This is a genomic window from Enterobacter sp. SCRI0065, assembly GCF_059766475.1.
Genome location: NZ_JCBAJB010000003.1, coordinates 343,815 through 512,827, shown reverse-complemented (window position 1 = coordinate 512,827; position 169,013 = coordinate 343,815). Strand labels below are relative to the sequence as shown.

Here is a 169,013-nt window from a genome sequence, read left to right as displayed (position 1 = left end):
GAGTCCTGAAGGAACGTTGAAGACTACGACGTTGATAGGTCGGGTGTGTAAGCGCAGCGATGCGTTGAGCTAACCGATACTAATGAACCGTGAGGCTTAACCTTACAACGCCGAAGATGTTTTGGCGAAAAGACAGACATCATTTTCAGCTTGATAACAGATTAATTGATATGCAGAGATGCGTGTTGATAACAGAATTTGCCTGGCGGCTTTAGCACGGTGGTCCCACCTGACCCCATGCCGAACTCAGAAGTGAAACGCCGTAGCGCCGATGGTAGTGTGGGGTCTCCCCATGTGAGAGTAGGGAACTGCCAGGCATCAAAATTTAGAGTGCTGATATGGCTCAGTTGGTAGAGCGCACCCTTGGTAAGGGTGAGGTCCCCAGTTCGACTCTGGGTATCAGCACCACTTAATACGTGGTTGAAGTTCGGCACATAGTAAAAGAATTTGTCTGGCGGCTTTAGCGCGGTGGTCCCACCTGACCCCATGCCGAACTCAGAAGTGAAACGCCGTAGCGCCGATGGTAGTGTGGGGTCTCCCCATGTGAGAGTAGGGAACTGCCAGACATCAATTAAGTGAAGAGGCCATCCGAAAGGATGGCCTTTTTGCATTGGTATTAATGGATAACTTGCGATAAAAACGCACGCGTACGTTCTGATTTAGGATGTGCGAAAAATTCATCCGGTGGCGCTTGCTCGACAATTTCACCTCTATCCATAAAGATTACCCGGTCCGCAACTGTCCTGGCGAACCCCATCTCATGTGTAACGCAGAGCATTGTCATACCTGATTGGGCAAGGCCCACCATTGTATCCAGTACTTCTTTCACCATTTCTGGGTCGAGAGCTGATGTGGGCTCATCGAACAACATAATTTTGGGTTTCATACAAAGCGAACGAGCGATCGCCACACGTTGTTGTTGCCCGCCTGATATTTGTCCCGGGAATTTATTCGCATGCTCAGCTATGCGAACACGTTCCAGATAGTGCATTGCCAGTGCTTCAGCTTCTTTCTTCGACATCTTTTTAACCCAGATCGGGGCTAGCGTGCAGTTTTGCAAAACGGTCAGGTGTGGGAATAAGTTGAAATGTTGAAATACCATTCCCACTTCCTGCCGGACGCGTTCGATGTTGCGAATGTCTTCATCCAGTTCAATTCCATCTACCACAATACGTCCTTGCTGATGCTCTTCAAGATGGTTAATGCAACGTATCGTTGTGGATTTCCCTGAGCCAGACGGCCCACATAAAACGATACGCTCTCCTTGCCGCACCTTAAGGTTAATATCTTTTAACACGTGAAACTGCCCGTACCACTTATTGACGTTTTCCAGGGTAATCATCGCGTCAGCGGGGGTCATCGTAATTTTGCTCATACATTCCTCAGTGCGGTGTACGCCCGGTGTTAAAGCGCTTTTCCAGATGTTGGCTATAGCGCGACATGCTAAAACAGAAAATCCAGTAAACAAGAGCGGCAAAAACATAGCCTTCAGTCGACATACCAAGCCAGACTGGGTCGACCGTGGCCTGCTGCACACTACTGAAGAGGTCAAACAGGCCAATAATGATGACCAGACTGGTGTCTTTAAAGAGTGCGATAATGGTGTTCACCAGCCCTGGAATAACCAGTTTGAGTGCTTGCGGTAATATCACCAGTCCCTGCGTCTTCCAGTAACCAAGCGCCAGCGATTCAGCTGCTTCATATTGACCTTTCGGTAGAGCCTGAAGTCCGCCACGAACCACTTCGGCGACATAAGCGGACTGGAATAAAACGACTCCGACAAGGGCGCGAATCAGTTTATCGATTGTTGTCCCTTCAGCCATAAAAAGCGGCAACATGACGGAAGACATAAACAGCACAGTGATTAACGGTACGCCGCGCCAGAATTCGATAAAGAGTACCGAAAGCACGCGCACTACGGGCATGGTCGAGCGACGCCCGAGAGCGAGTAAGATGCCCAACGGTAGTGCGCCGGCTATTCCTACAGAGGCGATAATCAGCGTCAGCGTCAACCCACCCCATTGGCGAGTTTCGACTTGCTCCAGCCCCAGAATCCCGCCATATAGCAGTAGCCAGACAACCAACGGATAAATCACCGCCCAGCCAGCAATATATCGGCCACGATGCGGCATGCGTTTCCAAAACATTGGCGCGATCGATATCAAACCAATAATCAGCGCCACATTAATACGCCAACGCTGATCGTGCGGATACAACCCATACATGAATTGACCGAAACGCTCGTGGATAAATACCCAACATGCGCCCGCTTTCGTGCAATCGGCGCGTGTGGAACCCACCCAATTAGCCTGGAAGAGTACCCAATTAAATAACGGAGGAAGCAGTTGCCACATCAAACCTATGCAGATAATTGTCAGCAGACTGTTACTCCACGAGGAGAACAAATTTTTGCGCGCCCACGCAATGAATTGCCAATTTCCTTTGCTGGACGGACGCGGGGCGTGTGACAGTACGGCTTTTGTCATCATGATTCCTTAGCGCTCAACCAGTGCAATACGACGGTTATAAATATTCATCAACAAGGAAATCGTCAGGCTGATCATCAGATAAACCGACATTGTGATGGCGATGGTCTCGATAGCTTGACCGGTTTGGTTAAGCACCGTTCCTGCGAACAGTGACACCATATCGGGATAGCCAATCGCGGCAGCAAGTGAGGAGTTTTTTGCGATATTGAGGTACTGGCTGGTTAGTGGGGGGATTATCACGCGTAAGGCCTGCGGAATAATTACCTGGCGTAGCGTCACTGGGTTTGGTAATCCCAGCGATCGTGCTGCCTCATGTTGTCCATGGGGAACTGCCTGAATACCCGACCTGATAATTTCAGCAATAAACGCAGAAGTATAAATTGATAAAGCGAGCGTCAATGCTGCCAGTTCAGGAATCAGCACCATTCCTCCGCGGAAGTTAAACCCACGAAGTTGTGGAATATCCCAATGTAAAGCCGCGCCGAAAACCCAGTGTGCGAGTAGCGGTAAACCCACTATCAGTGCTACTCCAACTGGCCACGTCCTGCGAAGTTGGCCGGTCTTTATCTGAAGTGCGCGGTTATAGCGAAACAATCCGACAAATATTGCGATAGCCATAACAATGGCGGCGATAAATGCATAAACTCCCTCGCCAGATAATGGCGACGGGATGTAAAGTCCACGATTACTTAAGAAAAACAGATCAAAAGCATCTACTGCCTGACGTGGGCCCGGTAAGTTACGAAGGACTGCAAAATACCAAAAAAAGATCTGCAGTAGCGGGGGAATATTGCGGAACGTCTCAATATAAATTGTTGAGAGTTTACGTAATAGCCAGTTTTCTGACAGACGTGCCAGACCCAGGAAAAAGCCAAGAAAAGAGGCAAATACAATACACAACGCCGAGACAAGCAGTGTATTGAGCAAACCGACGAGAAACACTCGGCCGTATGTATCTCCTTCCTGATAGTCAATTAAGTGCTGCACAATTCCAAACCCTGCACTGCGATCCAGGAACGCAAAGCCGGAGGTAATACCGCGGTTGCTAAGATTAGTCACCGTGTTGTGAATTAAATAAATCGCGACAACCACGACGGCGACAATAGCTATGATTTGAAATAGCCAGGCGCGAACCGCGGGATGAGAAAAGGAAAGTTTTCCTTTTACGGCTGAGCGGCGATGGGGCATAAAAACCTCGGTAACCATGACTCTGGACTGGGCACTACATGTGCAGTGCCCGTTACAGCTACTGCTTAACGTACTGGCGGAGCGTACTGAATGCCGCCATTGTTCCAGAGATTATTCTGGCCGCGTTTGATCTTCAGTGGGCTCTCAGATCCAACGTTACGCTCGAAGATCTCAGCATAGTTACCCACGTGTTTGATGATGTTATAAGCCCATTTATTATCGAGCTTAAGATCTTTGCCGTAGTCACCTTCTTTACCCAGAAGATGCGCCATATCCGGAGTCGTCGGATTTGCGGCTTTTTCATCGACATTTTTCGAGTTAATGCCCATCTCTTCTGCGTTCAGCATGGCAAACAACGTCCAGCGAACGATTGAGAACCAGTCTTCATCGCCACGGCGAACTACCGGTCCCAGTGGTTCTTTCGAAATCACCTCCGGCAGAACGATCCATTCAGCAGGATTACTCAGTTTAATGCGCAAAGCATATAGCTGAGATTGGTCAGAGGCCAAGGTATCGCAACGGCCCGATTCCAGCGCTTTGGCGGATTCATCCGAGCGATCAAAGGTGACTGGCGTATATTTCATTTTATTGGCTTTGAAATAGTCAGCGACGTTCAACTCGGTATCAGTACCTGCCTGAATACACACGGTTGCACCGTCGAGTTCTTTAGCGCTCTTCAGGCCAGCTTTATTATGGGTAAGAAAACCGATACCGTCATAGTAAGTCACACCCGTAAATGACATCCCCATTCCTGCATCGCGGGAAGAGGTCCAGGTGGTATTACGTGAAAGCATATCCACTTCACCGGATTGCAGCGCCGTGAAGCGTTCCTTCGCGGTCAACGGGGTATATTTTACTTTAGTATCATCTCCAAAGAGAGCCGCCGCCACACCACGACACACGTCAACATCAATACCGGTAAATTTGCCGTTTGCATCGGCGTAAGAGAAGCCGGGCAGCCCATCACTAATACCACATTGTACAAAGCCTTTCTTTTTAACGGCATCCAAAGTGGTGCCTGCATGCGCCTGACTGGCTACAACAAACAACATGCCCGCAGCGGCCAGGCTGGCTATCATCGTCTTTTTCATAATGCATCCTGTGTAGCGAAATTTATCGTTATAAAGAGTCGTTTTGAAATGCTTATACCTGTCTGTGGCGTTGGCCGACGTTTATAAAGCAAACGTAATGCCAGTTTTAACATTCGGCTAAAAAGGAGATAGCAGAACGCACAATGCTGAGTGTAGACAGGGATAAATAATTTAAGCGCCCTGAAATGGTGCGAAATCACAACCTGCGCCACAAATTAGAGCAAAAGTTGATTAGGCGTGAATAAAACTAGAAGGGTAGTTTCTGAAGTGAATATTGGCAGAGTATTAAACGGCATTAATTTGTGAAAAATATCACGTTAAAATATGAAACTAAAAAATAACCGCGAAAAAGGTGTGAGAGCAATCAGATATTCATATAGGTGAGGGGATGAAAAAGAACATTTTTTTAACGTAGGAAGAAATGACTGCACTCTTTTAAAGCAAAAGCACGGGATAAACCGCACTTTTGCTTAAATCATTCTATTTAGTTAAGGCGACGATGCCCAGTGTCAGACCTGCGATAGCGGCAGCACCGCCTGCAATCGCTCCTGCTGTCTCCCAGTTATCCTGGGTAGTGCCTTTCATACAGGTATTAGTATGAACCAGTCGGCCTTGATCGTCGTATACCGGTACACACGGAGAATCGTGCGCGCAGCCAGCTAATAGCGCAGCGAGCAGTGCAACGGAAATGAATCTTTTCATGGTGTTACCTCAGAATTAAATCTCTACTCGCTATAAACCTGTTGGGTTGTTTAACGAACTGTTAGCCATTTTACCATCAGTACAAACGGAGGGAACACGAGGAATAATCTCAAATTATGTGGATTGTAAAAATAGTGGAGAAAATGCAGTGGTAATAAATATCGTCCGCACTAAAGGAAAATAAGACGATGCTATTTTTATTAGCAGACAAATTAATATTGTGACGTCAAAAAAGTTAACTTGCTGTTTAGATTGAAAAGAAAAAGGCGTCGAATGACGCCTTTTATGTTGATTATTCTACATGACGATTAAACCTTCGTCTGACAACCACGAAGAATACAGGCACGAAGAAAATCGCTAATAGCGTTGCCGACAGCATTCCCCCCATAACCCCGGTACCGACAGCATTCTGTGCGCCACTACCCGCTCCGCTACTGATAACCAGCGGCATGACGCCAAGAATGAATGCCAGAGAAGTCATCAGAATCGGACGAAGGCGCATTCGTGATGCCTCTAGCGTCGCTTCGATGATACCTTTCCCCTCTTTATCCATGAGATCTTTAGCAAATTCGACAATAAGAATCGCATTCTTGGCGGATAACCCAATGGTCGTCAGAAGACCCACCTGGAAGTAGACGTCATTATTCAGTCCACGCAGCGAAGCGGCGAGGAGGGCACCAATCACGCCTAATGGCACCACCAGCATCACGGAGAATGGAATTGACCAGCTCTCGTAAAGCGCCGCCAGACACAGGAATACCACAATCAGCGAAATAGCATATAACGCCGGTGCCTGATTGCCAGATAAACGTTCCTGATAAGACATCCCTGTCCAGTCGTAACCAATCCCGGACGGCAATTTCTGGGCGAGGTTTTCCATCATGACCATCGCTTCACCTGTACTTTTACCCGGTGCGGATTCTCCCAGAATTTCCATGGATGGCATCCCGTTGTAGCGTTCCAAGCGTGGCGATCCGGAAATCCAACGCGAAGTGCTGAAGGCTGAGAAGGGAACCATTTCTCCATTTGAACTGCGTACGTACAGATTATTGATATCACCCGGCAACATACGGAACTGGGCTTCAGCCTGCGCGTAAACCTTTTTCACGCGACCGTGATCAATAAAGTCATTAACGTAGGTCCCACCCAGTGCAGTAGATATAGTCTGATTAATATCAGATACACTGACGCCCAGAGCCTGCGCTTTCTCCTGATCGACATCCAGCTTAAATTGTGGAGTATCTTTAAGACCGTTAGGACGTACGCGAACCAACAGATCGGGATGATCTTTTACCATGCCCAGCAGCTGGTTTCGTGCCTGAGTCAGCTGAGTATGCCCTAGGTTTGCCTGATCGATTAACTCAAAGTCGAACCCTGTCGCAGTACCCAATTCAATGATCGCTGGCAAGTTGAATGGGAAGACAAGACCATCTTTTATCTGGCTAAAGGCTTTTGTTGCACGGCTCACTATTGCACCGACACCATTTTCTTTGCCCGGACGATCTTCCCATGGCTTGAGGCTCACAAATGCGATGCCGGCGTTTTGACCTTGACCACTAAAACTAAAGCCGTTAACGGTGAAGACCGATTCAACGTTTGCCTTTTCTTTAGTGAGGTAGTACTGCTGAACCTGATCCAGAATTTGCTGCGTACGCGTTTGCGTAGCACCTGCCGGCAACTGCACCATCGTCATAAATACGCCCTGATCTTCTTCGGGCAGGAATGAGGTTGGCAGCTTCAAAAAGAGTACCGCCATGCCGCCAACAATCAGTACATAGACCACCAGATAGCGGCCAGTTTTACGTAAAATCCCGCTGACGCTATTGCTGTAATGGTCCACGCTCTTATCAAAGAGGTTATTAAACCAACCAAAGAAACCGCCTTTTTTCTCATGTCCAGCAGAGGGTTGCTTCAGTAAGGTGGCGCACAGCGCTGGGGTCAGAATCAAGGCAACCAGAACCGAGAGCGCCATGGCAGAGACAATGGTCAGTGAGAACTGGCGGTAAATTGCACCCGTTGAACCACCAAAAAACGCCATAGGGATAAATACCGCTGAAAGCACCATCGCGATACCCACCAGAGCACCCTGAATTTGCTCCATGGATTTCTGCGTCGCCTCTTTTGGCGGCAAGTTTTCTTCCACCATGACGCGTTCGACGTTCTCAACCACCACTATCGCATCATCAACCAGCAAGCCAATGGCGAGCACCATCCCAAACATCGTCAGGGTATTGATTGAAAAACCAAAGGCGGCCAGTACGGCAAACGTACCCAGCAATACAACCGGCACTGCAATCGTTGGGATGAGCGTGGCGCGCAGGTTTTGCAGGAACAGGTACATCACGAGGAAGACGAGGATAATTGCCTCAAACAGCGTTTTGACAACCTCATGGATGGAGATCTTAACGAACGGCGTGGTGTCATAGGGATAGACAACTTTCAGTCCCTGTGGGAAGAAAGACTGGAGTTCCGCCAGTTTTGATTTAATAGCAGCGGCCGTATCCAGGGCGTTTGCACCCGTTGCGAGCTTAATCCCAAGACCTGTTGCTGCTTGGCCGTTGATCTTGGTCACCATGTTGTAGTTCTCACCGCCAAGTTCAACGCGAGCCACATCTTTAAGGCGAACCATCGATCCATCCTGGTTCACTTTAAGCGTGATGTTGCGGAACTCCTCCGGCGTTTTCAAACGCGTTTGCGCAATGATAGATGCATTCAACTGTTGCCCAGGTACGGAAGGTGTCCCGCCCAATTGACCGGCGGCAATCTGGTTGTTCTGGGTCTTAAGCTGATTGATGACATCCAGCGGAGTCAGCTGATATTTATTCAGTGCATTGCTATCAAGCCAGATACGCATCGCATATTGCGCGCCAAAAAGCTGCACATCACCCACGCCAGAGGTTCGGCTGATGGCATCCTTAACGTTTGAAGCCACATAGTCCGAGATATCATCCTGGGACAGATTTTTGTTATCAGAGACAAACCCTGCGACCAGCAGGAAGCTACTGCTGGACTTTTCTACACTAATACCCTGTTGCTGCACTTCTTGCGGCAGTAAAGGCATCGCCAGCTGGAGTTTGTTCTGCACCTGTACCTGGGCGATATCCGGATCGGTACCTGACTGGAAGGTGAGCGTAATGGTCACGCTTCCCGAAGAGTCGCTGGTGGACGACATGTACATAAGATTATCGATGCCGTTCATGTTCTGTTCGATAACCTGCGTTACGGTATCCTGCACCGTTTGCGCATCTGCGCCCGGATAAGTTGCCGAAACGGCAACGGCGGGTGGTGCAATAGTCGGATATTGCGCCACGGGAAGCTGGAGAATAGCCAGCCCGCCCGCAATCATCAGAATGATGGCGAGAACCCAGGCAAAAATCGGCCTTTGAATAAAGAAATTAGCCATTTTGTAATCCCTTAACTGGCTTTATTAGCGGCTGAATCAGGGGTTGCCACTACGGTGGCGCCGGGACGGGCCTTTTGCAGGCCGCTCACAATAACGCGGTCACCGTTTTTCAACCCTTCCGTAATGAGCCAGCGATCGCCAATGGCCTGTGGGGCAACGACGGTGCGGGATTCAACCTGATTTTTTTCGTTTACAACGAGGACGGTAGCATCGCCCCGAGGCGTACGGGTGACGCCCTGCTGCGGAACCAGGATCGCGTCAGGGCGTACACCTTCGTCGATTCGTGCTCGTACAAACATGCCTGGCAACAGCATATGTTGGGGATTCGGGAAGACTGCTCGAAGCGTAATGGAGCCTGTGCTTTCGTCGACGGTGACATCGGAGAACTGCAATGTGCCTTTTTCTGAGTAAGGTTGACCATTTTCCATTAACAGCTGAACGCTGCTGCTGCCTTCCCCTTTCTGCAAGCTGGACTGTTTCATCTGCATAAAGTCATTGCTGGATTGCGTCACATCCACATAGATAGGGTCGAGCTGCTGTACGGTTGCCAGGGCAGAAGCCTGACCATTTGTGACCAGTGCTCCTTCGGTAACGCTAGATTTACCAATTCGTCCGCCGATAGGCGAAGACACTTTGGTGTAGGCAAGATTAATGCGAGCCGTCTCAACACCGGCTTTTGCGGCGATAACACTCGCATCTGCTTGCCTGGCGTTGGCAACTGACTGATCGTACTCTTGTTTACTCACATACTGCGTACCAACCAGCGGAACGTAGCGTTTCACAGTTAAATGCGCGATGTTGGCAGCGGCCTCGGCTTTTACAAGCTCGCCTTTGGCGCTGTCATAGGCTGCCTGATAGGTTGCCGGGTCGATCTGATAGAGAGAATCTCCCGCTTTGACATCGCTACCTTCAGTGAAATTACGTCGTAAAATGATACCACTCACCTGCGGTCGAACTTCAGCAACGCGAAATGCGTCGGTTCTACCGGGCAACTCAGTCGTTACTGCAAGGGGGGCACTCTTCACGACATAGACAGTTACCTGCGGTGCCTGCACGTGTTGCTGCGGATTATCAGATGTGTCGCAGCCCGCAAGCAGCGTAGCGCAGACAATAAAACCGGATAAAGGTAAAAGCCTGAAATGTGTGGTCATTACTGTTCCTTTAAAAACAATAAACTGATATTTGCCGTGAATAAATGAAGAGATGCGCAGGGGCAAAGAGTCAGAAAGTTAGCGCACATAATAATGAGGTGTCTTGAAGTTGTTTAATTTATAAGTGCGGCTGACGGCACGTAAACGCAAAAATCAGAATCTGACACCGTTAATCAACGATATAGTGAAGAAGATAGAACGCATTATTTTTATTTTCTCACTGAATAACTCATGTGTTATTTGTATTTAATTATCATGATTCATTCATATGGTTTATTAATCATTCAAATTCACTTTTTTTGTACAGAATGAATTTAATTGTTGAGCAATACTTTGACGACTACGTCAGCAAGTCGATTTCCTTGTTTTCGTAGCAACATGTATGGGCAATGAGTAACCGTTATGGCGCGTAAAACGAAAGAAGAAGCACAGAAAACCCGGCAGTTACTCATCGAATCCGCTATCGCGGAGTTTGCAACGCGGGGTGTTGCGAACACCACATTGTCCGACATCGCTGAAGCGGCGGGTGTGACACGTGGGGCGGTGTATTGGCATTTCACCAGTAAGCTGGAACTCTTCAATGCAATATGGGAACAACAGTTGCCTTTGTGCGACCTCATTCACGATAGGCTGACTCTGGCAGGCAATGACGATCCCTTACTCGTCCTTCGCGAACGTTTTATCACTGCGTTGCAATATATTGCCCGTGAACCGCGGCAACATGCGCTATTACAAATTCTGTATCACAAATGTGAATTTCATTATGAAATGACGTCAGAATATGAAATTCGGAAACGAATTGGTTTTAATTATGAGAATGTGCGAGAACTGTTAGGGAATTGTCTATCTCAAGGTCTCATTTCTGCACAGGTTAACGTTGAGGTGGCGTTAATTGTTTTCCATGGCTTCTTCAGCGGACTCATTAAAAACTGGTTAATGGACAGTGAAAGTTTCAACCTTTATCAGCAAGCACCTGTGCTGGTAGATAATATCCTGGCGACGCTGCACATTACGCGCGTGCCGCCAGTCATTTACCCCGTCGCCTCATGATATCGGATGGCTATCCTGAGAGTGAGCGTTGAATCTTTCGGCATTGTTGCAAAGTTCCTCAACCGTTTCAGCCGTTACGGGTTTCCCTAACAGATAGCCCTGGAGCGTGTTGCAGCCCAGCTGTGTTAGAAATTCCTGCTGAGCTTTAGTCTCAACGCCTTCCGCGACGACTTTTAGATTAAGCGTTTTCGCGAGGGCCACAATCGCCGATACAATGGTGGCATCATCACTCTCGCCACTCAATTCTTTCACAAAAGCGCGGTCGATTTTCAGTTCGCAGGCCGGTAGACGTTTTAGATAAAGAAGGCTTGAATAGCCCGTACCAAAATCATCAATTGAGGCTTTTACCCCTGCATCCGTTAGCTCTGTTAACACCCTCACGCTTTCATCAGGATTACTCATTGCGGTAGTTTCCGTGACTTCCAGGATTAACGTTTCTGGTGGAAGATCGTGTCGCGCCAGACAATCAAGTACGGTATTAACTAATGACGGTTGCTCAAACTGAAGCGTCGAAAGGTTAACCGCCATAGACCAGTCCGTGTGGCCCTGAAGGTGCCACTCGCGTAACTGTCGGCATGCTTCATTTATCACCCAATTACCAATCGGGATGATCAAACCGGTTTTTTCCGCCAGTTGTAGAAAGACATCAGGAGTTAACAGCCCTTGTTTCGGATGCTGCCAGCGCAGCAGTGCTTCGAAACCCAGGATAGGGCCAGCCGGGGCATGGAATTTAGGCTGATAATGCAAACGTAATTCATTCCTGTCTACCGCCAACCATAGATCGTTCATCAGCTGTAGATGTGTCTGAGCCAACGTATTCATCGACGGCTGGAAAAAATGATAGCCGTTACGCCCGACGTGCTTGGTGTGATACATCGCCGCATCGGCATTAAACATCAACTCGCGATCGGTTTTCCCATCATGCGGATACAATGCGATACCGATGCTGACGGTGACGACCAGTTCGTAAGGTTCCACGTTGAAAGGGCTGTCAATGGCGCGCACGAGCGAACTAGCCAGTGAGGCGGCATCGTCCGGACCGCCGATCTCTACGAGCAGAACGAACTCATCACCGCCAATGCGCGCGAGCGTAAACTGGCCTTTAAGTGGCAACATGAGCCGCCTGGTGACAGCGATTAGCAGCTTATCGCCAACATCATGACCATAGGCGTCATTCACCGTTTTGAATCCGTCCAGATCCATAAACATCAGCGCGAAGTGGGTTCCCTCGCGGTCCGCCTTGCTAATGGCTTGATCCAGGCGGTCTTCCAGAAGAACACGATTAGGCAAGCGCGTCAGGGTATCGTGTAGCGCCAACTGAGCCAGCTCGCGGTTGGCCTCGGCCAGAGAAGATGCCAGCAGCGATGTCCGGGCCTGTAGTCGGGCATCAAGCATAGAAATCAGCAACGTAATGCCCAAAATAGACAGGGCGACGACGCTCACCAAAACCGCTAACCAACTACCGTTAATACCGTGATGTTGCATCATGGTCGATGCAGGGAATTGCGCCGCTTTCATACCCGAATAGTGCATACCCGCGATCGCTATTCCCATAGTGATCGCAGCACCCAGACGCATCAGCGCAACCTGTGCGGCTTCGTGACGCAATCGAAACGTCAGCCACAATGCCGTCAGCGATGCAGCTAATGCAATGACTACGGAGAGCGTGACCCAGCTTTTATCCCAAATAATCCCGGGTGTAACTTCCAGTGCGGCCATACCCGTGTAATGCATGGCAACAATACCCATTCCCATCACTAACGCGCCGGGTAGCAGGCGGCGAAGACGCAGCTGTTCTGTACTGACAAGCCAGAGGGCGAACATCGATGAGCCAATCGCAATGATCATCGAGAGCACGGTGATCGCAATGTTGTAGCTCATGCTCATGGAGATATCCATCGCCAGCATGCCGATGAAATGCATTGCCCAAACGCCGATTCCCATCGCGACACCACCACCCGCCAGCCAAATACGCGCAGCGATACCCTGACTCCCGGCCACGCGTGCAGCCATGTTGAGAGCGGTGTAAGCAGCAAGAATGGCAACAGCAAACGAGATGACTACGAGTATTTGGTTGTATTGGCTAACCAGCATGGTCTGTTTAACTCATTCTTTGTGAGAGAGTGCGGAATAGCATTTGAAAAGGGCAGAGACATTATCACCGTAAGGTAATGACGAAAAGGGATTTAAATCCCTGTTTTTAATGGGTGAAAGCGATGTTTTTCACGACGTTCGAAGATTAATCGAGATCTGAACAGTTCACTAATTTTAGCGGATTCACGGAATTCATATTGCGACACTTATCGATTTCGGTGCTTAGGATCTCAATCCACTGCATGAGCAGCGCATCAAAGATGAAAACCGTGACAGCAAATACAACCAGCCACCCGTATTTACGAATCATTGTGTCATTCCGTGGTTATAAATCGCTAAAAGTGGTGGAAATATACACGAAAAGCAGAGGTTTAAAAGGAAGATAGTCCAAGGTTTACAAAGCGTTGACGGTCCGGATCGCAGGCAATAAAAAAGGCGCTTCCCCATGCCGAGTAGCGCCTTTTTAAACAAACACTTAGCTGATTAGTATCAGTTCATGCCGTATTTTTTCAATTTCTTACGCAGGGTACCACGGTTGATACCCATCATCAGGGCAGCGCGGGTTTGGTTACCGCGGGTGTATTGCATCACCATGTCCAACAGTGGCTGTTCAACTTCAGCCAGTACCAACTCATACAGGTCACTCACATCTTGACCATTCAGTTGAGCAAAATAGTTCTTCAGTGCTTGTTTAACCGAGTCACGGAGAGGTTTTTGAGTCACCTGATCCTGAGAGTTAACGGTAGAAACGGTCAGTACGTCAGAATTTACGCGTTGTTCGAACATAGTTCTGTCAGCTCTTTATTTCTGTTTACGCAAAATTTTCGAAGTATGCCTCCAACGCCTCCAGCTGTACGCTGGCATCCTCTATGGCGTTGAATGTGCGCCGAAACTGGTCATTTGGAGCGTGTTCCTGTAGATACCAGGATACGTGTTTACGCGCAATTCGGTACCCCTTTGCCTGACCATAAAAGTCATGCAGTTCCCGAATATGTGCACAAAGCAAGCGCTTAACCTCTGCCAGAGGCAGTGGAGCAAGCAACTCCCCAGTGTCCAGATAATGCTGGATTTCCCGAAAGATCCAGGGTCTTCCCTGAGCGGCACGTCCTATCATCAGAGCATCTGCCCCTGTATAGTCGAGCACAGCCCTGGCTTTTAGCGGGTCAGTTATGTCGCCATTCGCGATAATCGGAATGGAAACTTTCTGCTTAACTGCCCGAATGCTGTCGTATTCCGCATGGCCATTGAACAAACAGGAGCGAGTACGTCCATGAATGGTCAGGGCCTGGATACCACAGTCTTCGGCCAATTGGGCAATTTCTACACAGTTACGGTGTTCCGGCGCCCAACCAGTGCGAATCTTCAGCGTAACAGGCACGTCCACCGCTGCAACCACCACTTTCAGGATAGACTTCACCAGATCGGGATGCTGCAAAAGAGCAGAACCAGCCAGCTTGCGATTCACCTTTTTTGCCGGGCAACCCATATTGATATCAATAATTTGGGCGCCACTTTCAACGTTAATACGCGCGGCTTGCGCCATTTCTTCAGGATCGTTTCCGGCAATTTGCACGGTGCGAATACCTGGCTCGTCAATGTGCACCATCCGTAGGCGGGACTTATCGCTTTCCCAAACTTGCGGGTTAGACGACATCATCTCGGAAACGGTTAATCCTGCTCCCATCTCGTAGCACAGCGTCCTGAAAGGCCGGTCAGTAATACCTGCCATTGGCGCTGCGATCAGTCGATTTCTAAGCTGGTGGTGTCCGATGCGCATGAGTTAAGAAATGACCATACTGTGACTGCAAGGCGGCGTATATTACGCATTTTTTACACGAGATGAAAGGCCAAACTTTGAACAATCCGCTGTCGTAGATCAATGAATCGACAGTCAGTGTGAGAAGGATTTATTATTAATGATATAAATCAGTGCGTTAACTAAGGTTGTCTATTTTATAGACGCTTACAAATTCCCGTAAGTTCTCATCATTTCTGTCTAAATGAATCACTTGCTCGGGATAATCTGCTGTTTTTAGCAGCAGATTATCGACCTTCTTTGCGATCAAGCTCCCATTTTAGAACATGATCTCACAGTGAAAAATGAGCATTATTCAACCACGACACGTCCATGAAGTAACTGTATCGGACGGTTATTATCGTGATGCATCGTATGCTTGAATTTTTCCAGCTGTTCAGCAGACAACGTCATAGGATGCTGCATGACAATCCAGGTCACGCCCTCAGAACACGGAGGCGTGGTGAGAGAACCGCTAAAGCGCCAGTAGGTCTTGTTTTTCGGCAGCAGTTTGTTCAGATCCAGGTGTGTTTGCAGTGTAGCGGATTGTTCTGCCAGCCCCGGCATAATGCTCCAGAGCTGATTGAGTTCAGTATTGGCCGCCCCTTTGTTAAACATCACGGCAACGACCACGAGTTCACCTTCGGCATTTTTATGCACCAGATGCATCTCCATGGCGTATTTCTTTCCGTGAACGGTATTTTCGCTCGGGGAATGGAAATGGAACTGTTGCAGCGTCCAGGACTGTTTATCCAGCGTGATGGTGTCCTGAGTGTCGGCTTTCTCTACTGCCTGGATCGTATGGCCGTTATTTGTCAACGTGACAGGGCCGTCGATGTAACGTGTTTTAAGGGGAGATAGATGTGCTTTAACCGTTGAATCGATATTAACTGGGGATTGATTCATACCGCTTTGACAGGTTTTATAGGCATCGTCCAGCTCACCCCAGTGCTCGGGTGACCCTTCGCCTTCGTAGCTCCAGTGCGATGCATAAGCGGAAACGGATATCATACAGAGCGCCACAAGCGCGGCCTTGCCAATAAAGGGAATCATAAAATTCTTCCGATGAATGTTGTTGTTTGAAATATAAAATAACCATATGAAAACAGAGGTTATTTTACGGGAAGAATGATTGTGAGCGTGAGGAATTAGTGAGGGAGGGCGGTGTGGTCAGATGACCACACCAAAATCTTATTTCTTACTTCCCGTAATGCGGCACCACTCTTCTTTCTCAACCACTGGGTCAAGCGTAAAGAGATCGGCGTAGGCTTCGCAGACGCTATCTGCCTGGCTGGCAAGGATGCCAGACAAGCCCAGCAGGCCACCCTCAACGGGCAGCACGCTGATTAAAGGTGCCAGTTCACGTAATGGGCCCGCCAGAATGTTGGCGACCACCACATCGGCTTTCATGGCCTCTGGCTGATCTTGCGCAAGGTACAGATCAAGACGCTCCGAAACACCATTGCGTTGAGCATTGTCACGGCTGGCCTGAATAGCCTGCGGATCGATATCGATCCCAATGGCTTTGGCCGCACCTAATTTCAGCGCCGCAATCGCGAGGATCCCGGATCCACATCCGAAGTCGATCACGGTTTTGCCTTCCAGATCGAGCCCGTCCAGCCATTGCAGGCACAGTGAGGTCGTTGGATGGGTGCCTGTCCCGAACGCCAGGCCTGGATCGAGCATCACGTTCACGGCATTAGCGTCGGGCACGTCACGCCAGCTCGGGCAAATCCACAAGCGCTTGCCGAACTGCATAGGATGGAAGTTATCCATCCACTCGCGTTCCCAGTCTTTATCTTCCAACTGCTCGATTTTATGCATGAAGCCCGCGCCGAGTAGCGGATGATTCTCCAGAATCGCCACGACGTCTTTCATGTCGGTTTCGGCATCGAACAGGCCGATCACGTCGGTATCACCCCACAGGCGAGTCTCGCCCGGCAGCGGCTCAAATACCGGCGTATCATGAGTGTCCTGGAAGGTGATAGAAACCGAACCGGCTTCCATCAGCGCATCACTTAGCTCTTCGGCATTCGCGCCCGTTGTATTCAGTTTTAGTTGGATCCACGGCATGGCAAAACTCTTTATTTATCAGTAGAAATGACGGCTGCCTGCGGAACGGGTTGACCAAAACGGTTCCCCACCACAAACGCCAGCAGACTTAACAGTAACGAAGGCACAATCGGATGAAAGCCCAGGTACTGAATTTTAAACGTGGCAAGTACTGCATAAAGTACGCCACCGACAATCATACCGCTTAGCGCGCCCACAGCATTGGCGCGTTCCCAATACAGGCCAAGCACCAGCGGCCACAGGAACACGGCTTCAAGCCCACCAAACGCCAGCAGGTTGAGCCAGATAATCATCTCTGGCGGACGCCATGCGGCTAGCAATAAGAGCGCGCCCAGCGCAAGCGTGATCACGGCCGACATGCGCTTCAACCGCTTTTCGTTATGCATCTGCTCCGGGCGAAAGTTCAGATACAGATCTTTAATGATCGTAGCGGAACTTTGCAGGAGCTGAGCGTTAATCGTCGACATGATAGCCGCCATAGGTGCGGCAAGGAAAATCCCGGCGGCAAAGGGCGGTAATACTTTCATCATTAATGTTGGGATAACCAGGTCGGGAACCGTCAGGTCCGGCAATACTGCCCGACCCAGTGCGCCGGCCAGGTGCATACCGAACATCAGAATGGCGACCACGATTGTGCCGATAATGATGCCACGGTGTACTGCCTTGCTGTCTTTGTAGGAAATGCAGCGGACCGCCGTATGCGGTAGACCAATGACGCCAAAGCAGACCAATACCCAGAACGAGGTCATGAACGTTGGAGAGAGGATGTCATCGGCACCCTGCGGAGTCACCAGCTTTGGATCAATGGTCTGCAGGGTTTCCACCGCCTGATGCAACCCACCGGCAGCGTGAACCACACCAACCAGCAGAACCAGGGTGCCTATCAGCATCACCAGGCCTTGCATCGTATCGTTGAGGACGCTGGCCCGGAAACCGCCAAAGGCGGTATATAAGGCGATGCTGACGCCGAAAATGAGCAACCCGGTTTCGTAAGGGATACCTGCTGCGGTTTCAAGCAGGCGGGCGCCACCGATAAACTGCACCGTCATGGCGCCGACGAAGGCGACCAACAGACTCAGGCTCGCCAGCCAAACCAGCAGGCGGCTTTGATAACGGGCAAACAGCATATCGTTGAGCGTGACGGCGTTGTACCGGCGCGCCAGAATGGCGAATTTCTTACCCAGAATCCCTAAAGAGAGCCAGACGGCAGGGAGTTGAATCATCGCCAGAAGGACCCAGCCTAAACCGTACTTGTAGGCCGCACCGGGCCCACCAATAAAGGAGCTGGCGCTGATATAGGTTGCCGTCAGCGTCATGGCCAAAACCACGCCGCCCATGGAACGGCTGCCCAGGAAATACTCGTTTAAAAAATTACCCGTCGTTCTTTTGCGCATGGCATAGACCGAGAGACCAAACACGACGAATAAATACGCGATAAGCGGCAAAATGACTTCAAGCTGCATCATCGTCCTCCAGCGAAATATCGCGATAGATGAATTTCACCATTGCCCAGCACAGCACAATAAAGACCAGCGGCAGCAGCAGGCAGGCCATTTCAAACCAGTGCGGAAGTCCAGTGAACCCTGCGGTGGAGTTGGGTAAGTAAGCGGTTACTAACCATGCTGCGAGATAAAGAAGGGTCAGCCACAGCGCCCAGCGCGCTTCTTTATGGGCTTGAACAAAACGCTTGTCCATTTTAAGTCCCTTGTGGATGAAGAAAGCGGGGATTGTACATGATGGGACTTGGCTATCCCCAGAAATAAAAAAGGCCGGAATATCCGGCCTTTTAGCAGTCATGCGAACTTATTTTTCATGAAGGCCGAGTTTTTTCTCCAGGTAGTGGATGTTAGTTCCACCGTTCTGGAAATTCTCGTCACTCATGATACGCATCTGCAGATCAATGTTGGTTTTGATGCCGTCGATGATCAGCTCCTGCAACGCGTTCTTCATGCGGGCAATCGCCACGTCACGGTTCTCGCCATAGCAGATAAGCTTACCGATCATTGAGTCATAGTACGGAGGTACGGTGTACCCAGCGTAGATATGAGACTCCCAACGTACACCAAAACCACCCGGCGCGTGGAAACGCGTGATTTTACCCGGGCTTGGCAGGAAGGTGTTCGGGTCTTCGGCGTTAATACGGCATTCTACCGCATGGCCTTTGACCACAACTTCGTCCTGCTTGATGGACAATGGTTGACCTGCTGCGATACGCAGCTGCTCTTTAATCAGATCGACACCAGTGATCATTTCGGTAACCGGGTGTTCAACCTGAATACGGGTGTTCATCTCGATGAAATAGAACTCGCCGTTTTCGAACAGGAATTCGAACGTACCTGCACCGCGATAGCCGATGTCAACGCATGCCTTGGAGCAACGCTCGCCGATGTAGCGACGCAGTTCCGGGGTGATACCCGGTGCTGGTGCTTCTTCGACCACTTTCTGGTGACGACGCTGCATAGAGCAGTCACGTTCAGCCAGATAGATTGCGTTACCTTGACCGTCAGCCAACACCTGAATTTCGATGTGGCGTGGGTTTTCCAGGTATTTTTCCATGTACACCATGTCGTTGCTGAAAGCCGCTTTCGCTTCAGCTTTGGTCATGGAGATGGACTGCGCCAGTTCAGCATCGCTACGTACAACGCGCATACCGCGACCGCCGCCGCCGCCTGACGCTTTGATGATAACCGGATAGCCAATGCGTTTAGCATGGGCACGGTTAGCATCCATATCGTCGCCCAGCGGGCCGTCGGAGCCTGGTACGGTCGGTACGCCAGCTTTCTTCATCGCGGTGATCGCAGACACTTTGTCGCCCATCAGGCGGATTGTGTCAGCTCTCGGGCCGATGAAGATAAAGCCAGAGCGTTCAACCTGCTCAGCAAAGTTGGCGTTCTCAGAGAGGAAGCCATAACCCGGATGGATTGCCACCGCGCCGGTGATTTCAGCGGCGCTGATGATAGCCGGGATGTTCAGATAGCTTTTTACGGACGGAGCCGGGCCAATACAGACCGTCTCATCCGCCAGCAATACGTGTTTTAAATCGCGATCCGCGCTTGAATGCACAGCAACAGTCTTAATGCCCAATTCTTTACAGGCACGAAGGATTCGCAATGCGATCTCGCCACGGTTGGCGATGACAATTTTATCCAGCATGTTCGCCTCGTTACTCGATGACGACCAGAGGCTCGTCAAATTCTACCGGCTGACCACTTTCGACCAGAATCGCTTTAACAGTACCAGACTTGTCTGCTTCGATTTGGTTCATCATTTTCATGGCTTCGACGATGCACAGGGTATCGCCGACGTTGACTTTCTGACCGATTTCGATGAACGCTTTCGCATCCGGGCTCGGGGTGCGGTAGAAAGTACCAACCATTGGGGAACGTACGATGTGGCCACTGATTTCTGCGGCTGCTGCGACCGGTGCTTCTGGTGCCGGAGCAACGGCGTTAGACAGAGCAGGCTGTTGCATCATTGGTGCAGCATAGGTCTGCATCATTGGGAAGTTACTGACTGGCGCGGCACGACTGATGCGTACAGACTCTTCGCCTTCAGAAATTTCCAGTTCGGAGATGCCTGATTCTTCAACCAGCTCGATCAGCTTTTTAATCTTACGAATATCCATGAGTGGGTTCCGTACTCTTGTTTAGTGTGATTGTGACAAGCGTTTGACCGCTGTCTGTAAAGCGTATGAATAACCTTCCGCACCCAGTCCGCAGATAACGCCAGCAGCGATATCTGAAAGATAGGAATGATGGCGGAACGGTTCACGGGCATGCACATTGCTCAGGTGGATCTCGATAAACGGGATGCTCACGGCAAGCAATGCGTCGCGGATAGCAACACTGGTGTGCGTAAACGCGGCCGGATTAATCAGGATATAGTCTACAGTGTCTTTAGCCTGATGAATTCGGTCGATGATTGCGAACTCCGCATTCGACTGAAAATGGTCAAATTCCACGTTAAGCGATGCTGCTTCCGTACTCAGACGGTTAACAATTTCGCCCAAGGTCAATGAGCCATACTTCTCCGGTTCACGCGTACCGAGCATGTTAAGGTTCGGTCCGTTGAGCACTAAGATGTGGAATTTGTCAGCCATTGTGCCGCTATCTCCTGCGAATCTCCGGTAAAAAACAAAATATACCTTCGACGCGCGATTGTCACCTTTTCAGAGGATCAAAACCCCTGTCAGGAAAACCAAAGTCGCACATTATAACGATTTCGTAGCATTTGGCAGCTAAATACTGGTCTTATCAGGGAAGATTATCAACCGCAATCCAAAAAAGTGGCGCGGTTGATAGGGTTTCTGCGGGAAAACGCACAGTTTCGCGGACTATCGCCACCACTGACGGAACTTTTTATAACGCCAGATCAAAAGCGCTACAGCCAATAACGCATACATGATGGGCTGCGGGGATAAAATCTTCACCGACCACAGGTAATGTATCGGGGTCAGTATCGCAACAAGATAGACGAAGTTGTGCAATAACTGCCACCGCCTACCGAGTTTTCGCTGCGCAAACTGCGTTGAGGTCAGCGTCAGCGCAAGCAGAATAAACCAGCTTACAATGCCCAGCGTCAGGTAAGGACGAGTGACCAGCTCATTGCCGAGTAGCGCCAGATTGTTAATCCCAAGCTCGAGCAGCGCATAGCTGGTGAGATGCAGCGTCGCCCAGGCAAAACACCACAATCCTAATAAACGTCGGGTGCGAATCAATAATGGTTGTTTAGCGTAGCGCGCGAGCGGGGAAACCAGCAAGGTGGCCAGTAAAAATTTCAGAGCCATCCTACCGGTAAAATGCTGGATATCTTTTGCCGGATCGGCACTGAAATAGCCCTGGTTCGCCGCCCAGAATAGCCAGATAAAAGGAAGCAATCCCGCCAGATGCAGAATCACTTTCAACCAGGTAATCTGCTTTATGCTTAAGCGCACTTAGAAACTCTCCCGTAGATCCAGCCCGCGATAGAGCGAGGCAACTTCGTCCGCGTAGCCATTAAACAGCAACGTTGGCTGGCGTTTAACATCCAGCGCGCCGCCTGAGCCAATAAAGCGTTCGGTAGCTTGCGACCAGCGCGGATGATCAACATGGGGATTCACGTTGGCAAAGAAACCGTATTCACCTGGGGCGGCGAGATTCCAGGTAGTGGGAGGCCGTTCACGAGTCAGCTTAATGCTCACAATCGACTTAATGCCCTTAAAACCATATTTCCACGGCACAGTCAGCCGTATCGGCGCTCCGTTTTGCGGCGGCAGTGCTTTGCCATAAACGCCCACGGTGAGAAGGGTAAGAGGATGCATGGCTTCATCAAGGCGAAGCCCTTCAACATAAGGATATTCGAGTCCCCCGCCAATAAAACGGTCTTTCTGCCCCGGCATTTGCTCCGGTGAATAGAGGGTCTGGAAAGACACATATTTTGCATTGCTGGTGGGTTCGACTAATGCCAGCAGCTTATGCAGCGGGAAGCCTACCCAGGGGACAACCATCGACCAGGCTTCGACGCAGCGCATGCGATAGATACGCTCTTCAAGCGGGAAGCGCGTCGTTAAATCGTGGTGATCCAGCGTGAGGGGTTTCGCCACTTCACCTTCAATTTTTAACGTCCACGGATCGGTTTTCAGGCTGCCCGCATTAGCGGCAGGATCGGCTTTATCAAGGCCAAACTCATAGAAGTTATTGTATCCGGTGACTTTATCTTCGGGCGTAAGGGCCAGTTTATTTTGCCATTGCGCAGGTTTGGTAAAATCCAGCGGCAGACCAGGAGGCGCTTTAGGGCGGTCGTTGCCTTTAAACCAGTCAAGCAGGTCGGCATGTGCAGCAGGGGAAAGCGTTAAAGCAGTCGCGCTGATACCAAGCATCTTTAAAACCTGGCGGCGCTGTAACATAAAGACAGATTCCGCCGTTACATCGGCTTCCGTCAGTTTTCTGGTTTTCATAGCATCCTCCGTCACGCGTTTTTCTAAGCATGACGGAGGAGAGGAGTTAACGCGAATATGTCACGAAAATTTGAAGATTAGGCAATTTTTACCAGCGCGCGTCCCTGGAACTGGTTGTTCATGATCTTCTCAGCATATTCTGGTGCCTGTTCGAGGCTAATTTCAGTCGCACTCTGGGTGTAGAATGATTCTGGCAAATCACGCACCAGACGCTCCCAGGCTTGCGCGCGGCGTGCCGCAGGTGTCATGACGGAATCGACGCCCTGCAAACGGACGTTACGCAGAATAAATGGCATGACCGTGGTCGGCAGGGCGAAACCACCCGCCAGGCCGCAGGCTGCAACGCAGCCGCCATAGTTCATCTGTGCCAGGAGCTTTGCCAGGACTTTATCGCCCACGGTATCAACCGCGCCTGCCCAAATTTGTTTTTCCAGCGGGCGGGTTTCGGCGAACTCTTCACGGCCCACAATGCGACTTGCACCCAGTGAGCGCAGGTAATCATGGGTGCTTTCACGTCCGGTGACTGCGGCGACCTGATAGCCGAGTTTATGCAGCAGCGTGACCGCAGTACTGCCAACGCCACCGCTCGCGCCTGTCACCACGACTTCACCGGACTCAGGTCGAATGCCTGCCTCTTCCAGCGCCATGACGCATAGCATGGCGGTGAAGCCAGCCGTACCGATGATCATCGCTTTACGACCGTCCATGCCTTTTGGCATGGGTACTAGCCAGTCGCCCTTCACGCGCGCTTGAGCCGCCAGTCCACCCCAATGATTTTCACCCACTCCCCAACCCGTTAACAGAACCTGTTGGCCTGCGTGAAAGCGGGGATCTTCGCTGGTATGAACATGACCTGCGAAATCAATTCCCGGCACCATAGGGAAGTTTCGGATAATTTTACCTTTGCCGGTAATGGCAAGTGCATCCTTATAGTTCAGACTGGACCAGTCAATATCAACAGTGACATTGCCATCTGGCAGGCGGTTCTCTTCAATAGATTGAACCGAAGAAAGGGTCTTGCCATCGTGCTGTTCTAAAATCAAAGCCTGCATTCAGGTATCCTCACTAAGCATGGTGATTGGAAAATAATTTCTGAAGACTATACTCGCTCATTGAAACGCCATGCCGATTTAACGCAATAAATTGCCAGATGTACCTGATTTGGTAGTATGCCGCACCTGTCATGCAAGTTAGCGCTTACTCGCCACCCATCAACCCACGGAGTAATCTCAAGGATGCGATTAACGACGAAATTTTCGGCTTTCATCACCCTGCTAACGGGGCTGACCATTTTTGTCACTCTGCTAGGGTGCTCGCTAAGCTTTTATAACGCGATTCAGGACAAGCTTGTTAATCGCGTACAGTCTGTCGCTTCAGTCATTGATACGCGTCTTGTGACCTCATCGCTGCCCGCGCTGTCGCAGCAGTTAGATGAGCTGATGGTCCCGGTGGACATTGTTCATATCGATATCCTTCAGGGTAGCAAAAACGTCCTCAGCCATGCGCGCCAAAGCAGCTATCGTCCTGCCGGCACCCTGGCGCAATATCGAGAATTGACGGTTGACTCGCTAAAAAGCCCCGGGATGTCAATTCGGCTTGTTTACCAGGATCCGATGGCGAACTATTTCCGTTCGTTGATGACCACCGCGCCGCTGACCATTGCCGTTGGCTTCATTGTCTTACTGATTTTTCTGGCCGTGCGTTGGCTGCGTCGCCAGCTTTCCGGTCAAGAGCTGCTGGAGTCTCGCTCAGTGCGCATTCTTAATGGCGAACGTGGGCCAAAGGTTCGCGGCTCAGTTTACGAATGGCCCTCCCGCACCAGCAGTGCGCTCGACACGTTGCTCTCCGAAATTCAGTTTGCCAGCGATCAGCGCAGTCGAATGGATACCCTGATTCGATCCTACGCTGCGCAGGACAACAAAACGGGTCTGAGCAATCGGCTGTTCTTCGACAACCAGTTGGCTACGCTGTTGGACGATCCGGAAAAAGTGGGTTCTCACGGCGTGGTGATGATGATCCGCCTGCCAGATTTTGATCTGCTCCGCGATACGTGGGGCCGGGCAGTAGCCGAAGAGCATCTATTTACCCTAATTAATCTTCTTTCTACTTTTATTATGCGTTATCCCGGTTCGCTGCTGGCACGTTACCATCGCAGCGACTTTGCAGTTCTGTTGCCCCACCGCACCTTGAAAGAGTCCGAAAGCATAGCCAGCCAGCTACTGAAAGCCGTCGATGCGTTGCCGCCAACCAAGATGCTCGACAGGGAAGATATGGTTCATATCGGCATTTGCGCCTGGCGCGGTGGGCAATCTACCGAGCAGGTCATGGAACATGCTGAGGCCGCCACACGCAATGCCGTTTTGCAGGGAGCCAACAGCTGGGCCGTTTACGATGACTCCTTGCCAGAAAAAGGGCGCGGTAATGTACGATGGCGCACGCTTATCGAACAAATGCTCCGTCGCGGCGGGCCACGCATATACCAAAAACCCGCCGTCTTGCGGAATGGTCAGGTTCATCATCGTGAGTTAATGTGTCGTATCTTTGATGGGACGGAAGAGGTCGTTTCAGCAGAATATCTGCCGATGATATTGCAGTTTGGCCTTTCAGAAGAATATGACCGCCAGCAAATTACGCGTCTCATTCCATTTTTATCTTTCTGGCCTGAGGAAAATCTGGCATTACAGGTTACTGTTGAGTCGCTTATTCGTCCGCGTTTTCACCGCTGGCTGCGTGATATTCTGATGCAATGCGAAAAATCGCAACGCAAACGCATTATTTTTGAACTTGCAGAGGCGGATGTCTGTCAACATATCAGCCGTTTACAGTCGGTGGTCCGTTTAATCAGTGCACTTGGTGCTCGCGTTGCGGTGACACAGGCGGGCTTAACGCTGGTGAGTACGAGTTGGATCAAGGAGTTGGATGTGGACTTACTTAAGCTGCATCCAGGTCTGGTCAGGAATATTGAAAAGCGCACAGAAAACCAGCTGCTGGTTCAGAGCCTGGTAGAGGCGTGCAAGGGAACGCAAACGCAAGTTTTTGCCACGGGCGTGCGCTCGCGAAGCGAATGGCAGATGTTGACAGAGCGCGGTGTGGCGGGCGGTCAGGGCGATTTTATTGCCTCCTCTCAGCCGCTTGACAGCAATGTGAAAAAATATTTGCAAAGATACTCTGTTTGACCTGCCGTTTAATTTGTTTTCACGTAGAATATCGCGCCTGTAGCTTTGAGTATGACGAGCAAAACGCCAGTGAACGACCGTAAACGTTACGAATGAGAGTGAGGGACGCAGCTGTTGACTCAGCCCTGATGGAGTTCAGGTGAACAGTTTGTAACATGAGGTAACGTACTGCACAAATTTTCACCGTAGCAGATGATTTTTGCGCCTTGTCGCTGCTGCGTGTGGTTGGTAAAGTAAGCGGATTTTATTTTTCCGCCCCAGCTTTCAGGATTATCCCTTAGTATGTTGAAAAAATTTCGTGGCATGTTTTCCAATGACCTGTCCATTGACCTGGGTACCGCGAATACCCTGATTTATGTTAAAGGACAAGGCATCGTATTGAATGAGCCTTCTGTTGTGGCCATTCGTCAGGATCGTGCTGGCTCCCCTAAAAGCGTGGCAGCCGTAGGACATGATGCGAAGCAGATGCTGGGCCGAACCCCAGGTAACATCGCCGCGATCCGCCCGATGAAAGATGGCGTAATTGCTGACTTCTTCGTGACCGAAAAAATGCTTCAGCACTTCATCAAGCAGGTTCACAGCAACAGCTTCATGCGCCCAAGTCCGCGCGTGCTGGTTTGCGTACCGGTGGGGGCGACTCAGGTTGAACGTCGTGCAATCCGTGAATCTGCTCAGGGTGCGGGTGCGCGTGAAGTGTTCCTGATTGAAGAGCCGATGGCTGCCGCTATTGGTGCGGGTCTGCCGGTTTCCGAAGCGACCGGTTCCATGGTGGTTGATATCGGTGGTGGTACAACGGAAGTCGCCGTTATCTCCCTGAACGGTGTCGTTTACTCTTCTTCCGTTCGTATTGGTGGTGACCGTTTCGATGAAGCCATCATTAATTATGTGCGCCGTAACTACGGCTCTCTGATTGGTGAAGCCACCGCAGAGCGTATCAAGCACGAGATCGGTTCTGCTTATCCGGGTGACGAAGTCCGCGAAATCGAAGTTCGTGGTCGTAACCTGGCAGAAGGCGTTCCTCGCGGCTTTACCCTGAACTCCAACGAAATCCTCGAAGCGTTGCAAGAGCCGCTGACCGGTATCGTGAGCGCTGTGATGGTTGCTCTGGAGCAGTGCCCGCCGGAACTGGCGTCAGATATCTCTGAGCGTGGTATGGTCCTGACCGGTGGTGGTGCGCTGCTGCGTAACCTCGACCGCCTGTTGATGGAAGAGACAGGTATTCCTGTCGTAGTTGCAGAAGATCCACTGACTTGCGTAGCCCGTGGCGGCGGCAAGGCGCTGGAAATGATCGACGTGCACGGCGGCGACTTGTTCAGCGAAGAGTAGTCAGAAATGAGAGGGTAGCAGATGCTACCCTTCCTCTTCTGACAGAGAAGACGCATAGCCTATGAAGCCAATTTTTAGCCGTGGCCCGTCGCTACAGTTTCGCCTGATTCTGGGGGTGCTGGTCGCGCTCGGGGTCATCATTGCCGATAGCCGTCTCGGTACGTTCAGCCAGATCAGAACGTATATGGATACCGCCGTCAGCCCTTTCTACTTTATTTCTAATGGTCCTCGCGAGTTACTCGACACCGTTTCTCAAACCTTGTCGTCCCGCGATCAGCTCGATCTCGAAAACCGTGCATTGCGCCAGGAGCTGCTGCTCAAAAACAGCGAGCTGCTGATGCTGGGTCAGTATCGCCAGGAAAACGCGCGCCTGCGTGAGTTGCTGGGCTCTCCGTTACGTCAGGATGAGCAAAAGATGGTCACTCAGGTGATCTCGACGGTTAACGATCCTTACAGCGATCAGGTGGTTATCGACAAGGGCAGCGTCAACGGCGTCTATGAAGGCCAGCCGGTGATCAGCGATAAAGGTGTGGTGGGCCAGGTTGTTGCGGTTGCCAAACTCACTAGCCGCGTGTTGCTCATCTGTGATGCGACCCATGCGCTGCCGATTCAGGTTCTGCGAAACGACATTCGCGTCATTGCAGCCGGTAACGGGTGTACGGACGATCTACAGCTCGAACATTTGCCAGCCAACACCGACATTCGTGTGGGTGACGTTCTGGTGACGTCTGGTCTGGGTGGACGATTCCCTGAAGGTTACCCAGTGGCCGTGGTCTCTTCGGTGAAGCTGGATACCCAACGTGCTTATACCGTGATTCAGGCTCGCCCAACAGCCGGCCTGCAGCGCCTGCGCTATCTCCTGTTGCTCTGGGGTGCCGATCGTAATGGCGTCAACCCGATGACGCCGGAAGATGTGCACCGCGTGGCAAATGAACGACTGATGCAAATGATGCCGCAAGTCTTACCCGCACCTGACGCAATGGGGCCACATGCGCCCGTACCGGCTCCTGCTACAGGGTTAACACAGCCAACGGCGGATGCGCCACCACCACCGCAGCGCTCTTCAGGAGGGCAGTAGTGGCAAGTTATCGTAGCCAGGGACGATGGGTTATCTGGCTCTCGTTTCTCGTAGCACTGTTGCTACAGGTCATGCCCTGGCCGGACGACATACTCGTTTTCCGGCCAAACTGGGTGCTGCTCATTTTACTGTATTGGATCCTCGCTCTGCCGCACCGCGTAAATGTGGGCACAGGTTTTGTGATGGGTGCCATAATGGATCTCATTAGTGGCTCTACGCTTGGTGTGCGCGCCTTGTCGATGAGTATTATCGCGTATCTTGTCGCACTGAAATTTCAGCTTTTCCGTAACCTCGCGCTCTGGCAACAAGCGCTGGTGGTGATGTTGTTGTCCCTTGCCGCGGATATCATTGTTTTCTGGGCAGAGTTTTTAGTGATCAACGTCTCTTTCCGACCGGAAGTGTTCTGGAGTAGTGTAGTGAATGGTGTGCTCTGGCCATGGCTGTTCCTGCTGATGCGTAAAATTCGCCAGCAGTTTGCCGTGCAGTAAAAAGGTTTCTATGACGTCTCTCTATTTAGCTTCTGGTTCCCCGCGTCGTCAGGAATTACTGACTCAACTGGGCTTGTCTTTCGAACGTATCGTCACCGGCATTGAAGAACAGCGTGGTGAAGGTGAAAGCGCGCAGCAGTATGTTTCCCGTTTGGCTCGGGAGAAGGCGCAGGCAGGCGTGGCGCAAACGCCGCGCGATTTACCAGTGCTGGGAGCGGATACCATCGTGATTTTCAATGGTGAAGTTCTGGAGAAACCGCGTGACGCTGAACATGCGGCACGTATGCTACGCACATTATCCGGGCAAACGCATCAGGTGATGACTGCCGTTGCGTTGGCAGACAGCCAGCATGTTCTGGATTGTCTGGTTGTCACGGAAGTGACGTTCAGAGTACTTTCCGATGAGGAAATCGCCGGTTATATCGCAAGCGGTGAACCTATGGATAAAGCAGGTGCATACGGTATTCAGGGGCTGGGTGGCTGTTTTGTCAGGAAGATTAATGGCAGCTATCACGCCGTAGTCGGCTTACCGCTGGTGGAAACGTATGAGTTGCTGAGCAATTTTAACTCACTACGTGAGAAAAGGGATAATTATGACGGCTGAATTGTTGGTAAACGTAACGCCATCGGAAACCCGAGTGGCTTATATTGACGGCGGTATTCTCCAGGAAATCCACATTGAGCGTGAAGCGCGACGCGGAATAGTAGGCAATATCTACAAAGGTCGGGTCAGTCGTGTACTGCCAGGTATGCAGGCGGCATTTGTAGATATTGGTCTTGATAAGGCAGCGTTTTTACATGCCTCCGATATCATGCCGCATACCGAATGTGTGGCAGGTGAAGAGCAAAAGCAGTTTACCGTACGCGATATCTCCGAACTCGTTCGTCAGGGCCAGGATTTGATGGTGCAGGTGGTGAAAGATCCGCTGGGTACTAAAGGCGCCCGTCTCACCACCGACATCACCTTGCCCTCCCGCTATCTGGTGTTTATGCCGGGGGCATCACACGTGGGTGTCTCTCAACGCATTGAGAGTGAAAGCGAGCGCGAGCGCCTGAAAAAGGTTGTCAGTGCCTATTGTGATGAGCAGGGTGGGTTTATCATCCGAACGGCGGCTGAAGGGATAAGCGAAGAGGATCTTGCTTCTGATGCGGCCTACCTGAAACGCGTCTGGACCAAGGTGATGGAGCGTAAAAAACGCAACCAGACGCGCTACCAGATGTACGGTGAACTGGCGCTGGCTCAACGCGTGCTGCGTGATTTTGCTGATGCCCAACTCGACAGGATCCGCGTGGATTCGCGTCTGACGTATGACGCGCTGCTTGAGTTCACCGCCGAGTACATTCCCGAGATGCCGGGTCTGCTGGAACACTATGCGGGCCGCCAACCCATCTTCGATCTTTTCGACGTTGAGAACGAAATCCAGCGAGCGCTGGAGCGTAAGGTCGAGTTGAAATCAGGCGGCTATCTGATTATCGATCAGACCGAAGCCATGACCACGGTAGATATCAATACCGGGGCTTTTGTCGGCCATCGCAACCTTGACGACACCATTTTCAATACCAACATCGAAGCGACCCAGGCCATCGCGCGCCAGCTTCGTTTGCGTAATCTCGGCGGTATTATCATCATCGACTTTATCGATATGAGTAATGAAGACCACCGACGCCGCGTGCTGCATTCTCTGGAGCAGGCGTTGAGCAAAGATCGCGTAAAAACCAGTATTAACGGCTTCTCCCAGCTTGGTCTGGTCGAAATGACCCGCAAGCGAACGCGTGAAAGCGTAGAGCACGTTCTGTGCAATCAGTGCCCAAGCTGTCACGGGCGCGGCACGGTAAAGTCGGTTGAGACCGTTTGCTACGAAATCATGCGTGAAATTGTTCGCGTTCATCACGCCTACGACTCGGACCGTTTCCTGGTCTATGCTTCTCCTTCAGTGGTCGAAGCCCTGAAAGGCGAAGAGTCTCACGCGCTGGCAGAAGTGGAAATCTTTGTCGGCAAGCAGGTAAAAGTCCAAATCGAACCGCTCTATAACCAGGAACAGTTCGACGTGGTAATGATGTAAGACGCAGTATTGCTGCGAGACCAGAACGGCTGACAAGGAGAAAGCGTGAGGCGATTGCCGGGGATTTTACTGCTTACAGGGGCAACGTTAGTCGTCATTGTCGCGTTGCTCGTAAGCGGGCTGCGTCTCGTTTTGCCGCATCTGGACAGCTGGCGCCCGCAGGTGCTGGCGAAAATTGAATCCGCGACCGGCGTTCCTGTCGACGTCAGCCAGCTTAGCGCAAGCTGGCAAAATTTTGGTCCGACGCTGGATGTGCGGGAGATCAATGCCAGCCTGAACGATGGCGGCTACCTGAAGATTAAACGCGTCACGCTGGCGCTCGATGTCTGGCAGAGCCTGCTACACATGCGCTGGCAGTTTCGCGATCTCACCTTCTATCAACTCCAGTATTTAACCAATACCCCGCTGCGTAACGATCCAGACAGCAAAGGTATTGAAACTAACCGCATCAGCGATCTCTTCCTGCGTCAGTTCGATCATTTTGATCTGCGCGACAGCGAGGTGAGTTTTATTACGCTTTCCGGCCAACGGGCGGAGCTGGCGATCCCGCAGCTGACGTGGTTGAACGGTAAAGATCGGCATCGTGCAGAAGGACAAGTCAATCTCTCTAGCCTGAACGGGCAGCATGGCATCATGCAGGTACGCATGGATCTGAGCGACGACAATGGGCTGTTAAACAATGGCCGCGTCTGGCTACAGGCCGATGACGTTGACGTTAAACCGTGGCTGGGCAAATGGATGCAGGATAACGTGGCGCTGCAACGAGCGCAGTTTAGTCTTGAAGGCTGGCTGACCCTGACCGATGGCGATATCGCTGCTGGCGACGTGTGGCTTAAGCAGGGTGGAGCAGCGTGGAAAGGTGACGATCAAACGCATGATATGTCCGTTGATAACCTGACCGCGCATGTCACGCGCCAGGGCGATGGCTGGCAGTTTGCGATCCCCGATACGCGCATCATTATGGATGGTAAAGCCTGGCCGCGTGGTGCGTTAACGATGGCGTGGGTACCCGAGCAGGAAGTCGGCGGTGTCGCGAATAAACGCAGTGATGAACTGCGTATTCGCGCCAGTAACCTTGAACTGGCTGACCTCGAAGCCTTGCGTCCCATTGCAAACAGAATGTCATCATCGCTGGGCGAAGTCTGGCAAGCCACGCAACCGAGCGGACAAATTGACGCGCTGGCGCTGGATATCCCCTTGCAGGCAACGGAAAAAACACGCTTTAAAGCCTCCTGGAAAGCGTTGGCCTGGAAGCAGTGGAAGCTGCTGCCGGGCGCTGAGCATTTTAGCGGTACGCTGGAAGGCAGTGTCGAAAACGGCAGGCTGACGGTGCAAATGAATGACGCCAAAATGCCTTACGAAACGGTCTTCCGTGCCCCGCTGGAGATTGAAAAAGGGGCTGCCACGCTAAACTGGCTCAAAAATGACAAAGGCTTCCAACTCGATGGACGCGATATCGATGTGAAAGCTAAAGGCGTGCATGCCAGCGGCAATTTCCGCTACTTGCAGCCTGAAGGCGATGAGCCGTGGTTAGGTATTCTTGCAGGGATCAGCACAGACGATGGTTCTCAAGCCTGGCGCTATTTCCCCGAAAACCTGATGGGCAAAGCGCTGGTGGACTACCTGAGTGGAGCGATTCAGGGCGGTCAGGCGGATAACGCGACCTTGGTTTACGGTGGAAATCCGCACCTTTTCCCTTACAAACATAACGAGGGCCAGTTCCAGATTCTGGTCCCGCTGCGCAATGCCACCTTTGCCTTCCAGCCTGACTGGCCGGCATTAAAAAATCTCGATATTGAGCTGAATTTCCTCAACGATGGTTTGTGGATGAAAACAGACAGCGTCGCGTTGGGCGGCGTGACTGCCAGTAATCTGACGGCCGTTATCCCGGACTACTCCAAAGAAAAGCTGCTGATAGATGCGGATATTAACGGACCGGGTAAAGCCGTTGGACCTTATTTCGAAGAGACACCGCTGGATGATTCGCTGGGCGCGGCCCTACAGGAACTGCAGATTGATGGCGATGTGAATGCTCGCTTACATCTCGATATCCCGCTGGACGGTGAGATGACGACGGCAAAAGGCGAAGTGAAGCTAAATAACAACAGTCTGTACATCAAACCGCTGGATAGCACTCTGAAGAATCTGAGCGGGGCATTCAGCTTTGTGAACGGCAACCTCAAGAGCGAGCCGCTCAAAGCCAACTGGTTTAATCAGCCGATCAATGTGGACTTCACCACAACCGAGGGCGAGAAGGCCTATCAGGTTGCGGTTAACATGAATGCTAACTGGCAACCGTCGCGCATGGACGTTATGCCAAAACCTATCGCTGAAGCCATTGATGGCTCAGTGGCATGGGACGGCAAAGTGGCGATTGACCTGCCTTATCGCGGCAGTGCGCGTTACAAAGTCGACGTGACGGGCGATCTCAAAAATATCAGCAGCCACTTACCTGCACCACTGGATAAGGCATCTGGTCAGCCGTTACCGATGAAGATTAATGTCGACGGTGACCTGAACAGCTTCGCTCTGACCGGCAGCGCCAACGGTAAAAATCACTTCAACAGCCGCTGGCTGCTCGGGAGTAAACTCACCCTGGACAGGGCTATCTGGACTACGGATAGCCGGACCATCCCGCCGCTGCCGGAACAGCAAGGCATCGAACTCAATTTACCGCCGATGGATGGAGCGGAATGGTTGGCGTTGTTTAATAAAGGGGTTGGACATAACGTCGATGACGCAGCCCAGTTCCCGCAGCATATCACCGTGCGTACACCGTCGCTGGCCCTGGGCGGGCAACAGTGGAACAACCTCAGCATTGTGGCGAAACCCACAGCAAACGGCTCTATGGTAGAGGCTCAGGGGCGGGAGATTAATGGTACGCTGACGATGCGCGATAACGCGCCGTGGCAGGCGGCGATTAACTATCTCTATTACAACCCGGCGACCGCCACAGCGAAAGGAGAAAGCAGCGCAGTTTCGCCACTTTCAGCAGTATCAAAAGTCGATTTCAGCGGCTGGCCAGATCTGCAGTTGCGCTGTGCGGAGTGCTGGTTGTGGGGCCAGAAATATGGCCGTATTGACGGTGATTTTGCCATTGATGGCGATACGTTGAGTCTGGTTGGTGGTCTTATCGATACCGGTTTTGGACGTCTGACCGCTGATGGCGAATGGGTCAACGGTAAGGTTCAGCAGCGAACCTCCTTGAAGGGCACCATCAAAGGCAACAAGGTGGATGCCGCTGCTAATTTCTTCGGCGTGAACACCCCGCTCAGAGGTTCTTCTTTCGATATAAATTACGATCTGCACTGGCGCGCTGAGCCGTGGAAGCCGGATGAAGCCTCGCTTAACGGCATCCTGAAAGCGAAGCTGGGCAAAGGTGAAATAGCCGATGTCAGCACCGGACATGCCGGTCAGATTCTGCGCCTGCTGAGTTTTGATGCGCTGCTGCGCAAGCTGCGCTTTGACTTCAGCGACACGTTCAGCGAAGGGTTCTACTACGATTCCATCAGCGGTACGGCCTGGATAAAAGACGGCGTCATGCATACTGACGATACGCTGTTGGATGGCCTGGAGGCAGATATCGCCATGAAAGGTTCGGTGAACCTTGTGCGTCGCGAGCTGGATATGGAAGCGGTCGTTGCGCCAGAAATCTCCGCGACCGTAGGCGTAGCGGCGGCCTTTGTGGTGAATCCGATTGTGGGTGCCGCGGTGTTTGCCGCCAGTAAGGTCCTTGGGCCCTTGTGGAGCAAAGTCTCGATTCTGCGCTATCGCATTACCGGTCCAATGGATAAGCCACAGATTAATGAGGTCCTGCGCCAGGCGCGTAAAGATGCAAAGCAATGATTTGACGCGGGCGATTTATTGCCTCACTCTCAATTAAGAAGAATTTTTTACCGCCCCGTGGCGACAACGAACGAAATGAGTAGCAAAACGATGAGTCTGAACCTGGTAAGTGAACATTTGCTCGCAGCGAACGGCCTGAGTCATCAGGACCTGTTTTCCATCCTTGGTCAATTGACCGAGCGCCGTCTCGACTACGGCGATCTCTATTTCCAGTCGAGCTATCACGAATCCTGGGTTTTAGAAGACAGCATCATTAAAGATGGCTCTTATAACATCGATCAGGGCGTCGGCGTTCGGGCAGTGAGCGGTGAGAAAACAGGCTTTGCCTATGCCGATCAAATCAGCCTGACTGCATTGCAGCAGAGCGCTCATGCGGCCCGAACCATTGTGCGTGAAAACGGCGATGGTCGCGTGAAAACGCTGGGTGAAATTCAGCATTCTGCGCTTTATACCAGTATCGATCCGCTGCAAAGCATGAGCCGTGAAGAGAAGCTGGATATCCTGCGTCGCGTGGACAAAGTGGCGCGCGCTGCGGACAAACGCGTACAGGAAGTGTCCGCCAGCCTGAGCGGTGTTTACGAATTGATTCTGGTGGCTGCCACTGACGGTACGCTGGCGGCTGATGTGCGCCCTCTGGTACGACTCTCTGTCAGCGTGCAGGTCGAAGATGACGGCAAACGCGAGCGCGGCTCTAGCGGCGGCGGTGGTCGTTTCGGCTATGACTGGTTCCTGGCCGATGAAGACGGTGAAGTGCGCGCAGATGCGTGGGCAAAAGAAGCCGTTCGCATGGCGATGGTGAACCTTAACGCGGTTGCAGCGCCTGCGGGTACATTACCTGTAGTGCTGGGCGCAGGCTGGCCCGGCGTTCTGCTGCACGAAGCGGTAGGGCACGGTCTGGAAGGTGATTTCAATCGTCGTGGCACATCGGTCTTCAGCGGTCATATGGGCGAACTGGTTGCCTCTGAGCTTTGTACCGTCGTGGATGACGGAACTATGGTCGATCGCCGTGGTTCAATTTCTATCGACGATGAAGGCACACCGGGTCAGTACAATGTGCTTATCGAAAACGGCGTGCTGAAAGGCTACATGCAGGACAAACTGAACGCGCGTCTGATGGGCGTTGCGCCAACCGGTAACGGTCGTCGCGAATCCTACGCGCATCTGCCGATGCCGCGTATGACTAACACCTATATGCTGGCGGGTAAATCCACGCCTCAGGAGATTATCGAATCGGTAGATTACGGTATCTTCGCGCCTAACTTTGGCGGCGGTCAGGTGGATATCACTTCTGGTAAGTTTGTCTTCTCAACCTCAGAAGCCTATTTGATCGAGAAAGGCAAAGTCACCAAAGCGGTGAAAGGTGCCACACTGATTGGTTCGGGTATCGAAGCCATGCAGCAGATTTCGATGGTCGGCAACGATCTGAAGCTGGATAAAGGCGTGGGCGTCTGCGGTAAAGAAGGCCAGAGTCTGCCGGTCGGCGTAGGTCAGCCGACGCTGAAGGTTGATAATTTGACCGTAGGCGGCACCGCCTGATTGTTGTTTTCTGATGCCCTCCCTCGGAGGGCATCAGGTTATTCCTTTCTTCTTCCTCGCATTCCCTGATACAGCTCCGCGACTTCAACGAAATATTCCGTCAGATAGTTAATACATACCTGCACCTTGAGCGGCAGTTTGTCCTTTTCGGTATACAGGGCATACACCGGGCGTGGATCGGATTGATAGCGCGGGAACAGGATCTCCAGCTCACCGCTATTGATCTCTTTGATCACCCACATAAGTGGGACATACGCGATCCCCGCACCGGCAACCAGCCAACGTGAGATCGTCATCGGATCGTTGGTGACGAACCTGCCTTGCGGAAGCAATTTAGTTGAAAGCCCTTCTGGCGCAATCAGTTCAAACGCATTATCGGGGCGGACGCTATACTCCAGCCAGGAATGGTTGCTGAGATCGGCGGGCTTTTCCGGGACGCCAAACTGCGCAAGATAGTTTTTTGAAGCGCAAACCACCATCGGCATACTGCCAAGACGGCGTGAGAAAAGGCTCGAGTCCTGTAATGCGCCCACGCGGATCACCACGTCCAGCCCATCAGCAATCAGGTCCGGTGCCGGTATTCCGGTGACCAGATTGACCGTCAGCCCTGGATACTCTTTGAGCATCTCCGCCGTCATGCCCGCCAGGACATTTTGTGCCATAGTTGAAGAACACCCAATGCGCAGCGTTCCGATAGGGGTGTTGTTAAAGGCGTAAAGCTGCTCGTGAACATCCTGTACTTCGTGCAGCATACGACGACAGCCCTGATAATAAATTTTCCCGGCTTCCGTCAGCCCAATGCTGCGCGTGCTGCGGTTTAGCAGCTTCACCTGAAGCTCATCTTCAAGTTTCGATACCGTCTGGCTGATGGACGAAACGCTCATCTGAAGCTGTCGGGCAGCTGCGGTAAAAGAGCCAAATTCGACGACTTTGGCAAACACTGACATGCGTTTTAGACGTTCCATTGTTCACTCTGGCTTAAAAGTGATTTAGATCACATATTATAGATAACAGCATAACAGTTACGGTAATATATCATTCATTACATAACAGCCACGCCACTCCCGCACGGTTTTCTTGCCCTCCTGCGGTGGCGCAAGCTTAAAAATACTGTCGCCTGCACGCTTCCTAATCAAGGTCAACATGAGTCTGTTTCCCGTTATCGTGGTGTTCGGTTTGTCGTTCCCGCCGATATTCTTTGAGCTTCTTTTATCACTGGCGATTTTCTGGCTGGTGCGTAAGGTGCTGGTCCCAACCGGGATCTATGATTTTGTCTGGCACCCTGCATTGTTTAATACCGCGCTTTACTGCTGCCTGTTTTACTTAATATCGCGCATGTTTGTCTGAGGTCGATGTGAAAACACTAACAAGAAAAATCTCCCGCACCGCCATCACCGTGGTTTTGGTTATCCTGGCGTTTTTCGCGATTTCCCGCGCGTGGGTTTATTACACTGAATCACCCTGGACGCGCGATGCGCGTTTCAGCGCAGATATCGTCGCCATCGCTCCGGATGTCGCCGGCCTGATTACTGCCGTTAACGTACACGACAACCAACTGGTAAAAAAAGATCAGGTGCTCTTTACCATCGATCAGCCTCGCTATCAAAAAGCGTTAGAAGAGGCTCAGGCAGATGTCGCCTATTATCAAGCTCTGGTGACGGAAAAGCGTCGTGAGGCAGGGCGTCGTAATCAACTGGGCATTCAGGCTATGTCTCGTGAAGAGATCGACCAGTCCAATAACGTGCTGCAAACCGTGCTGCATCAGTTAGCTAAAGCGGAAGCCACGCGTGACCTGGCGCAATTAGATCTCGAACGAACCGTGATTCGCGCACCGTCCGATGGCTGGATAACCAACCTGAACGTCTATACCGGTGAGTTTATTACCCGTGGCTCCACCGCTGTGGCGTTAGTCAAACAGCACTCTTTCTATATTCTGGCGTATATGGAAGAGACCAAACTCGAAGGCGTACGCCCAGGTTATCGCGCTGAAATCACCCCGCTTGGGAGCAATCGCGTTCTGAAAGGAACGGTCGATAGCATTGCCGCGGGCGTCACCAATTCCAGTGCGACTCGCGATACGAAAGGGATGGCCACGGTCGATTCCAACCTTGAGTGGGTACGTCTGGCGCAGCGCGTGCCGGTCCGTATTCGTCTGGATGAAGAGCAGGGTAACCTATGGCCTGCTGGCACGACGGCCACGGTTGTCATCACTGGCGAGAAGGATCGCGACACGCATAACGATTCTCTGTTCCGCAAGATTGCTCACCGTCTGCGTGAGTTCGGTTAAGCGTTATGGGTATTTTTTCCATCGCCAGCCAGCATATTCGCTTTGCCCTTAAGCTGGCATGCGCCATCGTGCTCGCGCTATTTGTTGGTTTTCACTTTCAGCTTGAAACGCCTCGCTGGGCAGTATTGACGGCGGCTATCGTGGCGGCCGGTCCGGCGTTCGCCGCCGGGGGAGAACCTTATTCCGGCGCGATTCGCTATCGTGGGATGTTACGTATTGTCGGCACCTTTATCGGCTGTATTGCCGCGCTGACCATCATCATTACGATGATTCGCGCTCCGCTGCTGATGCTGATGGTCTGCTGCATTTGGGCGGGTTTTTGTACCTGGGTCTCATCGCTGGTCAAGATTGAGAACTCCTATGCATGGGGACTTTCTGGTTATACCGCGCTGATCATTGTCATTACGATCCAGGCGGAACCGCTTCTGGCACCGCAGTTCGCGCTTGAGCGCTGTAGCGAAATTGTCATCGGTATCGTCTGCGCCATTGTGGCCGATTTGCTCTTTTCCCCGCGTTCCATCAAGCAGGAGGTCGATCTTGAGCTGGATGCGCTCATCGTTAGCCAGTATCAACTGATGCAGCTGTGCATTAAGCATGGCGACAGCGAAGAAGTTGATAAAGCCTGGGGCACGTTAGTGCGTCGTACTGCTGCGCTTGAAGGGATGCGCAGCAACCTGAATATGGAATCGTCCCGCTGGTCCCGCGCCAACCGTCGCCTGAAAGCCATCAATACCGTCTCACTGACGCTCATTACCCAGGCGTGCGAAACCTATTTAATTCAAAACACTCGCCCGGAATCGGTTACTGATACGTTCCGCGAGCTATTCGAAGAGCCCGTTCAAACGGTGCAGGACGTCCATAAACAGCTCAAGCGTATGCGTCGGGTGATTGCCTGGACCGGTGAGCGTGATACGCCGGTCACCATCTACACCTGGGTCGGCGCGGCGACGCGTTATCTGCTGTTCAAGCGCGGTGTTATCAGTAATACGAAGATTAGCGCTACCGAAGAAGAGGTTCTGCAAAGCGAGGTTGTCATTAAAGCGGAGTCGGCGGAAAGACATCATGCGATGGTCAATTTCTGGCGTACCACGCTGGCCTGTATGCTCGGGACCTTATTTTGGCTGTGGACCGGCTGGACCTCTGGTAATGGCGCGATGGTGATGATTGCGGTTGTCACGTCGCTGGCGATGCGCTTACCCAACCCACGTATGGTGGCAATCGACTTCTTGTACGGTGCGATAGCCGCGCTGCCTATTGGTGCGTTTTACTTCCTGGTCGTTCTCCCGTCCACCCAACAAAGCATGTTGCTGCTGTGCATTAGTCTTGCGGTGCTGGCGTTCTTTATTGGCATTGAGGTGCAAAAACGACGTTTGGGATCGCTTGGGGCGTTAGCGAGCACCATTAATATTCTGGTGCTCGATAACCCAATGACGTTCCACTTCAGCCAGTTCCTGGACAGCGCGTTGGGTCAACTGGTGGGCTGTTTCCTGGCAATGATGGTCATTCTTCTGGTACGTGATAATTCGCAGGCGCGCACCGGACGTGTTCTGTTAAACCAGTTTGTCTCTGCCGCGGTATCAGCGATGACCACCAACACCGCCCGGCGTAAAGAGAATCATCTGCCCGCGCTTTATCAGCAGTTGTTTTTACTGCTGACCAAATTCCCCGGGGATATCGCCAAATTCCGTCTGGCATTAACGATGATCATCGCGCACCAACGTCTGCGTAACGCGCCAATCCCTGTCAATGACGATCTCTCCGCGTTTCACCGCCAGCTGCGTCATACCGCCGATCGGGTTATTTCGGCCTCTAACGATGATAAACGTCGGCGCTACTTCGGCCAGCTTCTGAATGAGCTGAATATTTATCAGGAGAAGCTGCTTATCTGGGAAGCGCCGCCGCAGGTGACGGAACCGGTTCGGCGTCTGACCGAGATGTTGCACCGCTATCAAAACGCGCTGACAGACAGTTGATCACTCATAAAACCGATGCCAAAAGCGTCGGTTTTTTTGTGGCTATACTTACTCCTGCAGGTTCTTAAATCCAGATCAGGAGGACACATGACCACCCAGACTCTCCAGGACAACGCGCTTTTTCAAACCGGATTTCTGGTCGACGGCGTATGGAAAACGTTGGACACCACCTTTGACGTCTTAAACCCCGCGACAGGTGAAGTCATTGCTAAAGTCGCGAAGGCTGGCAAAAAAGAGACCGAAGACGCGATCGCAGCGGCGAGTCGTGCCTTCCCGGCGTGGCGTGCGAAAACCGCTAAAGAGCGCTCAACGATTCTTTACCGCTGGTACGAACTGATTATCGAAAATAAGCGCTGGCTTGGGCAGCTTATGACCACTGAACAAGGCAAACCGCTTAAGGAAGCGGAAGGCGAAGTGGAATATGCCGCCAGCTTTATTCAATGGTTTGCCGAGCAGGCGAAACGCGCCAACGGCGAAATTATCCCGTCGATTAAACCGGGCTCGCGCATTCTTGCCACGCGTGAACCCATCGGTGTCGTCGCCGCAATCACGCCGTGGAATTTCCCCATGGCTATGCTGACCCGCAAGCTTGGCCCGGCACTCGCCGCAGGCTGTACCGGGGTGATTAAACCCGCGAACAATACTCCGCTGAGCGCCTTTGCGCTCCTGACGCTTGCCAAAAAAGCGGGCGTACCGGACGGAGTACTCAACGCCGTGGCGGGTAATACGCATGAGATAAGCGATGCGATTATGGCCAGCCACGACGTGCGCAAAATTTCCTTCACCGGCTCCACCGCCGTCGGCAAAACGCTGGTGCGCAATGCTGCCGAAACCATGAAGAAAGTCTCTATGGAACTTGGGGGGAACGCGCCTTATATCGTGTTTGAGGATGCGGATATCGACGCTGCCGTGAAAGGCGCAATCGCGAATAAATTCCGTAACGCGGGGCAGGTATGCGTTAGCGTGAACCGCTTCTACATCCAGGAATCGGTCTACGATACCTTTGTGACTAAACTCGCCGATGCGGTCAATGCGCTGAAGGTGGGCAATGGTCTGGAGGAGGGCGTCGTCGTTGGACCGCTTATCGAACCTGCTGCTGTTAATAAAGTGCGTGAGCATGTAGACGATGCTGTCGCGAAAGGCGCAACCGTGCTGGCGGGCGGAAAACCGCATTCACTCGGTGGTAACTTCTGGCTGCCGACCGTTTTAGGTGACTGCCACGAAGGGATGAAGCTTGCCGAAGAAGAGACTTTTGGTCCGGTCGCGGCCTGTTTCCGCTTCACGTCGGAAGAAGAAGTTATTCAGCGCGCGAACAATACACCCTTTGGTCTGGCGGCCTACTTTTACACGCAAAACCTTCAGCGGGTATTTCGCTTCTCGCAGGCGATCGAAAGCGGGATGATTGGCATTAACGAATGTGCGGTTTCCACGGAGCTGGCACCCTTCGGCGGCGTAAAAGAATCAGGTCTGGGTCGGGAAGGTTCGGTGCTGGGCCTGGAAGAGTTTCTGGAAGTGAAAACCCTGCATATCGGGGGATTATAACTATTGTCAGGGCGACAGGGTCGCCCGTCTGGACGGGGTAGCGGGCATGAATATCTATACCTTTGACTTTGACGAGATCGACAGCCAGGAAGACTTCTACCGCGAGTTTTCGCGAACCTTCGGCATTGAAAAGGGAAAAGTCACTAATCTTGATTCACTGTGGGATGTGCTGGTGGGGGGCGTCTTGCCTCTACCGCTGGAAATCGAGTTTATCCATTTGCCGGATAAGCTTCGTCGGCGCTTTGGGGCACTGGTTTTGTTATTTGATGAAGCAGAGGAAGAGCTGGAAGGGCAATTACGATTCAATGCTCGTCACTGATTAACAGCGATAAAAAAGCCCCTGACAAACCGTCAGGGGCAAGTCGTATGATCAGATACGACGAGGGTTTATTTGTACAGTTCAGCCGTTGCGTGCCAGTGGTCACCCTGGTTCAACTCAGTGACGCGATAGCTGCTGGCACCTGCTTTTTCAGCTTTTGCGGAGAGTGCCTGACGGATATCCATCGGAGATCCCGCAACTGACGATACGGATACGCTACCCATGGATTGCAGATTTTGTGCTTGCTCGGTGTTCACCTGCTGCACAGCGGCGCTGGCACCAAAAGAGAGAACAGAAGCCAGACCAAGGGTTGCGATGATTAATTTAGTGTTCATAGTCGTTATTCCTCAAAATGTTAGCTCAACGGCGAGAAGGGTTTAACCGCTTTTTTTATGCCTGGTGCCGTTAAGCGGATAATGATTTCTACAGTGACGGTCGTTCTTATTTGTACAGCTCAGCCGTTGCATGCCAGTGGTCGCCAGAGCGCGCTTCAATCACGCGATAAGATGACGCACCTTGCTCTTCAGCTTTTTTATTCAGCATCTCTTTCATATCCATTGGGGAAGTACCGATTGCGCCGACGGATACGGTGCCCATTGCCTGACGGGATTGAGCCTGATCCGCATTAATCGAATCGGCTGCGAAAGCACCGAAAGACAGGACTGACAGAACGCTAAGAGCCGCTACAGTTGTTTTGATTTTCATGATTCTTTACCTCGTCGAATTTATTGGGGTCATTCGTTTCGTGACCCTCATCACAAAATCAAGTATACACTAATCACGCTAAAAATTAATACCAGACTAATGGTTTCCATCGTTATTAGGTGTTAAGTAGTCGAATTTATATAACCAAATTGCATAAAAATGGTTATTATTTCGTCATAATTTTTTGTTATATCAGTAAAATCATAGGGATATGTGATTTTGATATTTTGTGCGATTTTTTGATTTTGTATTCACCACGTGAATGCCAAAAGGAAGTAAAAAGCACTATTTGTCAAAGTCAGCAGCAACAGAATGTAGGGGATCTTAGCGTGGGGGCAGAAGGTTCCCCGCTACCAGGGGCAGCAGGGAAGGGGGATTAAAGCTCTTGTTCGAACAGCATCAGGATGGCTTCGTAGAGATCTTTTACGGAAAAGCCATTCGCTGGGGTCGTAAAGATAGTATCGTCGCCGGCAATCGTACCGAGGATACCTTCTGACTTACCTAATGAATCCAGCAGGCGGGCAATCAGCTGCGCAGCCCCAGGACTGGTATGAATGACGACAACGGCATCGTTGTAGTCGATATCAAGTACCAGGTTCTTTAGCGGGCTGGAGGTTGTTGGCACACCCAACTCTGCTGGGAGGCAATAGACCATTTCCATCTTGGCGTTACGCGTACGCACTGCGCCAAACTTGGTTAACATACGGGAGACTTTAGACTGGTTGATGTTCTCGAAGCCCTGTTCTTGCAAGGCCAGAACGATCTCTCCCTGAGAGCTAAATTTCTCTTCTTTAAGCAGCGCTTTAAACGCCTTAACTAATTCTTCTTGTTTTGACGAGCTTCGCATAAGTCACCCGGATTTTGACGAAATAAACCCCATTATTATGCATGTTAATGAATTTTTATGCAAATTATCTGCCAGAGGGGTGGGTTGAATTAAAGTGATGAAAGGGAGCGATTTTATCAAATTTCGTTATCGGAAAACATGCCTGGGTCACGGCATGCAAATAAGCTTAAAAGTAAATTAAATGTTATCAAAATGATGTTGTTTTGGTGGCGAGCGAAGGTGTATTGTAACCACCTCTTGATTCGCTGCTTCGTTGACGCACTCAGTCCATAAGCATTCAGGCGAAGCTGAAAAGCGCGTGACCTCAAATTCTTTAGCTACGAAAATTGTAATTATTTACCTGCTGAATTAAGGTCGCCGCAACGGAGTTACCGATTTTAAAGTTAACCATAATAAGGAGTTTAGGATGAAAGTCGCAGTCCTCGGCGCTGCTGGTGGTATCGGCCAGGCGCTTGCCCTACTACTGAAAACCCAACTGCCTTCCGGCTCAGAACTCTCCCTGTATGATATTGCTCCAGTGACCCCAGGTGTGGCGGTTGACTTGAGCCACATCCCTACGGCTGTGAAAATCAAAGGCTTCTCCGGTGAAAATGCGCGCCCTGCACTCGAAGGTGCAGACGTTGTGCTGATCTCGGCGGGTGTCGCGCGTAAGCCAGGAATGGATCGTTCCGATCTGTTCAACGTTAACGCCGGTATCGTGAAAAACCTGGTACAGCAAATTGCAGAAACCTGCCCGAAAGCGTGTGTGGGAATCATCACTAACCCGGTAAACACCACTGTCGCTATCGCGGCAGAAGTGCTGAAGAAAGCCGGTGTTTATGACAAGAACAAACTGTTTGGCGTGACCACGCTGGACATCATCCGTTCAAACACCTTTGTGGCTGAACTGAAAGGCAAATCACCGTCAGAGATCGATGTCCCTGTTATCGGTGGTCACTCTGGCGTGACGATTCTGCCGTTGCTGTCTCAAATCCCAGGCGTGAGCTTCTCCGAGCAGGAAGTGGCTGATCTGACTAAACGCATTCAAAACGCAGGCACCGAAGTCGTTGAAGCCAAGGCCGGTGGCGGTTCTGCTACGCTGTCTATGGGTCAGGCTGCTGCGCGTTTCGGTCTGTCACTGGTTCGCGCTCTGCAAGGCGAGAAAAACGTGGTGGAATGTGCGTATGTTGAAGGTGACGGCGAACATGCACGCTTCTTCTCTCAGCCGCTGCTTTTGGGCAAAAATGGTATCGAAGAACGTCAGTCTATTGGCAAGCTGAGCGCGTTTGAACAACACGCGATGGAAGGCATGCTGGATACGCTGAAAAAAGATATCACTCTGGGCGAAGAGTTCGTTAATAAGTAATCGAACAACCAGCCAATAAAAAACCGGAGTCAGCTCAATGCGCTCCGGTTTTTTTATGCGCTTAGTTTGTTGCCGGATATTCCTGAATGGTGACCTGCAACGTAAGCTTCTTATCGTTTCGCATCACTTCAACCGGAATGATGGAACCTGGGCGAATCTCTGCAACCTGATCCATGGTCTCCAGCGCGGAGACGGCAGGCGTCCCGTTTACGGAAACAATCACGTCATTGACCTGCAGACCCGCGTTAGCCGCTGGACCACCAGGGGTGACTTCATTGACTACGATGCCCTGAATCTGATCGATACCACCGCCCTGAGAATGCATCGGCGCGATTTCGCGTCCACCAATTCCAATGTAGCCACGGATCACTCGACCATCGCGAATCAGCTTATCCATAATCTTGGTTGCTAGCTGGAACGGGATCGCAAAACCAATACCTTCTGGGGTTTCACCATCGTTGCTCTTATCAAAGGATAAGGTATTGATGCCCATCAGTTCACCGAGCGAGTTCACCAGCGCGCCGCCGGAGTTACCGTGGTTAATGGAGGCGTCAGTTTGCAGGAAATTCTGCCTGCCTGATGGGTTCAGGCCGATACGACCCGTTGCACTAATAATCCCCTGAGTAATGGTTTGCCCCAGGTTATACGGGTTACCAATAGCCATCACGACGTCGCCAATGTGCGGTGTACGTTTACGGTTAATGGGGATGACTGGCAAGCCGCCCGTCGCGTTAATTTTGAGTACCGCGAGATCGGTCAGATTGTCTGAGCCAACCAGCAACGCTTCAAAAACGCGTCCATCCTGGAGGGCGACAATAATCTGATCGGCATCGTTGATGACGTGCTTATTTGTAATGATGTAACCGCGTTCGTCCATAATCACTCCGGAACCGAGCGTTCGGATTTCCAGTTGGTTATGGGTGGAGCTGTTAAGGCCACGGTTGTAGACGTTAACCACGGCAGGTGCAGCACGGCGAACGGCCTGATTGTAACTGACAGGCGTTTCATCCGTACTGTCAAACTGAGGCGCCGCCAGTTTGTTGAACTGACGTAACGAGGGCAGGGTGACCAGTAAAAGGCCACCGACAACTAAACCGATTGCGACAGAACGAAATAGCTTCAGAAACATGATGCGGGCGTCATTAATTAGGGAACGGTTGCAGCATAGCATGAGTTATCCGGACATCACATGGTGCGGTGATGCCCGGATGCGCAAATGCCTAACGGAGTAAAATGTAGATCGTGTCATTACCACGGATGATCTGCAGGGCAATCACCGTTGGTTTGGTTTCCATCACTTTACGCATCTCCGCGATGGACTGAACGCGGTTGCGGTTAACACCGATGATAACGTCATCCTGATGCAGACCTGCCTGCGCGGCCGGGCTACTCTTTTCGACGCTCTCAATGGTAATGCCTTTCGTGCCGTCTTTAAGCTGTCCGTCGCTTAACGCCGCGCCTTGTAGGGCTGGAGCAATCATCTCAGCGCTGGCTGAAGACGAGGTGCTCTTATCCAGCGTCACTTCCACATCCATTGGCTTGCCATCACGCAGCAAACCGAGCTTCACTTTTGTACCAGGTTCGGTGGTGGCTATACGTGAGCGCAGCTCAGCAAAGCTGCTCAGCGGTTTACCGTTCAGGCTGACAATCACATCGCCTGATTTCACGCCAGCTTTCGCCGAGCCGGAATTGGCCAGAACTTCGCTGACAAAGGCACCGCGCTGCACGTTAAGATTAAACGCCTTCGCGATATCGGCGCTCATCTCCATTCCTTTAATCCCCAGCAGTCCGCGCTTCACTTCACCAGACTCAATCAATTGCTGTGCCAGGGTTTTGGCCATATTACTGGGGATCGCAAAGCCAATGCCGATACTGCCGCCGCCAGGCGCCAGAATGGCTGTGTTAATGCCGATCAGCTCACCCTTCAGGTTCAGCAACGCACCGCCAGAGTTTCCCCGGTTGATGGAGGCGTCGGTTTGGATAAAGTTTTCCAGACCCTCGAGATTCAGACCGCTACGACCTAACGCTGAGATGATCCCGGATGTCGCCGTCTGGCCTAAACCAAACGGGTTACCCACGGCAACGGCGAAATCACCGACGCGAAGCTTGTCGGAATCCGCGATGGCGATCTGCGTCAGGTTGCTGGGATTCTGGATTTGCAGTAACGCGATGTCGCTTTGATCGTCACCGCCAATCAGTTTGGCATCAAACTCGCGGCCATCGTTCATTTGCACGCTGATTTTATCGGCCTGACTAATGACGTGATTGTTGGTCAGGATGTAACCTTTCGCCGCATCAATCACCACGCCAGAGCCGAGTCCTTCGAACGGCTGCGCCTGCTGATCCGGGGCTTCATCCCCAAAGTATTTCTTGAGCTCTTCCGGCACGCGCTGGCTTTGCGCCGCAGTGCCTTCAACCTTAACGCTCACAACCGCTGGCAACACTTTCTCCAGCATTGGCGCGAGGCTAGGAATGACAGCCTCGCCAGGCACCTGCGCAGGAAGAGCCGCAGCCATGGACCATGACGTCGTGAGAGATAACCCGACACTTAACGCTAACGCGCTTAACAGCTGGTTTTTTTTCTTCATTGATGCTGGCTCTCGTAACCTGGAAGTAAGGAAGAACGGCCCAAAAACAGTTTGATGTTATTGAATTTTAAACCACTGAACAATGAGGTATTTGACTAAATAATAGCTGGGACGGGAAAGAAACGACGGGCGCAATGCATGCGCCCGTAAAATATAGTGATGATGTGAGATTAATCGCGTTTTGCGCCACCGCGCAGCAGTCCCGATGCACCGTCAGAATAGTCACGCGGCATTTGTACCGGGGCTTGATCGTTGCTGGCTTCGGACTCTGCCAGACGATTACGGAACGGGTTGGTCTCCGCCGTCATTTCTGGCAGCAGGTTGCTGGAGCTTTTTGCCATGTGCTGATAAAGCTGGCGGTAATCCGTCGCCATATTGTCCAGCAGCTCGGCGCTACGGGCAAAATGGCTGACCAGCTCTTCGCGGTACTCTTCCAGTTCAGCTTTGTTCTTTTCCAGTTCGTACTGTAACGACTGTTGCTGACGCAATTTGCGATTACCAAAACGCATGGCCACAGCACCGATAGCGATGCCGACGACTAAACCAATTAGCGCATATTCCCAGGTCATGAACTTCTCCCGTTGTCTTGTGGTTCCGTAGGGTATTGGCGCGGCTCCTGCCTGTGCCTGATTATGCCACTATAACCGCTATTTCTTCAGAAGTGGAATCCTGACGCATCATCGCGTACTGTAGAACGGCCTTTTTTTCGCCAGTCGAGCCTCCTGGTGAGCATTTTTTGAAGGAATATCAATAAGCTTATGCAAAGCCTCTCTCCTGCATCTCGATATCAACAAGCCCTTACTGAGGGAACGCATCAGCCGGATAATGTTCAGCGCGACGCGGTAAATCGTCTGGACGGTATTTTTCAGAAACTGACCAATAAACCGATAGATACCGTGCATACGAGCGGGTTGAAAGCGGCGTTTGGTCGCTTACTGGGCAAAAAAGAGCCGCAGCTGGCGGCACCGGTTCGCGGCTTATATATGTGGGGCGGCGTAGGACGAGGAAAAACCTGGCTGATGGACCTGTTTTATCACAGTCTGCCGGGGGATCGTAAGCAGCGCCTGCACTTTCATCGCTTTATGCTGCGCGTTCACGAAGAGCTGACGGCTCTACAAGGGCACAGCGATCCGCTGGATATTGTCGCCGAGCGCTTTAAGGCCGAAACCGACGTACTGTGCTTTGATGAATTCTTTGTGTCAGATATTACCGACGCAATGCTGCTGGGTGGCTTGATGAAAGCGCTGTTTGCGCGCGGGATTACCCTGGTGGCAACCTCCAACATTCCGCCTGATGAGCTTTACCGAAACGGTTTGCAGCGCGCGCGATTCCTGCCTGCCATTGATGCTATCAAAGCGCATTGCGACATCATGAATGTCGATGCGGGTGTGGACTATCGGCTGCGAACGCTCACTCAGGCACACCTGTGGCTCTCCCCTTTAAATGACGAGACCCAAAGCCAGATGGACAAACTGTGGCTGGCACTCGCGGGGGCTAAGCGCACCAGCGCCCCTGAGCTCGAAATAAACCATCGTCCTATGCAAACCTTGGGCATAGAAAATCAAACGTTGGCCGTATCGTTCACCACACTGTGCGTGGATGCGCGCAGCCAGCATGATTACATTGCGCTCTCGCGCCTGTTCCATACTGTGATGCTGTTTGATGTTCCCCTGATGACGCCGCTGATGGAGAGCGAGGCGAGGCGTTTTATCGCGCTGGTGGATGAGTTTTACGAGCGACACGTGAAGTTAGTCGTTAGCGCGGAGGTTCCTCTCTACGAAGTGTATCAAGGTGAACGCCTCAAATTTGAGTTTCAGCGCTGCTTGTCGCGCCTACAGGAAATGCAAAGCGAGGAGTACCTGAAACGCCCGCATATGCCATAACTGCGACTCTCTCACCGTGGGAAAGGGGCTGGGGGTGAGGGCATCAGGCCGCACAAACTCAACGTGCGAAAAACCCCCTTCAAATCACATTTAGGGGTCGACCTTTGACCGCGACTTCTCTATAATCTTGCGACCCCACGTTACGAGAAGGTTTTTTTCCCAAAACTTTCTAAGTGCCGGCATAGGCTATTCGAAGGGGTAGGTTTGCTGGACAATGTCGTGTGAACCTCAACTGACTAAACGTTTGGGTGTTCACCAACGTGTAACTTATTACTTGGGTAAGCTTTTAATGAAAACTTTTACAGCTAAACCAGAAACCGTAAAACGCGACTGGTATGTTGTTGACGCGACCGGTAAAACTCTGGGTCGTCTGGCTTCCGAACTGGCTCTTCGCCTGCGCGGCAAGCACAAAGCGGAATACACCCCGCACGTTGATACTGGTGATTACATTATCGTTCTGAACGCAGAAAAAGTTGCTGTAACCGGCAACAAGCGCGAAGACAAAATTTATTACCATCACACCGGTTTCATCGGTGGTATCAAACAAGCGACCTTTGAAGAGATGATTGCCCGCCGTCCTGAGCGTGTGATTGAAATCGCGGTTAAAGGCATGTTGCCAAAAGGCCCGCTGGGTCGTGCTATGTACCGTAAACTGAAAGTTTACGCAGGCAACGAGCACAACCACGCGGCACAGCAACCGCAAGTTCTTGACATCTAATCGGGATTATAGGCAATGGCTGAAAATCAATACTACGGCACTGGTCGCCGCAAAAGCTCCGCCGCTCGTGTGTTCATCAAACCGGGCAGTGGTAAAATCGTAATCAACCAACGTTCTCTGGAACAGTACTTCGGTCGTGAAACTGCCCGCATGGTAGTTCGCCAGCCGCTGGAACTGGTTGATATGGTAGAAAAACTGGATCTGTACATCACTGTTAAAGGTGGTGGTATCTCTGGTCAGGCAGGTGCGATCCGTCACGGTATCACACGCGCTCTGATGGAGTACGACGAATCCCTGCGTTCTGAACTGCGTAAAGCTGGCTTCGTTACTCGCGATGCTCGTAAAGTTGAACGTAAGAAAGTGGGTCTGCGTAAAGCACGTCGTCGTCCACAGTTCTCCAAACGTTAATCACTTTCTGCTCACGCAGAACGATTGGCGAAAAAACCCGCTTCGGCGGGTTTTTTTATGGATAATGCCCAGGTTATCCACAACGTGCGCTCATATATCACCTCTTTTTAAGCTTTTCCAGAATCCCCTCACCACAAACCCCTTAAAATCTGGTAAACTATCATCCAATTTTCTGCCCAAATGTCGGTGTACACTCGATTTTTGTTCGATTTATGAACAATGCGATTGTTCCCTGGGGATGGGTGACAAATCATCTGGCTGGCCAATATGGCCGGTAGCAGTACTATTCTGAATATACCTGGAGGTTTTCATGGCTGTCGCTGCCAACAAACGTTCGGTAATGACGCTGTTTTCTGGTCCTACTGACATTTATAGCCATCAGGTTCGTATCGTGCTGGCCGAGAAAGGTGTCAGTTTTGAGATCGAACATGTGGAAAAGGATAACCCGCCTCAGGATCTGATCGATCTCAACCCGAACCAGAGCGTACCAACGCTGGTGGATCGCGAGTTGACCCTGTGGGAATCCCGCATCATTATGGAATATCTGGATGAGCGTTTCCCTCATCCGCCGCTGATGCCGGTTTATCCGGTTGCGCGTGGCGAAAGCCGCCTGTACATGCAGCGTATCGAGAAAGACTGGTACACGCTGATGAACGTTATCGTCAACGGTACTTCCTCTGAAGGTGATGCTGCTCGTAAGCAACTGCGTGAAGAGCTGCTGGCTATCGCGCCAGTATTTGGTCAGAAGCCTTTCTTCCTGAGTGATGAGTTCAGCCTGGTAGATTGCTATCTGGCGCCGCTGCTGTGGCGTTTGCAGTCTCTTGGTGTTGAATTTACCGGTCCAGGCTCGAAAGAGCTGAAAGGCTATATGACTCGCGTATTTGAGCGCGATTCATTCCTGGCATCTCTGACAGAGCCGGAACGCGAAATGCGTCTTGGCGGCCGAGGTTAACGATTGTGGAAATGTCACAGCTGTCTCCACGCCGTCCGTATCTGCTGCGTGCATTCTATGAATGGCTGCTGGACAACCAGCTGACGCCGCACCTGGTGGTGGATGTGACGTTGCCGGGCGTGCAAGTTCCTATGGAATACGCACGCGATGGGCAAATCGTACTGAACATTGCACCTCGTGCGGTAGGGAATCTTGAACTGTCCAACGACGAAGTGAGCTTCAACGCCCGTTTCGGCGGGGTTCCGCGTCAGGTTTCTGTACCACTGGCTGCTGTTCTGGCGGTGTATGCGCGTGAAAACGGTGCGGGTACCATGTTTGAGCCGGAAGCGGCTTACGATGAAGACGTTGCCAGCCTCAACGATGAGGATGGCTCAACCGATAGCGAGAGCGAAACGGTGATGTCGGTTATCGATGGCGATAAACCCGATCACGATCATAACAACGACCCTGATGACGATCCGCCGCCACGCGGTGGCCGTCCAGCGTTACGCGTTGTGAAATAATCAAACAGGCCCGATGGGCCTGTTTTGCTATCCAGGGGTTTTCGCTACGCTAAAATTCCTGTGATATGATAAATCGTTGTCACTGATTGTCACTCTTCTGACCCGAGTCGTTATGAAACCAATTGATCTTCAGGCGGAAAATTCAACCGAAACCCTTGGTCGCAGTTTGCATCGTCGCCCACTGGCGCGTAAAAAACTCTCCGAAATGGTGGAGGAAGAACTTGAGCAAATGATCCGTCGCCAGGAGTTTGCGCAGGGTGAACAACTTCCCTCTGAACGTGAGCTCATGGAGTTCTTTAACGTGGGACGCCCCTCGGTGCGAGAAGCGCTGGCGGCCTTAAAGCGTAAAGGGTTGGTGCAGATCAACAATGGCGAACGTGCTCGTGTCTCTATGCCTTCTGCGGATACCATCATTGGTGAGCTCTCCGGGATGGCAAAAGACTTTCTTACCCAACCGGGCGGCATTACCCATTTCGAACAACTTCGACTGTTTTTTGAATCTAGCCTTGTGCGTTACGCGGCAGAATACGCCACGGATGAGCAAGTAGAACGCTTGTCGAAGGCGCTGGAGATTAACAGCCAGGCGCTCAATGATAATGCGCTCTTTATCCGTTCTGATGTCGATTTCCACCGCGTGCTTGCGGAGATCCCGGATAACCCCATCTTTATGGCAATCCACGTCGCGCTGCTGGACTGGCTTATCGCGGCGCGTCCCAAAGTGCCCGACGCAGAGCTTTATCGACACAATGACGTGAGCTATCGCCAGCATATCGCGATCGTTGATGCGATACGGCGTCGCGATCCTGAAGAAGCCGATCGCGCCCTGCAATCCCACCTCAATAGTGTTTCTGCGACCTGGCATGCCTTCGGCCAGGGATCCAAACACAAAAAATAACGATCCTTTAGTGAAGCAGATCGCAATATAAGCGTTATGTATGCGAATGCTGCTTATTTGATCTGGTATAACAGGTATAAAGGTATATCGTTAAAGCAGACCAATAATCACTTGAGGTATCTATGGCAAAGCATTTACGTGGCGTAATGGCCGCTCTCCTGACTCCGTTTACGACTCAACAGGCACTCGATAAAGAGAGCCTGCGACGTCTGGTTCAGTTCAACATTCAACAGGGAATTGACGGCCTGTACGTGGGAGGCTCTACGGGTGAAGCCTTTGTGCAGAGCCTTTCTGAGCGCGAACAGGTGCTGGAAATCGTGGCCGATGAGGCGAAAGGTAAAATCACGTTAATCGCCCACGTAGGCTGTGTGAGCACAGCAGAAAGCCAGCAGTTAGCCATGGCGGCGAGCCGGTTTGGTTTTGACGCTGTGTCAGCGGTCACACCGTTTTACTATCCCTTCAGCTTTGCCGAACATTGCGATCATTACCGTGCAATTATTGATTCGGCGGATGGATTGCCGATGGTGGTGTACAACATTCCGGCACTGAGCGGCGTGAAATTAACGCTCGAACAGATCAACACCCTGGTGACGTTACCGGGGGTGGGGGCGCTCAAACAAACATCCGGCGATCTCTTCCAGATGGAACAGATCCGCCGTGCGCACCCGGATCTGGTGCTTTATAACGGCTACGACGAGATTTTTGCTTCCGGTTTACTGGCGGGTGCTGATGGTGGCATCGGCAGTACCTACAACATTATGGGCTGGCGTTATCAGGCGATCGCCAAAGCGATTCGCGAAGGGGACAACGCCACCGCGCAACGTCTGCAAAGCGAGTGCAATAAGGTTATCGACCTGCTGATTAAGGTTGGCGTATTCCGCGGCCTGAAAACCGTCCTGCATTACATGGACGTGGTGGCAGTGCCGCTGTGCCGCAAGCCTTTTGCCCCGGTAGATGAGCAGTATCTGCCGGAGTTGAAAGCACTCGCGAAGCAGTTGATGGCTGAGAAGGCGTAATGCATTGCCGGGCGGCGCTGCGTTTGCCCGGCTTACAAAAGCAAAATATAACGTTGGTCGGGAGAGTGTTATGAGTATTTCTACCCAAAGCATCCCGTGGTACCGCAATTTGAGCCGCCCCCAGTGGCGCGCCTTCTCCGCCGCCTGGTTGGGATACTTACTGGATGGCTTTGATTTTGTATTGATTGCGCTGGTCTTAACGGAAGTCAAAACTGAATTTGGACTCACAACGGTAGAGGCAGCAAGCCTGATCTCTGCGGCCTTTATCTCACGCTGGTTTGGTGGCCTGCTGCTGGGTGCCATGGGCGATCGTTACGGCCGAAAACTGGCGATGATCACCAGTATTGTCCTGTTTTCCTGCGGTACGCTGGCCTGCGGTTTTGCGCCGGGTTACGTCACGATGTTCATTGCTCGTATGGTCATCGGAATGGGGATGGCAGGGGAATATGGGTCCAGCGCGACTTACGTCATCGAAAGCTGGCCAAAGCATCTGCGTAACAAAGCCAGCGGCTTTTTAATTTCTGGTTTCTCTGTCGGTGCTGTTATCGCGGCGCAGATTTACAGCCTCGTGGTGCCTGTGTGGGGCTGGCGTGCGCTGTTCTTTATCGGCATCTTACCGATCGTTTTCGCCCTGTGGTTACGCAAAAACATTCCGGAAGCCGAAGACTGGAAAGCCAGGCACGAAGGCAAAGCCCCTGTGCGCACAATGGTGGATATTCTTTATCGCGGTAAACACCGTGCAATCAATATCATCATGACGCTGTTTGCGGGTACCGCACTGTGGTTTTGCTTTGCCGGAGAACTTAACAATGCGGGTCTGGTGATGATTCTTGGCCTGCTGTGCGCCTGTGTCTTTATCAGTTTTATGGTGCAAAGCAGCGGAAAACGCTGGCCGACGGGCGTCACGCTGATGGTCGTGGTGCTGTTTGCCTTCCTCTACTCGTGGCCGATTCAGGCGTTGCTGCCAACGTATCTGAAAACCGACCTGGCATATGATCCGGCAATGGTGGCTCGCGTGCTGTTCTTTAGCGGATTCGGCGCGGCGGTAGGGTGCTGCGTGGGCGGGTTCCTGGGGGACTGGTTAGGCACCCGTAAAGCCTACGTTTACAGCCTGTTAGCTTCGCAGCTACTCATCATTCCCGTGTTTGCGATTGGTGGCTCAAGTATTTGGGTGCTGGGCTGCTTACTCTTCTTCCAGCAGATGCTGGGGCAAGGGATCTCAGGAATATTACCGAAGCTCATCGGCGGCTACTTCGACACCGATCAACGTGCTGCCGGGTTGGGCTTTACCTATAACGTCGGTGCGTTGGGTGGGGCAATCGCTCCGATAATCGGTGCTTTGCTGGCGCAACGGCTTGAATTAGGGACCGCGTTGGGATCGCTCTCGTTTGGCCTGACCTTTGTCGTCATTCTGCTGATTGGTCTGGATATGCCGTCCCGCGTGCAGCGCTGGGTCCGACCGGAGGCGCTTCGTACACATGACGCCATTGACGGAAAACCCTTTAGCGGAGCCGTACCTTTAGGCAGCATAAAAAGAGAGCACGAGGCGGTGAAATGACGACTCTGGCGATTGATATTGGCGGAACAAAGCTGGCCGCAGCTTTGGTCGATGAGAATATGCAGATCGGCGAGCGTCGCGAAATACCCACGCCAGGTAGCCAAACGCCGGATGCGCTCAGTACCGCCTTACACGCTCTGGTTGCGCCGCTTGTTCAGCGGGCAACGCGCGTTGCCGTGGCATCAACGGGCATCATTCAGGACGGTAATCTACTGGCTATCAACCCGCGTAACCTGGGGGGATTGCTGCATTTCCCCCTGGTCAGAACGCTTAAAACGATAACCGGACTGCCCGTCATCGCCATCAATGATGCGCAAGCGGCGGCGTGGGCGGAATACCACGCCACGGGTAGGACGGGGGAGGATTTGGTGTTCATTACCGTCTCGACAGGCGTCGGGGGCGGCATGGTTTGCGGGGGCACACTTCAGAGAGGATATGGAGGGCTTGCCGGGCATCTGGGGCATACGCTTGCCGATCCTCAGGGGCCGCTGTGTGGCTGTGGGCGAAAAGGTTGCGTAGAAGCGATTGCCTCCGGGAGAGGAATAACCGCTCAGGCTCAGGGTGACATCGCGGGGCAGGATGCCCGGGCTATCTTTGCGCTTGCCTCCGGTGGCCATTCGCAGGCGCAGCGGCTCGTTGAGCGCTCTGCCCGGACGATCGCGCAGCTTATCGCGAATGTGAAAGCAACCACCGATTGCCGTCTGGTCGTGGTGGGCGGCAGCGTGGGGCTTGCACAAGGGTATCTGGAAAAGGTGCGAGCCTACCTGGCGCAGGAGCCAGCGGTATACCAGGTAGAAATCAACGCTGCACGCTATCGTCACGATGCGGGTTTACTGGGCGCAGCGCTGCTGGCTCAAGGAGAAAAATGATGATGATGGGAGAGTTGAGGACGCTATCCTCATCGGGGCTGCACGGCGTATTGATAAATGCCCTGACGCTGGCGCTGACGGCGCGGCCTCAGGACAAAATGCCTGGCCGCTATACATTGCAGGGCGATAGCGTTTTTATGAACGTGATGGAATTTGCCACGCAGTTACCGCAGCAGAAAAAGGCGGAGCTACACGAGCAGTACATCGACATTCAGCTGTTGTTATCGGGTGAAGAGCGCATTCAGTTTGGCGTAGCCGGTTCCGCTCGTCAGTGCGAGGAACAGCACATTGAGGATGATTATCAGCTATGCAGTGAGATTGAAGGGCTGCAACAGCTCGATTTGACGCCTGGAATGTACGCGATCTTTATGCCCGGAGAACCGCACAAGCCAGGATGTGTGGTGACAAAAGTGGAAGAGATTAAAAAGGTGGTTGTGAAGGTGCATATCAGTTTACTCAGCGCATAAAAAAAGCCGGATGGTTTACCCATCCGGCTCTTATTCTTACGCTTATACTTCCAGGTAGTTCATGATGCCTTCTGCCGCTTTACGGCCCTCAGCAATCGCTGTTACCACCAGGTCGGAACCGCGAACGATATCGCCACCGGCGAAGATTTTCGGGTTGCTGGTCTGGAATGCGTTCTCGCTGCCTTCTGGCGCAATCACACGGCCCTGAGAATCCAGCTCCACGCTGTGCTTTGCCAGCCACTCCATGCTGTGAGGACGGAAACCAAACGCCATCACTACCGCATCGGCCGGAACCACGTGTTCGGAGCCCGCTACGATTTCCGCACGACGACGGCCCTTCGCATCCGGCTGACCCATTTCGGTACGCGCCATTTTCACGCCGCTGACTTTGCCGTTAGCGTTCACTTCAACGCCTAAAGGCTGCACGTTGAACTGGAACTCCACGCCCTCTTCACGCGCGTTTTTCACTTCGCGCTTAGAGCCAGGCATGTTTTCCTCGTCACGACGGTAAGCACAGATGACGTGCGTTGCGTTCTGACGAATGGAGGTGCGTACGCAGTCCATCGCGGTGTCACCACCGCCCAGAACGACCACGCGCTTGCCTTCCATGCTGACGTACGGCTCAGCGGTGGTTTCACCAAAGCCCATCATCTGCTTGGTGTTGGCAATCAGGAACGGCAGGGCGTCAAACACGCCTGGCGCATCTTCGTTTTCCAGCCCGCCGCGCATTGACTGATAGGTCCCGACGCCCAGGAACACGGAATCGTAATCTTTCAGCAGATCGTCGATCTGGACATCACGGCCCACTTCGACGTTCAGTTTGAACTCGATACCCATGTCGGTGAAGATTTCACGACGACGCGTCATGACCTCTTTTTCCAGCTTGAAGGCTGGAATGCCGAAGGTCAGCAGGCCGCCGATTTCCGGGTGGCGATCAAACACGACAGCTTTGACGCCGTTGCGGGTCAGCACGTCAGCACAGGCCAGGCCTGCCGGGCCTGCACCAATGATGGCAACGCGCTTATCGGTATGACGCACGCCGGTCATGTCCGGACGCCAGCCCATCTCAAACGCTTTATCGTTGATATAGCGCTCGATATTACCGATGGTCACCGCGCCAAACTCGTCGTTCAGCGTACAGGACCCCTCGCACAGACGATCCTGTGGACAGACGCGGCCACAGACTTCCGGCAGGGTGTTGGTCTGGTGAGACAGCTCGGCGGCTTCAAAAATACGTCCTTCGTTGGCGAGCTTCAGCCAGTTCGGGATGTAGTTATGAACCGGACACTTCCATTCACAGTAAGGGTTGCCGCAGGACAGGCAACGATCTGCCTGTGCCTTGGCCTGGCCTTCTGAAAACGGCTCATAGATTTCAACAAATTCAATTTTGCGGATCTTCAGCGGTTTCTTTGGCGGATCAACGCGCTGCAGGTCGATAAACTGGTATACGTTCTGACTCATTGCTGCCCCTTACTGCGCCTGCACACGCAGCTCTGCTGCGCTACGACTACGGTGACCCAACAGTGCTTTAACATCGCTGGACTTCGGTTTAACCAGCGCGAATTTCGCAGAGAATGCCGGCCAGTTGGCCAGGATCTCTTCGCCACGCGAAGAACCGGTATGCTGCACATGTTCGGTAATCAAACCGCGCAGATGTTCTTCGTGGATAGCCAGAGTGTCTACGTCCAGCACTTCCACCAGTTCCGGGTTCACGCGTTTGCGGAACTCGCCGTCTTCGTCAAGAACATAGGCGAAACCGCCCGTCATGCCTGCGCCAAAGTTCACGCCGGTTTTGCCCATGACGCAGACAATCCCGCCGGTCATGTATTCACACCCGTTGTCGCCAATGCCTTCTACTACGGTGATGGCACCAGAGTTACGCACCGCGAAACGTTCACCCGCACGGCCTGCTGCAAACAGACGACCGCCGGTTGCACCGTACAGACAGGTGTTACCGATAATGCTGGCATCACAGCTGCGGAATGCTGAACCTACCGGAGGACGCACCGCCAGCAATCCACCCGCCATGCCTTTTCCGACGTAGTCGTTGGCATCGCCAGTCAGATAAAGCTCAACGCCGCCTGCGTTCCAGACGCCGAAGCTCTGACCCGCCGTACCGCTAAAGTGCGCGATAATCGGATCGGCTGCCAGGCCCTGATCGCCATGCGTTTGCGCGATATAGCCCGAAAGCGTCGCACCCACGGAACGGTCGGTGTTGCGGATATCAAACCAGAACGTTTTGCTCTGTTTGTCATCAACGTACGATTTAGCCTGCTGCAACAGCTGGGCGTTCAGCACACCGTTATCAAACGGCGGGTTAGTCTCGGTCCAGTAAACGGCTTTGCCTGGATGAGGCTCGGCGGTTTCCAGAAGACGCGACAGCTCCAGTTTTTGCTGTTTAGCGGTGAAACCTTCCAGTTCTTTCAGCAGGTCGGTACGGCCAATTAGATCCACCAGACGCGTTACGCCAAGCTGCGCCATCAGCTCGCGGGTTTCGCGGGCGATGAATTCAAAGTAGTTGGTCACTTTGAACGGCAGACCGTGGTAATGGTTCTTACGCAGTTTTTCGTCCTGAGTTGCCACACCCGTTGCGCAGTTGTTCAGATGGCAAATACGCAGGTATTTACAGCCCAACGCCACCATCGGACCGGTGCCGAAGCCGAAGCTTTCCGCGCCGAGGATCGCCGCTTTAATGATGTCGAGGCCGGTTTTCAGACCGCCGTCCACCTGCAAACGAATCTTATGACGCAAGCCGTTAGCGACCAGTGCCTGCTGCGTTTCCACCAGGCCCAGTTCCCACGGACAGCCCGCGTATTTAACAGAGGAGAGCGGGCTTGCACCCGTACCGCCGTCATAGCCTGCGATGGTAATCAAATCGGCATAGGCTTTTGCCACGCCGGTCGCGATGGTGCCAACGCCCGGTTCAGAAACCAGCTTCACGGAAATCAGCGCTTTCGGGTTGACCTGCTTCAGGTCAAAAATCAGCTGTGCCAAATCCTCGATAGAGTAAATATCGTGGTGCGGCGGTGGGGAGATCAGCGTCACGCCCGGTACCGAGTAGCGCAGTTTGGCAATGTACGGCGTGACTTTATCACCCGGCAACTGACCGCCTTCACCCGGTTTCGCACCTTGGGCGACTTTAATTTGAATCACGTCGGCATTGACCAGGTACGCTGGCGTCACGCCAAAGCGACCAGAAGCCACCTGCTTGATACGCGACACTTTATTGGTGCCGTAGCGCGCAGGATCTTCACCGCCTTCGCCGGAGTTAGAGTTCCCGCCGATGCTGTTCATCGCCTCAGCCAGCGCTTCGTGCGCTTCTGGGCTCAGCGCACCGATGGACATCGCCGCGGTATCGAAGCGTTTGTACAGTTCGCTTGCAGGCTCAACGTCATTGATGCTGACGGTTTCGCCGTTCGGGGTCACTGCCAGAAGGTCACGCAGCGTGGCTGCCGGACGTTCGTTCACCAGCTTCGAATACTGCTGATAATCGCTGTATTCGCCGCTCTGAACGGCCTGTTGCAGCGTGCGTACGACGTCCGGGTTGTAGGCGTGGTATTCGCCACCATGGACATATTTCAGCAGGCCACCCTGATCCAGCGGCTTACGCGCCAGCCAGGCACGTTTCGACAGATTCAGCAGATCTTGCTGGAAGTCCGTGAAACCGGCTCCGCCAATGCGGCTGACAACGCCCTGGAAACACAGGTACGCCACTTCATCATGCAGACCAACCGCTTCGAAAAGCTTGGAACAGCGGTAGGAAGCGATGGTGGAAATGCCCATTTTGGACATGATCTTGTACAGGCCTTTGTTGATGCCGTTACGGTAGTTCAGCATCACGGTGCGGTAGTCTTTTTCAATCGCACGGCCATCGATCAGTTTCGCCAGCGTTTCGTAGGCGAGGTAGGGATAGATAGCCGTCGCACCAAAGCCCAGCAGCACAGCGAAGTGGTGCGGGTCACGCGCACTGGCGGTTTCAACAATGATGTTGGCATCGCAGCGCAGGCTCTTATCAACCAGACGGGTCTGGATAGCACCTACCGCCATCGGCGCAGGAACCGGCAGACGATTCTTGGCGATGTTACGGTCGGACAGCACCAGCAGAACCGTGCCATCACGTACCATCTGCTCAGCTTTATCACACAGCGCTTTCACCTTCTCTTCGAGGCTCGCTTCGGTCACGTCGAAGGTAATGTCGAGCGTATCGGCGCGGTAATGCTCCTCAGTCATGGTGGTGAGCTGTTTGAAATCGGAGTACAGCAAGATCGGCGATTTAAAGCTCAGGCGATGCGCCTGGCCTTCGGCTTCACAGAAGACGTTCATCTCGCGACCAATGCTGGTGGCGAGTGACATCACGTGTGCTTCACGCAGCGGATCGATTGGCGGGTTCGTGACCTGCGCAAACTGCTGACGGAAGTAGTCATAAATGATGCGCGGCTGGCTCGAAAGTACAGCAAATGGGGTATCGTCGCCCATGGAGCCGACGGCTTCCTGGCCATTCTCACCGAGCACACGAATCACTGAGTCCAGCTCTTCTGCGCTGTAGTTAAACTGTTTCTGGTAGCTGGCGAGGGTATCGTCATCCAGCTCGCGGCTGCCGACTTCTTCATCCTGTAGATCTTCGAACGGCACCAGACGGCGGACGTTTTTCTCCATCCACTCTTTGTAAGGATGACGGCTTTTCAGATCGTCATCGGTTTCAGCCGAGTGCAGGATGCGGCCGCTGCGGGTGTCGATAACCATCAGCTCGCCAGGACCGACGCGGCCTTTTTCGACCACTTCGTCAGGCTGGTAATCCCAGATACCGACTTCAGAAGCGCAGGTGATGAGCTTGTCTTTCGTGATGACGTAGCGTGCCGGGCGCAGACCGTTACGGTCGAGGTTACAGGCAGCGTAGCGCCCATCGGACATCACGATGCCCGCCGGGCCGTCCCACGGCTCCATGTGCATGGAGTTAAAGTCGAAGAATGCGCGCAGCTCTGGGTCCATGTTCGGGTTGCTCTGCCAGGCTGGCGGAACAAGCAAACGCATTGCACGCACGATATCCATGCCGCCTGCCAGCAACAGTTCCAGCATGTTATCCATGGAGCTGGAGTCAGAACCTGTCTCGTTGACGAATGGCGCAGCGTCATGCAGATCGGGGATCAGTGGCGTCTGGAACTTATAAGTACGTGCGCGCGCCCACTGACGGTTACCGGTGATGGTATTAATCTCACCGTTGTGTGCCAGATAGCGGAACGGCTGAGCCAGCGGCCAGCGCGGAACGGTATTGGTGGAGAAGCGCTGGTGGAACAGGCAAATGGCCGATTCCAGACGCAGATCCGCCAGGTCCAGGTAGAAGCGCGGCAGGTCAGCCGGCATACACAGACCTTTATAGATGTTCACCAGGTTCGAGAGGCTACAGACGTAGAACTCTTTATCTTCCAGCAAACGCTTTTCAATGCGGCGACGGGCGATAAACAGGCGGCGTTCCATATCACGCGGACGCCAGCCCGCAGGCGCATTAACAAAAATTTGTTCAATGCGTGGCAGAGAGGAGAGGGCAATTTCACCGAGTACCCCTTCGTTGGTTGGCACATTGCGCCAGCCGACAATCGACAGGGTTTCACGTTGAAGTTCTTCTTCGACGATGCGGCGTGAGGCAGTCGCTTTTTCAGGATCCTGATTCAGGAACAGCATACCGACTGCGTAGTTTTTGGCTAAACGCCAGCCGCGCTCTTGCGCAACAATGCGGAAGAAACGATCTGGTTTTTGCAGCAGCAGACCGCAACCGTCGCCAGTTTTACCATCAGCGAGGATCGCGCCACGGTGCTGCATGCGGGCCAGTGCGTGTATAGCAGTACGCACTACCTTGTGGCTAGGTTCGCCTTCTATGTGGGCGATCAGGCCGAAACCACAGTTATCCTTCTCAAGGGATTTATCGTACAACATATCAGTGAACCTCCCCAGGCTCTTCGGGCTTCCCATCTGGAACGTGGCGCACAGGCACAGAAAGAGCGCGGCGACGGGGTTTGCGTGTCATACGCGTACCTCGCATTCGCCCTCTTAATATCCTTTTCGCACAGGTCAAACAAGTTTGAGGACTTGCTTCAGAGGGAATCTCAATTACTGCATAAATATGATGAGCAGGCTGCTCATCCAGAAAGCTTCCAGCGGATTTCCAAGTTATCGGTATTTGATACACAGGTCAAATGGCAATCTTATTTATACAAAAATGTGCTAAAGGGGGTTTAGTTAATTGAATGTAAAGGAAATATATCTGTTTTTATATCGATGGAACGGCCACGGAGACGGTAGTGGAGTGTGATCTGACTCACTATATGAAAGCGGTATTATCGATGTGGCATGCTGAATAGCGCAATTAATGCAGCATATTAAGCTGGCTCGGTGGTATAACCCGCATAATCACACTGTTTTTCAACTCTGGCGTGATAAGTGAAAAAAACCATCAGAACATAAGGAAAAGTAATCGCCTTAGGGGTGAATTAAATTGCAGTAATAGTGAGTTTTTATTCAAATGAAAAATAGCTGTCCAGAGCGATTGATCCAGGTCATCGCCGACTGAGACTAAAAATGGCAGGCTTGTCCCCTTTCTTCGGGGCGGTCTATCAGATTATGCAGTTACAGAAATTAGTCAATATGTTTGGTGGGGATCTTTTGCGACGCTATGGTGAGAAGGTTCATAAGCTCACGCTGCACGGCGGGTTTAGCTGCCCCAATCGCGATGGCACCATTGGGCGTGGTGGCTGTACTTTCTGTCATGTCGCCTCGTTTGCCGATGAGGCGCAGCAGCATCTTTCTATTGCTGAACAGCTCGCCCATCAGGCGAGTCGGGTCAACCGCGCCAGACAGTATCTGGCCTATTTCCAGGCCTATACGAGTACCTGGGCAGAAGTGCAGGTGCTGCGATCGATGTATCAGCAGGCGGTAAGTCAGGCCAATATCGTGGGGCTGTGCGTGGGCACTCGCCCGGACTGTGTGCCGGAGGCGGTGCTGGACCTGCTCAGCGAATACAAAGAGCGGGGTTATGAAATCTGGCTGGAGCTGGGATTACAAACCGCGCATGACAAAACCTTGCACCGTATTAATCGTGGGCACGACTTTGCCTGCTACCAGCGCACCACAAAGCTTGCCCGCGAGCGCGGACTCAAAGTGTGCTCGCACCTGATTGTCGGTTTGCCGGGAGAAGGGCAGCAGCATGGCCTGGAGACGCTGGAAAAGGTCATCGAGACCGGCGTCGACGGTATCAAGCTACATCCATTGCATATCGTGAAGGGCAGCATCATGGCCAGGGCATGGGAAGCCGGACGGCTTAGCGGTATTGAACTGGATGACTACACCGTCACGGCGGGTGAGATGATCCGCCACACGCCGCCGGAGGTGACTTATCACCGTATATCCGCCAGTGCCCGTCGCCCGGAGCTGCTCGTACCATTATGGTGTGAGAACCGCTGGACGGGGATGGTTGAGCTGGATCGCTATTTGAATGTACACGGCGTGCAGGGCTCGGCGCTTGGCCGGCCCTGGGCTTCTCCGTTATCTTCGTCGACCACCGAGTAGACTGCCCAGCATTCCACGGACAATCTGATTCGTCACCTGACGTGCAGCGCTCTTAGCCATGGTTTGCACCACGCCATCGCGCTTACCGCCGCGTGGCCCGGTGCTGCCAAACAGAATATCCTTCAGGCCGCCAAGTATGCCGTCATCGACCGCAGCCTCAGCGCCTTTGCCGGACGGGGCATCCTGCTGCTCGGTGTTTGCCTGAACGCCTTTTTGCAACATTTCAAACGCCGATTCTCGGTCCACTTCGTCTTCATATTTGCCGTAAACCGGCGAGTGGTTAATCAGGCCGTTACGCTCATCGTCGGTGACGGGCCCCATGCGTGAGAACGGTGCAATCACCATCGCGCGCTCGACAACGGACGGACTGCCTTTAGCATCCAGGAAAGAAATCAGCGCCTCCCCTGTACCCAGTGCCTGAATAGCTGATTCTGTATCAAAACCGGGGTTAGCGCGCATAGTTTGCGCTGCCGCTTTGACGGCTTTCTGATCTTTTGGCGTAAAGGCACGCAGTGCATGCTGCACACGATTACCGAGTTGGCCCAGGACGTTATCGGGGATATCTGACGGGTTTTGCGAGACGAAGTAAACCCCAACGCCCTTTGAGCGAATCAGTCGGATCACCTGTTCAATTTTATCCAACAGCACCTGCGGCGCATCGCTAAACAGCAGGTGCGCTTCGTCAAAGAAAAACACCAGCTTAGGCTTTTCCAGATCGCCCGCTTCCGGCAGTTGCTCATAGAGTTCTGACAACATCCACAGCAGGCTGGCGGCGTACAGCTTAGGCATTTGGTAGAGCTTTTCTGCGCTCAGTATGTTGATAATACCTTTGCCGTTACTGTCGGTACGCATCCAGTCTTTGATATCGAGCATCGGCTCGCCAAAGAAATGTTCTGCTCCTTGTTGTTCCAGAGTGAGGAGTCCGCGCTGAATCGCCCCAACGGAGGCACTGCTGATATTACCGTACTGGTTCTGGAAAGATTTTGCGTTGTCACCGATGTACTGGGTGATGGCGCGCAGATCTTTGAAATCGAGTAGTAGCAGGCCCCGATCGTCAGCAATACGGAAGATGATATTCAGTACGCCGGACTGCACGTCGTTCAGGTTGAGTAGCCGCGCCAGCAGTAACGGGCCGACGTCGGACACAGTGGCGCGCACCGGATGGCCTTTCTCACCAAAGATATCCCAGACCACGACCGGGTTCGTCCGTGGCTGCCAGTCGGTGACGCCAATATTCTTTAGCCGGTCGAGCAGTTTTTCTGATGCGGTTCCTTCCTGCGCGATACCGGTCAGGTCGCCCTTCACATCGGCCATAAAAACCGGTACGCCAATCTCTGAAAAGGATTCAGCCAGTTTTTGCAACGTAACGGTTTTACCCGTACCGGTCGCCCCTGTAATCAGCCCGTGGCGGTTCGCCATTGCGGGTAATAAGAACAGCTCTTTCTCCAGCGTCCGGGCAATCAGTAGCGGTGTACTCATGATGGGTTTCCTCTCTTTATCCTGCGTGGAGTATAGGCAACCTGACGGTAAAATGACTCAGTAAATTCCTGACTTTGCGGCGCATTGTCCAGTGCGAACTATGCTTTGCATACGATTCACAAAATTTTGGGAAGCTATGTCCAGATTCTTTTTTAATGACCGCAAACAGCTGGTCAACGACGCCATTGAAGGCATACTGATCTCCGCGCCGCACGGTAATCTCGTTAAGCTTGATATCGATCCGGCTATTCGCGTGGTCGCGCGCAGCGACTGGGGTAAAAGTCGTGTGGCAGTCATCTCCGGTGGGGGTTCCGGGCATGAACCTGCTCACGCCGGGTTTGTCGGCAAGGGCATGTTGACCGCTGCCGTCTGCGGCGATCTGTTTGCCTCACCGAGCGTGGATGCGGTATTGAACGCGATCGTCGCAGTGACTGGCGATCGCGGTTGCCTGTTGATTGTTAAAAATTACACGGGCGACCGTCTTAATTTTGGCCTCGCGGCAGAAAAGGCCAAACGCTACGGGCTGAAGGTGGAAATGGTGATTGTCGCCGATGACATTGCACTGCCGGACAACAAACAGCCGCGCGGGATCGCAGGTACGGCACTGGTGCATAAAATTGCCGGGTATGCAGCGGAACAAGGCAAGTCGCTACACGACGTACGGGATATTGCACAACAAGCCTGTGACAATATCTGGAGCCTGGGTGTGGCGATGCAAACCTGCAATTTGCCGGGTAGCAGCGATGAGGAAGGGCGTATCAAGGATGGGCATGTCGAACTGGGGCTGGGAATTCACGGCGAACCTGGCGCATCAGTGGTCGATACGCACAACAGCAAAGAAATTATCGACACTCTGGTGAAGCCGCTAAAAGAGAAGGCGGGTGAGGGCAAATTTGCGTTGCTGATTAACAACCTTGGCGGCGTATCGGCGCTGGAGATGGCGCTGCTGACTAAAGAGTTGGCGCACTCTGCGCTGAAAGAGAATATCGCGTATCTGATTGGTCCTGCGCCGCTGGTGAGCTCGCTGGATATGAAAGGTTTTTCACTGTCGCTGCTAAAGCTAAACGACGCCTTCGAGCAGGCGATAAATGAACCGGTCGAAACGATTGGCTGGCAGAAGCCGGTAGCGTTTGCCCCTTTACGCACGCTTTCGCATACCGCTATTCAGGACAGTGTTGAATTCACCCCTTCTGAGAATACTGGGGTCGCTGCGTTAGTGGTGGCCGCGACGCAAACGCTTCTGGATCTGGAAAACCGTCTGAATGCCCTCGATGCCAAAGTGGGTGACGGCGATACCGGATCGACCTTTGCGCAAGGTGCGCGTGAAATTGCGCGGCTGTTGGATCAAAAACAGCTCCCGCTCAATGATGTTTCTCAGCTCCTCTTGCTGGTGGGTGAACGGCTGGCGACGGTGATGGGAGGATCGAGCGGTGTCTTGATGTCGATCTTCTTTACGGCGGCGGGGCAAAAAATGCATGACGGCAAATCACTGCCGGATGCGTTGTTGAGTGGGCTGGCGCAAATGAAACAGTACGGTGGCGCAGATCTTGGCGATCGCACGTTGATCGATGCTTTGCAGCCTGCACTTGAAGCATTGCAAAAAGGCGATATTCAGGCTGCCGCACAGGCGGCGAAAAAGGGTGCAGACGCGACGACAAGCATGCAAAAAGCGGGAGCCGGGCGTTCATCGTATGTGAATAAAGAAAATCTGGATGGCGTCACCGATCCGGGCGCGGTGGCGGTTGCAGAGGTATTTTCAGCAATGGTAAATGTAAAACGGTAACACGCGTTACCGTTTTTGGTGTTTGCACCCTCTTCCCGGACCGTACAGTGGGAGAGGGATGGGGTGCGGGCATCAGCCCGCACCGACCAGAGAAGACGTTAATCAGAAATCCGCTTTCAGCACCACGCGGTAACGGGCTTTACCGTCACGTACGTGTTGGATGGCTTCGTTGATTTTCGACATTGGATACAGTTCGGTTGTTGGTGCGACTTTGGTGCGGCCAGCAAACTTCATCAGCTTACGCAGTTCATAAGGTGTGCCCGTCGCAGAACCCGAAACGCTGCGATCGCCGCCAATCAGGGTAAATGCCGGTACCGGAAGCGGCTTCAGGACAGCGCCGACGGTATGGAAATTACCGCCGTAGGCCAGCGCCTCAAAGTACGGCTGCCAGTCGAGATCGACGTTCACGGTATTGATGATCAGATCAAACTGACCGGCCAGCGCTTTAAGTAATTCAGGATCGCGGCTGTTAACCACTTTATCGGCACCCATCGCCAGCACTTCCTGCTCTTTCGCTGGATTAGAGCTGAATGCGGTCACTTCGCAGCCCATCGCGTGTAGCAGCTTGATCGCAATATGGCCCAGGCCACCAATACCAATCACGCCGACGCGGCTGGTGGCGGTGACGTGATGCATCAGGAGAGGTTTGAATACGGTGATCCCGCCGCACAGCAGCGGGCCGGCGGATTCGATATCAATGCTGTCCGGCAACGGGATGACCCACTGCCAGTCGGCGCGCAGCTTGTCGGCGAAACCGCCTTTGTTGAGGATGGTGGGCGTCGCGCCTTCCAGACAGTTGATCTGATTGCCGCTGATACAGGCATCACAATGGCCACAGCTACGGGCGGTCCAGCCGATACCGACACGCTGGCCCACTTTCAGGCCTTTATCCTGTGCTGCGGTTCCCAGTGCTACGACGCGGCCAATGACTTCATGTCCGGCGACCAGCGGATAGCTCGAGAAGCCCCATTCATTGTCGATCATTGACAGATCAGAGTGGCAGATCCCACAGTAATCCACCTGCACTTCGACGTCTTCTGCCTTCAGCTCGCCCGCATCGTATTCGTACAGCTCAAGTTCTGCACCCGCCTGCGGTGCGGCGTAGCTTTTTATCTTAGACATCTTGTTTCCCCCGTTTGATGTGAACTGAGAGTGTAGATCATTCAGTTTACAGCCGCTTAGCAGAAGGGGGCAGGAACGAAAATTACAGAGTTTTCAGCATCCGCACTTCACAGTCGACGTGGCCGGTACAGCCGAGAGGCTCAGAAATATGTTCAAAGCCCAGGTGCTCGTACAACCCAATCGCGTCTTTGAGGAAAGCGGTGGTTTCGAGATAGCAGCGTTGGAAACCCTGAGAGCGAGCGTGATCGAGGGCAACCTGTGCCAGCTTTTTCGCCAGGCCTTTTCCACGCACGGAGGGCAGGAAGTACATTTTTTGCAGTTCACAGATGTCAGACTCGCTACAGCTAAGTGGCGCAACTCCGCCTCCGCCGACAACGTTACCGTTTTGCTCGATAATCCAGTAGGCATGGCCTGGCTGGCTATACAGCTGATATAGCTCGTCCAGATTCGGGTCAGCAACGGTATAGCCTTTATCGGCCGTCAGGCCATATTCAGCCGACACCGTGCGAATGACGTTGGCGATACTGGGATTGTCCTGCTCTGTGATCCGACGCATCGTTGTCGCGGCGGTCGGGGTAATCACGCTCATAGCATTACTCATGACAAAAATTGACACTCAGTTGCTGTTAATAGCATCGCAGAAAAGGGAGTGCAAGCGAGGATATTTCAGGAAGGAAACCCCTTACCTGCGAACAGGTAAGGGGTGATGGCATTACAGCGCGGCAATAACCGCCTGTTGTTCGATCAGTTTGGCTTTTGCATCAGCGAAAGCAACCAGTCGTTCACGCTCTTTAGCGATGACCGCTTCTGGGGCGCGTGCCACGAAACCTTCGTTGGAAAGCTTGCTTTCAATTTTTCCAATTTCCAGTTCGACTTTCGTCACTTCTTTCGCCAAACGTGCCAGCTCTGCATCTTTGTCGATCAGACCCGCCATTGGGATCAGCAGCTCCGCGCCTTCAATGATTTTGGTCACGGATACCGGACCTTTGTCATTAGCTGCCAGCACGGTGATGCTTTCCAGACGCGCCATGTTTTGCAGGAAACTGCGGTTTTCGGTGACACGACGAATGGCGGCTTCGCTGCAACCGCGCAGCAGCAGTTCAAGGTGTTTACCCGGCGAAATATTCATTTCAGCACGAATATTACGAACCGCAACGATCGCCTGCTTCAGCCATTCGGTGTCCGATGCGGCGGCTTCATCCACCTGAGCGGCATCGTATTCCGGGAAAGGTTGCAGCATGATGGTGTCGGCAGTAATGCCTTTGATGACCTTCACGCGTTGCCAGATGGTCTCGGTGATGAATGGAATAATCGGATGCGCAAGACGCAGCAGACCTTCCAGTACGGTAATCAGCGTGTTGCGCGTACCGCGCAGTTCAGCTTCATTGCCGCCGTTCATTACCGGTTTGGTCAGCTCCAGGTACCAGTCGCAGAACTGGTTCCAGGTGAATTCATACAGAATGCCGGCCGCGATATCGAAGCGGTAGGTATCCAGCGCTTCACGATAGGCTTTGATGGTCTGGTTGAACTCCGCCAGAATCCAGCGATCGGCCAGAGACAGTGTCATCTCGCCACCGTTGAAGCCACAATCTTGATCTTCGGTATTCATCAGCACAAAGCGGCTGGCGTTCCACAGCTTGTTACAGAAGTTGCGGTAACCTTCCAGACGTTTCATATCCCAGTTGATGTCACGACCGGTAGAGGCCAGTGCCGCCAGGGTGAAACGCAGGGCGTCGGTGCCGTGCGGCTCGATGCCGTCCGGGAACTGCTTCTCGGTGCGCTTAGCGATTTTTTCCGCCAGCTGCGGCTGCATCATGTTGCCGGTACGTTTTTCCAGCAGATCTTTCAGAGAGATACCGTCAACCATATCCAGCGGATCGATAACGTTGCCCTTGGATTTGGACATCTTCTGGCCTTCATCGTCGCGGATAAGACCGGTCATGTAGATGGTCTTAAACGGAATCTGAGGCTTGCCGTCTTCATCTTTGATGAAGTGCATGGTCATCATGATCATGCGGGCGATCCAGAAGAAGATGATGTCGAAGCCGGACACCATCACGCTGGTCGGGTGGAACTGACGCAGCGCATCGGTGTTTTCTGGCCAGCCGAGCGTGGAGAAGGTCCAGAGTGCGGAAGAGAACCAGGTATCCAGCACGTCGTCGTCCTGGCGCAGGGCAACGTCGGCACTCAGGTTATTTTCCTGACGCACTTCTTCTTCGGTGCGGCCAACAAACACATTCCCTTCATTGTCGTACCAGGCCGGGATGCGGTGACCCCACCACAGCTGACGGGAAATACACCAGTCCTGAATATCGCGCATCCAGGAGAAATACATGTTTTCGTACTGTTTAGGAACGAACTGAATGTCGCCGTTTTCAACCGCTTCAACCGCCGGTTTTGCCAGCACATCGGCACGCACGTACCACTGGTCGGTGAGCATCGGTTCGATGACCACGCCGCCACGGTCGCCGTAAGGTACGGTCAGATCGTGCGGTTTAACCTCTTCCAGCAGGCCCAGCGCATCAATAGCCGCGACAACGGCTTTGCGCGCGGCAAAACGTTCCAGCTTTTGGAATTCAGCGGGGATGTCGCTTGAGTAAGCGTCGGATTCGTTGCCTTTGGTGTCATACACTTCGGCGCTTTCACGGATATCACCGTCAAAGGTAAAAATGTTGATCATCGGCAGGGCGTGACGACGGCCAACTTCATAGTCGTTAAAGTCGTGTGCCGGGGTGATTTTCACACAGCCGGTGCCTTTTTCCATGTCGGCGTGTTCATCGCCCAGGATAGGGATGCGGCGATTCACCAACGGTAATGTCACGAACTTGCCGATCAAATCTTTGTAACGCGGATCTTCCGGGTTCACCGCCACGCCGGTATCACCCAGCAGGGTTTCTGGACGTGTCGTTGCAACCACCAGGTAATCTTTACCGTCTGCGGTTTTTGCGCCATCGGCCAAAGGATAGCGGATGTGCCACATCGAGCCTTTAGACTCGCGGTTTTCCACTTCCAGATCGGAGATCGCGGTGCGCAGTTTCGGATCCCAGTTCACCAGGCGCTTGCCACGGTAAATCAGATCTTCTTTGTACAGACGGACAAATACTTCTTTTACGGCGTTGGAAAGGCCTTCGTCCATGGTGAAGCGCTCGCGCTCCCAGTCCACGGAGTTGCCGAGACGACGCATCTGGCGAGTGATCGTGCCGCCAGATTCTGCCTTCCACTGCCAAATTTTGTCGATGAAGGCGTCGCGACCATAGTCGTGGCGGGTTTTACCTTCTTCAGCGGCAATCTTACGCTCGACCACCATTTGGGTAGCAATACCCGCATGGTCAGTACCTGCTTGCCACAGGGTGTTTTTGCCCTGCATGCGTTGGTAACGGATCATGGTATCCATGATGGTCTGCTGGAAAGCATGACCCATATGCAAACTGCCGGTGACGTTCGGCGGCGGGATCATGATGCAGAAGGACTCTTTGCTTTCATCGCCGTTAGGCTTGAAATAGCCCTGCTCTTCCCAGTGCTCGTAAAGCGGCTGTTCGATATCTCGTGGGTTGTATGTCTTTTCCATTATTTCCAGGTTGCCGTATTCAGGTTAAAACCAGCCAGGCGGTACGCTTTATAGCGTTCGCGCGCCAGTTGTTTCAGAGAATCTTCGTGAGGGACAAAGTCTACCACTTCTGTGAAAGCGGTGGCAAAATCTGCAAAGCCTGTACGCAGGCTAATCAGAATATCACGTGCGCTACTGTTGCGTTTTTGCGGCCAGGCAATCTCTACCGGTGCGCCGCCACGCGGTCCTTCTCCCGACAGATTATGCGGGACAAAACTTTCAGCGGGTCTTGCCCACAGCGCCTCATCGAGCCGAATAGCCTGCTGTTCGTCTTCGCAGGCGATCAGGACGCGTTTCCCGTTGCGCCAACGTTCTGCGGCAATTTCACACACCAATTGTTCGACGGCGCTTAAGCCATCCTGCTGCGTGTCATTGTCCAGAAGATAGAACGTTGCGTTTCTCATAATATGGGGCTTCTTGTGGTGACTTTACATGTGAAGCCGGGTGGCGTATTGCCACCCGGGATTCGGGTTTACTCTTCGCCACCCAATCCGGCGCGGTTGAGTAAGAATTGCGATAGCAGTGCAACAGGACGACCGGTTGCGCCTTTCGCTTTACCGGAGCGCCATGCGGTGCCCGCGATATCAAGGTGCGCCCAGTTGTATTTGCGGGTGAAGCGAGCCAGGAAGCAGCCTGCGGTGATAGCACCACCCGGACGGCCGCCGATATTGGCCATATCCGCAAAGTTAGATTCTAACTGTTCCTGATACTCATCGCCCAGCGGCAGACGCCATGCGCGGTCGCCAGCCTGTTCGGACGCGCCGATCAACTCATGCGCCAGCGGATTGTGATTCGACATCAGGCCGGTGATGTGATGGCCTAACGCAATCACGCAGGCACCGGTCAGTGTGGCGACGTCAATTACCGCTTCAGGATCAAAGCGTTCAACGTAGGTCAGCACATCGCACAGCACCAGGCGGCCTTCGGCGTCGGTATTCAGCACCTCAACGGTTTGTCCGGACATGGTCGTCAGTACATCGCCTGGGCGATAGGCACGTCCGCCAGGCATGTTTTCACAGCCTGCCAGTACGCCGATAACGTTAATCGGCAACTGGAGTTCAGCGACCATGCGCATGACGCCGTAAACGGCGGCGGCACCGCACATGTCGTACTTCATCTCATCCATGCCTTCGGCAGGCTTGATGGAGATACCACCGGAGTCAAAGGTCAGCCCTTTACCCACGAGCACAACAGGACGTGCGTCTTCCGACGGATTGCCTTTGTACTCAATAACCGACATCAGCGATTCGTTTTGTGAGCCATTCCCGACAGCGAGGTAAGAATGCATACCCAGCTCTTTCATCTGCTGTTCGCCGATGACGCGAGTGACCACGTTTTTACTGTATGAGTCGGCCAACTGACGCGCCTGTGAGGCAAGATAACCTGCGTTGCAGATGTTCGGCGGCATGTTGCCAAGATCTTTCGCAGCTTTGATGCCGGCAGCAATCGCCAGACCGTGCTGAATGGCACGTTCGCCAGAGGTTAACTCACGACGCGTTGGCACGTTGAAGACCATTTTACGCAGCGGACGACGCGGTTCGCTTTTATTGGTCTTCAACTGATCGAAGCTATAGAGACTTTCTTTCGCGGTCTCAACGGCCTGACGCACTTTCCAGTACGTATTGCGACCTTTAACGTGCAGTTCGGTCAGGAAGCAGACGGCTTCCATTGAGCCAGTATCATTCAGCGTGTTAATGGTTTTCTGAATAACCTGCTTGTATTGACGTTCATCAAGCTCACGCTCTTTGCCACACCCAATCAGCAGAATGCGCTCGGACAGCACGTTCGGAACATGGTGCAGCAATAGCGTCTGCCCAGGTTTGCCTTCCAGTTCGCCACGGCGCAACAAGGCGCTGATGTAACCGTCACTGATTTTATCGAGTTGTTCGGCGATCGGGGAGAGTCGGCGTGGTTCAAAGACGCCCACAACGATACAGGCACTCCGCTGTTTCTCCGGGCTACCGCTTTTTACACTGAACTCCATGCACTACGCTCCTGAATCTTAAAGACAACGACGGCTGCTACGGATAGAATTGAAACCTTTCGTAACTCAAGTCCGCTGTTGTGGTGACTTCGTGTTAATCTTACGTTACTACGGTTTCGACACGTCAAACATATCCTGAGCCGCGAATCCGCCTGATTTTTTAATCTTAGCGATGATTTCGACGATTCAAGAGAATAAATGACGTTTAAGCCATGAAACAAGCGAAATTCCTGCAAAGAGACGGGTTTTTACGGGCGTATTTAAAGTGATAATCATAAGATATCTGGTACGGGAGACGCTCAAGAGCCAACTGGCCATCCTTTTCATCCTCCTTCTGATCTTTTTCTGTCAGAAGCTGGTTAGGATCCTCGGTGCGGCTGTAGACGGCGAAATCCCGACAAATCTGGTGCTTTCTCTGCTCGGACTAGGCGTGCCCGAAATGGCGCAGCTTATTCTGCCGCTTAGCCTTTTCCTTGGCTTACTGATGACGCTCGGGAAGCTGTACACCGAAAGTGAAATCACGGTAATGCACGCCTGCGGCTTGAGTAAAGCCGTACTGGTGAAAGCCGCGATGGTGCTGGCGCTGTTCACAGGTATTGTTGCAGCAGTCAACGTCATGTGGGCGGGACCATGGTCATCCAAACATCAGGATGAAGTGCTTGCCGAAGCGAAAGCCAACCCCGGATTGGCGGCGTTAGCGCAAGGCCAGTTCCAGCAGGCAACCGACGGCAACTCTGTCCTCTTCATCGAGAGCGTAGACGGCAGTCGTTTTAACGACGTCTTCCTTGCGCAGCTCCGTACCAAAGGCAATGCGCGCCCGTCTGTGGTGGTAGCGGATTCCGGTCAGCTTTCCCAGCGTAAAGACGGCTCCCAGGTCGTGACTCTGAACAAGGGCACGCGCTTTGAGGGCACGGCGTTGCTGCGCGATTTCCGCATTACCGATTTCCAGAACTATCAGGCAATTGTTGGCCATCAGAACGTGGCTCTCGATCCGAGCGATACTGAGCAGATGGATATGCGTACTCTGATCAATACCGATACCGACCGGGCCAAAGCGGAGCTGCACTGGCGTCTCACGCTGGTATTCACGGTATTTATGATGGCGTTGATGGTTGTGCCGCTGAGCGTGGTTAACCCGCGTCAGGGCCGGGTATTGTCGATGCTACCGGCTATGCTGCTGTATCTGGTGTTCTTCCTGCTGCAAACGTCCATCAAGTCTAACGGTGGAAAGGGTAAGATCGATCCGATGATGTGGACGTGGGTGGTCAACGGTTTGTACCTGCTGCTGGCGGTCGTATTAAACCTGTGGGATACCGTACCGATGCGTCGCGTGCGTGCCCGTTTTATGCGTAAAGGAGCGGTGTAATGCAGGCGTTTGGCGTTCTTGACCGCTATATCGGTAAAACTATTTTTACCACCATCATGATGACGCTGTTCATGCTGGTGTCGCTCTCCGGCATCATCAAGTTTGTCGATCAGTTGAAGAAAGCCGGGCAGGGCAGTTATGACGCGCTTGGCGCGGGCATGTACACCCTTCTTAGCGTGCCAAAAGATGTGCAGATTTTCTTCCCGATGGCTGCGCTTTTGGGGGCATTGCTGGGCCTCGGTATGCTGGCGCAACGCAGTGAGCTGGTGGTGATGCAGGCTTCAGGCTTCACCCGTATGCAGGTGGCGTTATCCGTCATGAAAACCGCAATCCCGCTGGTGCTGTTGACTATGGCTATCGGCGAGTGGGTGGCACCGCAGGGTGAACAAATGGCGCGTAACTACCGCGCACAGGCCATGTACGGTGGCTCTCTGTTGTCCACTCAACAAGGATTATGGGCGAAAGACGGGAACAACTTCGTTTATATCGAACGCGTGAAAGGCGATGACGAGCTGGGTGGCGTAAGTATTTATGCCTTCAACGATAATCGTCGCTTGCAGTCGGTGCGTTATGCCGCCTCGGCAAAATTTGATGCGGCCAACAAACTGTGGCGTTTGTCGCAGGTCGATGAGTCGAATCTAAAAGATCCTAAACAAATCACGGGTTCGCAGACGGTTTCTGGAACCTGGAAAACGAACCTGACGCCTGACAAATTAGGCGTGGTGGCGTTGGATCCTGATGCGTTGTCGATCAGCGGATTGCACAACTATGTCAAATATCTGAAGTCGAGCGGTCAGGACGCCGGGCGTTATCAGCTCAACATGTGGAGCAAGATTTTCCAGCCGATGTCCGTCGCCGTCATGATGCTCATGGCACTGTCATTCATCTTCGGGCCGCTGCGAAGCGTGCCGATGGGCGTGCGCGTAGTGACGGGGATTAGCTTCGGTTTCGTCTTTTACGTGCTGGACCAAATCTTCGGTCCATTGACGCTGGTGTATGGCATTCCACCACTGATTGGCGCGCTATTGCCTAGTGCATCGTTCTTCCTGATAAGCCTCTGGCTGCTTCTCAAACGCTCCTGACAACACGTTTCCCCCACTCTCGCGTCGCCGGGAGTGGGGCTAATCTCCTGTTTCACACCGCACTTTTTCACACAACCTTCAACGCCTTGCCTGGAATTTGAGTATTATTGAGCGATGAAGTCGTGAAGGGATCCCCTATGAAGCAAATTCGAATGCTTGCGCAGTACTACGTCGATCTTATGATGAAGCTCGGCCTGGTCCGTTTCTCATTATTGTTGGCTCTTGCACTGGTGGTGCTGGCGATTGTCGTGCAGATGGCCGTGACGATGGTGCTTCACGGCCAGGTTGAGAGTATCGACGTCATCCGTTCCATCTTTTTCGGCCTGCTGATAACGCCGTGGGCAGTCTACTTTCTGTCTGTTGTGGTGGAGCAACTGGAAGAGTCGCGTCAGCGTCTTTCCCGGCTGGTCGTCAAACTGGAGGAGATGCGCGAGCGCGACCTTAAGCTCAACGTACAGCTCAAAAATAATATTGCCCAGCTGAACCAGGAAATTTCAGAGCGTGAAAAGGCGGAGGCTGAACGCCAGGCGACGCTTGAGCAACTGAAGATCGAGATGAAAGAGCGCGAAGTCACGCAGATACAGCTCGAACAACAATCCTCTTTCCTGCGCTCTTTCCTCGATGCCTCCCCGGATTTGGTTTTCTACCGTAATGAAGACAAAGAGTTTTCGGGGTGTAATCGGGCGATGGAGTTACTCACCGGGAAAAGTGAAAAACAGCTTATTCACCTCAAACCGCAGGATGTCTATTCTGAAGAAGCCGCGGTCAAAGTCATTGAAACCGATGAAAAAGTGTTTCGTCATAACGTCTCTTTGACCTATGAACAGTGGCTGGATTATCCGGATGGGCGCAAAGCCTGCTTCGAAATCCGTAAAGTGCCGTATTACGATCGTGTCGGTAAACGCCATGGCCTGATGGGCTTTGGCCGCGATATTACCGAGCGTAAGCGCTACCAGGATGCGCTCGAACGGGCGAGCCGTGATAAGACCACGTTTATCTCTACTATCAGTCATGAACTGCGTACGCCGCTAAACGGTATCGTGGGTTTGAGCCGTATTCTGCTGGATACCGAGTTAACCAGCGAGCAGGAGAAGTACCTTAAAACCATCCACGTATCGGCGGTGACGCTGGGTAATATCTTCAACGATATTATCGATATGGATAAGATGGAACGGCGCAAAGTCCAACTCGATAATCAGCCTGTCGACTTTACCGGTTTCCTGGCCGATCTGGAGAACCTCTCCGGGCTGCAGGCTCAGCAAAAAGGGCTACGCTTTGTGCTTGAGCCAACACTGCCGCTGCCGCATAAGGTCGTTACCGACGGTACGCGCCTGCGTCAGATCCTGTGGAATCTTATCAGCAACGCCGTTAAGTTTACCCAGAAAGGGCAGGTGGTGGTGCGCATTCGCGTTGATGAAGGCGACATGCTGCACTTTGAGGTTGAGGATTCCGGCATCGGTATTCCGCAGGAAGAGCAGGATAAGATCTTCGCCATGTATTATCAGGTGAAAGATAGCAATGGCGGCAAACCGGCTACCGGCACGGGGATTGGTCTGGCCGTCTCACGTCGTCTGGCGAAAAGTATGGGCGGCGACATTACTGTCACTAGCCAGCAGGGAAAAGGCTCATTGTTTACCCTGACGGTACATGCGCCAGCGGTGGCGGAAGAGGTGGAAGATACCTTTGAAAATGACGAACTGCCGCTACCGGCGCTGCACGTTCTGTTGGTAGAGGATATCGAGCTTAACGTGATTGTCGCGCGTTCAGTGCTTGAGAAACTGGGTAACAGCGTTGACGTGGCGATGACCGGCACCGCGGCGCTGGAGATGTTTACGCCGGGTGAATATGACCTCGTGCTGCTGGATATCCAGCTACCGGATATGACCGGCCTGGATATCTCCCGCGAACTGACGACCCGCTATGCGCCAGATGAATTGCCGCCGCTGGTGGCATTGACCGCAAACGTACTTAAGGACAAAAAAGAGTACCTCGATGCCGGAATGGACGACGTGCTCAGCAAACCGCTGGCGGTACCTGCGTTAACCGCCATGATTAAGAAGTTCTGGGATACCTGTGATGAAGAGGAGAGCACCATGACATCTGTAGAGAGCGCTAAAGCGCAAGCGATACTGGATATCGCTATGCTTGAGCAGTATATCGATTTGGTCGGCCCGAAACTGATTACCGATGGCGTGGCGGTGTTTGAGAAGATGATGCCGGGTTATTTAAGCGTGCTGGAATCGAATCTGACTGCGCGCGATCAGAAAGGTATTGTGGAAGAAGGGCACAAAATCAAAGGGGCAGCGGGCTCGATTGGATTGCGTCATCTGCAACAGCTAGGTCAGCAGATTCAGTCCCCGGATTTACCGGCATGGTCGGATAATGTGGGTGAATGGGTTGAAGAGATGAAGCAAGAGTGGCAAAACGACGTAGACGTGCTCAAAGCCTGGGTGGAAAGCACAAAAAAATGACCCCGGATAAACCGGGGTGCGCGAAATACTGCGCCAACACCAGGGAAATCGTAGCTGTGCCTGATCTTTCGTGTTGTTTTCGCATGGCACAGCCTGAAAAATTTGGGCCGCACGCAGATAAGATAGCAAATCTTAAATGATTTGTTACAGGAATCAGTGAAATGTGTGAAGCATACCAGTTTAATCAGAATTATTAATATGCTTCAGTCAGTTGCAAAGAAGGAACGGCATGATGAAAAAAGTGGGTGTAGTGCTTAGCGGGTGCGGTGTTTACGACGGTGCGGAGATTCATGAGTCCGTTTTGACGCTGCTTGCGTTGGCGCGACAGGGTGTCGAAACCATTTGTTTTGCACCGGATAAAAATCAGTCGGATGTGATTAATCACCTGTCCGGTGAGCCAATGGCCGAAACTCGTAACGTCTTGATTGAGTCTGCTCGTATTGCCCGGGGAGACATTCATCCACTGGCACAGGCAAATGCGGCTGAACTGGACGCGCTGATCGTGCCGGGTGGGTTTGGTGCGGCGAAGAATCTGAGCAGTTTTGCCAGTCTCGGCAACGACTGCCAGGTCGACAGTGCGTTAAAAAATCTGGTGCTGGATATGCATGCTGCAGGTAAGCCGCTGGGCTTTATGTGCATCGCGCCCGCAATGCTGCCAAAGATTTTTGATTTTCCACTGCGCCTGACGATTGGCACCGATATCGATACGGCTGAAGTGATTGAAGATATGGGCGGCGAACATGTCCCTTGTCCGGTTGACGATATCGTTGTTGATGAGGACAAAAAAATCGTCACCACGCCTGCCTATATGCTGGCGCAAAATATTGCCGAGGCGGCCACCGGTATTGATAAGCTGGTCGATCGCGTGCTGGTGCTGACGCAGTGAGTAAAAAACGTTCTCCCCTCGGTTGGGCGAAACGTATTGCGCTTCGCGCGATACTCGCACTCGCCGTTTTTTGGGGTGGGGGAATCGTCCTGTTTAGCATTTTGCCCGTGCCGTTTTCGGCAGTGATGGTCGAGCGTCAACTCGGCGCCTGGCTGACGGGGAATTTCAGCTATGTGGCGCATTCTGACTGGGTGAGCATGGATGAGATTTCGCCGTGGATGGGGCTGGCGGTTATCGCCGCTGAAGATCAAAAGTTCCCGGAGCATTGGGGTTTTGACGTCTCGGCGATTGAGAAAGCGCTGGCGCACAACGAGCGAAATGAAAATCGCGTGCGTGGCGCATCAACGCTTTCACAGCAAACGGCCAAGAATCTGTTTTTGTGGGATGGGCGAAGCTGGATAAGAAAAGGGCTCGAAGCAGGGCTGACGTTGGGGATGGAAACGGTCTGGAGTAAGAAACGCATCCTGACGGTTTATCTGAATATTGCCGAGTTTGGTGATGGGGTATTTGGCGTTGAAGCCGCAGCCCAACGTTATTTTCACAAGCCCGCTAGCCGTTTGACGATATCAGAAGCGGCGCTGTTAGCGGCGGTATTACCCAATCCTATCCGATTCAAAGCGAATGCCCCGTCGGGATACGTCCACAGCCGCCAGGCATGGATTATGCGTCAGATGCGGCAGTTGGGTGGCGAAGGATTTATGACGGGTAACAAGCTGTATTAATCGAGGGGATTAATCCTCGTCAAAACCTGAGTTAAATAGCGCGACTACGGCTGCCAGCGCTTCGATTTCCTGCGGGCCTGTCGCCTCGACCTCAATCTGTCGGCCTTTGGCAGAATCCAGCATGAGTAGCGCAATGACGCTGTTGGCTTCCGCTTCTGTGCCTTCGTCGTTGCGCAGCAGTACTTCAGCATCAAATCCCTGCATCAGCTCGAACAGCTTCATGGCTGGGCGTGCATGCATGCCCAGCTTGTTGGTGATTTCAACGGTGTGTTTTACGGTCATGTTTTACGTTTTTCCAGCGTACGATGACGAGACTGAACGTTTTTACCGCGAGAGCGGAAGTAATCGGCCAGTTGTTCGGCAATGTACACCGAACGATGTTTACCACCGGTACAACCAATCGCTACGGTCAGGTAGCTGCGGTTGTTTGTTTCCAGCATAGGTAACCATAGCTCAAGGTAGCTTCGCGTCTGGTAGATAAAATTGTGAACTTCTGTGTGCCTGTCGAGGAAGGCCGCCACGGGTTTATCCAAACCGGTCATTGGACGCAGTTTGGGGTCCCAGTGTGGGTTCGGCAGGAAACGCACATCGAAAACATAATCCGCATCGATAGGAATGCCGTGTTTGAAACCAAATGATTCAAACACCATGGTCAGCTCGCGCTCGCGTTTACCCAGCAGACGAGTACGCAGCATTTCCGCCAGCTCATGGACGGACATCTCAGAGGTATCGACAATCAGATCGGCACGGGAACGCAGGGGTTCCAGCAGCGCGCTCTCTTCATCGATAGCGCTTTCCAGTGACAGATTTTTGTTGGAAAGCGGATGCAAACGACGGGTATCGCTGTAACGACGAATTAACGTGTTGCGGTCAGCATCGAGGAACAGCAGTTGAGGAGAGAAGTTCTCCGGCAGGCTGCTCATGGCCAGTTCAAAGATCTCCGGGGATTCCGGCATATTACGCACGTCGATGCTTACCGCGGCAGAAATTTGTCGGTCTGCCAGCGTCCGCGCCAGGTCAGGTAACAACACGACCGGGAGGTTATCGACGCAGTAAAAGCCCATATCTTCGAGCGCTCGTAGGGCAACGGACTTTCCCGAACCCGAACGACCGCTGACGATCATCAGCACCATGTTCCGTTTCTCCTCAGGACATCAGATGTGAAGGCTATCTCCTGGTTATGCATCATCCTGATTGCCTTCTGTCTCCGTGATAATTTGATACAGCTCCTCATCACTTTGAGCAGCACGCAGGCGACGGCAAATCGTTTTATCCGCCAGACGTTTGGCGACCAGTGAGAGTGTATGCAAATGCGTTTTGGTCTGGTCAGCGGGCACCAGCAAAGCAAACAGCAAATCGACAGGCTGATTATCAATCGCATCAAAGGCGATAGGCGTTTCCAGCTGCACGAAGACGCCTACGGCACGCAATGTGTCTTCTTCCAGTTTGCCATGCGGAATGGCAATACCATTGCCGATGCCGGTACTGCCCATTTTTTCTCGGGTCAGAATGGCTTCGAACACCACCTGAGGCGGCAGGCTCAACTGTTTTGCGGCCAGTTCACTGATGATCTCCAGAGCACGTTTTTTACTCTGGCAGTGAACGCCACTGCGGGTACATTCCTGGTTAAGGACAGTGCTCAATTGAAGAGCTGAATCGTTGTTCATCATAATTTCACCTAAGCGCTAACCGTACAAATGGCCTGTTGTGTTTGACAACAGGCCGTCCTGCACCCGTTAACTGCTCGGACAATTAGTGTTGTTTCAGTTTGTCTTTATGTTTATTAAGCTGTCGCGCAAGCTTGTCAATCAAGCCGTCGATAGCCGCGTACATGTCTTGCCCTTCCGCACTGGCATGGATTTCGCCCCCGTTTATGTGCAGGGTTGCGTCCGAGATATGAGTCACTTTCTCCACTTTCAACACAATGTAGACCTGATTGATCCTCTCGAAATACTGCTCAAGCTTGGCGAATTTCGTATTCAGAAAATCGCGTAACGCTTCAGTGATTTCGACATTGTGTCCTGTGATGTTGAGCTGCATAGTGTCTTCCTTATCGGTTGTGTCAAACCAGTTGTTTACGCTGGTTAGACGGCGGAATGGATAAAGACTCTCGATACTTCGCAACAGTACGACGTGCCACCATGATACCCTGATCGGACAGCAGGGTGGTTAACTTACTGTCACTCAGTGGTTTCGCGGGGTTTTCCGCGGCGATTAACTTCTTCACCAGTGCGCGAATGGCCGTCGACGAGGCTTCGCCTCCGCCTTCGGTACTCACGTGGCTGGAGAAGAAATACTTAAGCTCAAAAATACCACGCGGGCTATGCAGATACTTTTGCGTTGTCACGCGCGAAATGGTCGATTCATGCATCTCGACGGCCTGTGCGATATCTGCCAGCACCATCGGTTTCATAAACTCTTCGCCTTGCTCAAAAAAGCCTTGCTGCTGTTCCACAATACAGCGACTGACGCGCAGCAGCGTATCATTTCTGCTTTCGAGGCTTTTGATCAGCCATCGCGCTTCCTGAAGATTGCTACGAATATATTGATTGTCAGAGTCGTTGCGCACGCTGGTGCACATTGAGGCGTATTGCTGGTTTATTTGCAGGCGGGGAATGCTGTCTGAATTTAGCTCTACGGTCCAGTGACCGTTATATTTTCGCACCAGAACGTCAGGAATAACATATTCCGGTTCGCCGGTCTGGATCGATTGTCCCGGACGCGGATCGAGGGATTGAATCAGATTCACCGCCTCTTTCAGCACATCCTCTTTCAATCGCGTCACGCGCATGAGCGAACGGAAATCATGATTAGCCAACAGATCCAGATGATCGCTGATGATTAAGCGTGCCTCGTCGAGCCTTGGCGTCTCTTTCACAAATTGAGAAAGCTGGATCAGAAGACAGTCGCGCAGATCTTTTGCGGCGACGCCAACCGGATCGAAGCGCTGGATGCGTTTAAGCACGGCTTCGATCTCATCCATTTCGATTTCGTCATCGCCGATACTTTCGAGTATGTCATCCAATGAGACGGTCAAATAACCGGTGTCATCAACGGCGTCGACAATTGACGTGGCAATCGCACGATCGGTCTCGGAAAATGGCGTTAGCTCGACCTGCCACATCAGGTAATCCTGAAGCGACTGGGTAGTTTCACCCTGATAAACCGGTAATTCGTCATCCTGATAGTCGGCGCGAGTACCGGAAGGCGTGCCAGCGGTATAGATTTCGTCCCAGCTGGCATCTAACGGAAGCTCGTCCGGCATCTCTTTTTGCTCAAGCGCATCGGCCGTATCGAGCGTTTCGGTGTCCTGCTTTTCCTGGGTTTCTACCTCTTCATGAAGATCGGTTTGCTCCAGCAGCGGGTTACTGTCCAGCGCTTGCTGGAGTTCCTGCTGGAGTTCTAACGTGGACAATTGCAACAGACGGATCGCCTGTTGTAACTGAGGCGTCATCGCCAACTGCTGGCTGAGCCTTAATTGCAAACCTTGCTTCATGTTCAGAGCATTTTTCTCCGGTCCTGCGTGACTTAACCTCTACCCTATCAGAGTCTGAAGTCTTCCCCAAGGTACACGCGTTTCACATGCTCATCTTCGAGAATTTCTTGTGGCGTGCCGTGGGCGATTAAATGCCCCTGGCTGACAATATAAGCACGCTCACAGACCGCTAACGTTTCACGAACGTTGTGGTCGGTAATCAGTACGCCGAGACCGCTGTCGCGCAGATGCTCGATAATCCGTTTTATATCGATGACGGAGATTGGGTCAACGCCTGCAAACGGTTCATCCAGAAGGATAAATTTCGGGTTTGCTGCCAGCGCACGGGCAATTTCCACGCGGCGACGTTCGCCCCCTGAAAGTGCCTGACCCAGGTTGTCTCGCAGGTGCTCAATATGGAACTCTTCCATCAGCTGATTAGCACGATCCTGACGTTGTTCAGCCGTCAGATCGTCTCGGATCTGCAGCACAGCCATCAGGTTATCGTATACGCTCAGCCTACGGAAAATGGAGGCTTCCTGCGGAAGATAGCCAATACCACGGCGCGCGCGCGCGTGCAGCGGCAACAGACTGATATCTTCGTCATCAATAATAATGTTGCCCGCGTCGCGCGCGACTATCCCCACCACCATGTAAAAGGTAGTGGTTTTACCTGCACCGTTAGGACCCAGCAAGCCAACAATTTCACCGGAATTAACGGTCAGACTGACATCTTCCACGACGCGACGGCCTTTGTAGGCTTTAGCGAGGTTCTTTGCAGTTAATGTTGCCATAACGAATTAGTTACTCTTCTTCTGGGCGGGAGCCTGTGCTTTGCCTTTATCCTGCAACTGCGATGGCACCAGCACGGTGGTGACACGTCTACCTTTCTCGCTGAAAGCCTGCATTTTCTGCTCTTTCACCAGATAGGTAATCTTGTCGCCCGTGATGTTGCTGTCGAGCTGTTCCAGATAGGCGTTGCCGGTCAGGATCACAAGATCCTTCGCCAGTTCATAGTGCATATGCGAGGCATGGCCTTTGACTGGCTTGCCGTTGTCTTGCATCTGGTAGAAGGTTGCCGGATTACCAAAACCATCGATAATCTCTTTGCCTTGTTCGCCGCCTGGGCGGGTAACAACCACTTTGTCGGCGTTGATTTTGATCGTGCCCTGGGTCATCACCACGTTGCCCGTGAAGGTCACAACGTTACCCTGCATATCCAGCGACTGAGTGTCTGACTCGATATGGATAGGCTGTTCAGTATCGCCAGTCACAGCAAGTGCGGGTAGACTGGCGGCCAGCAGCGCGCTGGCGATGACAAAATTAAGGCTGAGTTTGTTTATTTTGAATTTCATATGAGGTTCTAACCTTTTCAATCAGCTCGGCGTTTTTGCTGCGTAAGTTCCCGCGCATTCTTAGACCGCTGGAATTAAATGTTGTGCCGTATAACGTCACCAGATCCTGCGATGTAACATCCTGGGTAATCAGGTTGATCTGGGCATTATCCGTAGTAATTTTGCGCAGTTGAGAATCTGCGGTCAGGGCGTTGACTTCGACATGCCCATACAGATAAAGCATACGGTCATTCGTCAATTTTGCTCTGTCAGATTTGATCGACCACGTCGGAACTTTATTCACATCAAAGGTCGTCATGACCGGTTGGGTAAACCACGACACGCCTTCTTCAGAAAAATATTCGACATGCTGAGCAATCAGGCGATAGTTCAACGCCCCTTCAGGACTGTAAACGACCGTATCGGTATGCTCGCTTTTATAGGTCGGCTCGTTAGTGCTGGCCACTTCCGTCTGCGTCTCATCGGTGTCGGCGAGATTCACGCCTATCAGCACTAATACGGCCAACGAAAGCAGAATGATAACCCAACGTCTGGTTTTACTCATATTGATTGCCCTTTGGCCTCATCAAGCTTGCCCTGCGCGAGCAGTAACAGATCGCACACTTCGCGCACGGCACCGCGACCGCCGTTGATCCGGGTAATGTAGTCAGCGCGTGGGAGCAATAGCGGATGCGCATCCGCTACAGCGATACTTAAGCCCACTTCAGCCATGACCGGCCAGTCAATCAGATCGTCTCCCACGTAGGCGACATTTTCTGGGGCGATGGCAAGTTTGGTCAGCAGATCCCTGAAAGCCACCATCTTGTCGGATTGACCTTGATACAGATGAGTGATGCCCAGTGTTTCACAGCGATCTTCTACCAGTTTAGCTTTTCGTCCGGTGATAATAGCAACTTCGATACCCGATGTGATCGCGCAGCGAATGCCATAGCCATCCCGAACGTTGAAGGCTTTTAGCTCTTCGCCATTATTACCCATAAAAATTAAGCCATCGGACAGAACGCCATCGACGTCCAGAATCAGCAATTGGATTTTTTCCGCCTGCGCCATCATTTGCGTGCTGACCGGGCCATAACAGGTTGCAAGGGATGCACCCGTATTACTCATTGTCTTATCCTTCATTACACTACGCCTGCGCGCAGAAGATCATGCATATGTACCACACCCAGCAGTTGGTCGCCATCGGCAACCATGACTGAGGTTATATGACGGGACTGCATCAGGTTCAAAACATCGACGGCCAGCGTGCCGGGACGAACGCGTATACCGCCCGAGGTCATGACGTCGGCAATACCCAAAGTACGCACATCCACACCCATATCAAACACGCGGCGCAGGTCACCATCAGTGAAGATGCCTTCGATTTTCATCAGGTCGTCGCAGATAACCGTCATGCCAAGATTTTTACGGGTAATTTCTAACAACGCATCCCGCAGAGAGGCCTCTTTACTGACGTGAGGGATTTCCGCGCCGGAGTGCATAATGTCGTTGACCCGCAGCAGCAGTTTACGGCCTAACGCGCCACCTGGGTGGGAAAGGGCAAAATCTTCTGGCGTAAAGCCGCGAGCTTCTAGGAGCGCAACGGCCAGCGCGTCGCCCATGACCAACGCTGCGGTAGTGCTGGAGGTCGGCGCAAGTCCGAGCGGGCACGCCTCTTTGGGAACCTTCACGCATAAATGGACGTCTGCTGCGCGGGCCATGCTGCTTTCCGGGCGGCTGGTCATACAAATGAGCGGAACATGCAGACGCTTCAGTACCGGAATCAGCGCCAGAATCTCGTTAGATTCGCCAGAATTCGACAGGGCGATGACGACATCCTGCGGGGTGACCATACCGAGATCGCCGTGGGCCGCTTCGCCTGGATGCACAAAGAATGATGAGGTTCCGGTGCTGGCGAATGTCGCAGCCATTTTACGGCCAATGTGGCCGGATTTGCCCATTCCCATGACCACGACTTTGCCCATGCAGTAGAAAATTTTCTCACACGCCAGGCTGAAGTCCTGATTAATGTACTGATCTAACTGCGCCAGACCTTCACGTTCAATTTGCAGAACATCTTTGCCTGCTTTCTGAAAGTCAAAACCCGGCTGCAATTCTATTTGCGACATAATGCGTTTCCATTTACCCAGAGAGAAGAGGCGACAGCCAGTAAAGCATCGCCATCCATACGATAAATCCACCCGTCAGTAGGACACCTGCCCCTTTACCAATTTGCTGCTTTCGCCGCCAGCAGAGCAGGGCGAAGAGCAGGCTCACCAACAGCATCACACCGTAATCGCGGGAAAAAGCCATTGGATTAACTGCCCCTGGCGCGATGAGCGCCGGTAAACCCAATACGATAGCGATGTTAAAAATATTGGAACCAATGATATTGCCGATCGCGATATCATCTTCACCTTTACGTGCGCCCGCGATGGCGGTTGCCAGCTCTGGCAGACTGGTGCCGATGGCAATGACCGTCAGGCCGAACGTTAATTCGCTCATCGCGAAATAATTGGCGACCACGGTCGCGTTATCGACCACCATTCGGGTGGCCATCGGCATAATAATGAGCGCAACGCCAAGCCAAAGCAGCGCCACCGGTAGTGTTCCATCCCGTGGAAGTTCGGCAACTTGCTCGCGCGTCAGACTGTCGTTGCCCTGTTTTTCTGCCAGACGGGCAATTTTAACGATATACAGCAGCCAGATAACCGCCAGCGAAAGCAAAAGAATGCCGTCATCGAAGGTAAGCTGCCCATCATAAAGCACGTAGCCCGCCAGCAGGGTGACAATTAACATTAGCGGTAATTCACGACGTAAAACATCAGAATGCACGCGAAAGGGATGCAGCAGCGCAGCAAGACCCAGAATCAGTAAGATATTGACGATGTTGGAGCCAATGGCGGTGCCGACCGCAAGATCGACTTGCCCGTGCAATGACGCGGAGACAGAGACGATGATTTCCGGGAGCGATGTTCCCACGCTGACCACCGTCATCCCGATGATCAGTGGCGGTATCCCAAACAGTCGGCACAGGATCGATGCAGCAAACACCAAACGGTCAGCACTGTAGACCACCAAAAATAAACCAATTATTAACAGTGCCGTTGCTAAAAGCATCAAAAGTCCTTTCTTCAGGTATACTCGCCGGTCCGCTGAGAAAGAATCTCTGGCGCTGCATACGGTCTGTACACGTAACGAATTCCTAATTTTGACTTTATGCGCCAGAAAAGTAAAACAAATGCCAGCTTTCGCTAACCCGTACGGGCAATATTCTGTAAAAATATCGGGTTTAAGGCTGAATTAAGCGTCATGCTTAGATCCTGATGGGTAGGCTCTTATCACCTGAAGGGAAAGGAAGGAACTGCCAATGAGCCAAACAATGGCGAATATAGTCGATGTCCGTGACGTCAGTTTTTCTCGCGGTAACCGATTAATATTTGATGATATTACGTTGACGGTTCCGCGCGGCAAGATCACAGCGATCATGGGCCCGTCTGGGATCGGTAAAACAACGCTACTACGTCTGATCGGTGGACAGATCCCGCCGGACAGTGGCGAGATTCTTTTCGACGGTGAAAATATCCCGGCGATGTCCCGTTCACGGCTATATACCGTGCGTAAACGCATGAGCATGCTGTTTCAGTCAGGGGCGTTATTCACCGACATGAACGTCTTTGATAACGTGGCCTATCCATTGCGCGAACACACCCGCTTATCCGCAGAGCTGTTGAAAACAACGGTCATGATGAAGCTTGAAGCCGTGGGGCTGCGTGGGGCGGCAAAATTAATGCCGTCTGAGCTTTCCGGCGGTATGGCGCGCCGTGCTGCGCTGGCGCGGGCAATCGCACTGGAGCCTGATTTAATCATGTTCGACGAGCCTTTTGTCGGGCAAGACCCTATCACGATGGGTGTGCTGGTGAAGTTGATTTCAGAACTGAACAGCGCGCTGGGTGTGACCTGTGTTGTGGTGTCGCACGATGTACCGGAAGTGCTGAGTATCGCGGATTACGCCTATATCGTGGCGGATCAGAAAATCGTCGCGCACGGTGGCGCTCAGGCGCTGCAAAATAATAGCGATCCGCGAGTTCGTCAGTTCCTCGATGGTATTGCGGACGGCCCCGTTCCGTTCCGCTTCCCGGCGGGTGACTACCATCAAGATTTATTGGAATTAGGGAGTTAAGCCACTCATGCTGTTAAATGCATTGGCCGCTCTTGGACACCGTGGCATAAAAACCATCAGGACGTTCGGGCGTGCCGGATTGATGTTATTCAATGCGCTGGTTGGCAAACCGGAATTCCGCAAACATGCCCCGCTACTGGTACGCCAGCTCTATAACGTCGGCGTTCTGTCGATGCTTATTATTATCGTGTCAGGATTGTTTATCGGCATGGTTCTTGGGCTGCAGGGATATCTGGTATTGACCACTTATAGTGCGGAAACTGGCCTTGGCATGCTGGTGGCGCTTTCCTTACTGCGTGAACTCGGCCCGGTGGTTGCCGCGCTGCTGTTTGCCGGACGTGCGGGCTCAGCGCTGACGGCGGAAATTGGTCTGATGCGTGCGACAGAACAGCTCTCCAGCATGGAAATGATGGCGGTTGATCCGCTGCGTCGCGTTATCTCCCCTCGTTTTTGGGCGGGTGTTATTTCGCTACCGCTGCTGACCATTCTTTTTGTGGCCGTCGGCATCTGGGGCGGCTCGCTGGTGGGCGTGCAGTGGAAGGGTATTGACGCGGGTTTCTTCTGGTCCGCGATGCAGGACGCCGTTGATCTGCGTATGGATCTGGTGAACTGCCTGATTAAGAGCGTGGTTTTTGCGTTTACGGTTACATGGATTGCGTTATTCAATGGTTATGACGCGATACCAACCTCTGAAGGGATCAGCCGCGCCACAACGCGCACTGTCGTTCATTCGTCGCTGGCCGTACTGGGTCTGGATTTTGTGCTCACCGCACTGATGTTTGGGAATTGAGTTCATGCAAACGAGAAAAAGTGAAATTTGGGTAGGTGTGTTTTTGCTGCTGGCATTGCTTGCCGCGCTGTTTATTTGTCTTCGGGCTGCAGATATCACCTCTATTCGGACAGAACCCACTTATCGCATCTATGCGACATTCGATAATATTGGTGGTTTGAAAGCGCGTTCGCCAGTGCGTATTGGCGGCGTGGTGATTGGTCGAGTCGCCGACATTACTCTTGATGAGAAAACCTATTTACCCCGTGTGGAAATGGAGATCGAAGAGCGCTACAACCACATTCCTGATACCAGCTCTCTTTCTATTCGTACTTCTGGGCTGTTGGGCGAGCAATACCTGGCCCTGAACGTTGGCTTTGAAGACCCTGAGCTGGGAACGTCTATCCTTAAAGACGGGGGTGTGATTCAGGATACCAAGTCGGCCATGGTGCTTGAAGATATGATTGGTCAGTTCCTTTACAGCAGTAAAGGCGATGACAAAAAATCTGACGATGCCCCAGCGCAGAGTGAGGGCCAAACTGACGTTGCGCCAACCCCAGGCACGACGAATTCATCTCAGGAGAAGTAATTCATGATTAAACGACTGTTAATGGTTGCCATGCTGGTGATTGCCCCTCTGACTGCTGCAACCGCAGCGGACCAGAGCAATCCGTATAAATTGATGGATGAGGCGGCGCAAAAAACGTTTGATCGCCTTAAAAATGAGCAACCTAAAATTCGTTCTAACCCGGATTACCTGCGCGAAGTGGTTGATCAGGAACTGCTGCCTTATGTGCAGATTAAATACGCAGGCGCTTTGGTATTGGGCCGTTATTACAAAGATGCGACCCCGGCTCAGCGTGACGCTTACTTTGCCGCATTCCGTGAATATTTGAAACAGTCTTATGGCCAGGCGCTGGCGATGTACCACGGTCAGACCTACCAGGTCGCTCCGGAACAACCGCTGGGCGATGCGACGATTTTGCCTATCCGCGTAACGATAGTCGATCCAAACGGTCGGCCGCCTGTGCGCCTGGACTTCCAGTGGCGTAAAAATACCCAAACCGGCAACTGGCAGGCGTTTGACATGATTGCTGAAGGCGTGAGCATGATTACGACTAAGCAAAACGAGTGGAGCGATCTGCTGCGAACCAAAGGCATCGATGGCCTGACCGCGCAGTTAAAATCGATCTCCAGCCAGAAAATCACGCTGGACGAGAAAAAGTAATGACGCAGCAATTTAGCTGGTCGCGTGAGGGCGAAACATTATCGCTGTTGGGCGAACTCGATCAGGATCTGCTAAATCCCCTGTGGGATGCGCGCCAGAAAGCGATGAAAGGCGTGGCGTATATTGATTTGACCAACGTCTCACGCGTGGATACCGCCGGTATTGCACTGTTAGTGCATCTGGTCGCTGAAGGCAAAAAGCAGGGCGCGAACGTCTCGCTTATTGGTGCCAGTGACAACGTGGTCACCCTCGCACAGCTTTATAATTTGCCTGAAGACGTATTACCTCGCTAATTTTTTCAGTACGTTACTTCTGAAAGCCTCGACTGTTTCATCGTCGGGGCTTTTTGCTTGTTTAAGACTGCGCCACTTTGCTCTAAGATGTTGGGCTTGTTTTCACTAACAGATGATGTAGAACCCATGGAAAATCATGAAATCCAGGCAGTGCTGATGAGTGCACTCTCCCTTAAGGAAGTCCACGTCTCTGGCGATGGCAGTCACTTTCAGGTTATTGCTGTGGGTGAGATATTCGACGGCATGAGCCGTGTGAAGAAACAGCAGGCTGTTTATGCTCCGCTGATGGAACATATTGCGGATAACCGCATTCACGCCCTGTCGATCAAAGCCTTTACCCCGCAAGAGTGGGAACGCGATCGCAAACTAAACGGTTTTTGAGCTGAGGGTGGTTTGCCCGCAGCACGGTTGAATTTATAAGAGAGCATTCACATGGATAAATTTCGTGTACAGGGGCCAACGCGCCTCCAGGGCGAAGTCACAATTTCCGGCGCTAAAAATGCCGCGCTGCCGATCCTTTTTGCTGCGCTGCTCGCGGAAGAGCCAGTAGAAATTCAGAACGTACCGAAGCTGAAAGATATCGATACCACCATGAAGTTACTCACTCAGTTGGGTACCAAAGTGGAACGTAACGGTTCGGTATGGATTGATGCCAGCAACGTTAACAACTTCTCTGCACCTTATGACCTGGTGAAAACCATGCGTGCATCCATCTGGGCGCTTGGCCCACTGGTGGCTCGCTTCGGTCAGGGACAGGTGTCTTTGCCGGGTGGCTGCGCAATTGGCGCACGTCCGGTTGACCTGCATATCTTCGGCCTGGAAAAACTGGGTGCAGATATCAAGCTGGAAGAGGGTTACGTTAAAGCCTCCGTCAATGGCCGTCTGAAAGGCGCGCACATTGTGATGGATAAAGTCAGCGTGGGCGCTACCGTCACCATCATGTCTGCGGCGACGCTGGCGGAAGGCACAACGGTAATTGAGAATGCTGCTCGCGAGCCGGAAATTGTCGACACGGCAAACTTCCTTGTGGCAATGGGCGCTAAAATTACCGGGCAGGGTACCGATCGCATTACTATCGAAGGCGTTGAGCGTCTTGGCGGTGGTGTTTATCGTGTGCTGCCAGACCGCATCGAAACCGGCACGTTCCTGGTCGCTGCGGCCATTTCTGGCGGTAAAATTGTTTGTCGTAACGCGCAGCCAGACACCCTGGATGCGGTGTTAGCCAAGCTGCGCGACGCGGGTGCGGATATTGAAGTCGGAGAAGACTGGATTAGCCTGGATATGCACGGGAAGCGCCCAAAAGCGGTGAACGTTCGTACCGCTCCGCATCCAGCATTCCCAACGGATATGCAGGCACAGTTTACGCTGTTGAACCTGGTAGCAGAAGGGACCGGTTTTATCACTGAAACCATCTTTGAAAACCGCTTTATGCACGTACCGGAACTTATCCGTATGGGCGGGCATGCAGAGATCGAAAGCAACACCGTGATTTGCCAGGGCGTAGAGAAATTATCTGGTGCTCAGGTGATGGCGACGGATTTACGTGCATCTGCGAGCCTGGTGCTGGCGGGTTGTATTGCTGAAGGTACGACGGTTGTTGACCGTATCTATCATATCGATCGTGGCTACGAGCGTATTGAAGATAAACTGCGCGCGCTGGGTGCAAATATCGAGCGTGTGAAGGGCGAGTAATCGTTCGGGCAGCCCCCTGCCAATAATGACCGGGGGGTTGCTGTTCCCGTCTATTTGAAAGCGTTAAATCTGATGCTTTTTCTGGCGCATCATACGCGTTCTGTCGATAAACTCATGGGTGATGGGGTCGTGGTAGCGCGATGGCCAGATAACCCAAGGCTGTGTTTCTAACGCCGTCGCAATGATCAACTCTCCCTTTGGCCACGGACGCGTTAACGCGTTGGCAAGCGTTGAGGAACTGAGCCCGCTCCGGCGTGATTCAGCTGCCAGCGAGGTCCCTTTTTTACGTAATGCAGCGATAATATCAGCCGAATGCCAGTCGATAAATTTCGTGTCCATACTCGTCTCCTTTTGCTCTGTATCGTCCACGTCATTTCAGATGAATTGACGGGACTTACTATACCTTCTTCGAACAACGGTTCTAAAAAGTTCGCATAACAGAAAGCAATATTCAGAATATGACAGGGCTTTATTCATGCGGCCTGTAAGCCGATGATTTAACGTGATTAGATATTTATGAGAACTTACTGGAAATTCCCCGCGCAGATCGCGGGGACGGAGTGGGGTTTTATTTATCGCGCTGAACAGCGATATGGGCAAGCGCTATTAACGCGTCGCGCCTTGGGCTGTCTGGAATAACCTGAATGGCGACGATAGCTTTGTCCGCTTCTTCTTCGGCGCGCTGGCGTGTCCATTCCAATGATCCACAGATCGCCATTGTTTCCAGTACCGGTTCCAGAAGATGTCGACCGTTTCCTTGCTCAATCGCTTCACGGATCATTTTGGCCTGATCCGGTGAACCGTTGCGCATAGCGTGCAAAAGCGGCAGGGTTGGCTTGCCTTCGTTAAGGTCATCGCCGACGTTTTTGCCCAGGGTTTCACCATCTGCGCTGTAATCGAGCAGATCGTCAATCAGCTGGAACGCCGTGCCGAGGTAACGGCCATAATCCTGGAGACCACGCTCTTGCTCGTCGGTGCAACCGGCAAGAATACCGGAACACTGCGCTGCAGCTTCAAACAGGCGCGCTGTTTTGCTGTAGATGACGCGCATGTAGTTTTCTTCAGTGATGTCAGGATCGTTAACGTTCATCAGCTGTAGCACTTCGCCTTCAGCGATGACGTTAACGGCTTCAGACATCACTTCGAGCACTTTTAGCGAGCCGAGGCGGGTCATCATCTGGAAGGCGCGGGTATAGATGAAATCGCCCACCAGAACGCTGGCAGCGTTGCCAAAGGCCGCGTTCGCCGTCGCTTTGCCACGGCGCATATCAGATTCATCCACCACGTCATCATGAAGCAGCGTCGCGGTATGGATAAATTCGATAAGGGCCGCAATATTGACGTGCGCATTCCCCTGATATCCAACGGCTCTTGCTGCCAGTATGGCGATCATGGGGCGAATGCGTTTACCGCCGCCACTGACGATGTAATAACCCAACTGATTGATGAGCTGAACATCAGAGTTGAGTTGCTCCAGGATTGCTGCATTCACACCCGCCATATCTTGCGCGGTTAACTCGTTGATTTTTTCTAAATTCATCGCAAAAGCCGGGCTTCTTATCCTGTTCACCCCATATCGAATGGGCTAACAAAGGGTTACGGTTTATCAATAGTATCGCTGATTGTACTGAAAAAACGGCTCAGATAAACGTTACCGTGCGTGTTGTGTTTTTTTTCTTCATGTATTGATGGTAGCACTTGTCAAAGGCTCGCGTTTTGCGTAATATTCGCGCCCTATTGTGAATATTTATAGCGCACTCTGAATCACACGAGGATGTGCGCGGAAGCGGAGTTCTATATGTACGCGGTTTTCCAAAGTGGTGGTAAACAACACCGAGTAAGCGAAGGTCAGACCGTTCGCCTGGAAAAGCTGGACATCGCAACTGGCGAAGCTGTTGAGTTCGCTGAAGTTCTGATGATCGCAAACGGTGAAGAAGTCAAAATCGGCGTTCCTTTCGTTGATGGCGGCGTTATCAAAGCTGAAGTTGTTGCACACGGTCGTGGCGAGAAAGTTAAAATCGTTAAGTTTCGTCGTCGTAAGCACTACCGTAAGCAGCAAGGCCACCGTCAGTGGTTCACTGACGTGAAAATTACTGGCATCAGCGCCTAAGACCTGAGGAGAGATTTAAATGGCACATAAAAAGGCTGGCGGCTCCACTCGAAATGGTCGCGATTCAGAAGCTAAACGTCTGGGCGTTAAACGTTTCGGCGGCGAAGCAGTTCTGGCAGGTAGCATCATCGTTCGTCAACGTGGTACCAAATTCCACGCTGGTGTTAACGTAGGTTGCGGTCGTGACCACACTCTGTTTGCTAAAGCAGACGGTAAAGTGAAATTTGAAGTTAAAGGCCCGAACAACCGTAAATACATCAGCATCGTTGCTGAGTAAGTTTTTCGTGGTCCGGTAACGGATTAAAGCCCCGCAACGTGTTGCGGGGCTTTTTACATTGAAATCCCGGAAAATTTTCTGCAGGGAAAACGGGCATGAAACAGCAGGCTGGCATCGGCATTCTTTTGGCACTTACCACTGCGGTGTGCTGGGGGGCGTTGCCAATCGCAATGAAACAGGTTCTGGAAGTCATGGAACCGCCGACAGTGGTGTTCTACCGTTTTTTAATGGCAACCATTGGCCTTGGCGCAATTTTAGCGATTAAAGGTAGACTGCCGCCGTTACGAATTTTTCGCAAACCGCGTTGGCTGCTGTTGTTAGCTATTGCAACGGGCGGTTTGTTCGGTAACTTCATCCTGTTTAGTTCTTCCCTGCAATATCTTAGCCCTACCGCGTCGCAGGTGATTGGTCAACTTTCACCCGTCGGCATGATGGTTGCGAGCGTCTTTATCCTCAAGGAGAAGATGCGCGGAACGCAGATCGTTGGGGCAAGCATGTTGCTGTGTGGTCTGGTGATGTTCTTTAACACCAGCCTGATTGAAATTTTTACCCAACTGACGGATTACACCTGGGGTGTGATTTTTGGCGTTGGGGCAGCAACGGTCTGGGTGAGTTATGGCGTCGCGCAAAAGGTGTTATTGCGCCGTTTAGCCTCGCAACAGATCCTCTTTTTATTGTACACTTTATGTACGATAGCTTTACTGCCTTTAGCAAAGCCGGGTGTTATCTCCCAACTGAGCGATTGGCAACTGGCGTGTCTCATTTTTTGTGGGCTTAACACGCTGGTCGGTTATGGCGCGCTGGCCGAAGCGATGGCGCGTTGGCAGGCAGCACAGGTGAGCGCACTTATCACGCTGACCCCGCTGTTTACCCTGTTGTTTTCAGATTTATTATCAATGGCCTGGCCCGATTTCTTCGTCAAACCGATGTTAAACCTGCTGGGTTATATCGGTGCGTTTGTCGTGGTTGCGGGCGCGATGTATTCCGCCATTGGTCATCGTCTTTGGGGCGGCTTACGCAAAAAAGAAGCGGTTGTAGTTGTCCCCCGCTCAGGCGAATGATTTACGGAGAGTAAAGTAAGATGAAGTTTGTTGATGAAGCAACGATCCTGGTTGTAGCAGGTGATGGCGGTAATGGTTGCGTTAGCTTCCGCCGTGAAAAATATATTCCGCGTGGCGGCCCTGACGGTGGTGATGGCGGTGATGGCGGTGATGTGTGGTTAGAGGCGGATGAAAACCTCAACACACTGATCGACTATCGTTTTGAAAAATCCTTCCGCGCTGAACGTGGCCAAAATGGTCAGAGTCGTGACTGTACGGGTAAACGCGGCAAAGATGTGACCGTCAAAGTACCCGTCGGTACGCGTGTGATCGACCAGGGAACTGGCGAAACCTTAGGTGATATGACCAAACACGGTCAGCGCCTGATGGTAGGTAAGGGGGGATGGCACGGTCTGGGTAACAGCCGCTTTAAATCTTCCGTTAACCGTTCACCACGTCAGAAAACGATGGGCACGCCAGGCGATAAACGCGATCTTCAGCTCGAACTGATGCTGCTGGCGGATGTCGGTATGCTGGGTATGCCAAACGCGGGTAAATCTACATTTATTCGTGCAGTATCAGCAGCCAAGCCAAAAGTCGCCGATTATCCGTTTACGACACTGGTGCCGAGCCTGGGCGTTGTCCGTATGGATAACGAAAAGAGCTTCGTTGTTGCCGATATTCCGGGTCTTATCGAAGGTGCAGCTGAAGGCGCAGGTCTCGGGATTCGCTTCCTGAAGCACCTTGAGCGTTGTCGTGTATTGCTGCACATCGTTGATATTAACCCTATCGATGAATCCGATCCGGTTGAAAACGCCCGTATCATTATTGGCGAACTGGAAAAATACAGTGACAAACTGGCTGGTAAGCCACGCTGGCTGGTCTTCAACAAGATCGATCTGATGGATAAAGCCGAAGCAGAAGCGAAAGCGAAAGCCATTGCCGATGCCATGGGCTGGGAAGAGAAATACTATCTGATCTCTGCTGCAAGCCAGATGGGCGTAAAAGATCTTTGCTGGGATGTGATGCACTTCATCATTGAAAACCCAATTACTCAGGCTGAAGAATCGAAGCAGCCTGAAAAAGTGGAATTCATGTGGGATGACTATCACCGCCAGCAGCTCGAAGAACAAGCCGTTGAAGTCGAAGATGACGAAGAGTGGGACGATGATTGGGATGAAGAAGACGACGAAGGTGTCGAATTCATCTACAAGCACTAACGCCTGCCATGAGCCCCCTGTTAAAGGGGGCTTTTTTTTAGCTAAATGTAGTTGGCAACCAACAGCCAGCGATCAACCCGCCGCTCGGGGCATTATCAAGCGTCAACGTGCCTTGATGGAGTTGCACAATACGCTGAACGATACTCAGGCCAAGGCCGCTTCCGCCATAGCGTTGGTCGAGTCGTCGGAAAGGTTCGGTTATTGACTGTCGATGCGCTTCGTCAATACCTGGGCCCTGATCCTGTACGCTAATCAGCGTCCCATCATCCTTTTCGCTTAATTTCACTTCGATTGTTGTCCCCGCAGGACTATAGCGGGCAGCATTTTCGAGTAAATTTCGCAGCATCAGTCGTAATAAAACCGCATCGCCCTGCACGGTCATCGGACTCTTCGCTGGCCAAAGCACCTTGTGATCTTTGCACTCCTGCTCAAGCTTTAACGGGGCAATAATATGTTCCGTCCAGTTGACGGTTTCATAATGGCCGCCGGCCATTGCCTGACCCGCTCTCGCCAGCATCAGAAGTTGCTCCACCGTATGCATCAACTGATCGATACGGTTTACCAACGTCGAGGCCTGAGGCGAGCCTGACTGTGCCATCAGTTCTAAATGAAGTCGAATGCCTGCAAGCGGCGTTCGTAGTTCATGAGCCGCGTCAGCAGTGAATAAACGCTCTTGTTGGATGGTGTTATCCAGCCGGGCAAGGAGTTGATTTAATGAGGTGGTGACCGCGCTGATCTCTTCCATATCAGAGTACATGGGGAGAGGTGTTAGATTGTCAGCAGATCGATTTGCGAGACTGACACGTAGCTTGTTCAGTGGGCGCGTTATCCAGGTCACAGCCCAGAATGAGAAGAAAAGGGTGAAGCCGACCATGACCAATGAAGGCACCAACAATGAGGCAATGGCTTCGCGTATTTCTTTCTCAACGTGCTTATTCCGCGCTTTTGCAGAGAGCGTTTCGCTAACCAAAAAGCCAATTTGCTCACGGCTTTCATGCCACAGCCAGACCACGCTGATAAGTTGAAAAAACAGTAGGATAACCGCCAGCAATATCATTAACCGCCGACGCATACTGTTCATTTCTGACTCTCCAGGCGATAGCCGACGCCGCGCACGGTTTTGATACGATCTTTGCCCAGCTTGCGGCGAAGATTATGAATATGTACCTCAAGCGTATTTGAACCGGGATCGTCCTGCCAGGAGTAAATGTCTTGCTGTAGCGTTTCGCGGTGCACCGTTTGTCCGGTACGCATTATCAGGCGCGTTAACAGGGCAAACTCCTTTGGCGTGACTTCGACGGGCTGAGAACGACACAGAACCTGCTGTGTTTGCAGATTCAACGTGAGATCACCGTCTGCCACCAGGTTATCACTATGGCCCTGATAGCGGCGAATAAGCGCGCGTGCTCGGGCCTGTAGTTCAGCAAGGGCAAAGGGCTTAACCAGATAGTCATCCGCGCCCGAGTCCAGCCCATTGATTCTGTCTTCAATCGCATCGCGCGCGGTGAGGATCAGGACGGGATTATCCACGCCACGACGTCGCCACTGATTGAGTAGCGTTGCGCCGTCTTTATCGGGTAGACCTAGATCGAGAATGACAAGGCTGTACTCGCCGCTTTGAATGAGCGAGTCAGCATCTGCCGCCGTGGCGGCGCAGTCCAGGGCATAGCCTTCGTTTGCGAGAGCCAGCGCTAAACCTTCCTGTAATAACAGGTCGTCTTCAACAATGAGTAGTTTCATCGCTAGTTGTTCTGGTAGATGTCCTTGTAAAGCCTGCTTTCGAAGCGAACCAGCGGGATACGACGATTACGCTGATCTGCCGGTTCGACAGCATAGCCGGAAAGATACTGTACAAACGCCATTCGTTGTCCGCTTGCCGTCGTAATAAAGCCTGCAAGGTTGTACACACCCTGCAACGAGCCGGTCTTAGCGGAAACTTTGCCATCAACGCCAGCGGCATGAAGCCCGGCACGGTATTGAAGCGATCCGTCGTAACCCGCCAGCGGCAGCATCGAAATGAAGTTTAGCTCAGTGTCATGCTGCGCAATGTACTGAAGAACCTGCATCATTGTTGCCGGTGAGATCAGATTATGGCGTGAAAGTCCGGAGCCATCGACAGCAATAGTGTTACCGAGATCGATCCCTGCCTGTTGGCGAAGGATCTGGCGAACGGCGTCCGAGCCTGCACGCCATGTGCCTGGTACACCAAAGCGGGCATGTCCAATCATGCGAAAAACAGTATCCGCAATCATGTTGTCAGATTTTTTCAGCATAATCTTAAGCAGATCGTGCAGTGGCGCAGACTGTTTGCTGGCGATAACGGTACCCGGTTCGCTGGGTTGAGTTTGGCGCAACAGGGTACCTGAATAGGTAATATTCGCTTGTTTAAGCTCATCTTTTAAAATCGCACCGGCATAGCTTGCGCCATCCTGGATGGCAAACGCCAGCGGCAAAGGATCGGCTCGTTGTGTCAGACAACCGGTGAGCGTAAAGCGGTTCAGATCCCCCGGAACGACGTCTAACTCACAGTACTGCGCTTCAGGTGAGCCTTTTGCCAGCGTACGTACCTGGCTGAACATCGTCACCGGATAGTAAGAGGCCACGCGTATGAACGCCAAATCATTGGCTTTTTGCGCGCTATAGAGCGAAACGGAGAAGCAGTTACGGTCGACGATGGCAGCAGCGGGCGGTGCGCTAAAGCACTGCGTCATGTCATTCCAGGGCCAGCCAGGTGCTTTATCGTGGCTGGCGAAAATAGACGTATCAATTAATACGTTGCCATCGATTCTTTGGATGCCGGATTTTTTCAACACGGCGACCATATTGCGGATATCCTGGCGTTTAAAGGTAGGATCGCCGCCAAAACGAGCAATCAGGTCACCTTTCAGGACTCCACTATCGACGCTACCTTTGCTTTCAAGGGTTGTGGTAAAGCGAAAATCGGGCCCAAGCTGCAACAGGGCTGCCAGCGCGGTAATAACCTTCTGGGTACTGGCGGGTAGAGCCATTTGTTGGCTGTGATAGTCAATCTCCGGGGCTTGGGCACCAATTTTTTGCACCATCAGCGCAAGGTTAGCGCCAGCAGGGAGTTGATTAATGTACTCATCAACATTCGCCGCCTGAACGGTGAATGCCAAACTGGTGGTCAATCCGATGATAAATCTGGAAAATCGCATAATCTCGCGCTAACAACCCGGAAACAAACCGCCATACTACGGTGCAACGCCCTGTAAAGTAAACGATGACCCATAGTGAACTTCGCGGTAAAATACGTATCAAATTGAAAAATTGCTGCTGACCTGGAACTTTGCTTCCGGGCAGTTTTCTTTTGCTTCTGACCTTTGACAGGCATTGAAGTCTGCGAGGCCAGTAGCCGGGGTGAGCGAATCGCCCCCAACAGGAATGTTTAAGAGGTATAACAAATGCAAGCTATTCCGATGACCTTACGTGGTGCTGAAAAACTGCGCGAAGAACTGGATTTTTTGAAATCTGTTCGCCGTCCTGAAATCATCTCTGCTATCGCCGATGCGCGTGAGCATGGCGATTTGAAAGAAAATGCTGAGTATCACGCCGCACGCGAGCAGCAGGGTTTTTGTGAAGGGCGTATCAAGGATATCGAGGCTAAGCTGTCAAATGCGCAGGTCATCGATATCACGAAAATGCCGAACAATGGCCGCGTGATTTTTGGTTCTTCGGTAAAAGTGTTGAACCTGGTCAATGACGAAGAACAGACATATCGCATCGTGGGTGACGACGAGGCAGATTTTAAGCAGAACTTAATCTCAGTGAACTCACCGATTGCTCGTGGCCTGATTGGCAAAGAGCAGGACGATGTAGTCGTCATCCGTACGCCGGGCGGCGAAGTGGAATTCGAAATTATTCAGGTTGAATACCTGTAATTCGCTTCTGACCAAAGATGTTGATACATTGTAAAGAAAGGAAAAAGGCCGCATAGCGGCCTTTTATCAACTCAAAGAGCATGGCATTTTGCTCACCTGCTAATGGAAATCCCGCGTTTTACACAGAAAAAATGTGCAATTAGGGATACTCTTAGCGTGGCAGCGAGATTTTACGCTCTTTAGTTGGGCGATAGAGCACCAGCGTTTTACCGATAACCTGTACATTACAGGCACCGGTTTCGCGCACGATAGCTTCCACGATCAGGGTTTTATTGTCTCTGTCTTCAGAGGCGATTTTCACCTTGATCAACTCGTGGTGCTCAAGCGCTTGCTCGATCTCGGCAAGCACCCCTTCGGTCAAACCATTGTTGCCAAGCATGACTACAGGCTTGAGTGGATGTGCCAGACCTTTAAGGTGCTGTTTTTGTTTAGTACTCAGATTCATCGTATATTTTTGCTTACGTTGGGATTGAAAACGGTTCATTCTACCGCCATCTCCCTTATATCGCCAAATAGCTGCGTAGAAATTTACGTCACAGGCAAATTACGATGAACCAGGACGGAAATTGAAATGACAGGTAAAAAGCGTTCTGCCAGCTCCAGTCGCTGGCTTCAGGAACACTTTAGCGATAAATATGTTATCCAGGCGCAGAAAAAGGGGTTACGTTCCCGCGCCTGGTTTAAACTTGATGAAATACAGCAAAGTGACAAACTCTTTAAGCCGGGAATGACGATTGTTGATCTCGGTGCTGCACCCGGTGGATGGTCCCAATATGCAGTGACGCAGATTGGTGGTCAGGGCCGAATCATCGCTTGCGATCTTTTACCTATGGATCCAATTGTCGGTGTGGACTTCCTTCAGGGCGATTTTCGTGATGAATTAGTTCTCAAAGCGCTGCTTGAACGCGTAGGGGATAGTAAGGTTCAGGTTGTCATGTCGGATATGGCGCCAAATATGTGCGGAACACCAGCGGTGGATATCCCCCGCTCCATGTATCTGGTTGAACTGGCGTTAGAAATGTCTCGTGATGTTCTGGCTCCAGGTGGTAGTTTTGTAGTGAAGGTGTTCCAGGGCGAAGGTTTCGAGGAGTATCTTAAGGAAATTCGCTCCCTGTTTGCGAAAGTAAAAGTTCGTAAGCCGGACTCTTCCCGTGCTCGTTCACGTGAAGTGTATATTGTAGCGACCGGGCGAAAGTGATAGCCGGTTGATTTCAAACGAAAGTTTGAAAGAGGCTGGATATTAAGTATCCTGACGCTGTTTTTAACACAGTTGTAATATGAGGTTAATCCCTTGAGTGACATGGCGAAAAACCTAATACTCTGGCTGGTCATTGCCGTTGTGCTGATGTCAGTGTTCCAGAGCTTTGGGCCCAGCGAGTCGAATGGTCGTAAGGTGGATTACTCTACCTTCCTGCAAGAGGTCAATCAGGACCAGGTTCGCGAAGCGCGTATCAACGGACGTGAGATCAACGTTACCAAGAAAGATAGTAACCGTTACACGACTTACATACCGGTGAACGATCCTAAGCTGCTTGATAACCTTCTGACTAAAAACGTCAAGGTGGTAGGTGAGCCGCCAGAAGAGCCGAGCCTGCTGGCTTCTATCTTCATATCCTGGTTCCCGATGCTGCTTCTTATCGGCGTCTGGATCTTCTTTATGCGCCAAATGCAGGGCGGCGGTGGCAAAGGTGCCATGTCGTTCGGTAAGAGCAAGGCGCGTATGCTTACGGAAGACCAGATCAAGACCACTTTTGCTGACGTCGCAGGTTGTGATGAAGCTAAAGATGAAGTGGCTGAACTCGTTGAGTACCTGCGTGAGCCGAGCCGTTTCCAGAAACTGGGCGGTAAGATCCCGAAAGGTATCCTGATGGTCGGTCCTCCGGGTACCGGTAAAACGCTGTTGGCGAAAGCCATCGCGGGCGAAGCGAAAGTCCCGTTCTTTACTATTTCGGGTTCTGACTTCGTAGAAATGTTCGTCGGTGTTGGTGCATCTCGTGTGCGTGACATGTTCGAACAGGCCAAGAAGGCAGCTCCATGTATTATCTTCATCGATGAAATCGACGCCGTAGGCCGCCAACGTGGCGCAGGTCTGGGCGGTGGTCACGATGAACGCGAACAGACTCTAAACCAGATGCTGGTTGAGATGGACGGCTTCGAAGGTAACGAGGGTATTATCGTTATCGCCGCAACTAACCGTCCGGATGTCCTTGACCCAGCGCTGCTGCGTCCAGGCCGTTTCGACCGTCAGGTTGTGGTTGGTCTGCCGGATGTTCGTGGTCGTGAACAGATTCTGAAAGTCCACATGCGTCGCGTTCCACTGTCGCCAGATGTCGATGCGGCAATCATTGGACGTGGTACTCCGGGCTTCTCTGGTGCTGACCTGGCAAACCTGGTCAATGAAGCTGCTCTGTTTGCTGCTCGCGGTAACAAGCGCGTCGTGTCGATGGTAGAGTTCGAAAAAGCGAAAGACAAAATCATGATGGGTGCAGAACGTCGCTCCATGGTGATGACGGAAGCGCAGAAAGAATCTACCGCGTACCATGAAGCCGGTCATGCGATTATCGGCCGTCTGGTTCCAGAACACGATCCGGTCCATAAAGTGACGATTATTCCGCGTGGTCGCGCGCTTGGCGTAACGTTCTTCCTGCCGGAAGGCGATGCAATCAGCGCCAGCCGTCAGAAGCTGGAAAGCCAGATTTCGACCCTTTACGGTGGTCGTCTGGCAGAAGAGATTATCTACGGCGTGGAACATGTTTCTACCGGTGCATCCAACGATATTAAAGTTGCGACTAACCTGGCACGTAACATGGTGACCCAGTGGGGCTTCTCCGACAAACTTGGTCCGCTGCTGTATGCGGAAGAAGATGGCGAAGTATTCCTGGGCCGCTCTGTCGCGAAAGCGAAACATATGTCCGATGAAACGGCTCGTATTATTGATCAGGAAGTTAAAGCGCTGGTTGAACGCAACTATGGCCGCGCTCGTGAAATCCTGAATGAAAACCTGGATATTCTGCACTCCATGAAAGATGCTCTCATGAAATATGAGACCATCGATGCTCCGCAGATTGACGACCTGATGGCTCGCCGCGAAGTGCGTCCGCCAGCAGGCTGGGAAGATCCAGGCGCTTCCAATAATTCTGATAACAATGGCACCCCTCGTGCGCCGCGTCCGGTCGATGAACCGAATACGCCGAACCCGGGCAATACCATGTCAGAACAGCTGGGCGACAAGTAAGCCATCGCTGTAAATGTGTTATCGTGACCTGAAACCCCGGAGCTTGCTCCGGGGTTTTTCTTATCTGCTTAATAATCAATACCAGGGATTTAGCCATGAAACTTTTCGCCCAGGACTCGACTCTCGATCTCTCACATCCGCATGTGATGGGTATCCTGAACGTCACGCCTGACTCGTTCTCCGACGGCGGTACGCATAACACGCTGATTGAAGGTGTGAAGCATGCCAATCTGATGATCAACGCGGGTGCGACGATTATTGATATCGGCGGCGAATCAACGCGTCCGGGGGCGGTGGACGTGAGCGTGGAGGAAGAGCTGGCGCGCGTAATCCCTGTTGTTGAGGCTATTGCTCAACGTTTTGAAGTGTGGATTTCTGTCGATACGTCGAAACCAGAAGTGATAAGAGAATCCGCGCGAGTAGGTGCTCACATCATTAACGACATTCGTTCCCTGAGTGAGCCCGGCGCGCTGGAAGCTGCAGCAGAGACTGGTCTGCCAGTATGTTTGATGCATATGCAAGGTCAGCCGAAAACGATGCAGTCGGCACCGAAATACGATGATGTGTTTGCAGATGTTAATCGCTACTTTATTGAGCAAATAGCGCGTTGTGAGCGTGCGGGTATCGCAAAAGAGAAATTGTTACTCGACCCGGGATTCGGATTCGGTAAAAATCTATCCCATAACTATGAGCTGCTTGCGCGTTTATCAGAGTTTCACCATTTTGGTCTGCCTCTGCTGGTCGGGATGTCGCGAAAAACAATGGTAGGGCAATTGCTGAATGTGGGTCCTGGCGAACGTCTGAGTGGAAGTCTTGCATGTGCGGTGATAGCGGCAATGCAGGGCGCGCACATCATTCGCGTCCATGATGTCAAAGAGACAGTAGAAGCTATGCGTGTGGTGGAAGCCACACTGTCAGCGAAGGAAAATAAACGCTATGAGTAATCGTAAATATTTTGGCACCGATGGTATTCGTGGCCGCGTGGGCGATGCGCCTATCACGCCTGATTTTGTGCTGAAACTTGGCTGGGCAGCGGGTAAAGTGCTTGCTCGCCATGGTTCCCGTAAAATCATTATCGGTAAAGACACCCGTATTTCTGGCTATATGCTTGAATCGGCATTGGAAGCGGGGCTTGCTGCTGCGGGGCTTTCTGCCTCATTCACCGGTCCAATGCCTACACCTGCCGTGGCGTATCTGACGCGTACTTTCCGCGCAGAAGCCGGTATCGTCATTTCTGCTTCGCACAATCCGTTCTACGATAACGGCATTAAATTCTTCTCCATCGATGGCACTAAATTGCCTGATGAAGTTGAAGAGGCTATCGAAGCGGAAATGGAAAAAGAGCTGACCTGCGTTGACTCTTCCGAATTAGGTAAAGCCAGTCGTATCGTTGATGCCGCGGGTCGCTATATCGAGTTCTGCAAAGGCACATTCCCTAACGAACTCAGCCTGGGCCACCTCAAAATCGTGGTTGACTGTGCAAATGGCGCAACCTATCACATTGCTCCAAATGTGTTCCGTGAGCTTGGCGCGAAAGTGATTGCGATCGGCTGTGAACCCGACGGCGTAAACATTAACGAAGAAGTTGGTGCGACGGACGTTCGAGCGTTGCAGGCTCGCGTGCTGGCAGAGAAAGCCGATTTGGGTATCGCGTTCGACGGCGATGGTGACCGTGTGATCATGGTGGATCACGAAGGCAATAAGGTTGATGGCGATCAGATCCTCTATATCATCGCCCGTGAAAGCCTGCGTCAGGGCCAGTTGCGTGGCGGTGCTGTGGGCACTCTGATGAGTAACATGGGCCTGGAGCTGGCATTAAAACAGCTGGGTATTCCGTTTACTCGCGCGAAAGTGGGTGACCGCTATGTTCTTGAGAAATTGCAGGAGAAAGGCTGGCGCATTGGCGCTGAAAACTCCGGTCATGTGATTCTGCTGGATAAAACTACTACCGGCGACGGTATTGTTGCAAGTCTTCAGGTTGTTGCGGCGATGGTACGCAACCACATGAGTTTGCACGATCTGTGCAGTGGTATGAAGATGTTCCCACAGATTCTGGTTAACGTTCGCTTTACTGCTGGTAATGGCGATCCGCTTGAGAGTGCTAATGTCAAAGCCGTCATGACGGAAGTGGAAGCGGCACTGGGTAATCGCGGGCGTGTACTGCTGCGTAAATCAGGCACCGAGCCATTGATCCGCGTCATGGTGGAAGGCGAAGATGAAGCGCAGGTCACTGAATTTGCACATCGGATTGCCGATGCGGTGAAAGCAGCATAACCTCTTACAGTAAGTGTTTAAAAAGGCGGCATTTGCCGCCTTAATATTGTGCGAAAAGCCCGCTTTTGCTGTTTTTTTCCGCAGTTGATACAATGCACTTAAATTGCCCTTGCGAAGGACATTCGCTTTGGTTAGTATTCACACCCGCTTCAGTGGGAAACAAAAATCCTGCTAAATTGGTCGAAGCATTGGTATGCGGCAAATCCGCAAGGAACAGGTTGATTATGTACGAAGCTCTTTTAGTTATTTTCCTTATTGTAGCCATCGCTCTTGTAGCGCTGATCATGCTGCAGCAAGGCAAAGGCGCTGATATGGGAGCCTCCTTCGGAGCAGGCGCTTCCGGTACGCTGTTTGGTTCAAGTGGTTCTTCGAACTTCATGACCCGTACAACGGCTATTCTGGCTACGCTGTTCTTCATCATCAGTCTGGCGCTGGGAAATATCAACAGCAACAAGACCAGCAAAGGAAGCGAGTGGGAAAATCTGAGCGCACCGGAGAAAGCCGAGCAGTCTCAGCCAGCAGAACCGGCTAAGCCGACGAGCGATATCCCACGCTAAGTATTCAGTACCGAGGTGGTGGAATTGGTAGACACGCTACCTTGAGGTGGTAGTGCCCTAACGGGCTTGTGGGTTCGAGTCCCATCCTCGGTACCAATATTCCAGAAGAAAGACATCGAAAGATGTCTTTTTTTTCGTCTGTATAAAAGCGCAATAAAAAAGGCGCCATCAGGCGCCTTTCGAATATCTGTCAGACAATTACTTCTTGTCGCTGTGTTCCAGATTCTCAACCTGCGGCAGGCCATTGCCAGAAGACGCAGAGAGCAGACCGGTTTCAATATAGTTGAGCAGCTTTTCGCGGGTATCAGTGATATCCAGGTTACGCATGGTCAACTGGCCAATACGGTCATCAGGTGAGAAGACGGAATCACCTTTCTCCATGGTCAGACGTTCTGCTTTATAGGTCAGATTGTCAGAAACTGTATTCAGCAGGGAGTAGTCGTTACCGCGACGCAGTTCAAGCGTGACTTCACCGGTAATTGCGCTGGCCACCCAACGTTGCAGAGCATCACGCAGCATCAGTGCCTGTGGATCGAACCAGCGGCCCTGATACAGTAATTTACCCAACTGACGACCATGAGAGTGATACTGCTCAATGGTGTCTTCGTTATGGATGCCGGTCAGCAGACGCTCATAAGCGATATGCAGCAGCGCCATCCCCGGGGCTTCATAGATGCCACGGCTTTTGGCTTCAATGATACGGTTTTCAATCTGATCGCTCATCCCCAGACCGTGACGACCCCCAATGCGGTTTGCTTCAAGCATCAGCTCGACATCATCAGAGAACGTTTGACCATTCAGCGCTACTGGATGACCGCGTTCAAAACGTACGGTGACTTCTTCAGCCTGAATTTTGACGTTCTCATCCCAGAACTTCACGCCCATGATCGGGTTAACGATCTTCACGCTGGAGTTCAGGAACTCAAGATCTTTCGCTTCGTGAGTCGCACCCAGCATGTTGGAGTCAGTGGAATAGGCTTTCTCGACAGACATTTTGTAGTCAAAGCCGCAGGCAATCATAAACTCGGACATTTCATGACGGCCACCCAGCTCGTCGATAAAGTCGGTATCCAGCCACGGTTTGTAAATCTGCAGCTCAGCGTTAGTCAGCAGGCCATAGCGATAGAAACGCTCAATATCGTTGCCTTTATAGGTACTGCCATCGCCCCAGATATTAACGCCATCATCTTTCATCGCTGCCACTAACATAGTGCCGGTAACCGCACGGCCCAACGGTGTGGTATTGAAATAGGTGAGGCCGCCAGTGGTGTTATGGAAAGCACCGCACTGAATTGCCGCGATACCTTCAGCAACCAGCTGCTTACGGCAGTCAATCAGGCGTGCGTTCTCGGCACCGTATTCCATGGCTCGGCGAGGAATCGCGTCATAATCTTCCTCATCCGGCTGACCCAGGTTCGCAGTATATGCATAAGGAACCGCTCCCTTTTGGCGCATCCAGAGGAGTGCAGCACTGGTATCCAGACCACCAGAAAAAGCGATGCCTATACGTTGTCCTGCTGGAAGATGCTTGAGAATCGTCGTCATAAAATAAAACCCTGCTTGATTGACTGATGAGAGACCGCTTCCGCTCTCTTTGCATGTTTATGCAAAATAAGTGAGTTTTCATTTAATCATCTTTTGCCAATGACCGGAAGAGATTCGTGTGTTTTTTGTAAAAATTACCTACGTGGAAGGCCTCAGAATAGAAGGATGTCAGAACAGAATAGTGAGCCGTGCTTTATTCAGCAAAACGCATAGGTTGTAGGGTTGACAGGTGGGGTTAACTATCAATATACTGAACGCCGATTTAAAGTCCCGTCCTCGGTACCAAATCCCAGCATTATTTGCATTTTTTACCCAAAACGAGTAAAATTTGCCACGTTTCGGACGCGGGGTGGAGCAGCCTGGTAGCTCGTCGGGCTCATAACCCGAAGGTCGTCGGTTCAAATCCGGCCCCCGCAACCACTTTCCCATAAAGTTCTTTTTCAAATATACTGTGAAGACTTAGAGCCTTCGTAGCTGGATTTGAAAAAATTCTTTCAGAAAGTGCTCCAGGCCGCAGTTGCGGCTATAGGGTTCAGTTATCTAAAGCCCCGATTTATCGGGGTTTTTTGTTATCTGACTACAGAATAACTGGGCTTTATGCCCTTTTTTTACGTCTTGGGGGTGGGCTTGTCCACATTAGACCAAAAATTAACAGAGATGATTAAAGCACCAGTCGAAGCACTGGGCTATGAACTGGTCGGCATCGAATTTATTCGCAGCCGTACATCCACGCTGCGCATCTATATTGATAGTGAAGATGGCATCAATGTTGATGATTGTGCTGATGTCAGCCACCAGGTGAGTGCGGTTCTTGATGTTGAAGATCCAATTACTGTTGCCTATAACCTGGAAGTTTCCTCGCCTGGCCTCCATCGCCCGATGTTCACTGTCGAACACTACACTCAGTACATCGGTGAAGAAGTGGCGGTCGTTCTGCGTATGGCTGTACAAAACCGCCGTAAATGGCAGGGCATTATAAAGGCCGTTGATGGTGAGATGATCACGGTAACTGTCGAAGGCAAAGATGAAGTGTTCGCGCTGAGTAATATCCAGAAGGCGAACCTGGTTCCCCACTTTTAACAGTCTGGATTGAGGTGAAAAGCCCGCGATGAACAAAGAAATTTTGGCTGTTGTTGAAGCCGTCTCTAACGAGAAATCACTGCCGCGTGAGAAGATTTTCGAAGCGCTGGAAAGTGCACTGGCTACTGCAACCAAGAAAAAATACGAACAAGAGATCGAAGTTCGCGTAGAAATCGATCGTAAAAGCGGCGACTTCGATACATTCCGTCGTTGGGTCATTGTTGAAGAAGTGACCCAACCGACTAAAGAAATTACGCTTGAAGCGGCTCGCTACGAAGACGAAAGCTTTAACGTTGGCGAATATGTTGAAGATCAGATTGAATCTGTCACCTTCGACCGTATCACCACCCAAACGGCAAAGCAGGTTATCGTACAGAAAGTACGTGAAGCCGAGCGCGCTATGGTGGTTGATCAGTTCCGTTCACATGAAGGCGAAATCATCACGGGTGTGGTGAAGAAAGTGAACCGCGATAACATCGCTCTTGATCTGGGTAGCAACGCTGAAGCGGTTATCCTGCGTGAAGATATGTTGCCGCGTGAGAACTTCCGTCCAGGCGACCGTATTCGTGGCGTTCTGTACGCCGTGCGTCCGGAAGCACGTGGTGCGCAGCTGTTTGTGACGCGTTCTAAGCCAGAAATGCTGATCGAACTGTTCCGCATTGAAGTGCCAGAAATCGGTGAAGAAGTTATCGAGATTAAAGCCGCGGCCCGCGATCCGGGTTCCCGTGCCAAAATCGCGGTAAAAACCAATGACAAACGTATCGACCCAGTCGGTGCTTGCGTTGGTATGCGTGGCGCTCGCGTTCAGGCAGTTTCGACTGAGCTGGGTGGCGAACGTATTGATATCATTCTGTGGGACGACAACCCGGCGCAATTCGTGATTAACGCGATGGCACCGGCTGATGTAGCCTCCATTGTGGTAGACGAAGATAAGCACACCATGGATATCGCTGTTGAAGCAGGTAACCTGGCACAGGCTATCGGTCGTAACGGTCAGAACGTGCGTTTGGCTTCTCAACTGAGTGGTTGGGATCTTAACGTGATGACGGTTGATGACCTGCAGGCGAAGCACCAGGCTGAAGCCCATGCAGCGATCGACACCTTCACGAAATACCTGGATATTGACGCAGATTTTGCAACCATCCTGGTAGAAGAAGGTTTCTCGACGCTGGAAGAACTGGCCTACGTGCCAATGAAAGAACTGCTGGAAATCGACGGCCTGGATGAAGCAACCGTTGAAGCCCTGCGTGAACGCGCTAAAAACGCACTGACCACCCTGGCACTGGCTCAGGAAGAAAGCCTTGGTGATAACAAGCCGGCTGATGACCTGCTGAATTTAGAAGGTCTTGATCGTGCGATTGCGTTCAAGCTGGCTGCCCGTGGTGTTTGTACGCTGGAAGATCTCGCTGAGCAAGGCGTTGATGACCTGGCTGATATCGAAGGTTTAACCGACGAGAAAGCTGGTGAACTCATCATGGCCGCACGTAATATTTGCTGGTTCGGCGACGAAGCGTAATAAACTGTAGCAGGAAGGAACAGCATGACTGATGTAACTGTAAAATCGCTGGCTACTGAGATTCAGACCTCCGTGGAGCGCCTGGTACAGCAATTTGCTGATGCAGGTATCCCGAAGGCTGCTGATGACTCAGTAACCGCGCAAGAGAAACAAACCTTGCTGGCGCATCTGAACCGTGAACACGGTTCTACGCCTGACAAGCTGACGTTGCAGCGTAAAACGCGCAGCACGTTAAACATTCCTGGTACCGGTGGAAAAAGTAAATCGGTACAAATCGAAGTCCGCAAGACACGCACCTTTGTAAAACGTGATCCGCAAGAGGCCGAGCGCCTTGCAGCGGAAGAGCAGGCACAGCGTGAAGCGGAAGAACAAGCTCAGCGTGAGGCGGTAGAAACCGCTAAACGTGAGGCAGTATTAAAAGCTGAACGTGAGGCCGCTGAAAAAGTGAAACGCGACGCAAGTGATAAAGCGAAGCGCGACGCTGCGGAAAAAGACAAAGTGAGCAATCAACAGACTGACGAAATGACCAAAACCGCCCAGACAGAAAAAGCCCGTCGCGAAAGTGAAGCCGCTGACCTGAAGCGTAAAGCCGAAGAAGAAGCGCGTCGCAAGCTCGAAGAAGATGCACGTCGCGTAGCTGAAGAAGCTCGTCGTATGGCAGAAGAAAATGCCGGCGTTTGGGCAGAGCAAGAGAAAGCTAAAGGTGAAGAGGATAAGAGCGATTATCACGTCACCACTTCTCAGCATGCTCGCCAGGCAGAAGACGAAAACGACCGCGAAGTCGAAGCGGGTCGTAGCCGTACTCGTACCGCTGCAAAAGCTGCTCGTCCTCAGAAGAAAGGCAACAAGCACTCTGAATCTAAAGCTGACCGTGAAGAAGCACGTGCTGCTGGACGCGGTGGTAAAGGTGGCAAGCGTAAAGGTTCTTCTTTACAGCAGGGCTTCCAGAAACCAGCTCAGGCTGTTAACCGTGACGTTGTGATTGGCGAAACCATCACCGTTGGCGATCTGGCGAACAAAATGGCAGTCAAAGGCTCTCAGGTCATCAAAGCAATGATGAAGCTGGGTGCGATGGCAACCATTAACCAGGTTATCGATCAGGAAACCGCGCAGCTGGTTGCCGAAGAGATGGGCCATAAAGTTATCCTGCGTCGTGAAAACGAGCTGGAAGAAGCGGTAATGAGCGACCGTGATACTGGCGCCGCGGCAGAGTCCCGTGCACCAGTTGTTACCATCATGGGTCACGTTGACCACGGTAAAACCTCTCTGCTTGACTACATTCGTTCAACGAAAGTGGCATCTGGCGAAGCGGGTGGCATTACTCAGCACATCGGTGCTTACCACGTTGAAACTGACAACGGTATGATCACCTTCCTGGATACCCCGGGTCACGCCGCGTTTACGTCTATGCGTGCTCGTGGTGCTCAGGCAACAGACATCGTGGTTCTGGTCGTTGCAGCAGACGATGGCGTGATGCCGCAGACAATCGAAGCAATCCAGCACGCAAAAGCGGCGCAGGTACCGGTTGTTGTTGCAGTGAACAAAATCGATAAGCCTGAAGCAGACATGGATCGCGTTAAAACCGAACTGTCTCAGTACGGCGTTATGCCGGAAGAGTGGGGCGGCGAATCTCAGTTCATCCCAGTTTCTGCGAAAGCAGGTACCGGTATTGATGACCTGTTGAACGCTATCCTGCTGCAGGCTGAAGTTCTGGAGCTGAAAGCAGTTCGTAACGGTATGGCAAGCGGTGCAGTCATCGAATCCTTCCTTGATAAAGGTCGTGGTCCGGTTGCAACGGTTCTGGTACGTGAAGGTACTCTGAACAAAGGCGACATCGTGCTGTGCGGTTTTGAATATGGCCGTGTTCGTGCAATGCGTAACGAACTGGGTCAGGAAGTTCTGGAAGCGGGTCCGTCCATTCCGGTGGAAATCCTGGGTCTGTCCGGTGTTCCGGCAGCTGGTGATGAAGTGACCGTTGTTCGTGACGAGAAAAAAGCACGTGAAGTTGCGCTGTATCGTCAGGGCAAATTCCGCGAAGTTAAGCTGGCTCGTCAGCAGAAATCTAAACTCGAGAACATGTTTGCGAACATGACCGAAGGCGAAGTTCACGAAGTGAACGTTGTCCTGAAAGCCGACGTTCAGGGTTCTGTCGAAGCGATTTCCGATTCCTTGCTGAAACTGTCTACCGACGAAGTGAAAGTGAAGATCATCGGTTCTGGCGTAGGTGGTATCACCGAAACCGACGCTACGCTTGCAGCTGCATCCAACGCGATTCTGGTTGGCTTTAACGTCCGTGCTGACGCCTCTGCGCGTAAAGTTATCGACTCTGAAAGCCTGGATCTGCGTTATTACTCCGTCATCTATCATCTGATTGACGAAGTGAAAGCGGCGATGAGCGGCATGTTGTCCCCAGAACTGAAACAGCAGATCATCGGTCTGGCTGAAGTGCGCGATGTGTTCAAATCACCGAAATTCGGTGCAATCGCGGGCTGTATGGTTACTGAAGGCACGATCAAGCGTCATAACCCAATCCGCGTACTGCGTGACAACGTGGTTATCTATGAAGGCGAGCTGGAATCCCTGCGCCGCTTCAAAGATGACGTTAACGAAGTCCGTAACGGCATGGAATGTGGTATCGGCGTTAAGAACTACAACGACGTTCGCGTTGGCGATATGATCGAAGTGTTCGAAATCATCGAGATCAAACGTAGCATCGATTAATCGACGTCAGATTAACCGATTGTAGGCCGGGTTAGCGAAGCGCCACCCGGCAATAATTTTAAAAGGGGCTTAGAGCCCCTTTTTTGTCTGGAGAATTTATTATGGCGAAAGAATTTGGTCGCCCGCAGCGTGTTGGTCAGGAGCTGCAAAAAGAAATCGCACTCATCCTGCAGCGTGAAATTAAAGACCCGCGTCTGGGTTTGATGACGACCGTTTCCGGCGTTGAAATGTCCCGAGACCTGGCGTATGCCAAGGTGTTCGTGACCTTCCTGAATGATCAGGACGAAACTGCCATTAAACATGGCATGAAAGCGTTACAGGAAGCGTCGGGTTACATCCGCTCTCTGCTGGGCAAAGCGATGCGTCTGCGTATCGTGCCTGAGCTGACTTTCTTCTACGATAACTCACTGGTAGAAGGTATGCGTATGTCCAACCTCGTGACCAGCGTGGTTAAGCATGACGATGAGCGTCGTGTGAACCCGGAAGACGAAAAGGAGGACTGATGAGTCGTCCTCGTCGTCGCGGCCGCGATGTGCACGGTGTGCTGCTACTGGATAAACCTCAGGGTGCCTCCAGTAATGACGTGCTGCAAAAAGTGAAGCGTATATTTAACGCAAATCGTGCCGGGCACACCGGCGCGCTAGACCCGCTGGCGACAGGTATGCTGCCAGTGTGTCTGGGTGAAGCGACAAAGTTTTCTCAGTATCTGCTTGATTCCGATAAGCGTTATCGCGTTATTGCAAAATTGGGCCAGCGTACGGACACCTCCGATGCTGACGGGCAGGTCGTTGAAGAACGCCCGGTGACCTTTAGCAATGAGCAGCTTGATGTGGCGCTGGAAAGCTTCCGTGGGGAAACCCAGCAGGTGCCTTCCATGTATTCGGCGTTGAAGTATCAGGGCAAAAAGCTGTATGAGTATGCGCGTCAGGGAATTGATGTCCCGCGCGAAGCTCGCCCGATCACCGTCTATGAGCTGCTGTTTATTCGCCATGAAGGCGATGAGTTAGAGCTGGAAGTACACTGCTCGAAAGGGACTTATATTCGCACCATTATTGATGACCTGGGCGAAAAGCTCGGTTGTGGCGCACACGTGATTTATTTGCGCCGCCTCGCCGTCAGTAAATATCCGGTGGAACGTATGGTCACGCTGGAGCATCTCCACGCTCTGGCAGCACAAGCGGAAGAGCAGGGCATCTCTCCGGCCGATTTGCTGGATCCGCTGCTGATGCCGATGGATAGTCCGGCTTCCGACTTCCCCATCGTCAATTTGCCGTTAACGTCATCAATTTATTTTAAAAACGGCAACCCGGTACGCACAACAGATACCCCACATACGGGGCTGGTTCGTGTGACTGAAGGCGATGAAAGCAAGTTCATCGGTATGGGCGAAATTGACGACGAAGGCCGCGTGGCCCCGCGTCGTTTGGTTGTTGAATATCCGTTATAAGCATTTTACGTACCTTGCGATAAGCAGGGGAGACGGGTAGAATATCGCCGCTTAACGTCCTGGAAACTGTTTAACAATTTGCGGGGCGTAAACTGGGATTGCTGAATTAGAGATCGGCATCCTTACATTCTTTATTATTTTGGAGTTCATCATGTCTCTAAGCGTTGAAGCTAAAGCTAAAATCGTTTCCGAGTTCGGTCGTGGTACTAACGACAGCGGTTCTACCGAAGTTCAGGTTGCACTGCTGACTGCACAGATTAACCACCTGCAGGGTCACTTTGCAGAGCACAAAAAAGATCACCACAGCCGTCGTGGTCTGCTGCGTATGGTTTCTCAGCGTCGTAAACTGCTCGACTACCTGAAACGTAAAGATGTTGCACGCTACACCGCGCTGATCGAGCGTCTGGGTCTGCGTCGCTAAGTCTTGCGAGTTTCAGAAAAAGGGGCCTAATGGCCCCTTTTTTCAACCGCACGGCAGCAATTCACTGGAAACTATTGTATTGTTGCTATAAATGATCTTCATTGCAGAGGTTCGCGCGGCTAATGAGAGGCTTCACCCAAGGGGGTGTCGGTTGTCATTAGTCGCGAGGATGCGAAGAAGGTCGGGTTAAATCGACAGCACACCGTGGGTGTGCTGTCATTCATTAAGAAAGGACAGAATTTTGCTGAATCCGATCGTTCGTAAATTCCAGTATGGTCAGCATACCGTCACGCTGGAAACCGGCATGATGGCACGTCAGGCTACTGCTGCCGTAATGGTAAGCATGGATGACACTGCTGTATTCGTGACCGTTGTTGGCCAGAAAAAAACCAAACCGGGCCAGGACTTCTTCCCGCTGACCGTTAACTATCAGGAGCGTACTTACGCTGCTGGTAAAATCCCTGGTGGCTTCTTCCGTCGTGAAGGCCGTCCAAGCGAAGGCGAAACGCTGATTTCGCGCCTGATTGACCGTCCTGTTCGTCCGCTGTTCCCGGAAGGCTTCATTAACGAAGTTCAGGTGATTGCGACCGTTGTTTCCGTTAACCCACAGGTTAACCCAGACATCGTTGCGATGATCGGTGCATCCGCTGCACTGTCCCTGTCTGGTCTTCCATTCAACGGTCCTATCGGTTCTGCGCGTGTGGGTTATATCAATGACCAGTACGTACTGAACCCGACTCAGGATGAGCTGAAAGAAAGTAAGCTGGACCTGGTTGTTGCCGGTACCGAAGCTGCAGTATTGATGGTTGAATCCGAAGCAGAACTGCTGAGCGAAGACCAGATGCTGGGCGCAGTTGTATTTGGCCACGAGCAGCAGCAGATCGTTATCCAGAACATTAAAGATCTGGTTAAAGAAGCCGGTAAACCACGTTGGGACTGGCAGCCTGAAGTCGTAGACGAAGCGCTGAACGCGCGCGTTGCCGCACTGGCTGAAGCTCGTCTGAGCGATGCTTACCGCATCACTGACAAACAAGAACGTTACGCGCAGATCGATGTGATCAAATCTGAAACCATCGCTACGCTGGTTGCAGAAGATGACTCTCTGGACGCTAACGACCTGAGCGAAATCCTGCACGCCATTGAGAAAAATGCCGTACGTAGCCGTGTTCTGGCTGGCGAACCGCGTATCGATGGCCGTGAAAAAGACATGATTCGTGGTCTGGATGTGCGTACTGGCGTTCTGCCACGTACTCATGGCTCCGCACTGTTTACCCGTGGCGAAACTCAGGCGCTGGTTACCGCGACTCTGGGTACTGCACGTGACGCGCAGAACATCGACGAACTGATGGGCGATCGCACTGACAGCTTCCTGTTCCACTACAACTTCCCTCCGTACTCCGTAGGTGAAACCGGTATGGTTGGCTCGCCGAAGCGTCGTGAAATTGGTCACGGTCGTCTGGCGAAGCGTGGCGTACTGGCTGTTATGCCGGAAGCTGACAAATTCCCGTACACCGTTCGTGTGGTTTCTGAAATCACTGAATCTAACGGTTCTTCTTCTATGGCTTCCGTGTGTGGCGCATCTCTGGCGCTGATGGATGCAGGCGTGCCGATTAAAGCCGCCGTTGCGGGTATCGCAATGGGCCTGGTGAAAGAAGGCGACAACTTTGTTGTTCTGTCTGACATTCTGGGCGACGAAGATCACCTGGGCGATATGGACTTCAAAGTAGCGGGTTCCCGCGAAGGTATCTCTGCACTGCAGATGGATATCAAAATTGAAGGTATCACCAAAGAGATCATGCAGGTTGCACTGAACCAGGCTAAAGGTGCGCGTCTGCACATCCTGGGCGTGATGGAGCAGGCGATCAACGCGCCGCGTGGCGATATTTCTCAGTTCGCACCACGTATCCACACCATTAAGATCAGCCCAGACAAGATCAAAGACGTTATCGGTAAAGGCGGTTCTGTTATCCGTGCTCTGACCGAAGAAACGGGCACCACTATCGAAATCGAAGATGACGGTACTGTGAAGATTGCAGCAACCGACGGCGAGAAAGCGAAATTCGCTATTCGTCGTATCGAAGAGATCACCGCAGAAATCGAAGTGGGTCGTATCTATAGCGGTAAAGTGACCCGTATCGTTGACTTTGGCGCATTCGTTGCCATCGGTGGCGGTAAAGAAGGTCTGGTTCACATCTCTCAGATTGCTGACAAGCGTGTTGAGAAAGTGACCGATTACCTGCAGATGAATCAGGAAGTACCGGTTAAAGTTCTGGAAGTTGACCGCCAGGGCCGTATCCGTCTGAGCATCAAAGAAGCGACCGAGCAGTCTCCTGCCGCAGCGCCAGAAGCGCCAGCAGCAGAACAAGGCGAGTAAGGTTGCATTTGCCCTCCGCATTAGCGGAGGGTTTATTATCAGGCAGGACGCCTTGTTAGCAGCCGGGGGACAGGACGTTCATCCAACAGTTGTCTTCGGGAGTAGGAAATGAAGCCTTTTTTGCGCTGGTGTTTCGTTGCGACAGCTTTAACGCTGGCAGGATGCAGCAACTCTGCCTGGCGTAAGAGCGAAGTCCTCGCAGTGCCATTGCAACCGACTTTGCAGCAGGAAGTGATTCTGGCACGCATGGAACAAATACTTGCCAGTCGGGCTTTAACCGATGATGAACGCGCACAGCTTTTATATGAGCGCGGAGTGTTGTATGATAGTCTCGGTCTGAGGGCACTAGCGCGAAATGATTTTTCACAAGCGCTGGCAATCCGACCCGATATGCCTGAAGTATTCAATTACTTAGGTATATATTTAACGCAGGCAGGCAATTTTGATGCTGCCTATGAAGCGTTTGATTCTGTACTTGAGCTTGATCCAACTTACAACTACGCGCACTTAAATCGCGGTATCGCATTATATTACGGCGGTCGTGATAAGTTAGCGCAAGATGATCTGCTAGCGTTTTATCAAGACGATCCTAATGATCCTTTCCGTGTCCTGTGGCTTTATATCGTTGAGCAGAAGCTCGATGAGAAGCAGGCAAAAGAGGCGTTAAAGCAACGCTTCGAAAAATCGGACAAGGAGCAATGGGGATGGAACATTGTCGAGTTCTACCTGGGCAACATTAGCGAAGCAACGCTAATGGACCGACTCAAGGCGGACGCAACGGATAACACCTCGCTCGCTGAGCATCTCAGTGAAACCAACTTCTATTTAGGTAAGTACTACCTAAGTCTGGGGGATATGGACAGCGCTACGGCACTGTTCAAATTAGCGGTCGCTAACAACGTACACAACTTCGTTGAGCACCGTTATGCATTGTTGGAATTATCGCTCTTGGGCCAGGAGCAAGATGACCTGGCAGAATCGGACCAGCAATAGCTGACGTACACATCAGCCCTGAATCTTTTGATTGTCATCACCTTAACTGGTGAGGGCGTTGTTGTTCGTCAATACACCTACTTTGAGCCGGTTCACACTTTTCAATGAAAATTGCTAATCATTTTCACGATGAGTTATGTAGACTGGCCGCCATTAATATCGAGGCACTTGTACTACATGGCTGAATTCGAAACCACTTTTGCAGATCTGGGCCTGAAGGCTCCCATCCTTGAAGCCCTTACCGATCTGGGTTACGAAAAACCATCTCCGATTCAGGCTGAATGCATCCCGCATTTACTCTCTGGTCGTGACGTGCTGGGCATGGCCCAGACTGGTAGCGGAAAAACCGCAGCGTTCTCGCTGCCGCTGCTGAACAACATTGATGCTGACCTGCGCGCGCCGCAGATCCTCGTACTGGCTCCGACCCGTGAACTGGCTGTTCAGGTGGCGGAAGCTATGACTGAATTCTCAAAACACATGCGCGGCGTGAACGTGGTAGCCCTTTACGGCGGCCAGCGTTATGACGTGCAGTTACGCGCACTGCGCCAGGGTCCACAGGTTGTCGTCGGTACGCCGGGTCGTCTGTTGGATCACCTGAAGCGCGGTACGCTGGACCTCTCTAAACTGAGCGGTCTGGTTCTGGATGAAGCTGACGAAATGCTCCGCATGGGCTTCATCGAAGACGTAGAAACTATTATGGCGCAGATCCCAGAAGGTCATCAGACCGCTCTGTTCTCTGCAACTATGCCAGAAGCGATCCGTCGTATTACCCGTCGTTTCATGAAGGATCCGCAGGAAGTGCGTATCCAGTCTAGCGTCACGACTCGCCCGGACATCAGCCAGACTTTCTGGTCTGTAAACGGCATGCGTAAAAACGAAGCGCTGGTGCGTTTCCTTGAAGCTGAAGATTTTGATGCGGCGATTATCTTCGTTCGTACCAAAAACGCGACTCTGGAAGTGGCAGAAGCGCTGGAGCGTAGCGGTTATAACAGCGCCGCGCTGAACGGTGACATGAACCAGTCACTGCGTGAGCAGACTCTGGAACGCCTGAAAGATGGTCGTCTGGATATCCTGATTGCAACTGACGTTGCGGCACGTGGTCTGGACGTTGAACGTATCAGCCTGGTCGTTAACTACGACATCCCGATGGACTCTGAGTCTTACGTTCACCGTATTGGCCGTACCGGTCGTGCGGGTCGTGCAGGCCGTGCGCTGCTGTTCGTTGAGAACCGCGAACGTCGTCTGCTGCGTAACATTGAACGCACGATGAAGCTGACCATTCCAGAAGCAGACCTGCCGAACGCAGACCTGCTGGGCAAACGCCGTCTGGAGAAGTTCGCCGCGAAAGTACAGCAGCAGCTGGAAAGCAGCGATCTGGATAAGTATCGTGAACTGCTTGCGCAGATCAAGCCGACCGCAGAAGGCGAAGAGCTGGACATCGAAACGCTGGCAGCTGCTCTGCTGAAGATGGCTCAGGGCGAACGTGCTCTGATCGTGCCACCTGATGCACCGATGCGTCCTAAGCGCGAATTCCGTGAGCGTGATGAGCGTTTTGAGCGTCGCGATCGTAATGACCGTGGCGATCGTAACGATCGTGGCCCACGTCCTGAGCGTGCAGCAGGTGCAGCAGGCGCTGCGGGTGAAGAACGTCCACGTCGTGAACGTCGTGAAGCTGGCGATATGGAACTGTATCGTATCGAAGTTGGCCGTGATGATGGTGTTGAAGTTCGTCACATCGTTGGCGCTATCGCTAACGAAGGCGACATCAGCAGCCGTTACATCGGTAACATCAAGCTGTTCGGGACTCACTCTACTATTGAGCTGCCGAAAGGCATGCCGGGCGAAGTACTGCAGCACTTTACTCGTACCCGTATCCTGAACAAGCCGATGAACATGCAGCTGATGGGCGATGCCCAGCCGCGTCCTGATCGTGGTCCTCGTCGTGAGGGCGATCGCCCTGCTGGCGAACGTCGTACCTTCGGCGGCGGCGAGCGTCGTGAAGGCGGTCGTGGTCCTCGTCGTGACGGTGCAGCACCGGCTGCCGGTGCAGGTCGCTTCAGCGGTGAACGTCGTGAAAACCGTGGCCCACGTCGCGAAGAAGGCACTCCTACTCGTCGTCGTGACGCGTAAGCCTTACGTTTCTGACGTAAAGTAAAATATACAGCCCCGATATTTATTATCGGGGCTTTTTTTATTCCTTTTGTACTCTTGTACTGGTACAGTGCGACGCATTAAGATTCGGTAGCAAAATTATTCACTGGAGAATTGGCTGTATGGCGACACTAACGACCACACAAACGTCACCTTCGCTGCTTGGCGGCGTGGTGATTATCGGCGGCACGATTATCGGTGCAGGGATGTTCTCCTTGCCGGTGGTGATGTCAGGTGCGTGGTTCTTCTGGTCGCTGGCGGCTTTGGTATTCACCTGGTTCTGCATGCTGCATTCCGGACTGATGATTCTTGAAGCTAACCTCAACTATCGAATTGGTTCAAGCTTTGACACCATTACCAAAGATCTGCTCGGTAAAGGCTGGAACCTGATAAACGGCCTTTCCATCGCGTTTGTGCTTTATATCCTGACCTACGCGTACATCTCCGCGAGTGGCTCTATCCTGCATCACACCTTTGCTGAAATGTCGCTGAACGTCCCGGCACGTCTGGCGGGTTTCACCTTCGCGCTGGCGGTGGCATTTATCGTCTGGCTCAGCACTAAAGCGGTGAGCCGTATGACGGCGATCGTCTTAGGCGCAAAGGTCATTACCTTCTTCCTGACCTTCGGCAGCCTGTTAGGGCACGTTACGCCAGCGACGTTATTCAACGTGGCAGAGAGCAACGCCTCTTACTCGCCGTATCTGTTGATGACGCTGCCGTTTTGTCTGGCTTCGTTTGGCTACCACGGTAATGTGCCGAGCCTGATGAAATACTATGGCAAAGACCCGCGCACCATCATTCGCTGCCTGGTTTACGGTACGCTATTGGCGCTGGGGCTTTATGTGATTTGGCTGCTAGGAACGATGGGCAACATCCCACGCCCGGAATTTATCGGCATAGCGCAGAAGGGCGGTAATATTGATGTGCTGGTACAGACGCTGAGCGGCGTGCTGAACAGCCGCAGTCTGGATTTGCTGTTGGTTGTGTTCTCGAACTTTGCCGTCGCAAGTTCTTTCCTGGGCGTGACGCTCGGTCTGTTCGACTATCTTGCGGATCTGTGTGGGTTCGATGATTCTGCGATGGGGCGTCTGAAAACCGCGCTGCTGACCTTCCTGCCACCGATTGTTGGTGGCCTGCTGTGGCCGAACGGTTTCCTCTATGCCATTGGATACGCGGGTTTGGCGGCGACGATATGGGCAGCGATTGTCCCGGCTCTGCTGGCACGCAAATCACGTAAACGCTTCGGTAGCCCGAAATTCCGCGTTTGGGGCGGCAAACCGATGATTGCGCTGATTCTGGTGTTCGGCGTGGGTAACGCCCTGGTCCATATTCTGTCGAGCTTTGACCTGTTGCCTGTCTACCAGTAAATATAATGCCCGGTGGCGTTACGCTTACCGGGCCTACGATGTTGTGTAGGCCAGATAAGGCGCAGCCGCCATCCGGCAAAAATTACCCCACCAACTCCTCTTTCACCTGCATCGCCAGATCAAACGAATGCAAACGTGCCTGATTATCGAAGATCTGGCCGTTAACCATGATTTCATCCGCCTGCGTCTCACGTAGCACGGCTTCCAGCCCGTGACGTACTTTTGCCTTATCGCCCACCAAAGACATGCTCAGCGCCTGCTGTACGCCGTACTGTTCAGAGGCTGACCACAGCTGGTGCATGTTCTCAACTGGCGGCGGAAGCTGCCCGGTTTCGCCGCGACGTAGTTTGGCGAAGGCCTGCTGCATGGAGGTAAACAGGAATTCCGCATCGCGATTACTGTCGGCGGCAACGATGTTAATACACACCATCGCGTACGGTTTTTCCAGACGTTGAGAAGGTTTAAAGTTCGTGCGATACAAATGCAGCGCCTGATGCAGCATATCCGGCGCGAAGTGCGAGGCAAACGCAAACGGCAGGCCAAGCTGCGCCGCCAGTTGCGCACTGTAAAGGCTCGAACCTAACAGCCATACCGGCACCTCTTCACCATAGCCCGGAACCGGGCGTACATGTGGGTTCGGGTCGCGCGCATCGAACCAGTCCACCAGCTCGGCCACATCGCGTGGGAAGTTATCAACATCGCCGCTCATGTGCCGACGTAGCGCCCGCATGGTGGGTTGATCGCTGCCTGGCGCACGTCCCAGCCCCAGGTCGATACGGCCAGGATAGAGCGTGTTCAGGGTGCCAAACTGTTCGGCAATCACCAGCGGAGAGTGGTTGGGCAGCATCACACCACCGGAGCCAAGATGCAGCGTGGAAGTATTGGCAGCCAGATAACCAATCAGCACCGAGGTCGCTGCGCTGGCGATGCCAACCATGTTGTGATGTTCCGCCAGCCAGTAGCGGTGATAGCCGCGCTTTTCAGCAAGACGGGCGAGGTCTAACGAATGCGAGAAGGCTTCTTTTGCAGAAGATCCCTCAGGGATCGGCGCCAGATCCAGCACCGAAAAAGGAATGGTTTTATCAGTCATAACGGCTCACTTTGTCGACGGTTATCTTTTAATAGTGCATTAAAATTTAATAACCGTTGTTAACAAAGTGAGCTATTTTTACGCCAGCAACTCTAACCCGGCCACGCGTTTCCAGTAACCATTGCAGTCGCTGTTTGCCTTAAGCGCAAGCGGCGTTGCGCCATTCTCATTGGCGCGGAAGGCATCCAGCATCGCGAAAACTTCGTTATCCAGCGGGGACAAACGCACCATATCGACCAGCCCCTGCATCGAGGTCAATTCGTTGCCAAGGTTATAAACATAGCCGCTCATGGTTTGAATGCCGTTTAGCACGAACACCTGCTGGTTTTCCTGCGACAGCATGCTGCGCCCGTTCGGGTACTTGATGCAGCAGGTTTCGCATTCGTCTTTCGGCTTGTCTTCTGAGCGCGCGGTAAAGCAGCGAGCAGAGTAGGCCAGCGGCAGATGCCCATAGCTCAGCACCTCCACTTCAAACTGATGACGAATGCCCAGGTCGTCACACTGGTTAAGCAGATTTGCCAGCCAGTCACGAGAAAGTTCAACCGGCATACACCAGCGCGTCATGCCTTGCTTGAGCAGCAGGCGTAGCGTGACGGCGTTGTAGCAATTCAGCGCATGCCCGGCGACAAACGGCAGCTTGCGTTCGGCGCACATGTTCACCACGCCCAGGTCGCTCGCTTCCAGCAGAAAATCACCGTTTTCAATATAGCGCTTCAGCTCGCCCAATTCCGACGACGCCTGCACCAGCGCGAGCGTTGAGAGCACCACCTGCTTGCCACTGCCCGCGAGGCTTTTGGCCATATCCAGCCAGTCGCCCACTTTTGTTGCCCGGCGCTTACTGCATACCGATTCACCGAGGTAAATCACATCGGCGCTGCTGGTGGCTGCCTGCTGGTAAAAATCTTCCAGCGTCTCTTTTGACCAGTAATAAAGCACTGGCCCTAATGAATATTTCATTGATTATCTCACTGCCATTTACGGTGATACGCACCAAGCGTGGTTTGCGTGCCTTCTGACATCGCCCCCAGCGTCTCCATCCAGGCCGGTTGAGGCGCATAGTGCTGCGGGTCCGCCATACAGCGGTCGATTGCCTGACGCCACACCTTCGCGACCTGGCTGACATAGGCTGGGCTACGCTGACGCCCTTCAATTTTCACCGAGGCAATATTGGCCGCCAGCAGTTCCGGCAGCAGCTCCAGGGTGTTTAAGCTGGTCGGCTCTTCCAGCGCGTGATAGCGCTCGCCGTCCACCAGATAGCGCCCTTTGCACAGCGTGGGATAGCCCGCGTTTTCACCGTCCTGATAACGGTCGATGAGTACGTCGTTCAGACGCGACTCCAGCCCTTGTGGCGTCTGCTGCCAGCGAACAAAGCGGGCAGGGGAACATGCGCCCACCGTATTGGGTGACTCGCCAGTTAAATAAGACGAAAGATAGCAACGGCCTTCTGCCATGATGCACAGGCTTCCGAAAGCAAAAACTTCCAGCGGTACTGGCGAGACGCGTGCGAGTTGCTTAACCTGATGAATAGATAGCACGCGTGGTAAAACCACACGCGCGACGTCAAAGTGACGGTGATAGAAACGCACGGCCTCTTCGTTGGTAGCAGAAGCCTGAACAGAGACATGGCGCTCAATGTGCGGATAGCGTTCTGCGGCATACTCAAGCATAGCGAGATCGGCGAGAATCAACGCATCGGCACCGAGTTGTGCGGCCATATCGACCGCGCGTTGCCAGCGGGCATAGCCATCAGGGTGTGCAAAGGTATTGATGGCAATATGTAGCTTGCGGCGGTGCTGGTGGACAAAATTCACCGCTTCCTGGAGTTTTTTCTCCGTGAAGTTAAGGCCAGCAAAGTGGCGGGCATTGGTATCATCTTTCAGTCCGATGTAAACCGCATCGGCACCGTTTTCGATGGCCGCCTTAAGCGCCGGTAGATTTCCGGCTGGGCAGAGCAGCTCCATAATTTATCCTGACGTTCGCCGCCCCTTAGGGCGCCAATTTTTGTTAACGAACGGGGATTTTAGTTAACCTCTCTGCGACAATTTTTGATTTGAGGCAGCTAATGGCGTATTGATGACACCAATAATGAAAGATACCGGTCGACGGTTTGTTGATTTACGCCGCTACGGCAGCCGCTGGTTATGGCAAAATGTCAGGATTATCGATATCAGGGAGTAAAGCTCGTGCTGGATAAACTGCGTTCACGTCTCGTACAATTTGGCCCATCTATGATGAGCGTGCCGGTAAAACTGACACCGTTCGCGCTTAAACGTCAGGTACTGGAGCAAGTCCTGAGCTGGCAATTCCAACAGGCGCTAGAAGAAGGCGAGCTGGAATTCCTTGAGGGACGTTGGCTGAGTATCGAAGTGCGAGATATTGGGCTGCGCTGGTTCACCTCCGTTGAGAAGGGTCGTTTGGTCGTCAGTCAAACGGCTGAGGCAGACGTCAGCTTTAGCGCGGATGCCAGCGATCTACTGATGATCGCCGCCCGTAAACAGGATCCAGATACTCTCTTTTTCCAGCGCCGCCTGGTGATTGAAGGAGATACTGAGCTGGGCCTGTACGTCAAAAATTTAATGGATGCCATTGAGCTGGATCAGATGCCAAAGCCGCTGCGCGTGGTGCTGATGCAAATGGCCGGTTTTGTTGAGGCTGGGCTGAAAACCCCGCCAGAAAGTCATCACAATTCTGTAGGTGAGCCATGCTGATTCGAGTTGAAATTGGGATTGATGCTCCGGGTATCGATGCCTTGTTACGTCGCTCCTTCCCTGAAAGTGGCGAAGCCCAACTGGTCCACGATCTTCGTGAAGATGGCCTGATCACGTTAGGCCTTGTGGCAACCGATGATGAAGGTCAGGTTGTCGGTTACGTAGCCTTTAGTCCGGTGCTCGTCCAGGGTGAAGACATGCAGTGGGTGGGAATGGCCCCGCTTGCCGTTGATGAAAATCATCGTGGTCAGGGCCTTGCGCGCCAATTGATCTATGAGGGGCTGGATTCACTGAATGAGTTTAGCTATGCGGCAGTGGCAGTGTTAGGCGATCCTGCATTTTATGGTCGCTTTGGCTTTGAACCTGCCGCCCATTACGATCTGCGCTGCCGTTGGCCAGGGACTGAATCCGCCTTCCAGGTGCATCGCCTGGCGGATGATGCGCTAAACGGCGTTAGCGGTTTGGTTGAGTATCACGACCACTTCAATCGTCTTTAATCGGCGAGGTTTGCAGGCTCTCACGTAGAGCCTCAAACGACCCGTCGCCCGTCACGAGGCGCTCTTTCTGACGCTTCGTGAGCTGCTTTATCCGGTATTCCATCTTCAATGCGAGTGAGCGCTCACCTACGGGTGCCGAAAAGGCCAGTGTGAGTTCACCTTTTCCCCGCAGGGCCTTTGCCCCTTTTCCCGTTTGATGTTCAACAAAACGCCGTGCGACGTCGGTTGTGATTCCGGTATAAAGCGCGTTATGAGTCGTTCGGACAAGATAGACAAACCAGCACACGGTAATTGAATTCGCTATGTTAAGGTAACCGCACCTTAGCATGGGAGAGAATAAAAATGGAAACACTGGCCGCCATCAACCGCTGGCTGGCGAAACAGCACGTCGTCACCTGGTGTGTTCACCGCGACGGTGACATGTGGTGTGCCAATGCTTTTTATTACTATGACTCCGAACGCGTTGCGTTTTACGTGATGAGTGAAGATAGAACCCGACATGCGCAGATGTCTGGACCCCAGGCGAAGGTCGCCGGAACGGTCAACGGCCAACCTAAAACCGTTGCGCTGATTCGCGGGGTGCAATTCAAAGGTGAAATCAGGCGTCTTGAAGGAGAGGAAAGCGACGCGCAGCGTAAACGCTACACTCGCCGCTTTCCGGTCGCCGTTGCGCTGTCAGCGCCAGTTTGGGAGATTCGTCTCGACGAACTCAAATTCACCGACAACACGCTGGGCTTTGGTAAAAAGCTTCACTGGCTACGCGCCGAGTAGACGCAACGCCTCGCGGTTAAACGCCGGGAGATCGTCTGGCGTACGGCTGGTGACCAGCTGATCTTTATCGATCACCACTTCCTGATCGTAAAAATCGGCCCCTGCATTTTTTAGATCAATAACGATCGGTTTCACCGCGGTCAGTTTGCGGCCACGCACGACATCGGCGCTGATCAGCAACTGCGGTCCGTGGCAGATGGCGAAGACGGGTTTACCGCTTTCCACAAATTCTCGCGTAAACGTGACAAATCGCTCGTCACCGCGCAGCGTATCAGGTGAATGGCCGCCTGGTAGCAGAAGGGCGTCGAAATCTGCAGGCTGAACGTCATCGATGGATTTGTCGATAGTCACGCTGGCCTCGCCTTTATGCCCCTTCACTGTCTTCCCGGCCTGTTTATCAATAGTCACCACCTGATGTCCCGCCTGACGGAACGCCTGTGCAGGAGAGGTGAACTCTGAATCTTCAAACTCGTCGGTGATCAAGACTGCTATTTTCTTGCTCATGCTTCCTCCGTTGTTATGGCTTCAGACAGATTTTTCTCCACTTATGGTAAATACTTATCTGTAACAGACTACTAAGTGTGGTCGAGCAGCCGGGAATCGCATACGGACTAATCTGCAAAGGAGAAAAGATGAGCCAGGTATTACTCACAGGTGCCACCGGTTTGGTTGGCGATCGTTTGTTGCGAATGCTGATTCAGGAGCCGCAGGTCACTTACATTGCGGCTCCGACCCGCCGCCCGCTGGTGGATATCACCGGGGTGTATAATCCGCACGACCCGCAGCTTAGCGACGCGCTCGCGTTGGTTACCCATCCCATCGATATCGCATTTTGCTGTTTAGGCACCACGCGGCGCGAAGCCGGAAGCAAAGAAGCCTTTATCCACGCGGACTATACGCTGGTGGTGGACACGGCGCTCACGGCAAAAAAACGGGGGGCCAAACACTTTTTGGTTGTCAGTTCGATGGGGGCGAATGCCAGTTCTCCGTTCTTTTACAACAAAGTGAAGGGGAAAATGGAAGATGCGCTGATTGCTCAGAATTGGGAACGGCTGACTATCGTCCGCCCCTCGATGCTGTTGGGCGATCGTGAAAAGCATCGCTTCAACGAATCGCTGTTTGCGCCGCTGTTCAAACTCTTTCCTGGAAACTGGAAATCTATCGAAGCGCGCGATGTGGCGAGTGCAATGTTACGAGAAGCACTGACGCCCTCGCAGGAAGGTGTCAACATTATCCCCTCGGCAAAACTACGTGAAATTGCAAAAGGCGAGGCGTAAACTCCCCGAGCTTATTTAATTACACTCCCCGGGGAATGTTATGACTGGTCAGTCTTCATCTCAGGCGGCGACGCCTTTTCAGTGGTGGAAGCCCGCACTCTTTTTTCTGGTTGTCATCATCGGTCTTTGGTATGTGAAATGGCAGCCGTATTACGGTAAAGCCTTTACCGCCGCCGAAACGCACAGCATTGGTAAATCTATTCTCGCCCAGGCAAATTCCAGCCCGTTGCAGGCCGCATGGGATTACGCGATGGTCTATTTTCTGGCCGTGTGGAAAGCCGCCGTGCTGGGCGTTTTGCTGGGTTCGCTGATTCAGGTGTTGATTCCACGCAACTGGCTGATGCGCACGTTGGGACAGCCGCGTTTTCAGGGAACATTACTGGGCACGATTTTCTCTCTGCCGGGCATGATGTGCTCTTGCTGCGCGGCACCGGTTACAGCGGGAATGCGACGCCAGCGGGTGTCGATGGGTGGCGCGCTGGCATTCTGGATGGGCAATCCGGTGCTTAATCCTGCTACGCTGGTGTTTATGGGGTTTGTGCTCGGCTGGTATTTTGCGCTTATCCGATTTGTCGCTGGGCTGCTCACCGTCTTGGTGGTTGCTTCACTGGTACAGTATCTGGTGAAGGACAACGATGCACAGCCTGCGCCTGTGGATGTACTCGTGCCAGAATCACAGGACGGTTTCTTTGCTCGCTGGGGGACAGCGCTGTGGCAGCTATTCTGGAGCACTATCCCTGTTTATATCCTCGCGGTTCTGGTCCTGGGCGCGGCTCGCGTTTGGCTTTTCCCGCACGCGGATGGAGCAATTGATAACACGCTGCTGTGGGTGGTCGCGATGGCGGTGGCTGGCTGCTTGTTTGTTATCCCAACCGCGGCTGAAATTCCGATTGTGCAAACCATGATGCTCGCAGGCATGGGTACTGCGCCAGCGCTGGCTCTGCTGATCACGCTGCCTGCCGTCAGCTTACCGTCGCTGATTATGCTGCGTAAGTCATTCCCGGCGAAAGCGCTATGGCTGACCGGTGGGCTGGTGGCGTTGAGTGGGGTGATTACGGGAAGTATTGCGTTACTGTAAGACAAAAAAATGCCCGGCTTCTGCCGGGCAATTCTTTATTTGATAAAGGTAAATGCGGTGGTGACGCGCTTCACGCCGCCCACGCGGCTGGCGATATCCGCTGCCGCTTTCCCTTCACGTTCGGTGACCAGACCAAGCAGGAAGACTTCGCCGTTCTCTGTCGTCACTTTAACGTTCGAGGATTTCACCTGATCGCTACCTAACAGCTGCGAGCGGACTTTAGTGGTTATCCAGGTATCCGATGAGGCATCGCCCAGACCGATAGGCTGGCCCTGACGCACTTCGTTAAAGACTTCCGTGGTGCCTTCTACGCCCATTGCGATTTGCTTAGCACGAGCGGCTAGCTCAAGATTTGGCGTCTGACCTGCCAGCAGCACTTTGCCCTGGTACGCAGTCACGTTAATACGCGCTTCTTTCTTAATCTGTTCGTCTTTCGATAGCGCACTGTTGACGCGCAGTTCCAGCGTACCGTCGTCCACCTGAGTGCCTACGGAGCGCGGATCGGTCGCCGCTTTGGTGCCTACAGCCGCTGTACCCACAACGGCCGCAGCAATACATCCCTGAAGCAGCAGCGCAGAAATAAGGACTGCGAGGGTCGATAATGCCTTCATTAGTACTCCTTAATCATCCTGGTGAGGGAAAAGCGTGTTATCAATCAGATCGCAAAGGCAGTTCACCGTCAGCATGTGCATTTCCTGAATGCGCGCGCTGCGATGTGAAGGAATGCGAATTTCCACATCCTGCGGACCTAAAAGCCCGGCCAGCTCGCCGCCGTCATAACCCGTCAGAGCAACAATAGTCATATCGCGTGTAACGGCAGCTTCGACGGCTTTGACGATGTCGCGGCTGTTCCCCCGAGTGGAAATCGCCAGCAGTACATCCCCGGCGTGCCCCAAGGCTCGCACCTGTTTTGCGTATACTTCGTCATGCAGACGATCGTTGGCGATCGCCGTTAAGACCACATTATCGGTATTTAGTGCAATGGCGGGTAAACTGGGACGTTCTGTTTCAAAACGATTAATCATGCTGGCAGCAAAATGCTGTGCGTTGGCGGCCGATGTGCCGTTGCCACAACAGAGGATTTTGTTGCCGTTAAGCAGAGACTGCACCAGCGTCAACGATGCACGAGAAATCGCATCCGGGAGGGCTTCTGCCGCTGCAATCTGGGTTTGAATGCTTTCTGTGAAGCAAGCTTTAATTCTTTCGAGCACGATATCCCTTTGAAATCTTATTTATGCGTCTTCGCCAAAAGCGTTTTTAAACCACTCGATGTCGTTTCCGGTGAAGGCTACCACATCGAACCGGCAATCCACAGTATCAAAGCTCCCATTATGGCGGGCAAGCCACAAGTGGGCTGTTTGTAATAATTTTTGTTGTTTGGCGAGCGTCACGCTGGCGGCAGCACCACCAAAGCGGGACGACTGTCGGAAACGAACCTCGATAAACACGATGATCTGGTCTTCTTTCATGATCAGATCAATCTCGCCGCCACGTCCACGGATGTTGGCGGCGATAAAGCGCAGTCCTTTGCCTTCAAGCCAGCGACGCGCTTTTAACTCCCACGCATCGCCGGTTTGTTTACGGCTTAACTTGCCGGGACGATCTGCCCCTGCTGATATTTGAGCCATGATAACTTCCTGTTAATCACACAATTCTGAGTCGCAGTCAAATCGCCGGTATTGCCGTTCAGTTCAAAACCCGGCACCTGGCGCATCTGGGTAAAGTGGTTTGCCAGCGCCCATGCATCGACGCCCATGGCGTACAAACGTGCCAGAGAGTAGTCGTTACGTACGCTGCTCAGCGCTTGCTGCATCAGTGCCGGATTGCTGCCAGCAAGCATTGGGATTTCGCTGTACTGTAAACCGTCCATTTCGAGACGGAAATCTGGACCCGCCGTTCCCTGCGCACTGCGTGAGCTGGCATACAATGTTACGCCGCTTTGGCTTCCGTTACGCATGGCAATCATTGGCTTAATGAAGGCGATTTCTTCCGGCGTGGCGATGATATAGGCCGCATCCGGTTTACCCCCACCGCTGATTTGCGCATCCGTTGGTGGCGCTGGAATGGTCAAACCGCCAATAGTCACCGCCTGCTGCTGGGGCAGACTGGCTGAAACCGGGCTGCCGGTCAGTGCGATACCCGCACCACCGTTAACGCCTGCGCGCAGCTCAGAGGTAGAACCAAATTTCTGTTGCAGCACCACACCGCCGCCCAGCTGTTGCCACTCTTGCGCGAATGCGGTCGCGACACGATCGCCTAGCGCGCTACGCGGTGTCAGCAGCAGCGGAGCTTGTTTCCCTTGCTCATGGATATGACGGGCCGCATCGCGGGCTTCGTCTTCCGGAGAGAGAGCGAAGTAACAGATATTCGCGCGATTCTGAACCTGCTCCGGCTGGTTAAGCGCCAGCACGTTCAAAGAGGTGTTGCTCTTCATCAGTTCTTCGACATTGTTTTTCAACAATGGACCCACCACGATGCTGGCGCCATCCTGTTGAACCTGCGCCAGAACCTGATCGAGCGGCTGAGCGCTGGTATCGTAAATTTTCAGTTCTGCTGAAGGGTTGGCCGTGGTCGCGGCGACTGCCTGAGGCTGTGCGGCAGGTTGCTGCTCTGGTGTTGCCGGTTGCGGTTGTGTGGTTGTCGCCTCAGTCGCTGGGGCAGGTTGCGCCTCGACCGGTGTCGGCGTTGCTTCTGGCTGGGTGGTCGGTGCCTGGACAGGATTCTGCATCGTGCCCTGTGGCGCAGTCAGATCGCTGGTCTCTGCCGCTGATGGACTAACGACATCTCCGGCGTTGGCCGCCTGTGCGGACTGCTGTGGTACGGCATTGCCTGCGACGGCGGTGGCCGTCCCATTCTTCGCTGCTTCAAATCCTTGCTGAATGGTGCGACCAAATACAGCGGCCTGGCCGTTCAATGGCAGCAGCAGCGCGATTTTGCTGACGGATGCGGGTTTGAAGTTTTGCACGTTAACCAGCTGCGTTGGCAGCATTTTCGCGCCTGGGTTTTGCGGGTAACGAGTCTGCCAGTCAGTAATGCCTGCTTTAAGCATTTTAGGATCGCTGCGGTTGTTGAACCACATCTGCTGCAAATCCAGCCAGCCTTGCAACACGTTCTCATCGGCATTGATCACCAGCGCCTGAGCTTGTTCAGGCGTCATAGCGGAAAGGGCTTGCCAGGTCGCGTCGATATTTTTCTGCTTATCCGCACCGCTTAACAGAGGTTCCTGGGCAATCAAGGCGCGCAACAGTTGCAGAGAAGGGCGGCCCTGTTCGGCGGTAATACCAGCCTGCCAGAAGCGCGCCTGCTGGTTGTTGTCCAGCGCTTTGATATCGATATCGCCCAACTGTTTTTTCGCCGCCGCGTAATCTTTCTGCGCCACTTTCAGCTCAGCTGCCAGCAAAGCCTGTTCGCTGCGCTGTGTGTCGGTCAGTTCCTGCGGCAACTGATTGAACAGTTCTGACGCCTGCTGCGTTTTGCCTTCTTTCAGCAGTGAACGAATGGCGAGTAATTGCCAGTTGGTCTTGGTATCATTTGAGCTCTGCGACATTTGTTGCAGATAAAAGCCGGAATCAGCTTGTGCCGAGCCTTGCATATGGGCAGCACTCTGATCGGGTGCCTGAGTGCCACAGCCTGCAAAAATCAGGGCTGCCAGCAGGACAGGCAAGCTGCGCGAAGCTTTTGTTCGAAGAAACGTTAACGGTACCATACAGTATCCAGTGATATTTTTTAGGCAATGCTCAATATTAAATCGGCAATACGGACTAAACAATGAAACAACACGAATCGGCAGATAATTCTCAAGGCCAGCTTTATATTGTACCTACTCCTATCGGGAATTTGTCTGATATTACCCAACGTGCGCTCACCGTTTTACAAGCCGTTGATTTAATTGCCGCAGAAGATACTCGCCATACCGGTTTGCTGCTGCAACACTTCGCCATTAGTGCCCGTATGTTCGCCTTGCACGATCACAATGAGCAACAAAAAGCCGAAACGCTGGTGGCGAAGCTCAAAGAAGGGCAAAACATCGCGCTGGTTTCCGATGCCGGAACCCCGCTGATTAACGATCCTGGCTATCACCTGGTACGCACCTGCCGTGAAGCGGGTATCCGCGTGGTCCCGCTGCCTGGCCCGTGTGCGGCCATTGCCGCCCTGAGCGCGGCGGGTCTGCCGTCAGACCGCTTCTGTTACGAAGGTTTCCTGCCTGCTAAATCCAAAGGTCGTCGCGATACGTTGAAAGAACTCGAGGCCGAACCACGCACGCTGATTTTCTATGAGTCCACCCATCGTCTGCTCGAAAGTTTAGAAGATATGGTCACTGTGTGGGGCGAATCACGCTACGTGGTGCTGGCGCGCGAGCTCACCAAAACCTGGGAGAACATCCACGGAGCACCGGTCGGCGAGTTATTGGCGTGGGTAAAAGAAGACGAAAACCGCCGAAAAGGCGAGATGGTGCTGATCGTTGAAGGCCACAAGGCGCAGGAAGACGCGCTGCCTGCCGATGCGCTACGCACTTTGACGCTGCTACAAGCTGAACTGCCGCTGAAAAAAGCCGCCGCGTTGGCTGCGGAAATCCACGGCGTGAAAAAGAACGCGCTGTATAAGTACGCGCTGGAGCAGCAGGGAAAGTAAAAGAAGTGGCCCGAAAGCCGGGCCACTCTGTTTATTTTACCGGTGTAGCCTCAAACACCAGTGTCTCGAGCGGTTGCAGCGTGACGATCGCCGCGTCTTGATAGTTTACTGGTACGGTGGGATTACTACCGTAGACGGCTTGCAGAGTGAAGCGCGACGCTTCCCCTTTCGGTATCTCGAAGTCTTTCATCAGATTGAGGTAATAGGTTTGCGGCTTATCCGACGGGTTACGCAGGCCTAAAATTGCTTTGTCTTTGCTCCACGATGCCCAGCCGTAAACATCCAGCGCGGTTGGGTCTCCGCCCACCCAGTGCGTATCGACCAGCACGTCGGCATGTGCTCGCGACCATTTTGCTGCCCGTGCCAGCGTATCCCACTTGGCCTTGTTCAACATAGAAGGAGTGATGTAAAGCTCCTGCAACTGCGTTCCGGTGGCGAAATAGCTCCAGACCTGATCGGCAAAATCACTGTCCGTTTGCACTTTCTCCAGCCCGTAATAGGCGTTTTCGGCGCTCACAATCCCGTGATACATCAGCGAGTTCAGCGGGAACAACGGGCCTTTACGCACGATTGAGCGATAGGTTTCCGCGTCGCGGTAGGTCATCCATTGTTGCACCGGCGTGCCCGGGCCATACAGATTAATATCGTCTCCCTGCCGCCAGATGGAGTCAGCATAAAGCAGCCACGACGGACTGGCATCGGTGCCGGTGGTGAGGTTGATAAACAGATTCGGGTTGGCGCTACGCATGTCATGCAGCAGCGCAATCGAGGCGTCAAAATCAGAGGCAAACTGGCTGCCTTTGATATGCGAATTTGCATTGCCCATTCCGTCCAGCTTGAAAGAAGTGATGTGCTCATTCTTAATCAGCTTGATGATTTGTTCATGGAAGTTCTTGTAATAATTCGGCCCGGAAAGCGCCAGCTTGTCGTCAACCGTTTCGAATCCGTACTCTTTAGCATGGGAAACTCGGATATCGCGTGGCTTGTTATATCCACCCCAGGGAGAGAGCCATAGTCCAACCGAGCTGTGCAGGGCATCGGCTTTCACCTTGACCTTACCGAAGCCGTTGCTGAATGCGGGGCCAAACAGCCATCGACCGGTTCGGTCATCCCAACCGTCGTCCAGCAGGAACGCGTCCAGCTCAACACCTCGACCAGTAATGAACGCTTTATCCCACTCCGCCATGCGTCCCAGCACGTCCTGTTCGGTGTAAGGATTAAAGAAGCCAATGTCCATCCAGCTGTTGTAATGCAGATACGGTTTGTATGGACGTGGGCGCACCGCATCCACAAACTGGTTTACGCTACGACGCAGCTGATTCTGTTCGGGGAAAGTGCCGAAATAGAGGGTATAGCTTACTGGCGTCTCTGGTTGAATCGGCGTTTTCAGCTCAACGTTAAAGTTGGTGGTCGCTTCATAGGCATAGGTGTTCACTATCGGCTTACCGGGCAGCATAAAGAACGCATCGGCAATAATCGGTGAGCTATTTATCGCGCCATCAACGTAAGGTGCCTGAGCCTGTTTTTTGGTCGGGAAGAAGGTGATTTTGGCGAGGCTCCGCGCCTGGCTGATGGTGGCAATCGTATAATCAATACTGGCGTATTGGCCTTTCACCAGATTCAGCGACACGGTGACGTTAAAGTCCGGATGAGCGTAGTGAATGACGATCGCCGCATCCTTTTTTTCAACCTGTTGAATTTTAAAATCGGCCGCGTGGATTTTCGTCTCGTCCGGTAGCGTCAGGAAAAAGAGCTCCTGAGGAGATAACGCCTGTCCGGAACGTATGTCCTTCACCATTGCGGCAGCGTTAGCATCATCAAACGAAAGGGCGATCCTATCGTTGTTCAAGGCATAATTCGCCGCCAGGGCAGAGTGCGAGACGGTCAGCGCCAGCAGCGAAACGGTGAGCACTTTTTTCATTGGGTTGTTCCTCGTTAATAATGCTTCAGCATTCGGTCGATGGACTGCTCCAGCCATGCGCGCTGAGTACCAAAGTTAATCCGCAGATAGTTTTCGCCGTTTTGCACGTAGTGGCTGCCATCTTCAATCACGACGCCCGCTTGCCGGGCAAAGTGCTGCGTCAGTTCCGTTGCGCTGCGTGAATCTGCACTCACGTCAATCCAGGCAAGGTAAGACGACTCAGGGTTCATCATTTTCCAGGTCGGGAAGTGCGTCTGAATGGCATCAGCCAGGTAGCGAGCGTTGCCGCGCAGATAGCCGTTTAGCTCATCGAGCCATGACAGACCGTGCTGATAGGCGAGAATAATTCCCCACACACCAAACATATTGGGTGAGGTAATCGAGTTCTTCTCCAGCTGCTGGCGGAATCGCTGGCGCAGCGCGTCGTCGGGAATCATCGAATATGAGGTTTTCAGCCCGCCCAGGTTGAAGGCTTTATTCGGGGATGTCAGGACAATCAGGTTGTCCTGCGCCGCGCAGTCTGAGGAGAGACAGCTGACGAACTTGCCGTCCAGAATATGCTCAGCATGCACTTCATCGACCACCAGGATTGTGCCGTAACGCTTGCAGAGATCGGAGACCTGACGAATCTCTTCGGCAAGCCAGATCCTGCCGGAAGGGTTGTGTGGTGAGCAGAAAAACCACAGCTTAGGTCGATGCAATTTGAGCTGATTTTCCACCAGGTCAAAATCCAGCTGATAGCGGTTGTCTTCTACGCGCAGCGGATTTGCCAGGACTCGAACGCCCTGACGCTGGGTTGCCATCGCAAAGGGATCGTAGACCGGTGTGTTCATCATCACGCTATCGCCCGGCTCGCAAAAGGCCTGCACCGTGTAATGCAACGTGGAGACGGTGCCATAGGTCAGCGTTACCCACGATTTCTCCACACTCACTTGATGACGCTCGCGCTGGAAGGTCATGACCGCATTGTAAAACTCGTCGAAACACCAGGTGTAACCAAAGGTTCCATGCTCAACGATACGCTGAAAACCGTCGATGACCGCAGGCGGTGACTTGAAATCCATATCCGCAATCCATAGCGGAATGAAGTCCTGCGGCACGTCGCCGAAGCGCGAACAGACGAACGCGTGGTCCCATTTGCGGCATTTATCGCTTTTCCGCTCGATGATGTTGTCGAAATTAAACATACCCACTCCCGGTTAAATTAAGGCTTCGATGCCGGTTTTCACGCTCTGGACCTGCGGACCGATGATGACCTGCACGCTATGAGCATCGAGGACCACCACCGACAACGCACCGGCTTCTTTCAATGCCTGCTTGTCGAGCAAACTCATGTCTTTCACCACCAGACGCAGGCGCGTAATGCAGTTGTCGAGTGAGTCGATATTTTCCTTGCCGCCGAGTGCGCGCAGGATAAGCCCGTGATCGTATTTCGATTTACCGCGCGCCCGGGTATTGGCTTCAACCGCCTGCATCGCACCCTGTGGATCCAGCTCACGCCCCGGCGTTTTGATATCGTGCTTGAGGATGTACCAGCGAAAGACGAAGAAGTAGATAGCAAACCACGCGATACCCACCGGAATGACCAGATACCATTTGGTGGACAGACCCTGCATCACGCCGAAGATCAGCAGGTCCAGAATGCCGCCGTCGGTGTTACCAATGGTCACGCCGAGCAGCGCCATGACCAATAGCGCCAGCCCTGACATCACAATGTGGAAGGCATACAGCGCCGGAGCGATAAACAGAAACAAGAACTCGATCGGTTCAGAAATACCCGTGACCACTGAAACCAGCACGCCGGAGAGCAGCAGCCCTTTAATGACCGGGCGATTTTCCGGGCGGGCGGTGCGGTAGATTGCGTAGGCCACCGCCGGGAGGCCAAAGATAAAGGTCGGCATAAAGCCTTGCGACAGGAAAGCGGTGACGTGAGGGCTAAACGGCAGGCCAGCCTTTAGCTCCGCGTAGAAGATATTCAACGCGCCTGCGACCTCATGACCGTTAACCATTTCCATCCCGCCCGCTGGGGTGAAGCGCACCATAGCCAGCAAAATGTGGTGCAGGCCAAAGGGTTTTAGTAGTAGCACGCCGACGCCATACAGGAACGGCCCAAACACGCTGGCGCTCTGAATGAGATGGCCAATTCCGGCGATCCCCAGCGCGACGAATTTCCACAGCAAAGGGATAAACAGGCCGACTAACGAGAGCGTCAGGGCGGTAATAATCGGGACAAAGCGGATGCCGCTGAAAAAGGCGAAAGCGTCGTGGAGCACGGTGTCCTGGAAGCGCTCGTGCAGGAAATATGTAATAACCCCGACGACGATACCGCCGAGCACGCCCATTTCCAGCGTCTGGATGCCAAGTACCATTGACTGGCCTACCTGCTTCATTACCGCAGGGTCGGCAAGCTGGTGGGTGACGGTCAGGTAATAATTAATGCTCAAGTTCATCAGCATATAGCCGACGAACCCAGCGAAGGCGCCCACCGCCTTGTTCCGTTTAGCGATGCCCATTGGGATAGCCATCGCGAACATCAGCGGAAGATAGGTAAAGGCGAAACCGCCTACCATCGCAATAAAACCAAAGGTCAGCTGGGTTAACTCACCACCGAGAAAAGGGAAACTTTTGATAGCAGAAGGGCTGGTGACTGAGCTACCTACGCCCAGCAACAACCCCATAAAGGCCAAAAGGGAGACCGGGAACATAAAGGTCTTTCCCAGGCTTTGAAAAAACTCCCACGCTTTCGATTTAAACGACTTTTCCTGTGTCATGTAGGGACTCCTCGGAATCGGTATAGTAAAGGAGGGCGCGCCCATGCTTCAGGACGCGCCTTCATATTTGCGAGGCTTATAGTTATTTTTTAGTTATTGATGTAATGCGCGATGGATTCAGACTTCAGCCGTCAGCAGCAGGCGATTTGCCGACCCACAAACGGTGATTTTGCTTTTGACTACCTCTTTCATGGCGTCCATACCGACGCGCATGTAATAGCGTGGATCGTTACCTTCTGGGTTTTCGGCAAACCAGGCTTTGACTGCATCTGAGAAGGCGATTTTCAGCTCGGTCGCCACGTTCACCTTGCAAACGCCCAGCTCAATAGTGCGGCGTACATATTCATCAGGCACATCGCTCGCGCCATGCAAGACCAGCGGGATATCAACGACCGCACGTATTTCCCCTAACCGCTGGAAATCGATTTTTGGCCGTTTGGTGTAGAGTCCGTGCGCGGTACCAATCGCCACGGCAAGGCTGTCGACGCCGGTCAGTTCAACAAAGCGTTTCGCCTCCTGTGGGTCGGTCAGGAACGCGCTTTCTGCATCGACGCTCATGTCATCTTCCACGCCGCCCAGACGGCCCAGCTCGGCCTCCACGCTGCAATCATTCAGATGGCAGAAATCGACCACCGATTTCACCAGCTTTACGTTCTGCTCAAATGGGAAATGGCTACCGTCAATCATCGCGCTGCGCACGCCTGCGTTGACCTTGCGGCGAATATCGTCCAGCGATTCGTGATGATCGAGATGCAGCGCTAGCGGCATGTCATAGGTGATGGAGTAGGCATTGCACAGGGCGTAGATCTCTTCGAGCGCGATGTGCTTAAAGGTGCCCGGCGTGCCCGCGAGGATCACCGGCGATCGCATTTCGCTGCATACTTCGAGAATGGCCTGGATCGTTTCGGCGTTGTGGATGTTGAAGGCAGGCACCGCATAGCCTTTGGCCTGGGCATCCTGCAGCAGATATTTAGTGGAGATAATGCTCATGATGCGATCCTCTTAAGCCTGCCATGGATGAATAACGACGCCCTGCACCACGCGATTGACGGTGCCACTGGCGGATGGCGTGTCTGGGGTATTGCCGACGTGAAGAGACTGGGTCAGAGCAAAGATCTGGGCGTACATCAGGAAGCAGAACGCCAGTTCCACATCCATGAACGTGCGGGAAGGCGGCAGCAAAATGTGCGGACCCGCCTCGATGACGGTGTCAGTATCGGCGGCAATCGCCACCACGCGCATCGCCTGGCGATCGCGACGCAGCTCAGCCAGCAGATCGAGATCGTACTGACGGGTGTACGGGTGGCTGGAGACCAACACCACCACCAGCGTGTCGTTATCCACCAGCGATTTAGGCCCGTGACGGAAGCCGGTTGGCGAGTCGTAGAATGCGACCAACTTGCCCGCTGTGAGTTCAAGCACTTTCAGCGCCGATTCGCGCGCAACACCCTGCAAGCCTCCGCTGCCGAGATAGACGATCCGTTTCCAGGAATCAGTGCCAAACACGCCGTGGCTGAAATCACCCAGCGAAGTCAGGATCGCCTGGCAACGATCCGCCACGTCGCGAAACGTGTTGCAGCCGATCGCGTCAGGTGCAAACACCGCCAGGCAGCTCGCCATCATGGTGGTGATGCTGCTGGTCATCGCAAAACCGCGATCATGCGTTTCGGCAGGCATCAGAAGGGCAAAAGCGTTATCGCTGTCGACTGCGTTTTGGTAAAGGCTGCCCGCCTCGTTGCAGGTGATCGACAGGTGGTAGCACTCCGGCACAAACTGATTGGCCAACTCGACCGCCGCCACGCTTTCCGGGCTGTTACCCGAACGGGCGAAAGAGACCAGCAGCAGCGGATGCGCGGGGTTCAGATAATCCATTGGATTCGTGACCAGATCGGTCGTCGGTACGGCGCTGATGTTTTTCCCGGTGTGGCTTGAAAGCCATGGCGCAATGATGTCGCCAATAAAGGCAGAAGTGCCCGCGCCAGTCAGTACGATCCGCAGATCGTTTTTGCGCAGCAGAGGCGCGAGAAAGTCGTCAATGGTGAGCCGCATGCGTTCAATATTGTTGAGCGAACGGATCCAGCATTCAGGCTGCTGTCGGATCTCTTTTTCTGTCCAGGTACCGGTGGCGGCGATGGAAGGGGTGTACGTTTCTGGCATAACTCAGTCCTTAGTCGGGTGAATTCCACTTGAGACGCTGGCAAAATGTCGCTATCTTTCGTTTCGTTTCACTTTATCGCTTAAACAGTTGAATAAAATCTATATGAAAGAAATCGAAAGATCAACAAAACGAAAGGCAATAAAATGAAAATTGTGATCGTGGAAGGGAAGGTAAGGTTTAAGAAAAGGAAAAGAAAGGCCTTACGGTTTGATACCGAAGGCCAAGGGGCACATCAAAAAGGGCTAAAGGGGGAGAGCCTGGCCCTGAATCCAGATGTGCCGGAGGTGGAGCCCACCGTCCAGCGCAATAATATTGGCGAGTTTACCCGGGCGTAATGACCCTAACTGACGATCGATCCCAAGCAGGCGAGCCGGATGCAAAGAGGCCATATGGATGGCATCGGCAGGAGTGACGCCCGCATGTTCCACCATGTTCCTTACCGCAGCATCCAGCGAAAGCGTACTACCTGCCAGCCCGCCGGATGCGGTGCGGACAATGCCACTGCGCATTTCCACGTATTCCCCACACAGTGAATAGCGTCCGTCCGGCTTGCCCACAGCCTGCATCGCATCCGTTATCAGCACTAGCCGATCTTTAGCGCAACACCCGCACAGCCGCATGGCAGCTGGGTGGACGTGATGCCCGTCAGCGATCAGTTCCAGCCAGGCGCGCGGATCGGTCAATCCCGCGCCAACCATCCCCGGCTCGCGGTGATGTAAGCCGGTCATGCCGTTGTAGCAATGCACTAGTCCGTCAGCCCCTGCGTCGAAGGCCGCGCGAGTTTGTTCATACGTGGCAGCGCTATGGCCCAGCATGACCCGAATGCCCTGCTGCTTAAGGTGGCGAATGGCGGTCAGCGCGTCAGGCTTTTCCGGTGCCAGCGCCACCACGCGCAGTGTGTTTTGCGAAACCGCAATCAGAGTATTGAGTTCATCTATGTCCAGCTCGCGGAACAGTTCCGGCGGATGTGCACCTTTGTTCTGCGGCGTGAAGTATGGTCCCTCAAGATAGCTGCCTAGCACCTTTGCACCGGGGCCGCCGGAATGACAGCGCAGGGCAATACGTTCCAGCGCGCCATGAATCGCCTTCAACGGCGCGGTGACGGTAGTCGGCAGCCAGCCGCCCACCCCTTCATGCGCTTTGTGCAGGGCCAGCGTGTCGAGCACGTCCGGCGCATCGTCCATCACGTCGACACCTGCTCCACCGTGAACGTGGGTATCAATGTAGGCCGGGCAGAGCAGCTCAGCATCTCTCCCCATGATCCCCGCAGGGATAGGCTCTATCGCAGTAATAACACCGTTTTCAAGACGAAGCTGGTGGTCATCAAGCCAGCCGCTTTCGGTTAATAGTCGCCTTGCACGCAGCAGCTGGCTCATATCCCTTCCTCGACGGGACTTGCCTCCCGGCATCGCCCCAACTCGTCGACCAGACTCGTCAGGCCGCGATGGCCGCACTCCAGTGCCTGTAGCCGAAAAGCCTCGCTGGTCAAACCTTCACGCTCCATCACCATTTCCAACAGCAGCTGTAGGTTGGTACCGGTTATCACCTCCCAGCCTGGCTTTTGCATCGCCATGGTCGACGCGATACGAAACGGCGTTCCGCCCAGCAGGTCGGTCAGGAAGACGATATCTTTCGTGCCGTCGAGCGTAGTGATGGCCTGTTCCAACTGCGACGTCAGCAGCGCGGTGGTGGAGGTTTCAGGGAAATCGATAGCAACAAACTGCGTCTGCTCGCCCAATATCTGCTTCATCGCCTGTTCTAACCCGCTGGCGAAACCGCCGTGACCCGTCAAAATAATGCCTAACATCTCAACCTCGTTGCTTTACAGGAAATGACAGAATTTACCGACCACACCTAATACCACCGTGATACCGATAAGACGTAACGGACTCCAGCCACGGCGCACCAGCCAGTACATCGTTAAGGTATAGACCAGCGGCAGAAACGCGGGCATCAGCTTGTCGATAACATCGGTTTGCAGCTTCACCACGGCGTCACCGGCCGTAATTTCAAGCGTGGTATTCAGACGAACATAGGTTGCCACCAGTGCACCAATCACCGTCATCCCGACGATCGACGCCGCGTGTCCGACCTTTTTGGTGTTGGCTTTGATCAGCGGAATAGCGGCGACACCCATGCGATAGGCATAATGCGCCAGGCCAAAACGTAGCCCCAGATGCACCACGTTAAACATCACGATAAACACCACCGCACCGAGGATTGAGCCTTGCAGCGCCAGGCTTGCGCCAATCCCCCCGCATATCGGTAGTAACGTCAGCCAGAACATCGCATCGCCAATCCCACCCAGCGGCGCACCCACGGCAATCTTGGTGCTTTGAATACTGTTCACATCCTGCTTTGAGCGTTCCATTGCCAGGATAATGCCGATCACAAACGTCACCAGGAACGGGTGGGTATTGAAGAACCCCATATGGCCCTTCATGGCGCGCGCCAGATCGCGTTTATTGGTGTGGATCTTTTTCAGCGCGGGCAGCAGGCCGTACAGCCAGCCGGATGCTTGCATACGTTCATAGTTAAATGACGCCTGCAAAAGCATCGAACGCCAGGCCACGCGATTGATATCTTTTTTGGTCAGTTCCGCGCCGATAGTCTGGTCTTCATAGATATTTTCGTTAACGCCGGACAGCAGCGTCTCTTCGGTCTCGGAGACGGTCGGCAGGGTGGTTTGATTAGATGCCATCTTCGAATTCCTCTTTCTGAGCAACTGGAGCAGTCGGTTCCGGTGTTTTACGGACAAAGTCGATCAGCGCCATCGCCAGTGCTGCTGCGGCGATAGCCAGTACTGGCAGCTTGAGCCAGGCGGCGGCGACAAAACCGAGGATGAAGTACGGGATGTAGACGTTTTTCATCATGATTTTTAGCAGTACGGCAAAGCCGATAGCTGGCATGATGCCGCCCGCGACGCCGAGACCGTCAATCAGCCGGGCTGGCAGTACGTCAATCGCGGTTTTCGCATGCTCTGCGCCGAAGTAAATGGGCAGAAACGCGCAGAGGAAATAGAAGACCCCAAGTGCCAGCAGCGCCAGATAATTCACCCGCTCGATTCCGTCGGTGTCGGCATTCGCCGCCATCCGATCGCAACGCGCCATCACGCCGGACATCACGGAGAACAGGAAGGTAATCCCCATCTGAACCGCCACGGCAAACGGCACGGCCACGCCAACGGCGACTTCAGGTTTCACCCCAGTTGTGATCGCAAAGGTGGTGCCGACAATCGTACCGATAATCACGTTTGGTGGCTGCGCACCGGCCAGCGGGGCCAGACCCATCCACACCAGCTCCAGCGTACCGCCAGTCAAAATGCCCGTATGCAAATCACCCAGAATCAGGCCAACCAGCGGCCCCAGCACCACTGGGCGGTGCATGTGCGTTAATCCGTTGAACATATCCAGGCCCGCGATAAAGGCAAGAATGCCCAACGCAAAAGCCTGTAAAAGACTGATTTCCATTGTGAATCCCTCAGAGTAGTTTAAAGAGATCCAAAGCGGGTTCTGTTGGGACGCCTTGAACGAAGCATTCAACGCCAGCGGCTTTCAGGCCGTTAAACGCCGCAATATCGTTAGCATCGACAGAGACCGTTTTGGCAATGTGTTGTTTACCATTGGCGTAGTGCATGTTTCCTACGTTGATCCGAGTGACGGGCACCCCGCCATCAACCAGCTTGAGAAAATCTGCTGGCGACTTACAGACCAGCAGGATTTTTTGCCGATCGGCGGCGCGTTGAATGCTGTCGATCACTTTTTGCAGCGGCCAGAAGCGCACGGCGATTCCTTCTGCCAATACCATTTCCATCAGGTTTTGCTGAACCGGGTCTTCGGCCACCTCATCGTTAGCTACCAGCACCAGATTTGCCCCCGCAAACCCGACCCACTGCACGCCTACCTGGCCGTGAATCAAACGTTCGTCAATACGGCTTAAGACGATGTTGGGCATAGCGTTTTCCTTCTTATTGTTATGCGTTATGAGTCGGAATGCCCTGACAGGCGTTGTGGTAGTGACGGAGTATGTCCTGAATGTGGTCAAGAATGAGTTCTCGTGGCGTCGCGTTGAGAGCGCCCTCGCGAACTTTTACGTACTGTAATGGTAGATATTGGCTAATCAGCGGCAGCGGAATGGGCTCCTCCGCGAGGTTGCGCACCAGCCTTTCGAATGCGTCATCAATTTGACTGTCCGGCCAGTAATAGCGTACGCGGTCTGAATAGCTATAACCTCGGGCCAGCCGACGTGCATTGCCATCGCCGTGGTAGTGGCTCTGCCAATATTCCGGGCGGTCCAGCATGACGCTTTCCAGCACCTGACGTAGCCCAGAAGTGGCTTTGACAGGGAGCAACTCTTCTTCAATAGCGGACAGCGAAAATAGCGCTTCGCGCAGGGCAAAGGTCAGTGCCGGACCGACTTTCAAAATAGCAAAGTGATCTTTCACTAGTTGACGCAGCGACTGCGGCGTCTGGTAATCGGTGGAGTGCGCTTCAAACAGCAGCGTGTCATAGGCTTCAACCATTTTGCTGAGCGCGGCGGCTTTCTCCGAACGATAATCAATGACGTGCGTGTGATCGAATTCGACGCCGGGCTGTACCACCAGCCCAATAATGCGCGGCCAGATATCACTCAACCCCTCTTTTTCGAAGGCGTGACGATGGGCCTCCAGCGTGGCGCGTGCGGCTTCCGGCGTGGTGACCTCCAGTTCGGTCAGCGTTTCGTGCGCCCCGCCAGGGACGGGGACTTCCGTGCCGATGATGTACACCAGCTCGGCGGTGCCGAAATTTTCGAGGCTAGTCTCTTCAGCGATCTTCGCCAGACGCGCGGCGCGCTCTGCCACAATTTCGTCGGTTAACGGTACCGGATCGTCCTCACACGACATGCTGCAATCGAGATGGATCTTTTTAAAACCGGCAGCAACGTAGCTTTTAATTAACTCATCCGCATTGGCCATAGCTTCAGAGGCAGAAAGGTTTTGCCAACGGTTAGGGCCGAGATGATCGCCGCCTAAGATGATTTGCGACTGCGGAAAACCAAACGAGTCGGCAAGCCGGTAGACGAAGCCGCGAAAGTCAGCTGGCGTCATACCGGTATAACCGCCGAATTGATCCACCTGGTTGGAGGTGGCTTCAATCAGCACCGGCGTATGGTTTGCCTGTGCATATCGAATAGCGGCTTCAAGTACCAGCGGATGCGCGGAACACACGGCATAGATCCCGTTTGTATTTCCCTGTTTATGCTGCTCCACCATGTCTGTCAGATGTTTCACTTTCCTCTCCATTTCGGATGGTGATGATACTTATCTTTCGTTTTGTTTCATTTAATCCTGCATTATGGTGATGTAAAAATAAAACGAAAGATAATAGTTTTCCGATCTGTTTCACAAAAGAAACATAATGAAAGATTTCAGCTAAACTCATCAGCCGTGTATCCAGGTTAACAGGGGTTGCTTTCTGATAAAGGAAAGGAGTTAATAGGCAAATCGAAATGAAACGAAAGATTTGAACAAAGGATTTACTATGAGTAGCACCGATTCTTCCGCTGAAAAGCGCATGACCGGCACCAGCGAAAGACGCGAGCAGATTATCCAACGCTTGCGACAGCAGGGTAGCGTGCAGGTCAACGATCTTTCTCTTCTGTTCGGCGTTTCTACTGTGACGATTCGCAACGATTTAGCTTTTCTTGAAAAACAGGGGCTCGCTGTGCGTGCCTATGGCGGGGCGCTGATTTGTGACGGACCTGGTCTGGGAACCGAACCGTCTGTGGAAGATAAAAGTTCGCTCAATACGGCGGTTAAACGCAGTATTGCCCAGGTGGCAGCGGATCTGATTAAACCTGGGCACAGGGTTATTCTCGACTCTGGCACCACGACGTTTGAAATTGCTCGTATGCTGCGCCAGCACACGGATGTGATTGCCATGACCAACGGCATGAATGTGGCAAATGCACTGCTGGAAGCAGAAGGCGTGGAGTTGCTGATGACCGGCGGCCACCTGCGTCGTCAGTCTCAATCGTTTTATGGCGATCAGGCCGAACAATCGTTACAGAACTACCATTTCGACCTGCTTTTTCTGGGAGTCGATGCCATCGATCTGGACAGAGGCGTAAGCACCCATAATGAAGACGAAGCGCGTCTTAATCGAAAGATGTGTGAAGTGGCAGAACGAATTATCGTGGTGACCGACTCCAGCAAGTTCAACCGTTCCAGCCTGCACAAGATAATCGATACCCATCGGATCGATGTGATTATTGTCGATGAAGGTATTCCGCAAGACAGTCTGGAAGGGCTGCGTAAGAACGGGATTGAAGTCATTCTGGTGAAAGGCTGAAAAAAAGGCCCTCTATCAGAAGAGGGCCATGCTGCAAATCACGTTACCGGCGCCGGGTTAAATACCGCCAGCTGGTTATGTAATCCCCATTGGTCAGAGAAGGTTTTTTTACGACCGCTCGCCACGTCCAGAATAAAGTGGAACAGCTTCCAGCCCACGTCCTCGATGCTTTCTTCGCCAGTGGCAATCGTCCCGGCGTTGATATCCATTAGGTCGTACCAACGGTTTGCCAGCTCGGTGCGGGTCGCCATTTTAATGACTGGCACCGCCATCAGGCCGTATGGCGTACCGCGCCCGGTGGTAAACACCTGCACGGTAATACCGGATGCTACCTGCTGCGTACCGCAGACAAAATCGCTCGCAGGCGTTGCAGCATAAATAAGCCCGCGTTTGGTCGGACGCTGACCAGGGGAAAGCACTTCGACAATGGCGCTCTGGCCGGATTTGGCAATCGAACCGAGCGCTTTCTCGACCACGTTCGCCAGGCCGCCTTTCTTGTTACCCGGCGATGGGTTCGCGCTGCGGTCGGTCTGACCCATTTCGAGATAGTTATCATACCAGGCCATCTCTTCCAGCAGGCGCTTGCCAACGTCTTCATTGATGGCGCGCGGTGTGAGCAGGTGAATGGCATCACGTACTTCGGTCACTTCCGAGAACATCACCGTGGCACCGCAGCGTACAAACAGGTCCGACGCGTAACCAACCGCCGGATTAGCCGTCACGCCGGAGAACGCATCGCTGCCGCCACACTGCGTGCCGACAACCAGATCCGAGGCCGGGCAGGTTTCGCGCTGGCGCATATTCAGTTTTACCAGATGGCGAACCGCCACCTGAAGAATATCGTCCACCATCGATTTAAAGCCAACGTGATGCTCATCCTGCAAACGCACAATACTGGCGTCCTCTACCGCAATGGCTTTCACATCTTCTGTGCCCTGCAACAGACGTTCCGGCTGGAGCTTCTCGCAGCCCAGACCAATCACCATCACCTCACCCCCAAAGTTTGGGTTGAGCGAAATATTGTGGATGGTACGAATCGGCACCACGGCTGCTGGAGCATTGATCGCCACGCCGCAGCCGTACAGATGGTTCAGGCCCACCACGCCGTCAACGTTCGGGTATTTTGGCAGCAGATCGCGTTCGATGATTTTCACCACGTAATCCACCACGCCCGCCACGCAGTGGACGCTGGTGGTGATACCGAGCAAATTCTTGGTCCCCACGCTGCCGTCTGCGTTGCGGTAGCCTTCAAAGGTGTAACCTTCCAGCGGCGGCAGGGGTTCCGGCACCCGGGTTGCCAGCGGCAGGGTGTTCAACGGCGGAGCTTTTGGCAGCTCTACCAGCGACTCGTCAATCCAGCTGCCCTGGGGAATGGCACGTACCGCGTAGCCGATGATTTCACCGTAGCGGACGATTTCGCCATGCGCGGGAATGTCGACCAGCGCGACTTTATGTCCCTGGGGAATATGTTCAATTAGCTCAAGGCCATCAGGGAAACGTGTTCCTGCTTTCAGGCCATTGTCATTGACAATAATCGCCACATTATCAGTGTCGTGTACTTTTATATAGAACGCCGTCGGCGATGCTTGTCGAATTTCGATGTCGGCCATTGCTCAGTATTCTCCAGCAAATATGTAGATATTAAATGCAGTTAAGAGTGTGTTTATTTTCTTATTATCAGAAATAAAGACGCTGCCTTCTTTAATAAAGAATGTCAGGAGTTTTGCGATAAAAATGTGATCGAGATCACTCATCAATGCGAGAGAGGACGCTGGCTGTAGGGGAATGCGTAAATCTGTGCATCAGCGCCCAGGGTGTTGTGCATATGCTCAAAATATTGTTCCTGTTTATGCCGATAATTGAGCGATGCGACAATGTGCAGGTTCGGGTAGATGTTTATACTTACTCTCGATTTCATTGCATCTGGTTAATTAACCGATATTGCCTGCTATCAATAATAATCAGTAAGAGACTTCCCAAAAAAATAATAAAAATACCTGGATCGATGTACCTGAGGAAATAAACATGTCAGTCGAAACTGCCGTACAAACGAAAAAGGGTATTCATACCCGCCATTTAATATTACTGATTATCTTTATTGTTACCGCGGTGAACTACGCTGACCGCGCGACGCTTTCTATTGCCGGGACAGAAGTGGCAAAAGAGTTGCAGTTAAGTGCAGTGTCGATGGGTTACATCTTCTCTGCGTTTGGCTGGGCTTATCTGCTGATGCAGATCCCTGGTGGCTGGCTGCTGGATAAGTTTGGTTCTAAGAAGGTTTACACCTATAGCCTGTTCTTCTGGTCGCTGTTCACCTTCTTACAGGGTTTCGTTGATGTCTTCCCGCTGGCGTGGGCAGGTATCTCGATGTTTATCATGCGCTTTATGCTCGGTTTCTCCGAAGCGCCGTCCTTCCCGGCCAACGCCCGTATCGTGGCGGCCTGGTTCCCGACCAAAGAGCGTGGTACGGCATCCGCCATTTTTAACTCTGCACAGTATTTCTCGCTGGCGCTGTTCTCGCCGCTGCTGGGTTGGTTGACCTTCGCGTGGGGCTGGGAACATGTCTTTACCGTGATGGGCGTGATTGGCTTTGTGCTGACCGGGATGTGGGTCAAGTTTATCCATAACCCTACCGATCACCCACGTATGTCTGCTGAAGAGCTGAAGTTTATCTCTGACGGTGGTGCGGTGGTCGACATGGATCACAAAAAGCCGGGCGATAAAGCCGCGAGCGGTCCTAAACTCCACTACATCAAACAGTTGTTGACCAACCGCATGATGCTGGGCGTCTTTTTTGGTCAATACTTTATCAACACGATTACCTGGTTCTTCCTGACCTGGTTCCCGATTTACCTGGTGCAGGAAAAGGGAATGTCGATTCTGAAAGTGGGCCTCGTGGCCTCCATCCCGGCGCTGTGTGGCTTTGCAGGCGGCGTGTTGGGTGGTGTGTTCTCGGACCATCTGATCAAGAGCGGTAAGTCGATTACCCTGGCGCGTAAGCTGCCGATTGTGCTGGGAATGCTGCTGGCTTCCACCATTATTCTGTGTAACTACACCGATAACACGGTGCTGGTCATCGCACTGATGGCGCTGGCGTTCTTCGGTAAAGGGTTTGGTGCGCTGGGTTGGCCGGTGATTTCCGATACCGCGCCAAAAGAGATTGTTGGCCTGTGCGGTGGTGTGTTTAACGTCTTCGGCAACGTGGCGTCGATTGTCACTCCGCTGGTGATTGGCTACCTGGTGAGCGAGCTGCATTCGTTCAACACCGCGCTGGTATTCGTTGGCTGTTCAGCCCTGATGGCGATGTTCTGCTACCTGTTCGTGGTCGGCGACATCAAACGTATGGAATTGCAGAAATAAGCGAAGGTATAAGCGATGAGTAACGATATTTTCCCGAACAAGTTTAAAGCGGCTCTGGCGGCGAAAGAGATTCAGATTGGCTGTTGGTCTGCGCTGGCAAGCCCAATCAGCACCGAAGTGTTAGGTCTGGCCGGTTTCGACTGGCTGGTGCTGGACGGTGAACATGCGCCAAATGATGTGACCACCTTTATTCCGCAGCTGATGGCGCTGAAGGGCAGCCACAGCGCCCCGGTGGTACGCGTGCCGACGAACGAACCGGTCATCATCAAACGCCTGCTGGATATCGGCTTCTACAACTTCCTGATCCCGTTTGTAGAAAGCGTTGAAGAAGCCGTGCAGGCGGTGGCCTCTACGCGCTATCCGCCGGAAGGCATTCGTGGCGTATCGGTTTCTCATCGCGCCAACATGTTTGGCACCGTGCCGGACTATTTTGCGCAGTCGAACAAAAACATCACCATCCTGGTTCAGATTGAGAGCCAGCACGGTGTGGATAACGTCGATGCTATCGCCGCCACTGACGGCGTCGATGGCATCTTCGTCGGCCCAAGCGATCTGGCAGCGGCATTAGGCCACCTCGGCAATGCCAATCACCCGGACGTGCAGCACGCCATCCAGCACATTTTCGCCCGTGCTAAAGCGCACGGTAAACCGAGCGGTATTTTGGCACCGGTTGAAGTGGATGCCCGTCGTTACCTGGAGTGGGGCGCAACCTTTGTCGCCGTAGGCAGCGACCTCGGCGTATTCCGCTCTGCCACGCAGAAGTTAGCCGATTCCTTTAAGAAATAATCACCACTGACAGAAAGAGAGAAATTATGACGATGAAAGTTGGTTTTATTGGCCTGGGTATCATGGGTAAACCAATGAGTAAAAACCTGATTAAAGCAGGTTACTCGCTGGTGGTGTCTGACCGTAATCCAGAAGTGATTGCTGAGTTGATTGCCGCCGGAGCAGAAACCGCGACTACGGCAAAAGCGATTGCCGAGCAGTGCGATGTGATAATCACCATGCTGCCAAACTCTCCGCACGTCAAAGAGGTGGCGCTGGGTGAAAATGGCATTATCGAAGGCGCGAAGCCGGGGCTGGTGGTCATTGATATGAGCTCCATCGCACCGCTGGCGAGCCGCGAAATTAGCGAAGCGCTGAAGGCAAAAGGTGTGGATATGCTGGACGCACCGGTCAGCGGTGGTGAACCCAAAGCGATCGACGGCACGCTGTCGGTGATGGTTGGCGGCGACAAAGCTATTTTCGATAAATATTACGATCTGCTTAAAGCGATGGCCGGTTCCGTGGTGCATACCGGTGATATCGGCGCGGGCAACGTCACCAAGCTGGCGAACCAGGTGATTGTGGCGCTGAATATCGCCGCGATGTCTGAAGCGCTGACTCTGGCGACCAAAGCGGGTGTCAACCCGGATCTGGTGTATCAGGCCATTCGTGGTGGTCTGGCGGGCAGTACGGTGCTGGATGCCAAAGCGCCAATGGTGATGGATCGCAACTTCAAGCCTGGTTTCCGTATCGATCTGCACATCAAAGATCTGGCTAACGCGCTGGATACCTCGCACGGTGTGGGCGCTCAACTGCCGCTCACCGCTGCGGTGATGGAAATGATGCAGGCGCTGCGAGCGGATGGCCTGGGAAATGCCGACCATAGCGCGATTGCATGCTACTACGAAAAACTGGCGAAAGTGGAAGTCACTCGCTAACGACGTAAGGCCCGGTGGCGCTTTGCTGACCGGGCCTACTCTGTAGGCCGGATAAGAAACACCATCCGGCGTTGTGCAGTAACAGGCTACCCCTATGAAAATCGTAATCGCCCCTGACTCTTATAAAGAAAGCCTTTCTGCCTCTGAGGTAGCACAGGCGATAGAAAAAGGATTTCGGGAAATTTTTCCCGATGCTCAGTATGTTTCTGTGCCCGTCGCGGATGGAGGAGAAGGCACTGTCGAAGCGATGATTGCCGCCACGCAGGGGACAGAGCAACACGTTGTTGTCACAGGCCCGTTGGGCGAGAAAGTTAACGCCTGCTGGGGAATTTCTGGCGATGGCGCAACAGCGATTATCGAAATGGCAGCGGCAAGTGGTTTGGCACTGGTTCCTCCGGCCAAACGTAACCCGTTGGTGACCACTTCACGCGGAACGGGCGAGCTTATCCTCGATGCGCTAGATAAAGGGGCGCGCAATATCATTATTGGTATCGGCGGGAGCTCCACCAACGACGGCGGTGCCGGGATGGTGCAGGCGCTGGGCGCAAAACTGTGCGATGCCAACGGCAAAGAGATTGGCTACGGCGGCGGCAGCCTGATGGCGTTGAACAGTATTGACGTCTCCGGGCTGGATCCTCGGTTGAAAGATTGCACGATTCGAGTGGCCTGTGACGTGACGAATCCGTTAATTGGCGAGACGGGTGCATCGCGTATTTTCGGGCCACAGAAAGGGGCCGATGAAGCGACCATCGTCGAACTCGACAGAAACCTCAGCCACTATGCTGATGTCATCAAAAAATCATTGCAGATCGATGTTAAAAACGTGCCTGGGTCAGGCGCTGCGGGCGGCATGGGAGCAGCGTTAATGGCGTTCCTCGGTGCGGAACTGCGCAGCGGGATTGAGATTGTCACCCAGGCATTGAATCTGGAAGAACATATCCACGACTGCACCTGGGTATTGACGGGGGAAGGGCGTCTCGACAGCCAGAGCATTCACGGCAAAGTGCCGGTAGGTGTGGCGAACGTCGCCAAAAAATACCACAAGCCGGTTATCGGTATTGCAGGCAGTTTGACCCGCGATGTGGGTATCGTCCATCAGTACGGTATCGACGCCGTTTTTAGCGTGCTGAACAGCGTCAGCTCACTGGAAGAGGCCTTCCGCGGGGCATCTGACAACATTTATCGCGCGTCTCGCAATATTGCGGCGACTTTGCAGGTGGGGATGCACACGCAAGGGTGACAGCGGGGCGTAAACCCTCTATACTGCGCGCCGAAGCTGACCAGACAGTCGCCGCTTCGTCGCCGTCCCCTTTCGGGGGGATACGGGCGGAGGGGAGGAAAGTCCGGGCTCCATAGGGCAGGGTGCCAGGTAACGCCTGGGGGGGAAACCCACGACCAGTGCAACAGAGAGCAAACCGCCGATGGCCCGCGCAAGCGGGATCAGGTAAGGGTGAAAGGGTGCGGTAAGAGCGCACCGCGCGGCTGGTAACAGTCCGTGGCACGGTAAACTCCACCCGGAGCAAGGCCAAATAGGGGTTCACAAGGTACGGCCCGTACTGAACCCGGGTAGGCTGCTTGAGCCAGTGAGCGATTGCTGGCCTAGATGAATGACTGTCCACGACAGAACCCGGCTTATCGGTCAGCTTCACCTTTTCGCATAACCCCGCTTCGGCGGGGTTTTTTGCTTTTGGTCCCCGGCACGAATTGTCATATTTGCGACAATAAGCACATTTCACTGCTTTTATAATAAATGTAGCGATATCGAACGAGATAACGATCGGAATCACAAAATTACACGCTGCAAAATGGCGATTTTTTAGTGTTGTAAGAGTGTTGTTTTTGTATCTAATTTGTTTCTTATAGTTTTCGTGTTTATTACACGTACTTTGATATCCAATACATTCGCCCCGTGAATGTGTGATGTATCCGACTGTTTTCACCCTGCTGGTCGGTTATTTACTGGCTTATTTGATAATTTACAATAATGTTTAATCAGACTCATGATGGTTTATTAATCTTTAATTGCCTGAAATATAGCCTTTATTGCCGCTGTTTAATTGTCATTAATACATCGTGGTTATCGCCATAAAATAAATTTATCTCTCTGAATTTTATTGATCAATATCAGGCAATGTGATGATAAAATTAATGGTAACTCATTGATTTATAATTCTTTAAAGGGTTGCTTATAGACAGGAAAACTAAGCGCAAAAGTAATTTGTGAGTAACAGCACATACCCCTGCCATCAATAATGAGTACAATTCTGCATCGGGATAAGGAAATAAGCGCAGAATATGACGAACACTATTATTCTACCGAAAACACAACACCTCGTTGTATTTCAGGAAGTCATTAAAAGTGGCTCCATTGGTTCTGCCGCCCGGCAGCTTGGCCTGACACAACCCGCTGTCAGCAAAATCATCAACGATATCGAAACTTACTTTGGCGTTGAGTTGATTGTGCGTAAGAACACCGGTGTAAAGCTGACCAGCGCAGGGCAAACCCTGCTGGCGTACTCCGAGTCCATCACCCGTGAAATGAAGAACATGGTCAGTGAAATGAACAACCTCAGCTTCAGCACCGTTATTGATGTCTCTTTTGGATATCCATCGCTGATCGGCTTTACGTTCCTCTCAAGCATGATCAAAAAATTCAAAGAAGTGTTCCCAAAAGCACGGGTATCGATGTTTGAAGCGCAGCTGTCATCGTTCCTTCCTGCGATTCGCGATGGTCGGCTGGATTTTGCTATTGGCACCTTGAGCGATGAAATGCTGTTGCAAGATTTGCACGTAGAGCCGCTGTTTGAATCCGAATTTGTGCTGGTGGCCAGCAAGTCACGAACATGCACCGGTCCGACGACCCTGGCATCGCTCACGCATGAACAGTGGGTGATGCCGCAAACCGACATGGGCTACTACAAAGAATTACTTACTACCCTCAAGAACAACCACATCAGTATTGAAAACATCGTTCAGACCGACTCCGTTGTCACCATCTATAACCTGGTTCTCAATGCTGATTATCTCACCGTCATTCCTCGTGACATGATTGCGCCCTTCGGCTCGGACCAATTTATCGTGCTGCCGGTGGAAGAGGAATTACCCGTTGCGCGTTACGCGGCGGTATGGTCAAAGAATTATCGAATCAAAAAATCCGCTTCGGTATTAGTGGAGTTGGCAAAGCTTTATTCCGCACAAAACAGTGAAAGGCGAAAGCAATTTGTAATAACTGAATAAGCAACTCAGCTTTAACAATTTTGAATAACCGACGATTACCATTAGGCGTCGACACCCAGGTTTTGCTTTAAAAACATTTATTATTATAAAGAGGATTATATGCACATTACTTACGATCTTCCGGTAACGATTGAAGAAATACAAGCTGCCCGCAAACGACTGGCTGGGAAAATTTATAAAACCGGTATGCCGCGCTCGAACTATTTAAGCGAACAGTGCAAAGGTGAAATATATCTCAAGTTTGAAAACATGCAGCGTACCGGTTCTTTCAAAATTCGCGGCGCGTTTAATAAATTAAGCTCGCTGACCGAGGCAGAAAAACGCAAAGGCGTGGTGGCCTGTTCCGCAGGTAATCACGCGCAGGGCGTATCACTTTCCTGTGCGATGTTGGGTATCGATGGCAAAGTGGTGATGCCGATGGGCGCGCCGAAATCCAAAGTTGCGGCAACGCGCGACTACTCTGCCGAAGTTGTTATGCATGGTGATAACTTTAACGACACCATCGCTAAGGTCAGCGAAATCGTTGAGCTGGAAGGCCGTATCTTTATCCCACCTTACGATGATGCGCTGGTGATCGCGGGTCAAGGAACCATTGGTCTGGAAATCCTGGAAGACTTGTACGACGTCGACAACGTGATTGTGCCCATTGGCGGCGGCGGTTTAATTGCCGGTATTGCTACCGCGATTAAATCCATTAACCCGACGATTAATATTATCGGCGTGCAATCAGAAAACGTTCACGGCATGGCGGCGTCCTATTATGCCGGGGAAATAATGAACCACCGTACCACCAGCACATTAGCTGACGGCTGCGATGTGTCGCGCCCTGGTAAATTAACCTTCGAAATCGTTCGTGAACTGGTCGATGACATTGTACTGGTCAGTGAAGACGATATTCGCAATAGCATGATCGCGCTTATTCAACGTAATAAAGTGGTCACCGAAGGCGCAGGCGCGCTGGCGACCGCCGCATTATTAAGTGGCAAGCTGGATCATTATATTCAGGGTCGTAAAACGGTCAGTATTATTTCTGGCGGTAATATCGACCTCTCTCGCGTTTCACAAATTACCGGCTTCGCTGACGCATAACATAAAAGGATAATTTATGAGCAACACTGAAAGCATTATCGTCGGTCAGACAAAAACGTCGTCCTGGCGAAAATCCGACACGACCTGGACGCTAGGGCTGTTTGGTACGGCAATCGGCGCAGGCGTATTATTCTTTCCTATTCGCGCAGGCTTTGGCGGCCTGATCCCTATTTTACTGATGCTGGTGCTGGCCTATCCGATTGCGTTCTATTGCCACCGCGCGCTGGCTCGTCTGTGCCTGTCCGGCAGTAATCCTTCCGGGAACATCACCGAAACGGTCGAAGAGCATTTTGGCAAAACCGGCGGGGTGGTGATCACCTTCCTGTATTTCTTTGCAATTTGCCCGCTGCTGTGGATTTACGGCGTCACCATTACCAACACCTTTATGACCTTCTGGGAAAACCAGCTCCAGATGCCGGCGCTAAACCGCGGCTTTGTTGCCCTGTTCCTGCTGCTGCTGATGGCGTTCGTTATCTGGTTTGGTAAAGACCTGATGGTGAAGGTGATGAGCTTCCTGGTGTTCCCGTTCATTGCCAGCCTGATCCTTATCTCCCTGTCGCTGATCCCTTACTGGAACTCGGCGGTTATCGACCAGGTGAGTATGAGCGACCTCGCCTTTACCGGACATGATGGCATTCTGGTCACCGTCTGGCTGGGGATATCCATTATGGTGTTCTCCTTTAACTTCTCACCGATTGTCTCTTCGTTTGTGGTTTCCAAGCGTGAAGAGTACGAAGGCGAATTCGGTAAAGAGTTTACCGAGCAGAAATGTTCCAAAATCATTGGCCGCGCCAGCTTGCTGATGGTGGCAGTGGTGATGTTCTTCGCCTTTAGCTGCCTGTTCACGCTCTCTCCGCAGAATATGGCGGAAGCCAAAGCGCAGAACATTCCGGTGCTCTCTTACCTGGCGAACCACTTCGCGACCATGACTGGCACCAAATCGACGTTTGCGACCGTGCTGGAATACGGCGCGTCAATCATCGCGCTGGTGGCAATTTTCAAATCCTTCTTCGGCCACTATCTGGGCACGCTGGAAGGGCTGAACGGTCTGGTGCTGAAGTTTGGTTACAAGGGCGATAAGAAGAAAGTCTCCGTCGGCAAACTGAACACCATCAGCATGATCTTCATCATGGGTTCAACCTGGGTCGTTGCTTACGCCAACCCGAACATTCTCGACCTTATCGAAGCCATGGGTGCGCCGATTATCGCTTCTCTGCTGTGCCTGCTGCCGATGTTCGCTATCCGTAAAGTCCCGGCCCTGGCGAAGTTCAGAGGCAGAACCGAGAACCTTTTCGTTACCGCGATTGGTCTGCTGACCATTCTGAATATCGTTTACAAACTGTTCTGATTTATTGCTCAGGAAGAGCGGAGTAAAGACATGATTGAGTTTCCGGTTGTACTGGTAATTAACTGTGGTTCGTCTTCTGTGAAGTTTTCGGTGCTGGATGCAGCAAGTTGCGACGCGCTCATCACCGGCATCGCGGACGGCGTTAACACGGACAACGCCTTTATATCCGTGAACGGGGGCGAGCCAGTATCGCTGGCTCGCAAGGACTACGAAGGGGCGCTGGCAGCCATCGCCCTGGAGCTTGAAACGCGCAATTTGATGGGTAGCGTGGCCTTAATCGGCCACCGTATCGCCCACGGTGGTAGCGTGTTTAGCGAGTCCACTCCGATCACGGAAGCTGTTATTGAGCAGATCCGCCAGATTTCGCCGCTGGCCCCGCTGCACAACTACGCCAACCTCAGCGGCATTGAAGCGGCAGCGCATCTTTTCCCTGGCGTTCAGCAGGTGGCTGTTTTTGATACCAGCTTCCACCAGACGCTTGCGCCTCAGGCGTATTTATACGGTTTACCTTATCGTTATTTTGAAGAGCTTGGCGTGCGTCGCTACGGATTTCACGGCACCTCGCATCGCTATGTGGCTCAGCAGGCCTATGCGCTGCTAGATATTCCACAAGACGACAGCGGGCTGGTGATTGCTCATCTCGGTAACGGCGCGTCTATCTGCGCGGTCCGTAACGGCGAAAGCGTGGATACCTCAATGGGGATGACGCCGCTGGAGGGGCTGATGATGGGCACACGCTGCGGTGATGTCGATTTTGGCGCGATGGCGTGGATTGCGCAGCAAACCGGTCAATCGCTCGAGGATCTGGAGCGTGTCGTCAATAAAGAGTCTGGTTTGCTCGGTATTTCCGGCCTCTCTTCCGACCTGCGCGCGCTGGAGAAAGCGTGGCATGACGGGCACGAACGCGCCCGTCTGGCGATTGAAACCTTCGTGCACCGTATCGCGCGTCACATTGCCGGGCATGCGGCCTCTCTTCATCGCCTGGACGGAATCGTCTTTACCGGCGGTATTGGGGAGAACTCAAAACTGATCCGCCAGCTGGTGACGGACCGTCTGAAGGTGTTCGGCGTCGAGCTGGATCCTCTGAAAAATGCCCTTCCGGGTAGCGCGGGTGAGCGAATTATTACCACTGATAATTCTCGCGTGCCTTGCGCCGTTATCCCGACTAACGAAGAAAAAATGATTGCGCTGGATGCCATCCGTCTTGGAAAGGTTCAACCAGCTGCTGTTTACGCCTGATACAGAGAGAAAATCATGAAGGTAACGATGGATACTCGCGCCGCGCCCTACAGCGACGCGTGGGCCGGCTTTCGCGGCAACGACTGGCAGGACAGCATTAACGTGCGAGATTTTATTCAGCACAACTACACCCCATACGAGGGCGATGAATCCTTCCTTGCGCAGGCGACGTCTGCAACGACGGCGCTGTGGCAAAAGGTGATGGAGGGCATCCGCCAGGAAAACGCCACTCATGCCCCGGTCGATTTTGACCTCAATGTCGCCACCACCATTACGGCACACGGGCCGGGATACATTGAAAAAGATCTCGAAACCGTCGTAGGCCTGCAAACGGATCAACCGCTGAAGCGCGCGCTGCATCCGTACGGTGGGATCAACATGATCCGCAGCTCGTTCGAAGCCTACGGACGCGAAATGGATCCGCAGTTCGAATACCTGTTCACGCATCTGCGCAAAACCCATAACCAGGGTGTGTTCGATGTGTATTCACCAGAAATGATGCGCTGCCGTAAGTCCGGTGTGCTCACCGGCCTGCCGGATGGTTACGGTCGCGGACGTATCATCGGTGATTATCGTCGTGTGGCGCTGTACGGCATCAGTTATCTGGTGCGCGAGCGCGAACTACAGTTTGCCGATCTACAACTAAAAATGGAGCGTGGTGAAGATCTCGAAGCCACGATCCGCCTGCGTGAGGAGCTGTCCGAGCACCGGCGCGCACTGCTGCAAATCCAGGAGATGGCGGCGAGTTACGGATGCGACATTTCGCGACCGGCGATGAACGCGCAGGAAGCCGTACAGTGGCTTTACTTCGCCTATCTGGCAGCGGTGAAATCGCAAAACGGCGGGGCGATGTCGCTCGGTCGCACGGCGACGTTCCTCGATATTTATATTGAGCGCGATATGCAGGCCGGGCGTCTGAATGAGATCCAGGCGCAGGAACTGATCGACCATTTCATCATGAAGATCCGCATGGTGCGTTTCCTGCGCACGCCGGAATTTGACACGCTGTTCTCCGGCGATCCTATCTGGGCTACCGAAGTGATCGGCGGCATGGGGCTGGATGGTCGCACGCTGGTGAGCAAATCGTCGTTCCGTTATCTGCACACGCTGCACACTATGGGGCCGGCACCGGAGCCGAACCTGACGATTCTGTGGTCTGAACAATTACCGATTGCCTTTAAGAAGTACGCGGCGCAAATGTCCATTGCCACCTCGTCGCTACAGTACGAAAACGACGATCTGATGCGTGCTGACTTTGAGAGCGACGATTACGCTATCGCCTGCTGCGTCAGCCCGATGGTGATTGGCAAGCAGATGCAGTTCTTTGGCGCGCGTGCCAACCTCGCCAAAATTCTGCTGTACGCAATTAACGGTGGGGTGGATGAAAAGCTGAAAATCCAGGTTGGGCCAAAAACTGCGCCGCTGCTGGACGACGTGCTGGACTACGACACCGTGATGGCGAGCCTGGATCACTTTATGGACTGGCTGGCGGTGCAGTACATCAGCGCGCTGAATCTCATCCACTATATGCACGATAAATACAGCTATGAAGCTTCGCTGATGGCGTTGCACGACCGCGATGTTCATCGCACGATGGCCTGCGGGATAGCTGGCCTGTCGGTGGCGGCGGATTCACTGTCGGCCATCAAATACGCGACGGTTCAGCCGGTTCGCGATCATACCGGTCTGGCGGTGGATTTTGTTATCGACGGGGAATACCCGCAATACGGTAACAACGACGATCGCGTGGACAGCATCGCCTGCGATCTGGTTGAGCGCTTTATGAAGAAAATTCAGGTGCTGCCAACCTATCGCAACGCGGTACCGACTCAGTCGATTCTGACCATCACTTCGAACGTGGTGTACGGCCAGAAGACCGGCAATACGCCGGACGGCCGTCGCGGTGGTACGCCGTTTGCGCCGGGAGCGAACCCGATGCACGGTCGTGACCGTAAAGGCGCGGTTGCCTCGCTGACGTCAGTGGCGAAGCTGCCGTTCACCTACGCCAAAGACGGGATTTCCTATACCTTCTCCATCGTGCCGCAGGCGCTGGGCAAAGACGAAGGCGTGCGCAAAACCAATCTGGTTGGCCTGCTGGACGGATATTTCCACCATGAGGCCGCCATTGAAGGCGGGCAGCATCTCAACGTGAACGTGATGAATCGGGAAATGCTGATGGATGCTATCGAACATCCAGAGAATTATCCGAACCTGACGATCCGCGTATCGGGCTATGCGGTGCGCTTTAATGCTCTCACTCGTGAACAACAGCAGGACGTTATCTCACGAACGTTTACTCAGGCAATCTAGCCTAAACCAGCTACCATGCCCCCTTACCGACAGGGGGCTTTTTTTGTCCGCTTAACATACAAAATTGTTTATATAATTAATCACACATATTCATCCAGTCTTGAAAAACAATGCACCTGTTCCCCCCCTAAACAGTATTGAAGGACAGTAAGATGATGAAAATGACCCGTATTGCTTTGGTTGCCGCGTCACTGGCTTTTTGCAGTTTTGCAGCGCAAGCCGCAAATGTTGAGGCTGCGCCGTCACCGGCTCAGGATCCGCTCGTTCAGCATCTCAAGCTGAGCAACGACCAGGTGAAAAAGATTGAAGACTTGCACCAGAAACTGGAAGACAACGTCAGCAAGATCCCTATGACCGGCGTAAAAGATGGCGCGCTGATCGATATGTTCCAGGACGGTAAGTGGAATGAAAGCGTCGTCAAAAATCAGCTGGCTGCCTTCAGTAAGATTGAAGAACAGACACGCTATTACCGCGTTAAATACTATTTCGACGTAAGCCAGGTTCTGACGCCAGAACAGCGCAAACAGGTGAAATCCGATATGGCCGATGCGCTGGCTAACTGATTTTCTGCCCGCCGCCGTGCGGGCTTTTTATTTCTTTGAACTGCATCACTGTTAGAAAATATTTTCTATATTCATCAAATAAAGAGTAAATTTTCCTTCCTGGCACGAAAACCCACACAAATATTGTGACTTTTTTCTCCCGTCTCCTCGGTATGATCTTTTTATTCCAATAATAAGCATCTGCAATGATTCGACTCATTATCGCTGGTGAGTAGATACCCATAACAATAACGTTCTACCCTACAAAATAAGCGAGTGCCTAATGGAAACGGCGACAAATAGCAGCGTGGTTATAAATGACTCCCCGGCGGCAAGACGGGCGGGAATGAGTGAAAGTGAATGGCAGGAAGCGATTAAATTCGACAGTAACGACACCGGTTGGGTCATCATGAGTATCGGGATGGCGATCGGCGCGGGAATTGTTTTTCTCCCGGTTCAGGTGGGGCTAATGGGGCTGTGGGTTTTCCTGCTCTCATCCATTATTGGTTATCCGGCCATGTATCTTTTCCAGCGCTTGTTTATCAATACGCTGGCGGAATCACCGGAGTGTAAAGATTACCCGAGCGTTATTAGCGGTTACCTCGGTAAAAACTGGGGCATCCTGTTAGGAGCGCTCTATTTCGTGATGTTGGTTATCTGGATGTTTGTTTATTCCACGGCGATAACCAACGACAGTGCATCTTATCTGCATACCTTTGGCGTAACCGAGGGCCTGCTGTCGGAAAACCCGTTTTACGGCTTATTCCTGATTTGTATTCTGGTAGCTATCTCCTCGCGGGGTGAAAAGCTGCTGTTTAAAGTATCGAGCCTGATGGTGCTGACCAAACTGCTGGTGGTCGCCGCGCTGGGGCTGTCGATGATTGGCATGTGGCATCTTTATAACGCGGGTACGCTGCCGCCGATGGGCCTGCTGATTAAAAACGCCATTATCACGCTACCGTTTACGTTAACCTCCATTCTGTTTATTCAGACGCTGAGCCCGATGGTTATCTCTTATCGATCACGCGCTAAGTCCATTGAAGCCGCGCGGTATAAAGCGCTGCGGGCGATGAATATTGCGTTTGGTATTCTGTTTGTGACGGTCTTTTTCTACGCGGTGTCTTTTACCCTGGCGATGGGGCATGACGAAGCGGTCAAAGCGTATGAGCAGAATATTTCTGCCCTGGCGATTGCTGCGCAGTTTATTAGCGGCGACGGCGCGGGCTGGGTCAAAATTGTCAGCGTGATCCTGAATATCTTTGCTGTAATGACCGCCTTCTTTGGTGTTTATCTTGGTTTTCGCGAAGCCACGCAGGGCATCGTGATGAATATCCTGCGTCGTAAAATGCCGGCCGACAAAATTAATGAACGTACCGTGCAGCGCGGCATCATGGTTTTCGCCATTCTGCTGGCCTGGAGCGCCATTGTGTTAAACGCGCCGGTGCTGAGCTTCACCTCAATTTGTAGCCCGATTTTCGGCATGGTGGGCTGCTTAATTCCCGCGTGGCTGGTCTATAAGGTCCCTGCGCTACACAAATATAAAGGCGTGTCGCTGGTGATTATTATCATTACCGGGCTGCTGCTTTGTGTTTCTCCTTTCCTCGCTTTCTCATAAGGCGCAATTAAGGTCGTAACGATGTCTGAGCAAATGAATCCTTTGTGGAACCTGTTTATTCGCGCGGTGCAGGAAGAGGTTAAGCCTGCACTGGGGTGTACCGAGCCTATCTCACTGGCACTGGCCTGTGCGATTGCAGCCGAGCAACTGGACGGGGAGATCACGCACATCGACGCGTGGGTTTCGCCGAATTTAATGAAAAACGGGCTGGGTGTAACGGTGCCTGGCACCGGCATGGTGGGCTTGCCGATTGCAGCCGCGCTGGGTGCCATCGGTGGCGATGCGCAGAGCGGGCTGGAGGTGCTGAAAAGCGTCTCCGGCGAGGCTCTCGACAGGGCTAAGTTCCTGCTTGCCTCTGGACATGTGCAGGTAAAATTGCAGGAGCCCTGTGACGACATTCTTTATAGCCGTGCTTGCGTGTATGCAGAGGGGGAATCGGCAAGCGTCACGATTGCTGGCGGGCATACGCGGGTGGTAAAGATTGAGCATCAAGGAGAAACCCGTTTCATGCTCGACCAGGAGCAGCAATGCTGTACCGACGATCCGCTGGCGATACTCTCGCAAACGACGCTGTCGCAGATTCTGGCGTTTGTCGAACAGGTGCCGTTCCCGGCCATCCGCTTTATTCTGGAGGCGGCGCATTTAAACGATGCGCTTTCTCAGGAGGGGTTAACCGGCGGCTGGGGGTTACATATCGGTGCGACGCTGCGTAAACAGCAAGTGCGCGGTTTGATCGCGCGGGATTTGGGGTCAGATATTGTGATCCGCACCAGCGCCGCATCGGATGCTCGTATGGGCGGCGCGACGCTGCCCGCGATGAGCAATTCTGGGTCGGGCAATCAGGGCATTACCGCTACCATGCCGGTGCTGGTCGTGGCTGAACACGTTCAGGCGGATGACGAAAAGCTGGCGCGCGCGCTGATGCTCTCGCACCTGTCGGCGATTTACATCCATCATCAGCTGCCGCGGTTGTCGGCACTGTGTGCTGCGACGACAGCGGGTATGGGGTCGGCGGCAGGGATGGCGTGGCTGATGGATGGTCGATATGAGTCGATCGCCATGGCGATCGGCAGCATGATTGGCGACGTCAGCGGGATGATTTGTGACGGCGCATCGAACAGCTGCGCAATGAAAGTCTCAACCAGCGTCACCAGCGCCTGGAAATCGGTGATGATGGCGCTCGATGATTCTGCCGTGACCGGCAACGAAGGGATCGTGGCGCATGACGTCGAGCAGTCTATCGCCAACCTATGCTCGCTAGCGTGCCGGTCGATGCAGGCAACTGACAGGCAGATTATTGAGATTATGGCGAGTAAGGTGTAATGGCATCCCCTCACCCTAACCCTAACCCTCTCCCCATAGGGGTGTACGGTCCGGGGGAGGGTTTACGTTACACCGGCAAATCGATGAGCAGCGCGCGCAGTGGCGTGTCGGCTACCAGCGTTACATTCGCTTCATCGCGGATAAACGCCCCGTCACCGCAGGTGAGCGCTTCTTTCTCTTCCGAGTGCGTCAGCGCATGTACCGTACCGTGGATCGATTGCAGATAAGCGCGCGGACCGTGGAGCTGGATGCTAACCTGTTCACCCTTTTTCAGCTCGATATGATGCAGCCACACCTGCTGGCGCAGTTGCAAACTCTCGTTGCTGCCGTCCGGCGTGGCAATCAACTGCTGCTTATCCCCGCTCAAATTGATCTTCTGCACCAGCGGGTTTTCCCGCTCCGGGCAGGCATCCAGCCATAGCTGCATGCGGGTCAGCGTTTTGTCTTTGCTGAGGTTATGTTCGCTATAGCTGATACCTGGCTGCGTTGATATTAACAACGCTTCGCCCGCCTTCGCCTGAACATGATTGCCCTCGCTGTCGCGATATTCTGCTTCGCCTTCCAGAATCAGATTCAGGATATCCACTTTCGGATAGGTGCGTGGCTGGAAGGAGGCTCCCGGTGCGAGCACTTCCTGATTCAGCACGCGCAGTGAGGCATAGCCGAGCAGTTTTGGGTCAAAGTAGTGTCCAAAGGAAAAGGTGTAGCGGGCCTGCAGCCAACCGAAATCGGCTTGTCCGCACTGTTTTGCTGTTCTTGTCGTAATCATAAAACTGACCTCTCTTTACACTAAAACAATGGTAAAGGTATGGACGCTTCATTGTTAGCCAGATATTCTGCCCGGTATGTTCAAATTTCCTGAATGAGAACGAGATGGCAAAAGAGAGAGCATTGACGCTTGAGGCGCTTCGCGTCATGGACGCGATCGACAGGCGTGGCAGCTTTGCCGCTGCGGCAGACGAGCTGGGGCGCGTTCCGTCTGCGCTGAGCTACACCATGCAAAAGTTAGAAGAAGAGCTGGACGTGGTGTTATTCGATCGTTCCGGTCACCGAACAAAATTCACCAATGTTGGCCGTATGCTGCTGGAGCGTGGACGCGTTCTGCTGGAAGCCGCCGATAAATTGACCACCGACGCCGAAGCACTCGCGCGTGGTTGGGAAACCCATCTAACGCTGGTGACTGAAGCGCTGGTGCCGACGTCGGCGCTGTTCCCGCTGGTAGAGCGGCTGGCGACCAAAGCCAATACGCAGCTTTCGGTGATTACAGAGGTGTTAGCCGGGGCGTGGGAGCGTCTGGAAACGGGCAGGGCAGATATCGTGATCGCGCCGGATATGCACTTCCGTTCATCTTCAGAGATCAACTCGAAAAAGCTCTACAGCGTGATGAACGTGT

General features: G+C 52.7%; 156 protein-coding genes, 3 tRNA genes, 3 rRNA genes and 1 other RNA gene (1 of these 163 only partly in view). 87 read left to right on the top strand and 76 right to left on the bottom strand.

Annotated elements, in window-relative coordinates:
* The 4 genes from AC6EMZ_RS12485 to rrf (AC6EMZ_RS12470) form a co-directional block, all read left to right on the top strand.
* A 23S ribosomal RNA gene (locus tag AC6EMZ_RS12485) occupies window positions 1–104 on the top strand; the annotation flags it as partial.
* Between the two features lie 97 nt (window positions 105–201).
* Window positions 202–317 (top strand): 5S ribosomal RNA (gene rrf / locus AC6EMZ_RS12480).
* Between the two features lie 15 nt (window positions 318–332).
* Window positions 333–408: transfer RNA gene (locus AC6EMZ_RS12475), tRNA-Thr, on the top strand.
* 42 nt (window positions 409–450) lie between these two features.
* Window positions 451–566 (top strand): 5S ribosomal RNA (gene rrf, locus AC6EMZ_RS12470).
* Between the two features lie 50 nt (window positions 567–616).
* Here the strand turns inward: rrf (AC6EMZ_RS12470) and AC6EMZ_RS12465 are convergent.
* The 7 genes from AC6EMZ_RS12465 to AC6EMZ_RS12435 form a co-directional block, all read right to left on the bottom strand.
* A complete protein-coding gene (locus AC6EMZ_RS12465; RefSeq protein WP_498402808.1) occupies window positions 617–1,375 on the bottom strand; it encodes an amino acid ABC transporter ATP-binding protein in 759 nt (252 codons plus the stop codon).
* A gap of 7 nt (window positions 1,376–1,382) precedes the next feature.
* Window positions 1,383–2,486, bottom strand: coding sequence for an amino acid ABC transporter permease (locus tag AC6EMZ_RS12460; RefSeq protein WP_498402835.1), 1,104 nt, complete (start codon window positions 2,484–2,486; stop codon window positions 1,383–1,385).
* Between the two features lie 9 nt (window positions 2,487–2,495).
* On the bottom strand, window positions 2,496–3,677 hold the full coding sequence (locus AC6EMZ_RS12455; protein WP_498402834.1) for an amino acid ABC transporter permease: 1,182 nt from the start codon (window positions 3,675–3,677) through the stop codon (window positions 2,496–2,498).
* A 65-nt stretch (window positions 3,678–3,742) separates the two neighbouring features.
* Entirely contained in the window at window positions 3,743–4,768 is a 1,026-nt protein-coding gene (locus tag AC6EMZ_RS12450) for an amino acid ABC transporter substrate-binding protein (protein WP_498402806.1), read from the bottom strand.
* A gap of 480 nt (window positions 4,769–5,248) precedes the next feature.
* Complete coding sequence (locus tag AC6EMZ_RS12445; protein ID WP_006178893.1) at window positions 5,249–5,470, bottom strand: lipoprotein; 222 nt, start codon at window positions 5,468–5,470, stop codon at window positions 5,249–5,251.
* Window positions 5,471–5,762: 292 nt separating this feature from the next.
* The gene (locus tag AC6EMZ_RS12440) at window positions 5,763–8,873 is read right to left on the bottom strand and encodes an efflux RND transporter permease subunit (RefSeq protein WP_498402805.1); all 3,111 of its coding nucleotides are present in this window, start codon (window positions 8,871–8,873) and stop codon (window positions 5,763–5,765) included.
* Window positions 8,874–8,884: 11 nt separating this feature from the next.
* Entirely contained in the window at window positions 8,885–10,024 is a 1,140-nt protein-coding gene (locus AC6EMZ_RS12435; protein WP_498402804.1) for an efflux RND transporter periplasmic adaptor subunit, read from the bottom strand.
* Between the two features lie 402 nt (window positions 10,025–10,426).
* On the opposite strand from AC6EMZ_RS12435, the gene envR reads away from it, so the two are divergent.
* Window positions 10,427–11,074: an acrEF/envCD operon transcriptional regulator gene (gene envR / locus AC6EMZ_RS12430; protein ID WP_498402803.1), complete on the top strand. Its 648-nt coding sequence runs from the start codon at window positions 10,427–10,429 to the stop codon at window positions 11,072–11,074.
* Here the strand turns inward: envR and AC6EMZ_RS12425 are convergent.
* The 14 genes from AC6EMZ_RS12425 to acuI form a co-directional block, all read right to left on the bottom strand.
* Window positions 11,069–13,168: a putative bifunctional diguanylate cyclase/phosphodiesterase gene (locus AC6EMZ_RS12425; RefSeq protein ID WP_498402802.1), complete on the bottom strand. Its 2,100-nt coding sequence runs from the start codon at window positions 13,166–13,168 to the stop codon at window positions 11,069–11,071. The genes envR and AC6EMZ_RS12425 overlap by 6 nt on opposite strands.
* Before the next feature lie 145 nt (window positions 13,169–13,313).
* Window positions 13,314–13,478, bottom strand: a complete 165-nt coding sequence (locus AC6EMZ_RS12420) for a DUF2556 family protein (RefSeq protein ID WP_498402801.1) — start codon at window positions 13,476–13,478, stop codon at window positions 13,314–13,316.
* 179 nt (window positions 13,479–13,657) lie between these two features.
* A complete protein-coding gene (gene fis, locus AC6EMZ_RS12415; protein WP_003855228.1) occupies window positions 13,658–13,954 on the bottom strand; it encodes a DNA-binding transcriptional regulator Fis in 297 nt (98 codons plus the stop codon).
* Between the two features lie 25 nt (window positions 13,955–13,979).
* A complete protein-coding gene (dusB, locus tag AC6EMZ_RS12410) occupies window positions 13,980–14,945 on the bottom strand; it encodes a tRNA dihydrouridine synthase DusB (protein WP_498402800.1) in 966 nt (321 codons plus the stop codon).
* A 330-nt stretch (window positions 14,946–15,275) separates the two neighbouring features.
* Window positions 15,276–16,016 carry a carbonic anhydrase gene (locus AC6EMZ_RS12405; protein ID WP_498402799.1) on the bottom strand — a complete coding sequence of 247 codons (741 nt, stop codon included), beginning with the start codon at window positions 16,014–16,016 and terminating at the stop codon, window positions 15,276–15,278.
* A 138-nt stretch (window positions 16,017–16,154) separates the two neighbouring features.
* Complete coding sequence (gene prmA, locus AC6EMZ_RS12400) at window positions 16,155–17,036, bottom strand: 50S ribosomal protein L11 methyltransferase (RefSeq protein ID WP_498402797.1); 882 nt, start codon at window positions 17,034–17,036, stop codon at window positions 16,155–16,157.
* An 11-nt stretch (window positions 17,037–17,047) separates the two neighbouring features.
* Window positions 17,048–18,499 carry a sodium/pantothenate symporter gene (gene panF / locus AC6EMZ_RS12395; protein ID WP_498402833.1) on the bottom strand — a complete coding sequence of 484 codons (1,452 nt, stop codon included), beginning with the start codon at window positions 18,497–18,499 and terminating at the stop codon, window positions 17,048–17,050.
* Window positions 18,489–18,731, bottom strand: coding sequence for a YhdT family protein (locus AC6EMZ_RS12390; RefSeq protein ID WP_498402796.1), 243 nt, complete (start codon window positions 18,729–18,731; stop codon window positions 18,489–18,491). Before AC6EMZ_RS12390 ends, panF begins: the two co-directional genes overlap by 11 nt.
* 108 nt (window positions 18,732–18,839) lie before the next feature.
* Window positions 18,840–20,189, bottom strand: a complete 1,350-nt coding sequence (accC, locus tag AC6EMZ_RS12385; protein ID WP_498402795.1) for an acetyl-CoA carboxylase biotin carboxylase subunit — start codon at window positions 20,187–20,189, stop codon at window positions 18,840–18,842.
* Window positions 20,190–20,199: 10 nt separating this feature from the next.
* Window positions 20,200–20,661 (bottom strand): acetyl-CoA carboxylase biotin carboxyl carrier protein, encoded by a 462-nt coding sequence (gene accB, locus AC6EMZ_RS12380; protein WP_498402794.1) that lies wholly within the window; start codon window positions 20,659–20,661, stop codon window positions 20,200–20,202.
* A 21-nt stretch (window positions 20,662–20,682) separates the two neighbouring features.
* The gene (gene aroQ / locus AC6EMZ_RS12375; RefSeq protein WP_498402793.1) at window positions 20,683–21,135 is read right to left on the bottom strand and encodes a type II 3-dehydroquinate dehydratase; all 453 of its coding nucleotides are present in this window, start codon (window positions 21,133–21,135) and stop codon (window positions 20,683–20,685) included.
* A gap of 234 nt (window positions 21,136–21,369) precedes the next feature.
* Window positions 21,370–21,969, bottom strand: coding sequence for a protein-methionine-sulfoxide reductase heme-binding subunit MsrQ (gene msrQ / locus AC6EMZ_RS12370; protein WP_498402792.1), 600 nt, complete (start codon window positions 21,967–21,969; stop codon window positions 21,370–21,372).
* The gene (gene msrP / locus AC6EMZ_RS12365) at window positions 21,970–22,971 is read right to left on the bottom strand and encodes a protein-methionine-sulfoxide reductase catalytic subunit MsrP (protein ID WP_498402791.1); all 1,002 of its coding nucleotides are present in this window, start codon (window positions 22,969–22,971) and stop codon (window positions 21,970–21,972) included.
* A gap of 77 nt (window positions 22,972–23,048) precedes the next feature.
* The gene (gene acuI, locus AC6EMZ_RS12360) at window positions 23,049–24,023 is read right to left on the bottom strand and encodes an acrylyl-CoA reductase (NADPH) (RefSeq protein ID WP_498402790.1); all 975 of its coding nucleotides are present in this window, start codon (window positions 24,021–24,023) and stop codon (window positions 23,049–23,051) included.
* Window positions 24,024–24,206: 183 nt separating this feature from the next.
* On the opposite strand from acuI, the gene csrD reads away from it, so the two are divergent.
* The 8 genes from csrD to tldD all read left to right on the top strand — a co-directional run bounded on the left by csrD (window position 24,207) and on the right by tldD (window position 36,484).
* On the top strand, window positions 24,207–26,147 hold the full coding sequence (gene csrD / locus AC6EMZ_RS12355) for an RNase E specificity factor CsrD (RefSeq protein ID WP_498402789.1): 1,941 nt from the start codon (window positions 24,207–24,209) through the stop codon (window positions 26,145–26,147).
* 282 nt (window positions 26,148–26,429) lie between these two features.
* Window positions 26,430–27,473: a rod shape-determining protein MreB gene (mreB, locus tag AC6EMZ_RS12350; protein ID WP_064327643.1), complete on the top strand. Its 1,044-nt coding sequence runs from the start codon at window positions 26,430–26,432 to the stop codon at window positions 27,471–27,473.
* Window positions 27,474–27,534: 61 nt separating this feature from the next.
* Window positions 27,535–28,551 carry a rod shape-determining protein MreC gene (gene mreC / locus AC6EMZ_RS12345; protein WP_498402787.1) on the top strand — a complete coding sequence of 339 codons (1,017 nt, stop codon included), beginning with the start codon at window positions 27,535–27,537 and terminating at the stop codon, window positions 28,549–28,551.
* Window positions 28,551–29,039 carry a rod shape-determining protein MreD gene (gene mreD / locus AC6EMZ_RS12340; protein ID WP_498402786.1) on the top strand — a complete coding sequence of 163 codons (489 nt, stop codon included), beginning with the start codon at window positions 28,551–28,553 and terminating at the stop codon, window positions 29,037–29,039. The genes mreC and mreD overlap by 1 nt, the downstream gene beginning before the upstream one ends.
* A 10-nt stretch (window positions 29,040–29,049) precedes the next feature.
* Window positions 29,050–29,643 carry a Maf family protein gene (locus AC6EMZ_RS12335; RefSeq protein WP_498402785.1) on the top strand — a complete coding sequence of 198 codons (594 nt, stop codon included), beginning with the start codon at window positions 29,050–29,052 and terminating at the stop codon, window positions 29,641–29,643.
* A complete protein-coding gene (rng, locus tag AC6EMZ_RS12330) occupies window positions 29,633–31,102 on the top strand; it encodes a ribonuclease G (RefSeq protein ID WP_498402783.1) in 1,470 nt (489 codons plus the stop codon). Before AC6EMZ_RS12335 ends, rng begins: the two co-directional genes overlap by 11 nt.
* 45 nt (window positions 31,103–31,147) lie before the next feature.
* Complete coding sequence (yhdP, locus tag AC6EMZ_RS12325) at window positions 31,148–34,948, top strand: AsmA2 domain-containing protein YhdP (protein ID WP_498402782.1); 3,801 nt, start codon at window positions 31,148–31,150, stop codon at window positions 34,946–34,948.
* 90 nt (window positions 34,949–35,038) lie between these two features.
* The gene (gene tldD / locus AC6EMZ_RS12320; RefSeq protein ID WP_498402832.1) at window positions 35,039–36,484 is read left to right on the top strand and encodes a metalloprotease TldD; all 1,446 of its coding nucleotides are present in this window, start codon (window positions 35,039–35,041) and stop codon (window positions 36,482–36,484) included.
* 38 nt (window positions 36,485–36,522) lie between these two features.
* Here the strand turns inward: tldD and aaeR are convergent, their stop codons facing one another.
* Entirely contained in the window at window positions 36,523–37,449 is a 927-nt protein-coding gene (gene aaeR, locus AC6EMZ_RS12315) for an HTH-type transcriptional activator AaeR (RefSeq protein ID WP_498402780.1), read from the bottom strand.
* Between the two features lie 178 nt (window positions 37,450–37,627).
* On the opposite strand from aaeR, the gene aaeX reads away from it, so the two are divergent.
* The 5 genes from aaeX to AC6EMZ_RS12290 all read left to right on the top strand — a co-directional run bounded on the left by aaeX (window position 37,628) and on the right by AC6EMZ_RS12290 (window position 42,605).
* The gene (gene aaeX, locus AC6EMZ_RS12310; protein ID WP_003860416.1) at window positions 37,628–37,831 is read left to right on the top strand and encodes a p-hydroxybenzoic acid efflux pump operon protein AaeX; all 204 of its coding nucleotides are present in this window, start codon (window positions 37,628–37,630) and stop codon (window positions 37,829–37,831) included.
* 7 nt (window positions 37,832–37,838) lie between these two features.
* The gene (gene aaeA / locus AC6EMZ_RS12305; protein ID WP_498402779.1) at window positions 37,839–38,771 is read left to right on the top strand and encodes a p-hydroxybenzoic acid efflux pump subunit AaeA; all 933 of its coding nucleotides are present in this window, start codon (window positions 37,839–37,841) and stop codon (window positions 38,769–38,771) included.
* A 5-nt stretch (window positions 38,772–38,776) separates the two neighbouring features.
* Entirely contained in the window at window positions 38,777–40,744 is a 1,968-nt protein-coding gene (gene aaeB / locus AC6EMZ_RS12300; RefSeq protein ID WP_498402778.1) for a p-hydroxybenzoic acid efflux pump subunit AaeB, read from the top strand.
* An 87-nt stretch (window positions 40,745–40,831) separates the two neighbouring features.
* The gene (locus AC6EMZ_RS12295; protein WP_498402777.1) at window positions 40,832–42,286 is read left to right on the top strand and encodes an NAD-dependent succinate-semialdehyde dehydrogenase; all 1,455 of its coding nucleotides are present in this window, start codon (window positions 40,832–40,834) and stop codon (window positions 42,284–42,286) included.
* Between the two features lie 46 nt (window positions 42,287–42,332).
* Window positions 42,333–42,605, top strand: coding sequence for a barstar family protein (locus AC6EMZ_RS12290; RefSeq protein ID WP_498402776.1), 273 nt, complete (start codon window positions 42,333–42,335; stop codon window positions 42,603–42,605).
* A 68-nt stretch (window positions 42,606–42,673) separates the two neighbouring features.
* Here the strand turns inward: AC6EMZ_RS12290 and yhcN (AC6EMZ_RS12285) are convergent, their stop codons facing one another.
* From yhcN (AC6EMZ_RS12285) to argR, 3 genes are all read right to left on the bottom strand, one after another.
* Window positions 42,674–42,940 (bottom strand): peroxide/acid stress response protein YhcN, encoded by a 267-nt coding sequence (gene yhcN / locus AC6EMZ_RS12285; RefSeq protein ID WP_498402775.1) that lies wholly within the window; start codon window positions 42,938–42,940, stop codon window positions 42,674–42,676.
* A gap of 106 nt (window positions 42,941–43,046) precedes the next feature.
* A complete protein-coding gene (gene yhcN, locus AC6EMZ_RS12280) occupies window positions 43,047–43,310 on the bottom strand; it encodes a peroxide/acid stress response protein YhcN (protein WP_498402774.1) in 264 nt (87 codons plus the stop codon).
* A gap of 376 nt (window positions 43,311–43,686) precedes the next feature.
* A complete protein-coding gene (gene argR / locus AC6EMZ_RS12275; protein WP_015960652.1) occupies window positions 43,687–44,157 on the bottom strand; it encodes a transcriptional regulator ArgR in 471 nt (156 codons plus the stop codon).
* Between the two features lie 406 nt (window positions 44,158–44,563).
* Between argR and mdh the strand changes: the two genes are divergently transcribed.
* On the top strand, window positions 44,564–45,502 hold the full coding sequence (gene mdh / locus AC6EMZ_RS12270; protein WP_498402773.1) for a malate dehydrogenase: 939 nt from the start codon (window positions 44,564–44,566) through the stop codon (window positions 45,500–45,502).
* A 61-nt stretch (window positions 45,503–45,563) separates the two neighbouring features.
* On the opposite strand, the gene degS is transcribed toward mdh, so the two are convergent.
* From degS to zapG, 3 genes are all read right to left on the bottom strand, one after another.
* Window positions 45,564–46,631, bottom strand: coding sequence for an outer membrane-stress sensor serine endopeptidase DegS (degS, locus tag AC6EMZ_RS12265; RefSeq protein ID WP_498402772.1), 1,068 nt, complete (start codon window positions 46,629–46,631; stop codon window positions 45,564–45,566).
* Between the two features lie 91 nt (window positions 46,632–46,722).
* The gene (gene degQ / locus AC6EMZ_RS12260; protein WP_498402770.1) at window positions 46,723–48,090 is read right to left on the bottom strand and encodes a serine endoprotease DegQ; all 1,368 of its coding nucleotides are present in this window, start codon (window positions 48,088–48,090) and stop codon (window positions 46,723–46,725) included.
* 170 nt (window positions 48,091–48,260) lie between these two features.
* Window positions 48,261–48,659 carry a Z-ring associated protein ZapG gene (gene zapG / locus AC6EMZ_RS12255; RefSeq protein ID WP_498402769.1) on the bottom strand — a complete coding sequence of 133 codons (399 nt, stop codon included), beginning with the start codon at window positions 48,657–48,659 and terminating at the stop codon, window positions 48,261–48,263.
* A gap of 189 nt (window positions 48,660–48,848) precedes the next feature.
* Between zapG and zapE the strand changes: the two genes are divergently transcribed.
* From zapE to nanQ, 10 genes are all read left to right on the top strand, one after another.
* Window positions 48,849–49,973 (top strand): cell division protein ZapE, encoded by a 1,125-nt coding sequence (zapE, locus tag AC6EMZ_RS12250; protein WP_498402768.1) that lies wholly within the window; start codon window positions 48,849–48,851, stop codon window positions 49,971–49,973.
* A 289-nt stretch (window positions 49,974–50,262) separates the two neighbouring features.
* A complete protein-coding gene (gene rplM / locus AC6EMZ_RS12245; RefSeq protein ID WP_015960646.1) occupies window positions 50,263–50,691 on the top strand; it encodes a 50S ribosomal protein L13 in 429 nt (142 codons plus the stop codon).
* Between the two features lie 15 nt (window positions 50,692–50,706).
* Window positions 50,707–51,099 carry a 30S ribosomal protein S9 gene (rpsI, locus tag AC6EMZ_RS12240; protein ID WP_498402767.1) on the top strand — a complete coding sequence of 131 codons (393 nt, stop codon included), beginning with the start codon at window positions 50,707–50,709 and terminating at the stop codon, window positions 51,097–51,099.
* A gap of 310 nt (window positions 51,100–51,409) precedes the next feature.
* A complete protein-coding gene (sspA, locus tag AC6EMZ_RS12235) occupies window positions 51,410–52,051 on the top strand; it encodes a stringent starvation protein SspA (protein ID WP_498402766.1) in 642 nt (213 codons plus the stop codon).
* Window positions 52,052–52,056: 5 nt separating this feature from the next.
* Entirely contained in the window at window positions 52,057–52,554 is a 498-nt protein-coding gene (gene sspB / locus AC6EMZ_RS12230) for a ClpXP protease specificity-enhancing factor (RefSeq protein WP_498402765.1), read from the top strand.
* 112 nt (window positions 52,555–52,666) lie between these two features.
* Entirely contained in the window at window positions 52,667–53,449 is a 783-nt protein-coding gene (gene nanR / locus AC6EMZ_RS12225) for a transcriptional regulator NanR (RefSeq protein WP_498402764.1), read from the top strand.
* A gap of 122 nt (window positions 53,450–53,571) precedes the next feature.
* Window positions 53,572–54,465 carry an N-acetylneuraminate lyase gene (gene nanA / locus AC6EMZ_RS12220; protein WP_498402763.1) on the top strand — a complete coding sequence of 298 codons (894 nt, stop codon included), beginning with the start codon at window positions 53,572–53,574 and terminating at the stop codon, window positions 54,463–54,465.
* Between the two features lie 70 nt (window positions 54,466–54,535).
* Window positions 54,536–56,023, top strand: a complete 1,488-nt coding sequence (locus AC6EMZ_RS12215; protein WP_498402761.1) for an MFS transporter — start codon at window positions 54,536–54,538, stop codon at window positions 56,021–56,023.
* On the top strand, window positions 56,020–56,892 hold the full coding sequence (gene nanK / locus AC6EMZ_RS12210) for an N-acetylmannosamine kinase (RefSeq protein WP_498402760.1): 873 nt from the start codon (window positions 56,020–56,022) through the stop codon (window positions 56,890–56,892). The genes AC6EMZ_RS12215 and nanK overlap by 4 nt, the downstream gene beginning before the upstream one ends.
* On the top strand, window positions 56,892–57,359 hold the full coding sequence (gene nanQ, locus AC6EMZ_RS12205) for an N-acetylneuraminate anomerase (protein ID WP_498402831.1): 468 nt from the start codon (window positions 56,892–56,894) through the stop codon (window positions 57,357–57,359). Before nanK ends, nanQ begins: the two co-directional genes overlap by 1 nt.
* 42 nt (window positions 57,360–57,401) lie before the next feature.
* Here nanQ and AC6EMZ_RS12200 read toward each other — a convergent pair whose 3' ends face one another.
* A complete protein-coding gene (locus AC6EMZ_RS12200) occupies window positions 57,402–58,820 on the bottom strand; it encodes a glutamate synthase small subunit (RefSeq protein WP_498402759.1) in 1,419 nt (472 codons plus the stop codon).
* 9 nt (window positions 58,821–58,829) lie between these two features.
* A complete protein-coding gene (gene gltB / locus AC6EMZ_RS12195) occupies window positions 58,830–63,290 on the bottom strand; it encodes a glutamate synthase large subunit (protein ID WP_498402758.1) in 4,461 nt (1,486 codons plus the stop codon).
* A 684-nt stretch (window positions 63,291–63,974) separates the two neighbouring features.
* On the opposite strand from gltB, the gene mnmL reads away from it, so the two are divergent.
* On the top strand, window positions 63,975–64,919 hold the full coding sequence (gene mnmL / locus AC6EMZ_RS12190; protein ID WP_498402830.1) for a tRNA modification radical SAM protein MnmL/YtqA: 945 nt from the start codon (window positions 63,975–63,977) through the stop codon (window positions 64,917–64,919).
* Here mnmL and AC6EMZ_RS12185 read toward each other — a convergent pair.
* Window positions 64,896–66,398, bottom strand: a complete 1,503-nt coding sequence (locus AC6EMZ_RS12185; RefSeq protein ID WP_498402757.1) for a helicase HerA-like C-terminal domain-containing protein — start codon at window positions 66,396–66,398, stop codon at window positions 64,896–64,898. The genes mnmL and AC6EMZ_RS12185 overlap by 24 nt on opposite strands.
* A 136-nt stretch (window positions 66,399–66,534) precedes the next feature.
* Here AC6EMZ_RS12185 and AC6EMZ_RS12180 point away from each other — a divergent pair, with 136 nt between their 5' ends.
* Complete coding sequence (locus tag AC6EMZ_RS12180) at window positions 66,535–68,181, top strand: glycerone kinase (protein WP_498402756.1); 1,647 nt, start codon at window positions 66,535–66,537, stop codon at window positions 68,179–68,181.
* A 102-nt stretch (window positions 68,182–68,283) separates the two neighbouring features.
* Here the strand turns inward: AC6EMZ_RS12180 and ahr are convergent, their stop codons facing one another.
* The 5 genes from ahr to pepA form a co-directional block, all read right to left on the bottom strand.
* Window positions 68,284–69,303, bottom strand: a complete 1,020-nt coding sequence (gene ahr / locus AC6EMZ_RS12175; RefSeq protein ID WP_498402755.1) for an NADPH-dependent aldehyde reductase Ahr — start codon at window positions 69,301–69,303, stop codon at window positions 68,284–68,286.
* Window positions 69,304–69,385: 82 nt separating this feature from the next.
* Window positions 69,386–69,892 carry a GNAT family N-acetyltransferase gene (locus tag AC6EMZ_RS12170; protein WP_498402754.1) on the bottom strand — a complete coding sequence of 169 codons (507 nt, stop codon included), beginning with the start codon at window positions 69,890–69,892 and terminating at the stop codon, window positions 69,386–69,388.
* A gap of 123 nt (window positions 69,893–70,015) precedes the next feature.
* Window positions 70,016–72,871 carry a valine--tRNA ligase gene (locus AC6EMZ_RS12165; protein WP_498402753.1) on the bottom strand — a complete coding sequence of 952 codons (2,856 nt, stop codon included), beginning with the start codon at window positions 72,869–72,871 and terminating at the stop codon, window positions 70,016–70,018.
* On the bottom strand, window positions 72,871–73,314 hold the full coding sequence (gene holC, locus AC6EMZ_RS12160) for a DNA polymerase III subunit chi (protein WP_498402752.1): 444 nt from the start codon (window positions 73,312–73,314) through the stop codon (window positions 72,871–72,873). Before holC ends, AC6EMZ_RS12165 begins: the two co-directional genes overlap by 1 nt.
* A 68-nt stretch (window positions 73,315–73,382) precedes the next feature.
* On the bottom strand, window positions 73,383–74,894 hold the full coding sequence (gene pepA, locus AC6EMZ_RS12155; RefSeq protein WP_498402751.1) for a leucyl aminopeptidase: 1,512 nt from the start codon (window positions 74,892–74,894) through the stop codon (window positions 73,383–73,385).
* Window positions 74,895–75,159: 265 nt separating this feature from the next.
* On the opposite strand from pepA, the gene lptF reads away from it, so the two are divergent.
* From lptF to mtgA, 5 genes are all read left to right on the top strand, one after another.
* Window positions 75,160–76,260 carry an LPS export ABC transporter permease LptF gene (gene lptF, locus AC6EMZ_RS12150; protein ID WP_498402750.1) on the top strand — a complete coding sequence of 367 codons (1,101 nt, stop codon included), beginning with the start codon at window positions 75,160–75,162 and terminating at the stop codon, window positions 76,258–76,260.
* Window positions 76,260–77,342 (top strand): LPS export ABC transporter permease LptG, encoded by a 1,083-nt coding sequence (gene lptG, locus AC6EMZ_RS12145; RefSeq protein WP_498402749.1) that lies wholly within the window; start codon window positions 76,260–76,262, stop codon window positions 77,340–77,342. Before lptF ends, lptG begins: the two co-directional genes overlap by 1 nt.
* A gap of 137 nt (window positions 77,343–77,479) precedes the next feature.
* Entirely contained in the window at window positions 77,480–79,813 is a 2,334-nt protein-coding gene (arcB, locus tag AC6EMZ_RS12140) for an aerobic respiration two-component sensor histidine kinase ArcB (RefSeq protein ID WP_498402748.1), read from the top strand.
* A 232-nt stretch (window positions 79,814–80,045) separates the two neighbouring features.
* Window positions 80,046–80,699 (top strand): isoprenoid biosynthesis glyoxalase ElbB, encoded by a 654-nt coding sequence (elbB, locus tag AC6EMZ_RS12135; RefSeq protein WP_498402829.1) that lies wholly within the window; start codon window positions 80,046–80,048, stop codon window positions 80,697–80,699.
* Window positions 80,696–81,421: a monofunctional biosynthetic peptidoglycan transglycosylase gene (gene mtgA / locus AC6EMZ_RS12130; protein ID WP_498402747.1), complete on the top strand. Its 726-nt coding sequence runs from the start codon at window positions 80,696–80,698 to the stop codon at window positions 81,419–81,421. Before elbB ends, mtgA begins: the two co-directional genes overlap by 4 nt.
* Window positions 81,422–81,430: 9 nt before the next feature.
* Here the strand turns inward: mtgA and npr are convergent, their stop codons facing one another.
* From npr to AC6EMZ_RS12075, 11 genes are all read right to left on the bottom strand, one after another.
* Window positions 81,431–81,703 carry a PTS phosphocarrier protein NPr gene (npr, locus tag AC6EMZ_RS12125; RefSeq protein ID WP_498402746.1) on the bottom strand — a complete coding sequence of 91 codons (273 nt, stop codon included), beginning with the start codon at window positions 81,701–81,703 and terminating at the stop codon, window positions 81,431–81,433.
* Window positions 81,700–82,554 (bottom strand): RNase adapter RapZ, encoded by an 855-nt coding sequence (gene rapZ, locus AC6EMZ_RS12120; RefSeq protein ID WP_498402745.1) that lies wholly within the window; start codon window positions 82,552–82,554, stop codon window positions 81,700–81,702. Before rapZ ends, npr begins: the two co-directional genes overlap by 4 nt.
* Window positions 82,555–82,599: 45 nt before the next feature.
* Window positions 82,600–83,091: a PTS IIA-like nitrogen regulatory protein PtsN gene (ptsN, locus tag AC6EMZ_RS12115; protein ID WP_498402744.1), complete on the bottom strand. Its 492-nt coding sequence runs from the start codon at window positions 83,089–83,091 to the stop codon at window positions 82,600–82,602.
* A gap of 82 nt (window positions 83,092–83,173) precedes the next feature.
* Entirely contained in the window at window positions 83,174–83,461 is a 288-nt protein-coding gene (gene hpf / locus AC6EMZ_RS12110) for a ribosome hibernation promoting factor (RefSeq protein ID WP_015960620.1), read from the bottom strand.
* A gap of 22 nt (window positions 83,462–83,483) precedes the next feature.
* Window positions 83,484–84,917: an RNA polymerase factor sigma-54 gene (rpoN, locus tag AC6EMZ_RS12105; protein WP_498402743.1), complete on the bottom strand. Its 1,434-nt coding sequence runs from the start codon at window positions 84,915–84,917 to the stop codon at window positions 83,484–83,486.
* Window positions 84,918–84,964: 47 nt separating this feature from the next.
* On the bottom strand, window positions 84,965–85,690 hold the full coding sequence (gene lptB, locus AC6EMZ_RS12100; RefSeq protein WP_498402742.1) for an LPS export ABC transporter ATP-binding protein: 726 nt from the start codon (window positions 85,688–85,690) through the stop codon (window positions 84,965–84,967).
* Between the two features lie 6 nt (window positions 85,691–85,696).
* The gene (gene lptA / locus AC6EMZ_RS12095; protein ID WP_498402741.1) at window positions 85,697–86,251 is read right to left on the bottom strand and encodes a lipopolysaccharide ABC transporter substrate-binding protein LptA; all 555 of its coding nucleotides are present in this window, start codon (window positions 86,249–86,251) and stop codon (window positions 85,697–85,699) included.
* Window positions 86,220–86,795 carry an LPS export ABC transporter periplasmic protein LptC gene (gene lptC / locus AC6EMZ_RS12090; RefSeq protein ID WP_498402739.1) on the bottom strand — a complete coding sequence of 192 codons (576 nt, stop codon included), beginning with the start codon at window positions 86,793–86,795 and terminating at the stop codon, window positions 86,220–86,222. Before lptC ends, lptA begins: the two co-directional genes overlap by 32 nt.
* Complete coding sequence (gene kdsC, locus AC6EMZ_RS12085) at window positions 86,792–87,358, bottom strand: 3-deoxy-manno-octulosonate-8-phosphatase KdsC (RefSeq protein WP_498402738.1); 567 nt, start codon at window positions 87,356–87,358, stop codon at window positions 86,792–86,794. The genes lptC and kdsC overlap by 4 nt, the downstream gene beginning before the upstream one ends.
* 14 nt (window positions 87,359–87,372) lie before the next feature.
* Window positions 87,373–88,359: an arabinose-5-phosphate isomerase KdsD gene (gene kdsD / locus AC6EMZ_RS12080; RefSeq protein WP_498402736.1), complete on the bottom strand. Its 987-nt coding sequence runs from the start codon at window positions 88,357–88,359 to the stop codon at window positions 87,373–87,375.
* A gap of 13 nt (window positions 88,360–88,372) precedes the next feature.
* A complete protein-coding gene (locus AC6EMZ_RS12075) occupies window positions 88,373–89,350 on the bottom strand; it encodes a calcium/sodium antiporter (protein ID WP_498402735.1) in 978 nt (325 codons plus the stop codon).
* Between the two features lie 250 nt (window positions 89,351–89,600).
* Here AC6EMZ_RS12075 and mlaF point away from each other — a divergent pair, with 250 nt between their 5' ends.
* From mlaF to murA, 7 genes are all read left to right on the top strand, one after another.
* Window positions 89,601–90,413, top strand: coding sequence for a phospholipid ABC transporter ATP-binding protein MlaF (gene mlaF, locus AC6EMZ_RS12070; RefSeq protein WP_498402734.1), 813 nt, complete (start codon window positions 89,601–89,603; stop codon window positions 90,411–90,413).
* Window positions 90,414–90,420: 7 nt separating this feature from the next.
* Window positions 90,421–91,203 (top strand): lipid asymmetry maintenance ABC transporter permease subunit MlaE, encoded by a 783-nt coding sequence (gene mlaE, locus AC6EMZ_RS12065; protein WP_498402733.1) that lies wholly within the window; start codon window positions 90,421–90,423, stop codon window positions 91,201–91,203.
* A 4-nt stretch (window positions 91,204–91,207) separates the two neighbouring features.
* Entirely contained in the window at window positions 91,208–91,771 is a 564-nt protein-coding gene (mlaD, locus tag AC6EMZ_RS12060; protein ID WP_498402731.1) for an outer membrane lipid asymmetry maintenance protein MlaD, read from the top strand.
* 3 nt (window positions 91,772–91,774) lie between these two features.
* Entirely contained in the window at window positions 91,775–92,410 is a 636-nt protein-coding gene (mlaC, locus tag AC6EMZ_RS12055; protein WP_498402730.1) for a phospholipid-binding protein MlaC, read from the top strand.
* Entirely contained in the window at window positions 92,410–92,703 is a 294-nt protein-coding gene (gene mlaB, locus AC6EMZ_RS12050; protein ID WP_498402729.1) for a lipid asymmetry maintenance protein MlaB, read from the top strand. The genes mlaC and mlaB overlap by 1 nt, the downstream gene beginning before the upstream one ends.
* 126 nt (window positions 92,704–92,829) lie before the next feature.
* The gene (ibaG, locus tag AC6EMZ_RS12045; RefSeq protein WP_498402728.1) at window positions 92,830–93,084 is read left to right on the top strand and encodes a BolA family iron metabolism protein IbaG; all 255 of its coding nucleotides are present in this window, start codon (window positions 92,830–92,832) and stop codon (window positions 93,082–93,084) included.
* 51 nt (window positions 93,085–93,135) lie between these two features.
* Window positions 93,136–94,395 (top strand): UDP-N-acetylglucosamine 1-carboxyvinyltransferase, encoded by a 1,260-nt coding sequence (murA, locus tag AC6EMZ_RS12040; RefSeq protein WP_498402727.1) that lies wholly within the window; start codon window positions 93,136–93,138, stop codon window positions 94,393–94,395.
* Window positions 94,396–94,458: 63 nt separating this feature from the next.
* On the opposite strand, the gene sfsB is transcribed toward murA, so the two are convergent.
* Both sfsB and ispB read right to left on the bottom strand, forming a co-directional pair.
* A complete protein-coding gene (gene sfsB, locus AC6EMZ_RS12035; RefSeq protein ID WP_498402726.1) occupies window positions 94,459–94,734 on the bottom strand; it encodes a DNA-binding transcriptional regulator SfsB in 276 nt (91 codons plus the stop codon).
* A 229-nt stretch (window positions 94,735–94,963) separates the two neighbouring features.
* Window positions 94,964–95,935 (bottom strand): octaprenyl diphosphate synthase, encoded by a 972-nt coding sequence (gene ispB / locus AC6EMZ_RS12030; RefSeq protein WP_498402725.1) that lies wholly within the window; start codon window positions 95,933–95,935, stop codon window positions 94,964–94,966.
* Between the two features lie 258 nt (window positions 95,936–96,193).
* Between ispB and rplU the strand changes: the two genes are divergently transcribed.
* The 4 genes from rplU (at window position 96,194) to cgtA (ending at window position 99,042) form a co-directional block, all read left to right on the top strand.
* The gene (gene rplU / locus AC6EMZ_RS12025; protein WP_015960603.1) at window positions 96,194–96,505 is read left to right on the top strand and encodes a 50S ribosomal protein L21; all 312 of its coding nucleotides are present in this window, start codon (window positions 96,194–96,196) and stop codon (window positions 96,503–96,505) included.
* 19 nt (window positions 96,506–96,524) lie between these two features.
* The gene (rpmA, locus tag AC6EMZ_RS12020) at window positions 96,525–96,782 is read left to right on the top strand and encodes a 50S ribosomal protein L27 (protein ID WP_498402724.1); all 258 of its coding nucleotides are present in this window, start codon (window positions 96,525–96,527) and stop codon (window positions 96,780–96,782) included.
* 95 nt (window positions 96,783–96,877) lie between these two features.
* Window positions 96,878–97,843, top strand: coding sequence for a DMT family transporter (locus tag AC6EMZ_RS12015; RefSeq protein ID WP_498402723.1), 966 nt, complete (start codon window positions 96,878–96,880; stop codon window positions 97,841–97,843).
* 20 nt (window positions 97,844–97,863) lie between these two features.
* The gene (gene cgtA / locus AC6EMZ_RS12010) at window positions 97,864–99,042 is read left to right on the top strand and encodes an Obg family GTPase CgtA (RefSeq protein WP_498402722.1); all 1,179 of its coding nucleotides are present in this window, start codon (window positions 97,864–97,866) and stop codon (window positions 99,040–99,042) included.
* 37 nt (window positions 99,043–99,079) lie between these two features.
* Here the strand turns inward: cgtA and pmrB are convergent, their stop codons facing one another.
* Genes pmrB through dacB form a run of 3 tightly spaced genes read right to left on the bottom strand, consistent with a single transcriptional unit; the run spans window position 99,080 to window position 102,218 of the window.
* Window positions 99,080–100,123 (bottom strand): two-component system sensor histidine kinase PmrB, encoded by a 1,044-nt coding sequence (gene pmrB / locus AC6EMZ_RS12005; protein ID WP_498402720.1) that lies wholly within the window; start codon window positions 100,121–100,123, stop codon window positions 99,080–99,082.
* Window positions 100,120–100,782 carry a two-component system response regulator PmrA gene (gene pmrA, locus AC6EMZ_RS12000; protein ID WP_498402719.1) on the bottom strand — a complete coding sequence of 221 codons (663 nt, stop codon included), beginning with the start codon at window positions 100,780–100,782 and terminating at the stop codon, window positions 100,120–100,122. The genes pmrB and pmrA overlap by 4 nt, the downstream gene beginning before the upstream one ends.
* Before the next feature lie 2 nt (window positions 100,783–100,784).
* Window positions 100,785–102,218, bottom strand: a complete 1,434-nt coding sequence (dacB, locus tag AC6EMZ_RS11995) for a serine-type D-Ala-D-Ala carboxypeptidase (protein ID WP_498402718.1) — start codon at window positions 102,216–102,218, stop codon at window positions 100,785–100,787.
* 246 nt (window positions 102,219–102,464) lie between these two features.
* Between dacB and greA the strand changes: the two genes are divergently transcribed.
* Complete coding sequence (gene greA / locus AC6EMZ_RS11990; RefSeq protein ID WP_498402716.1) at window positions 102,465–102,941, top strand: transcription elongation factor GreA; 477 nt, start codon at window positions 102,465–102,467, stop codon at window positions 102,939–102,941.
* Between the two features lie 151 nt (window positions 102,942–103,092).
* Here greA and yhbY read toward each other — a convergent pair whose 3' ends face one another.
* Complete coding sequence (gene yhbY, locus AC6EMZ_RS11985) at window positions 103,093–103,386, bottom strand: ribosome assembly RNA-binding protein YhbY (protein ID WP_096755522.1); 294 nt, start codon at window positions 103,384–103,386, stop codon at window positions 103,093–103,095.
* 126 nt (window positions 103,387–103,512) lie between these two features.
* On the opposite strand from yhbY, the gene rlmE reads away from it, so the two are divergent.
* The 6 genes from rlmE to AC6EMZ_RS11955 all read left to right on the top strand — a co-directional run bounded on the left by rlmE (window position 103,513) and on the right by AC6EMZ_RS11955 (window position 109,103).
* A complete protein-coding gene (rlmE, locus tag AC6EMZ_RS11980; protein ID WP_498402715.1) occupies window positions 103,513–104,139 on the top strand; it encodes a 23S rRNA (uridine(2552)-2'-O)-methyltransferase RlmE in 627 nt (208 codons plus the stop codon).
* A 102-nt stretch (window positions 104,140–104,241) separates the two neighbouring features.
* The gene (gene ftsH / locus AC6EMZ_RS11975; protein WP_498402714.1) at window positions 104,242–106,176 is read left to right on the top strand and encodes an ATP-dependent zinc metalloprotease FtsH; all 1,935 of its coding nucleotides are present in this window, start codon (window positions 104,242–104,244) and stop codon (window positions 106,174–106,176) included.
* Window positions 106,177–106,271: 95 nt separating this feature from the next.
* Complete coding sequence (folP, locus tag AC6EMZ_RS11970; protein WP_498402713.1) at window positions 106,272–107,120, top strand: dihydropteroate synthase; 849 nt, start codon at window positions 106,272–106,274, stop codon at window positions 107,118–107,120.
* Window positions 107,113–108,450, top strand: coding sequence for a phosphoglucosamine mutase (gene glmM / locus AC6EMZ_RS11965; RefSeq protein WP_498402712.1), 1,338 nt, complete (start codon window positions 107,113–107,115; stop codon window positions 108,448–108,450). Before folP ends, glmM begins: the two co-directional genes overlap by 8 nt.
* 224 nt (window positions 108,451–108,674) lie before the next feature.
* Entirely contained in the window at window positions 108,675–109,007 is a 333-nt protein-coding gene (secG, locus tag AC6EMZ_RS11960) for a preprotein translocase subunit SecG (RefSeq protein WP_498402711.1), read from the top strand.
* A gap of 9 nt (window positions 109,008–109,016) precedes the next feature.
* Window positions 109,017–109,103 (top strand) — tRNA-Leu (locus tag AC6EMZ_RS11955).
* Window positions 109,104–109,205: 102 nt separating this feature from the next.
* Here the strand turns inward: AC6EMZ_RS11955 and argG are convergent.
* A complete protein-coding gene (argG, locus tag AC6EMZ_RS11950; RefSeq protein WP_498402710.1) occupies window positions 109,206–110,552 on the bottom strand; it encodes an argininosuccinate synthase in 1,347 nt (448 codons plus the stop codon).
* 343 nt (window positions 110,553–110,895) lie between these two features.
* On the opposite strand from argG, the gene AC6EMZ_RS11945 reads away from it, so the two are divergent.
* The 12 genes from AC6EMZ_RS11945 to mtr all read left to right on the top strand — a co-directional run bounded on the left by AC6EMZ_RS11945 (window position 110,896) and on the right by mtr (window position 124,622).
* Window positions 110,896–110,972, top strand: a tRNA-Met gene (locus tag AC6EMZ_RS11945).
* 207 nt (window positions 110,973–111,179) lie between these two features.
* On the top strand, window positions 111,180–111,632 hold the full coding sequence (gene rimP / locus AC6EMZ_RS11940) for a ribosome maturation factor RimP (RefSeq protein ID WP_498402709.1): 453 nt from the start codon (window positions 111,180–111,182) through the stop codon (window positions 111,630–111,632).
* A 28-nt stretch (window positions 111,633–111,660) separates the two neighbouring features.
* Window positions 111,661–113,148 (top strand): transcription termination factor NusA, encoded by a 1,488-nt coding sequence (gene nusA / locus AC6EMZ_RS11935; protein WP_498402708.1) that lies wholly within the window; start codon window positions 111,661–111,663, stop codon window positions 113,146–113,148.
* A 24-nt stretch (window positions 113,149–113,172) separates the two neighbouring features.
* On the top strand, window positions 113,173–115,869 hold the full coding sequence (gene infB, locus AC6EMZ_RS11930) for a translation initiation factor IF-2 (RefSeq protein ID WP_498402707.1): 2,697 nt from the start codon (window positions 113,173–113,175) through the stop codon (window positions 115,867–115,869).
* Between the two features lie 101 nt (window positions 115,870–115,970).
* A complete protein-coding gene (gene rbfA / locus AC6EMZ_RS11925; protein WP_498402706.1) occupies window positions 115,971–116,372 on the top strand; it encodes a 30S ribosome-binding factor RbfA in 402 nt (133 codons plus the stop codon).
* Window positions 116,372–117,316, top strand: coding sequence for a tRNA pseudouridine(55) synthase TruB (gene truB / locus AC6EMZ_RS11920; protein WP_498402704.1), 945 nt, complete (start codon window positions 116,372–116,374; stop codon window positions 117,314–117,316). Before rbfA ends, truB begins: the two co-directional genes overlap by 1 nt.
* 151 nt (window positions 117,317–117,467) lie before the next feature.
* Window positions 117,468–117,737 carry a 30S ribosomal protein S15 gene (gene rpsO / locus AC6EMZ_RS11915; RefSeq protein ID WP_003861789.1) on the top strand — a complete coding sequence of 90 codons (270 nt, stop codon included), beginning with the start codon at window positions 117,468–117,470 and terminating at the stop codon, window positions 117,735–117,737.
* Window positions 117,738–117,978: 241 nt separating this feature from the next.
* Window positions 117,979–120,111, top strand: coding sequence for a polyribonucleotide nucleotidyltransferase (gene pnp, locus AC6EMZ_RS11910; RefSeq protein WP_498402703.1), 2,133 nt, complete (start codon window positions 117,979–117,981; stop codon window positions 120,109–120,111).
* A 108-nt stretch (window positions 120,112–120,219) separates the two neighbouring features.
* Entirely contained in the window at window positions 120,220–121,104 is an 885-nt protein-coding gene (gene nlpI, locus AC6EMZ_RS11905; protein ID WP_498402702.1) for a lipoprotein NlpI, read from the top strand.
* Window positions 121,105–121,208: 104 nt separating this feature from the next.
* Window positions 121,209–121,289 (top strand): protein YrbN, encoded by an 81-nt coding sequence (gene yrbN, locus AC6EMZ_RS11900; RefSeq protein WP_097919743.1) that lies wholly within the window; start codon window positions 121,209–121,211, stop codon window positions 121,287–121,289.
* A complete protein-coding gene (locus tag AC6EMZ_RS11895; protein ID WP_498402701.1) occupies window positions 121,282–123,234 on the top strand; it encodes a DEAD/DEAH family ATP-dependent RNA helicase in 1,953 nt (650 codons plus the stop codon). The genes yrbN and AC6EMZ_RS11895 overlap by 8 nt, the downstream gene beginning before the upstream one ends.
* Window positions 123,235–123,377: 143 nt before the next feature.
* Complete coding sequence (gene mtr, locus AC6EMZ_RS11890; protein ID WP_498402700.1) at window positions 123,378–124,622, top strand: tryptophan permease; 1,245 nt, start codon at window positions 123,378–123,380, stop codon at window positions 124,620–124,622.
* Between the two features lie 82 nt (window positions 124,623–124,704).
* On the opposite strand, the gene AC6EMZ_RS11885 is transcribed toward mtr, so the two are convergent.
* The 3 genes from AC6EMZ_RS11885 to ubiU form a co-directional block, all read right to left on the bottom strand.
* Window positions 124,705–125,712, bottom strand: a complete 1,008-nt coding sequence (locus tag AC6EMZ_RS11885; protein ID WP_498402699.1) for a luciferase-like monooxygenase — start codon at window positions 125,710–125,712, stop codon at window positions 124,705–124,707.
* A 78-nt stretch (window positions 125,713–125,790) separates the two neighbouring features.
* Window positions 125,791–126,669: a U32 family peptidase gene (locus AC6EMZ_RS11880; RefSeq protein WP_498402698.1), complete on the bottom strand. Its 879-nt coding sequence runs from the start codon at window positions 126,667–126,669 to the stop codon at window positions 125,791–125,793.
* A gap of 8 nt (window positions 126,670–126,677) precedes the next feature.
* Entirely contained in the window at window positions 126,678–127,673 is a 996-nt protein-coding gene (gene ubiU / locus AC6EMZ_RS11875; RefSeq protein WP_498402697.1) for a ubiquinone anaerobic biosynthesis protein UbiU, read from the bottom strand.
* Window positions 127,674–127,895: 222 nt separating this feature from the next.
* Between ubiU and ubiT the strand changes: the two genes are divergently transcribed.
* Window positions 127,896–128,420: a ubiquinone anaerobic biosynthesis accessory factor UbiT gene (ubiT, locus tag AC6EMZ_RS11870; protein WP_498402696.1), complete on the top strand. Its 525-nt coding sequence runs from the start codon at window positions 127,896–127,898 to the stop codon at window positions 128,418–128,420.
* Window positions 128,414–128,917 carry a GNAT family N-acetyltransferase gene (locus tag AC6EMZ_RS11865; protein WP_498402695.1) on the top strand — a complete coding sequence of 168 codons (504 nt, stop codon included), beginning with the start codon at window positions 128,414–128,416 and terminating at the stop codon, window positions 128,915–128,917. Before ubiT ends, AC6EMZ_RS11865 begins: the two co-directional genes overlap by 7 nt.
* On the opposite strand, the gene AC6EMZ_RS11860 is transcribed toward AC6EMZ_RS11865, so the two are convergent.
* Window positions 128,904–129,245, bottom strand: coding sequence for a GIY-YIG nuclease family protein (locus AC6EMZ_RS11860; RefSeq protein ID WP_498402828.1), 342 nt, complete (start codon window positions 129,243–129,245; stop codon window positions 128,904–128,906). The genes AC6EMZ_RS11865 and AC6EMZ_RS11860 overlap by 14 nt on opposite strands.
* Window positions 129,246–129,259: 14 nt before the next feature.
* On the opposite strand from AC6EMZ_RS11860, the gene AC6EMZ_RS11855 reads away from it, so the two are divergent.
* Window positions 129,260–129,688, top strand: coding sequence for a YhbP family protein (locus tag AC6EMZ_RS11855; RefSeq protein WP_498402694.1), 429 nt, complete (start codon window positions 129,260–129,262; stop codon window positions 129,686–129,688).
* Here AC6EMZ_RS11855 and AC6EMZ_RS11850 read toward each other — a convergent pair.
* The gene (locus AC6EMZ_RS11850) at window positions 129,674–130,192 is read right to left on the bottom strand and encodes a type 1 glutamine amidotransferase domain-containing protein (RefSeq protein ID WP_498402693.1); all 519 of its coding nucleotides are present in this window, start codon (window positions 130,190–130,192) and stop codon (window positions 129,674–129,676) included. The genes AC6EMZ_RS11855 and AC6EMZ_RS11850 overlap by 15 nt on opposite strands.
* A gap of 128 nt (window positions 130,193–130,320) precedes the next feature.
* Here AC6EMZ_RS11850 and AC6EMZ_RS11845 point away from each other — a divergent pair, with 128 nt between their 5' ends.
* Together AC6EMZ_RS11845 and AC6EMZ_RS11840 are read left to right on the top strand one after the other, a co-directional pair.
* Window positions 130,321–130,965 carry an NAD(P)H-binding protein gene (locus tag AC6EMZ_RS11845; RefSeq protein WP_498402692.1) on the top strand — a complete coding sequence of 215 codons (645 nt, stop codon included), beginning with the start codon at window positions 130,321–130,323 and terminating at the stop codon, window positions 130,963–130,965.
* 40 nt (window positions 130,966–131,005) lie between these two features.
* Window positions 131,006–132,043, top strand: coding sequence for a permease (locus AC6EMZ_RS11840; RefSeq protein ID WP_498402691.1), 1,038 nt, complete (start codon window positions 131,006–131,008; stop codon window positions 132,041–132,043).
* A gap of 35 nt (window positions 132,044–132,078) precedes the next feature.
* On the opposite strand, the gene dolP is transcribed toward AC6EMZ_RS11840, so the two are convergent.
* Genes dolP through AC6EMZ_RS11820 form a run of 4 tightly spaced genes read right to left on the bottom strand, consistent with a single transcriptional unit; the run spans window position 132,079 to window position 135,749 of the window.
* A complete protein-coding gene (gene dolP, locus AC6EMZ_RS11835; protein ID WP_498402690.1) occupies window positions 132,079–132,654 on the bottom strand; it encodes a division/outer membrane stress-associated lipid-binding lipoprotein in 576 nt (191 codons plus the stop codon).
* A gap of 9 nt (window positions 132,655–132,663) precedes the next feature.
* Complete coding sequence (gene diaA, locus AC6EMZ_RS11830; protein ID WP_498402689.1) at window positions 132,664–133,254, bottom strand: DnaA initiator-associating protein DiaA; 591 nt, start codon at window positions 133,252–133,254, stop codon at window positions 132,664–132,666.
* A 21-nt stretch (window positions 133,255–133,275) separates the two neighbouring features.
* Window positions 133,276–133,671, bottom strand: coding sequence for a YraN family protein (locus AC6EMZ_RS11825; RefSeq protein ID WP_498402688.1), 396 nt, complete (start codon window positions 133,669–133,671; stop codon window positions 133,276–133,278).
* On the bottom strand, window positions 133,629–135,749 hold the full coding sequence (locus AC6EMZ_RS11820) for a penicillin-binding protein activator (protein ID WP_498402687.1): 2,121 nt from the start codon (window positions 135,747–135,749) through the stop codon (window positions 133,629–133,631). The genes AC6EMZ_RS11825 and AC6EMZ_RS11820 overlap by 43 nt, the downstream gene beginning before the upstream one ends.
* A gap of 62 nt (window positions 135,750–135,811) precedes the next feature.
* Between AC6EMZ_RS11820 and rsmI the strand changes: the two genes are divergently transcribed.
* The gene (gene rsmI, locus AC6EMZ_RS11815; protein ID WP_498402686.1) at window positions 135,812–136,675 is read left to right on the top strand and encodes a 16S rRNA (cytidine(1402)-2'-O)-methyltransferase; all 864 of its coding nucleotides are present in this window, start codon (window positions 135,812–135,814) and stop codon (window positions 136,673–136,675) included.
* Between the two features lie 31 nt (window positions 136,676–136,706).
* On the opposite strand, the gene AC6EMZ_RS11810 is transcribed toward rsmI, so the two are convergent.
* The 11 genes from AC6EMZ_RS11810 to kbaZ form a co-directional block, all read right to left on the bottom strand.
* Window positions 136,707–138,596, bottom strand: a complete 1,890-nt coding sequence (locus AC6EMZ_RS11810) for an alpha-galactosidase (RefSeq protein ID WP_498402685.1) — start codon at window positions 138,594–138,596, stop codon at window positions 136,707–136,709.
* Between the two features lie 14 nt (window positions 138,597–138,610).
* Complete coding sequence (locus AC6EMZ_RS11805; protein ID WP_498402684.1) at window positions 138,611–139,783, bottom strand: MalY/PatB family protein; 1,173 nt, start codon at window positions 139,781–139,783, stop codon at window positions 138,611–138,613.
* Between the two features lie 12 nt (window positions 139,784–139,795).
* Complete coding sequence (malX, locus tag AC6EMZ_RS11800) at window positions 139,796–141,367, bottom strand: maltose/glucose-specific PTS transporter subunit IIBC (protein WP_498402683.1); 1,572 nt, start codon at window positions 141,365–141,367, stop codon at window positions 139,796–139,798.
* 117 nt (window positions 141,368–141,484) lie between these two features.
* Complete coding sequence (gene kbaY / locus AC6EMZ_RS11795) at window positions 141,485–142,357, bottom strand: tagatose-bisphosphate aldolase subunit KbaY (RefSeq protein ID WP_498402682.1); 873 nt, start codon at window positions 142,355–142,357, stop codon at window positions 141,485–141,487.
* A 12-nt stretch (window positions 142,358–142,369) separates the two neighbouring features.
* Window positions 142,370–143,524: an AgaS family sugar isomerase gene (locus AC6EMZ_RS11790; protein WP_498402681.1), complete on the bottom strand. Its 1,155-nt coding sequence runs from the start codon at window positions 143,522–143,524 to the stop codon at window positions 142,370–142,372.
* Window positions 143,525–143,767: 243 nt separating this feature from the next.
* Entirely contained in the window at window positions 143,768–144,901 is a 1,134-nt protein-coding gene (gene nagA / locus AC6EMZ_RS11785) for an N-acetylglucosamine-6-phosphate deacetylase (protein ID WP_498402680.1), read from the bottom strand.
* Complete coding sequence (gene agaF, locus AC6EMZ_RS11780) at window positions 144,898–145,332, bottom strand: PTS galactosamine/N-acetylgalactosamine transporter subunit IIA (protein ID WP_498402678.1); 435 nt, start codon at window positions 145,330–145,332, stop codon at window positions 144,898–144,900. The genes nagA and agaF overlap by 4 nt, the downstream gene beginning before the upstream one ends.
* A gap of 15 nt (window positions 145,333–145,347) precedes the next feature.
* Entirely contained in the window at window positions 145,348–146,226 is an 879-nt protein-coding gene (gene agaE, locus AC6EMZ_RS11775; RefSeq protein WP_498402677.1) for a PTS N-acetylgalactosamine transporter subunit IID, read from the bottom strand.
* Window positions 146,216–146,995, bottom strand: coding sequence for a PTS N-acetylgalactosamine transporter subunit IIC (agaW, locus tag AC6EMZ_RS11770; RefSeq protein ID WP_498402676.1), 780 nt, complete (start codon window positions 146,993–146,995; stop codon window positions 146,216–146,218). Before agaW ends, agaE begins: the two co-directional genes overlap by 11 nt.
* A gap of 10 nt (window positions 146,996–147,005) precedes the next feature.
* On the bottom strand, window positions 147,006–147,479 hold the full coding sequence (gene agaV, locus AC6EMZ_RS11765; protein WP_498402675.1) for a PTS N-acetylgalactosamine transporter subunit IIB: 474 nt from the start codon (window positions 147,477–147,479) through the stop codon (window positions 147,006–147,008).
* A gap of 19 nt (window positions 147,480–147,498) precedes the next feature.
* Entirely contained in the window at window positions 147,499–148,794 is a 1,296-nt protein-coding gene (kbaZ, locus tag AC6EMZ_RS11760; protein WP_498402674.1) for a tagatose-bisphosphate aldolase subunit KbaZ, read from the bottom strand.
* Between the two features lie 250 nt (window positions 148,795–149,044).
* Between kbaZ and AC6EMZ_RS11755 the strand changes: the two genes are divergently transcribed.
* A complete protein-coding gene (locus AC6EMZ_RS11755; protein ID WP_498402672.1) occupies window positions 149,045–149,854 on the top strand; it encodes a DeoR family transcriptional regulator in 810 nt (269 codons plus the stop codon).
* A 38-nt stretch (window positions 149,855–149,892) separates the two neighbouring features.
* Here the strand turns inward: AC6EMZ_RS11755 and garD are convergent, their stop codons facing one another.
* A complete protein-coding gene (garD, locus tag AC6EMZ_RS11750) occupies window positions 149,893–151,464 on the bottom strand; it encodes a galactarate dehydratase (protein WP_498402671.1) in 1,572 nt (523 codons plus the stop codon).
* A gap of 415 nt (window positions 151,465–151,879) precedes the next feature.
* Here garD and AC6EMZ_RS11745 point away from each other — a divergent pair, with 415 nt between their 5' ends.
* The 13 genes from AC6EMZ_RS11745 (at window position 151,880) to AC6EMZ_RS11685 (ending at window position 167,620) form a co-directional block, all read left to right on the top strand.
* Window positions 151,880–153,214 (top strand): MFS transporter, encoded by a 1,335-nt coding sequence (locus AC6EMZ_RS11745; RefSeq protein ID WP_498402670.1) that lies wholly within the window; start codon window positions 151,880–151,882, stop codon window positions 153,212–153,214.
* 15 nt (window positions 153,215–153,229) lie between these two features.
* Window positions 153,230–154,000, top strand: a complete 771-nt coding sequence (gene garL, locus AC6EMZ_RS11740) for a 2-dehydro-3-deoxyglucarate aldolase (RefSeq protein WP_498402669.1) — start codon at window positions 153,230–153,232, stop codon at window positions 153,998–154,000.
* Window positions 154,001–154,023: 23 nt separating this feature from the next.
* On the top strand, window positions 154,024–154,917 hold the full coding sequence (gene garR, locus AC6EMZ_RS11735; protein WP_498402826.1) for a 2-hydroxy-3-oxopropionate reductase: 894 nt from the start codon (window positions 154,024–154,026) through the stop codon (window positions 154,915–154,917).
* Between the two features lie 94 nt (window positions 154,918–155,011).
* Window positions 155,012–156,157 carry a glycerate 2-kinase gene (gene garK, locus AC6EMZ_RS11730; RefSeq protein ID WP_498402668.1) on the top strand — a complete coding sequence of 382 codons (1,146 nt, stop codon included), beginning with the start codon at window positions 155,012–155,014 and terminating at the stop codon, window positions 156,155–156,157.
* Between the two features lie 32 nt (window positions 156,158–156,189).
* An RNA gene (gene rnpB / locus AC6EMZ_RS11725) (RNase P RNA component class A) lies at window positions 156,190–156,568 on the top strand.
* A gap of 644 nt (window positions 156,569–157,212) precedes the next feature.
* Complete coding sequence (tdcA, locus tag AC6EMZ_RS11720) at window positions 157,213–158,154, top strand: transcriptional regulator TdcA (protein WP_498402667.1); 942 nt, start codon at window positions 157,213–157,215, stop codon at window positions 158,152–158,154.
* A 99-nt stretch (window positions 158,155–158,253) separates the two neighbouring features.
* Window positions 158,254–159,243, top strand: coding sequence for a bifunctional threonine ammonia-lyase/L-serine ammonia-lyase TdcB (gene tdcB, locus AC6EMZ_RS11715; protein WP_498402665.1), 990 nt, complete (start codon window positions 158,254–158,256; stop codon window positions 159,241–159,243).
* A gap of 16 nt (window positions 159,244–159,259) precedes the next feature.
* A complete protein-coding gene (gene tdcC, locus AC6EMZ_RS11710) occupies window positions 159,260–160,591 on the top strand; it encodes a threonine/serine transporter TdcC (protein ID WP_498402664.1) in 1,332 nt (443 codons plus the stop codon).
* Between the two features lie 30 nt (window positions 160,592–160,621).
* Window positions 160,622–161,830: a propionate kinase gene (gene tdcD, locus AC6EMZ_RS11705; protein WP_498402663.1), complete on the top strand. Its 1,209-nt coding sequence runs from the start codon at window positions 160,622–160,624 to the stop codon at window positions 161,828–161,830.
* A 15-nt stretch (window positions 161,831–161,845) separates the two neighbouring features.
* Entirely contained in the window at window positions 161,846–164,140 is a 2,295-nt protein-coding gene (pflB, locus tag AC6EMZ_RS11700; protein WP_498402661.1) for a formate C-acetyltransferase, read from the top strand.
* A gap of 152 nt (window positions 164,141–164,292) precedes the next feature.
* Window positions 164,293–164,703, top strand: coding sequence for a Spy/CpxP family protein refolding chaperone (locus AC6EMZ_RS11695; protein WP_498402660.1), 411 nt, complete (start codon window positions 164,293–164,295; stop codon window positions 164,701–164,703).
* A gap of 262 nt (window positions 164,704–164,965) precedes the next feature.
* A complete protein-coding gene (locus tag AC6EMZ_RS11690; protein ID WP_498402659.1) occupies window positions 164,966–166,297 on the top strand; it encodes an SLC5/6 family protein in 1,332 nt (443 codons plus the stop codon).
* Window positions 166,298–166,318: 21 nt separating this feature from the next.
* The gene (locus AC6EMZ_RS11685) at window positions 166,319–167,620 is read left to right on the top strand and encodes an L-cysteine desulfidase family protein (protein ID WP_498402658.1); all 1,302 of its coding nucleotides are present in this window, start codon (window positions 166,319–166,321) and stop codon (window positions 167,618–167,620) included.
* A 67-nt stretch (window positions 167,621–167,687) separates the two neighbouring features.
* On the opposite strand, the gene AC6EMZ_RS11680 is transcribed toward AC6EMZ_RS11685, so the two are convergent.
* Complete coding sequence (locus AC6EMZ_RS11680; RefSeq protein ID WP_498402657.1) at window positions 167,688–168,389, bottom strand: pirin family protein; 702 nt, start codon at window positions 168,387–168,389, stop codon at window positions 167,688–167,690.
* A gap of 104 nt (window positions 168,390–168,493) precedes the next feature.
* Between AC6EMZ_RS11680 and AC6EMZ_RS11675 the strand changes: the two genes are divergently transcribed.
* Window positions 168,494–169,013: the 5' portion of a LysR family transcriptional regulator gene (locus AC6EMZ_RS11675; protein WP_498402656.1), read on the top strand. It continues 377 nt past the right edge of the window; only the first 520 of its 897 coding nucleotides appear in the window; the start codon lies at window positions 168,494–168,496; the stop codon falls past the right edge of the window.

Excerpts from the sequence above, each read along its gene's own strand:
- AC6EMZ_RS12465 (WP_498402808.1), bottom strand. The coding sequence starts at position 1,375 with ATGAGCAAAATTACGATGACCCCCGCTGACGCGATGATTACCCTGGAA.
- AC6EMZ_RS12460 (WP_498402835.1), bottom strand. The coding sequence starts at position 2,486 with ATGACAAAAGCCGTACTGTCACACGCCCCGCGTCCGTCCAGCAAAGGA.
- AC6EMZ_RS12455 (WP_498402834.1), bottom strand. The coding sequence starts at position 3,677 with ATGCCCCATCGCCGCTCAGCCGTAAAAGGAAAACTTTCCTTTTCTCAT.
- AC6EMZ_RS12450 (WP_498402806.1), bottom strand. The coding sequence starts at position 4,768 with ATGAAAAAGACGATGATAGCCAGCCTGGCCGCTGCGGGCATGTTGTTT.
- AC6EMZ_RS12445 (WP_006178893.1), bottom strand. The coding sequence starts at position 5,470 with ATGAAAAGATTCATTTCCGTTGCACTGCTCGCTGCGCTATTAGCTGGC.
- AC6EMZ_RS12440 (WP_498402805.1), bottom strand. The coding sequence starts at position 8,873 with ATGGCTAATTTCTTTATTCAAAGGCCGATTTTTGCCTGGGTTCTCGCC.
- AC6EMZ_RS12435 (WP_498402804.1), bottom strand. The coding sequence starts at position 10,024 with ATGACCACACATTTCAGGCTTTTACCTTTATCCGGTTTTATTGTCTGC.
- envR (WP_498402803.1), top strand. The coding sequence starts at position 10,427 with ATGGCGCGTAAAACGAAAGAAGAAGCACAGAAAACCCGGCAGTTACTC.
- AC6EMZ_RS12425 (WP_498402802.1), bottom strand. The coding sequence starts at position 13,168 with ATGCTGGTTAGCCAATACAACCAAATACTCGTAGTCATCTCGTTTGCT.
- AC6EMZ_RS12420 (WP_498402801.1), bottom strand. The coding sequence starts at position 13,478 with ATGATTCGTAAATACGGGTGGCTGGTTGTATTTGCTGTCACGGTTTTC.
- fis (WP_003855228.1), bottom strand. The coding sequence starts at position 13,954 with ATGTTCGAACAACGCGTAAATTCTGACGTACTGACCGTTTCTACCGTT.
- dusB (WP_498402800.1), bottom strand. The coding sequence starts at position 14,945 with ATGCGCATCGGACACCACCAGCTTAGAAATCGACTGATCGCAGCGCCA.
- AC6EMZ_RS12405 (WP_498402799.1), bottom strand. The coding sequence starts at position 16,016 with ATGATTCCCTTTATTGGCAAGGCCGCGCTTGTGGCGCTCTGTATGATA.
- prmA (WP_498402797.1), bottom strand. The coding sequence starts at position 17,036 with ATGCCGTGGATCCAACTAAAACTGAATACAACGGGCGCGAATGCCGAA.
- panF (WP_498402833.1), bottom strand. The coding sequence starts at position 18,499 with ATGCAGCTTGAAGTCATTTTGCCGCTTATCGCGTATTTATTCGTCGTG.
- AC6EMZ_RS12390 (WP_498402796.1), bottom strand. The coding sequence starts at position 18,731 with ATGGACAAGCGTTTTGTTCAAGCCCATAAAGAAGCGCGCTGGGCGCTG.
- accC (WP_498402795.1), bottom strand. The coding sequence starts at position 20,189 with ATGCTGGATAAAATTGTCATCGCCAACCGTGGCGAGATCGCATTGCGA.
- accB (WP_498402794.1), bottom strand. The coding sequence starts at position 20,661 with ATGGATATTCGTAAGATTAAAAAGCTGATCGAGCTGGTTGAAGAATCA.
- aroQ (WP_498402793.1), bottom strand. The coding sequence starts at position 21,135 with ATGGCTGACAAATTCCACATCTTAGTGCTCAACGGACCGAACCTTAAC.
- msrP (WP_498402791.1), bottom strand. The coding sequence starts at position 22,971 with ATGAAAACCAGAAAACTGACGGAAGCCGATGTAACGGCGGAATCTGTC.
- acuI (WP_498402790.1), bottom strand. The coding sequence starts at position 24,023 with ATGCAGGCTTTGATTTTAGAACAGCACGATGGCAAGACCCTTTCTTCG.
- csrD (WP_498402789.1), top strand. The coding sequence starts at position 24,207 with ATGCGATTAACGACGAAATTTTCGGCTTTCATCACCCTGCTAACGGGG.
- mreB (WP_064327643.1), top strand. The coding sequence starts at position 26,430 with ATGTTGAAAAAATTTCGTGGCATGTTTTCCAATGACCTGTCCATTGAC.
- mreC (WP_498402787.1), top strand. The coding sequence starts at position 27,535 with ATGAAGCCAATTTTTAGCCGTGGCCCGTCGCTACAGTTTCGCCTGATT.
- AC6EMZ_RS12335 (WP_498402785.1), top strand. The coding sequence starts at position 29,050 with ATGACGTCTCTCTATTTAGCTTCTGGTTCCCCGCGTCGTCAGGAATTA.
- rng (WP_498402783.1), top strand. The coding sequence starts at position 29,633 with ATGACGGCTGAATTGTTGGTAAACGTAACGCCATCGGAAACCCGAGTG.
- tldD (WP_498402832.1), top strand. The coding sequence starts at position 35,039 with ATGAGTCTGAACCTGGTAAGTGAACATTTGCTCGCAGCGAACGGCCTG.
- aaeR (WP_498402780.1), bottom strand. The coding sequence starts at position 37,449 with ATGGAACGTCTAAAACGCATGTCAGTGTTTGCCAAAGTCGTCGAATTT.
- aaeX (WP_003860416.1), top strand. The coding sequence starts at position 37,628 with ATGAGTCTGTTTCCCGTTATCGTGGTGTTCGGTTTGTCGTTCCCGCCG.
- aaeB (WP_498402778.1), top strand. The coding sequence starts at position 38,777 with ATGGGTATTTTTTCCATCGCCAGCCAGCATATTCGCTTTGCCCTTAAG.
- AC6EMZ_RS12295 (WP_498402777.1), top strand. The coding sequence starts at position 40,832 with ATGACCACCCAGACTCTCCAGGACAACGCGCTTTTTCAAACCGGATTT.
- AC6EMZ_RS12290 (WP_498402776.1), top strand. The coding sequence starts at position 42,333 with ATGAATATCTATACCTTTGACTTTGACGAGATCGACAGCCAGGAAGAC.
- yhcN (WP_498402775.1), bottom strand. The coding sequence starts at position 42,940 with ATGAACACTAAATTAATCATCGCAACCCTTGGTCTGGCTTCTGTTCTC.
- yhcN (WP_498402774.1), bottom strand. The coding sequence starts at position 43,310 with ATGAAAATCAAAACAACTGTAGCGGCTCTTAGCGTTCTGTCAGTCCTG.
- argR (WP_015960652.1), bottom strand. The coding sequence starts at position 44,157 with ATGCGAAGCTCGTCAAAACAAGAAGAATTAGTTAAGGCGTTTAAAGCG.
- mdh (WP_498402773.1), top strand. The coding sequence starts at position 44,564 with ATGAAAGTCGCAGTCCTCGGCGCTGCTGGTGGTATCGGCCAGGCGCTT.
- degS (WP_498402772.1), bottom strand. The coding sequence starts at position 46,631 with ATGTTTCTGAAGCTATTTCGTTCTGTCGCAATCGGTTTAGTTGTCGGT.
- degQ (WP_498402770.1), bottom strand. The coding sequence starts at position 48,090 with ATGAAGAAAAAAAACCAGCTGTTAAGCGCGTTAGCGTTAAGTGTCGGG.
- zapG (WP_498402769.1), bottom strand. The coding sequence starts at position 48,659 with ATGACCTGGGAATATGCGCTAATTGGTTTAGTCGTCGGCATCGCTATC.
- zapE (WP_498402768.1), top strand. The coding sequence starts at position 48,849 with ATGCAAAGCCTCTCTCCTGCATCTCGATATCAACAAGCCCTTACTGAG.
- rplM (WP_015960646.1), top strand. The coding sequence starts at position 50,263 with ATGAAAACTTTTACAGCTAAACCAGAAACCGTAAAACGCGACTGGTAT.
- rpsI (WP_498402767.1), top strand. The coding sequence starts at position 50,707 with ATGGCTGAAAATCAATACTACGGCACTGGTCGCCGCAAAAGCTCCGCC.
- sspA (WP_498402766.1), top strand. The coding sequence starts at position 51,410 with ATGGCTGTCGCTGCCAACAAACGTTCGGTAATGACGCTGTTTTCTGGT.
- nanR (WP_498402764.1), top strand. The coding sequence starts at position 52,667 with ATGAAACCAATTGATCTTCAGGCGGAAAATTCAACCGAAACCCTTGGT.
- nanA (WP_498402763.1), top strand. The coding sequence starts at position 53,572 with ATGGCAAAGCATTTACGTGGCGTAATGGCCGCTCTCCTGACTCCGTTT.
- AC6EMZ_RS12215 (WP_498402761.1), top strand. The coding sequence starts at position 54,536 with ATGAGTATTTCTACCCAAAGCATCCCGTGGTACCGCAATTTGAGCCGC.
- nanK (WP_498402760.1), top strand. The coding sequence starts at position 56,020 with ATGACGACTCTGGCGATTGATATTGGCGGAACAAAGCTGGCCGCAGCT.
- nanQ (WP_498402831.1), top strand. The coding sequence starts at position 56,892 with ATGATGATGGGAGAGTTGAGGACGCTATCCTCATCGGGGCTGCACGGC.
- AC6EMZ_RS12200 (WP_498402759.1), bottom strand. The coding sequence starts at position 58,820 with ATGAGTCAGAACGTATACCAGTTTATCGACCTGCAGCGCGTTGATCCG.
- gltB (WP_498402758.1), bottom strand. The coding sequence starts at position 63,290 with ATGTTGTACGATAAATCCCTTGAGAAGGATAACTGTGGTTTCGGCCTG.
- mnmL (WP_498402830.1), top strand. The coding sequence starts at position 63,975 with ATGCAGTTACAGAAATTAGTCAATATGTTTGGTGGGGATCTTTTGCGA.
- AC6EMZ_RS12185 (WP_498402757.1), bottom strand. The coding sequence starts at position 66,398 with ATGAGTACACCGCTACTGATTGCCCGGACGCTGGAGAAAGAGCTGTTC.
- AC6EMZ_RS12180 (WP_498402756.1), top strand. The coding sequence starts at position 66,535 with ATGTCCAGATTCTTTTTTAATGACCGCAAACAGCTGGTCAACGACGCC.
- ahr (WP_498402755.1), bottom strand. The coding sequence starts at position 69,303 with ATGTCTAAGATAAAAAGCTACGCCGCACCGCAGGCGGGTGCAGAACTT.
- AC6EMZ_RS12170 (WP_498402754.1), bottom strand. The coding sequence starts at position 69,892 with ATGAGCGTGATTACCCCGACCGCCGCGACAACGATGCGTCGGATCACA.
- AC6EMZ_RS12165 (WP_498402753.1), bottom strand. The coding sequence starts at position 72,871 with ATGGAAAAGACATACAACCCACGAGATATCGAACAGCCGCTTTACGAG.
- holC (WP_498402752.1), bottom strand. The coding sequence starts at position 73,314 with ATGAGAAACGCAACGTTCTATCTTCTGGACAATGACACGCAGCAGGAT.
- pepA (WP_498402751.1), bottom strand. The coding sequence starts at position 74,894 with ATGGAGTTCAGTGTAAAAAGCGGTAGCCCGGAGAAACAGCGGAGTGCC.
- lptG (WP_498402749.1), top strand. The coding sequence starts at position 76,260 with ATGCAGGCGTTTGGCGTTCTTGACCGCTATATCGGTAAAACTATTTTT.
- arcB (WP_498402748.1), top strand. The coding sequence starts at position 77,480 with ATGAAGCAAATTCGAATGCTTGCGCAGTACTACGTCGATCTTATGATG.
- elbB (WP_498402829.1), top strand. The coding sequence starts at position 80,046 with ATGAAAAAAGTGGGTGTAGTGCTTAGCGGGTGCGGTGTTTACGACGGT.
- npr (WP_498402746.1), bottom strand. The coding sequence starts at position 81,703 with ATGACCGTAAAACACACCGTTGAAATCACCAACAAGCTGGGCATGCAT.
- rapZ (WP_498402745.1), bottom strand. The coding sequence starts at position 82,554 with ATGGTGCTGATGATCGTCAGCGGTCGTTCGGGTTCGGGAAAGTCCGTT.
- ptsN (WP_498402744.1), bottom strand. The coding sequence starts at position 83,091 with ATGATGAACAACGATTCAGCTCTTCAATTGAGCACTGTCCTTAACCAG.
- hpf (WP_015960620.1), bottom strand. The coding sequence starts at position 83,461 with ATGCAGCTCAACATCACAGGACACAATGTCGAAATCACTGAAGCGTTA.
- rpoN (WP_498402743.1), bottom strand. The coding sequence starts at position 84,917 with ATGAAGCAAGGTTTGCAATTAAGGCTCAGCCAGCAGTTGGCGATGACG.
- lptB (WP_498402742.1), bottom strand. The coding sequence starts at position 85,690 with ATGGCAACATTAACTGCAAAGAACCTCGCTAAAGCCTACAAAGGCCGT.
- lptA (WP_498402741.1), bottom strand. The coding sequence starts at position 86,251 with ATGAAATTCAAAATAAACAAACTCAGCCTTAATTTTGTCATCGCCAGC.
- lptC (WP_498402739.1), bottom strand. The coding sequence starts at position 86,795 with ATGAGTAAAACCAGACGTTGGGTTATCATTCTGCTTTCGTTGGCCGTA.
- kdsC (WP_498402738.1), bottom strand. The coding sequence starts at position 87,358 with ATGAGTAATACGGGTGCATCCCTTGCAACCTGTTATGGCCCGGTCAGC.
- kdsD (WP_498402736.1), bottom strand. The coding sequence starts at position 88,359 with ATGTCGCAAATAGAATTGCAGCCGGGTTTTGACTTTCAGAAAGCAGGC.
- AC6EMZ_RS12075 (WP_498402735.1), bottom strand. The coding sequence starts at position 89,350 with ATGCTTTTAGCAACGGCACTGTTAATAATTGGTTTATTTTTGGTGGTC.
- mlaF (WP_498402734.1), top strand. The coding sequence starts at position 89,601 with ATGAGCCAAACAATGGCGAATATAGTCGATGTCCGTGACGTCAGTTTT.
- mlaE (WP_498402733.1), top strand. The coding sequence starts at position 90,421 with ATGCTGTTAAATGCATTGGCCGCTCTTGGACACCGTGGCATAAAAACC.
- mlaD (WP_498402731.1), top strand. The coding sequence starts at position 91,208 with ATGCAAACGAGAAAAAGTGAAATTTGGGTAGGTGTGTTTTTGCTGCTG.
- mlaC (WP_498402730.1), top strand. The coding sequence starts at position 91,775 with ATGATTAAACGACTGTTAATGGTTGCCATGCTGGTGATTGCCCCTCTG.
- mlaB (WP_498402729.1), top strand. The coding sequence starts at position 92,410 with ATGACGCAGCAATTTAGCTGGTCGCGTGAGGGCGAAACATTATCGCTG.
- ibaG (WP_498402728.1), top strand. The coding sequence starts at position 92,830 with ATGGAAAATCATGAAATCCAGGCAGTGCTGATGAGTGCACTCTCCCTT.
- murA (WP_498402727.1), top strand. The coding sequence starts at position 93,136 with ATGGATAAATTTCGTGTACAGGGGCCAACGCGCCTCCAGGGCGAAGTC.
- sfsB (WP_498402726.1), bottom strand. The coding sequence starts at position 94,734 with ATGGACACGAAATTTATCGACTGGCATTCGGCTGATATTATCGCTGCA.
- ispB (WP_498402725.1), bottom strand. The coding sequence starts at position 95,935 with ATGAATTTAGAAAAAATCAACGAGTTAACCGCGCAAGATATGGCGGGT.
- rplU (WP_015960603.1), top strand. The coding sequence starts at position 96,194 with ATGTACGCGGTTTTCCAAAGTGGTGGTAAACAACACCGAGTAAGCGAA.
- rpmA (WP_498402724.1), top strand. The coding sequence starts at position 96,525 with ATGGCACATAAAAAGGCTGGCGGCTCCACTCGAAATGGTCGCGATTCA.
- AC6EMZ_RS12015 (WP_498402723.1), top strand. The coding sequence starts at position 96,878 with ATGAAACAGCAGGCTGGCATCGGCATTCTTTTGGCACTTACCACTGCG.
- cgtA (WP_498402722.1), top strand. The coding sequence starts at position 97,864 with ATGAAGTTTGTTGATGAAGCAACGATCCTGGTTGTAGCAGGTGATGGC.
- pmrB (WP_498402720.1), bottom strand. The coding sequence starts at position 100,123 with ATGAACAGTATGCGTCGGCGGTTAATGATATTGCTGGCGGTTATCCTA.
- pmrA (WP_498402719.1), bottom strand. The coding sequence starts at position 100,782 with ATGAAACTACTCATTGTTGAAGACGACCTGTTATTACAGGAAGGTTTA.
- dacB (WP_498402718.1), bottom strand. The coding sequence starts at position 102,218 with ATGCGATTTTCCAGATTTATCATCGGATTGACCACCAGTTTGGCATTC.
- greA (WP_498402716.1), top strand. The coding sequence starts at position 102,465 with ATGCAAGCTATTCCGATGACCTTACGTGGTGCTGAAAAACTGCGCGAA.
- yhbY (WP_096755522.1), bottom strand. The coding sequence starts at position 103,386 with ATGAATCTGAGTACTAAACAAAAACAGCACCTTAAAGGTCTGGCACAT.
- rlmE (WP_498402715.1), top strand. The coding sequence starts at position 103,513 with ATGACAGGTAAAAAGCGTTCTGCCAGCTCCAGTCGCTGGCTTCAGGAA.
- ftsH (WP_498402714.1), top strand. The coding sequence starts at position 104,242 with ATGGCGAAAAACCTAATACTCTGGCTGGTCATTGCCGTTGTGCTGATG.
- folP (WP_498402713.1), top strand. The coding sequence starts at position 106,272 with ATGAAACTTTTCGCCCAGGACTCGACTCTCGATCTCTCACATCCGCAT.
- glmM (WP_498402712.1), top strand. The coding sequence starts at position 107,113 with ATGAGTAATCGTAAATATTTTGGCACCGATGGTATTCGTGGCCGCGTG.
- secG (WP_498402711.1), top strand. The coding sequence starts at position 108,675 with ATGTACGAAGCTCTTTTAGTTATTTTCCTTATTGTAGCCATCGCTCTT.
- argG (WP_498402710.1), bottom strand. The coding sequence starts at position 110,552 with ATGACGACGATTCTCAAGCATCTTCCAGCAGGACAACGTATAGGCATC.
- nusA (WP_498402708.1), top strand. The coding sequence starts at position 111,661 with ATGAACAAAGAAATTTTGGCTGTTGTTGAAGCCGTCTCTAACGAGAAA.
- infB (WP_498402707.1), top strand. The coding sequence starts at position 113,173 with ATGACTGATGTAACTGTAAAATCGCTGGCTACTGAGATTCAGACCTCC.
- rbfA (WP_498402706.1), top strand. The coding sequence starts at position 115,971 with ATGGCGAAAGAATTTGGTCGCCCGCAGCGTGTTGGTCAGGAGCTGCAA.
- truB (WP_498402704.1), top strand. The coding sequence starts at position 116,372 with ATGAGTCGTCCTCGTCGTCGCGGCCGCGATGTGCACGGTGTGCTGCTA.
- rpsO (WP_003861789.1), top strand. The coding sequence starts at position 117,468 with ATGTCTCTAAGCGTTGAAGCTAAAGCTAAAATCGTTTCCGAGTTCGGT.
- nlpI (WP_498402702.1), top strand. The coding sequence starts at position 120,220 with ATGAAGCCTTTTTTGCGCTGGTGTTTCGTTGCGACAGCTTTAACGCTG.
- yrbN (WP_097919743.1), top strand. The coding sequence starts at position 121,209 with ATGAAAATTGCTAATCATTTTCACGATGAGTTATGTAGACTGGCCGCC.
- AC6EMZ_RS11895 (WP_498402701.1), top strand. The coding sequence starts at position 121,282 with ATGGCTGAATTCGAAACCACTTTTGCAGATCTGGGCCTGAAGGCTCCC.
- mtr (WP_498402700.1), top strand. The coding sequence starts at position 123,378 with ATGGCGACACTAACGACCACACAAACGTCACCTTCGCTGCTTGGCGGC.
- AC6EMZ_RS11885 (WP_498402699.1), bottom strand. The coding sequence starts at position 125,712 with ATGACTGATAAAACCATTCCTTTTTCGGTGCTGGATCTGGCGCCGATC.
- AC6EMZ_RS11880 (WP_498402698.1), bottom strand. The coding sequence starts at position 126,669 with ATGAAATATTCATTAGGGCCAGTGCTTTATTACTGGTCAAAAGAGACG.
- ubiU (WP_498402697.1), bottom strand. The coding sequence starts at position 127,673 with ATGGAGCTGCTCTGCCCAGCCGGAAATCTACCGGCGCTTAAGGCGGCC.
- AC6EMZ_RS11865 (WP_498402695.1), top strand. The coding sequence starts at position 128,414 with ATGCTGATTCGAGTTGAAATTGGGATTGATGCTCCGGGTATCGATGCC.
- AC6EMZ_RS11860 (WP_498402828.1), bottom strand. The coding sequence starts at position 129,245 with ATGCTAAGGTGCGGTTACCTTAACATAGCGAATTCAATTACCGTGTGC.
- AC6EMZ_RS11855 (WP_498402694.1), top strand. The coding sequence starts at position 129,260 with ATGGAAACACTGGCCGCCATCAACCGCTGGCTGGCGAAACAGCACGTC.
- AC6EMZ_RS11850 (WP_498402693.1), bottom strand. The coding sequence starts at position 130,192 with ATGAGCAAGAAAATAGCAGTCTTGATCACCGACGAGTTTGAAGATTCA.
- AC6EMZ_RS11845 (WP_498402692.1), top strand. The coding sequence starts at position 130,321 with ATGAGCCAGGTATTACTCACAGGTGCCACCGGTTTGGTTGGCGATCGT.
- AC6EMZ_RS11840 (WP_498402691.1), top strand. The coding sequence starts at position 131,006 with ATGACTGGTCAGTCTTCATCTCAGGCGGCGACGCCTTTTCAGTGGTGG.
- dolP (WP_498402690.1), bottom strand. The coding sequence starts at position 132,654 with ATGAAGGCATTATCGACCCTCGCAGTCCTTATTTCTGCGCTGCTGCTT.
- AC6EMZ_RS11825 (WP_498402688.1), bottom strand. The coding sequence starts at position 133,671 with ATGGCTCAAATATCAGCAGGGGCAGATCGTCCCGGCAAGTTAAGCCGT.
- AC6EMZ_RS11820 (WP_498402687.1), bottom strand. The coding sequence starts at position 135,749 with ATGGTACCGTTAACGTTTCTTCGAACAAAAGCTTCGCGCAGCTTGCCT.
- rsmI (WP_498402686.1), top strand. The coding sequence starts at position 135,812 with ATGAAACAACACGAATCGGCAGATAATTCTCAAGGCCAGCTTTATATT.
- AC6EMZ_RS11810 (WP_498402685.1), bottom strand. The coding sequence starts at position 138,596 with ATGAAAAAAGTGCTCACCGTTTCGCTGCTGGCGCTGACCGTCTCGCAC.
- AC6EMZ_RS11805 (WP_498402684.1), bottom strand. The coding sequence starts at position 139,783 with ATGTTTAATTTCGACAACATCATCGAGCGGAAAAGCGATAAATGCCGC.
- malX (WP_498402683.1), bottom strand. The coding sequence starts at position 141,367 with ATGACACAGGAAAAGTCGTTTAAATCGAAAGCGTGGGAGTTTTTTCAA.
- kbaY (WP_498402682.1), bottom strand. The coding sequence starts at position 142,357 with ATGAGCATTATCTCCACTAAATATCTGCTGCAGGATGCCCAGGCCAAA.
- AC6EMZ_RS11790 (WP_498402681.1), bottom strand. The coding sequence starts at position 143,524 with ATGCCAGAAACGTACACCCCTTCCATCGCCGCCACCGGTACCTGGACA.
- nagA (WP_498402680.1), bottom strand. The coding sequence starts at position 144,901 with ATGAGCCAGCTGCTGCGTGCAAGGCGACTATTAACCGAAAGCGGCTGG.
- agaF (WP_498402678.1), bottom strand. The coding sequence starts at position 145,332 with ATGTTAGGCATTATTTTGACGGGTCACGGCGGTTTCGCCAGCGGGTTA.
- agaE (WP_498402677.1), bottom strand. The coding sequence starts at position 146,226 with ATGGCATCTAATCAAACCACCCTGCCGACCGTCTCCGAGACCGAAGAG.
- agaW (WP_498402676.1), bottom strand. The coding sequence starts at position 146,995 with ATGGAAATCAGTCTTTTACAGGCTTTTGCGTTGGGCATTCTTGCCTTT.
- agaV (WP_498402675.1), bottom strand. The coding sequence starts at position 147,479 with ATGCCCAACATCGTCTTAAGCCGTATTGACGAACGTTTGATTCACGGC.
- AC6EMZ_RS11755 (WP_498402672.1), top strand. The coding sequence starts at position 149,045 with ATGAGTAGCACCGATTCTTCCGCTGAAAAGCGCATGACCGGCACCAGC.
- garD (WP_498402671.1), bottom strand. The coding sequence starts at position 151,464 with ATGGCCGACATCGAAATTCGACAAGCATCGCCGACGGCGTTCTATATA.
- AC6EMZ_RS11745 (WP_498402670.1), top strand. The coding sequence starts at position 151,880 with ATGTCAGTCGAAACTGCCGTACAAACGAAAAAGGGTATTCATACCCGC.
- garL (WP_498402669.1), top strand. The coding sequence starts at position 153,230 with ATGAGTAACGATATTTTCCCGAACAAGTTTAAAGCGGCTCTGGCGGCG.
- garK (WP_498402668.1), top strand. The coding sequence starts at position 155,012 with ATGAAAATCGTAATCGCCCCTGACTCTTATAAAGAAAGCCTTTCTGCC.
- tdcA (WP_498402667.1), top strand. The coding sequence starts at position 157,213 with ATGACGAACACTATTATTCTACCGAAAACACAACACCTCGTTGTATTT.
- tdcB (WP_498402665.1), top strand. The coding sequence starts at position 158,254 with ATGCACATTACTTACGATCTTCCGGTAACGATTGAAGAAATACAAGCT.
- tdcC (WP_498402664.1), top strand. The coding sequence starts at position 159,260 with ATGAGCAACACTGAAAGCATTATCGTCGGTCAGACAAAAACGTCGTCC.
- tdcD (WP_498402663.1), top strand. The coding sequence starts at position 160,622 with ATGATTGAGTTTCCGGTTGTACTGGTAATTAACTGTGGTTCGTCTTCT.
- pflB (WP_498402661.1), top strand. The coding sequence starts at position 161,846 with ATGAAGGTAACGATGGATACTCGCGCCGCGCCCTACAGCGACGCGTGG.
- AC6EMZ_RS11695 (WP_498402660.1), top strand. The coding sequence starts at position 164,293 with ATGATGAAAATGACCCGTATTGCTTTGGTTGCCGCGTCACTGGCTTTT.
- AC6EMZ_RS11690 (WP_498402659.1), top strand. The coding sequence starts at position 164,966 with ATGGAAACGGCGACAAATAGCAGCGTGGTTATAAATGACTCCCCGGCG.
- AC6EMZ_RS11685 (WP_498402658.1), top strand. The coding sequence starts at position 166,319 with ATGTCTGAGCAAATGAATCCTTTGTGGAACCTGTTTATTCGCGCGGTG.
- AC6EMZ_RS11680 (WP_498402657.1), bottom strand. The coding sequence starts at position 168,389 with ATGATTACGACAAGAACAGCAAAACAGTGCGGACAAGCCGATTTCGGT.